The 230,686-nt window shown below is 39.4% G+C and carries 202 protein-coding genes, 8 tRNA genes, 6 pseudogenes and 1 riboswitch (1 of these 217 running past the window's edge); of the genes and pseudogenes, 89 read left to right on the forward strand and 127 right to left on the reverse strand.

From position 1 onward, the window contains the following. A protein-coding gene (locus tag OD757_RS11215; protein WP_005301047.1) for a sulfite exporter TauE/SafE family protein crosses the window boundary here: on the reverse strand, positions 1-344 show its start. It extends 433 nt beyond the left edge of the window; only the first 344 of its 777 coding nucleotides appear in the window; it begins with the start codon at positions 342-344; the stop codon falls past the left edge of the window. A gap of 19 nt (positions 345-363) precedes the next feature. Further along, the gene (gene truB / locus OD757_RS11220; RefSeq protein ID WP_151826477.1) at positions 364-1,269 is read right to left on the reverse strand and encodes a tRNA pseudouridine(55) synthase TruB; all 906 of its coding nucleotides are present in this window, start codon (positions 1,267-1,269) and stop codon (positions 364-366) included. 153 nt (positions 1,270-1,422) lie between these two features. On the opposite strand from truB, the gene OD757_RS11225 reads away from it, so the two are divergent. Together OD757_RS11225 and OD757_RS11230 are read left to right on the forward strand one after the other, a co-directional pair. Beyond that, positions 1,423-2,454 (forward strand): lipase secretion chaperone, encoded by a 1,032-nt coding sequence (locus OD757_RS11225; RefSeq protein ID WP_263031920.1) that lies wholly within the window; start codon positions 1,423-1,425, stop codon positions 2,452-2,454. Between the two features lie 115 nt (positions 2,455-2,569). Next, complete coding sequence (locus OD757_RS11230; RefSeq protein WP_263032111.1) at positions 2,570-3,511, forward strand: lipase family alpha/beta hydrolase; 942 nt, start codon at positions 2,570-2,572, stop codon at positions 3,509-3,511. A 51-nt stretch (positions 3,512-3,562) separates the two neighbouring features. On the opposite strand, the gene rplS is transcribed toward OD757_RS11230, so the two are convergent. The 11 genes from rplS to OD757_RS11285 all read right to left on the reverse strand — a co-directional run bounded on the left by rplS (position 3,563) and on the right by OD757_RS11285 (position 13,264). After that, a complete protein-coding gene (gene rplS, locus OD757_RS11235; protein WP_009391971.1) occupies positions 3,563-3,931 on the reverse strand; it encodes a 50S ribosomal protein L19 in 369 nt (122 codons plus the stop codon). 218 nt (positions 3,932-4,149) lie between these two features. Further along, complete coding sequence (gene trmD / locus OD757_RS11240) at positions 4,150-4,905, reverse strand: tRNA (guanosine(37)-N1)-methyltransferase TrmD (RefSeq protein WP_009392015.1); 756 nt, start codon at positions 4,903-4,905, stop codon at positions 4,150-4,152. Positions 4,906-4,947: 42 nt separating this feature from the next. Beyond that, entirely contained in the window at positions 4,948-5,496 is a 549-nt protein-coding gene (rimM, locus tag OD757_RS11245) for a ribosome maturation factor RimM (protein WP_009392005.1), read from the reverse strand. A 20-nt stretch (positions 5,497-5,516) separates the two neighbouring features. After that, the gene (gene rpsP, locus OD757_RS11250) at positions 5,517-5,768 is read right to left on the reverse strand and encodes a 30S ribosomal protein S16 (RefSeq protein WP_000260334.1); all 252 of its coding nucleotides are present in this window, start codon (positions 5,766-5,768) and stop codon (positions 5,517-5,519) included. A 146-nt stretch (positions 5,769-5,914) separates the two neighbouring features. After that, positions 5,915-6,364 carry a type IV pilin protein gene (locus OD757_RS11255; RefSeq protein WP_263031921.1) on the reverse strand — a complete coding sequence of 150 codons (450 nt, stop codon included), beginning with the start codon at positions 6,362-6,364 and terminating at the stop codon, positions 5,915-5,917. Next, positions 6,348-6,848 carry a type IV pilin protein gene (locus OD757_RS11260; protein WP_263031922.1) on the reverse strand — a complete coding sequence of 167 codons (501 nt, stop codon included), beginning with the start codon at positions 6,846-6,848 and terminating at the stop codon, positions 6,348-6,350. Before OD757_RS11260 ends, OD757_RS11255 begins: the two co-directional genes overlap by 17 nt. A gap of 9 nt (positions 6,849-6,857) precedes the next feature. Then, positions 6,858-10,544 (reverse strand): PilC/PilY family type IV pilus protein, encoded by a 3,687-nt coding sequence (locus OD757_RS11265; protein ID WP_263031923.1) that lies wholly within the window; start codon positions 10,542-10,544, stop codon positions 6,858-6,860. A 24-nt stretch (positions 10,545-10,568) separates the two neighbouring features. Further along, positions 10,569-11,315 carry a PilX N-terminal domain-containing pilus assembly protein gene (locus OD757_RS11270; protein ID WP_263031924.1) on the reverse strand — a complete coding sequence of 249 codons (747 nt, stop codon included), beginning with the start codon at positions 11,313-11,315 and terminating at the stop codon, positions 10,569-10,571. Then, entirely contained in the window at positions 11,315-12,343 is a 1,029-nt protein-coding gene (locus tag OD757_RS11275) for a PilW family protein (RefSeq protein ID WP_263031925.1), read from the reverse strand. Before OD757_RS11275 ends, OD757_RS11270 begins: the two co-directional genes overlap by 1 nt. A gap of 1 nt (position 12,344) precedes the next feature. Then, positions 12,345-12,866, reverse strand: a complete 522-nt coding sequence (gene pilV / locus OD757_RS11280) for a type IV pilus modification protein PilV (protein ID WP_263031926.1) — start codon at positions 12,864-12,866, stop codon at positions 12,345-12,347. Further along, entirely contained in the window at positions 12,863-13,264 is a 402-nt protein-coding gene (locus OD757_RS11285) for a Tfp pilus assembly protein FimT/FimU (protein WP_411267187.1), read from the reverse strand. The genes pilV and OD757_RS11285 overlap by 4 nt, the downstream gene beginning before the upstream one ends. Between OD757_RS11285 and OD757_RS11290 the strand changes: the two are divergent. Next, positions 13,149-13,515, forward strand: a pseudogene (locus tag OD757_RS11290) (hypothetical protein); the annotation flags it as partial. The gene OD757_RS11285 and the pseudogene OD757_RS11290 sit on opposite strands and share 116 nt — an antisense overlap. On the opposite strand, the gene ispH reads toward OD757_RS11290, so the two are convergent. After that, positions 13,481-14,431, reverse strand: coding sequence for a 4-hydroxy-3-methylbut-2-enyl diphosphate reductase (gene ispH, locus OD757_RS11295; RefSeq protein ID WP_198078162.1), 951 nt, complete (start codon positions 14,429-14,431; stop codon positions 13,481-13,483). The pseudogene OD757_RS11290 and the gene ispH sit on opposite strands and share 35 nt — an antisense overlap. A gap of 122 nt (positions 14,432-14,553) precedes the next feature. Here ispH and gmk point away from each other — a divergent pair, with 122 nt between their 5' ends. From gmk to bfr, 7 genes and pseudogenes are all read left to right on the forward strand, one after another. Further along, complete coding sequence (gmk, locus tag OD757_RS11300) at positions 14,554-15,183, forward strand: guanylate kinase (RefSeq protein ID WP_009391949.1); 630 nt, start codon at positions 14,554-14,556, stop codon at positions 15,181-15,183. Positions 15,184-15,255: 72 nt separating this feature from the next. Beyond that, positions 15,256-15,534, forward strand: coding sequence for a DNA-directed RNA polymerase subunit omega (rpoZ, locus tag OD757_RS11305; protein WP_002116990.1), 279 nt, complete (start codon positions 15,256-15,258; stop codon positions 15,532-15,534). 80 nt (positions 15,535-15,614) lie between these two features. Beyond that, positions 15,615-15,704, forward strand: a pseudogene (locus OD757_RS11310) (hypothetical protein); the annotation flags it as partial. A gap of 39 nt (positions 15,705-15,743) precedes the next feature. Beyond that, positions 15,744-17,849, forward strand: coding sequence for a RelA/SpoT family protein (locus tag OD757_RS11315; protein WP_263031928.1), 2,106 nt, complete (start codon positions 15,744-15,746; stop codon positions 17,847-17,849). Between the two features lie 144 nt (positions 17,850-17,993). Beyond that, on the forward strand, positions 17,994-18,377 hold the full coding sequence (locus OD757_RS11320) for a RidA family protein (protein ID WP_002116996.1): 384 nt from the start codon (positions 17,994-17,996) through the stop codon (positions 18,375-18,377). 219 nt (positions 18,378-18,596) lie between these two features. After that, positions 18,597-18,791 (forward strand): bacterioferritin-associated ferredoxin, encoded by a 195-nt coding sequence (locus OD757_RS11330; protein ID WP_009392016.1) that lies wholly within the window; start codon positions 18,597-18,599, stop codon positions 18,789-18,791. Positions 18,792-19,038: 247 nt separating this feature from the next. Then, a complete protein-coding gene (gene bfr / locus OD757_RS11335) occupies positions 19,039-19,503 on the forward strand; it encodes a bacterioferritin (protein ID WP_042895434.1) in 465 nt (154 codons plus the stop codon). Between the two features lie 43 nt (positions 19,504-19,546). Here the strand turns inward: bfr and OD757_RS11340 are convergent, their stop codons facing one another. From OD757_RS11340 to OD757_RS11415, 16 genes are all read right to left on the reverse strand, one after another. After that, on the reverse strand, positions 19,547-21,175 hold the full coding sequence (locus OD757_RS11340; RefSeq protein ID WP_263031929.1) for a PglL family O-oligosaccharyltransferase: 1,629 nt from the start codon (positions 21,173-21,175) through the stop codon (positions 19,547-19,549). 147 nt (positions 21,176-21,322) lie between these two features. Then, entirely contained in the window at positions 21,323-21,808 is a 486-nt protein-coding gene (locus OD757_RS11345; protein WP_263031930.1) for a pilin, read from the reverse strand. 346 nt (positions 21,809-22,154) lie between these two features. After that, complete coding sequence (locus tag OD757_RS11350) at positions 22,155-22,715, reverse strand: TPM domain-containing protein (RefSeq protein ID WP_263031931.1); 561 nt, start codon at positions 22,713-22,715, stop codon at positions 22,155-22,157. After that, complete coding sequence (locus OD757_RS11355; protein ID WP_263031932.1) at positions 22,709-23,791, reverse strand: TPM domain-containing protein; 1,083 nt, start codon at positions 23,789-23,791, stop codon at positions 22,709-22,711. Before OD757_RS11355 ends, OD757_RS11350 begins: the two co-directional genes overlap by 7 nt. A 24-nt stretch (positions 23,792-23,815) precedes the next feature. Next, on the reverse strand, positions 23,816-24,406 hold the full coding sequence (locus OD757_RS11360; RefSeq protein ID WP_009392013.1) for a LemA family protein: 591 nt from the start codon (positions 24,404-24,406) through the stop codon (positions 23,816-23,818). Positions 24,407-24,536: 130 nt separating this feature from the next. After that, complete coding sequence (locus tag OD757_RS11365; protein WP_263031933.1) at positions 24,537-25,424, reverse strand: metal-dependent hydrolase; 888 nt, start codon at positions 25,422-25,424, stop codon at positions 24,537-24,539. Positions 25,425-25,597: 173 nt separating this feature from the next. Further along, complete coding sequence (locus OD757_RS11370; protein ID WP_009392028.1) at positions 25,598-27,019, reverse strand: FAD-dependent oxidoreductase; 1,422 nt, start codon at positions 27,017-27,019, stop codon at positions 25,598-25,600. Positions 27,020-27,088: 69 nt separating this feature from the next. Next, positions 27,089-31,564 carry a glutamate synthase large subunit gene (gene gltB, locus OD757_RS11375; protein WP_263031934.1) on the reverse strand — a complete coding sequence of 1,492 codons (4,476 nt, stop codon included), beginning with the start codon at positions 31,562-31,564 and terminating at the stop codon, positions 27,089-27,091. A gap of 461 nt (positions 31,565-32,025) precedes the next feature. Then, a complete protein-coding gene (locus tag OD757_RS11380) occupies positions 32,026-32,907 on the reverse strand; it encodes a hypothetical protein (RefSeq protein WP_263031935.1) in 882 nt (293 codons plus the stop codon). 16 nt (positions 32,908-32,923) lie between these two features. Continuing rightward, the gene (gene aroB, locus OD757_RS11385) at positions 32,924-34,006 is read right to left on the reverse strand and encodes a 3-dehydroquinate synthase (RefSeq protein ID WP_263031936.1); all 1,083 of its coding nucleotides are present in this window, start codon (positions 34,004-34,006) and stop codon (positions 32,924-32,926) included. A 28-nt stretch (positions 34,007-34,034) separates the two neighbouring features. After that, complete coding sequence (gene aroK, locus OD757_RS11390) at positions 34,035-34,604, reverse strand: shikimate kinase AroK (protein ID WP_004789808.1); 570 nt, start codon at positions 34,602-34,604, stop codon at positions 34,035-34,037. A gap of 11 nt (positions 34,605-34,615) precedes the next feature. Beyond that, on the reverse strand, positions 34,616-36,781 hold the full coding sequence (gene pilQ, locus OD757_RS11395; RefSeq protein ID WP_263031937.1) for a type IV pilus secretin PilQ family protein: 2,166 nt from the start codon (positions 36,779-36,781) through the stop codon (positions 34,616-34,618). Between the two features lie 62 nt (positions 36,782-36,843). Further along, a complete protein-coding gene (locus OD757_RS11400) occupies positions 36,844-37,371 on the reverse strand; it encodes a pilus assembly protein PilP (protein ID WP_009391937.1) in 528 nt (175 codons plus the stop codon). 10 nt (positions 37,372-37,381) lie between these two features. Next, a complete protein-coding gene (locus OD757_RS11405) occupies positions 37,382-38,131 on the reverse strand; it encodes a type 4a pilus biogenesis protein PilO (protein WP_263031938.1) in 750 nt (249 codons plus the stop codon). Beyond that, a complete protein-coding gene (locus OD757_RS11410; protein WP_263031939.1) occupies positions 38,128-38,769 on the reverse strand; it encodes a PilN domain-containing protein in 642 nt (213 codons plus the stop codon). Before OD757_RS11410 ends, OD757_RS11405 begins: the two co-directional genes overlap by 4 nt. Next, a complete protein-coding gene (locus tag OD757_RS11415) occupies positions 38,769-39,827 on the reverse strand; it encodes a pilus assembly protein PilM (RefSeq protein WP_263031940.1) in 1,059 nt (352 codons plus the stop codon). The genes OD757_RS11410 and OD757_RS11415 overlap by 1 nt, the downstream gene beginning before the upstream one ends. A gap of 161 nt (positions 39,828-39,988) precedes the next feature. Between OD757_RS11415 and ponA the strand changes: the two genes are divergently transcribed. Continuing rightward, complete coding sequence (gene ponA / locus OD757_RS11420; RefSeq protein ID WP_263031941.1) at positions 39,989-42,550, forward strand: penicillin-binding protein PBP1a; 2,562 nt, start codon at positions 39,989-39,991, stop codon at positions 42,548-42,550. A 48-nt stretch (positions 42,551-42,598) separates the two neighbouring features. Here ponA and OD757_RS11425 read toward each other — a convergent pair whose 3' ends face one another. The 8 genes from OD757_RS11425 to OD757_RS11460 all read right to left on the reverse strand — a co-directional run bounded on the left by OD757_RS11425 (position 42,599) and on the right by OD757_RS11460 (position 51,833). Further along, positions 42,599-43,417 carry a putative RNA methyltransferase gene (locus OD757_RS11425; protein WP_263031942.1) on the reverse strand — a complete coding sequence of 273 codons (819 nt, stop codon included), beginning with the start codon at positions 43,415-43,417 and terminating at the stop codon, positions 42,599-42,601. 52 nt (positions 43,418-43,469) lie between these two features. Then, positions 43,470-44,588 (reverse strand): phospho-N-acetylmuramoyl-pentapeptide-transferase, encoded by a 1,119-nt coding sequence (mraY, locus tag OD757_RS11430; protein ID WP_009391943.1) that lies wholly within the window; start codon positions 44,586-44,588, stop codon positions 43,470-43,472. Beyond that, positions 44,589-45,989 (reverse strand): UDP-N-acetylmuramoyl-tripeptide--D-alanyl-D-alanine ligase, encoded by a 1,401-nt coding sequence (locus tag OD757_RS11435; RefSeq protein WP_263031943.1) that lies wholly within the window; start codon positions 45,987-45,989, stop codon positions 44,589-44,591. A gap of 8 nt (positions 45,990-45,997) precedes the next feature. Beyond that, a complete protein-coding gene (locus OD757_RS11440; protein ID WP_263031944.1) occupies positions 45,998-47,497 on the reverse strand; it encodes a UDP-N-acetylmuramoyl-L-alanyl-D-glutamate--2,6-diaminopimelate ligase in 1,500 nt (499 codons plus the stop codon). 3 nt (positions 47,498-47,500) lie between these two features. After that, the gene (ftsI, locus tag OD757_RS11445) at positions 47,501-49,333 is read right to left on the reverse strand and encodes a penicillin-binding protein PBP3 (protein WP_009391985.1); all 1,833 of its coding nucleotides are present in this window, start codon (positions 49,331-49,333) and stop codon (positions 47,501-47,503) included. Positions 49,334-49,344: 11 nt separating this feature from the next. Continuing rightward, positions 49,345-49,677 (reverse strand): cell division protein FtsL, encoded by a 333-nt coding sequence (gene ftsL, locus OD757_RS11450; RefSeq protein WP_004789835.1) that lies wholly within the window; start codon positions 49,675-49,677, stop codon positions 49,345-49,347. Next, a complete protein-coding gene (rsmH, locus tag OD757_RS11455) occupies positions 49,677-50,600 on the reverse strand; it encodes a 16S rRNA (cytosine(1402)-N(4))-methyltransferase RsmH (RefSeq protein ID WP_263031945.1) in 924 nt (307 codons plus the stop codon). The genes ftsL and rsmH overlap by 1 nt, the downstream gene beginning before the upstream one ends. A 231-nt stretch (positions 50,601-50,831) precedes the next feature. Further along, positions 50,832-51,833: a sulfate ABC transporter substrate-binding protein gene (locus OD757_RS11460; protein ID WP_263031946.1), complete on the reverse strand. Its 1,002-nt coding sequence runs from the start codon at positions 51,831-51,833 to the stop codon at positions 50,832-50,834. A 399-nt stretch (positions 51,834-52,232) separates the two neighbouring features. Between OD757_RS11460 and OD757_RS11465 the strand changes: the two genes are divergently transcribed. The 8 genes and pseudogenes from OD757_RS11465 to OD757_RS11500 all read left to right on the forward strand — a co-directional run bounded on the left by OD757_RS11465 (position 52,233) and on the right by OD757_RS11500 (position 57,264). Beyond that, positions 52,233-52,532: a hypothetical protein gene (locus tag OD757_RS11465; protein WP_009392034.1), complete on the forward strand. Its 300-nt coding sequence runs from the start codon at positions 52,233-52,235 to the stop codon at positions 52,530-52,532. Positions 52,533-52,648: 116 nt separating this feature from the next. Beyond that, the gene (gene gltX / locus OD757_RS11470) at positions 52,649-54,157 is read left to right on the forward strand and encodes a glutamate--tRNA ligase (protein WP_263031947.1); all 1,509 of its coding nucleotides are present in this window, start codon (positions 52,649-52,651) and stop codon (positions 54,155-54,157) included. A gap of 57 nt (positions 54,158-54,214) precedes the next feature. Further along, positions 54,215-54,290, forward strand: a tRNA-Ala gene (locus OD757_RS11475). 25 nt (positions 54,291-54,315) lie between these two features. After that, positions 54,316-54,391: transfer RNA gene (locus OD757_RS11480), tRNA-Glu, on the forward strand. Between the two features lie 128 nt (positions 54,392-54,519). Further along, positions 54,520-55,941: an amino acid permease gene (locus tag OD757_RS11485; RefSeq protein ID WP_009392011.1), complete on the forward strand. Its 1,422-nt coding sequence runs from the start codon at positions 54,520-54,522 to the stop codon at positions 55,939-55,941. Positions 55,942-56,061: 120 nt separating this feature from the next. Continuing rightward, positions 56,062-56,962, forward strand: a pseudogene (locus OD757_RS11490) (hypothetical protein). Positions 56,963-57,083: 121 nt separating this feature from the next. Further along, positions 57,084-57,159 (forward strand) — tRNA-Glu (locus OD757_RS11495). A 29-nt stretch (positions 57,160-57,188) separates the two neighbouring features. After that, positions 57,189-57,264 (forward strand) — tRNA-Glu (locus OD757_RS11500). A 90-nt stretch (positions 57,265-57,354) separates the two neighbouring features. On the opposite strand, the gene OD757_RS11505 is transcribed toward OD757_RS11500, so the two are convergent. Continuing rightward, entirely contained in the window at positions 57,355-58,302 is a 948-nt protein-coding gene (locus OD757_RS11505; protein ID WP_263031949.1) for a hypothetical protein, read from the reverse strand. A 275-nt stretch (positions 58,303-58,577) separates the two neighbouring features. Here OD757_RS11505 and OD757_RS11510 point away from each other — a divergent pair, with 275 nt between their 5' ends. Next, the gene (locus OD757_RS11510) at positions 58,578-58,916 is read left to right on the forward strand and encodes a hypothetical protein (protein WP_009391948.1); all 339 of its coding nucleotides are present in this window, start codon (positions 58,578-58,580) and stop codon (positions 58,914-58,916) included. An 18-nt stretch (positions 58,917-58,934) separates the two neighbouring features. On the opposite strand, the gene OD757_RS11515 is transcribed toward OD757_RS11510, so the two are convergent. From OD757_RS11515 to OD757_RS11535, 5 genes are all read right to left on the reverse strand, one after another. Beyond that, a complete protein-coding gene (locus tag OD757_RS11515; RefSeq protein ID WP_263031950.1) occupies positions 58,935-59,891 on the reverse strand; it encodes a cation diffusion facilitator family transporter in 957 nt (318 codons plus the stop codon). Between the two features lie 131 nt (positions 59,892-60,022). Beyond that, positions 60,023-63,181, reverse strand: coding sequence for an efflux RND transporter permease subunit (locus OD757_RS11520; RefSeq protein ID WP_263031951.1), 3,159 nt, complete (start codon positions 63,179-63,181; stop codon positions 60,023-60,025). Beyond that, positions 63,171-64,388: an efflux RND transporter periplasmic adaptor subunit gene (locus OD757_RS11525; RefSeq protein ID WP_263031952.1), complete on the reverse strand. Its 1,218-nt coding sequence runs from the start codon at positions 64,386-64,388 to the stop codon at positions 63,171-63,173. Before OD757_RS11525 ends, OD757_RS11520 begins: the two co-directional genes overlap by 11 nt. A 2-nt stretch (positions 64,389-64,390) precedes the next feature. Further along, positions 64,391-65,806 carry a TolC family protein gene (locus OD757_RS11530; protein WP_263031953.1) on the reverse strand — a complete coding sequence of 472 codons (1,416 nt, stop codon included), beginning with the start codon at positions 65,804-65,806 and terminating at the stop codon, positions 64,391-64,393. A gap of 54 nt (positions 65,807-65,860) precedes the next feature. Next, complete coding sequence (locus OD757_RS11535; protein WP_263031954.1) at positions 65,861-66,262, reverse strand: cation efflux protein, CzcI-like; 402 nt, start codon at positions 66,260-66,262, stop codon at positions 65,861-65,863. A gap of 157 nt (positions 66,263-66,419) precedes the next feature. On the opposite strand from OD757_RS11535, the gene OD757_RS11540 reads away from it, so the two are divergent. After that, positions 66,420-67,112 carry a hypothetical protein gene (locus OD757_RS11540; protein ID WP_263031955.1) on the forward strand — a complete coding sequence of 231 codons (693 nt, stop codon included), beginning with the start codon at positions 66,420-66,422 and terminating at the stop codon, positions 67,110-67,112. Between the two features lie 101 nt (positions 67,113-67,213). Here the strand turns inward: OD757_RS11540 and OD757_RS11545 are convergent, their stop codons facing one another. Both OD757_RS11545 and ettA read right to left on the reverse strand, forming a co-directional pair. Beyond that, positions 67,214-67,807: a hypothetical protein gene (locus OD757_RS11545; RefSeq protein WP_263031956.1), complete on the reverse strand. Its 594-nt coding sequence runs from the start codon at positions 67,805-67,807 to the stop codon at positions 67,214-67,216. Between the two features lie 180 nt (positions 67,808-67,987). Further along, a complete protein-coding gene (ettA, locus tag OD757_RS11550) occupies positions 67,988-69,649 on the reverse strand; it encodes an energy-dependent translational throttle protein EttA (protein WP_009392033.1) in 1,662 nt (553 codons plus the stop codon). A gap of 295 nt (positions 69,650-69,944) precedes the next feature. Between ettA and OD757_RS11555 the strand changes: the two genes are divergently transcribed. Together OD757_RS11555 and OD757_RS11560 are read left to right on the forward strand one after the other, a co-directional pair. Beyond that, positions 69,945-71,222 (forward strand): O-acetylhomoserine aminocarboxypropyltransferase/cysteine synthase family protein, encoded by a 1,278-nt coding sequence (locus OD757_RS11555; protein WP_263031957.1) that lies wholly within the window; start codon positions 69,945-69,947, stop codon positions 71,220-71,222. Positions 71,223-71,496: 274 nt separating this feature from the next. After that, the gene (locus tag OD757_RS11560) at positions 71,497-72,387 is read left to right on the forward strand and encodes an SDR family NAD(P)-dependent oxidoreductase (RefSeq protein WP_005300894.1); all 891 of its coding nucleotides are present in this window, start codon (positions 71,497-71,499) and stop codon (positions 72,385-72,387) included. 69 nt (positions 72,388-72,456) lie between these two features. Here OD757_RS11560 and OD757_RS11565 read toward each other — a convergent pair whose 3' ends face one another. Both OD757_RS11565 and OD757_RS11570 read right to left on the reverse strand, forming a co-directional pair. After that, positions 72,457-74,643, reverse strand: coding sequence for a solute carrier family 23 protein (locus OD757_RS11565; RefSeq protein ID WP_009391959.1), 2,187 nt, complete (start codon positions 74,641-74,643; stop codon positions 72,457-72,459). A 297-nt stretch (positions 74,644-74,940) separates the two neighbouring features. Beyond that, the gene (locus OD757_RS11570) at positions 74,941-77,289 is read right to left on the reverse strand and encodes a Tex family protein (protein WP_263031958.1); all 2,349 of its coding nucleotides are present in this window, start codon (positions 77,287-77,289) and stop codon (positions 74,941-74,943) included. A gap of 668 nt (positions 77,290-77,957) precedes the next feature. On the opposite strand from OD757_RS11570, the gene ompR reads away from it, so the two are divergent. The 5 genes and pseudogenes from ompR (at position 77,958) to OD757_RS11595 (ending at position 82,465) form a co-directional block, all read left to right on the forward strand. After that, the gene (gene ompR / locus OD757_RS11575; protein WP_000060753.1) at positions 77,958-78,722 is read left to right on the forward strand and encodes a two-component system response regulator OmpR; all 765 of its coding nucleotides are present in this window, start codon (positions 77,958-77,960) and stop codon (positions 78,720-78,722) included. 17 nt (positions 78,723-78,739) lie between these two features. After that, complete coding sequence (locus tag OD757_RS11580) at positions 78,740-80,197, forward strand: ATP-binding protein (protein WP_009392031.1); 1,458 nt, start codon at positions 78,740-78,742, stop codon at positions 80,195-80,197. A gap of 36 nt (positions 80,198-80,233) precedes the next feature. Continuing rightward, positions 80,234-80,353 (forward strand): annotated as a pseudogene (locus tag OD757_RS11585) (hypothetical protein). A 35-nt stretch (positions 80,354-80,388) separates the two neighbouring features. Next, entirely contained in the window at positions 80,389-81,903 is a 1,515-nt protein-coding gene (locus tag OD757_RS11590; RefSeq protein ID WP_263031959.1) for an acetyl-CoA hydrolase/transferase family protein, read from the forward strand. Positions 81,904-82,033: 130 nt separating this feature from the next. Next, positions 82,034-82,465 (forward strand): GNAT family acetyltransferase, encoded by a 432-nt coding sequence (locus OD757_RS11595; protein ID WP_263031960.1) that lies wholly within the window; start codon positions 82,034-82,036, stop codon positions 82,463-82,465. A 173-nt stretch (positions 82,466-82,638) separates the two neighbouring features. Here the strand turns inward: OD757_RS11595 and OD757_RS11600 are convergent. The 3 genes from OD757_RS11600 to OD757_RS11610 all read right to left on the reverse strand — a co-directional run bounded on the left by OD757_RS11600 (position 82,639) and on the right by OD757_RS11610 (position 83,413). Beyond that, positions 82,639-82,714 (reverse strand) — tRNA-Phe (locus OD757_RS11600). 134 nt (positions 82,715-82,848) lie between these two features. Further along, positions 82,849-82,924: transfer RNA gene (locus tag OD757_RS11605), tRNA-Phe, on the reverse strand. A 105-nt stretch (positions 82,925-83,029) separates the two neighbouring features. Next, positions 83,030-83,413, reverse strand: a complete 384-nt coding sequence (locus OD757_RS11610) for a GNAT family N-acetyltransferase (protein WP_004789887.1) — start codon at positions 83,411-83,413, stop codon at positions 83,030-83,032. Positions 83,414-83,515: 102 nt separating this feature from the next. Between OD757_RS11610 and hisB the strand changes: the two genes are divergently transcribed. From hisB to hisA, 5 genes are all read left to right on the forward strand, one after another. Next, positions 83,516-84,109 carry an imidazoleglycerol-phosphate dehydratase HisB gene (hisB, locus tag OD757_RS11615; RefSeq protein ID WP_002116767.1) on the forward strand — a complete coding sequence of 198 codons (594 nt, stop codon included), beginning with the start codon at positions 83,516-83,518 and terminating at the stop codon, positions 84,107-84,109. Continuing rightward, a complete protein-coding gene (gene hisH / locus OD757_RS11620; RefSeq protein WP_263031961.1) occupies positions 84,109-84,726 on the forward strand; it encodes an imidazole glycerol phosphate synthase subunit HisH in 618 nt (205 codons plus the stop codon). Before hisB ends, hisH begins: the two co-directional genes overlap by 1 nt. Positions 84,727-84,877: 151 nt before the next feature. Next, complete coding sequence (locus OD757_RS11625; RefSeq protein WP_263031962.1) at positions 84,878-85,426, forward strand: DUF805 domain-containing protein; 549 nt, start codon at positions 84,878-84,880, stop codon at positions 85,424-85,426. A gap of 86 nt (positions 85,427-85,512) precedes the next feature. Beyond that, entirely contained in the window at positions 85,513-86,154 is a 642-nt protein-coding gene (locus OD757_RS11630; RefSeq protein ID WP_263031963.1) for a 3'-5' exonuclease, read from the forward strand. Between the two features lie 94 nt (positions 86,155-86,248). Further along, positions 86,249-86,980: a 1-(5-phosphoribosyl)-5-[(5-phosphoribosylamino)methylideneamino]imidazole-4-carboxamide isomerase gene (gene hisA, locus OD757_RS11635; RefSeq protein ID WP_263031964.1), complete on the forward strand. Its 732-nt coding sequence runs from the start codon at positions 86,249-86,251 to the stop codon at positions 86,978-86,980. Between the two features lie 69 nt (positions 86,981-87,049). On the opposite strand, the gene OD757_RS11640 is transcribed toward hisA, so the two are convergent. Continuing rightward, positions 87,050-87,601 (reverse strand): helix-turn-helix domain-containing protein, encoded by a 552-nt coding sequence (locus OD757_RS11640; protein ID WP_009392012.1) that lies wholly within the window; start codon positions 87,599-87,601, stop codon positions 87,050-87,052. Between the two features lie 98 nt (positions 87,602-87,699). On the opposite strand from OD757_RS11640, the gene OD757_RS11645 reads away from it, so the two are divergent. Further along, positions 87,700-88,602, forward strand: a complete 903-nt coding sequence (locus OD757_RS11645) for a DMT family transporter (RefSeq protein ID WP_263031965.1) — start codon at positions 87,700-87,702, stop codon at positions 88,600-88,602. A gap of 33 nt (positions 88,603-88,635) precedes the next feature. Here the strand turns inward: OD757_RS11645 and OD757_RS11650 are convergent, their stop codons facing one another. The 3 genes from OD757_RS11650 to OD757_RS11660 are packed head-to-tail and all read right to left on the reverse strand — an operon-like array spanning position 88,636 to position 90,658. Then, positions 88,636-89,031 carry a DUF4870 family protein gene (locus OD757_RS11650; protein WP_263031966.1) on the reverse strand — a complete coding sequence of 132 codons (396 nt, stop codon included), beginning with the start codon at positions 89,029-89,031 and terminating at the stop codon, positions 88,636-88,638. Between the two features lie 36 nt (positions 89,032-89,067). Then, the gene (locus OD757_RS11655; RefSeq protein ID WP_263031967.1) at positions 89,068-89,697 is read right to left on the reverse strand and encodes a DUF1294 domain-containing protein; all 630 of its coding nucleotides are present in this window, start codon (positions 89,695-89,697) and stop codon (positions 89,068-89,070) included. A gap of 10 nt (positions 89,698-89,707) precedes the next feature. Beyond that, positions 89,708-90,658, reverse strand: coding sequence for a homoserine kinase (locus OD757_RS11660; protein ID WP_263031968.1), 951 nt, complete (start codon positions 90,656-90,658; stop codon positions 89,708-89,710). Positions 90,659-90,770: 112 nt separating this feature from the next. Between OD757_RS11660 and hisF the strand changes: the two genes are divergently transcribed. Beyond that, positions 90,771-91,529, forward strand: a complete 759-nt coding sequence (gene hisF / locus OD757_RS11665) for an imidazole glycerol phosphate synthase subunit HisF (protein WP_033848966.1) — start codon at positions 90,771-90,773, stop codon at positions 91,527-91,529. A 40-nt stretch (positions 91,530-91,569) separates the two neighbouring features. On the opposite strand, the pseudogene OD757_RS11670 reads toward hisF, so the two are convergent. Next, a pseudogene (locus OD757_RS11670) lies at positions 91,570-92,207 on the reverse strand (hypothetical protein). Between the two features lie 108 nt (positions 92,208-92,315). Here OD757_RS11670 and OD757_RS11675 point away from each other — a divergent pair. The 3 genes and pseudogenes from OD757_RS11675 to OD757_RS11685 all read left to right on the forward strand — a co-directional run bounded on the left by OD757_RS11675 (position 92,316) and on the right by OD757_RS11685 (position 94,347). Next, positions 92,316-93,320 (forward strand): AraC family transcriptional regulator, encoded by a 1,005-nt coding sequence (locus OD757_RS11675; protein WP_263031969.1) that lies wholly within the window; start codon positions 92,316-92,318, stop codon positions 93,318-93,320. A 132-nt stretch (positions 93,321-93,452) separates the two neighbouring features. Next, on the forward strand, positions 93,453-94,142 hold the full coding sequence (gene aqpZ / locus OD757_RS11680) for an aquaporin Z (RefSeq protein WP_005300839.1): 690 nt from the start codon (positions 93,453-93,455) through the stop codon (positions 94,140-94,142). Positions 94,143-94,183: 41 nt separating this feature from the next. Next, a pseudogene (locus OD757_RS11685) lies at positions 94,184-94,347 on the forward strand (hypothetical protein). Positions 94,348-94,357: 10 nt separating this feature from the next. Here OD757_RS11685 and OD757_RS11690 read toward each other — a convergent pair. The 3 genes from OD757_RS11690 to OD757_RS11700 form a co-directional block, all read right to left on the reverse strand. After that, complete coding sequence (locus OD757_RS11690; protein ID WP_263031970.1) at positions 94,358-94,600, reverse strand: hypothetical protein; 243 nt, start codon at positions 94,598-94,600, stop codon at positions 94,358-94,360. Between the two features lie 45 nt (positions 94,601-94,645). Then, positions 94,646-95,245 (reverse strand): LysE family translocator, encoded by a 600-nt coding sequence (locus tag OD757_RS11695; protein ID WP_263031971.1) that lies wholly within the window; start codon positions 95,243-95,245, stop codon positions 94,646-94,648. A 98-nt stretch (positions 95,246-95,343) separates the two neighbouring features. Next, positions 95,344-96,423 (reverse strand): DNA/RNA non-specific endonuclease, encoded by a 1,080-nt coding sequence (locus tag OD757_RS11700; protein WP_263031972.1) that lies wholly within the window; start codon positions 96,421-96,423, stop codon positions 95,344-95,346. Positions 96,424-96,678: 255 nt separating this feature from the next. Between OD757_RS11700 and OD757_RS11705 the strand changes: the two genes are divergently transcribed. Then, complete coding sequence (locus tag OD757_RS11705) at positions 96,679-97,119, forward strand: hypothetical protein (protein WP_263031973.1); 441 nt, start codon at positions 96,679-96,681, stop codon at positions 97,117-97,119. Between the two features lie 55 nt (positions 97,120-97,174). Here OD757_RS11705 and OD757_RS11710 read toward each other — a convergent pair whose 3' ends face one another. Then, the gene (locus OD757_RS11710) at positions 97,175-99,052 is read right to left on the reverse strand and encodes a potassium transporter Kup (protein WP_009391934.1); all 1,878 of its coding nucleotides are present in this window, start codon (positions 99,050-99,052) and stop codon (positions 97,175-97,177) included. 118 nt (positions 99,053-99,170) lie between these two features. Between OD757_RS11710 and OD757_RS11715 the strand changes: the two genes are divergently transcribed. From OD757_RS11715 to elbB, 3 genes are all read left to right on the forward strand, one after another. Then, positions 99,171-99,260, forward strand: a tRNA-Ser gene (locus tag OD757_RS11715). Between the two features lie 135 nt (positions 99,261-99,395). Then, positions 99,396-100,208 (forward strand): helix-turn-helix transcriptional regulator, encoded by an 813-nt coding sequence (locus tag OD757_RS11720; protein ID WP_263031974.1) that lies wholly within the window; start codon positions 99,396-99,398, stop codon positions 100,206-100,208. Positions 100,209-100,296: 88 nt separating this feature from the next. After that, positions 100,297-100,959 (forward strand): isoprenoid biosynthesis glyoxalase ElbB, encoded by a 663-nt coding sequence (gene elbB, locus OD757_RS11725; protein WP_263031975.1) that lies wholly within the window; start codon positions 100,297-100,299, stop codon positions 100,957-100,959. Between the two features lie 61 nt (positions 100,960-101,020). Here elbB and OD757_RS11730 read toward each other — a convergent pair whose 3' ends face one another. Together OD757_RS11730 and OD757_RS11735 are read right to left on the reverse strand one after the other, a co-directional pair. Then, on the reverse strand, positions 101,021-101,362 hold the full coding sequence (locus OD757_RS11730) for a DHCW motif cupin fold protein (RefSeq protein ID WP_263031976.1): 342 nt from the start codon (positions 101,360-101,362) through the stop codon (positions 101,021-101,023). 131 nt (positions 101,363-101,493) lie between these two features. Beyond that, positions 101,494-102,051: an NAD(P)H-dependent oxidoreductase gene (locus OD757_RS11735; protein WP_263031977.1), complete on the reverse strand. Its 558-nt coding sequence runs from the start codon at positions 102,049-102,051 to the stop codon at positions 101,494-101,496. 116 nt (positions 102,052-102,167) lie between these two features. Here OD757_RS11735 and OD757_RS11740 point away from each other — a divergent pair, with 116 nt between their 5' ends. From OD757_RS11740 to OD757_RS11755, 4 genes are all read left to right on the forward strand, one after another. Further along, complete coding sequence (locus tag OD757_RS11740; RefSeq protein ID WP_263031978.1) at positions 102,168-102,503, forward strand: winged helix-turn-helix transcriptional regulator; 336 nt, start codon at positions 102,168-102,170, stop codon at positions 102,501-102,503. A gap of 27 nt (positions 102,504-102,530) precedes the next feature. Continuing rightward, complete coding sequence (locus tag OD757_RS11745; RefSeq protein WP_263031979.1) at positions 102,531-102,746, forward strand: DUF6500 family protein; 216 nt, start codon at positions 102,531-102,533, stop codon at positions 102,744-102,746. A 331-nt stretch (positions 102,747-103,077) separates the two neighbouring features. Further along, positions 103,078-103,821 (forward strand): serine/threonine-protein kinase, encoded by a 744-nt coding sequence (locus OD757_RS11750; RefSeq protein ID WP_171071735.1) that lies wholly within the window; start codon positions 103,078-103,080, stop codon positions 103,819-103,821. After that, complete coding sequence (locus OD757_RS11755) at positions 103,818-104,585, forward strand: PP2C family protein-serine/threonine phosphatase (RefSeq protein ID WP_263031980.1); 768 nt, start codon at positions 103,818-103,820, stop codon at positions 104,583-104,585. The genes OD757_RS11750 and OD757_RS11755 overlap by 4 nt, the downstream gene beginning before the upstream one ends. Positions 104,586-104,642: 57 nt before the next feature. On the opposite strand, the gene OD757_RS11760 is transcribed toward OD757_RS11755, so the two are convergent. Further along, positions 104,643-105,191, reverse strand: coding sequence for a TetR/AcrR family transcriptional regulator (locus OD757_RS11760; RefSeq protein WP_263031981.1), 549 nt, complete (start codon positions 105,189-105,191; stop codon positions 104,643-104,645). A 698-nt stretch (positions 105,192-105,889) separates the two neighbouring features. On the opposite strand from OD757_RS11760, the gene OD757_RS11765 reads away from it, so the two are divergent. The 3 genes from OD757_RS11765 to OD757_RS11775 all read left to right on the forward strand — a co-directional run bounded on the left by OD757_RS11765 (position 105,890) and on the right by OD757_RS11775 (position 108,817). Next, the gene (locus OD757_RS11765; protein WP_263031982.1) at positions 105,890-106,678 is read left to right on the forward strand and encodes a GNAT family N-acetyltransferase; all 789 of its coding nucleotides are present in this window, start codon (positions 105,890-105,892) and stop codon (positions 106,676-106,678) included. 123 nt (positions 106,679-106,801) lie between these two features. Then, entirely contained in the window at positions 106,802-107,704 is a 903-nt protein-coding gene (locus tag OD757_RS11770; RefSeq protein ID WP_009391601.1) for a helix-turn-helix domain-containing protein, read from the forward strand. A 111-nt stretch (positions 107,705-107,815) separates the two neighbouring features. Beyond that, the gene (locus OD757_RS11775; protein WP_263031983.1) at positions 107,816-108,817 is read left to right on the forward strand and encodes an aldo/keto reductase; all 1,002 of its coding nucleotides are present in this window, start codon (positions 107,816-107,818) and stop codon (positions 108,815-108,817) included. 47 nt (positions 108,818-108,864) lie between these two features. On the opposite strand, the gene OD757_RS11780 is transcribed toward OD757_RS11775, so the two are convergent. Together OD757_RS11780 and OD757_RS11785 are read right to left on the reverse strand one after the other, a co-directional pair. Further along, positions 108,865-109,257 (reverse strand): hypothetical protein, encoded by a 393-nt coding sequence (locus OD757_RS11780; protein WP_263031984.1) that lies wholly within the window; start codon positions 109,255-109,257, stop codon positions 108,865-108,867. A 21-nt stretch (positions 109,258-109,278) separates the two neighbouring features. After that, the gene (locus tag OD757_RS11785) at positions 109,279-110,022 is read right to left on the reverse strand and encodes a hypothetical protein (protein WP_263031985.1); all 744 of its coding nucleotides are present in this window, start codon (positions 110,020-110,022) and stop codon (positions 109,279-109,281) included. A 232-nt stretch (positions 110,023-110,254) separates the two neighbouring features. Between OD757_RS11785 and OD757_RS11790 the strand changes: the two genes are divergently transcribed. Continuing rightward, the gene (locus OD757_RS11790) at positions 110,255-111,139 is read left to right on the forward strand and encodes a DMT family transporter (RefSeq protein ID WP_263031986.1); all 885 of its coding nucleotides are present in this window, start codon (positions 110,255-110,257) and stop codon (positions 111,137-111,139) included. 147 nt (positions 111,140-111,286) lie between these two features. Here the strand turns inward: OD757_RS11790 and OD757_RS11795 are convergent, their stop codons facing one another. Next, the gene (locus OD757_RS11795; RefSeq protein WP_263031987.1) at positions 111,287-111,904 is read right to left on the reverse strand and encodes a TetR/AcrR family transcriptional regulator; all 618 of its coding nucleotides are present in this window, start codon (positions 111,902-111,904) and stop codon (positions 111,287-111,289) included. 132 nt (positions 111,905-112,036) lie between these two features. On the opposite strand from OD757_RS11795, the gene OD757_RS11800 reads away from it, so the two are divergent. Continuing rightward, positions 112,037-113,164 (forward strand): efflux RND transporter periplasmic adaptor subunit, encoded by a 1,128-nt coding sequence (locus OD757_RS11800; protein WP_263031988.1) that lies wholly within the window; start codon positions 112,037-112,039, stop codon positions 113,162-113,164. After that, positions 113,161-116,205 (forward strand): efflux RND transporter permease subunit, encoded by a 3,045-nt coding sequence (locus OD757_RS11805; RefSeq protein ID WP_263031989.1) that lies wholly within the window; start codon positions 113,161-113,163, stop codon positions 116,203-116,205. Before OD757_RS11800 ends, OD757_RS11805 begins: the two co-directional genes overlap by 4 nt. 469 nt (positions 116,206-116,674) lie before the next feature. On the opposite strand, the gene OD757_RS11810 is transcribed toward OD757_RS11805, so the two are convergent. The 3 genes from OD757_RS11810 to OD757_RS11820 form a co-directional block, all read right to left on the reverse strand. Next, positions 116,675-117,469, reverse strand: coding sequence for a TauD/TfdA family dioxygenase (locus tag OD757_RS11810; RefSeq protein ID WP_263031990.1), 795 nt, complete (start codon positions 117,467-117,469; stop codon positions 116,675-116,677). A 33-nt stretch (positions 117,470-117,502) separates the two neighbouring features. Continuing rightward, a complete protein-coding gene (locus OD757_RS11815; protein WP_263031991.1) occupies positions 117,503-118,465 on the reverse strand; it encodes an isocyanide synthase family protein in 963 nt (320 codons plus the stop codon). A gap of 1,003 nt (positions 118,466-119,468) precedes the next feature. Then, the gene (locus tag OD757_RS11820) at positions 119,469-120,368 is read right to left on the reverse strand and encodes a LysR family transcriptional regulator (RefSeq protein WP_263031992.1); all 900 of its coding nucleotides are present in this window, start codon (positions 120,366-120,368) and stop codon (positions 119,469-119,471) included. 140 nt (positions 120,369-120,508) lie between these two features. On the opposite strand from OD757_RS11820, the gene OD757_RS11825 reads away from it, so the two are divergent. The 4 genes from OD757_RS11825 to OD757_RS11840 all read left to right on the forward strand — a co-directional run bounded on the left by OD757_RS11825 (position 120,509) and on the right by OD757_RS11840 (position 122,984). Next, positions 120,509-121,753 carry an MFS transporter gene (locus OD757_RS11825; RefSeq protein ID WP_263031993.1) on the forward strand — a complete coding sequence of 415 codons (1,245 nt, stop codon included), beginning with the start codon at positions 120,509-120,511 and terminating at the stop codon, positions 121,751-121,753. A 23-nt stretch (positions 121,754-121,776) separates the two neighbouring features. After that, positions 121,777-122,103: a gamma-glutamylcyclotransferase gene (locus OD757_RS11830; protein ID WP_263031994.1), complete on the forward strand. Its 327-nt coding sequence runs from the start codon at positions 121,777-121,779 to the stop codon at positions 122,101-122,103. A 111-nt stretch (positions 122,104-122,214) separates the two neighbouring features. Further along, a tRNA-Thr gene (locus OD757_RS11835) sits at positions 122,215-122,290 on the forward strand. Positions 122,291-122,600: 310 nt separating this feature from the next. After that, positions 122,601-122,984 carry a hypothetical protein gene (locus OD757_RS11840; RefSeq protein ID WP_263031995.1) on the forward strand — a complete coding sequence of 128 codons (384 nt, stop codon included), beginning with the start codon at positions 122,601-122,603 and terminating at the stop codon, positions 122,982-122,984. 547 nt (positions 122,985-123,531) lie between these two features. Here OD757_RS11840 and OD757_RS11845 read toward each other — a convergent pair. From OD757_RS11845 to OD757_RS11860, 4 genes are all read right to left on the reverse strand, one after another. Continuing rightward, positions 123,532-123,954, reverse strand: a complete 423-nt coding sequence (locus OD757_RS11845; RefSeq protein ID WP_192836194.1) for a GFA family protein — start codon at positions 123,952-123,954, stop codon at positions 123,532-123,534. 8 nt (positions 123,955-123,962) lie between these two features. After that, positions 123,963-124,790 (reverse strand): SAM-dependent methyltransferase, encoded by an 828-nt coding sequence (locus OD757_RS11850; RefSeq protein WP_263031996.1) that lies wholly within the window; start codon positions 124,788-124,790, stop codon positions 123,963-123,965. 4 nt (positions 124,791-124,794) lie between these two features. Then, the gene (locus OD757_RS11855; protein WP_263031997.1) at positions 124,795-126,093 is read right to left on the reverse strand and encodes an FAD-dependent oxidoreductase; all 1,299 of its coding nucleotides are present in this window, start codon (positions 126,091-126,093) and stop codon (positions 124,795-124,797) included. A gap of 440 nt (positions 126,094-126,533) precedes the next feature. Next, positions 126,534-127,406 (reverse strand): pirin family protein, encoded by an 873-nt coding sequence (locus tag OD757_RS11860; protein ID WP_262144425.1) that lies wholly within the window; start codon positions 127,404-127,406, stop codon positions 126,534-126,536. 277 nt (positions 127,407-127,683) lie between these two features. Between OD757_RS11860 and ycaC the strand changes: the two genes are divergently transcribed. After that, a complete protein-coding gene (ycaC, locus tag OD757_RS11865; protein ID WP_002052204.1) occupies positions 127,684-128,310 on the forward strand; it encodes an isochorismate family cysteine hydrolase YcaC in 627 nt (208 codons plus the stop codon). A gap of 20 nt (positions 128,311-128,330) precedes the next feature. After that, positions 128,331-129,305, forward strand: coding sequence for a LysR substrate-binding domain-containing protein (locus tag OD757_RS11870; protein WP_263031998.1), 975 nt, complete (start codon positions 128,331-128,333; stop codon positions 129,303-129,305). Between the two features lie 103 nt (positions 129,306-129,408). On the opposite strand, the gene OD757_RS11875 is transcribed toward OD757_RS11870, so the two are convergent. Together OD757_RS11875 and gabT are read right to left on the reverse strand one after the other, a co-directional pair. Next, entirely contained in the window at positions 129,409-130,857 is a 1,449-nt protein-coding gene (locus OD757_RS11875) for an NAD-dependent succinate-semialdehyde dehydrogenase (protein ID WP_263031999.1), read from the reverse strand. Then, positions 130,854-132,146, reverse strand: a complete 1,293-nt coding sequence (gene gabT, locus OD757_RS11880) for a 4-aminobutyrate--2-oxoglutarate transaminase (protein ID WP_263032000.1) — start codon at positions 132,144-132,146, stop codon at positions 130,854-130,856. The genes OD757_RS11875 and gabT overlap by 4 nt, the downstream gene beginning before the upstream one ends. Positions 132,147-132,301: 155 nt before the next feature. On the opposite strand from gabT, the gene OD757_RS11885 reads away from it, so the two are divergent. After that, positions 132,302-133,801, forward strand: coding sequence for a PLP-dependent aminotransferase family protein (locus OD757_RS11885; RefSeq protein ID WP_263032001.1), 1,500 nt, complete (start codon positions 132,302-132,304; stop codon positions 133,799-133,801). A 64-nt stretch (positions 133,802-133,865) separates the two neighbouring features. On the opposite strand, the gene OD757_RS11890 is transcribed toward OD757_RS11885, so the two are convergent. Together OD757_RS11890 and OD757_RS11895 are read right to left on the reverse strand one after the other, a co-directional pair. Continuing rightward, positions 133,866-135,308 carry an amino acid permease gene (locus OD757_RS11890; protein WP_263032002.1) on the reverse strand — a complete coding sequence of 481 codons (1,443 nt, stop codon included), beginning with the start codon at positions 135,306-135,308 and terminating at the stop codon, positions 133,866-133,868. A 304-nt stretch (positions 135,309-135,612) separates the two neighbouring features. After that, entirely contained in the window at positions 135,613-136,161 is a 549-nt protein-coding gene (locus tag OD757_RS11895; RefSeq protein WP_263032003.1) for a helix-turn-helix domain-containing protein, read from the reverse strand. 68 nt (positions 136,162-136,229) lie between these two features. Here OD757_RS11895 and OD757_RS11900 point away from each other — a divergent pair, with 68 nt between their 5' ends. After that, a complete protein-coding gene (locus OD757_RS11900; protein WP_263032004.1) occupies positions 136,230-136,925 on the forward strand; it encodes an AzlC family ABC transporter permease in 696 nt (231 codons plus the stop codon). Further along, positions 136,922-137,245: an AzlD domain-containing protein gene (locus OD757_RS11905; RefSeq protein ID WP_263032005.1), complete on the forward strand. Its 324-nt coding sequence runs from the start codon at positions 136,922-136,924 to the stop codon at positions 137,243-137,245. Before OD757_RS11900 ends, OD757_RS11905 begins: the two co-directional genes overlap by 4 nt. A gap of 40 nt (positions 137,246-137,285) precedes the next feature. Here OD757_RS11905 and ssb read toward each other — a convergent pair whose 3' ends face one another. The 3 genes from ssb to OD757_RS11920 form a co-directional block, all read right to left on the reverse strand. Next, on the reverse strand, positions 137,286-137,882 hold the full coding sequence (gene ssb / locus OD757_RS11910; RefSeq protein WP_263032006.1) for a single-stranded DNA-binding protein: 597 nt from the start codon (positions 137,880-137,882) through the stop codon (positions 137,286-137,288). A gap of 51 nt (positions 137,883-137,933) precedes the next feature. Beyond that, positions 137,934-139,298 carry an MFS transporter gene (locus OD757_RS11915; RefSeq protein ID WP_034678568.1) on the reverse strand — a complete coding sequence of 455 codons (1,365 nt, stop codon included), beginning with the start codon at positions 139,296-139,298 and terminating at the stop codon, positions 137,934-137,936. Positions 139,299-139,445: 147 nt separating this feature from the next. Further along, positions 139,446-140,528, reverse strand: a complete 1,083-nt coding sequence (locus OD757_RS11920; protein ID WP_034678570.1) for a DUF475 domain-containing protein — start codon at positions 140,526-140,528, stop codon at positions 139,446-139,448. Between the two features lie 262 nt (positions 140,529-140,790). On the opposite strand from OD757_RS11920, the gene tenA reads away from it, so the two are divergent. Continuing rightward, complete coding sequence (gene tenA, locus OD757_RS11925) at positions 140,791-141,465, forward strand: thiaminase II (protein ID WP_009391857.1); 675 nt, start codon at positions 140,791-140,793, stop codon at positions 141,463-141,465. 50 nt (positions 141,466-141,515) lie between these two features. Here tenA and OD757_RS11930 read toward each other — a convergent pair whose 3' ends face one another. The 4 genes from OD757_RS11930 to OD757_RS11945 form a co-directional block, all read right to left on the reverse strand. Beyond that, positions 141,516-141,857, reverse strand: a complete 342-nt coding sequence (locus tag OD757_RS11930; protein ID WP_263032007.1) for a GlpM family protein — start codon at positions 141,855-141,857, stop codon at positions 141,516-141,518. Between the two features lie 52 nt (positions 141,858-141,909). Then, entirely contained in the window at positions 141,910-142,263 is a 354-nt protein-coding gene (locus OD757_RS11935) for a DUF1304 domain-containing protein (protein WP_009391856.1), read from the reverse strand. A gap of 65 nt (positions 142,264-142,328) precedes the next feature. Continuing rightward, complete coding sequence (locus OD757_RS11940; protein ID WP_263032008.1) at positions 142,329-143,306, reverse strand: zinc-binding dehydrogenase; 978 nt, start codon at positions 143,304-143,306, stop codon at positions 142,329-142,331. 6 nt (positions 143,307-143,312) lie between these two features. After that, positions 143,313-143,915 (reverse strand): TetR/AcrR family transcriptional regulator, encoded by a 603-nt coding sequence (locus OD757_RS11945; RefSeq protein WP_263032009.1) that lies wholly within the window; start codon positions 143,913-143,915, stop codon positions 143,313-143,315. Between the two features lie 296 nt (positions 143,916-144,211). Here OD757_RS11945 and uvrA point away from each other — a divergent pair, with 296 nt between their 5' ends. Next, entirely contained in the window at positions 144,212-147,043 is a 2,832-nt protein-coding gene (gene uvrA, locus OD757_RS11950) for an excinuclease ABC subunit UvrA (RefSeq protein ID WP_263032010.1), read from the forward strand. Positions 147,044-147,083: 40 nt separating this feature from the next. Here uvrA and OD757_RS11955 read toward each other — a convergent pair whose 3' ends face one another. Next, positions 147,084-148,793 carry a GGDEF domain-containing protein gene (locus tag OD757_RS11955; RefSeq protein WP_263032011.1) on the reverse strand — a complete coding sequence of 570 codons (1,710 nt, stop codon included), beginning with the start codon at positions 148,791-148,793 and terminating at the stop codon, positions 147,084-147,086. Between the two features lie 1,008 nt (positions 148,794-149,801). Here OD757_RS11955 and omp33-36 point away from each other — a divergent pair. Further along, the gene (omp33-36, locus tag OD757_RS11960) at positions 149,802-150,701 is read left to right on the forward strand and encodes a porin Omp33-36 (protein ID WP_263032012.1); all 900 of its coding nucleotides are present in this window, start codon (positions 149,802-149,804) and stop codon (positions 150,699-150,701) included. Between the two features lie 60 nt (positions 150,702-150,761). Here omp33-36 and OD757_RS11965 read toward each other — a convergent pair whose 3' ends face one another. The 4 genes from OD757_RS11965 to OD757_RS11980 form a co-directional block, all read right to left on the reverse strand. Continuing rightward, positions 150,762-152,729 (reverse strand): BCCT family transporter, encoded by a 1,968-nt coding sequence (locus OD757_RS11965; RefSeq protein ID WP_009391861.1) that lies wholly within the window; start codon positions 152,727-152,729, stop codon positions 150,762-150,764. 167 nt (positions 152,730-152,896) lie between these two features. Further along, positions 152,897-153,589: an ion channel gene (locus OD757_RS11970; protein ID WP_009391849.1), complete on the reverse strand. Its 693-nt coding sequence runs from the start codon at positions 153,587-153,589 to the stop codon at positions 152,897-152,899. A gap of 170 nt (positions 153,590-153,759) precedes the next feature. Beyond that, complete coding sequence (locus OD757_RS11975; RefSeq protein WP_263032013.1) at positions 153,760-155,475, reverse strand: cation acetate symporter; 1,716 nt, start codon at positions 155,473-155,475, stop codon at positions 153,760-153,762. A 1-nt stretch (position 155,476) separates the two neighbouring features. Next, complete coding sequence (locus OD757_RS11980) at positions 155,477-155,809, reverse strand: DUF485 domain-containing protein (RefSeq protein WP_009391845.1); 333 nt, start codon at positions 155,807-155,809, stop codon at positions 155,477-155,479. A 182-nt stretch (positions 155,810-155,991) separates the two neighbouring features. Here OD757_RS11980 and OD757_RS11985 point away from each other — a divergent pair, with 182 nt between their 5' ends. Both OD757_RS11985 and OD757_RS11990 read left to right on the forward strand, forming a co-directional pair. Beyond that, the gene (locus tag OD757_RS11985; RefSeq protein ID WP_263032112.1) at positions 155,992-159,489 is read left to right on the forward strand and encodes a PAS domain-containing hybrid sensor histidine kinase/response regulator; all 3,498 of its coding nucleotides are present in this window, start codon (positions 155,992-155,994) and stop codon (positions 159,487-159,489) included. A gap of 388 nt (positions 159,490-159,877) precedes the next feature. Continuing rightward, the gene (locus OD757_RS11990; RefSeq protein WP_263032014.1) at positions 159,878-160,645 is read left to right on the forward strand and encodes a hypothetical protein; all 768 of its coding nucleotides are present in this window, start codon (positions 159,878-159,880) and stop codon (positions 160,643-160,645) included. Positions 160,646-160,689: 44 nt separating this feature from the next. On the opposite strand, the gene OD757_RS11995 is transcribed toward OD757_RS11990, so the two are convergent. Beyond that, positions 160,690-161,340, reverse strand: coding sequence for a response regulator (locus OD757_RS11995; RefSeq protein ID WP_009391841.1), 651 nt, complete (start codon positions 161,338-161,340; stop codon positions 160,690-160,692). 376 nt (positions 161,341-161,716) lie between these two features. On the opposite strand from OD757_RS11995, the gene msuE reads away from it, so the two are divergent. Beyond that, positions 161,717-162,454 (forward strand): FMN reductase, encoded by a 738-nt coding sequence (gene msuE / locus OD757_RS12000; protein ID WP_009391851.1) that lies wholly within the window; start codon positions 161,717-161,719, stop codon positions 162,452-162,454. Positions 162,455-162,498: 44 nt separating this feature from the next. Continuing rightward, positions 162,499-163,611: a dimethylsulfone monooxygenase SfnG gene (gene sfnG, locus OD757_RS12005; RefSeq protein ID WP_263032015.1), complete on the forward strand. Its 1,113-nt coding sequence runs from the start codon at positions 162,499-162,501 to the stop codon at positions 163,609-163,611. 94 nt (positions 163,612-163,705) lie between these two features. On the opposite strand, the gene OD757_RS12010 is transcribed toward sfnG, so the two are convergent. Continuing rightward, complete coding sequence (locus tag OD757_RS12010) at positions 163,706-164,119, reverse strand: Lrp/AsnC family transcriptional regulator (RefSeq protein WP_005038054.1); 414 nt, start codon at positions 164,117-164,119, stop codon at positions 163,706-163,708. A 105-nt stretch (positions 164,120-164,224) separates the two neighbouring features. On the opposite strand from OD757_RS12010, the gene OD757_RS12015 reads away from it, so the two are divergent. Then, complete coding sequence (locus OD757_RS12015) at positions 164,225-164,767, forward strand: cysteine hydrolase family protein (RefSeq protein ID WP_263032016.1); 543 nt, start codon at positions 164,225-164,227, stop codon at positions 164,765-164,767. A gap of 47 nt (positions 164,768-164,814) precedes the next feature. Here OD757_RS12015 and acs read toward each other — a convergent pair whose 3' ends face one another. Continuing rightward, positions 164,815-166,764, reverse strand: a complete 1,950-nt coding sequence (gene acs, locus OD757_RS12020; RefSeq protein WP_263032017.1) for an acetate--CoA ligase — start codon at positions 166,762-166,764, stop codon at positions 164,815-164,817. Positions 166,765-167,058: 294 nt separating this feature from the next. On the opposite strand from acs, the gene OD757_RS12025 reads away from it, so the two are divergent. Together OD757_RS12025 and OD757_RS12030 are read left to right on the forward strand one after the other, a co-directional pair. Next, complete coding sequence (locus OD757_RS12025) at positions 167,059-167,634, forward strand: DUF805 domain-containing protein (protein ID WP_009391450.1); 576 nt, start codon at positions 167,059-167,061, stop codon at positions 167,632-167,634. 112 nt (positions 167,635-167,746) lie between these two features. After that, positions 167,747-168,727, forward strand: coding sequence for a mechanosensitive ion channel family protein (locus tag OD757_RS12030; protein WP_009391447.1), 981 nt, complete (start codon positions 167,747-167,749; stop codon positions 168,725-168,727). Here the strand turns inward: OD757_RS12030 and OD757_RS12035 are convergent. The 5 genes from OD757_RS12035 to prfB form a co-directional block, all read right to left on the reverse strand. Beyond that, positions 168,707-169,414, reverse strand: a complete 708-nt coding sequence (locus OD757_RS12035) for a 16S rRNA (uracil(1498)-N(3))-methyltransferase (RefSeq protein ID WP_263032018.1) — start codon at positions 169,412-169,414, stop codon at positions 168,707-168,709. The two genes, OD757_RS12030 and OD757_RS12035, sit on opposite strands and share 21 nt — an antisense overlap. Next, entirely contained in the window at positions 169,411-170,703 is a 1,293-nt protein-coding gene (locus tag OD757_RS12040) for a 3-deoxy-D-manno-octulosonic acid transferase (protein ID WP_263032019.1), read from the reverse strand. Before OD757_RS12040 ends, OD757_RS12035 begins: the two co-directional genes overlap by 4 nt. Positions 170,704-170,860: 157 nt before the next feature. After that, complete coding sequence (locus OD757_RS12045; protein ID WP_263032020.1) at positions 170,861-171,919, reverse strand: alkene reductase; 1,059 nt, start codon at positions 171,917-171,919, stop codon at positions 170,861-170,863. A 27-nt stretch (positions 171,920-171,946) separates the two neighbouring features. Further along, a complete protein-coding gene (locus OD757_RS12050) occupies positions 171,947-172,249 on the reverse strand; it encodes an ArsR/SmtB family transcription factor (RefSeq protein WP_002121891.1) in 303 nt (100 codons plus the stop codon). A 221-nt stretch (positions 172,250-172,470) separates the two neighbouring features. Beyond that, positions 172,471-173,566 (reverse strand): peptide chain release factor 2 gene (gene prfB, locus OD757_RS12055; RefSeq protein WP_263032021.1). Its coding sequence is split into 2 segments (ribosomal slippage): positions 172,471-173,493 and positions 173,495-173,566, totalling 1,095 coding nucleotides; the frame shifts between segments, so codons are not numbered across the junction. A gap of 207 nt (positions 173,567-173,773) precedes the next feature. Here prfB and OD757_RS12060 point away from each other — a divergent pair. Then, positions 173,774-174,631 carry a putative porin gene (locus tag OD757_RS12060; RefSeq protein ID WP_263032022.1) on the forward strand — a complete coding sequence of 286 codons (858 nt, stop codon included), beginning with the start codon at positions 173,774-173,776 and terminating at the stop codon, positions 174,629-174,631. Between the two features lie 335 nt (positions 174,632-174,966). Beyond that, positions 174,967-175,734: a putative porin gene (locus OD757_RS12065; RefSeq protein ID WP_004790036.1), complete on the forward strand. Its 768-nt coding sequence runs from the start codon at positions 174,967-174,969 to the stop codon at positions 175,732-175,734. 49 nt (positions 175,735-175,783) lie between these two features. Here OD757_RS12065 and recJ read toward each other — a convergent pair whose 3' ends face one another. The 5 genes from recJ to OD757_RS12090 all read right to left on the reverse strand — a co-directional run bounded on the left by recJ (position 175,784) and on the right by OD757_RS12090 (position 182,096). After that, positions 175,784-177,484, reverse strand: a complete 1,701-nt coding sequence (gene recJ, locus OD757_RS12070) for a single-stranded-DNA-specific exonuclease RecJ (protein WP_263032023.1) — start codon at positions 177,482-177,484, stop codon at positions 175,784-175,786. Beyond that, entirely contained in the window at positions 177,485-178,141 is a 657-nt protein-coding gene (pdxH, locus tag OD757_RS12075; protein ID WP_263032024.1) for a pyridoxamine 5'-phosphate oxidase, read from the reverse strand. It lies immediately after the preceding gene. A 10-nt stretch (positions 178,142-178,151) separates the two neighbouring features. Then, positions 178,152-179,489 carry a phosphoglucosamine mutase gene (glmM, locus tag OD757_RS12080; RefSeq protein WP_263032025.1) on the reverse strand — a complete coding sequence of 446 codons (1,338 nt, stop codon included), beginning with the start codon at positions 179,487-179,489 and terminating at the stop codon, positions 178,152-178,154. Positions 179,490-179,638: 149 nt separating this feature from the next. Further along, positions 179,639-181,105: an IMP dehydrogenase gene (guaB, locus tag OD757_RS12085; RefSeq protein ID WP_003654069.1), complete on the reverse strand. Its 1,467-nt coding sequence runs from the start codon at positions 181,103-181,105 to the stop codon at positions 179,639-179,641. A gap of 193 nt (positions 181,106-181,298) precedes the next feature. Next, positions 181,299-182,096, reverse strand: a complete 798-nt coding sequence (locus OD757_RS12090; protein WP_263032026.1) for an FprA family A-type flavoprotein — start codon at positions 182,094-182,096, stop codon at positions 181,299-181,301. 228 nt (positions 182,097-182,324) lie between these two features. Here OD757_RS12090 and OD757_RS12095 point away from each other — a divergent pair, with 228 nt between their 5' ends. After that, on the forward strand, positions 182,325-184,481 hold the full coding sequence (locus OD757_RS12095) for a TonB-dependent siderophore receptor (RefSeq protein WP_263032027.1): 2,157 nt from the start codon (positions 182,325-182,327) through the stop codon (positions 184,479-184,481). 61 nt (positions 184,482-184,542) lie between these two features. Here OD757_RS12095 and OD757_RS12100 read toward each other — a convergent pair whose 3' ends face one another. The 5 genes from OD757_RS12100 to OD757_RS12120 form a co-directional block, all read right to left on the reverse strand. After that, on the reverse strand, positions 184,543-185,118 hold the full coding sequence (locus OD757_RS12100) for a TMEM165/GDT1 family protein (RefSeq protein ID WP_003654075.1): 576 nt from the start codon (positions 185,116-185,118) through the stop codon (positions 184,543-184,545). 15 nt (positions 185,119-185,133) lie between these two features. Continuing rightward, positions 185,134-185,319, reverse strand: a riboswitch (yybP-ykoY riboswitch). A 28-nt stretch (positions 185,320-185,347) separates the two neighbouring features. Then, entirely contained in the window at positions 185,348-185,626 is a 279-nt protein-coding gene (locus tag OD757_RS12105; RefSeq protein ID WP_263032028.1) for a hypothetical protein, read from the reverse strand. 146 nt (positions 185,627-185,772) lie between these two features. After that, positions 185,773-187,758, reverse strand: coding sequence for a 2-oxo acid dehydrogenase subunit E2 (locus tag OD757_RS12110; protein WP_263032029.1), 1,986 nt, complete (start codon positions 187,756-187,758; stop codon positions 185,773-185,775). Between the two features lie 2 nt (positions 187,759-187,760). Then, positions 187,761-190,478 carry a pyruvate dehydrogenase (acetyl-transferring), homodimeric type gene (aceE, locus tag OD757_RS12115; RefSeq protein WP_263032030.1) on the reverse strand — a complete coding sequence of 906 codons (2,718 nt, stop codon included), beginning with the start codon at positions 190,476-190,478 and terminating at the stop codon, positions 187,761-187,763. A gap of 249 nt (positions 190,479-190,727) precedes the next feature. Further along, on the reverse strand, positions 190,728-191,420 hold the full coding sequence (locus OD757_RS12120) for a M23 family metallopeptidase (protein ID WP_009391396.1): 693 nt from the start codon (positions 191,418-191,420) through the stop codon (positions 190,728-190,730). Positions 191,421-191,527: 107 nt separating this feature from the next. Here OD757_RS12120 and OD757_RS12125 point away from each other — a divergent pair, with 107 nt between their 5' ends. Then, a complete protein-coding gene (locus tag OD757_RS12125) occupies positions 191,528-191,968 on the forward strand; it encodes a DUF721 domain-containing protein (protein ID WP_263032031.1) in 441 nt (146 codons plus the stop codon). Between the two features lie 97 nt (positions 191,969-192,065). Here OD757_RS12125 and lpxC read toward each other — a convergent pair whose 3' ends face one another. The 8 genes from lpxC to gshB form a co-directional block, all read right to left on the reverse strand. After that, positions 192,066-192,968, reverse strand: coding sequence for a UDP-3-O-acyl-N-acetylglucosamine deacetylase (lpxC, locus tag OD757_RS12130; protein WP_151988750.1), 903 nt, complete (start codon positions 192,966-192,968; stop codon positions 192,066-192,068). 110 nt (positions 192,969-193,078) lie between these two features. Next, positions 193,079-194,254: a cell division protein FtsZ gene (gene ftsZ / locus OD757_RS12135; RefSeq protein WP_003654090.1), complete on the reverse strand. Its 1,176-nt coding sequence runs from the start codon at positions 194,252-194,254 to the stop codon at positions 193,079-193,081. Between the two features lie 164 nt (positions 194,255-194,418). Next, positions 194,419-195,681 carry a cell division protein FtsA gene (gene ftsA, locus OD757_RS12140; RefSeq protein WP_009391393.1) on the reverse strand — a complete coding sequence of 421 codons (1,263 nt, stop codon included), beginning with the start codon at positions 195,679-195,681 and terminating at the stop codon, positions 194,419-194,421. A 60-nt stretch (positions 195,682-195,741) separates the two neighbouring features. Continuing rightward, positions 195,742-196,596 carry a cell division protein FtsQ/DivIB gene (locus OD757_RS12145; RefSeq protein ID WP_009391444.1) on the reverse strand — a complete coding sequence of 285 codons (855 nt, stop codon included), beginning with the start codon at positions 196,594-196,596 and terminating at the stop codon, positions 195,742-195,744. Between the two features lie 2 nt (positions 196,597-196,598). Further along, positions 196,599-197,525 carry a D-alanine--D-alanine ligase gene (locus OD757_RS12150; RefSeq protein WP_005300616.1) on the reverse strand — a complete coding sequence of 309 codons (927 nt, stop codon included), beginning with the start codon at positions 197,523-197,525 and terminating at the stop codon, positions 196,599-196,601. A 38-nt stretch (positions 197,526-197,563) separates the two neighbouring features. Continuing rightward, complete coding sequence (murC, locus tag OD757_RS12155; RefSeq protein ID WP_003654096.1) at positions 197,564-199,012, reverse strand: UDP-N-acetylmuramate--L-alanine ligase; 1,449 nt, start codon at positions 199,010-199,012, stop codon at positions 197,564-197,566. Positions 199,013-199,023: 11 nt separating this feature from the next. After that, complete coding sequence (gene murG, locus OD757_RS12160) at positions 199,024-200,121, reverse strand: undecaprenyldiphospho-muramoylpentapeptide beta-N-acetylglucosaminyltransferase (RefSeq protein ID WP_263032032.1); 1,098 nt, start codon at positions 200,119-200,121, stop codon at positions 199,024-199,026. A gap of 237 nt (positions 200,122-200,358) precedes the next feature. Next, complete coding sequence (gene gshB, locus OD757_RS12165; protein WP_263032033.1) at positions 200,359-201,303, reverse strand: glutathione synthase; 945 nt, start codon at positions 201,301-201,303, stop codon at positions 200,359-200,361. A gap of 160 nt (positions 201,304-201,463) precedes the next feature. Between gshB and OD757_RS12170 the strand changes: the two genes are divergently transcribed. Further along, complete coding sequence (locus OD757_RS12170) at positions 201,464-201,676, forward strand: DUF1737 domain-containing protein (RefSeq protein ID WP_263032034.1); 213 nt, start codon at positions 201,464-201,466, stop codon at positions 201,674-201,676. 229 nt (positions 201,677-201,905) lie between these two features. Further along, complete coding sequence (locus OD757_RS12175; RefSeq protein ID WP_263032035.1) at positions 201,906-204,095, forward strand: TonB-dependent receptor; 2,190 nt, start codon at positions 201,906-201,908, stop codon at positions 204,093-204,095. A gap of 51 nt (positions 204,096-204,146) precedes the next feature. Here the strand turns inward: OD757_RS12175 and pyrE are convergent, their stop codons facing one another. Beyond that, positions 204,147-204,797, reverse strand: coding sequence for an orotate phosphoribosyltransferase (gene pyrE / locus OD757_RS12180; protein WP_263032036.1), 651 nt, complete (start codon positions 204,795-204,797; stop codon positions 204,147-204,149). 38 nt (positions 204,798-204,835) lie between these two features. Here pyrE and OD757_RS12185 point away from each other — a divergent pair, with 38 nt between their 5' ends. After that, a complete protein-coding gene (locus OD757_RS12185; RefSeq protein WP_009391431.1) occupies positions 204,836-205,660 on the forward strand; it encodes an exodeoxyribonuclease III in 825 nt (274 codons plus the stop codon). A 454-nt stretch (positions 205,661-206,114) separates the two neighbouring features. Continuing rightward, complete coding sequence (locus OD757_RS12190) at positions 206,115-206,465, forward strand: arsenate reductase (protein WP_263032037.1); 351 nt, start codon at positions 206,115-206,117, stop codon at positions 206,463-206,465. Between the two features lie 37 nt (positions 206,466-206,502). Here OD757_RS12190 and OD757_RS12195 read toward each other — a convergent pair whose 3' ends face one another. Then, positions 206,503-206,940, reverse strand: coding sequence for a DUF2147 domain-containing protein (locus tag OD757_RS12195; RefSeq protein ID WP_009391439.1), 438 nt, complete (start codon positions 206,938-206,940; stop codon positions 206,503-206,505). A gap of 152 nt (positions 206,941-207,092) precedes the next feature. Here OD757_RS12195 and OD757_RS12200 point away from each other — a divergent pair, with 152 nt between their 5' ends. Together OD757_RS12200 and OD757_RS12205 are read left to right on the forward strand one after the other, a co-directional pair. Next, the gene (locus tag OD757_RS12200; protein WP_263032038.1) at positions 207,093-208,004 is read left to right on the forward strand and encodes an alpha/beta hydrolase; all 912 of its coding nucleotides are present in this window, start codon (positions 207,093-207,095) and stop codon (positions 208,002-208,004) included. 174 nt (positions 208,005-208,178) lie between these two features. Beyond that, positions 208,179-209,372, forward strand: coding sequence for a GGDEF domain-containing protein (locus OD757_RS12205; protein WP_263032039.1), 1,194 nt, complete (start codon positions 208,179-208,181; stop codon positions 209,370-209,372). Here OD757_RS12205 and dsbD read toward each other — a convergent pair. The 4 genes from dsbD to OD757_RS12225 form a co-directional block, all read right to left on the reverse strand. Then, complete coding sequence (gene dsbD, locus OD757_RS12210; RefSeq protein WP_263032040.1) at positions 209,367-211,187, reverse strand: protein-disulfide reductase DsbD; 1,821 nt, start codon at positions 211,185-211,187, stop codon at positions 209,367-209,369. The genes OD757_RS12205 and dsbD overlap by 6 nt on opposite strands. 19 nt (positions 211,188-211,206) lie before the next feature. Beyond that, positions 211,207-211,974 carry a transporter gene (locus tag OD757_RS12215; RefSeq protein WP_263032041.1) on the reverse strand — a complete coding sequence of 256 codons (768 nt, stop codon included), beginning with the start codon at positions 211,972-211,974 and terminating at the stop codon, positions 211,207-211,209. Between the two features lie 12 nt (positions 211,975-211,986). Next, the gene (locus OD757_RS12220) at positions 211,987-212,532 is read right to left on the reverse strand and encodes an ankyrin repeat domain-containing protein (RefSeq protein WP_009391363.1); all 546 of its coding nucleotides are present in this window, start codon (positions 212,530-212,532) and stop codon (positions 211,987-211,989) included. A 153-nt stretch (positions 212,533-212,685) separates the two neighbouring features. After that, positions 212,686-213,036 carry an HPF/RaiA family ribosome-associated protein gene (locus OD757_RS12225; RefSeq protein ID WP_004640014.1) on the reverse strand — a complete coding sequence of 117 codons (351 nt, stop codon included), beginning with the start codon at positions 213,034-213,036 and terminating at the stop codon, positions 212,686-212,688. Between the two features lie 252 nt (positions 213,037-213,288). On the opposite strand from OD757_RS12225, the gene puuE reads away from it, so the two are divergent. From puuE to OD757_RS12250, 5 genes are all read left to right on the forward strand, one after another. Beyond that, complete coding sequence (gene puuE, locus OD757_RS12230; RefSeq protein WP_263032042.1) at positions 213,289-214,254, forward strand: allantoinase PuuE; 966 nt, start codon at positions 213,289-213,291, stop codon at positions 214,252-214,254. 99 nt (positions 214,255-214,353) lie between these two features. After that, positions 214,354-214,857 carry a 2-oxo-4-hydroxy-4-carboxy-5-ureidoimidazoline decarboxylase gene (gene uraD, locus OD757_RS12235; RefSeq protein WP_263032043.1) on the forward strand — a complete coding sequence of 168 codons (504 nt, stop codon included), beginning with the start codon at positions 214,354-214,356 and terminating at the stop codon, positions 214,855-214,857. After that, positions 214,854-215,177 carry a hydroxyisourate hydrolase gene (gene uraH, locus OD757_RS12240; protein WP_263032044.1) on the forward strand — a complete coding sequence of 108 codons (324 nt, stop codon included), beginning with the start codon at positions 214,854-214,856 and terminating at the stop codon, positions 215,175-215,177. The genes uraD and uraH overlap by 4 nt, the downstream gene beginning before the upstream one ends. 25 nt (positions 215,178-215,202) lie before the next feature. Next, complete coding sequence (locus OD757_RS12245) at positions 215,203-216,570, forward strand: nucleobase:cation symporter-2 family protein (RefSeq protein ID WP_263032045.1); 1,368 nt, start codon at positions 215,203-215,205, stop codon at positions 216,568-216,570. 121 nt (positions 216,571-216,691) lie between these two features. Then, a complete protein-coding gene (locus OD757_RS12250) occupies positions 216,692-217,417 on the forward strand; it encodes an outer membrane protein OmpK (RefSeq protein WP_191900299.1) in 726 nt (241 codons plus the stop codon). A 52-nt stretch (positions 217,418-217,469) separates the two neighbouring features. On the opposite strand, the gene hpxO is transcribed toward OD757_RS12250, so the two are convergent. Further along, the gene (gene hpxO, locus OD757_RS12255) at positions 217,470-218,627 is read right to left on the reverse strand and encodes an FAD-dependent urate hydroxylase HpxO (RefSeq protein ID WP_263032046.1); all 1,158 of its coding nucleotides are present in this window, start codon (positions 218,625-218,627) and stop codon (positions 217,470-217,472) included. Positions 218,628-218,826: 199 nt separating this feature from the next. Between hpxO and alc the strand changes: the two genes are divergently transcribed. Continuing rightward, positions 218,827-219,837, forward strand: a complete 1,011-nt coding sequence (gene alc, locus OD757_RS12260; RefSeq protein WP_263032047.1) for an allantoicase — start codon at positions 218,827-218,829, stop codon at positions 219,835-219,837. Further along, positions 219,834-220,337: an ureidoglycolate lyase gene (locus OD757_RS12265; RefSeq protein ID WP_263032048.1), complete on the forward strand. Its 504-nt coding sequence runs from the start codon at positions 219,834-219,836 to the stop codon at positions 220,335-220,337. The genes alc and OD757_RS12265 overlap by 4 nt, the downstream gene beginning before the upstream one ends. A 122-nt stretch (positions 220,338-220,459) precedes the next feature. On the opposite strand, the gene parE is transcribed toward OD757_RS12265, so the two are convergent. Next, entirely contained in the window at positions 220,460-222,343 is a 1,884-nt protein-coding gene (gene parE, locus OD757_RS12270) for a DNA topoisomerase IV subunit B (protein WP_263032049.1), read from the reverse strand. 14 nt (positions 222,344-222,357) lie between these two features. Continuing rightward, a complete protein-coding gene (locus OD757_RS12275; protein WP_263032050.1) occupies positions 222,358-222,939 on the reverse strand; it encodes a YqiA/YcfP family alpha/beta fold hydrolase in 582 nt (193 codons plus the stop codon). A 210-nt stretch (positions 222,940-223,149) separates the two neighbouring features. Here OD757_RS12275 and OD757_RS12280 point away from each other — a divergent pair, with 210 nt between their 5' ends. Beyond that, complete coding sequence (locus OD757_RS12280) at positions 223,150-224,493, forward strand: alpha/beta fold hydrolase (RefSeq protein ID WP_009391427.1); 1,344 nt, start codon at positions 223,150-223,152, stop codon at positions 224,491-224,493. Between the two features lie 32 nt (positions 224,494-224,525). Here OD757_RS12280 and OD757_RS12285 read toward each other — a convergent pair whose 3' ends face one another. Genes OD757_RS12285 through OD757_RS12295 form a run of 3 tightly spaced genes read right to left on the reverse strand, consistent with a single transcriptional unit; the run spans position 224,526 to position 230,589 of the window. Beyond that, positions 224,526-225,257 (reverse strand): hypothetical protein, encoded by a 732-nt coding sequence (locus tag OD757_RS12285; RefSeq protein ID WP_263032051.1) that lies wholly within the window; start codon positions 225,255-225,257, stop codon positions 224,526-224,528. Continuing rightward, complete coding sequence (locus OD757_RS12290) at positions 225,238-227,253, reverse strand: peptidoglycan DD-metalloendopeptidase family protein (RefSeq protein ID WP_263032052.1); 2,016 nt, start codon at positions 227,251-227,253, stop codon at positions 225,238-225,240. Before OD757_RS12290 ends, OD757_RS12285 begins: the two co-directional genes overlap by 20 nt. Positions 227,254-227,262: 9 nt before the next feature. Continuing rightward, positions 227,263-230,589 (reverse strand): type VI secretion system Vgr family protein, encoded by a 3,327-nt coding sequence (locus tag OD757_RS12295; protein ID WP_263032053.1) that lies wholly within the window; start codon positions 230,587-230,589, stop codon positions 227,263-227,265. Positions 230,590-230,686 lie beyond the last annotated feature (97 nt).

Genomic DNA, 230,686 nt, shown 5'->3' on the forward strand with positions numbered 1-230,686 from the left:
ATCACAATCAACATCACGAACACGAAAGGACGCAATACAGATTGGGGTATAAGTGATAAACAAGCTGCGCCAGCAAAAGAGCTAATCAAAGCACAAATGGCAATAACCGCTAATAGTTTCCATTGCAACTTTACTTTTTTAGCAAATGTATAAGCCGCCGACGCCGTACCAAAAATAGATGAGACTTTATTGGTACCAATTACCGTAGCAGTTGACATGTTGGGAAAAGTGCTCATGATCCCAGGAATCTGGATGAGTCCACCACCGCCAACAGCTGCATCAATGGCTCCCGCAGTAAACGCAAAAAAGATCAAACTAAGGATAACATCCCATTCCATGCCCATGCTCTATACTCTACATCTACTACAAATTTAAGATACGTTTCGGTACCAACCGTTTTTTATCGGTAATCTCAGCTAAGCCTAAACAGCGCTCACCCGAAAAAACTAAAACTTCTGCTTCTGCAGAATGCTCAATATTGCTTTCTAAACCGTTGCAAAAATATTTTTCACGTCCTTCAGGCACCTGAATTTTTAAGAAATGGTCAACTGGAGCATAAACTGGAAGTAGCAAAGCTTCTCTTTGCTCTTCTGTTAAGCTTTCCAGATATTCAATGGTATAACTCGGAATAAGCTCAAAATGTCCTGTTTGAGTCCGATTTAGCATCGTTAAATGCCCACCACAACCAAGTGCTTCACCAATATCTTCACCGAGTACACGGATGTATGTTCCTTTAGAACAAGTGACATCCAGAGTGATACTATTTTCGGTAAATTCGATTAACTCTAAAGCATAAATGGTGACTGGACGTGCTTCACGCTCAATCTCAATACCTTTTCGGGCAAGCTCATATAACGGTCTGCCTTCTTTTTTCAAAGCCGAGTACATCGGCGGAACTTGTTGAATATCACCTCTAAATTTTTCTAAGGTTTGTTCAATAAGCTCTTGGTTGAGAACAGGAACGGAGCGTTCTTGTAGAATCTCCCCTTCCACATCACCTGTCGTTGTGGTTTGCCCCAATCGAACAGTAGTTTGGTAGCGCTTTGTTGAGTCCAGCAAATAATGTGAGAACTTGGTAGCTTCTCCCAAACAAATCGGGAGTAAACCTGTCGCCAATGGATCTAAAGCTCCAGTATGACCTGCTTTTTGGGCGCGATATAACCAACGCACTTTTTGCAAAGCCGCATTTGAACTTAAGCCTAATGGTTTATTTAATAGAAATACACCACTGATATGGCGACGAGAAATTTTTTGATTTTTTGTCGTCATTTTTACTGGAACACAAAGCTAGAAAAAAGTGCCGACATGTTAGCAAATTCGGCAAGATATTTTCATAATATTTAGGTGCCTTTTCACTTATTTTATGGCACATTAATGATCGAGTAAAAAAACAACAAATTAAAACTTAAGGAAGATATCTTTATGCAAGGAATGCAGAAGAAGGTATTGTGGTGTGTGCTCGGATTTTTTATTTTGAGTCTCATTGCATGTGTATATTGGCTAAGTCCTGATTCAAAAAATACCTCAGCTCAGATCAATGAAAATAAAGCTCAAAATTTAGTATCAGCTCCTCAGACAAATCATTCATCGTTAAACGAAGATGCGTACCATAGTAAAAGTCAGCAAGATACAGAAGTTAACTGCGAGTTAAAAATTGATAGTTCTCAACATTTGGTCGTAAATAGTCAAACCCGCGACTGTTTTGAATATTTTATTACCCAATATGGGGAAAATGATTTAGAACAAATCAAAAATCACTTTGGGAAATTTATTCAGGGCCAATATTTAGAGCCAGCTCGCTCACAAATTATGGACTTATGGACCCGTTATTTAAAATATCGTGAACAGCTTGCCCAAATCCAGCCACCTTCAGCAAAACAACAAGATAAAAATTATTTTCAAAAGATTTTTAATTCAATTCAAGATATAAGAAAACGCTTCTTTTCTGCTTCTGAAATTGAAGGACTTTTCTCAACCGAAGATATCTATCAGAACTATACGCTTGATCGTATGCAAATACTTGAGGACTCGTCTTTAAGCGAAATTGAAAAGGCACAAAAGCTTAAAGAGCGTTTTGAAGAACTTCCAGAAGACTGGCAACAAAATCTACAAGAACTCTCCAAACTTGATGATTTACATACGCTGACCAAACAAATTAAAGCTCGTCATGGTTCACCAGAAGAACTTAGACAAATGCGTACAGCACTTGTTGGAGCCGAGGCGACTCAAAGATTAGAAACGTTAGATAGCCAGCGTAGTGCTTGGCAACAAAGAGTGACCAGTTACCTCGATAGTCGAGATGAAATTATTAAAAGTAACATGAGTGATAGCGCCAAAAATCAAGCTATTCAGCAGTTACGCCAACAACAATTCAATTCATCACAAGAACAACTAAGACTTCGAACTTTTGAAACGGTCCATGATCAGGGAGGTGAACTGCCATTTAATTATTAAGCCTTTTCTTTTAGGAATAGGCTAAACATTCACTAGCAGTAAGAAGCTGCTTTTCATACAAAATAAAAATAGTGAGTAAAAAATGAAAAGGAAGTTAATGTTTTTCTGCGCTGCAATGCTCTCAGGACTGAGTATTTCAGTGGCCCATGCTACAAATGCTGAACAAGTTAAAAGCTCGTTCGTCTATTCATCTTACGCACAAACCAAATACCCAATGGTTTTTAATCACGGTATGGCGGGTTTTAACAGAGTTGGAACAGATACGCTTGGTCTCGATTACTGGTACCAAATTCTTCCTGATCTTGCCCGCAATGGAGGAAATGTCTGGGCTACAAGAGTGTCACCTTTTAACTCTACAGAAGTGCGTGGAGAACAACTTGCCCAGCAAGTAGAAGAAATTATTGCCATTACAGGGAAACCTAAAGTCAACTTAATCGGTCATAGCCATGGGGGCCCGACAATTCGCTATGTGGCCGGTGTCATGCCAGAAAAAGTGGCGTCACTCACCACGATTGGTGCACCTCACAAGGGATCACCAATGGCAGATGTCATCCTGAACGTTGAGGGTACTCCTCTGTCCGGATTGGCAACGTTAGTAAACTGGTTTTCAGCAGCCATTACTTGGGCAGGAGGCCTAGATCCAACAAGCTATCCGCATGACTCTTTAGCAGCTGCTCATAGCTTATCAACTCAAGGCTCCGCTCAATTTAATGCTCAATTCCCTATGGGTGTACCAACCACCTCTTGTGGTGAGGGGACATATCAAGAGAAAGGCATTTATATGTACTCTTTCTCAGGAAATAAAGCACTAACTAATCCATTAGATCCATTTGATATTGCCCTTACCGGCAGTAGCTTAGTGGTTGATCCATTTGGCGATAATGATGGACTTGTTTCCCGATGTAGCGCCAAATTTGGTAAAACAATTCGTGATGATTACAACTGGAATCATTTAGATGAAGTGAACCAAGTGCTGGGGATACGCTCTATTTTTGCCTCAGATCCTGTCTCGGTTTACCGTCAACACGCAAACCGTTTGAAGCTCCAAGGACTATAATTTTTAAATAAAAAATGCGCCAATTGGCGCATTTTTTTACTCGCTATAAGCTTACGCTTTACGAGCTGGTAATTTTTCACGAATACGTGCAGCTTTACCAGACAAGTCACGGAGGTAGTAAAGTTTAGCACGACGAACGTCACCACGACGTTTCACTTCGATTTTAGCAACAACTGGTGAGTGAGTTTGGAATACACGCTCAACACCAACACCGCTAGAAATTTTACGAACTGTGAATGCAGAGTTTAAACCACGGTTTTTCTTCGCGATTACAACACCTTCAAATGCCTGAAGACGCTCACGCTCACCTTCTTTTACTTTAACTTGGACAATAACAGTGTCACCAGGAGCAAAAGCAGGGATATCAGTTTTTAACTGTGCATTTTCAACAGCTTGAACTAAAGGATGTTTACCACTCATTGTGGGAATCTCCAATATGTGCGGAGTCAGAAGAGGTCTGAGGTTCCGCTGGGGATAGAGGCTAAAGCGCATATCACCCGTTTATCTTTCCCTTTACGACAATATGTCTATAAAGAGCCTTAGAATATACATAAAACTATTCATTAAATAGAATCATGCTTTAACTCGAAGCATTGCTTCTCGTCTTGTTGCAGAACTTTCGTTCCTAAGAATAGTGGTTAAGAATTACCACCATTCCCTTGTGCATCTTTTAGCCATTTTTTTTGCTGCTTATTCAACTCTACTTTTTCGGCCAACTCTGGTCGACGTTCTAAAGTTCGTTGATACCGCTGCAAAAAGCGCCATTTTTCGATATTGCCATGATGTCCAGATTTTAAAACGTCTGGCACATCCAGCCCCTCAAAATGGTCTGGCTTTGTATATTGTGGACAATCTAAAAGACCATCAACAAAAGAATCTTGTACTGCTGACTGTTCATCTGACATTACATTCGGCAAACGGCGAATAATACTGTCAAGTAACACCATAGCGGGCAATTCACCACCAGATAAAACATAATCACCAATTGACCATTCCTGATCAACATAATGCTGGATCAAACGTTCATCCACTCCCTCATAACGTCCACACAGTACAATTAAGCCGTCGTAATCTACAAACTGCTGTACTGCCTGCTCATTTAAGGTTTTGCCTTGTGGAGACATATACACCACAGGAACATGAACATGTCCTGCTTGTGAGGCAAGCTGTTTGGCATGTGCAATTGCTTTCGCCAAAGGCTCAGCCATCATCACCATACCTGGGCCACCACCAAATGGACGTTCATCCACTCTTCTGTAGTTACCCTCAGCAAAATCACGAGGATTAATACAAGTGACTTGTACAATATCCCGTTTTGCCGCACGTCCGCTGATGCCGTAGGCTGTAATCGCTTCAAACATTTCAGGAAAAAGCGTAATGACTGCAAAAAACATCACAGACTCCTCTATTTTCCTGCTGTATTAATCCTAAAAGGATTAATAATCTACGCCCCAATTGACGTAAATACGACCAGCTTCAAGATCAACACGTTGTACTACATCTTTATGCCAAGGAATCATGCGTTCTTCTGAATCAATGCTGTCTGGGGTCGCATGTACCACCATCACATCATTAGCTCCAGTTTCAAACAACTCATGAATTTTACCTAAGTTTACTTCCTGCTCTTCATCGTCTAGGCCAAACACTGTTAAGCCTTTTAAATCTGACCAGTAGTACTCATCTACATCTGCTTTTGGCAGTTGAGACTTAGCAATCCAGATATTAGCGCCAACCAAGTTTTCTGCTCCAGTGCGATCACTCACACCTTTCAAAGCAACAACCAAGCCTTTGCCATGTGGTTTCCAACGTTTTACATCTATTGTTTGCCAACCGGCCTTGGTCTCAATGTACCAAGGCAGATAGTCAAACATGTTGCTCATAGGTTCTGTATTTGAATACACCCAGAGCCACCCATTCAATCCATAAGCTGAACGTAACTGTCCAATCTGAATACGATCTTCTGGAACATTCTGTGTTGATGTCATGGGTTACCTACTACAAAAAATTATGCAGTAGCTTTTTTAGCTTGAGCAGCTAAAGAAGCAACACGTTCAGAAGGTTGAGCACCTTGTGAAACCCAGTGAGCAAAACGGTCTGCATCTAAACGAAGTTTTTCTGCTTGACCTTGTGCAGTCGGGTTAAAGAAACCGATACGCTCGATGAAACGACCATCACGTGCATTGCGGCTGTCAGTCACAACGATTTGATAGAATGGACGTTTTTTTGCGCCGCCACGTGCTAAACGAATAACAACCATGATAAAAGCCTTATAATTCTTACGGATTATCCCTGCGCCGACCATCGGCAACACTTCAAACCCCTTTCATAGAGGGCGACATTCTACGTGATTTTCGCCCTGAAAGAAAGATTATTTTTTGAGTTATCCGCAGTTTTGAATTTAAATTAATGTCCATCCCAATTTGATGTATTTGACAAGTTTATTGATGAGCATATTACACCTTTAGACCAATAACGCTGTTGATCCTGATTTACGCAAACTTCACCATTACCATTTTGTATAGAGGTAATAATTGGAGTGGCTTTGAGTAAATATCCCTGATTATCAGCGTCAATCGCTAAAGTGACAGTATAAAAAGCAGTTCCTATTAAAGGATAATTTTGCGATGCTGTACCATTATCTAAAGTAGCATTATCAAAACTATGATTAATAACTTTATAGCTTTGTAATCGTTGATTAATACGCAGCATCTCAGCTTGTACCTCCGTACGATTAGTACGGATTTTATATTGAGTATAAGACGGGTAAGCAATTGCTGCCAAAATTGCAATGATCGCCACCACAATCATTAACTCAATTAATGTAAACCCTTGGTGACTACCATTTTTCAGCATTTGTAGCACACCCCGTATAATTATTGATATTAGTTAGATCATTTGCCACCAAATATTTAGATTTACATTTAATCCCTGTACTGGTAACTAACAGAGCATCATACCCTGCCGTTTCCGGTATTGCTCTAATCGCCCATCTTTGGCCCAATCCAGCACTACTAGCCAATAAAGTAGTAGCATCTGTTTCACTAACATCAGCTAATGTAATCGTGTACTTTTTATTGGTACTGCTTGGAAAATCCATACTACTCATTGCTGAGGTTTGTCCATATAAATATTTAGGATCGAAACCATGATAAGAAAAGTTTTGGCTTTTATATCTTTCCAATTGTCCAGCAAGCTTTAGTAATTCCTGCTGGACTGCTGCGGTATCTGCACGGCGAATTTGAGCTTGATATGATGGAATCGCTATTGCTACAAAAACAGCGACAATCATGACGACAATCATTAGCTCAATCAGGGTAAATCCCATATTTTTTTTCATAGAGATCTCCTATTGTCGCTCATACCAATTTGTACTTTGAAATATTTTTGTCGTTTTGTAATTTCGCCCAACTTCTGGTAGGAGTTTAATCAAATTATTTACGCCATTTGAAAATCCTCCCGCATTAATTTTACTAATGCCATCAGAAGCATTACCCACATTGCCACCAATCTTATTTTCATTAAAATGAGCAGCATCGGTTGCATCCCCGCAAACCCCATAAGGTAAACATAAACGGCGGATTACACTTGAACCTGTAATACCACCTGTACACGCATTTGGCTGTTTGGTTGAAGCATGATTTGGATTATATAAAGATACGTAGAAATCTGAAAATTGAGCGGTATTTGCAACCACAAGGTATCCATTAAGTGCTTTTACTGTACCTGTATTTGCAGTTTGGGCTGTTCCATCAGTTTCACGCAAAACATAGTACCAACCCTTTTTAGTATTATTCATCAGATTTGCTACATTTGTACTGGCAATAAGACTCCAATCATATAAATCTAATTCTGTTAAATTACTTGTTTTAGAGAATGTTGAATTGTATAAATTCGATGAAGCAATATCATAATCATATAAGGCATAAATTCGATTATCATAGCTATTGGCTTTGTTCAGTGGAAAACTTCGATTACCAGAAGCAATACCAAGCACACCAAAACGGCTACCGTTACGATCATGAATACTTAAAGTCGGCATTTCATAGAAACGCTGGTTAAGTGCTGAAAAGTTCGCGAGTCGATTTACTCGACCAAAATTTGTTGTTGATGTTCCATAACCATTATTCAAGTCAACGCGAAAGATTTGCCCACCTAAATCACCAAAATATAAATTATCAACCAAACCATCTGCATCTCGATCGAAAGCTTTGATTTGGCTCACTACGCTATATTTTAAATTACTATCCTTGACGTCAACCGTACTAGTGCTATTACTACTACCGTAACGAGCATCCCACAATAAAGCACCTGTAGTCGCATCAAAAATATAAATACCAGCGCCAGCATTTACAGTGGTTGAAGTCGGCTGATAACCATCCGTCTCATAAGCTGGATCATATCCACCTCCTACAATCATGACATTTTTAACTTGATTATTGAGACGAATTTTTGCAAGTGTCGGTTTGGACCAACTCTGCCCCATTGCCTGAAGTGCAGTTACTTGGTTCCCTGTAGCAAACACACCACTGGTACCACTATTAATTACCCCATTTACAGGGTCAATCTGAAACAAAAATTTTGGATCTGCTGGATTTTTAATATTTAAGCCATAATAGCTTTTTCCACCCATACGCATACCACCATAAATATTGGCAATATTGGCTTTAAATTTATTATTCGTCGCATCAACATTATATTCGATCCATGAACCCCATTGAGCATCGATACCATAAAATGGATTTGTTGTAGATGTTGTTGTATTACTTACATCTAATAAAGCATCTCGACGATTAACATCCTGAAGAATTTCATTGGGAAGAAAAGCCATTTCTTCTTTACCAGTGGCTTGATTCAGTATGTGTAGTAAACCTTGTATTGATCCCATCACAATATAATCTTTACGGTTTACTGTACTTTGAGTATTACTTAAAATTGCACCTGTAGTTGGGTCATATTTGGCTTCTAAAGTCACTAGTAATGGGTCAGAATGTAATACGCCACCCATTTGCTGCATAACGTTTAAGTTTTTTACTTTATCAACAGTATCCCACTTATAGCCTGCGGTTTTGGCTTCTAATTCAGTTTTTGTAAGCTTATAACCTAGTGCAGATAACAGATAAGGTTGGTAAACGTTTTGTCGCCATGCTGTCGTTCCTGAACCTGCTGTATTGTCAATATAGCTAGCAGTCAGAACATTTTGCGTACTCAGTTGAGTTAAACTATTTGCAGCTACAACTTTATTTTTATTCGCATCAGTTAAAGCTGTCGGAATAGTTGCATTAATGTAGAGAGGCCGGGTTTGAATATCTGAAGCATTAGTTACCGTGCTGAGCGTACCTGAAGTCGTATTTGGAACTGATAGTTGTGACCACGCCCCACCTTTGAGAGCATCGTCTCCATCATTAATATTCTCAGCATTCCAAAAGTCCTGAGTTAAAGTATTAATACCACCTGTATTTTTTAATACGGTATTACCATTCACATCAACCATAGTACCAGATGAATTTAAGGTATATTTTTTAAGGTTCCCTAACCATAACTGTTGCGTAGAGACTATTGTCCCACCCGATCCACTTACTTTAGGCTGAAACTGTGGTGCAAAAACATAAGAATAAGATGCACTGGTTGCCATTGGATCAGCTGGTACCACATAAGTCCCGAAACTAGCTGCCTCAAAAGTCCCTTGTGAAATTGCGCCTACAAACCTTAATAAAGCATTTTGTACTTTTTCACCTGTATCTGCATAGGTATAGCCACCAATAGGTTTATCGGTTCCATAAGTATCACCTTCACCAACTTTATCTCCCAACATCTTTAATGCATCAGCATTAAGAGTGTTAGAGTAAGGACTAGTATCAGAATTACCCAGATTGGTATTTACAGCTCCCCCAGAACCAATATAACAATGGATATTGCGTCCAGTTGAATCTTTGTCACAGGTTTCAACCTGATTACCACTACTATTAACTGCGGTATTAAAAAGAGGCCCAAATCCAACTGTAGCTAAATAAATTCTTTTCTTTGAGATAGGTGTTGCAGTTGTTGATGTCGCTTTAACTAGATCTGCAATATATGACCACCCACTTCGATCTTGATAACCTGTTACTGTATTATTAGTCGTCACCTCATTAACCGTTGCGGATAGTTTCATCTCGTAAAACTCACCATTTGTGGTAGCTGAACTACGAGCTTTACTATAGTTATAATAAACAGCAGGTACATCTGTAACAGAACCACTAATAGTATTAGCATCCACTCCTGTGATGCCTGCATTTGCAGCAACATTCTTAAGCAATAATTGTGTGTTTGTTGCTGGAATACCAGAAGGTGCACCATCGGTTAAAAAGAATACACCCTGTGTTGAACACTGTTTATCATTTTCATTCGGTAAAGATTCAATTGGCGCAATGTATTTTCCGTTTGAAACAGTACCTGTTGCAGCATTACTCATACCAGAAAGATCTGCTTGGTAACCATTTGAAAAGTTATTTACAGCATTAGGACTATCCGTACGGCTACCTAATAAATAGGCATAAGTTTCTGCAAATAAAGTTGAAGTTGGTGTACTTGAATCTGCACCTAGCCCGTTAATCTGCTCTATTAGAAATTGTCTTTGTGTTTTTGTCCCTGATACTAAAGCATCCAGCCTTTTTGCTGGCACCCAAATTCTAGAACGTCTAGGATTACTAACATCACCAGCAAATTTAGTTAATCCCATATAAGTGATATTAGGAATTTTATAGGTACCATCTGTGTTTAAAGCCTGTAAAGCAGTGACTAAAGAGCGCTTCAGAGCATCTAAACGTGACATTCTTGTATTGTTATAATAGGCATCATTAATTGTCATACTAAAAGAATTATCAATTGCCAACATAATAATCGGATATTTAGTTGCCGTTGGATTTTGATAAATCTGCACATCACTTGCGCGAACAACTGATGTTGTTACGGTGCTCGTCATAATGGCAGATATCGCCATGACGAGTACTTTATACTTTAAAACTTTAGCTTTTTTAGTATTTAATATCTTCATTTCACCTATTCCCCAATAATCCAATTAAACCGAGTTCTGACGTTGATAGGTACTCAACACAAAATCCTGAAACTGCGTATTAAATGGAACATTCAAATCTTGTAAACAACTCGATACTGTTGAGTTTGAACCTGATAATGGCTGGCTATTTGGACGTTTCAGACAATTTGTAATAGCAGCCTGAGAAGCATCAGATAAATTGGGTAAAATAGATGTCACATATACTCTTATTCTTTTTGTTTGCTCATTATCCAATTTTCCCAAACTTTCAAGATCGCTCCCTAAAGTGACAATTTGTAATGGGCGTGCAGGTGTGCTTAGCGGTGGATTTACAACAATAGCAACTTGTGTCATTTGTGCTTTGCGACGACTAGCATAATCATTTACAGCACTCAAATTACAAAACCCAGATACACCATTTACAGTAATGTCTGTATTTTCTTCATTCCATTGTAAAGTACTTGTATTTGCGACAGAGAAAGACGTTGCAGGAGAGGTCTGACTTCTAAAACAAAAAACTACTTCTTTTCCCTGATTTTGTAATGCATAGCCAAGTAAACTTGTGGGATTACCACTCGTACTAGCGAAGCCTTCGGCACCTAATCGGTAAAGTACAGAATCAGATGACTGCATGAGCAACTGCTGCGCTTGACTGTTTGTTGCAATATTTAAACTTGTTAGACTTTGACGAACAGCCAACGTCCCAATCACGGTAATCACTAGCAATAAAATTAAAACAACGATTAATGTTGAACCCTTTTGTACTTTCATTACATTACCGCCGTATCTTGAGAAAACAAACCATTACGCAAGGCGATAGTTTGAGTAATAACTGTACGCAAATATTTTGGAGGGTTCCCTGTCGGCACTTTAATAGATACATTTTGATCAAGCACTTTATAAGTTTGGTTATTTGAAACTAAACCATTCTCACGAATGCTTTCATTGGAACGTACAAGTACACCAACTTGAATGGAATTGACTCGCGGACGCGGATTTGCATTCAAAGCAAGATATTGCCCAATCGAGATATACCGAAAATTTGTTGTATTGGTATCATCAGAAATGCCTAACAGAAAGTGCAAATGATCTACACGTCTTACCAAAATTTCTCCTTCTGTCGTACCAAATACAGTCGTAGAAGTTGAAGGATTTTTTAGAATCGTGGTGGCACCCGCTACATACGAACCCGCTTCACATGCAAGTGCTAATGCAGTATTAGGTTCATTTGATATGGCATTTGAATCTGATCTTAAAAAGAAACGCTCTACAATGTATCTATTCGCCTCATAATTATTACCCTCACAATCAACGCCGGCCTGCTCTGCAAAGAACTGGACAACTAATTGATCGCTACCTTGATTTACCTTTCCAGTAGCGGGTGGTACCGCCGAAACTTGTACGTTACTGGCCTTGGTAGCGAAACTTGTCACTGGCACAGCTACTGTTGACGGAATTGTGTCTGGCATATTCGTTGGAATCGTATCTGCCGTATAAGTTGGACTTGCTACTGCTGGGAAACGGGAAGTTTGTCTCGTGGTTATTACAATTCCACCGTTAGCCAGTCGATCATTTATGATGTTATTGTTTCCATAGTTACTCTTGCGAATGTCATTCGAGATATAGCGTAATCCAAAGTTTCCACTTTCCTGTAGATCAGCCATCGCGCGTTGAGTATTTAAAGAAATTTGTCCAGTAAGAAATAGCTGAGTGGCAGCAGCTGTAATCAATAGCCCCAAAACAATTGCTACCATGAATTCGACAAGTGTGAACCCCTGCTGAATATATATTTTATTCATCTCAATATAACTCCATGATGACACATTTTGCTTGAGGCAAATATGCACCACCATTCGTACAAGCATCTGAATCAGTAGAACTATTTATTGCTTTTGTTTTTCCCCATGCGACATAGACACACTTGCGGTTTTGAGTACCACTCACCTGACAGTCAGGTAACCGAATCGTCATTCCTAGATCATTTGCCTGACTTACAACCTGTGCCGTATCATAATTTGCCATTTGAACAGACGTAGTACATGGCGTTGTATTTGTTGTTTGAATACATTCTGGAGTCGCTGATGTACTTTGTGTTGTTGTATTTAAATTATCGCCATAGGTACTAAATGCAGCCCTATTTACACGAATACGTTCAGCTAAATCTCTGGCAAGATTCATGGCTTGAATTTTACTCATTGCCTCATCGGTGGCATCAACGGCTCTTAACTGCAATGCAGTAAATCCTAGAACCCCTATCGCAAGAATGAGTAAAGCAACTAATACTTCCATCATCCCTATGCCCTTTTGATTATATTTATTCATGAGCAAGTTCCATCATTTTTTGTATAAACAGTTCCCATCCGGGTTAACGCAAAAGATTTTTGAGTTTTAGCGATTGAATTACAAATTACAAAATCGGTATCAGCTGAAATACCTAAAACTAATGCCCCATCTCGACCAAAGGTAATACTACTCACAGAGGTGGGCGCGGTTACTCGATTTCCTGAAGTGGGTTCCCAATAAAAATCTGTATTTGTATTGGTTCCATCAACTAAATGAACGGTAACATTTGTTCTTAATAAAACTGCTTGGCTACGCCCTTGAGATAAGGTAGAAATCAGCTCTCTCGTATTCGCATTTAATCTTTGCTTAGCCATAAGTTGGGTAAAAGACGGCGCAGCCATCATTGCAATAATAGCCATGACCGCAATCGTCACCATAAGCTCAACTAAGGTGAACCCTTCTTGCGGAATAACTCCCCTCATCCCCAGAACCCCAAATAAACTTAAGAATTTTTTATTTATTATTTAAATTTTACGGCTTAGATTTACAAAACAAATACAAAGCAGATAAAGGGTATAAAAAAACAGATAATCGTCACATCAACAATTATCTGTTTAACTATTTTAAAATCAGTATGTTAAATAAGTCACACTTTATGCTTGAGTCACGTGAATGCGTAATTCTTTAGGAAGACTAAAGGTTATGTTCTCTTCACGTCCATCTAATTCTTTAGGTGCTTGCGCGCCCCAGTCTTGTAAACGTTGAATCACTTGCTTAATTAGAATTTCCGGTGCTGAAGCACCCGCTGTTACACCAATTTTGCAAGTGTCATTGAACCATGACTGTTCTAACTGATCAGCATTATCTACAAGGTAAGCAGCTTTGCCCATACGCTCTGCAAGCTCACGTAAACGATTTGAATTTGATGAGTTAGGTGAACCTACGACCAATACCACATCACACTGTTCCGCCAAGTCACGTACAGCATCTTGTCTGTTTTGAGTTGCGTAGCAAATATCATCTTTACGCGGCCCCTGAATATGAGGAAATTTTGCACGCAAAGCATCAATAACTTTAGCAGTATCATCAATAGATAGAGTTGTTTGGGTCACAAATGCAAGTTTTTCAGGATGTCTTACTGCAAGTGCAGCAACATCAGCCTCATCTTCAACCAGATAAATGTTACCACCTTTCAATTTGTCATATTGACCCATTGTTCCTTCAACTTCAGGGTGTCCTTCATGACCGATTAAAATGGCTTCTGTACCTTCTCGCGCATATTTAGTGACTTCAATATGAACTTTAGTAACCAAAGGACAAGTTGCATCAAACACTTTTAAGCCTCGACGCTCAGCTTCTTGCTGAACTGCTTTTGAAACACCGTGAGCACTAAAAATTACAATTGAGTCATCCGGAACCTGATCTAGCTCATCAACAAAAACCGCCCCTCTTTGACGTAAGTCATCTACAACAAATTTGTTGTGTACAACTTCATGACGTACATAAATAGGAGGATTAAAACATTCTAAAGCCCGATTGACGATTGCTATGGCTCGATCAACACCGGCACAAAAACCACGCGGATTAGCTAACACAATTTCCATAACAGCCTCAAAATTAATAAAACAGGGGAATTTCTCTTGAATATTTGCAATTAAAACTATTCAGTTTAAACGCACGGTACACTACAATAGCGAAGATATTTTATCATATCAGGAAAAATATCATGTCGGGTCTATTGTTTGTCGTTTCTGCTGCATCAGGAACAGGCAAAACATCTTTGGTGAAAGCCCTGCTTGACCGTGTGAGCAATTTACATGTTTCAGTCTCGCATACTACCCGAGGTCAACGTCCCGGTGAGTTAGATGGTGTTCACTATCACTTCACCACAAAAGATGAATTTCTAGACCAAGTCAACCATGAAGGTTTTATTGAATACGCTGAAGTATTTGGTAACTACTATGGCACTTCTCAAGCAACTGTAAAACAACAGTTAGCTCAAGGACATGATGTTCTACTTGAAATTGATTGGCAAGGCGCAGAGCAAGTACGCAAACTTTTTCCTGAATCTAAGCAAATATTTATTTTACCGCCTACACAGTTTGACCTACGTCAGCGTTTATCTAACCGTGGTACAGACTCAGTTGAAGTCATTGAACATCGTTTAAGCTGTGCAGTTGAAGATATGCAGCATTACACGAATTTTGATTACATCATTATTAATGATGACTTTAATAAAGCTTTACATGAGCTTGAAGCGGTAATTACAGCAAACCGTTTAGTATTATCTCAGCAAGCGAAACGTCATCAAACATTAATTCAAGACTTGATTACTCCTCAACCAAAACAGGAATAACTTGAGTCTAGATCGAAAGCCTTTTATACTGTTTAGTCTGTTCAAATTCACCATTCCAAAACGAGAACTTTTATGGCACGCGTCACCGTTGAAGATTGTTTAGATCATGTAGACAACCGTTTTGAGCTTGTGCTCGTTGCAAGTAAACGTGCTCGTCAATTGGCACGTCAAGGCATGGAGCCAACTGTAGAATGGGATAACGACAAACCGACTGTAGTTTCTTTACGCGAAATCGCGGCAGGGCACGTTACGAAAGAAATTCTTAAACAACGTGAACAAGATTATCAAACTTCTAGTCTTGATCTTGCTCTTTCTACAAACAGCTTGAATTTAGAAGGTTTTTCTTTCTAAATAATTCTGTTTCATAAAAAAACCATCGTTTTTCTGCGGTGGTTTTTTATTTGGCTTTGTCTTGTATTTAAAGATATTGAAAAAAGCAATTATTTTCATTGAAAAAAAAATACACTTTTTCAAATGAAAAAATTGACAAGTTCCGCAATATGCTTTTCATTAAGAAGTAGATAGATTTAGTTTTTCAGCATTAGGAAAAAGGGTGATTTATGCCAGGCGAAGAGGTCAGCCAAGCCAAGCAACAGCTCAAATTGATTATCGACCCTTACTTATCGGTAAGTGAGGTCGAAAAAGTGCTTGCTGCCTGTGATTTTGCCGATCTAGCACATACTGGCATTACACGTAAAAGTGGTGAACCCTACATTTTGCATCCGATTGCTGTCAGCTGTATTCTTGCAAACATGCGTTTAGATGCTGAAACCTTAATGGCTGCACTTTTGCATGATGTTATTGAAGACACTCAATATACCAAAGAAGATATTACTGAAAAATTTGGCCTGACTGTTGCAGAACTAGTTGATGGTGTAACCAAACTTAGCCAGTCAAGTGATAAAGAATTTAACAAGGCCGCTTCATTCCGAAAAATCTTGCAAGCGACCCTACAGGACCCACGTGTCATTATTATTAAATTAGCCGACCGCTACCATAATATGACAACGCTAGGTGCTTTACGTCCAGATAAACGTGCCCGCATTGCTCAGGAAACTTTTGATATCTTTGTGCCAATGGCAAGATTAGTCGGCATGAATGAAATGGGCGATAATCTAGAAAATCTTTGTTATCAAAATCTTGATCTTGATATGTTTGATAACGTGCAAAATGCACTACGTCTAACCAAACCAGAGCGATGTAAATATCAAAGTATCTGGGAACAAAACCTCGCTGAACTTCTTCATAATTATCATATTCAAGGCCGTATTAAAAAGAAAAACAACAATATCGAATTATTACGCCATTTCGTTAAAAATGAGATGGATTTACAAGAACTTACTCATAGTCATGCGTTTGAAATCGTTTTACAATCAATTGCCGACTGTGACCGCCTAGTTGATGCTTTAAGAGAAAACTTTCAGGTCATTCAATATCAGGACCATATTCGTCGTCCGTTACCTGGTGGTAACCAGTCTTTATTAATTAAGCTCAAAGGCGAAAAAACCACACTATCTCTTACCATTCAAACCGAGCTTATGCGTAAAGCTGCCCGTTTTGGGGTAGTGCTTGGTGAAAATGCACCACAAACTTGTCGTTCAGCCATTCAGGCTTCAATGCAGAACTTAAATACATTGATTGATGGAGAATGTGCAAAAACGACTTTTAATGATTTATTAGATTACTTACACCAAGAAAAAATTTGGGTTTACACACCACATGGTCAACTCCATGAGTTACCACAAGGTGCTACCGTAGTTGATTTTGCTTATTCAGCAAGTTTATTTTTAGGTAATCATGCAGTTGGTGCAAAAGTAGATGGCGAGATTAAACCACTATCGACCCCATTAATTAGCGGTCAGGTTATCGAAGTTATTACAGATGTTTTAGCCACACCAAATCCAGACTGGTTAAGTTTTATTAATACTCAAAAAGCTCGCCGTGCGTTACAGCATGTTCTTAAAGACCAAGACATTGAAGAACAGCGTTTAGTCGGTGCACAGGCACTTTCTCGAGCACTAAAACTCTTTAACCGTTCAATTAATGATCTCTCTGAAGCCGACTGGTTAGATTTACTACAATGGCGTCATATCGATAATAAAAATACATTATTTGAACAAATTGCGGTTGGTGACTTACTTCCTCAACTTGTAGCTAATCACCTATTTGCTCATGACAAACATCCACAAATAGAAAATTCGGATCGACTCATTCAAAGTACTGAAGGTGTCGACGTTAAATATGCGCATTGCTGCAATCCAGTTTTAGGTGACCCAATTCAAGGACATTTAACACGTCGTGGGTTAATTGTGCATCGCATCCGTTGTCATAACTTGCTACATGAACAACATCTACATCCTGAAAATATCATGCCGCTTCAATGGAAAGCAGATGATGTAGATGATGTACGTTTTACAGCCTACCTTGCTATAGAAATGGCAATGAATGATGAGCAGGTATCTGACCTGATCTATCAATGTCGTAAAAATAATGCAGGGGTAGAAATGGTTCACTCAAATGAGCAAAGAACTTTTGTTAATATTGTAGTCAACAACCGTAAACATATTGCAAAAGTCATCCGTGATTTACGTATGCATTATGGTTTTCCACGTATTGAGCGTTTGGATGCGCCTAATCCACAGATGGAAATTTCAAAAGTAAGCTAAGTCTTTACAAGGACTATTGGTCAGATTTATGTTTCTTTAACAAAATCAAACTTTCCAAATCCACTTAATCATTTAAATCGATGATACTTTTGTCCAAACCTATCATCGATTATGATGGAAAGAGATTTAATCAAGGAGAACCAAATGTCCCGCCAAGTGATACATACTGAAAATGCCCCTGCTGCTATCGGCACATACTCTCAAGCTATTTTAGTAGATAATACGTTATATCTTTCAGGGCAAATTGGTTTAGACCCATACAGTATGGAACTTGTAGAAGGTATCGAAGCTCAAATTCGCCGTGTGTTTGATAATTTAAAAGCGGTTTGTGAAGCTGCTGGCGGATCACTTGCAGATATTGCCAAGCTCAATATTTTTCTAACTGATTTATCAAATTTCCAACTTGTAAACCAAATTATGGGTGAATATTTTGCTCAACCATATCCTGCCCGTGCAGCTCTTGGTGTAGCAAGCTTACCAAAAGGTGCATTAGTAGAAATGGACGGAATAGTAATTATTAATCAATAAGATATAAAAAATTTAAAAATCTATATCTAAATAGTTAGCTTTTAAAATATGAACCATCTTTGCATAAAAATCTAAATTCTTCTTAGATTTCCGCTTAGGTGGTATTTTTTTATCCAAAATCCCAATGATGATAAATGAGATTTTAAATGAATTTCATTGACAAACGATAATAATTATCAATAATATCTATTATCGCATTTATATTTGGGGATCACTCCCATGTACGTTTGCTTGTGTCGTGGCATTACCGATCAAGATATTAAAGACGCTGTTGAAAATGGCGCTGAAAGCTATCGTGAAATTCGTGATTTGCTTGATCTTGGTACATGCTGTGGACGCTGTGCACCAGAAGCACGTGCTATCATTAGTGAAGAATTAGCAGAAATCGCTGCTCGTATTTCTGTAGCGGCGTAAAAAAATTATAAACATTTAACAGTATTTTATGAGCTCCTCCACCGCTTTTTGCGGAACATTAATAGTTCCTCATTCAAGCGGTTTTTTTTGGCTGCAAAATCTCCTTTCCTAATATTGTGTTGTTTTTGATTGCGATTTTCATTTGCTGTTCCATAAATTACTCGCCATATCTATGATTGTTCACTAAAATGGTTTTTATAGATTGCCTTAATTAAATTGAGGCAGAAATTGTTTTGGAGTAGCTACAATGAAAGGCAATCGTGATGTCATTAATCAGCTTAACCAAGTGCTGTATCATCATTTAACTGCAATTAATCAATACTTTTTACATTCACGCATGTTTAATGATTGGGGAATTGAGCAGCTTGGTTCTGCCGAATATAAAGAATCAATTCGTCAAATGAAACATGCAGACAAAATTATTGAACGTATTTTATTTTTGGAAGGCCTACCTAACCTTCAACATTTAGGAAAACTTTATATCGGCCAACATACAGAAGAAGTTCTGCAATGTGACATTCGTAAAGTGAAAGAAAATATAGAAGCGATTCAAAAAACAGTTGCACTCGCTGAAACAGAACAAGACTATGTGACTCGTGATCTTGTGCAAGAAATTTTAGAAAAAGAAGAAGAATATTGGGACTGGTTAGATACTCAAATTGATCTTATTGGCAGCGTAGGCATTGAAAATTATATCCAGAGCCAAATGTAATTTTTAATAAAAAAATCCCCTTGAGCACAAGGGGATTTTTTTATTACTTTTCTTTTAATAACTCTGGTAGCGTTATTTTTTGCTTATAAAGATGCTTTAAAATTAATAATTGCTGCTCTGCTTGCTCTGGTTTTCCATTATAAGCCAGCAATTTTGCATTTTTACGTAAATTATATGGAGTTGCTTTATTCTTTACCGAGTTCCCCCACTGGACTAGCTCAGCTTCAGATAATTTAGTTTTTGGATTAAGTTCAATCCATTTTAAACGCTCTTCAAACTGCGTTAAAACAAAAATTTTACTACTTCCCATGAACTCTGCATTTGGCTTTTTATTCTTATACAGTAAATTACTATTTAAAACATATACATTGTAATCACGTAAAATCGCAATAATAAGCAGTAAACTAACTATCCATATTAAGCGAAAAAGTTGCTTATTAAGTACAACTCCCTTGAGTACTGGAGTTTGCGCCTGAGCAATACCGAGCAAGAAACCACAGGTAAGCAAGAAATAAGCATAGCGTTGTGGGAACTCGAACATGGCATGAATAAGCACTGCACACACCATCATAATTGCTACAATCGAGATGGTTTCTTTAGCTTGTTGATTTAACCAAAGAAACCAACATGCAAAGTAAGCAATGATTACAGCTGCTAATGGAATACCATTCCAGACAATTAAATCAAGCAGTACATTATGAGCACTATTAAACCATACATGTACAGTTCCATATTGAATACTATCAACTACAGCAACACTAGTTTGACTCCACCCATACCCTGCCCATGGCTGCTGAGCTATAGCATGTAATATTTGTATCCACATACCTACACGCTCATGTCCAGAACCTGCACGAGCAACAAACGTACTTGTTTCAGTAATCTGTGTATGTGTAGAGAACTCAATGAATTGAGTAATATAAGGTAAGATGAATCCAGCAATTAAGAAAAATGTTAAACACCACAAGAAGCCTTGAGCGAATCCAAATCTTTTTTGCTTTCTAAACTGCCTGATCGCCCAATAGATGAGTAAAAATGGAAAAACTATCCATGAAGTTCTTGATTGACTTAATGCGACCGTAAATAAAATAATGAGAGTTGAAGGCAGTAACAACCAAATTGTTACTTTATTCTTTTCATATAAATACAAACACCCTAATAATCCAATAATTAAAAAGGTTGCCATATTATTGGGTTGACCAAAATTACCGTAAGGACGGTTACCTAGTAACTTAAGCACATACGGAATATGAGACTCAATATTCAACCATTGGCAAATTGCAATAAAACTAGTAAAAAGCGATATAATAATTACGAGCAAGCTAAAGCCAGAAAAGATTTGATCTCGCTTTTGTTGATCTAAAGACAGGTTGTAACCAGCCAAGACCATAAACCAGAAACCTAACAAGTAAAAAGAACTCAATAAGGCTGTACTCAGATCAAAAACCAAACCAAAACTCCACTGCACTATTGGAATTAAAGTAAATGGCAGCAACAAGAGTTGTGCTCTAGGGATTTTAATATTTTGCTGAATTAAAGCGGTTAATACACATAACCCAGCCCCAAAAGTACTCACTTCACTCGAGAACATTACCCAAGGACTATAGTGAAATGGAGACAACCATGCAAAACCTAACAGGATTGCAGCTAAGAATAGAAAGAATACTTGCATAGTGAAAGGTTAGAGACCAAAACTTGAGAGAATTATACATGCAAATAAGAAAAGAGAAGTTCTAACTAATTTATAAACAGCTAATACCAGAAGTAAACTTTTTAAATAAAAAAACGCACCATGAGGTGCGTTTTTTTATTTTTATTATTAGTTAGTACTAGTTGTCGGACAAGCTGAAGTCGCATATTTCTGCAACACATTTGAAGAACAAGTCCAACTTCCTGTACCCGCATTTCTAGTCCAAGTTATAGTCTGAGTTGCAATAGCTTGAGCTGCACTATTTCCTAAAGTTGCAATAATAGTAGAATCAGTTGTAGCATTCGCACCTATTGAAGCAACCGGAACACCTGTTTTACCAGATTCAACACCATTAGCTCCATTTAAACCACCTGTAGCAGCACCTGTTAAAATATTTGATCCAGTAGCGCCAAAGTCACATGCAGCCGTTGCTTTTCCATCAAGTATACATGTATCTAAAGCAGTTTTCAGACCTGCAGCTTCATCTACAGCTCTTGTTACTTGTGATTTCGCAATATAAGTTTGATATTGCGGAATCGCAATTGCCGCCAAAATACCGATAATCGCAACCACGATCATGAGTTCAATTAATGTAAAACCTTTTTGTGCATTCATAACCTTTTCCCCAAAGATTGTATGTATGTTTTTATATAAGCTTTTTCAGCTATCAACTATATTGCAGCATCCATGCCAACTTTTATTTTTATTAAAAAACAAAAACTTATACTATTTTTGAATCTACTAAATATAAAATCACTGTAAATAACTGACAAAAATTGTCATATTAGTTTTCGCTAAAACTTATCACATATAAAAAAAAGTAAACGAAACCCATCAAACTTTATATTTATTTTTGTGAACAAATTCTCTTTAAAAACAAATAAATAGGTGACATTTTTTGTCAATCACCTTTAAAAGTAAAATTATGAAAATTAGCTAATATAGTAATTTTCAAGGCGAGTTAATTAAGAATAATCGGAGTATTACCCAATTCATTAGATTGATCTGGCATATTTTCATCATAAAAACGTGACATTACCTCTCCAATTTGCTGTACACCAATCACTACAGCTTGTTGATATTGTTTTTGTGTAAGAAGTTGAACGATAGATTCACAAATCTGTTGCCAGACCTGATCATTGGTGGCATTTCTAATACCACGGTCAAATATAATTTCTACCGTACGTTCACATAAATTTAGGTATAACAATACGCCACTATTTAATTCGGTGTCCCAAACGCCTAACTCTGCAAATAACTGCTGTGCTCTTAATCGTGTATTTTGTCTATAAGCTTGTGAACATGGAATATGGCCTTCAATTACAACCTGTATTTCTCCAACATGGCCATGTTCTGCTTGCTGTACAGCATCGGCAATAGTTTGCTTATCTTGTTTCGAAAAATAACGACTACTCGCCGGAAAATAGCATAAATGTTTAAACCAACGTTTTAGGCTTGGCTCTACAGATTCCTCAATTTTGGGATGAGTAATAATTTGTGTTGTTTCTGATGTTGTTACCATGAGCCTGAAGCACCTCCACCACCAAAACGACCTCCGCCGCCACCATATCCGCCGCCACCACCGCCGAAGCCGCCTCCACGGCCACCACCGCCAGAACCACTCAGAATGGCCTGTAAAATAAGTTGGGCAATTGAAGTAATGAGTAAAAAGAAAATTCCAAAACCAAGTAGTAAGCTAGTTACTAAACCTGCGCCATTTACAAAACCTGCCACTGCCGCAGCAACACCAGCAGTAGATGCACTAAGAGGACGTCCTACAATGAATGACCCTACAATTCCGGCAACAAGAATAAATAAAGCCATTGTGAGCGTTGTTTGCTTGGCTTGTTGTTCTTCTGCGGCTTGATGTTGTCGTTCTTTTAAATCTTGAGCAGCTTGCTGAGCTACTTCTGGATCAAGGTTTAAAATTCTTCCAATTTCATCGAGCCCTGCATTTAACCCTTGTGCATATTGGGCTTGTTTAAAATAAGGAGTAATTTGGTTTCGAATAATCCGACTTGCGATAATATCGGGCAATACGCCTTCTAAGCCATATCCGGTTAAAATTTGTATACGGTGGTCATTTACCGCAACTGCAATGAGTAATCCATTGTCACGCTTAGCTGAGCCTAATTGCCACTGTTCACCTACTCGTAATGCATAATCAAAAATATCTTCTTGACCAGTAGTGGGAACAATGACAATACCAATTTGTGCTTTGCCTTGCTGATATAAACTTAGAATTTTTTGATCGAGCTGCTGCTTCTCTGTCTCGCTTAAAATGTTAGCTTGATCAATAACAGGCTGGTTTAAAGTTGGCAAACCACGAATTGATTCACCATCTGCCATATCGTTAGAAACTTGAGGCTGAGCAGCAATACTTGAAGCAGATTGTTCACCCGCTTTAGAAGCAGTGGTTTGATTTTGCTGCTTTTGAATAATTTTGCCAGCGACTACTGCATCGGTCTCATCAGTAGCAGTTGCAATATTACTTTCACTCCATGCCGTATTCTGAAAAAGGACACTACAACAGAGCAAAATTAAGGTCCCAATAAAGGCCTTAATTTGCTTAGACTGAAGCAATATAGTATTTCTCATACGGCACTCCTTTGATTTATAAGATTAATCAAAAGAAACTTTTGGGGCCTGTTGCGCAGAAGCTTCTGCAGAGAAATTGGCTTTTGGATGCATACCAATTACTTTTGCCGTCACTGCTTGCGGGAACTGGCGTACATATCCGTTGTAATCTTGCACTGTTGTAATATAACGATTACGTGCAACTGCGATACGGTTTTCTGTACCCTCAAGCTGAACTTGTAATTCTTGGAATTGAGTATTGGCTTTTAAATCTGGGTAATTTTCAGACACAGCAATCAGTCGAGATAAAGCTCCAGTTAATTGACTTTGAGCCTGTTGATATTTTTCAAGTAGAGCTGGGTCTTCTAAAACTTCTTTATCAACTTTTAAACCAGCAACATTTGAACGTGCCTGTGTCACTTCGGTTAATACTTGTTCTTCATGTTTAGCATAACCTTTTACCACGTTCACAAGGTTCGGTACCAAATCTGATCGACGTTGATATTGGTTTTGTACTTCCGACCAAGCTGCTGTTACAGCCTCATCTTTTACTTGTAACGTGTTATAGCCACACCCCGAAAATAGTAAGGTACTGGCAAGTGTCGTTGCGATCGCAAGTTGTTTCAAATTTTTCATCGTCACATTATCCTCAAGTTTTTCTTTATATTTTTGACCTCTTTATTTGATTGTATGATGAATTTGGCATTGTTGTGTTGCTTTTATTTTATTGATTTTTAAAAAACCGGATTTTAAATCCGGTTATCTATTAACTTAATCTTTTGTCTTTTTCTTGTTGAAAACTTGCCATTTGATATTCGTCTGCCAAAGAACTTTTCCAGTAATCGACCATTTTGCCGTAATCCTTTTGGCTAGGATGAAAATCTTTTTTGTAATATGCGAAGTATTCAGGCATTAATTGCACAAGCATTTTTATGAGTAAATATGACCCAAATAAATTACCTCCGATTTTAGGTAAGCTATTCCACTTATCTTGCCAAAATAAGCGGGTTGCCCCATAAAAAGCGAGACTGGCAAATCCTGTCGTAACACTGCGCATGAGTAAACGACGCACACGATCATCTCCATATACATGCTGATAGACATCGAATGCGACTGAACGATGTTCAATTTCTTCAATCGCATGCCATACCCAAAGTTTTAGTGCATCTTCATCTAGTGTTTTTAATAACTCAGGATGCTGTAAAACATATGCGCCAAGTAACGCAGTAAAGTGTTCAAAAGCACAGGTAAGAGCCAACTGTAATTTAGGCGGAATCGTTCTTAAATATTTATCACGCTCATTTAGCCAGTTTTGAAATCTGTCCAGATTATAATCATCACGACGCCAAGCTTCATTAAACTCACTATGCGCTTTGGAATGCATAGCTTCTTGCCCAATAAAAGCTGCAATTTGTGCTTGTAGTTGAGGGTCTGAAACCTTATCACGTACATTACGTACGCTATTTACGAAAAATTGCTCGCCAACTGGAAACGTTGACGAGAGTGCAGTTAAAAAATGAGACATGAGAGGAGAATTGGCAAAATAGTGCCGTTTAATCGCCGTTGGATTAAATTCAAGACGACGCACGGTAATACCCAACGTTTTTCGACGATTTAAATATGATTTTTCTGCCGTCATACCTGCGATGTTCATATTCAACACCTATTGCATTGAAGAAGGAAGTTTCGAGTATGTCGCGAGCTTAAAAAGCTAAAAAGGGCAAAAAAGCTTATTGTATTTGCCAAAAACATCAAAGTGACTAATGGTAGACAATAAAAAAGCCTACTTGAAGTAGGCTTTTTTGAGTGTTTTAACAAATTAATTTATTAAACACCAAGGTAATCCAAAATGCCTTCAGCAGCTTGACGGCCTTCCCAAATCGCAGTCACGACTAGGTCTGAGCCACGCACCATATCACCACCAGCAAAGATTTTCGGGTTTGATGTCTGGAATTTAAATTCTTGCTGTTCAGCTGCGACAACACGGCCTGAACCATCAAGATTAATATTCGCGTTACCGAACCAATCCGCTGGGCTTGGACGGAAACCGAATGCAAGTAAAACCGCATCGGCTGGCAGCACTTCTTCAGAACCCGGAATTGGCTCAGGGCTACGGCGGCCACGACTATCTGGTGCACCCATTTGTGTCGTTACCACTTTTACGCCTGTCACTTTGCCATTGTCGCCAACAATCTCGATCGGTTGACGATTGAATAGGAATTTCACACCCTCTTCATAGGCATTTTTTACTTCACGTGCAGAACCTGGCATGTTGCTTTCATCACGACGGTATGCACACGTTACATCGTGAGCACCTTGACGTAAAGAAGTACGGTTACAATCCATAGCGGTATCACCACCACCAAGAACAATCACCTTTTTACCATCTAAGCTGATGTATTCACTTGGGTCTTTTTCCCAACCTTGGCAACGGTTCACGTTAGAGATTAAGAAATCAAGTGCGTCATAAACGCCGTCAAGATCTTCACCCGGAAACCCACCCTTCATATATGTATAAGTTCCCATACCCATGAATACAGCATCATATTCTGCAAGTAATTCATCAATGGTTACATCAGTGCCAATTTCAGTATTTAAACGGAATTCGATGCCCATACCCGTGAAGATTTCACGGCGGCGTTTCATTACATCTTTTTCCATTTTAAATTCTGGAATACCGAATGTAAGTAAGCCACCAATTTCAGGACGCTTATCGAATACAACTGGTTTAACACCACCGCGAGCAAGAATATCCGCACAACCTAAACCAGCAGGACCCGCACCAATAATTGCAACTTTTTTGTCAGTCCATTTTACGCCTGACATATCTGGACGCCAGCCCAAAGCAAAGGCTGTATCGTTGATATATTTTTCAGCATTACCAATAGTTACTGCACCAAAACCATCATTTAAGGTACAAGCACCTTCACATAAACGGTCTTGTGGGCATACGCGACCACATACTTCAGGTAGTGTGTTCGTTTGATGACAAAGCTCAGCAGCTTGGAAAATTTGGCCTTCAGCGATGAGTTTTAACCAGTTTGGAATGTAGTTATGTACAGGACATTTCCATTCGCAATATGGGTTACCACAACCTAAACAACGGTGAGTCTGATTAGTGACAGTTTCCGATGTAAAAGGCTTATAAATTTCCACAAATTCTGCTTTGCGGACAGTAATATCTTTTTTCTCTGGATCTTGGCGTGGTACATCCAGAAATTGAAAGTCATTATTTAGGCGTTCTGCCATGTCTCTCTCCGTGGGTAGGCGCGGATTTCATTGTTGCCCGCACCTGCCTATGTCTTTGCAGTCGTGGAATTATTGTGGGTCAGCTTGTGTTGTTTTCAAAAGCGTTTGCAAATTAGCAGCTTTTGGTTTCACAAGCCAGAATTTACGGCTGTAGAAATCGAACTCATTGCGGATTTTATAAGCCCAAGCACTACCAGTTTCTTTGATATGCTCATCGATAATACGCAACAAGAACTCTTTATGATCTTCCATAGATTCTGTTGAAATACGATTTAAATCAATCAATTCGTGGTTGTAGTAATCTACGAAGTCATTATCAAGGTCAAGTACATAAGCAAAACCACCGGTCATGCCCGCACCAAAGTTATGGCCTACTTTACCAAGTACAGTCACAACACCACCTGTCATATATTCACAACAGTGATCACCAGCACCTTCGATTACAGCAAATGCGCCAGAGTTACGAACTGCAAAACGCTCACCCGCTGTACCTGCTGCAAAAAGCTTACCGCCAGTTGCACCATACAAACAGGTATTACCAATAATTGCTGTGTTTTGGGTTTGGAAAGGTGAACCTTGTGGTGGGAAAATCGAAATACGACCACCAGCCATACCTTTACCTACATAGTCGTTTGCATCACCTTCAAGACGGATGTGTAAACCACCAGCATTCCAAACACCAAGTGACTGACCAGCAGTACCCGTTAAGTTCATCACTACTGGGTGTACTTCCATGCCTAAGTTGCCATAGCGGCGAGCGATTTCACCTGATACACGAGCACCGATCGAACGGTCACAGTTCACAACAGTAAAGTTGAACTGACCGCCTGCACTTGATTCAATTGCTGGAAGCATTTCTGCAACCATTCTCTCAGCCAATACGCCTTTATCAAATGGTGCATTGCCTTGTACTTCACAGTACTGCGCTTTACCTTCAGCAGAAGGATGAGAAGTTAACAATGCGCTTAAATCAAGATGAGCATGTTTTTCAGTTTCACCCGGTAATACTTCAAGTAAATCAACACGACCGATTAAGTCTTTCAATGAAGACACACCTAACGCTGCCAACCATTCACGAGTTTCTTCCGCGATAAAGTGGAAGAAATTAATGAGCATTTCTGGCTCGCCAATGTAGTGCTCTTGACGTAAGTGATCTTGCTGAGTTGCAACACCGGTTGCACAGTTGTTTAAGTGACAAATACGGAGGTATTTACAACCTAACGCAATCATTGGTGTTGAACCAAAGCCAAAGCTCTCAGCACCTAAAATTGCTGCCTTGATCACATCAAGACCAGTTTTTAAACCGCCATCAGTTTGTACGCGTACTTTGCCACGTAAGTCATTAACTCGAAGTGCTTGATGCGCCTCGCTTAAACCTAACTCCCATGGGGAACCCGCATGGTGAATTGATGAAAGTGGAGATGCAGCAGTACCACCGTCATAACCAGAAATGGTAATGAAGTCTGCATATGCCTTCGCAACACCAGCTGCAATTGTTCCTACACCCGGCTCAGATACTAACTTCACAGATACCATTGCTTGCGGGTTAACTTGTTTCAAGTCAAAAATTAACTGAGACAAATCTTCAATTGAATAAATATCGTGGTGCGGTGGAGGTGAAATCAGTGTTACACCTGGCACTGAGTAACGTAAACGTGCAATTAAACCATTTACTTTACCACCTGGTAACTGACCGCCCTCACCCGGTTTTGCACCTTGAGCAACTTTAATCTGCAATACTTCAGCAGAAGTGAGGTATGCCGGAGTTACACCAAAACGACCAGATGCGATTTGTTTGATTTTCGAGTTACGAATTGTGCCGTAACGAACAGGATCTTCACCACCCTCACCAGAGTTTGAACGACCACCAATCGTGTTCATCGCAATTGCAATTGCTTCATGTGCCTCTGGAGAAAGAGCACCTAAAGACATACCAGCCGAATCAAAACGCGGCAAGATATCTTCAACTGATTCAACTTGCTCAAGTGGAATTGAATTCGTTGTTTTTAATTTAAACAAGTCACGAATAGTTGCCACTGGACGGTTATTCACCAGCTCAGCATATTCTTTAAAATGTTCGTATTTACCAGAGCGAACCGCTTTGTGTAATGAGTTAATCACATCCGGGTTGAACGCGTGATACTCTTTATCAAATACGAATTTAAGCAGACCACCTTGATCAATTGGTTTACGATTTGACCATGCGGTAGCCGCTAATTTTTTCTGGTCTTTTTCAAGATCAGCAAATGTTGCGCCTTGAATACGACTTGGAACACCCAAGAAGCACTGATCTACTACTTCAGACGATAAACCCACTGCTTCAAATAGCTGACCACCACGATACGAAGCAACTGTAGAGATACCCATTTTTGAAAGAACTTTTAATAAGCCTTTCTCGATACCTTTACGGAAGTTCGCTTGAGCATGGATTGGATCACCTAAAAGCTCACCTTTAGCGATCAAATCATTAATCACGTCATATGCAAGGTATGGGTAAACTGCTGTTGCACCGAAACCAAGTAATACCGCAAATTGATGCGGATCACGTGCGAAACCAGTTTCAACCAAGATGTTTGCATCAGTACGCAAACCAGTTTTAATGAGGTGATGGTGTACCGCACCTGTTGCAAGTGCTGCATTTGCAGGCAAGAAACCTTGGCGAATATTTTTATCAGTTAAAACAATTAAAGTTTTACCATCACGAACAGCTTGTGCCGCTTCTTCGCAAATACGTGTAATCGCTGCTTGTAAACCTTCTTCTTCAGCATAGTTCAAATTGATATCAACAGACTCATAGCCTGTACGATCAATACTACGGATTTGCTGTATTTTTGAGTTAGACAGAACAGGGCTCGAAATAATGATTCGATCTGCGTGCTCTGGGCCCTGCTCAAATACATTTTGCTCACGACCCAAACAGGTTTCGAGCGACATAACAATCGATTCACGTAGCGGATCAATTGGCGGGTTTGTTACTTGCGCAAATTGTTGACGGAAATAATCAGTCACATGGCGTACTTGACGAGACAATACAGCCATTGGCGTATCATCACCCATAGATCCTACAGCTTCTTGTCCGCTTTCAGCAATAGGACGCAACAACTGGTCGCGCTCTTCAAATGTCACCATAAACATTTTTTGAGCTGCTTTTAAAGCATCGCCAGTTAAACCTTGATCAACTAATTGTTCTTCAAGTTCTGGGTTTGCATTTAAGCGAATTGCATGATCACGTAACCATTCACGGTACGGACGCATATTTTTAAGATGTGTATTCACATCTTTCGTATCAAGTACTTTGCCAGTTAAAGTATCAACTACCAAAATTTGGCCTGGTCCTACACGACCTTTAGAAACCACATCTTCAGGCTCATAACCCCATACACCAATTTCGGATGCTAAGGTAATGTAGTCATTTTTAGTAATTACCCAACGTGCAGGACGCAAACCATTACGGTCAAGCATACAAATCGCATGACGACCATCTTGAATAACTAATCCCGCAGGACCATCCCAAGCTTCCATATGCTTAGAGTTAAACTCATAGAATGCGCGTAAGTCTGCATCTAAAGTTTCAACGTTCTGCCAAGCTGGTGGCACGAGCATGCGCAGTGCACGGAATAAATCCATACCCCCACCCACCAAGATCTCAAGCATATTATCTAAGCTTGATGAGTCTGAACCCGTACGGTTCACGATTGGGTTAAGCTCAGTTAAACCTGGTAGCAATGAGTTTTCAAATTTAGGCGTACGTGCCAAAGCCCAGTTACGGTTGGCTGTAATAGTGTTAATTTCACCATTATGCGCAAGATAACGGAAAGGCTGAGCCAACGGCCAACGCGGTAAAGTGTTAGTAGAGAAGCGTTGATGGAATACAACGATGTGTGATTTTAAACGTTCATCTGCTAAATCTGTATAGAACTCAGCAATCGCAGCCGGCATCATCAAGCCTTTATAGCTGATTACTGTCGAACAAAGCGTAGTCACATAGAATGACGGATCATTTTGTAATTGTTGTTCTGCACGGCGACGTGCCAAAAATAGTTTACGGTTAAACTCAACTTCGGTTACACCCATTGGACAGTTCACAATGACCTGTTCAAAAGCAGGTAAAGATTGAAGCGCAATCTCACCTAATGCATCGTTATTTGTAGGGACTACACGCCAAGCCAGTACGCGTAAGCCTTCTGCCTCAATTTCTTTAGTTAAAATATTTTTAGAATGTTGCGCTAATGCCGGATCAATATTTAAAAATACAGTACCCACAGCAAAAACTTCGCTCAGTGTAATATCACTCAGTTTTTTTGCTTCATCACGGAAAAATTGCTTTGGCATCGCCAACAATAAGCCGCAACCATCTCCCGTCTTGCCATCTGCGGCAATACCACCACGGTGCGTCATGCAACTTAAACTGTGAATAGCGGTTTCTACAAGATGATGACTTGATTCGCCCTTCATATGGGCAATCAGTCCAAAACCACAGTTATCCTTAAACTCATCAGGTTGATATAAACCTTGAGCGGGAGCTACAGTATTAGGCGATGGCATGTGCATAGCGTACCCTTCTTTCAATAAGGCTCTTTCGAGCGTCAAACAAACAACTTATTTCTGCGATATTGCCTATGGACGATAGTTAGCTCAATGTTTCGCAAAAAAAAATTTTGGGCTGATAAGCCAATATACGCTGTTCCATTTTTACGTACACTGGTTTTTGCTAGAAAAATGTTTTGACTTATTTCGCACTCTTTTAAAGCAGTTCGACCCCACGACTCTGCATAGAATTCACTCTTTAGAGCGCCAAAATAGTTAGCAGTACATTAATAAGCACAAGAATAAAGCAAAAACTATGCCAATATGATTTTTATTACTTAAGTGTTTATATTTCTTAAAAATAGAGCGTTTTTATTCAGGTTATCATTTTAATAAATGACCAAATATGCACCACACTTGGTCAAAAAGTGTATATATCCTCTATTAGCGCACTATATTTGTGCAAATTATTCTTATTATTAGTTCCCTCTTGTGCCCTCATTTGTGGCATTTTTTGGAGAAGCTTCAGTTGCACGATTTTGTTGAGTCCTTTTAGCAGTGTCAGCTGCAGAATTAGACTGGTGTACATCCACAACATTTCCTTCAGCATCTCGACGAATAATAGTTGTCCGAGTTGTAGAATTTGTTGCTGGGGCAACCGTTTTAGGTTGTGTACTGATAGCCCCATTTACACCTGCGCCCATAAGCAAAGATTCATCTATTTTAGGCAATGGAGCTGGACGTAAACGCACTTCATAAGTTTGGCTAATTCCACCTTTCATTTCATCCGCACCCAAGTCATTGACTAAAGGTACATAAGTTGAAAATTGTTGTGGCTGCGGCTTAATTGATTCAGGTAAATCAAGATTCAGTTGTGTTAACTGCTGAATCGCATCTTCAGAACGTTTAAATACACCATATGTCAAAACATATTGTTCAGATTGCTTATCTCCACTTAAGCGGAAATAAATAAATTTATTTCGGTCTGAACGACTCTTTAAAAAGTTTTTAATAATATCTTCATCAGATGCACGGAACAGCTCAAGCGTCCACTGTTTCTTATTTTCGTTAATAAATTTTGTACCACGGAATTCTGCTTCATGTTGACCAGATACAACAGTCCGCGTCGTTAAATCAAGAGGCCTAACTTCATCAGCCAAAGCCCCTAAGTTAGCCGTTGTTGCCACTTTTTCTGGCTGAATTTGTACTGGTGTTTCTGAATCGGCTGCTTTTTCTACTTCGACAAGCTTTTTACTATCAGTCATTACCCAGAAAAGAAAAGCCAGAAACAAGCAGACGATACCACCCACCAACCAGATATATTGTTGAACATTCTGCCAAAGTGTACGTGATACAGTCATGTGTTACCTTAATTTATTATCCGTGTTGATTTGCCAAAATAGCTTGTTTCATGAGTTCAACATCAAAGTCTTTAGTAATTACCGCTTGTCCAAGTTGCTTTAACAACACTAAGCGTAATTGACCATTGAGGACTTTTTTATCATGTGCCATATATCCAAGGAATTCATCCAATGGAATTTTTGGACATGATATCGGCAAATTAGCGCGTTGAATAATTTTTTTTGTACGCTCTACATCATCGCTTGAAATCCAGCCTAAACGCTGTGATAAATCAGCTGCCATCACCATACCGGTAGCCACCGCTTCGCCGTGCAACCAAGTACCGTAACCAAGGTAAGATTCAATCGCATGACCAAACGTATGACCTAGGTTGAGCAAAGCTCTCTCGCCTTGCTCTTTTTCATCGTTTGCAACAATACGGGCTTTATGAGCGCATGAACGATAAACAGCTTCTGCTAAAAGATGAGCATCTCGTCCAATCAACCCATCCATATTCTGTTCTAACCAAACTAGAAAATCAGCGTCGCCTAACAAAGCATATTTAATAACTTCCGATAATCCAGCAGACAACTCTCGATCAGACAAAGTGTTAAGTTGAGCCATATCAGCCAAAACAACTTGAGGCTGCTGAAATGCGCCAAGCATATTTTTACCCAGTGGATGATTAATTCCAGTTTTACCACCTACACTTGAATCTACTTGTGAAAGAAGTGTGGTCGGAACCTGAACAAAATATACACCACGCTGGAAACACGCTGAGGCAAAGCCAGCCATATCACCAATAACACCGCCACCTAAAGCCAGAACCGTACAATCTCGGTTAAAACCAGCTTCAAGTAATGCATCAAAAATTAAATTTAAATGTTGAATATCTTTATATTTTTCACCATCCGGCAAAATACAAGTCGCTACCGTTTTACCTAAACTTTTTAACGCTTCTTGATAGTGAGATAAATATAAAGGAGCTACCGTTTCGTTACTTACAATCATGACCTGTTGACCATGAATATAAGGCTCAAGCAACTGCTTAGGATCAAGTTGACTGCCAATAAAAATAGGGTAACGGCGTTCGCCTAATTCAACATGTAAAGTTTGCATGAGTTTATTAAACCACGAGTAAGTTTGGCTATTTTAGCGTGTTAGACAAAATAAGTTGCAAAATCTTTTGAGCAAGATCGCGTGCAGCACCCTGATTGGTTTCAATCGTGTAATGAGCAACTTCACGATATAAAGGATCACGTATTTTTAACAAATCTCGTAATTTTTGTTCAGGGTTTTCAACTTGTAATAGAGGTCTGTTTTTATCACGATAAGTTCGTTGTAATTGTAGTTCCACGGGAGTGTAAAGATAAACAACTATACCGCGCTGTTTTAGAAACTCACGATTAGGGGCTTGAGTAATCGCACCTCCCCCTGTGGCTAAGACCAGAGCCTTACGGGAAGTCAACTCATTCAACACGATGGTTTCACGAGCACGAAATCCGAATTCCCCTTCTTTTTCAAAAATCCAAGGAATAGTAGCGCCTGTTTTGCGTTCAATTTCATGATCACTATCTAGAAATTCACGCCCTAATATTTCGGCTAAATGACGTCCAACGGTTGTTTTTCCTGCCCCCATGGGCCCTACCAAATAAATATTTGGCAGGGTTTCAAACGCTTTGCTTGGCAAGGCGCCACCTATTTCAATTGCTTTCATTAAAAAATATATTAATGATTTCTCACCAAAGTGTCATTAACAATTCGTGGCGTAACGAAAATCAGTAACTCTTGTTTATCATCAGATTTCACATCTTTTCTAAATAAATGCCCAAGTACAGGAATATCACCAAAGAAAGGAACCTTGGTTTGTGAGTTAGATGTGGTCTGCTCAAACACCCCTCCTAAAATGACTGTTTCACCGTTATTGACCAATACATTAGTGTTAATCTGATTTTTATTTAAAATTAACTCTCCATTAGGTGCAGCCCCCGCAACGGAATCTTTTGAAATGTCTAATTTCATTTGAATTTTACCGTCAGGTGTAATACTTGGAGTAACATCTAAACTTAAAAGTGCATCTTTAAATGATGTGCTTGCCGTTGAACCCGCAGCAGAATTAGTCGTGGTTTGATAAGGAACTTGTTGACCAGTTGCAACTTTCGCCGATTGTTTATCTGCTGTCATCACTTTAGGCGTAGAAATAACCTCACCATAGCCATCGGCTTGTAATGCAGAAAGTTCAAGATCAAGCATAAAATCAGACATACTAATCAAACCAAAGGCAATACTTCCAGCCGGATTGGTTACACCTAAATCGACATTCAAGTTATCTGGACGTTCAATCGTATATTTATAGCCACCCGTGTTACTGTCTTTTTCTGGCTTTCGCAAATTCCATAAGGTTGTTTCACTACCACCAACCAGTAAGTTATTATTATTGGTAATCCCTTGGGATAATATGCCCCATTTAACACCAAGTTCTTTGGTGAAAGATGTAGATGCTCTAACGATACGCGCCTCAACCATGACCTGTTTAACTTGCACATCCAATAAATCAATCATTTTACGAATTTGATCAATCGACTGAGCCGTATCGTTAATAATTAAGGTATTGGTACGATCATCTTGAGTAATCGTTCCACGCGGACTTAATAAACTTCCTACGTTATTACCCAAACTATCAACACCCGTATTTAAATTAGTAGATGTTGAGGTTCCACCACCAGATGTACTTTGTAAACCATTGCTATTGTTTGAGCCCTTTGTAACTAAGCTCATAATATCCTGAGCTCGCGCATATTTAAGTTGAATATATTCAGTTTGCAATGGGGCCAGTTTGACACTCTGTGCGACAGCTTTTGCTTCTTCTTCTTCAGCCTTAATCAATTCTGTAACAGGAGCAATCCAAATGACGTTACCATTTCTGCGTTTATCCAGGTTTTTAGTCTTTAAAATAATATCAAGCGCCTGATCCCACGGAACATCTTTTAAGCGCAAAGTAATATTACCCTGAACGCTGTCAGCCGCAACCATATTAATGCCTGTAAAGTCGGCAAGTAATTGTAGAACTCTGCGAACTTCAATATCTTGAAAATCGAGTGAAAGTTTATTACCAGAATAATTTGGCGTCTTATATAAAGAAGTTACATTTTTATCCTGAGGACGCTTTAAGCTAATGGTCAATTTATTTTCCGCTTGATAAGCCATATATTCATAGCTACCAGTGGATTGAATCGTAATAACGCCATTGCCTTTTTCGTTATAAGACTCGATTGTTGAAACAGGAGTCGCAAAATCATTTACATTTAAGCGTTTAGCTAAATGTGTAGGAATTTTAGAGCCTAATGTTCTTACTACAACTTTACTGCCTTGCTGTTGCACATCAACAGGCGTATTACTGCCCAATAAATCAATAACAATCAGTCCTTCGCCTTGACCACCGCGTTGAAAGCCAATATTTGAAACACCTTGGGGTTGTATCGTACTTGTTGGTAAAGGTTTAATCGTAGCTTGAGCTGAATTAATCTTTAAAATAAAAGTATTGCCTTCAATGCGTGTTGTGAACGCACCTGCTTCTTTTAAATTTACAGTTAAACGTGAGCGCTGATCGTCAGAGCTTACATCGACTGAGCTTGCTTCATTTGTACCAATTGCCACTTTTGACTGCGTTAAAGTCTGTTGAGCTTTATTAAAATCCAAAATCAAACGTGAAGGATTTTCAAGTTGATATGCCTGTGGTTGCGGCGGCAAACCATTAAACATAACTCTAATTTCCGTACCCTGACCTGCAATTTGTGTCGGTACAATATTGGTCATGCTGACCTGTGCAGATGCAACCTGCATAAGTGCAATGGTTACAGCCCCCATAGAAAACTGACGGAATACGTGATTCATTGTCTGACCATCCCCAATTAAATAATCTTTAAAAATACTTTTTCTTTGTTATTCCCTAAATTTTAGGGTGCGGGCCCAATTAACACTAAGGTTCTTGGTCTCTCCACATAGCCTTCACGCCCATCAGGGACAATTTCTACTAGATCAATCTGAGTTGGACCAATATGGGTAATACGCCCTTGATTCATCCCGATATAGTTCCCTACCTGTACTCGCTCAATTTGCTGATCAGGCGATTGGATAAGAGCCAGCACTTGCCCACGGTTGTTACGTATGCTTCCTTTCATGTTTAAGGATTCTAATGCATAACTTTCTAGTGGCTGAGGTGCACGTGAGAAATTCGGATATACCCGTTTTCCTGCCATAATTTTGAGCTCAGCTGCAAGTGAGCTTGGTAAAAATGGGCTCTTTAACTGATGAGCCGCATAATTAAATTGTGGCACAGGCGTAAAAACAGGTGCTGGATCTATCGGCTGTGGTGGCTGATTACGTATATTGGCCATTTGCTGATTTACAGCATCAATCCTCGAGTCACATCCAACTAAAACTAAACATGCCAAAATAGAAAGAGAAATTTGCTTAAGTTTCATTGTAATGCTCCTATTTCGACTGTGTATTAGCAGTAGAGGAAACAGGTGCTACTGAGGCCGAAGCGTTATTTTCCGGATGTTCAGCATTTTCTACGGCGCCCATATAGCGATAAGTTTTTGCTTTAATAGAATAATTAAGTACAGGAATATCTGACTTACTCTCTTTAACAGGTGCAGCTTCTACAACAAAGTCATGCATTGTCACAATACGTGGTAATGCCGCAATACTACTGACAAAAGCACCAAAAGCATGATAATCGCCAGTTGCTTCCATCGTAATAGGTTGTTCAATAAAAATTTCCTGCTTCACTTCATCTTCTAAACGGATATTTTTAAATTTCAGACCAGAGTTCACTCCAGTTAAGTTGATATCTTCAACCAAGCTTGGAATTTCGGTTTCTTTTGGCAATTGTTCTAATTGCTGATTAAAGTTTGCTTGCATCTCTTGAAGTTGAAGCTGATATTGCTGCAAGTTACGTAATTTTGAATCTTTTTCTCGAAATTCATTTAACAAATTAATTTCTTGCGCCTGTGCATTATCAATCGCTTGTAGCTTTGGCTGAATAACAACAAAATAGCCCAAAGCCAACACAGCAAAGAAAATAAAAATCCAGCACGTAATTTTCACAGATATTGGCCAGCTACCATAACTGTTCATATCTAGTGTGTTAAATTGCTGAAGAAATTTCTCTAAAGTAATCTGTTTTTTCTTAGATGGAGCTTGCTCTAACGACAACTCATGAAGTTCATCCAGACTCATTTAACCACCCCCTTATCCGTACTTACAGACGTATTGGCGGTATCATCTGTTGTAGTCACCCCCACTTCGCCCAAATCAACAGTCACAACAAAACTTCCATAACTATCTTCCACTCTAGGAAGTAGTGAACTCGCGGTTTTATCTTTTTTCTCTTCAGTCGCTAAAAAAGAGTTCATAAAAGCGTTGCGATACCATGGTGATGCTTCGAGATTACGTAATAACTCTGCAACCGTATTTGGACTTTCTGCTTTACCTTCAATGGTAAATTTATCCCCAGTTCGGCTAAATTTAGTTAAATACATCGCTGCCGGAGTCACCCGTACCAACTCATCTACCAAACGCACCACAACAGGACGCTGACTTTGCAGTCCCTGAATAAGTTTCATACGTTCGATAATGGCGTCGCGCTGTTCTTGCAAACCATTTAAAGTTTTAAGCTGCTGATCTAGCCCCTGATTTGTACTGGTGATGAGTTGATTAGCTTGTTCTTGATCATTTAATTTTTGATTCAAATAAAACCACCCAGAAAATACAGTGGTGATCCCCAAAACAACGACCCCAAAACATAAAATAATAAATTGTTTTTTACGTTGCTCCCTAAGCTCATCACGCCAAGGGAGTAAATTAATTGTTGCCATTAATCAAAACTCCTTAAAGCCAAGCCACACGCCACCATTAATGATGAGGCATCATTTTCAATTTTTTGAATGTCGACTTGAGGAGAAAAACCCATTTGTAAAAACGGATTGGCAATGGTCACACGGTAACCAAGTTTTTGCTGCAATAATTTGGCAAGCCCAGGAATATTGGCATTCCCGCCCGCTAGTAAAATATGGTCTATTTCATTGAACTGTGAGGAAGAGAAGAAAAATTGTAGAGATCTGGCTGCTTGCTGCACGACCGCATCTAAAAATGGCTCTAAAACTTCGATGTCATAGTCATCTGGTAAAGAGCGCTCTTTTTTAGCTCGTCCTGCTTCTTCTAAAGACAAACCATAACGACTTTGAATTTCCAAAGTAAGCTGTTTGCCACCAAAGACTTGTTCACGGGTATAAATGATTTTGCCATTTTGCATAACCGATAATGTGGTCATGGTATGGCCGATATCTAAAATACCAATAGTATTTGCACCCATGGGCAAACTATCAGCAAATACACTAAAAGCACGCTCGACAGCATAACTTTCGACATCAGCAAGCTTAGGCGTTAAATCCACCAGTTCCAGTACTTCTACTCGTGTTTCAACATTTTCTGTTCGTGTTGCCACTAAAAGAACATTTACACGGTTTGGATTAGGCAGTCGATCTGGTAAAACCTCAAAATCCAGACTCACTTCATCCAAAGGGAACGGTATATACTGCTCCGCATCTAATCGAATCTGAACTTCTCGTTCATCATCATTCATATCCGCATCCATTTCGATGGTTTTATGAATAACCGTCGATGTTGGAACCGCAATTGCAGTGTTACTGGTTTGGGGATTTGCTAAATTCATCGCCCGCTCCAAAGCTTCTGCAACTGCCTCTGGATTCAAGATATTTTTTTCAACTACACTGTTCTCGGGTAAAGGCATCAAAGCATAGCTTTCCACCCAATATTTACCGTTCTTAACAGAGAGCTCTAACAACTTAACAGAAGTCGAACTAATATCGACACCCATTAACCCCTTATTCGGTTTACGATATAACCTGAGCACACTATTGTCCTATTATTTTTTTATCCCCAAAAAAAATTACAAACCAATAATCTAGGTCTTTATTTTTACACGGATACAATATCTCATCTAACAATCCGCATGTCTAAAGGCTATACTGACCACAATTAGTTTGTATTCGATCTTATTAAAGCTTACTTATCATGAAAAAGCTATCCAGTTTGGGCTTCGTGCGTCCAATTTTTTTGATCATTATTATTATCTTAGTCTCACTTCCGATGGGCTTTTATGGCATGTATCTCTATATCGCCCCATCGCTCCCCGAAATGAGTTCACTAAAGAAAGCTCCGCTTTTAAAACCACTACAGGTCTATACATCAGATAATCAACTGATTGCAGAGTATGGTGGTAAGCTTTCTATTCCGGTTGAATACAAACAAATTCCTCCTGCTTTTATTCATGCATTTTTAGCAGCAGAAGACTCTTCTTTCTTTGAACATAGCGGGATTAGTTTTAAAGGTTTAGGGCGTGCTTTAAGTGAAAGTGTGACTGGTTCTGATGTGCAAACTGGTGGTTCGACCATTACCATGCAGGTTGCCAAGAATTATTATTTGAGCCCAGAAAGAACATTAAAACGTAAAATAACCGAAATCTTTTTGGCTCGAAAAATTGAGCAGAATTTAACTAAAGAAGAAATTCTCAGTCTTTATGTGAACAAAATCTTCTTAGGAAAAAATGCCTACGGTATCGCAGCAGCAGCCAAAATTTATTACAACAAAAGTATTAATGAGCTGAGCATTGCTCAAATGGCAATGATCGCAGGTTTGCCAAAAGCTCCTTCTAAATACAACCCAGTGGTTAATCCAGAGCGTGCACTTGAACGACGTAACTGGATTTTAGGTCGTATGTTACAGCTGGGTTATATCTCTCAAGCAGAATATCAAAAAGCTGTAGCTGAACCGATTAACCTCAATATGCCCAATCGGGAACTAAATAATATTCACCCGTATGCAGGCGAAATGGTTCGTTCAGAACTAGTCAAGCATTTTGGCGAACAAGCAATTGACTCGGGTTATAAAGTCTATACAACCATCAATGCTAAACGCCAAGCGATTGCAGAAAAATCTGTGCAAGATGGCCTTGAAGCTTATGACCGTCGTCATGGCTGGCGCGGTGCAGAAGCGCATGACAAACCATTAAGTGAATTTAGAGCATATGCCAACACCTATCCTGCACAAGTCACCAAGGTAAATAGCAGCTCTTTTGACGCATTAATGCAAGATGGCACAACAGTTACTGTACAGTGGTCAGGTATGTCATGGGCCCGTCCCTATCGCAATGCAAATAGTGTAGGTGGTGCCCCTTCCCGTGCCTCTCAAATTGTTAAAGTTAAAGATATTGTTCGTTTACGTCCAAATGATGCAAAAACAGCATGGTCTTTAGTTCAGGTTCCAAAAGTTCAAGGCCAACTTATTGCAATTAACCCAAATGATGGCTCAATTGAAGCAATTGTAGGTGGGTATAACTTCTATCAATCGAAATTTAACCGTGCCTTGCAAGGCTGGCGCCAACCAGGTTCTACAATTAAGCCTTTCCTCTATGCTTTAGCATTAGAAAGAGGTATGACACCATATAGCATGGTGAATGATAGTCCAATTACGATTGGCAAATGGACACCGCGAAACTCTGATGGGCGTTACTTAGGTATGATCCCATTACGTCGTGCTTTATATTTGTCTCGTAATACCGTATCAGTAAGACTTCTACAAACTGTAGGGATTGAACGTACTCGCCAATTATTTATGGATTTTGGTTTACAAGAAGATCAAATTCCACGTAACTACACCATTGCCTTAGGTACTCCTCAAGTATTACCAATTCAAATGGCAACCGGTTATGCAACATTTGCAAATGGCGGTTACCGCGTGCAACCGCATTTCATTCAACGTATTGAAGATGCTTACGGCAAAGTCATTTATGAAGCCAAACCAGAATACGCATGTATTCCATGTATTAATGCACCTGACACAACAGATAATGAGCAAAAAACTACAACGACTGATGATGAAGTCATCGAGGTTACGAATAAAGATGTAGAGCAGAAGGAAAAGGCCGCTCAGCAGCTTAATCTTAAACAGACTGATAAAAACAACAGTCAATATCGCCAAGCTCAACGTATCTTAAAATCAAGCTCTGCTTATGATATGGCGAACATCTTGCGTGATGTAATTGAGCATGGTACAGGTCGTGCTGCACTTAAAATTGGCCGTAGTGATTTAGGTGGTAAAACAGGTACTACGAATGATGCAAAAGATGCATGGTTTGCAGGCTTTAACGGCAAGTTAGTGACTGTAGCATGGGTTGGATTTGACCAACCGACTACGCTTGGCCGCCGTGAATATGGTGGTATTGCAGCATTACCGATCTGGATTAACTTTATGGGTCAAGCATTGCAAGGTACGCCAGCAGCGTGGGTTCGTTTAGATAAAGATGCTCAAGGCCCTATTTCTCGTGACAAACAACAAACCGTTACTGAAGTAGGTGATAAGAAAACTTATCGTGCAGCTCCACCATTAGCGCTTCCGCTCTATCGCCCAGCACCACCGCAACCAAAACTGAGTAATGACAATGACTTCTCTGATTTACCGGGTGAAGAAATTGTTATTCCATCTAAGGCTGCGCCTCCTACCATGCGACCTTCACAGGAAACCGCACCGAAGCGAGAAAAAGATGAATTGGAAAATCTGATTAATCAGATTGAATAGCAAAAAAGCCATCGTATGATGGCTTTTTTGCGCTTCTAAAATAGATCGTTAAATGGTTTCTTTTATGCGTTTCTGAAAGACATAAATTTGAAAAGATGCCGTTACCTCTAATTGTGACTGCTGCTCTAACTGCGAACGGCGCTCAGGAGAAGCTTTATACGCATAAGGCGTCATAGCAATCAGATTTTTCAAGGCCTGTTGATCAAGCACAAAGGGTGCATTAATAATTTGCTCTTGCTTGAGTTCAAACAAATCTTGTAACTGCTCTACAAACTTTTCTGGTGTGTGAGGGTTAACCTGCTCAAATAAAGCCTCACGCATTGCATATAAATGTTCAGAGGCTGGCGTGACGACAATTAAATAGCCTTCATTTTTTAAAACACGTGCAATTTCTGCTTGTGGAATTGGGCTGAACAAGCTAGTACATGCATCCATGCTCTGATCAAGCACAGGTAAAGTCGCTCCTGTTCCCACAACCCAAGTTACTTCAGTATTAAGCTTTGCTGCACGCTGTACTGCATTTTTTGCGATATCAACACCGACACATTGCTTAACGACTTGCTGCATGGCACTTGTGTAATAGCCTTCGCCACACCCAATATCAAGTACGTTTTTTATGCCTAGCTGTTTTAACAAAGCGACTACAGCATGTTGTAAAGGCTGATAATACCCCCCTTGTAAGAAAGCTCGTCGCGCGTCGACTGACTCTGGTGTGTCTCCAGGGTTTTTACTATGTTTATGCTGCACAACATGTAAGTTCACATAACCTTGTTTAGCGACATCATAACTATGTCCTTTTTCGCATCGCCAAGTTTTATCCATTAGATCTAAAGGCTGACGGCAAACAGGACACATCAATACGCTCATGTTTTTCTCTCAATAAAAAAGCCGGCAATGCCGGCTCTAGTTAAAACCTTTCTTAACGCAATTTTAAAGTCATTAGACCTAAAACTACTAATATAATTGTAATAATCCAAAAACGGATCACAACTTGGGTTTCTTTCCAGCCCTGCTTTTCATAGTGATGATGCAATGGCGCCATTAAGAACACGCGTTTATTACGCATCCGTAGCGATCCAATTTGCAGGAATACTGATACTGCCTCCATTACAAACACACCACCCATAATCGCAAATACGATTTCTTGGCGTACCATAACAGCAATTGTTCCCAGCATCGCACCTAAAGCTAACGCGCCAACATCGCCCATAAAGATTTGAGCAGGATGTGCGTTATACCAAAGAAATGCCAAACCTGCACCAATCATGGCAGAACAGATCACAACAAGCTCAGAGGTATATTTCACATATGGAATATGCAAATAGTTAGCAAAACGAATGTCACCTGACAAGTAAGCAAATACACCTAGACCAGTGGCCACCATTACAACAGGCATGATTGCTAAACCATCTAAACCATCAGTTAAGTTAACCGCGTTAGAGGCACCATTAATGACCAGATAAGTAAATACAATAAATGCCAAGCCTAACGGAACAATTGAGAGTGGAATTGAAAGATTCTTAAAGAATGGAATCAATAAATCCAGCATGTTTGCTGTGTAGGCTTCGTTAGATTGTTGGGTCGCAATTAAATATAAAGCAATACCGGCACCAAGTGATGCAACAGAGGTCCAGAAAAACTTCTTACGGGCAGGTAAACCTGCATTGTCTTTATAGCGAATTTTAATCCAGTCATCGGCCCAGCCTACAGCACCGAATACGACCATTACACCAAGCACAATCCAGACATAAGGGTTAGATAAATCTGCCCAAAGTAAAGTACTAATACCAATTGAAAGCAGAATTAAAATCCCGCCCATGGTTGGTGTACCCATCTTTTTAGCATGATTCTCAGGAGCAAATGAACTTACTGCCTGACCGTACTTTAACGCTTGTAATTTACGAATCATGATCGGTCCGAGGACCAAACCAATGGTCAGTGAAGTTAATACACTGAGTAAAGAACGTAATGTTAAATAACGAACGACCTGAAACGAACTGTGATAGCCCGCAAGTTGTTCAAACAACCATAACAGCATTTAAAGTTTCTCCATCAAATCAGCCATCAACGTTTCCATATGTGTAAAGCGAGAACCTTTAAACAGGAAACTCATGGACTGTGGTTGATGTGTTTGGATTAGATTGATTAGAAATGGAAGCGCCTCAGCTTGTGTCTGAAATGCTTTCACTTTATTGGAATGAGAGTCTGCACCCTCGAGAGCGGCTGAAGCAAACTGCCCAACTGCAATAATATAATCTAAAGGAAGCCCGGCAAGATCACGGCCTAAATCGTGATGTTCTTGCCAACTGCTATCTCCCAACTCACCAATATCACCCATGACCATCACTTTTATGCCTTGTTGCTGCAACAATACTTGTGCAGCAGCGCGCATAGAACTCGGATTGGCATTGTAAGTATCATCAATAAATAAGTAAGGAGATTTTTGAATAAAGTTCAGACGCCCTTTAGCACCGTGAGCTTGCTCTAAGCCTTGAACAATATCTTCAAGCCCAATCCCAAGCGCTAAGGCAAAGGCTACAGCCGCAGTTGCATTTTGAACATTATGCTCACCGGCAAAAGAGAGCTTAACTGCACTGCTGCCTTGAGGCGTATGTAGGATAAAATTTGTTGATTGAGGCAATAATTCAATATCTGTTGCATACACATCGCCACCTACACCAAATGTAGAGATACGATGCGCTTTTGCAGCTTCAAGAATCTCAGCAGTGAAGTCATCTTGTTGCGGAACGATTGCAACGCCATCTGGCAAAATATGTCCATAAATTTCTGATTTAGCGCGGCAAATACCTTCACGCCCGCCAAACTCACCTAAATGAGCAGTCCCAATATTCAAAATGCCTGCAACATGCGGCTGAACTAATTTAGAAGTATAGTCAATTTCACCTTGATGGCTTGCACCCAATTCCATTACAGCAAACTGATGCTCTTTTCTCAGTTCAAGCAACATCATGGGCACACCGAGGTCATTGTTTAAATTACCACGGGTGATTAATGTCGGAGCTAAGCGCGATAATATACTTCCCAACATTTCTTTAGTTGTGGTTTTACCGCTACTGCCTGTTAAAGCAATCACTTTTAACTGTGTGTTTTGCTCACGACGATAAGCGCCGAGTTGCCCCAAAGCCAAGCGAGTATCGGTAACAACCAACTGTGCAATATCGACATCTAAAGGGCGTTCAACAATTGCGATTTGACAACCATTCGCTGCAACCTGAGCTACAAAGTTGTGTGCATCAAAACGTTCACCCTTAAGTGCTAAAAAAACATCCCCAGTTTCTGCATGACGTGAGTCCGTCAAAATACGTTTAATTTCAGTTTGAGGGATTTGGTCTTTATGCCAATAGCCCTGCGTTGCCTGTTGTAATTGTTGAGCTGTCCACGGTTCCAAAGGCACGGTACTGGTGGTTGAAGTATGCATAAATAGTCCTATTGTGCAGGGTAAGCAGCGTCTACGGTATGGTGCTGTGCAGCAATTGCTGATTGTACTTCGACAACATCATCAAACCAGTGGCGCACACCATTAATTTCTTGATAATTTTCATGGCCTTTACCAGCAATAACCACAATATCACCAGCTTGAGCTTGCTGTGCAACAAATTTAATTGCTGCACGGCGATCATGAATTTCCTGCATGCGATGCCCAGAGAAATCAATTCCTTGCTTCATATCAGCAAAAATTTGTTCGGGATCTTCAGTTCTTGGATTATCTGAAGTCAGAATAATCGGATTCGCCCCATCCAAAGCTGCTTGAGTCATTAGTGGACGTTTACCACGGTCACGGTCCCCACCACATCCGAATACTGCCCAAAGCTGATTAGAAACATGACGTTTTAAAGTTTTAAGTACCTGAATCAACGCATCAGGTGTATGTGCATAATCCACAACAAATAAACGTTCGCCATCACGAATAACCTGCATTCGTCCTGGCGCACCAATAAGCTTAGGAACAAAAGTAACTAAAGCTTCTAAATCAAAACCTGCTTGCTCAGCAGCAATAAGTGCTGCAATCAGGTTTTCAACATTGAAATGTCCCAATAATGGACTTTGAACAGCAAAAGAACCTTGCTGACTGACTAAATTAAAAGTCGCCCCTGCCAAACTGTAACTTAAATCACTAATATAATAATCAGCCGTATTTTGTGTAAGTGAATACGTCAGAATCTTTGGCTGAGCAGGATTTTGTTTTGCTGCATTTATCATTAGTGCAGCATGTTCGTCATCAAGATTAATAACAGCTACTTTTAGAGATTTGAAACGGAATAAAAGCGCCTTTGCTTCTGCGTATGCCTCTAAAGTGCCATGATAATCAAGATGATCGCGGCTTAGATTACTATAAACAGCAATATCAATCGCACAACCATTTAAACGCCCCTGCTCTAAACCATGTGAGCTTGCTTCCAAAGACGCAAAAGTTGCACCTTGTTTAGCATAATCATGCAACGCATTTTGTAGCTGCAAAGCATCAAGCGTAGTATGAGTTGATGGCGTTAAGTCAGGCAAAATACCATTACCTGTTGTGCCCATCACGGCACAGCGCTGTTGTTGTGAACTAATTAATTCAGCAACTAAACGTGAAATCGTCGTTTTACCGTTTGTGCCTGTTACTGCAACAATACGTGCTGGTGTAACAGGATCTATATGTTGTAAATAACGCTCTTGCCATTCACCCATACGTTGACGCACATCAGGGCATACCCATTCATTTGCAACACCTAATTCGGTTTCGCTAATAACAGCCAACGCTCCATTTGCTAAAGCTGCTTCAGCAAATGTACGCGTTTTTTCAGGCTGGCTATAACTTGTCAAAGCAATAAAGATTTGGCCTGACTCAACCTTACGGCTGTCTAAACTAAAGCCATGAAAAGGCTGTTTAGACCACTGTGCATCAATCTCGGCTGGATTGAGTTCTTGAAAAGAAACAGACATAGCTTACCTGCGAATAGGATTTACTGAAGTATCAAGGGGCTTATCAAGCGGCACATTCATTAAACGCAATGACTCTTGCATAATGCGTGCAAAAACAGGGGCAGCAACCAAACCACCGTAATAACGGCCTTGCGGATTTTCAACAACGACAATAACAGCTAAACGCGGGTCACTAATTGGAGCTACACCAGCAAATAAAGCACGGTATTCATTATTTGAATAACCCTTGCGGTCTGCACGAAGTTTATGAGCTGTACCTGTTTTACCACCCACACGATAACCCGGGATATTAGCTTGCTTTGCAGTACCGCCAGGCATCGTAACCTGCTCTAGCATGAGCAAAACCTGATCGGCAATTTTTGGAGCAAGAACTTGCTCACCTTTAGGTGGCTGATCTAACTTATGTAGACTTAAAGGCATCTTCTGTCCATGATTTGCAAGCATTGCATAGCCTTGCGCTAACTGAAGAATAGTCGCGTTTAAGCCATAACCATAAGCCATGGTACCAATTTGGGAAGAGTTTAATTTACTTACCGGAAGCACTAAGCCTGAGCTTTCACCTGGAAATTTCACAGCCGAACGCTTACCAAAACCAGCACGATTAAAGAAGCTTGGCAGTGTTTCTTTCGGCAGTGACAATGCAATTTTTGCAGAACCTACGTTTGAGGACTTAATAATCACGCCACTTACGGTTAAAGCACCATAATTATGGGTATCACGAATCGTATGCCAACCTAAACGCATTGAGCCTGGGGAAGTGTTTACAATTGTATTAGGCGTATATTGACCAGTTTCTAATGCAGAAGAAATTGTAAATGGCTTCATGGTTGAACCCGGCTCGAACATATCAATCGCACCGCGGTTACGCATGGCATCTTTATTAGATAGCCCGTTTTTATCATTCGGGTTATATGACGGCCAACTGGTCATTGCCAGAATTTCACCTGTCTTAACATCAACAGCAATTGCTGTTGCCGAGCGGGCATTATTTGCAACACCAGCTGCGGTCAGCTCTCGATACATAATGTATTGCAAACGAGAGTCGATACTTAAAGTGATATTTTCGCCTGGTTCACCCTCACGAATAACCTCTGAAACTTTTAAGCGGTTCCCGCGCTTATCACGAATAATTTTTTGCTCACCATCCACACCCGACAGTTGTTTATTGAGCTGCATTTCCAAACCTTCAATCCCTTGGCCTTCACTGTTGGTTAAACCAATAATCTGGGCATTTGGCTGTGGTTGAGGATAATAACGTTTATATGTTTTTTCGGCATATACCCCTTGAAAGTTACCTTTCATAATGAGGTCAGCCTGTTGCGGTGGGATTTCTTTTTTCAGAACCAAATAACGAGAACGTGGACGTGCATTCATCTGTTTTTTTAGATCGGCACGATCTAAACCAACGACATCCGCCAACTCATCAAGATTCAAGTTTTTATCGGGTAATTGTCTTTTTAATTTACGATTATTCGGATCTTTCTTTAATTCCGCTGTAATTTGGTCATATAAGTGCTTGGTATCGAAATAATCACGTGGATCCATTACGATTTTCATGATCGGTGTACTAATGGCCAAAGGTACACCATGGCGATCACTAATCACGCCACGCATGGCTTCTATGCGCTCAGTACGCAAAATATTGGCATTGGCCTTGTTTTGTAAAAAATCTTTATTAATTACTTGTACATAAAATGCACGTGCAATTAAAACAACAAAACAGAGCAACACTACTGCCCAGAGCAGATAAAACCGCCACATATCAAAGGCAAGAGTTGGTTTTTCCGAAATAGACTGCTGTTTTTTCCGTGTTTGTTTTGTTCGCTTATCTACCATACAGCAAGGCCTTACTTATTTTGCTCTGAGGTCATTGGTAAAGAAATTACCACCGTTTCTGCAGCCGGTGGCGAAAACATCCGTAGCTGAGTTACAGCACGCGTACCAATCTGTGCCGTTGCACCAAAGGTTTGTTGCTCAATAAGCAAACGCCCCCATTCAGCATTGAGATCATCTCGTTCACGCATATAAGAGCTAAGCTCTCTATAATCATGACGATATTCAAATACTTGAAATACCACCATCATGGCGCTTATAAAAACAAGCGCCACCAATACTGTATACACCACAACTTTTTTCACCACTTTGTTTTCTGTGGTTGCGATTTCATCACTGCTTTTCATTACGCGCCTTTTTCTTCCAAGCGTTCAGCAACCCGAAGCCATGCACTACGTGACCGAGGGTTCGCTTTTACTTCTTCTTCGCTCGCACGAACCCGTGAAATTTTCTTCAATCTTCTCGTATCTACCCGCTGCTCAGGCATTCCCCAACCAAAATCTTCTGCTAACGTAGATTCTTTTTGAATAAACTGCTTAATCAGTCGGTCTTCAAGAGAATGGAAACTAATAACAGACAAACGTCCTTCTGGTTTGAGTAAGTCTACAGCTTGCGGCAAAAACACTTCAATATCTTCGAGTTCTTTATTAATAGCAATTCGAATAGCCTGAAATGTACGTGTCGCTGGATGTTTATGTTTTTCCCATTTTGGATGAGCTGTTTTAACAATTTCCGCCAATTGAGCGGTTGTATCTAGTTTTCCAGCGTTTTTAATGGCTTTAGCAATACGTCGACTATAACGCTCTTCACCATATTGATAAATAATATTTGCTAATTGTTCTTCTTCAATTTCAAGTAACCACTCAGCTGCAGTTAGACCCTTAGAGTTATCCATTCGCATGTCTAACGGGCCATCTTGCATGAAACTAAAACCACGCTCTGCCTGATCAAGTTGAGGAGATGACACCCCTAGATCGGCCATAATGCCATCAACGCTCATTACGCCAATTTCCTGCATCTTCTCTTTAATATCAGCAAAACTGGCATGAATGATGGTAAATCTTGGATCTTCTTGTGCCAAAGCAGTAGCAACTTCCAATGCTTGAGGATCTTTATCAAATGCATACACTCGTGCATTTTCATCAAGTTTAGAGAGCAATAAACGTGTATGCCCACCTCGTCCGAAGGTTGCATCGATATACACCCCTGTTGTGCGATCTGCCAATAAGCTCTCAACGGTCTCAAAAAGTAAGACAGAAATATGCGACATAGGTGTTAAATCATTGCGTAAAAATGTAACTGCACATTATCACCTTGTTTATGACCAACGCCAAACGGCTTTTTGTAGGAAAATATTAATTTTTCATAGATAAAACCGTTTTGTTAGCATTTTTTAAGCAAAAAAAGAAAGCAAGCTCACTTTTTTAAGTTTGCTTACTTTCTTTATGAATATTTACCCTTTAAGTTTTCTTTTTTGACTCGTGTTTTTAAATCATTTTATTTACTGCTTACCATCATAAATTTGATCAAAGACAGCCCCATTAGCAAAGTGAGTTTTTTGGGCTTTAGCCCAGCCGCCAAAAACATCATTAATAGTAAATAATTTAATTTTTGGGAATTGTGCTGCATATTTAGCGGCCACTTGAGCATTACGTGGTCGGAAATAATGTTTAGCAGCCAGCTCTTGCCCTAAGGGTGAATATAAAAAGTTCAAATAACCTTTTGCTAAAGTTCGATTACCATCTTTATCTACGGTTTTATCTACAATCGCGACGGATGGCTCTGCCAAAATTGAAATTGAGGGATAAACGATTTCATATTTATCTTTATCAAGCCCTTTAGTTGCCAATAAAGCTTCGTTTTCCCATGATAATAAAACGTCACCAATTCCACGCTCAGCAAATGTGGTTAGCGAACCACGCGCTCCCGAATCAAGTACTTTTACATTGTGATAAAGTTTTTTAACTAACTCACGAGCTTTAGCATCATTCCCACCAGGTTGTTTTAGGGCATAGCCCCATGCAGATAAATAAATCCAACGAGGCGCTCCCCCTGTTTTAGGATTAGGGGTGATAATTTCAACACCTGGTTTTGTTAAATCATTCCAATCACGTATATTTTTTGGATTACCTTTTCGTACTAGAAATACAACAGTAGAAGTATAAGGTGCAGAATTATTTGGGAATTCTTTTTGCCAATTCGGCTGGATAAAACCCGCTTTCACAATCTCATCAATATCATTTGCTAACGCTAACGTTACAACATCAGCTTCCAGTCCTGTAGCTACCGCTCGGGCTTGTTTGCCCGACCCACCATGTGACTGTTTAAATTCAACATCCTGTCCTGTGCGCTGCTTCCAAAACTTACCAAAAGCCTGATTATATTCTTGATAAAATTCACGGGTAGGATCATAAGAAACATTTAAAAAAGAGGTAGCCGCCTGAGCTGCTGTTACGGCCATTCCCAAATACACAGCTACAGCCATTATTGATATTTTTTTCATTTACAAAATCCATCATTGGTTTTAGTTTTACTATATTTTTAATTTTATAATTTACAATCAATTACTTATATTAATATATTTTTTGTTAATCTCTTTAAAAGATATAGATTAAGATGTCTAAGTTATTTCATTTTTGAAAAATTTTGTAATTATTCTTACAACTTAATGAGAGCATTCACTTTATCTACACATTAATTTGTTAAATAATGAAGCGTAAAGGAAACATATGGTCTACATTTGCGTCGACCAGATTAAAATATAGGTAAATTTTGTAAAAAGTGTGACACAGTTCCACTTTTTTATTAAGATTTATGTTTAAATCGTAGCATTACCGTAATTTTACATTTTGTTAAACTCAAAAAAAAGATGAAATGTAATGAACAGAGGGGATGATTAATAATGAAAATTCATTATGGAAAAGCGTTAAGCTTAAGTTTGGTGCTAGGTTTTGCATCACAATTTTCTGCAGCAGCAGTACTTAAAGATACTCCAAACAAAACTGGATCAGATAAGCAGACTTCGCTTATTGAAAAAGCTTTAGATCAGCAGAAACGTAATCCTATTGTATTACCTTCTACAGATGATGAGCTTAAAGTACTCAATACTATTCGTGTTACACCAACTCAAAATTTTCTTGCCGCTCAGCATGAGCGTTTTTCACGTTTTGTTCAGGCAATCTTTCAGCCGCATGCTTCTTAAAACCTGAAACATCCCCTCTTCGTTTCAGTTTTAGCCCAGTCTGATGTTAAATAAAACGTCAGAATACTGGGCTTTTTCGTTATAATAGTTTCAATTTTTATTTTGACCCATTACCTATGAAAGTTCGTACTCGTATTGCACCTTCCCCTACCGGTTTTCCTCATGTCGGCACTGCCTACATCGCTTTATTTAACATGTGTTTTGCGAAACAACATGGCGGAGAATTCATTTTAAGGATTGAAGATACAGACCAGCTTCGCTCTACACCAGAATCTGAAAAAATGATTTTAGATTCATTGCGTTGGTTAGGTCTAAATTGGTCGGAAGGTCCAGATGTAGGTGGCCCTCATGCACCGTATCGCCAATCTGAACGTATGGGAATTTATAAGCAATACGCATTAGAACTTGTTGAAAAAGGTCATGCTTTTTACTGTTTCGCTACAGCCGAAGAACTAGACCAGATGCGTGCAGAACAACAAGCACGTGGTGAAACACCAAAATATGACGGTCGTGGATTGAAGCTTTCTCAAGAAGAAGTAGCACGTCGCTTAGAAGCTGGTGAACCCCACGTCATCCGTATGAAAGTACCTGAAGAAGGTATTTGTAAATTTAATGACCTATTACGCGGGGAAGTTGAAATTCCTTGGGCACAAGTCGACATGCAAGTTCTTCTTAAAAATGATGGGTTACCGACTTATCATTTAGCGAATGTGGTTGATGACCATTTAATGGAAATCACTCATGTATTACGTGGTGAAGAATGGCTTCCATCGGCACCGAAGCATCAGTTGCTTTACCAATATTTTGGTTGGGAAATGCCAACACTCTGCCATATGCCATTGTTGCGTAACCCAGATAAATCAAAATTATCTAAACGTAAGAACCCGACATCAATTAACTATTACCGCGATATCGGCGTTTTACCAGAAGCCTTATTAAACTATTTAGGCCGTATGGGCTGGTCAATGCCAGATGAGCGTGAAGTGTTTACGCTACAAGACATGATGGATAGCTTTGATATTCAACGTGTATCACTAGGTGGCCCAATTTTTGATGTTGAAAAACTGAATTGGTTAAATAGTCAATGGATCAAAGGATTAACCCCTGGCCAATTATTAGACCGTTTATTAACATGGAAGAGTGACCGCAGCACTTTAGAAGATATTGCAGCTGCCATTCAACCACGTATTAATTTACTTTCAGAAGCCGTGAATTGGGCTGGTTTCTATTTTAACCATATGCCCCAAATTACTGCTGAAATGTTTGAAAGCAAAAAATTGACTCAAGAGCAAGTCCGTCAAAGTCTGCAATTTGCAATTTGGCGTCTTGAAGGTCAGTTTACTTGGAATAACGACACTGTTAGCCAAACTCTAATGGATCTTGCGAACCAGATGGAGATTAAATTACGCGATTTCATGCCAGCGTTCTTTATCGCAATTGCAGGTTCAACTAGTTCAACCCCTGTAATGCAGTCGATGGTTACCCTTGGGCCTGATTTAACTTTTGCTCGTTTACGCCGTGCCTTAGAAGTTGTGGGTGGACCAAGCAAGAAAGAAGTTAAAAATTGGGAAAAACTCAATGAGAGCCTAAAATTGCCTAAAAATGAAGCAACTAGCGAAGCTTAATTCATTTTTTTGTTGACGTGTGAGCGCATCCACCCTAATATTGCGCTCACACAAACTGGGGTCATAGCTCAGTTGGTAGAGCGCTACAATGGCATTGTAGAGGTCAGCGGTTCGATCCCGCTTGACTCCACCACGCTCCTTTGTGTTTGCCTCATCAAGTCCCTATCGTCTAGAGGCCTAGGACATCGCCCTTTCACGGCGGTAACCGGGGTTCGAATCCCCGTAGGGACGCCATATTCTGCTTTTAAAATTATAAAAAGACTCTATCGTCACCTTACTGTTTATTCTTTATCTCTTTCTAGATTGCACATTTGTCTATTTTATCTAAAATAGCGTCTTTCTTAATTCTCTCAATGTGTAATATGCAGCCATCTGACAATCAACTAGATGCTCATCAGCATCAGAACAGTACTGCACCTTTAAAAAGAGCCATGAGCACTCGCCATCTTGTTATGCTATCACTAGGCGGAGCAATCGGAACTGGCTTATTTTTAGGTTCAGGGGAAGTCATTTCACAAACTGGAGCTATTGGCGCAATTATTGCGTATATTCTTGGTGGCGCGATCGCTTATATGGTCATGCTCTGCCTAGGAGAACTCGCTGTACACATGCCTGTCTCAGGTTCTTTTGGTGCCTATGCAAAAAAATATATCAGCCCTAGTACAGGCTATATGATTTCTTGGATGTACTGGCTAACCTGGACTGCAACGCTTGGAACTGAATTCACAGCCGCAGCATTACTCATGCAGGAATGGTTCCCACATATTTCAATGTGGATCTGGACAATTGTTTTTGCAATCACGATTTTTGGCTTAAATATTAGTTCAACTCGCATTTTTGCTGAGTCTGAATTTTGGCTAGCTCTTGTTAAAGTCATTACCGTTATTGCTTTTATTGTGCTTGGCCTCTTAGCAATTTTTGGTTTAATCCCTTTTCATGGTAGCCAAACTGCACCGCTATTTAGCAATCTTACCGCTCAAGGCTGGTTCCCACATGGTTTAATTCCTATTTTTACCACCATGCTGATTGTTAACTTTGCTTTCTCAGGCACTGAATTAATTGGTGTAGCAGCAGGTGAAACCAAAGATCCGGCCCAAAATGTTCCAAAAGCAATTAATGCTGCAATCTGGCGCCTACTTATTTTCTTTGTGGGTACCATTATTGTTATTAGCGCTTTACTGCCATTCCAACTTGCAGGTTTAGGCGGTGAAAGCGTAAGTAGTAGCCCTTTCGTTACCGTATTTAATTATATTGGCATTCCATATGCGGATGACATTATTCGGTTTGTAATTATTACGGCTTTACTTTCAGCAGCAAACTCAGGACTTTATGCCGCTTCACGTATGATGTGGTCATTGTCAGAGCAAAAATTATTACCTAGTGTATTTGCTACGCTTTCAAAAAGTGGAACACCGATTGTTGCTCTAGTGGTAACAATGTTTGGAGCGATTCCAGGCTTGTTATCAGAGCAATTTGCACCAGAGACTATTTTTAAAAATCTGCTTGGCGTTGCAGCATTTACCATGGTTATTGTCTGGATGAGCATTTGTTTAAGTCAATTTAATTTCCGTCGCCAATGGTACAAATCTGGCCATACAGTTAAAGACTTACAATATGCAGCTCCTTTATTTCCTATTGTGCCGATTTTAGGTTTCGTTTTCTGTTTTATTACTTGTTTAAGTATGGCAGCAGACCCTGAAATGCGCGCTGGTTTTATAGGCTGTCTTATTTTTACAGCTTTATGTTATGTCAGCTATTTTATTTTTTATCGCAACAAGGCTTAAATCTCTTGGTGTGAAATCAAAGTGTAGCAAAAAGCTACACTTTTTTTTGTCTACATACTGGTTTTATATAACGTACCGTTGTAGATTAAAATTTATATTAAAAACAATTCCTTGTATAGAATGAAAATTATATTTATCCACGGGATGAATCAACAGAATTACACAGCGCATCGCTTGAAAGAGCATTGGTTAAAAGTATTTAAGCTCGGTCTAAAACAGATGCCTTGCAAAATTAATGTGCGTGATCTTCATATTCATATGCCATTTTATGGCGATCTGATGACTAAATATCAGTTAAGCAATCAACTAGACCTTAACACTTTATTACCTAAATCATTTTTAAATAATTATTTACCCATTCACTTCCATCATAATAATCCTCCAACTAAAGAACACACGCCATTTGTCCCATTATTACCCCTAGCAACCGCCCCAGCTGAAAAAAGCTTTTCAGAACGACTTTATCTCACTTCTCAGCTCGTAAAAGATCGGGTACTTAAAGAGTTAGTTGTTCTTTTAAATAACTTTCCTAAATTGCATGAAAGCTTGATACAGCAGTTTCTGATTGAAACCTATATGTACTTATCTAATCCTGAATTTATGCAAGAAGTGAATGAACGGATTTTAAAGAAAATGCGAGAAGAGGAAGATTATATTGTCGTTGCACACTCTCTCGGTTCAGTGATTGCTTTTAACCTATTTTCAAACCCATCACATCGTTTTTCAATTAAAAGGTTTATAACTTTAGCTTCTCCTTTATCTTTTCGGGTTATTCAAAGTAAGCTGCCCAGCCCTATTGTCAGGCCACCATGTATTCACGGCGAATGGTTTAATTTTTACTCTCAAGATGATTTTTTGACTGCATTTCCATTATGTGAAGCTCCATTTAACTTTGATCCCCCTATTATTAATCAGAAAATTTTCACCTTCGCCAATCAGCCACACGAGATTTTAGGATATTTACAACATCCCTCCGTTATAAAGGCAATTATTGAGCCTTTCCAAGAAAAATGAGGGATAAATGTATATATTTTCTACAATATGAGTTATTTTTAAGCACTTGACTGTTTTTTTTAATATTTCTTCAGAAAACTATTTGACACTTTTATTAAATCGCCCTAATATACGCCCACCTCTGAAACGTCCCTATCGTCTAGAGGCCTAGGACATCGCCCTTTCACGGCGGTAACCGGGGTTCGAATCCCCGTAGGGACGCCAGTAATTTTTCAGATGTATGCCTCACATATGTCCCTATCGTCTAGAGGCCTAGGACATCGCCCTTTCACGGCGGTAACCGGGGTTCGAATCCCCGTAGGGACGCCAAATTCTAAAAAGCCACTGCATAATGTCAGTGGCTTTTTTCTTGCCTAAAAAATGAAAAGCCAATCAATGACTCGCTTTTCCTACGCTAAATTAACTTGCAATTCCCACTTGTACTTCAAGACGACCCGACTGTACTCGTAGTCCTCTAATTTCAAATTGATCTACCAATTGCTGAACCAGCTCTCGGCTTTCTCTCAAAATATTTAAACCAGGTAAAATACTAAAATCTGTCAGACTCAAAAGCTTTTCAACCATCCATGAACGGTTATTAATAAAGTCAATAAACCCTGCTTGCTCTAGGTCAATAAACCACATACGGTGGCCATCACGTTGAATGCCGGGAATATCCCCAATCAAATGATTAATGAGTGATGGAATGGGCAACATATTTACGACTTCAAAGCCAACTCGACCAATACGGCGAACAGCCCAATTTGACAGCGTTCCCCCGTGACGAATCTGTACATCGAGACTCTCATCCATTTGACGTAGGCGCAAAAATTTTTCCTGCCCAATACGACATTCCAATACTTTAAAATCTAAACTTAAACGGTACATGAAACGATGATAATGCCCATCGATCTCGACTTGGAAACTATCATTCCCGCACTTAATTTTAATATCATCAATTTCAGAGCGATCAATACGCTTACGGATTTGATTATTTAATAACATTTCAGGTAAATACAAAGTTAAGGTACTCTTACCTAAAAATGTACGCGCCATTATCAATGCGACTTGGCGTGCGGTTTCACTGGTTTCAGACACCATATCTCGTACAGTGCCTGCCGCCAGATTTGTCATTCCAACAACTCCACGTCTGGTGTGAGTAGTCACTTGATCAAGCGCTTCTAAAGCCGCGTCAGCAACCTCTGCAATATTACGTGTGGTGTCGCTAGCAAACCCAACTGCATCTTGGGCATGTTGCAATGTCTTATGCAGTAATCGACGAGATAATGACGGTTTTGCGGTATCTGGGGTGGCTACAACTGATGGTGTTGTTGTAGGCTTCGACTCATTGTCATCTTGTTGACCCAAGTCCTTCTCTCCTTTTTATATTTATTCCACGTCCTATTTACGAGTATTTAAGCTCATTTATAGTGCTAATCACACTTCATTTTTCTGTAGATTAGCATGCTCTACAATATTATTTTAATTTTTATGTGTACGGATAAATCATCAGTTTTTTATATTCCTTTGTTTATTCATAAGTAATTTTTTTGCTAACTCATAGCACTTCATCGATACCTTACAAATTTTTTTCTTTTCCGACATTTCCGTTAGAATAGATTCAAACTAAATGTGGAGTTCTCATGCAATATCGTTGCCCTCAATGTCAAAGTGTTAAAATTATGCCTGTAAGCCAAGGCATTAACAGTGTAAAACCAGCAGTTCCTAAAAGCCTTGCGATCTTAATTCCTGCACTTTTTATGCTTTTACTCTTGGTTGTGATTAGCATTTTTATGTGGATTTTTGGCAATGGTGCAGGTAGCACTCTTCAAATTGCAACAGTAGTTGTTTTTGTTGTGACTGTAGGGGCAGGTTTTATGTTCTGGCGTGATTTGCCGGACTTTAAATTATCTATGCAAGCGTTTATGCAGTCACAAAAACACTGGAAATGTCGTGACTGCAATCACGAATGGGAAATTTAAAAAAGTATTCACATCAGCTTAATGCTGATGTGAATGTTCTTTGTCATTATCGTCATGCTCGTGTGAAGCATCTTGAGCAATATGCTGACAATTGATCTCGGCATCGTCTTCAATTTGCAATGTCACTTCGCCAATACCATGTTCATGAGAAAGCATTTCAACAGCATCTTGATAGAGCTTGGTCCGATCAGCTTGTGGCGCAAACAAGTGCACCGTTAAATGGATATTTTTAGAAGTAATCGCCCATACTTTAAGTTGATGAATACTCTCTACACCATTCAAAGAAAGCAAATCTGCACGTAACTTTTCAATATCTACTTCTTCTGGTACGCCTTCGAGCAAAATATTAATACTCTGTTTAAGCAAAATCCATGTACGCGGTAACACCCAAAAGCCAATGAGTACCGCAATAAGCGTGTCAATCCAGTACCAGTTGGTGAAGTAAATGATAAGTGCTCCGATAATAACGCCTACCGAACCCAGTGCATCACTTAATACTTCTAAATAAGCGCCTTTCACATTTAGACTGTTATTGGCACTCGACATTAGAATTTTCATTGAGATGAGGTTAATCACTAAACCAATGGTCGCCACAATGAGCATACCCACGCTTTGAATTTCAGGTGGCTTAGAGAAGCGGATATAGGCCTCATATAAAATATAAACCGCCACCACAAACAGCATGAGCGCATTAAATAAAGCGGCCAGAATTTCAAAGCGCTGATAGCCAAAAGTACGTTTATTATCGGCGGGACGCTTTGAAATTTGAATAGCAACCAAAGCAATTGCCAAAGCAGCTGCATCTGTAAACATATGCGCAGCGTCAGAGAGCAATGCCAAACTTTGCGTGATTAAACCTGCAATAACTTCAACAATTAAAAATGTTGTAGTAAGTGCCAAAGCAATCGTTAATTTCTTAGCATTACCTTCAGTCACTACAGCATGACTATGATCATGACCATGATGTCCACCCATTTTGCGGACTCCTTTTTATTTATCTTTATGATGAGTTAAAAGTAACGATGAAGACACATTACTTTTAACTCCTACAAACACTTTTTCGACTTAAATTCTGTAATCAAAAAAGATATCTCAAATCGACGACACTATGAATGCTCAACGCCTTTCGTCTTGCCTTCATTCATCCATCGATAAATGACCGGTAATAAAACCAGCGTTAATATCGTAGATGAAATAATGCCACCAATAACAACAGTTGCCAAAGGCCGCTGAACCTCGGCACCCGTTCCAGTTGCCAAAGCCATTGGAATAAAACCAAGCGAGGCAACACAAGCGGTCATGAGTACGGGTCTCAAGCGTAAGATCGCCCCGTTCCATGTTGCAGTTTGAATATCAAATTTTTCTCTAAGCTCTTTAATAAAGCTCAGCATCACCAGACCATTCAAAACTGCAACACCTGATAAGGCAATAAAACCCACACCTGCCGACATAGACAGTGGAATATCTCTTAGCCAAAGGGCAATAAGACCACCCGACAAAGCAAATGGCACACCACTAAAGACCAACAGGCTTTCTTTAACATTATGGAATACAGCCATGAGTAGAATGAAAATCATAGCAAGCGCCAATGGCACAACAATTTTCATTCGGGCAGCAGCTGAGGCTAGATTTTCAAACTGACCGCCATATTCCAACCAATAACCCGCTGGCAGTTGTTCTTTTGCGAGTGTTGTTCTTAATTCTTGAACAAATGATCCTAAGTCACGGCCTTCTACGTTTGCAGTAATAATGACACGGCGCTTACCATTTTCACGTCCCACCTGATTTAAACCTGAGGTACGTTCAACTTTAGCAACATCTTGAAGCTGGATCAGTCCACCATTTGGTAGCTGAATCGGAAGTTGGGCTAAGTTTTGGATGGTACGCTGCTGGTCTTCTAGGCGAATTTCAAAATCAAATCGTCTATCGCCTTGTAAAATCTGCCCAACATTTTGTCCACCTACACTTGCCGCCACAATATCTTGAATAGCTTTTGCAGATAATCCGTATTGCGCAGCCAGAGGTCGGTTAATTTCGACACTCAGCACCGGTAAACCGCTCGTTTGTTCTACCTTAACAGCGGTAGCGCCTGAAATTTTTTGTACTTTCTGAGCGAGTGCTTGAGCCTGCTCGTTGAGTACTTGCATATCATCGCCAAAAACCTTGACACCAATATCACTCCGGATCCCTGAAATTAGCTCATTAAAGCGCAGCTCGATCGGTTGAGAGAACTCACTGTTATTACCGGGTAATGTCGCTAAAAAAGCTTCCATACGTGAACGCAGCTCAGCTAGCGTCTCTTTAGAGTTTGGCCATTGATCATGCGGTTTAAGTAAAATAACTGCATCAGAGATATTAGGCGGCATCACATCAGTGGCAACCTCAGCCGTTCCTGTCCGAGCAAAAACAGCTTTTACCTCGGGAAAGTTTTTCAAAATGAGTTTTTCAGTATTTTCCTGCATTCGCAGTGATTGCTCGAGCCCAGTACTCGGTGAACGCATTTGCTGCAAGGCAAAATCACCTTCGCTGAGTTGTGGAGCAAATTCACTACCCATTTGGGTAGCTAACACGCCTGTGAGCACTAAAATACTTAATGCAAAGCTAACAATCACTATCTTAAGCTGATAAGCCTGATCAAGGATATCTCGGTATTTCTGCTTTAAAAGAAGCATCCAACGTGTTTCTTTTTCTTTCACTTCACCCGTAACAAAAAGAGCAACTGCCGCAGGTACAAATGTCACAGAAAGAATCATTGCACCCAATAATGCCATTACCACAGTCATAGCCATTGGATGGAACATTTTGGCTTCAACACCAGATAAAGCAAAAATAGGTAAATAGACCACCAAAATAATCATTTGCCCAAAAATAAGTGGTCGACGGGCCTGCTTTGCTGCAAGGAATACTTCTTTGAATCGCTCAGCCCGTGTAAGAGGCCGATGTAAAGCATGCTGTGCTTCTGCTAGACGTCGAATACAGTTTTCTACAATAACAACTGCACCATCTACAATAATCCCGAAATCAAGCGCTCCTAAGCTCATTAGGTTGGCACTAATGTTTTGTTCAGCCATACCTGTCAGGGTAAATAACATCGAAAGTGGAATAACGCAGGCTGTGATTAAAGCTGCTCGAAAATTTCCTAGAAAAATAAACAAAATCACAATAACCAGAATCGCCCCTTCTACAAGGTTCTTCTGCACCGTTGCAATTGCTTTATTTACCAAGCTCGTCCGGTCATAAACCGTTTCGATTTCTACGCCTTTAGGTAAAGTAGACTGAATTTCCTTAATTTTGCTATCAACCGCCTGAGCAACGGTACGGCTATTTTCCCCCATCATCATCATGGCAATACCAAGAACGGTCTCTTCACCGTTGTAAGTTGCAGCTCCTGTTCTTAAATCATGCCCAATAGAAACATTTGCTACATCGGCCACGCGAATTGGTAGCCCATTTTTGGTGCTCACAGTAATGTTTTGAATATCTTCGACACTACTTAGCATGCCTGGCACACGAACGGTAAGTTGCTCTCCGTTTTCTTCAATGAAACCTGCACCGCGATTTTCATTATTTTCTTGCAGAGCAGTTTGAAATTCATTGATTGAAATCTGAAGCTGCTGCAAACGTTTTAAATCAGGTGACACAATATAAGTTTTATTGTAGCCACCGATACTGTTAATTTCAGCCACGCCTTTCACGCGCTGCAACTGAGGACGTACAATCCAGTCCTGAATTTCACGTAAATCCATGGCTGTATAGGCCGTGCCATCTGCTTTTTTAGCACCTGATTTTGCTTTTACCACCCATTGGTAAATTTCACCTAAACCTGTAGAAACAGGAGACATCACGGGGTCGACTGATTCAGGCAGTTGCCCGTCCGCCTCTTGTAAACGCTGGTTAATCAGTTGTCTTGCCCAATAAATATCGGTTCCATCTTTAAAAATGATGGTGACTTGGGAAAGCCCATAACGTGAAATAGAGCGGGTTTGTTCCAGATTTGGAATTCCAGCCATCGCATTTTCAATAGGATAAGTAATCCGCTGTTCGACCTCTAAAGCGGTATATCCATTTGCTTGAGTATTAATCTGGACCTGAGCATTGGTAATGTCTGGAACTGCATCAATAGGAAGCTTTTGATAACTCCAGATCCCGACTCCAATCCATGTCAGTACAAATAGCATGACCCAAATGGCATTTTGGATAGCAAACTGAATAATTCTGTCAAACAGTCCCTCTGGTTTGGGCAGCTCCGGTTTATTAATGTCCATGCTCCGCCTCTCCCTTTTCCAGTTCGGATTTCAGCAAGAAGCTGCCCTCTGCAACATAGCGCTGGCTTGGATTAATACCTTTTACAACTTCGACCCATTGACCATCTTTAGAACGTTGCCCCAACTGTACCGTCACAGGTTCAAACTCAAAGCCTGTTTTGACCATTTTGGGGGTAAAGATAACGTCTTTACCTTCGACTTGTTGAATCGCTTGAGCCTTTACACGTGTCACTTTTTGTGTTGAACCTGAATTTAGCTCGACGTTAACCATCAAGTTTGGACGCAATTCACTACTATTTGCCAAGACCTTGGCACGCACTTGTAAACGACCCGTTTGAGCATCGGCCTCTGTTGTTAAGCTTTGGACTTGAGCGTTAAATTCATTCCCAGTTTGTAAAGATTTAAATTCAATCTGCTGATTTGGCTCTAAATTCAGATTTGCGGTGCTTGGTAAAATAAACTCAAGCCACAACTGATCAAGCTGATTAATAATAAAAAGCTGATCTGCTAACTGTACATTTTCACCTACCACAATATCTTTATTACTCACCACGCCAGCAATTGGCGCTATTAAGGTATAGCGTCCTCCTGAACCTAAACCCGCTCCGAATGCACTTAAGCGCGAGCGAGCCGCTTTAACTTGAATTTGGGCTTGCTGATAGGCGTTATAAGCTCGTTGATAATCTTGTTTGGCAGAAATTCCTTGAGACCATAAGCTGCGTTCACGCTCATAGTCCTGACGCGCTAAATCAAGATTAGACTGTGCAATTTGCAAATTCGCTTGTTGGTCTACCAGATCTGGAACCAATAAGCTTGCGAGAGCCTGCCCTTTTTTAACCTGTTGCCCCAATTCAACATATACCGCTTCGACACGACCACTAAAACTTGGCGAGACATGGGCTTGTCGGTCTGTATTCACAACCAGTTTTGCTGGATAAGTTTGAAGTTGAGGAACCTCACCTAGTTCAGCTTGTTCAATTTTTAAATTTTGTTCCTGCATTTGCTGAGCAGTGAGTAGCAGTGGTTTTTCACCTTCTTCATGGTGTTCTTCACCCTCTTCTTCAGCATGTCCGTGACCTTCCGATGCTTCGGAAGAATTAGATTTATTTTTTGAATTTAAAACCAGTAAACCAATTAATAGTGCAGTGATTGCAGCAATCACCCCGACCCAAAGCCATTGAGAATTTTTCTTTAAATTTGTCGACATTATTATTCTCCTGCCTGAGTTGGGAATGTTTGACTTTGTTGCCAAGCACGTTGATTGAGTTGCATTAAGGCATCTTTCGCCATGATTTGTTCTGGTTCTAACCCAAGACGTAAACTTTGAATTTCAATTGAATTTTGCCAAGCTTGTTTTAATAGCTCGACTTTACGTAAGCGTACGTCTTGCAATTGCATGGTGGCTTGCTGAACATCAGTAACGGCGAACTTACCCAAACGAAAACCTTGCAATGTTTTTTGCTGAACTTGAATAGCAAGAGGAACTTGCTGATCATTCAGTTGTTTAAACTGAATATGTAAACCTTTTAACTCTGATATTAGGGTTTCAATATCAACCTGATTTTGCTGTCGATAAAAGCTTTGCTGACGTTGAGATAGCTCTTGTTTGGCCTGAGCAATCTTGATTCCATATTGCTGGCGATTAAAAAGATTTAAAGGAATTTCCACACCTAAACGAATTTGATTATCTGTACTCTGTTCTGGAGAACGAGTGTTATTAACACCTAAAGTTACAGTAGGTTGTGGTCTTGCTTTTGCTTTAAGCTGTTGAATATTAGCTTGCTGCGCAAGAGCATCTAGCTGGAAAGAACGCTCTAATAAATTATTTTGCGCATCTTGGCTGGGTTCTACATTCGCTGCCAATGCCCATAACTGATTTGGACTTTGGAATAGCTGAAACTGACTTGAGCCACCGCCCCATAAGTTGACTAGTTGTTGCTTGGCAACTTGAAGTTTTAAATCAACTTGTTGATATAAACGCTGGTTTTCCAAGTGAGACATGCGCACTCGGTCTACATCCACTTGCGCAATACTGCCTGCCTGATAACGCTTTTCCGATGCCAACAAATTTTCTTGGCTGACTTCTAGCTGCTCTGCAATAAGAGACTTTTCAAGCTCAAGCAAAGCCACTTGTGACCAGAAATATTTAACGATTAATCCAAGTTCAGCTTGATAACGCTGCTCGGCCAAATCAATTTTCGATATTTCCACTTTTGCTAAGTTTTGCGCAGCCTTACGCTGGCCAAAAATATCCAAAGGCTGAGAAATTCCAATTGCGAGTTCTTTTTCTTGATCACTCTGGAAGCCTGTTTGCTCAATGGAAAGACTTGGGTTGGCCCATAAACGACTTTGCTTTAAATTGGCCTCAGCCATTTGTTGCTGTGCTTGCCAAACACCTTGCTGACTTTGATATTTTTGTACCTGCTCTAAGGCTTGCTCAAAAGTAAACGCTGCTTTTTGAATATAACGTTCTTGTTGAATCTCAGACTGAGCCATCGCTACTTGTCCAGCCAATAGCATGGCAATAGATAGACTTGATAATGTTAAAACTTTTTTTAACGTTATCTTAACGTTACTCTCTAAGTGAGAAGTAGAACTCACTCGAGTTGAAAAAATAGAAGACATGTTTTTGCCCCGCAATAAATAAGAGATGCGGTGGGCTTATTTTGGCTACCCCACCTATAGCAGGGTTAAAACAGGAGGAGGTTTTAAAGCAGTAAGATGGGGTGACTGGTAAGAATTAGACCAGTGATAAATTTGTGAGAGTTCCTGCACATGCACTACAGGCGCTTCAGCTTGCTTTGCAACTTCAGTCATCACCACGTGAAAACATGAAGGCAAGTGATCATGATGATCTTGCAAATTTAAAGGCGCTTTATGCGAGGTGTTTCCGGCATCGTTGTTTTGTTCATGATGAGCTTGATGTGACGGTTGATATACATTCAAAGCTGCATGATGCCCAAAATGATGCAATGCTTTTTCCTGATTTTCATGCGCGCAAAATGCTGCCGCCACATTCCATAAACTCTGGAATATGAGCAAACTAAACAAGATGGACATAAAAATTGCGGAACGTGGCAAAAGCACACCATTAAACTAAAAAGTTGAACAAAGCCACTATAACAGGCTCTAGGCATGTAATAAAATTACAAAACCTCGATTCACAAATCCTCACCTTTTAATTTAGAACTTATCTCACGTTAGACGAGACAAAAATAATTTCTTTTGAGTAATCATTATGTACAAGCTTTTTACCGCATCTATATTAACAATTGGCCTCGGCTTAACTGGCTGCGCAACGAGTATGTTGTCCACCGCTTTACCAAATGAAACCACCGAAGTTAAAACCACTGTTTTAAAAACCGATCAAATTATTGCCTTGGGTCAAGCAGTCCAAGATCAGCAGGAATATGGTTTCATATTTGTCGGTAAAGACTATAACTATTTGATGACGGAGGGCAGCTCAAACCTTCTAAATATTATTAAAAGCATTCCTGCAGAACAAAGAACGTTAAAAACCCCCTCACCTCTTGTACTTGAGATGGATGATTCCACTCATTTCCATGGGGAAATAACGATTCGTTATAATATTCCTACGTCCAAAATGGATGAGAAGCAAAAGGAACTTTTAAAAACATTAGGTTTTAAAAATCAATTCATGGCGATGGAAAATCAACAACAAGTTTTTTACCCTTTCACCATCATCCGCTTTAAAGGAAAGATTTATCAAAAAGTAGAGAAACAAAAGATTCAACAGCAACTCTCAGCCCCTTACTCAATCGTCTTACAACAAAAAGATGAAATAACAAAGAAACATCCGTTTAAACGTGTAACACGTATGGCTTTGTATCCTTTAGCAATGACCTTTGATGTTATTACAGTAGCCCCATCATTAATTTGGTCTGACCTACACGGCGACTTTACTAAATAACACCTATAAAAGGCATAAAACAAAAAACCAGCCCTTAGGCTGGTTTTTTTTAAATTAACTGGCAATGTCACACAAATAGTTTGTGTACTTAAACTAGATTTTTATTGCTGTTTTTGTAAGTCAGAAGAAAAACGAATCACAACATCATCAATAACTTTATTAAATGCTTCGTTGATCGACATTGGTTGCACATTTTCAATAGGCGCTTTTTTATTTCCAACGGTTGTTAAAATCATGTGCGGGTAACGCTCAGATGTTTCTTTACCTTGAACATCAACATAATTAAATTTAAACTCATATTTATCAGCAATCGCATTACCAACAGCACCAAAAGTCAAACCAGTTAAAACCCCTTTGCCTGCAGCCTCACCTAAATCAGCCACATTATTCGCGGTTAAATGTAATTTTGCCTGCTTCTCACCATTCGATTGGACTGTTGGAGAAAATACGCCTGTTGCTCTTAGACTACGCTCAACTGCTGATTGTAATTCTTTACCAGCTTTTGGAACAACCGCTCCATTTCGCTGAAATTCAGTAGTTAAAACTACTGGAATAGGTTGAGCCGGTTTTTTAATATCCGAATAGGTAACAGACTTATAAGCAGGATCAACATAAGATTTTACTGAAAGGCATCCAGTAAGTTGTGTAGCAACAGCTACCCCTAAAGCAATAGTATAAAGTTTAAATTTTTTCATGATTTTCCAGAAAGGTTTATTTACCTTTTAATAAATTAAGCCGTAATATTAATATTAATAAATCAAAAATATAAGTATAAATTCAATAACTTTATAGAATTTTAATTTCTTCTTTCTTAATATTTTTTGATAGAAAATAAAAAACCAGCCCTTAGGCTGGTTTTTTTCAATTAGCAGAAATTACCCGCTAATTTTTTTGTATTTCGTACGCTTTTGAACAGCATCGTCACCTAAACGTGACTGACGATATGCTTCGTATTCTGCATAGTTACCTGCGTAGAATTCTGGCTGTTCATTTTCAAATGACAAGATATGTGTCGCAATACGGTCAAGGAACCAACGGTCATGCGATACCACCATTACCGTACCTGGGAACACAAGAATTGCATCCTCAAGCGCACGTAAAGTTTCAATATCCAAGTCGTTTGATGGCTCATCCAGTAAGATAACGTTTGCACCTAACTGTAAGATCTTCGCCAGTTGTAAACGGTTACGTTCACCACCAGACAATTCACCTACACGTTTTTGCTGATCTTGACCTTTAAAGTTAAAACGGCCGATATAAGCACGTGACGCGATTTCGTAATCACCGATTTTTAAGATATCTAAACCGCCAGAAACTTCTTCCCAAACAGTTTTATTATTATCTAGAGTGTCACGAATCTGACCAACATAAGCCACTTTAACTGACTCACCTAAGGTCACAGTACCTGTATCAGGTTGCTGTTCACCAGTCATCATACGGAATAAAGTCGTTTTACCCGCACCGTTTGGACCAACAATACCAACAATCGCTGTTGGAGGTACGGTAAACGTTAAGTTTTCGTACAACAAGCGACCGTCAAATGATTTACTGATACCTTCCACTTCCACAACTTTGTTACCCAAACGTGGACCAGGTGGAATATAGATTTCAGAAGTTTCATTACGTTGTTGGAATTCTTTAGAGTTAAGCTCTTCAAAACGTTCCATACGCGCTTTGTTTTTCTTTTGCTGGCCTTTAGCATTTGAACGAACCCATTCAAGTTCTTTTTTCAATGCTTTAGCAAAAGATTCTTCTTGTTTATTTTCCTGCTCTAAACGCGCATTCTTTTGTTCTAACCAAGAAGAATAGTTTCCTTGATAAGGAATACCCATACCACGGTCAAGTTCAAGAATCCACTCAGCCACGTTATCCAAGAAATAACGGTCATGCGTAATCGCAACGATAGTGCCTGGGAAATCTTTCAAGAAACGTTCTAACCAAGTTACAGATTCTGCATCCAAATGGTTCGTCGGTTCGTCCAGAAGTAACATATCTGGTTTAGAAAGCAATAAACGGCAAAGCGCAACACGACGACGCTCACCACCAGAAAGTAATGTTACGTCTGCATCCCAAGCTGGAAGATTCAAAGCATCCGCAGCAATTTCAAGCTGGTTGTTTAGGTTGTGTGCATCCCAAGCATGGATAATTGATTCTAATTTTTCCTGCTCTTTTGCAAGTGCATCAAAATCTGCATCTGGATCTGCATATTCTGCAAAAACCTGATCAAGACGTTCTAATGCATCTAAAGCTTCACGTACACCATCTTCAACGTTACCACGAACGTCTTTTGTCGGATCTAGCGGTGGTTCTTGCTCTAAATAGCCGATTTTAATTCCAGGTTGTGCACGAGCCTCACCAGAGAAATCTTTATCTACGCCAGCCATAATACGAAGCAGGGTAGATTTACCTGCACCGTTCAAACCGAGCACACCAATTTTGGCACCCGGGAAAAATGATAAAGAGATGTCTTTTAAGATTTCGCGCTTTGGCGGAACCATCTTAGACACTCGGTTCATCGTATAAATATATTGGGCCACGCAGGACTCCTCAATTGAAAAACCAATACATCGCAGAAGCGATAAATAATCGCGCGTATTATACGCTGAAAACCTCATTGACTTGAAGTTATGATTTCCATCGTACGGATTTATCAAACAATTTTCTTTTTCAATAAGTTGCAAAATGTTTATGTATAAGATTTATACAGTGTTTCAGCGTATATTTTTCTATCTTTATTCCTAAAATTAGAAAACAAACCAGAATTTCTGCAATTTTCAATATGAATTTTAGGCTAGACTCGCTCAATATTTAACTCACGAAGATGAAGTAATCATGACTTATAAAGATGAAACTCTAGCAATTCATGCTGGCTATTCACCCGAAGCAACCACAAAAGCTGTTGCGGTCCCTATTTATCAAACTACTTCTTATGCATTTGATAACACACAACACGGTGCCGATCTTTTTGATTTAAAAGTTCAGGGTAATATTTATACCCGTATTATGAACCCGACCACTGCTGTACTTGAGCAACGTCTTGCTGCACTCGAAGGCGGGATTGGTGCTTTAGCTCTAGCTTCTGGAATGGCAGCAATTACTTACTCAATTCAGACGATTACCGAAGCTGGAGACAATATCGCTTCTGTTTCGACTTTATATGGCGGAACGTATAATCTATTTGCCCATACCTTACCAAAACAAGGCATTGAAGTTCGCTTTTTTGATTATCAAAAACCTGAAAGCTTACGTAATTTAATTGATGATAAAACTAAACTTGTTTTTGTTGAGTCAATTGGTAATCCGCTCGGAAATATTATCGATTTAGAAGTAATTTCAAAAATCGCACATGAATATGGAGTACCTGTCGTTGTCGATAATACGGTTGCCACCCCTGCCTTATTAAAACCTTTTGAATATGGTGCTGATATCGTTATTCATTCGCTTACTAAATATATCGGTGGACACGGTAATAGCATTGGTGGGGCAATTGTAGATAGCGGTAAATTCCCTTGGGGTAAATATCCAGAGCGTTTTAAAGTTTTGAACACGCCTGACCCAAGTTATCACGGGGTTAATTATGTCGAAGCATTAGGTGAAGCAGCCTATATTGCCCGCGCACGCGTTGTACCTTTACGTAATACAGGCGCGGCAATTAGCCCACTGAGTGTTTTCTTAATTTTACAAGGCTTAGAAACTCTAAACCTCCGCATGGAGCGCCATACTGAAAATGCTCAGAAAATTGCGGAATATTTACAGACTCATCCAAAAGTAAAATGGGTCAACTACGCAGGTTTAAAAGATCATCCACAGCACCAACTTGCTCAAAAATATGTCAAAGGTAAACCTTCTGCGATTTTGTCTTTTGGCGTGCAAGATGGTCTTGAAGGCGGTACTCGGTTCATTGATGCACTTCAGCTATTTACTCGTCTTGTGAATATTGGTGATGCAAAAAGTTTGGCATGTCATCCTGCAACGACGACTCATCGCCAGCTCAATGAACAAGAACTTAAAGCTGCTGGTGTAAGGGAAGATATGGTTCGTCTTTCAATTGGAATTGAGCATATTGATGACTTAATTGCCGATTTAGAACAAGCACTTTCAGCCGTGTAATTTTTAAACTACTTAACAAGCCTCTGGAAATAGAGGCTTTTTTCATTTTTTATTCATTCTACAACTTAAAACAATTAATGGATTAAGATACTAATTTAGAGTTTTTACTCTAAATAAATTGTTAAATTTCATATATTTACATACTAGACAATTTTTAAACATCTATTAAGATATGAGCAATATTTATGAGTTCATTTGGATGAACCTACGGTTGTAAAAAATAAAAATTACATACCGGAATAAATAGTCCCTGCCCCTACTTAGGTAAAATGCTGTGAATAAAAAATTAGAAGCTCTGTTCCAGGAAAAGGTACAAGATAAAGTCATTTTAGTGACAGGCGCCTCGAGTGGAATCGGATTAACGATTTCAAATAAGCTTGCTGATGCTGGTGCCCATGTTTTACTGGTTGCCCGCACTCAAGAAACTTTGGAAGAAGTGAAAGCAGATATTGAAAGTCGCGGCGGTAAGGCATCAATTTTTCCATGTGATCTCAACGATATGGACATGATTGATCAAGTATCTAAAGAAATTTTGGCTACTGTTGATCACATCGATATTTTAATTAATAACGCAGGCCGTTCTATTCGCCGTGCCGTACATGAGTCTTATGATCGTTTCCATGACTTTGAACGCACCATGCAATTAAATTATTTTGGCGCAGTACGTTTAGTTCTCAATATTTTGCCGCATATGATTCAGCGTAAAGACGGGCAAATCATTAATATTAGCTCGATTGGTGTTTTAGCAAATGCGACTCGCTTTTCTGCCTATGTGGCATCTAAAGCTGCTCTTGATGCATTTAGTCGCTGTCTATCGGCTGAAGTTCATGCGCATAAAATCGCGATTACTTCAATTTATATGCCGTTGGTTCGCACTCCAATGATTGCACCGACTAAAATTTATAAATATGTACCTACACTTTCACCTGAGCAGGCTGCTGACTTAATTGCTTATGCAATTGTAAAACGTCCAAAGCGTATGGCAACCAACTTAGGCCGTTTAGCATCAATGACGTATTCGGTTGCACCTGGCATTAACAATATGTTCATGTCGATTGGTTTCCGTTTATTCCCAAGTTCAGATGCAGCAAAAGGTGAAAAAACCGAGAAATTAAACTGGGCACAAAAAGCGTATGCTCGAATTTTCCCGGGCGAGCACTGGTAATTTTGAGTTAATAGCATAGTGAATAAAAAAGCGCCTTAAATAAGGCGCTTTTTTTAACTAAAGAACTGATCAATCAAGAAACTGAACGTGTCCTGTTTTTACATCGTAAATTGCACCCACAACTACGATCTCACCTCGATCAACCATATCTTTAAGCACACTGCTGTTGTTGATAATATATTGAATATTGTAGTGAACATTCATGGCAGTAACCTGACTAATAAAAGCATTACCTAATTCACGTGGCTGCATAATGTCATATACGCTATCAACCGAATGCATTAATGGGCCAAGCACATATTGAATATGTGGCATTTCTTTCACATCAGCCACTTGCTTATGCTCTAAGCGTAATTGACATGCACTCGTCACAGCACCGCAATCGGTATGCCCTAACACGACAATCACTTTAGAACCTTTAGCCTGACAAGCAAACTCAAGTGAACCTAATACTTTCTGACCAGCAATATTACCCGCGATTCGTAAGCTAAACAGATCACCAATACCCACATCAAAAATCATCTCGGTGGGTGCCCGTGAGTCCATACAACCAAGAACTGCTGCAATCGGATGCTGCCCTTCGTCTGCAGTTACACGAATTTGTCGGTAAATATCTCGTTGTAGACGTTCATTTTTTACAAAGCGTTCATTCCCTTCTTTAAGTAAGTTTACGACCTGCTGTGGACTCAACTTTTGTTGCAAATCATGTGTACTAATATCAATATCAAGTATCGCATCGTCAACATCTTGATAGTGCTGTTTGAACCCAACGAGTTTAAGGTTGACCTCACGTTTAATTGCAGTTTCATTTTGATAATCTTGAATAACTTGATAGATATCAGGATCAATCGAATCACATTGAGTCGCATCAATAATGAGTTGCTGATGTTTATGCACATGTTCCAATGCTGAAATAAGCGCAGAACGATTAAGAAAGGTCACTTGTGATGGGAGTTCAATACGAGTCACTACGCCATGTAAGCGCTTCTCTCTATAAACGCGAATACCTTTATTAAAATTACCATAGAGAATAAAAGCACTACTGGTGAATAGGCCAATTAAAATTCCCATTAAAAGATCGGTCAGCAAAATTGCAACCAAGGTAATAATAAAAGGTAAAAATTGTTTCCAGCCCTTTTGATAAAGCTGCTTAAAGAGTTTTGGATGAGTAAGTTTAAAGCCTGTCACGATGAGGATTGCAGCCAACGCAGATAGAGGAATCATGTTCATTAATGGCACGAAGAACAAAACCGCTAACAGCAACAATACACCATGAATAATGGTAGAGCATTTACTACGCGCGCCTGTATTTGCATTCACCGAACTACGCACAATCACTGAGGTCACAGGCATTCCACCAATTAAACCAGAAATAATATTACCTGTGCCTTGTGCCCAAAGTTCACGGTTAGGAGGTGAAGAACGTTTTTGAGGATCAATTTTATCTGCGGCTTCCAGATTCAATAATGTTTCTAAAGATGCCACGACAGCCAGAGTAATTGCCCCTGTGTAAATCATAGGCTCAGCTAAATAGCTAAAGTCAGGAAAAATTAATACCTCTTCGGGTGCTTGTAATATATTTGGTAATTGAATGAGATTATCAATTTGCACTGCCCATGGAGATCCCATACTTACCAAAACAAAATTTAAAACTGCTGCGAGCACAACCGCAATCAATGCCGAAGGTAAAGCTAATTTTTTGAGTGGACTACTATCCCACGCTAAAATTAGAAATAAACTGAGCAAACCAATAAGTGCAGCTCCTCCATCAAAACGTTGAAGGAAGGCATCGGGTGTTGAAGTCCAAACCTGTCTCCATGAAAAATCAGAAAGGCCAAACAGATAAGGTAATTGGGTCGCAATCAGAATGACACCAATGGCCGCGAGTAATCCTAAAATGACATTATTTGGAATAAAGTTCGCAAAAAAACCTAATTTGAATAATCCAAATAGAATTTGCAGGACACCGGCAAAAATAATACATAATAAAAAGGCGGCATAATTGCCGCCTAATTGTTCTAACTGTACAAGAATTACAGCAGTTAAGCCTGCTGCTGGACCAGCGACACTGATGTGGGAACCACTCAGTAAACCCACAATAATACCGCCTACAATACCAGCAATAATACCAGAGATAATGGGAGCTCCGGAGGCTAAAGCGATACCTAAGCACAGCGGTAATGCCACAAGAAATACGACAACTCCTGACAGGAGGTCTTTTAAATGAAATCTATTTTTCAGGTTTAAAACCGACATAAAACAACCATTTATAATAAAAAGAAATAAGCAAAGTTGTACTATTACAGCCTGAAAGAGAGAAAATGCTTCAAGGCTGGGTTGATGATGTCGGACAACTGAATATCATTAAAGTTTAGTTATGCTATAACGTTGTGTATTTAATTGTGTATTTAACAACGATTTGTTGATCTTAAGATTCACCTCATCTTTACGACTGCAATTTTTTTCTTAATCGCTCTTTAATATCTATTAGAAATAATAGTTCACCAATAAAAAAAGCCTCCAACTGGAGGCTTTTTATGGTCTTAAAGGCTCTTATTTAGAACCTTTAATTCCTGCTTGTAGCAACAATGCACCCAAACCACCAATTTTTTGTTCTTGTGGTTTCTCTTGCTTAGCGCGCTGAGGACGTTCAGCTTGATCTTTACGCGGTTGAGGACGTTTACCTTGAGGTTTACGTTCAAAACGTTGTTCTGTATTTTGTTCACGGCGTGGTGGACGCTGAGCTTTTACAGGTGCAGAACCTTCAGCACGCATACTTAAGTTCACGCGGTTACGTTCAACATCGACCTGCATAACACGTACTTGTACAATCTGGCCCGGTTTTACAACTTTATGTGGATCAGATACAAACTCATTTGCAAGTTCAGAAATATGAACTAGACCATCCTGATGCACACCAATATCAACAAAGGCACCAAAGTTTGTGACATTCGTGATCACACCTTCAAGCTGCATACCTTCGGTCAATTGACCAACTTCAGTAATATCTTCACGGAATTTAGCAGTACGGAACTCTGGACGTGGGTCACGACCCGGTTTTTCAAGTTCAGCTAAAACATCTTGAATTGTTGGTAAACCAAATTTGTCATCAACAAATTCATCCGCTTTTACTTGGCGAATGATTTCGGTATTACCGATGATGTCTTTAACAGTTGTTGCTTTTGCCGCAACAATTTTCTCAACAAGACCATAACTTTCAGGATGAACTGAAGATGCATCTAAAGGTTCAGAACCATTTTGAATGCGTAAGAAACCAGCCGCTTGTTCGAAAGTACGCTCGCCTAAACGTGGTACGCTTTTCAAAGCTTGACGGTTATCAAAACGGCCATGCTCTTTGCGGTATTCAACAATTTGTTGAGCAATTGCTTTGTTTAAACCTGCAATATAAGCCAAGATTGCTGGTGAAGCGGTATTTACATCAACGCCTACAGCATTCACACAGTCTTCTACCACTGCATCAAGTGTTTTTGCTAAACCAGTCTGGTTCACATCGTGTTGATATTGGCCTACACCAATTGATTTCGGGTCAATTTTAACAAGTTCAGCAAGTGGATCTTGTAAACGGCGCGCAATAGAAACTGCACCACGAATTGAAACATCAAGCTCAGGGAGTTCTGCCGACGCAAGTTCACTTGCAGAGTAAACAGATGCACCCGCTTCACTTACAGTTACTCGTGTTAAATTCAGATCAGTATTCGCAGCCATCATTTCAGCGACTACAGCTTCTGTTTCACGGCTCGCTGTACCATTACCAATTGCAATGAGCTCTACGTTATATTCACGGCACAGACGTGCAAGTTCAGCAATAGAGCCTTCTTTATCTTCTTTAGGCGCAAATGGATAAATTGTGCTGTGAGCAAGTACATCACCTGCATCGCTGATCACTGCCAGTTTCACACCTGTACGAATACCAGGGTCAACACCCAAAGTCGTACGGCTGCCAGCTGGTGCTGACAATAATAAATGACGAAGATTTTCAGCAAATACCTGCATTGCTTCTGCTTCGGCAGTAAGACGTTTTTCTGTCAGCAATGAATGTTCGATTTGAGGACGAATCTTGCCTAACCAGAATAATTTTGCAGTTTGCTTTAAGAAATCCTGACGTGCTTGAGGTTGGATTTGCTCAAGGTTGTATTCAGTTTCAATACGTGCCAATGGTGCATCATCTTCACCATCTACTTTCAAACCTAATACGTTTTCTTGACGGCCACGCAACATCGCCAATAAACGATGTGAAGGGAGTTTGTTCAAACCTTCAGAAAATTCAAAGTAATCACGGAATTTTTTACCAACTTCTTTCTTTTCTTCAGAAGCAACTGTACTTTTTAAAACTGCAGTTTTTGCAAAAGTTGTTTTTAATTCTGTGGTAAGCGCAATATTTTGTGCCCAGTCATCAATCAGAATATGCTGAATCGCATCTAATTGACTTTCAACATCTGGATAGTCTTCATGACTAAAACCAGCCAAAGCTTCTGTCGGGTCAACTTGTTCTGCAATAATTTTTTCAGCAATTGGTCCTAAACCTGCTTCTTTTGCTTTAAAAGATTTACTTGTACGCTTAGGGCGATACGGTGCATAGATTTCTTCTAAAGCATTTTTTGTTTCGGCTGCATTCACCCGCGCCAACAAGTCATCACTCAATTTATTCTGTTCTTGCAATGACTGAATAACCTTTTCACGGCGCTCATATAAATCACGTAAATACGCTAAACGAGTATCTAATTGGCGTAACTGCGTATCATCTAAACCTTGTGTTACTTCTTTACGGTAACGGGCAATAAATGGAACACTGGCACCTTCATCAATTAAGCGGATGGCAGCTTCTACTTGGTTTGGACGTACGGCAAGCTCACTTGCCAACTGCTGAACTAAGTCAGTCATCGTGTTTGATCCCACAAGGATAAAGTTTAAAAGCACTGATTATAAAGACCAAGCCCATAAAATCCACACTTGTTTGCGTATTCAAAACGTTTTTTTGTATTGACTCTGAATATTTATGCTTTTTAGGGCTACTCAAGCACATAAAAACAGGCATTTAAGTCTAAAAAATTTAAAGCTGGATCGGGTCGTTATTCTTTATAAAATTATAAACGCACAACTTATGTCATGAAGATGACAAAATCTTATTATAATTTATGAGAAAATGATCATATTGATACATTCTCTAAAAGATAAAAATATAGAGATTCAACAAGTTTTTACTCATCTAATCTCTTATTGAACATTACTGTTTGTTTCCAGCTACAATTAAAAGCTTTCTAACTATTCTTTTTGCTTAACTAAAATAATTTATTTGAAACAATTAGTTATTAATATTTAATTATTAAAAAATTATCAAATATTTAAGTATTTGTTTCTTTAGATCAGTCTTTGCTAAATTATGGGCTTAAGATGTTGTTTTTTGGTTTCAAACTCTCTTGAAAATTGTAATTTTGAGCAAATTGATACATAGTCTTAACAAGAACATCAGCATTATACTGAGGGCTTGTTGGCAATAAGCCTCACCGACCCAATAATATATAAATTATGACTTTAAAAGGGAGTACATCATGAGTTTAGTTGTACCTGCTGAACATCCTGAAACCGTACACAACGAAACGGATCGTGTCGAACGTATTTTAGTGGTCGATGACGATGTGCGTTTACGTACCCTCTTGCAACGTTTTTTGGAAGATAAAGGCTTTGTTGTAAAAACTGCCCATGATGCTTCACAAATGGATCGTCTATTACAACGTGAGTTATTTTCACTTATCGTACTCGACTTTATGTTGCCGGTTGAAGATGGTTTGAGCATTTGCCGTCGTTTACGCCAATCAAATATTGATACGCCAATCATCATGCTAACAGCGCGCGGTAGTGATTCAGACCGTATTGCCGGGCTGGAGGCTGGTGCAGACGATTACTTGCCAAAACCATTTAATCCAAATGAACTTTTAGCCCGTATCCGTGCTGTATTACGTCGCCAAGTTCGTGAAGTTCCTGGTGCTCCAAGCCAACAAGTTGAAGTTGTAAGCTTTGGTCCATGGTCTTTAGACTTGTCTACCCGTACACTGACACGCGAAGGACAAATCGTTACCTTAACGACTGGTGAATTTGCAGTATTAAAAGCATTGGTACAACACCCACGTGAACCATTAACACGCGACAAACTCATGAATTTGGCTCGTGGTCGTGAATGGGGTGCAATGGAACGTTCGATTGACGTTCAAGTGTCTCGCCTACGTCGTTTAATTGAAGATAATCCTGCACGTGCACGTTATATCCAAACTGTATGGGGTGTGGGCTATGTATTCGTTCCAGATGGTGCTGAATAAGCTTGAGATAAAATAGAGTGAGTTTAGAACCAATCGCGCCACAAAACTTTACTGATTACGCTACCTACTCTGAACGGAAACGAACTCGGTGGGAACGTTTTCTCGACAAAATTAAGCCACGCTCTGCTGCCATGCGTACCACTATTCTGGTACTGCTGGTGGTGTTCTTTAGCTTATTTATGTCGTTATGGTTCTTTTGGCGCACTCTTTACTTACCTGAAATTCAACAACATGCTCGTTATCTAGCAGTTGAACTTGAACTCGTCAACAATCCGGATATACAGATTTTTCATCGTAAAAATGAAGTGGATATTGATGAGTGGTTACGTAATCGTGTTGGTATTGAATACATTACCAACCCTAAAGAATATCCAAGCGTTCGCGATAAAGTTATTGCCGAGTTTTTTACCAATCAAATCGAACAAAAACTAGCCAATGAGATTGGGGCTAAGGATGTTACGGTTTACTTCCAGTTTAAGCCTAGCCCACGTATCTGGATTCAAACCCCTGAAATGCACGGGAACTGGGTTCGCGAGCCTTTAAAAACCTATGCGAACTATAGCCCTGAGTTATTAATTGGTTGGGTCGTGGGTGTTCCCTTACTGTCAGCTATCATTATCTTGATTTTAGTCAGACAAATGAACCGCCCTTTACGTCGTTTGCAAAATGCTGCTAATGAATATAGTAAGTCGGGTACTGCTCCCTACTTAGACACCAATCATGGTCCACTAGAGATTCGACAGGTGAACCAAGCCTTTAACCGCATGGTCTATACGCTTGATCAAACCGAGCGTGAACGACGTATTATGTTGGCCGGCATTTCACATGATTTGCGCACACCTTTAACACGTATTCGTTTAACAGCAGAGATGCTACCTGATGAGTTTTTACGTGAAGGTCTGGTCTATGACGTAGATGATATGGATGCAATTCTCAATCAGTTTATTTCGTATATGCGCGATGGATCAGATGAGGAATTGAAAGACACCAATATCAATATGCTTTTGCAAGAACTTGTTGTGCAGTTTAAACCACTTGAAATTCACTTCGAGATGCAAGATGTGCCCATCATTCCGGCACGTAGTCTTTCCTTAAAAAGATTGATTGCCAACTTGATTAATAATGCAAAACGCTATGGTGCTGAACCGATAGAGCTCAGTGCAAAAGTTGAAAATGAAAAGATTTTAATTATCGTTGCCGATCATGGTGAAGGTATTCCAGCAGATCAAATTGAAGAGTTAATGCAGCCTTTTGTCCGCGGAGACTCAGCAAGAACCATTCAAGGTAGTGGTCTTGGCCTTGCCATTGTCAAACGTATTGTCGATATTCATCATGGTGAAATTCAAATTCATAACCGTGAACAAGGTGGTTTAGAAGTTATTATTTCTTTACCCATCCCAAAACCAAACCCTGAAGAAAACACCTCGATCAATCCATTAGAAAAAATAAAGCAAACTTTGAGTGAGCGCTTTTAATTTAACCAGTTAGTGATTAAAAGCCTTATTTTAAAGATAAATAAAAATTTTAAAAATCAATAAAATAAAAACCATAAATATAATTTATACCACCATTTATTTACAAAATTAGACCTTAGCCTAACACCTATGCACTTTTCAATTTTTCATAGCTAAAATCGCCTATGTTTTGACAATTCTGAGGATGTCCAATGTCTTTAAGTCGTATTCGCCTAGCTTCTCTTCATGACAAGGTCATCAGTGCTGAACAAGCTGCGCAGTTCATCGAAGATGGAATGACCGTAGGTATGAGTGGTTTTACTCGTGCTGGTGAAGCTAAAGCTGTTCCACAAGCACTTGTAGAACTTGCAAAGAAAAATCCGTTAAAAATCACGTTAATTACGGGTGCCAGCTTAGGTAATGACTTAGACAAACAACTCACGGAAGCAGGTGTTTTATCTCGTCGTATGCCATTCCAAGTGGACAACACTTTACGTCGTGCCATTAACAATGGCGAAGTTATGTTTATTGATCAACATTTATCTGAAACTGTTGAACAAATGCGTAACCAACAGCTTAAACGTCCTGATGTTGCGGTAATTGAAGCAATTGCAATTACTGAAGATGGCGGCATTATTCCAACAACTTCTGTAGGTAACTCTGCAAGTTTTGCTATTTTTGCCGAGAAAGTTATTGTTGAAATCAACACATCTTTAAGCGAAAGCTTTGAAGGTTTGCATGACATCTACATTCCAACTTATCGTCCAACACGTACTCCAATTCCATTAACTAAAGTGGATGAGCGTATTGGTACAACGGCAATCCAAATCGATCCTGCAAAAATTGTAGGTATTGTATTTAACGATACTCACGATTCACCATCAACGGTAACTCCGCCAGATGATGAAACTCAAGGCATTGCAAACCACCTTATTGCTTTCTTTAATAAAGAAGTTGCTGAAGGTCGCTTACCAAAGAGCCTTGGCCCATTACAAGCGGGTATTGGTTCTATTGCGAATGCTGTATTAACAGGTTTAAAAGATTCTGACTTTGAAGACCTCATCATGTACTCAGAAGTACTACAAGACTGTACTTTTGAACTCATTGATGCAGGCAAAATGAAATTTGCTTCTGGTAGCTCAATTACACTTTCTGCAAAATGTGGCGAAAAAGTTTTTGGCAATATTGAAGCTTACAAAGACAAATTAGTGCTTCGTCCACAAGAAATTTCTAATCACCCTGAACTGGTTCGTCGTTTAGGTATTATCGGCATTAACACTGCACTTGAGTTCGATATTTACGGCAACGTGAACTCGACTCATGTGTGCGGTACTAAAATGATGAACGGTATTGGTGGTTCAGGTGACTTCGCTCGTAACGCACACTTGGCAATCTTTGTGACTAAATCAATTGCTAAAGGCGGCGATATCTCATCTATCGTGCCAATGGTGAGCCACGTTGACCATAGTGAACACGACGTTGATATTTTAGTGACAGAGCAAGGTTTAGCAGACCTACGCGGTTTAGCACCTCGTGAACGCGCTCGCGCTGTGATCGACAATTGTGTACACCCACTTTATCGTGATGCATTAAATGATTACTTTGATCGTGCATGTGCTAAAGGTGGACATACTCCTCACTTACTTCGTGAAGCATTGTCTTGGCATGCAAACTTCGAAGAAACTGGTCAAATGCTTCAAGTAGCACCAGTTGCAAAATCAGCTTAAAACACTGCTTGAATTAAAGCACTCCTAAGGGGGTGCTTTTTTTATTTGTGTAAATTATTAATAAACACTGCTCAAGCTTGAATTTTTATTTTATCTTTTCAGCACAGCAAAACAAAAAGTAGAAATCTATATGTTTATTATTCGCCAATTTACAAATGCGGATCTGGAAGATGTGATCATTTTATGGGAAAGCTGCGGCCTGACTCGACCTTGGAATAATCCTGAAACCGATATTTTTAGAAAAGTCTCACAACAAGATGATTTGTTTCTAGTTGCGATTAAAGATGAGCAACTCATCGGCACGCTTATGGGCGGCTATGACGGCCATAGAGGCTGGATTAACTATTTGGCTGTTCACCCCCACCAACAACGCTTAGGCATAGCTACAGCCCTTGTTCAGCAGCTTGAAAAGCGACTAATTGCTCGAGGCTGCCCAAAACTTCAATTATTGGTGCGTAAAGATAATCTAAATGTACTGAATTTTTATGAACAGCTCGGCTATGACGAAGTAGAAGCGGTATGTTTGGGAAAACGTCTAATTAGTGATAATTCACATGATTAGAGCCTTATTTATTATCATTTTGGCATAACACAGAAAACAAACTGAGTTTGGGGATAAGTAAGTGTGCTTGTGGATAAATGTCATTTTACCCACAAGTAAAGAAATGAATTGTTCAAATAAAATAATACGCATGAAAAAAGCCCCATACGTTAAGTATGGGGCTTTTTCGAATATGGTGGCGAGACCCAGGATCGAACTGGGGACACACGGATTTTCAATCCGTTGCTCTACCTACTGAGCTATCACGCCAATGGCCTGTATTAAGCCGTATCTCAGAACAATAGTCAACAATTATCCTGAGTTTTTGATTTAAATGAGTATTTTTTATACTTAACACTTAAAAAAAAATCCCTGATGGGATCAGGGATTGAAAACACAAATAATGGTGGCGAGACCCAGGATCGAACTGGGGACACACGGATTTTCAATCCGTTGCTCTACCTACTGAGCTATCACGCCGAAGTGGGCGTATTAAACAATGTTTATATGATCACGTCAAGCAACTTCCGTGTTTTTTGTAACAAGTGATTATTTTTAAATCACCATCACATACGAACAGGAATTTTAATGATGCAATTTACCAATATGAGCCAAACAGCGATGAATTGCGCCGCAGCCCGGCTCAAAAATTTTAACGCCTTTTGACTCTTCTATACGGCAAGCTTCTTCAACTAAGCGCTCTGCTACCCCACGACCACGGTTAGCAGGATGCACAACAATATATTCAAGAACCTTGCTTTCGCCTTGTCCTGAAGACCAGATTGCACCTATAATTTTGGTGTTAAATTCAGCAGTGTATAGCGTGGTATACTGTTGTAAATCTTGTTCAAGTTGTTCAATCGCATCGTGCCCGTCACCAAACTCCGGACTTGTATCATACAAACGCTCAAGCTGATCGCGGATCTCTGAATTATCTAGAGAACTATAAGCATGTACGGTAATAGGCATTGATTAACCCTCCTGAGCAAACTATGATGCTGTCACGAATTCGTCACAGCGAAATTATCGTTACATCCAATCATTTTTGACGTTTTTTTGAGGAACGTGTCCATGACGCAACGTATCAGTGAAGTGGTTAGAAATACCAATGAAACCAAAATTCGAGTTCGATTAAATCTCGACGGTACTGGTCAAGGCACACTAAACACTGGAGTTCCATTTTTAGACCATATGATTGATCAAATCAAGCGACATGGCTTATTTGATATCGATATTCATTGTGATGGAGACCTCGAGATTGATGATCACCACACCGTAGAAGACTGTGGCATCACGCTTGGACAAGCTTTTGCACAGGCTTTAGGCGATAAAAAAGGTTTAAAACGCTATGGTCACTTTTATGCACCATTAGATGAAGCCTTGTCTCGTGTTGTTGTAGATTTATCTGGTCGTCCGGGTTTATTCATGGATATTCCATTTACCCGTGCACGCATCGGTACATTTGATGTCGATTTATTTTCTGAGTTTTTCCAAGGTTTCGTAAACCATGCGCTTATGACCTTACACATCGATAATTTGAAGGGCAAAAATAGCCACCATCAAATTGAAAGTGTGTTCAAAGCGCTAGCTCGTGCTTTGCGTATGGCATGTGAAGTTGATCCACGTGCAGAAAACACGATTGCATCGACAAAAGGTAGCCTCTAATGACACGTATCGCGTTACTTGATTATGGCATGGGCAATCTACACTCAGCAGCTAAAGCACTTGAGCATGTAGGCGCTACAGTCGATGTGACCAATGATCCAAAATTAATTGCACAAGCCGACAAAATTGTTTTTCCGGGTGTTGGTGCAATGCGTGACTGTATGCAAGGTATGCGTGAAGCAGGAATTGATGAAGTCGTACGTAAAGCTGCTTTTAATAAGCCAGTTCTTGCGATTTGTGTTGGCATGCAAGCACTGCTACAAAGCTCAGAAGAAAATGGCGGTGTAGATGCACTCGGTATTTTTGACGGCGTAGTAAAACACTTCCCTCAAATGGACGGTTTAAAAGTACCGCACATGGGCTGGAATCAAGTTCATCAACTGGACCCAAGCCATCCAATGTGGAATAACATTGAACAAGATGCACGCTTTTACTTTGTACATAGTTACTATGTCGAACCAAAAGATGAAAGCGTTGTGGCTGCGACTTGTGACTATGGTGTGAACTTCTGCACAGCAATTCATAAAGATAATTTATTCGCGACTCAATTCCACCCAGAGAAAAGTCATACTGCTGGTTTGCAGTTACTGAAGAACTTTGTGGAATGGAATATTTAATTTCATTTAAAACTGAAAAAGATCAGGTCGAGATGGCCTGATCTTTTTTTTTATTTATAATAACAACCAATCATTTATAGAATGATATTTTATTCCACAAAATATTGAAGATTTATACTTTTAAATAAAACCAAATGATCAGGAAAACAAAATGAATTCACCTTTTGAAAATCAGCCACTTCAACAAGATTCCCCCTTTAAAGCGAATGGTCGTTTTGGACGACTCTCTTATGCTGCTTGGACATTCTTATTTTCACTCGTCATCGGTATCGCTGTTGTCATCATCGCTTTTACTTTTGGATTTACATCTAGTCAGGAACTAACAGGCCTTTCTACAGCAGGCATGATTGTTATCCTCATTCTTTACATTGTCTGCCTCTATGTAAGTTTTGTATTTACAATTCGTCGCTTACATGACCGCAATAATACAGGATGGCTATCATTGCTGATGCTTATACCTGGCGTAAACTTTATTTTCATGATTTATCTCTTTGCAGCAAAAGGTACAGAAGGCAATAATGATTACGGCCCGCAACGCCCTACCCCAGGTTGGGAACGCGTTTTAGGCTGGATTTATATTATTCTGATTCCGCTTGCATTAATTTTTGCGGTTGTTGCCACAATGATGGCTCCTACCTATGAAGGCTATATTGAGAAAAGCGAAAGCGTTGTCATTGGTACGCCCTCTCAGTCTCAATAATTTTTAAAGACATTCATAAAGCCTAGTTCTCTAGGCTTTATTCATATATAAAGCTAATAGCCCAATTCTTTTGTACGCTGTTAAATATGTCCGAATCCTCTCCCCTCCTTGATAAAACCTCTATTCAGCAGCTTCCCCCTTTTGAAAATCTGACACACCACAATATTGTTGTTATTGAAAATATTGAGCAATGCAAAAGTATTGAAGAAGAATTAAAAAACGCTGCAATTTTGGGATTTGATTCTGAGTCTAAACCTACATTTAAAGTGGGTGAAATCTCAACTGGTCCACACTTGATTCAACTTGCTACAGCAAAAAAAGCCTATTTATTTCACGTCAATTCATCGACTTTAAAATTTTTACAGCCCATTTTGTCGAACTCTCAGCAAATTAAAGTTGGCTTTGGACTTAAAAATGATAAGCACATTTTTCATAAAAAAGGCATAGAGCTAGAAAGTTGTGTCGATCTTGCTAAAGGCTTTAGCCACTTCGGTTTTACACAGCAAATGGGTGTACAAAAAGCGGTTGCCCTGTTATTTGGCCAATATCTTGCAAAGTCGAAAAAAGTTGGAACTTCAAATTGGGCACGAAAGCCACTTAGCTCTCAGCAGATCAGCTACGCGGCTGCCGATGCATATGCTGCTTTATTGGTATTTGAAGAGCTTAGAAAACAAAAACTATTACCCGCTCACATTTCTCAAACTATTCAAACTGCACTTCAAGCGTAAAGTTATAAAAGTCTTTTCTAAGGCTTAGCGATTGATCAATACTTTGCTAAGATGTGCAAAATTTCATAATCATGATGAAGCAAGGAGCGGAAGCATGCTAATCATTCCTGCAATTGACCTGAAAGATGGTAAATGTGTGCGTTTAAAACAAGGGCGTATGGAAGACGATACTGTTTTCTCTGACGATCCAGTTGCAACTGCCCAGCATTGGGTAAATGAAGGCGCACGTCGTTTGCATTTGGTCGATTTGAATGGCGCTTTCGCAGGCACTCCAATTCATAAGCCTGTTGTGGAAGCAATTGCTAAAGCTCAGCCAGAATTACCAATTCAAATTGGTGGTGGTATTCGTTCATTAGAGACCATTGAGCACTATTTAGAAGCTGGCGTGACTTTTGTCATTATCGGCACTAAAGCAGTTCAAGATCCGGAATTTGTAGAAGAAGCGTGTAAACGCTTTGCTGGTCACATCATTGTTGGTATTGATGCGATAAATGGCATGGTTGCAACTGACGGCTGGGCAAACGTTACTGATGTGAAAGCAACGGATTTAGCGAAACGCTTTGCAGATGCAGGCGTGTCTAGCATTGTTTACACAGACATCGCTCGTGACGGCATGATGCAAGGTGTAAATGTTGAGCAAACTGTAAACTTGGCTCAATATTCAGGCTTACCCGTGATTGCTTCTGGTGGCGTAACAAATCTTGATGATGTACGCAACTTAATCGGCCAACCGGGCATTTTAGGTGCTATCACAGGTCGTGCAATTTATGAAGGTACTCTAAACCTTCGTGAAGCTCAGCTTTTGTTAGATGAAAACCGTCTTTAATTTTTAAGATGTAAAAGAAGAGCCTATTTAGGCTCTTTTTTATTGCTGATATGACAAATACATTCCTAATCAATACACCACATTACGAATAAACTTAAGTACTTGGTTACCACTATTGATATAGGTGTAAGTGACTGAGCTGGCAAAAACAAAAGATGAGCCAGCAGCAATAATTTTTGTACTATCTGCAAATTGTATGGTCAGCTCACCTTCCAATACATAAATAAGCTCTTGCCATCCTTCCGCATCGGCTTCGGCAATATAAGATTCTCCCACTGCCAACGACCATGTCCACAGCTCAACTTGTGAACGAGATGGAGCTGAAGCCAATAGAGTTGCGCTGCTTTCTTCTTTTTCACCTTGCCAAGCGAGTACATTTACCATGGCTTGTTCTTTGTGCTCAGGTGCACTCACAATTGTTCTAAAATCTACGCCCAGCACGACCGCAATCGCATCGAGTTTGGCCAAGCTAATATTGACTTGTCCAGTTTCTAAAGCTGCGATTGTCCGTCTGCTCACACCCGCCTGATCGGCCAAGTCCTGTTGGCTTAAACCTCGCTCGTCTCTTAATGAACGAATGTTTGTGCCGACATGTTGCAAAACGGTACTGGTCTGGCTCATAAAATAAAGTAGCAAAGAAAATATGAGCAATATATTGCACAAAACAGAAGAATAGCGCAATATGTGCAGTATATTGCACAATTTTTTCTAATTTGAGTATGTCACCAACTTCTTTGAGCTCAAGCAAAGCTCCACAGTTAGCACTCGTCCTGATTACGATTATTTGGGGTGGAACATTCCTTACCGTGCAGTATGCATTGCACTTTTCATCGCCTATGTTTTTTGTGGGCTGCCGCTTTGCTGTCGCGGCGCTTACCTTGCTGCTGATTTCTTTCAAGAGTATGAAAGGCGTTACTTTAAAAGATTTAGGTGCTGGCAGTGCGATTGGTCTTGTCATTGCGGCAGGTTACGGCACACAGACGATTGGTCTTCAAACCATTCCAAGTAGTGAGTCGGCTTTTTTAACCGCGCTTTATGTTCCGCTTGTACCTATTTTAATGTGGCTCATCTTTAGAAAAGTTCCACACATTATGACTTGGGTGGGAGCAGTCCTTGCTTTTGCTGGCCTTATTTTATTGACAGGTAATGGTTTTGAACAAATCTCTTTAAATTTTGGACAGCTTGTAACAGTGCTTGGATCACTTGCGATTGCTTTAGAAATTATTTTTATTAGTTACTTTGCTGGAAAAGTAAATTTACGTCGCGTCACCGTCATTCAACTCGGCGTAGCCTCTCTAGTTTCTTTTGCCATTATGCCTGCGGTGGGTGAACATGCAATTCCTGCATTTTCATGGCCACTTGTACTCCTTGCTGTTGCATTAGGTTTAGCCAGTGCTCTTATTCAATTTGTGATGAACTGGGCTCAACGTATGGTTGATCCTTCCCGTGCTGCAATTATCTATGCAGGAGAACCGGTTTGGGCAGGAATTATTGGTCGAATTGCGGGTGAGCGTTTGCCAATCATTGCTCTTTTTGGAGGTGCTTTAGTGGTTTTAGGTGTTTTAGTCAGTGAGTTGAAACTTAAGTTGCCAATTAGAAAAAATAAAAGAATTCGAGAATAAAAAAAGAGAGCTTAATGCTCTCTTTTTTATTTATTAAGGCTGATACATCGGTCGGTTATCATTTAGCGCAATCAAGCCGCGAATTGCACGATATACAATCCAGATCCACGCAGCACCAATTACGCCCACACAGAATACGGTCGATGAAACGGCAACGCCTGCAAATAGATTAGTATTTTCGCCCGTAAAGAACAGGAAAATAAACGGCAGAAAGGCAATAATATTCCAAGCCAGATACCACCAGAATGTTCTGATTTGCCATGTAAAGTGGCTCGCAAAAATTGAACCTTGCACATCAGAACGTTTTACGTAGTTAATAATTAAAGCAATAACCGCAAGTAAGCCGCCTGTAAAAATGGCAACAATATAAAGTACATATAAAATAAGCGTTAAAGTACGATTTGAATCTTGGTCGATAGAACTATTCATTTTTATACCTCTCAAGTTTAATAAAACAATTTACTTTTATGAGCCCCGCAAAACATTTAAGGGAGAAATTAGCCATAAAATCAAAAGTAAATGAAAGAATATGGTACAAAAATAAATCTTACGAAAGGGTTGTTTTTGTGTTTTATGTCTCAGTTTTTGTTGTGCCCACCATGCAGCAGGCCAGCCTCCTAAAAAACTGACAATATGTAATGTTTGCTCAGGCACACGTCGATTACCTGTTTGTGCGGCTTCCTTATCTTGTGAATAGAGCCAATAACTTAAGACATTCATCATTAAAACAAACAACAAAGTATAGGCTGGCAACGTATGGATAAAACTCATAATGCCCATTAAAACGAAATAAAATACGATCCCCATTTGCATTGCAGACCATGGACTGGCTTGAAAAGAAGATTGTGTTTTTACTGGTTTTGATGTTTTACGAGTTTGAGATGCTTTTAAATAGGTGACCTGCTGGGCACGAAAACGACCTTGTTCATCAAGGATAATCAGATATTCCAGTGCACAGCCAATAATTGGCCGAGGACCGGGGCGTGCAAAATCTTTGATATGCAAAAAGACTCGCTCTTTTTCAGCATCATCTGGCTGAATAAAGCCATAACCTTTTTCGTCGAACCATTCGACTAATCGCCCCTGATCTCGCATCTTTATTCCTTTATCCTTTTACGTGGCTCAAACGATCTTGCATCATTGCTCGCATTTCCTGCGGGTCTTTTTGCAAAATGTCGTCACCGGTACGTCCTTCTTCTTTATTTTTTTGAGCAACCTGCAAGCGCATCGACCAAAAACGGCACGCCGCCATTGCCAAGAATACATCTAAACATTCAAGTTCATCTGAAGTGAGCGCACGAACTTTTTGATATGCCTCTAAGTAAGCTGCTACTTTGTCTGAGTTTAAGTTCACCGCTGGATATTCGGTACAAAAATCATTGATGGTAATCGCAATATCAAACAGTAATTCATCTTGATTTAACTCGTAAAAATCTAGAATACCTTGTAATTGCTCGCCTTCAAACAAAGTATTGTCGCGGAACAAATCTGAATGAATAAAACCCGTTGGTCGGTTTGAATACTGTGCTGTTTTAGCATTAAAAGCTTGATAGACCTGCTCAAGTAAAGTTTGGTCATCTTGAGTCATGTTTGGTTTAAGTTGCTCTGCAACACCTGTCCAATATTGATGATCACGTCTATATTCACGTTCAAGCGGAAAATCTTGTAAAGCCACATGTAGCTTCGCCTGTGCGTCTGCAATCGCGGCAACTTGTGCTACTGTGGTTTGCATGGGATGGTGACCCATGAGACGTGGAGCAATCTGTGCAGGCTTATCTGCAATCACATGAACCGCTTGTCCACTATGTTTTAACGGCACAGCAACGGGTACATCATGAGTCCCCAATTGTTCAAGAACAGGAATAAGCTCGCCTGCCCCTTGCGCATCTAACTCTTCAAACACGGTAAGTACATATTGTTTGCGGTTTACATCAACCAAAAAATAATTGGTGTTTTGAATACCTCCCTGAATTGGGTTCAGCTCTAACACCTCTAATCCATAAGGTGCAGCAAAGGCGCGAACTTCATCTAAACTCAACGGGGTATAAACCGACATGGAAAACCTGCAAAAAACATCTGTGAAGTTTGATAGAATACCTCTTCCCTCCATGAAGGTGTAGCGCCTGTGTAGGAACTTTCACCAACGGCGATTATTTTTGGAAAAAGCTATGCTTGCTAAACGTATTATTCCTTGCCTAGACGTTGATAATGGACGCGTAGTTAAAGGCGTTCAATTCCTCGATATTCGTGATGCTGGCGACCCTGTTGAAGTGGCACGTCGCTATAACGAACAAGGTGCAGACGAAATTACTTTCTTAGACATTACCGCTACACATCATGGACGCGATACCACTTACCGTACTGTTGAACGTATGGCCGAGACTGTATTTGTGCCATTAACTGTTGGTGGTGGTGTACGTAAGGTTGAAGATATTCGTGCGTTATTAAATGCGGGTGCAGACAAAGTGAGTATTAACTCAGCTGCCGTATTTAACCCTGAATTTGTTCAAGAAGCTTCTCAGCACTTTGGCGCGCAATGTATTGTGGTTGCGATTGATGCCAAAAAAACTGGCGAAAACAAATGGGAAATTTTTACCCATGGTGGTCGTAAACCAACTGGTATTGATGCCATTGAATGGGCTGTACAAATGGCTGACTACGGTGCGGGTGAGTTACTCATTACTAGTATGGATGCCGATGGTACTAAAGCGGGCTACGATATTGCGTTAATGCGTGCTATTAATGACCGCGTGACCATTCCAACCATTGCTTCAGGTGGTGTAGGTAACTTACAACACCTTGCAGACGGTATTTTACAAGGTGGTGCTGATGCAGTATTGGCAGCAAGTATTTTCCACTTTGGTCAATATACCATTCCAGAAGCTAAACAATATTTAGCTGAACAAGGCATCGAAATGCGCTTGTAAGCTTATTGATATTTAAAGGGGCGATATGGCCCCTTTATTTTTATGCAGCACCATCTACTGCATTTATATCGCTAACGAGTTCAGGCTTTTCTTTTTCTCGACCCATTTTGCTGGAAAGATTTTTTCTACAGCTTGAGTTAGCGGTTTAGCAAATACAGTAGGCAACCGAACACCCAAAGGATTTTGTTCTTTTAAATCTGCCGAAGACACCACTCGTGTTCCCATCACATAATCAAACCAAGGTTTGGTCACACACCAATTGGCATCTTGATTAGAGTTCATGTGATGGTCGTAATGCCATGGAATTTTACGCTTTGCCCACTCAGGCTCTAAATGTGCACGGCGATGAATATAATAATAATTTCCAGCACTGTACCAAGCCGCGAGTGCCATACCTTTTGAAAACGGATAGAAAATTGCACTTGAAACGGTTGCCACGACTGTCAGTGAAATTAACTCATTTTTAGTCCGCCAGTTTCCAACACCTTCCACATAGCAATCATCATAAAATTGTTGTTTACGGACTTCACGATGGTGTGCCCAATGAGACTCCATGCTTTTTGGTACGGGGCTATAACGTGGTTGTCCGGCACGGTGTACGCCATGCAAAATATATTTATGCGCTACCCACTCAAATGCATTGGCAACCGCAATTCCGGCAATAAACCCTTTTAGCATCAGCTAACTCCTTTTCTTTTTATTCAGAATATAAAATTCGTTATGCTAGGTATTGACCAGAATTTATGGTTTCATTGACAAATCACGACAACAAAGAGGTGGTCAAGGATGCCACAACTAAAAAATTATACAGGTTCAGTCTATGGAGGACTGGGACACCTCTTAAAAGCTTACTGCGAAGCCAATCAGTTAGCTATTCCAGAACAATTAGAACAAATTCAAAATCTGGAACGCTTTGACTATGTGGTTTGGCGTGACCTATTAGAAGTCATTTATAAATTGGACCCAAAGCCGGGATTAGGTCTAGAAATTGCCAAATACGTGCAACCCAAACACTTAGGAATTATTGCCTACCTCGCACTCTCTTGCGATAACTTAGGTGAAGCCTTAATTCGCTATCATGATTTTCACCGTCTGATTTATGATGGAAGCCCTCTAGTTGTTGAGCTACAAGGAAGATATGGCTCTATTCGCTGGGAAGCGACAGAGTTACACCCCACCCAACTTACCGATGAAATCGCGATTGCACTGGTCATTCAGTTCTTACGTCTTTTTATGTCTCATGAGGATGTGCATTTGCATGAAGTACATTTCTTAAATGCTGCTCCTAAAAATATCAGGGTTTATGAACAATACTTCCAATGTCCCGTTCGTTTTAGCCAGCCGCGTACAGAGTTGCTCATTCCAATTACGGAAATTCATAAGCCGCTTAGCAGCGCCGACCACACCCTACAGCAGCTATTGGTTCAACAAGCACAAGCGCTGTTAGAACAATTACCAAATTCGACCCAACTTGATCAGCGTTTACAGCATTCAATTTTGACTGGGCTGCAAAAGGATCAATATCAAATTGAATATATTGCAGCTCAGCTAGGCCTTTCGGTTCGACAGCTTCAACGACACTTACAACAACAAAACACCACCTTTCAGGAACGCGTTCAGCAAGTACGATTTATGCTTGCGACCGAATATTTGAAAGACCCGCATTTGAGCTTACAAGAGATTGCCCTTCTGCTTTGTTACTCGGAACAAAGTGCTTTTCAAAGAGCTTTTAAGCATTGGACCAATCAAACACCACAGCAATGGAGAGATTATTTTTTAGACAAAGAATAACCAACCAAAACTTACAAATCTTTTCTTGATTAAAACAACACTGAAAACAAAAATTTCATATAGTCACATGCTTCAAATTTATGTGACGTAATTCACATTAATTAAAATAGATTAAATAAATGAGTAATCAAAATGAATAAATATTTTGCTGAATTTCTAGGTACGTTTTGGCTAGTCTTTGGTGGTTGTGGTAGCGCAGTATTAGCCGCAGCTTTCCCTGAACTTGGTATTGGCTTTGCAGGTGTAGCCCTTGCCTTTGGTTTAACCGTACTGACAGGCGCCTATGCTCTAGGGCATATCTCAGGTGGACATTTTAATCCCGCGGTAAGTGTTGGCCTTTGGGTCGGCGGCCGCTTCGATGTTAAAGATTTAATTCCCTATATTGTTGCTCAAGTGGTCGGTGCGACTGCTGCTGCATTTGTTCTCTACATTATTGCTCAAGGTCAAGCAGGCTTTAGCGGTGTGGGTGGTTTTGCTTCAAATGGTTTCGGTGATTTATCACCAAACAAGTTTGGCTTGGGTTCAGCTTTCATTATTGAGGTCGTTCTTACAGCTTTCTTCTTAATCATTATTTTAGGTGCAACTGACCGCCGTGCACCTGCTGGCTTCGCTCCAATTGCGATTGGTTTAGGCTTAACACTCATTCACTTAATCAGTATTCCCGTTACAAACACTTCGGTAAACCCTGCACGTAGTACAGGTGTTGCGTTCTTTGCTGAAACTGCTGCGTTAAGTCAGTTGTGGTTGTTCTGGGTAGCGCCGATTTTAGGTGCTGTGATTGGGGCGATTATTTATAAGGTAGTTGCTGGAGAGAAGGATTAACTTTTCTTAGACTCAATCTACTATCGCGGAGGGTGACATGGATGTCACCTGTTGAGCAGGGATACACGGATGTACCCTCTGATCAACAAAGCCTTTTGTTTACTTTTGGGCTTTCAAAAGTAAAAAATGTCTACGCAAATTCTTTAAATACAACGTGGTATTAAAGACTGTATGGCAGCATGATTATGCTAAACATCACACATAGGATGCATAAATTATAAAAACGGATTATTAATTTCTTGTTCAGCTAGTCGTTCAATTTTCTCTGGTAATTCTTCTTTTTCCAAAGCTGCAACAACATCATTTAAAAAGCTCTGTAAAGCCTTCGCTTGTTCTAATCCGACTTTGTCTTTGGTGATTTGCAAGTTGCCATAAATGCTGACGCAATCGACATCATTTTCTAATGTTAAATCTTCAATTGATGAAGACTCTGTACCCTTTTCAAATGGCTTAAACATAGGTGTTGTCTCGTTGTTATATCTTCACAGTGTAATACGACCAATTTAAAAAAAATCAATCAAAATTAAAAGAGCCGATAAAATTAAGAATGCTCCCATCAGGATATTAAAATATTTCAAACGGTTGCCCTGATTGAGCACCACTGAAAATTTATCACCACAGAACCCCCAAAAGAACAAACACGCATAACAAGTGAAAAAATAAATAACGATAAAGATCGGCAAAGCCTGTGGGTATTCAATACTTGTAAACATGGTAATGCCCGACACACAAGCCAACCACGCTTTCGGATTGAGCCACTGTAACAAGAAACCATCTTTAAAATTGGGAATAATCATCTGTTCTGCTGGAGCATTTGAAATAGAAATATTGGCGGCAGAAAGAATAATTTTTATACCGATATAACAAACAAATAACGTTCCACAAATCGCAAGAATCTTTAATACAACAGGAAACTGAGTTAATAAACTCTGAAGACCAAATGCCATAAAAATTAAAAGCAAGGTAAAACCAATGGTTGCACCTGAAATATAGGGAAGCGATCTTTTTAAACCGTGATTTAAACTGGTCGATAAAATGACGGTATTCACTGGACCGGGGGTAATAGACATTGCAAATGAAAAAAGAAACATCGAAGCAAACATTGTTATTGTCCTTATTGAAATAGAATCCATAGACAGATCTGTCTATGGATTCTATTTTAAGTAATTAGAGTGTTGCAATAACAATCAAAAAAAGCTGCTTACTTCATTATTTGCAAGAAATAGTTCACCAACGCTTCAACCAGTTGTTTCACAATGGCTTGGCGTGTTTCTTCGTCAATCGTTGGAACTTTTGCTTCCATTGCTTCTGATGAGCCACTTTTTTGCTTTTTAAACTGGTCTTGTAGCGCTTTAATTTGATCGGCGTTTAAGTCCTGCTCACATTGACTCTCGCCATCCCAGTGTAAATAGTCTAGCTTCTGATTTGGTTTAACCGCTGCTGCCGTTAAAGGTAGGCGATAGACATTACGCTTTTGTTGCTCAGTTAACTGTGGAAACAGGTTAACGCCTAAGCGTTCTTCGAGGTAACAAACGCTCACCACTTTCACTTGTAGAGAGTTATTGTTGGGGGCGTAATAAGCCCCGATCGCGCCAGTTTTTGGCATATATACCGCTTTATAAACTGCGGTAGGAACAATTACACCCTGCCCGATGGTTTTAAGACGTTTACCTTCAAAAACAGGGCCAGTAACCACATATACATCTTGTTTTTGCTTAGTCGCAATAGCACGTGTGGCTTCTTCAAGCTTACGCCAAACTTCCTGATTATTTTTAGGGGCTTGCGGCACCATGTTACTTAACGAGAAGCTATCAGACTGTGAGTTTTTATTTGGCATATCGCCATTTGGTGCCATATGCCCGCGGTCATAGCCCGAACCACGATAATCACTTAACAGTGCCCGATGCTTTTGAGCAACACGAGTTTCTTCATGGAAGTTATCTTCACGCTTAATTTTGACACTCAAACGCTCTGCATTTAAATGCTCAGCCGACCATAACGGCGTTTTAGAGATACCTGAATACAAGACATTAAAGCCGTTAAAGCACAGCGGATAACTGTCTCTTTTTAAGCTTTCTTTATTTAAAGCAGGTGGCACTTCACGGTAAAACTGATTAAGACAAGTCGAGTTAGTACTTAAAGGTGAAAACCACTGCGAAATCTTTTCACTACCAAAAGCAATCGCAAAACTTCCCGCAGCAATACAAGCAAGAATAATCTTGCCAAAATGCTCACTTAGAGAGAAAGAGTTTGTACCTTTACTACGTTTTTTACTTGCCATATTTCTATCAATACCACTGTTCACATGCAGCTTAACAATCCTGATTTTTTAAGTATATCTCTTATCTTTCAAATGGTTAAAACATGGTCATCTTTTTTGTAACTCCATTTCCTATTACGTAACAATCTGTTGGAATTATGAGAGGCTTTAGCTATTGAATTACGCCAATTGCGTATCTTTCGTTGAAAAACACTGATTGCTTATGACATGGTTAGCTCCACAAATTTGGATAAAAATATAATCGGAGTCCACTTGATGATCCATTCAAAGATTATTGGTATTGGTGTAATCACAGGATTGTGTAGTATGGCAGCTTTGGCTGAACCAGCAGTCCAGCCAGGAGATACTTTAGAAAGTTTATCTAAAGTAAAAGTTACTACAACGGTAAATGGCCAACCTGGTTCTATCAGCGATTTAGTCAATAGCGGACAAGTACAACAAGTTTCTGCTGCACCTACAAATGCAGCGCCTACTGGAGCTCCTATTCCGGCAGACGTTCCACCAGCACCTCCAGCAGGCGGTGAAATGGCACCTCCAGCAGCGCCAACTGATGCAGTACCACCTGCACCGAACCAAGCGCCTCCAGCGCCACAAGATCCGAACACTCCACCACCTCCGGCAGATCCAACTCAGTCGGCAGACCCGATGGCAAAAGATGGTGGTATGCCAGCAGATGCACCTATGCAAGCTCAATAACCAGAGCATAAAAAAACCAAGACATCTGTCTTGGTTTTTTTATTACATCAAATTTTTAGATTTCGATTTGGCTACCTAACTCAACTACACGGTTAGTTGGAATTTGGTAGAAGTCACTCACTGGACTGGTGTTACGCTGCATAGAGATAAATAGTTTTTCTCTCCATGGTGACATACCGTCGCCCACCGAATGAACAATACGATCGCGCGAAATAAAGAAGCTGATGTGCATCAAGTCATATTCAAGACCTAACTGCTCATAAGCTTGCATAAGCGCTTTTGGTACATTCATTTCATCTTTAAAGCCATAGAAGATTTTAATACGGAAGAAATGTTCAGCTAAGGTTTCTGTTGAAATACGCTCTTCTGGTGCAACAAATGGCACATCTTCAATGACTACGGTCACCAAGATATTACGCTGATGCAGCACTTTATTGTGCTTGATGTTATGCAGCATGGCATGCGGCACAACGTTTGGTGTACCCGTCATAAAGACAGCATCACCCGGCACCCAGTGCACGCTATTACCAATACTTTTCACAAATAAATCTAGTGATAATGTATCGTGTTCAAGTTTAGCAAAAGTAAGCTCACGACCACGTTTCCATGTCATTAAGATGGTGACTGCAATCGCGCCAATCAATAATGGCACCCAACCGCCCGACAAGATTTTAAGTGAAGTTGCTGCGACTAAAACCGACTCTAAAACAAAGAATGGAATAATCAAGAGTAGCACTTTTGGCATGCTCCATTTCCAAGCCGAATAGATGAAAACAGCAACCAAAATCGTGTCACACAGCATGGTCAAAGTTACAGCTAGGCCATACGCACTTGCCAAGTTTGAGCTGGTTTTGAAAATCAAAATTAAGATAATAATTGCGATTAAAAGTAACCAGTTTAAGAAAGGAACATAGATCTGACCTTCTTCAGATTCAGAGGTATGTTTAATACTTAAACGTGGTAAATAACCCAATTGAATCGCTTGGCGAGCAAGTGAAAACACCCCAGAAATTACGGCTTGAGAAGCAATCACGGTTGCCATGGTCGCCATAATAATCATTGGGTAAAGTGCCCACTGTGGCACCAATAAATAGAACGGGTTTTGAATTGCCGCCGGATCTCTTAGCAGTAATGCGCCCTGTCCTGCGTAGTTTAAAACCAAGCATGGCAACACCACAAAGAACCATGCGAGACGAATTGGAACTGGTCCAAAATGTCCCATATCGGCATAAAGTGCTTCACCACCAGTGACTGTTAAAACAACAGCACCCATCACAAAAAACGTCATGATTGGATGATGATAGATAAACTGAATCGCCCAATGCGGACTAAACATGCCTAACACCACAGGAGTCTGAATGACGCTGTGAAGGCCTAATAATCCTAACGATAAGAACCACACCATCGTGATCGGACCAAAAAACTTACCGACAAAGGCTGTACCGTGTTTTTGTACCAGAAACAACGCGATGATAATGGTGATCGCAATTGGCATGATGAACGGGTCAAACACATCAGTTGCAATAGACAAGCCTTCGACTGCCGAGAGTACCGAAATCGCAGGGGTAATAATGCCATCACCAAAAAAAAGTGATGCTCCAATAAAGCCAATGGCAATCATGTAGATTTTCTTATTATCGGCAATTTTGGCTTTACGTAAGTTCAATGCGAGTAAAGCCATAATTCCGCCTTCGCCATTGTTGTCTGCACGCATAACGATGGCGACATACTTGATGCTGATAATCAGCATTAAGCACCAAAAAATAATGGATAAAATTCCTAATACGTTTTCAGGCTGAATTCCCAACCCATGCGCTGCATGGAAGGACTCTTTTAGGGCGTAGAGTGGACTTGTTCCAATATCTCCAAAGACCACCCCAAGAGCTGCCAAAGCCGTGGCAGGCAAGGTTGCTTTTTTGGCCGTATTTTGCATTGTGTAATTAAACCAATATGATTTTTATCGCAATCTTATCACCTCTATTATTTTTTTTCTGTAAAGCTCATCTTAAATCTTGGCAGAACTTGTTTTTTTAGTTACTATCGCACGCCTTGGTGAGGTGTCCGAGTGGCTTAAGGAGCACGCCTGGAAAGTGTGTATACGTTTGCGCGTATCGAGGGTTCGAATCCCTCTCTCACCGCCAGAATTGAAATTTAAAGAGGCTTAAACTTAATAGGTTTAGGCTTTTTTATTAGCCAAATATTAAAAACAGCCTCGAAAAGCCCAATAAATTTCTCCTCTTATTTAAGCCATAGATTAAATTAAATATTTCAACTCAATGAAACATCTCACTTCTTTAGCTAAACAAGCAATTAACGTCCATAACAATTTAAATTTACCCTTTTCAGTTTATTCAGCCTATAAAGAACAAAAAATTAGAAATGTTCCGATTACTAAACCATTACTCATCGCCATTTTAAGTGGCATTAAAGAGTTAGGACGAACTGAAAATATTGTATGTGAAGTTGGTTCTTTTATATTTTTATCAAATAGCGCCAGCATTGATATGCGCAACATTCCAAATCAAGAAGAATATTTCGCGCTCCTCATCGAGTTTGACTTTGATGACTTTAAAGACCTTCCAAAACCGTCAGGAAATCCTAAAAAATTTGTACAAGGCCAGCTCAACGCCTTACTAGAAAATGCACTTTCTCAATTTATAGATTTTTCTCTCATTGCGCCACCTTCTATTTTTAAATTTAGAAAAAGAGAACTTTTAGAACTTATTTATCATTCTGGTTACACCGATATCTCTAGCCTGAATATGACTACAAGCTTGAGTGAAAAAGTTCAGGCATTAATTTCTGATCATTTATCTACGGAACTCACAGCTGAATTTATCGCATCTCAACTTTTTATGAGTTCATCGACACTAAGAAGAAAGCTTAAAAGTGAGGGAAATAGCATTCAAAACATTCGTAATAGAGTACGGCTAGGTCAAGGGCTACATCTCATTCAAACCACCAATAAAAGCATTGGAAATATTGCTTTTGAATGTGGTTATCAGTCTCAATCTAGGTTTACTGAACAATTTAAAAATTTATTCGGTATTACTCCACGCGAGCTACGCAAAACAAAAATGCTTACTTAAGGCGAAATTATGGCAAATCTGCGTATAAAAAATTTTTAGAAGAAAACTTAAGATCTTTTGCACATTAAAAAGGTACTTAAGAAAGCAGATGAAAAAAGTAGCAGTGATTTTATCGGGTTGTGGTTATTTGGATGGCTCTGAAATTAGGGAATCTGTTTTAACCCTCTTAGCTTTAGATACAGCAAATATTGAATATCAAATTTTTGCACCTGATGAGCCTTTGTTTCATGTCATCGACCATGTGAATGGCGAAATAAACATGACTGAGCGGAGAAATATTTTGCAAGAAGCAGGACGAATTGCCCGAGGTGAAATTTCCTCACTCGATCAACTTAATGAAAATGAATTTGATGGCCTTATTCTTCCGGGTGGATTCGGAGTCGCAAAAAATTTATCAACTTTTGCCTTTAAAGGAGCAGAAGCAAGAGTACATTCTACAGTTGCCTCAATTTTAAAAGCGTTTCATCAAAGTAAGAAACCGATCGGGGCAATTTGCATATCCCCTGCACTATTAGCACTTACATTTGGAGACTTACACCCAAATATCACTTTAGGCTCTGACGTTAACATTGCTAAAGAAATTGAAAAAACTGGTTCAATTCACCATGTTTGTCAAACCTCAAGTTGCGTAGTCGATAAACAAAACCTATTTGTTACTACGCCTGCCTATATGGATGACCAAGCTGATTTAAAAGATATCTATGCAGGTATTACAAGTTTAGTTACTGCCATGACAACTTTGGCAAATTAAGATGTTTGATGGGGGATAGAGATTTCTATCCCTCTCTTTTATTGGGTTCTTTCCTATGCATCTAATCCACTATAAGTAACTTCGCACCATTCAAGCTAAAAGACTGATGTGGCTCGGAGTTATCTCCGACTTGATAACTCATGCCTGAAGTTAAAGTGAATGTTCGCCCATCCTTCAACCTACTTTCTAGCTCACCTTCTAGGCAAAATAATATATGCCCTTTCTCGCACCAATGGTCAGCCAAATAGTTTGGTGAGTACTCGACAAGTCTCACTCTAATTTTATTTCCTTCTTCACCAAAAAATTGAGTTTTCCAATAAGCTTTTCCAGTTTCACCGCTATATTCAGTGATTTCAATTTCTTCCCAGTTTGTAATTTGAAATGGAAAAGGCGCGATATTCATAATTTTTCCAAAGACGTATTATTGTATTTTCAACTTATAGACAAATTTAATTTTTGCAAATGATTTATTAACAAATCATAAAGATACCAGCAGGCCCAAACTCACTCGCTTAGGCCTTCCTATCTTTAAACCTACTCAGACAATGCTAACAACTTCTGAACGTACTCAATCGCATTATTGTCTATGTCTTGAGGGGTCGGAACATCGTCATCTTCTGAAGGGTTTGTGTCTAAACCATAAAATGCATGAAGCGGTTGATAGACTGCTCCGACATAAAGAGCTGTTAATTCAAATGGAATAAAAATCTTCTCTAAAGAAATTTGATATTCGCCACTTTCTGAATAAACCTTTTCTTGAGCACCAGCAGATAGAGCCAACATAAACTTTTTATTTTTAAGCTTGTCGCCTGTTGAACCATAGGCCCAACCATAGGTCAAAACTTCATCAAGCCATTGTTTCAAAAGCGGTGGACAGTTAAACCAATACACTGGAAATTGAAACACTAAATTTTCGTGTTCTTCTACAAGCGCTTGCTCTTTAGCAACATCAATCACCCCATCTGGATAGGCTTGATAAATTTGATGAACCGTAAATTGGTCTGGGTATTTTTCTAACTCCTCTATCCATCTTTTATTTACAACGGACTGCTCTATGTGAGGATGTGTAACGATGACTAACGTCTTTTTCATTATAAAAACACTCTTATCGAAAAGTTGATAAATCGATTATAGAAGTGTGCTTTCCTAAATATAAGTACGGTAATTTTTGTTATATACTATCTTAAAAGATAGTGTAGATTTTAAAAATGACTGACTGCCTTCCATCAAATACGCCATTAGAAGAAACAGGATTTGGCTACACCCTTTCTTTAATTAATGGCAAATATAAGATGATTATTATGTATTGGCTGTATGGAAAAACCGTCATGCGTTTTAACGAGATGCAACGCTGTATTGGCAATATTTCATTTAGAACGCTGAGCAATACACTTAAAGAGTTAGAAAGAGACGAATTGATTATTCGTAAGGAATATCCTCAAATTCCACCAAAGGTTGAGTACCGTCTTTCTGAAAGAGGACAGTCTTTAATTCCTTTGTTAGATATGATGTGCCAATGGGGCGAGCAAAATAAGCCGTCTTAACTTTATAGACTTGAAGTGATACTCAATATGAGAAATGAATTAAGAGAAATTTTTATTAAGGGATGCGACGATAAAATTGAAAAGAAGGGAGACAATGTTGGTCTGTCTTTTTATGCTTTTTTTAAAAATAAAAATGATAACCCTGAGTTACTGATGGAAGCAGCGCATTGGTGGATTATGGAGCATAAGCTAGATCACTTTGAGAAAGCTGTGAAGATTAAACAATTGGTTTTGAGTGAGTAATAAAAGTTAGAGTGAAACAATGGTCTAAATAAATCTGCCTTTATCCCCTTTATTAAATATAGTGGATAAAGGAGATAGACTAAGGCTTACAATATAATTTAGATTACCTTAATAATTATTTTAATTAAATTTTTTATTCATTTTATTACTTTTTAAATAATACTAAATATTCATCTCTTTTTAGAGAAATCAACTGTACAAAGAAATTGTTTCTCGTCAAAATAATAAAAAACTTATCCATTGAATTATGAAAAGGTATGACAATAAATAATATCTTTTATCAAAATTGTTATCTTTTCATAATATTTTTAATTTATTAGAGGTATAAATTTTGGAAATTTATAGACATTCAAGTTATGAATTTCAAGTTGTGAAAAGAATTGGAGGTGGGGGATTTGGCGAGGTTTTTGAAGTTTCTTTGCCAACCTGTGACTTTAAATATGCATTGAAGAAGTTTTCCCCTAAAAGAGAAATTGCTGAGGCATCTTTTTTATCTGATGGAGAGTTACTAGCAAGATTTAGTCAAGAAATGAGGTACCAAACTAATTGCAAGCATAAAAATATAGTATCTATTTGTATTGTGCATCAAGGTGATACTCCTTTTTTTGTAATGGATCTTGCTGATTCTGATTTAAGCACTTTAATTAAAGAAAATAAGTTATCTAAAGAGGAAAAAATTAAAATAATTTATGATGTGATGGATGGTTTAGAATATCTTCACAATAAGGGGCTCTACCATAGAGATATTAAACCTGAAAATATTTTAAAATTTAATGGCGTTTACAAGATTTCTGATTTTGGCTTAATTAAGAATTCAAATCCTCACAAACATCCTAACGACGTAATGAGTGCAATTGGGATATGCTTAGGAACAAAGCGATATATGGCTCCAGAAGTTGCTGAGGCTGCTCACTACTCTGTCTCATCTGATATATTTGCATTAGGAGTAATTATATCTGAGTTACAAATAAATGAATTAGACAATATTGCAAATAAATGCACTGCTCAAAGGGTAACCTCAAGATATCAATCTATAGCTGATATCAGAAAAGATATTTCAAGAGTAATAAAATGAAAATTAATTTAAGTTGCGTTTCAGCTTTCTCAGAGCCTAGAGATAAATTCTTAGCTGAGATGAATAAACAGAATGAAGATTCATTTCTGGTTCCTATCCAGAAAGGAAATGGTTTTCTATTTGGGGTTGCTGATGGGTTAGGATCATATTATGGTGCTAAAGAAGCATCAAATTTTGTTTGTAATTATCTCCAAGATTCTCGAGAAATTACTCATAAGTATTTAGAACACAATTTAAAAAAAGAACTTAAAGATAGTTTTAACAATTTTATTAATAGTCAGAATAGTGACTATATAAAAGCATCAACAACTTTATCAATTTGTTATATAGATGAATTTGGCTTAAGTATATGGCATGTTGGTGACTGTAGGATCTATGTAAAACTGGACAATAAATTATTGCAACTTACAAAGGATCATACACAGTATCAAAAGTTATTAGATAAAAAGATCTATAGTAAAAAAGAACTAAATGAGCTTAAAGTAAGTCAAAGTACTTTAACAAATGCAATTTCTCCATTTATTGATCTAGAGAATGATTATACTTTTATTCCTTATGACGTATTAAGAGTTGAGTATGGACAAAATATTTCAATTTTAATTATGTCTGATGGTGCGTATCATTTTTGGGATCAAAGAAAAAATTTTAGTAAAATCACTATGAGTGATCTTATTAAATTTGGTAATGCATTAAAAAGAAGAATTGAAAATAAAGGGCCGATTGATGACTATACTCTGATAGGTGCTTCTTTCAATCTAACTTAAAAAGCTAACAAATATTTAAATTCAGAGTTAAAGGCCTAAATTTAGGCCTTCCCCCCATCAAACCCGACTTAAAAAATAGTCGAGTAATGCATCCCTTTCATGGGTGTTATTGGTCCCCACAAGCTGAACCATCGCGCCATCAATCACAAATAAAAACATGTGCGCATCTTCAACTGTAGCAGCCACTTTTACAGTTAAAAGGAGTTTATGAATTTCTTTAATGAACCAGTTTCGATAGTCAATGACGAGTTTATATGCTGCTGGATAAAGCTTTTCAATTTCAAAAATGGCTTTAAATGGCAAACGATAAAAGCCCTCTAAGTTTGCATGTAAGAGGTAAATTTTCTTGAGTTTATCGAATGCCATGAGTTCGCGGTACGAATGAATAATTGAAAATACCTCATGTTTTAATGCATCTATTTGAAAAGTTAAGCTCATCTGAATGAGCCTTTCTTTGGAGTGAAAATAGTTATAAAAAGTGGCTTTGGGAATTTTAGCTTCCTCAATAATTCGATCTATCCCGATGTGAAACCCATATTGTTTAAATAAAACTTTTGCTGTGTGGAGCACGCTTAATGCTCTAAATGATGCTTCTAATTTTGGCATTTTTATACCGATTAAAATAATTTTTTGTTGTATGTAAAAGAGATAGAAATGCCGTCGCTCTTAAATTGAACGCTAAAAATAGGCATGCAAAAGCCGCACAAAAATGGTGTGCTCGCCTATCTCGGGTTTTATTGTTGCTTTGATTTTTCAGTCGTAATGACCTATGGCTTAAGACCTAGAGTCGGTTAAACCTTTTTAAAGACCAGTTGGGTATAGAGTCAAAGATTTTGGCGAAGGTTGCCAATGAGAGAGATGAAATAGTACGCATGAGCGAACTCCTTGGGTAATTAAGAAGCTTCGCCACATCACTGCTAAATGATTATGGTGGCGAAACGAAAAGGGGTTAGCAGACTGATTTACCCAAAAATCAGCACATCCGAAGATGTCCCCCTCCCGTTCCGCCGCAGAGGGGGGCACGTAGGGATGCCCACAAAAAAGAGAGACTTTTTCGTGTGCGTTGGGTAAATACGGCCTGCTAAAACCGACTGGTAATTTGACCAGCAGGCAAAGGATAATCTGCTCGTTTTTGAGTGTCAATGTAAGGTTGAATAGAAATTGGTTAAATAATTTTTGTTTTCATTCAATTAGATATTTAAGCTAAAAAGACTTTCAACTTAAATTTAAAGATATCATGATAATAATAAAAATGTAGGATAGTGAATTATGATTGAGTTCATCAATTGAATAGGTAATTAAAAATGATAATAAAGGGACCTCCCACCAGTTCAGAAGAATACCAACTTATCTTTCAGTGGCTTGATGATCGGTTTTATTATTCTATTGGGGCAATGGCCTTTCTTGCTCAAACACAAGCGACCAATGCCGAGTGGCAACTCTTACGTTTGTATGATTCACAAAACGCCAAGCAACTGCTAGGAGTCGCGGTCATCGTTGCTGGCGGCACCTGTTTCTGGGTTCCATCTGGGGCATTACTCTGTACATCCATTTTAGAGCTTCAACCGCGTCGGATCGTAACCACCGCAATCGGGCGAGACTTATTACATGCCGAGATAAAACAAAAAGCACGTATTTTACGAGAGTATGATCAATGGATCATGGTTTGCTCGCGCCAATTTTCTGAAGCTCAAGGTCGCTTGGCTGAACTCTCGGACATTGCCCGCCTTAACGAATATCAGCATCAATACAATAAAGAGCGCTCAGTAAATGAAACACCTGATTGGGAATCTTTAATTCAACAAGAAAAAATTATTGTGCTTGAAGCAGATCAACAAATCATTTCGATAGTGCGTTTAGGCATAGAAACCGATCGACTCGTTTCTATTGGCGGCACATACACCTTCCCTGCTTATCGCCGAAAAGGTTTTGCCGAACGCATCTTAAAATTTGCAGTTAATCGGATTGTTGCAACTGGACGGATTGCCCACTTAATTGTCGACGTTGATAACACCCCAGCGGTTACGCTTTATCGCCAAATGGGCTTCGAATGTGTAGAGTCTTCTTACATTGCTTACCCAGAGTATTTATAAAAATTTATTCATTTTCAAAACTGTTTAAATGAACCGATTGATCGCGCTATAAATAAAAGCTACAGTAAATAAAGTTTGAATTTTATAACTTTAAATAAATTGATAACGCATGCAGGCAAAAACATGGAAACCATACATGATTTTTATCGCCGCTTTTCTTTAACCAGAGATAGCGATTACTCGGTTCCATCAACTTCGTTTGGACATTTCAACGTGTTCCAACGCGATGCCTGCTCGTTTCTAACACCTTATAGCCGCCGCGATTATTATAAAATTTCACTGGTTTTAGGCACAGGCGAACTTCACTACGCCAACCGCTGGATTCGAGTAGACCGCCCTGCTTTACTGTTTTCAAACCCAATGGTTCCCTACGCATGGGAAATTAATTCACCCGAACAGGCAGGCTGGTTTTGCCTATTTACCGAAGAGTTTGTAAACCAAGAATCTAGACAAAGCTTTTTAAAAGACTCACCGCTATTTAAAGTCGACGGCGACCCGCTATATTTTTTAAACGACCAACAAGTTGAGGAAATTTCATTTATTTTCAAAAAGATGATGAGTGAAATAAATTCAGACTATATTCATAAATACAACGTTTTAAGAAACTATTTGCACCTGATTGTGCATGAAGCAATGAAAATGCAACCGACCCAACAGTTTGAAAAACATAGTAATGCTGCGGTTCGGATTTGCCATTTATTCTTTGAATTATTAGAGCGTCAATTCCCCATCGACTCGCCACATTTTCAACTTAAACTCAAAACTGCAAATGATTATGCCTATGGTTTGTCGGTGCATGTGAACCATTTAAACCGAGCTGTGAAAGAAGCCACAGGCAAAACCACCTCCGAGCATATTAGTTCGCGCATTACGCAAGAAGCCAAAGCGCTGCTACAACACACCAGTTGGAATATTTCTGAAATTGCTTATAGCTTAGGCTTTGAATATTCAGCGTATTTCACCAACTTCTTTAAGAAAAATACAGGGTTTTCACCTAAAAAATTCCGTGAAGACTGTGTGGCCTAAAAACAGATTGTTTGAATTTTATAATTATTGGTTTGAATGTTATACGTGAGTTTGAGCCAAAGCATTTTATAGTTTTTCTACTCAAGTGATTTTGCAAAAAGAGTGTGAAAAATGAAATATAGAACTTTAGGACAAACAGGCGAAAAAGTATCAGCACTTGGTTTAGGTTGCATGGGAATGAGCTTTGCCTATGGTGCCTCAGACGACACACAAAGCATTGCCACTCTAGAAAAGGCATTAGACCTCGGCATTAACTTTTGGGACACCGCCGACATGTACGGCAACGGCGCAAACGAAGTTTTGCTCTCAAAAGTTTTAGAAAAACATCGCGACAAAGTGTTCTTGGCGACCAAATTCGGCTTCCGTTATAAAGAAGACAACCTTAACCCACAAAACTCGTTAGAGTCTTATATCGATGGTTCTCCAGAATGGATTAAAGTTGCGGTCGAAAACAGTTTAAAACGCTTAAATACAGACGTGATTGATTTGTATTATGCGCACCGCATTGACCCAAACATTCCAGTTGAAGACACCATTGGCGCAATGGCTGACTTGGTCAAACAGGGTAAAGTTCGTTATTTAGGACTCAGTGAAGCTTCGGCTGAAACTATTCGTAAAGCGCATGCAATTCACCCGATTGCAGCGGTTCAACATGAATATTCATTGCTTACTCGTGAACTGGAAGATACGCACTTTCAAACCATTCGTGAGTTAGGCATTAGCCTTGTGCCATATTCACCGTTATCGCGTGGTTTAATCACCAATACGCTTGATGTGAGCAGCCTAGACGAAAGTGATTTCCGTCGTCAGTTGCCACGTTATCAAGGCGATAACTGGAAAAATAACCAAAGCTTGGCGCAAGCATTTAGTGACTTTGCTCAAAGCAAAAATGCAACGGCAGCTCAACTGGCTTTGGCTTGGATTTTGGCGCAAGGTGATGACATTATTCCAATTCCGGGTACGCGTAAAATCGAACGTCTTGTGGAAAATGCTGGCGCTGTAGACCTTCATTTAACGGCGGCAGATTTAGCAGAAATTGAAGCGATTATTGCAAGATACCCAAACATGGGTGCGCGCTACAATGCTCAGCAACTTGCTGCGGTTAATCACTAAAATATAAGTCATAAAAAAAGTCCGACTCAGTGTCGGACTTTTTTAATTTAGTCTTTGCTATAACTACCCTGCTGACGCCCATCGTTCCAAGTCACGTCCAGCGATTTGTCCGAAATCATCAGACTTTCTGGAAATATACTTAAATTCTTTTTAAATTTAGAGTCTGGTTTTAAACCAATACAGTCACCATTTTTCCACCAAGTCCCTTCGGCATATTGGTCTAAAGCGCCATAAGCCAACATCCATTTAAACTTACCGTCTGGCTGAAGTAAAAGTTCCGAACCAACTTCCATCACGCCATTTAAATAATAGTGCCCACTCCACGCCTGATCGGCTTTTTGGAATTTTACGTCTTTGCAGGTGCTGGTTGGCTCTGCATAAATTTGAGATGAAATAGCAATCGTAGAAATAAGTAGCAACCGTGCAAATATATTCATCATTCAATTCCCTGTTTTTTAGTTTTATTTTCCAGACTCAACTTTTAAATAAGTCCCATCTGCATAGACGTTATGTCCAAAGCCACAACCCGAGTTGCCTTCATTTTGTTTGGCTTGAATATAATTTCCTAATTTCGCGTTGGTTTTAAAATCGAGCTGAATTCGGCAGTCTTCATTTTTATAGACTATTTGCTTTTTATTGCTGGGCATTTTGGTATCGAACTCGCCCATGTTTGGGCCGTAAATTAAGCTTCTAAGGCCCATATATAAACCCGCATAGCTGATTGCATATTGGCCCTTTTCACGTTTTACCGTGATGTGATCCCATTCACCAAAACCTGAGTAACGCACATACTCGCCTGACAAATCATTTGATGCTTTAGGTGTAGGCAATTGCTTAAGATTAAACTGACTAGACTTTGATTTTTCATCAAGCATAAACCATGACCTTGCCCAAAGTGGCTGACCCAATTTGGCATAGGCTAAGCCCACATTATTGTTGGCAACTTCCACATCACGGTCGGTAAATTTAACTGTAGTTTCATCCGCATTGGCCTTACAAAATGCAGTCCAAGAGGCTTGGTTCTGGAAATTTTCGAGCGCCTTTTTATATTGTTTTTGGTCGTAGTTTTTCTTACCCAAGCTCGCGTATTGCTTCACTTTATTACAGCTTTGCTGTAGCTCTTGTTCAAAAGAAAACTCTGCATGCGTGACCGCCAAAGCCGAAAGTGTGAGAACCGCGCAACCTGAAATAATAGATTTAATCATTTTTAAAATTCTTTAATAATTAACTAATTATATAATATGAGTTAGTTCTATAAATCACAATTCTCTGAAACAAAAGTCTATTACAATGCTTTGAGTCTTTAATAAAAATTCATTAAATTAATTTAGAATAAATCGATATAAATATTAAGCGTTAACTCATTATTTAAGTTGAATATTCACCCAAAAAATAATGTAGACTGCATGCGGTGAAAAATTGCGAAGAACTATAACAGTGAATAATTTAATTATTGGAACTTTATTTGCACTTTGTGCAGCGGCTTTAAATGCATCTATTGGCGTCATTAGTAAATTACTCATGCACAGTGGTTTAAACCCACAAGACATTGCCTTTTTAAAAACCATTATCGCGTTCTTCTTTTTAAGCGTGTTTTTATTTAAAGTGCCTGTAAGACAAAAGATTGCCTACATTAGCAGCACTCCAAGTAAACTCAGCGTTTTTACTCAAATTGCGATATGTGCTTTTTTAGGGATTTTCTCTTTATTCTTTTTCGAAACTATTGCCTACAACCATGGGGCTGCGGCCAATGTGGTGGTGGTACTCATGGCTTCAGCTGCTATTTCAGCTTTATTTTTTGGCCGATTAGTTTTAAAAGAAAGCATCTATATCCATTCTATTTTGGGAACATTATTAGCCATTTTGGGAATTTCAGTCATTTCATGGAAAGGACAAAATAGTTTATTAATGCTCGTCAATGCCTCTATTGCAGGTATTGGATACGGTTTATTTTCAGTATTAATTAAAAAATTTAGATTAAACGGCGGGTTATTTCTAACTAAATATTTATTGCTTTTTGGTAGTGTCTATCTTGCCGTTCCCTTTTTAATCAACTTTCATAGCCTTACGTTTAATACCAATATTCTTCTAGGTTTAATTGGTCTAGCAGTTCTGCCTACCATTTTGGGATTTTATTGCACCACCAAAGCGTTAACATATTTACCAGCAGCAAAAGTACAAGTGACTGAACTTTCCGAACCCATTTTTGCAGCACTGATGGCTTGGGTTTTTATTCATGAACAGCCGACCTTATCGTTTTTATATGGCGCAATTTTTATTATTTCAGGCATCTTTTTAATGAACAAAGCGCCGAGGCCATGACTCAAAAAATTTATATCTTATTGAAAATATAGAATTTATTTAATTAACATCCAATAGTATAGCGAACTTTATTTAAGGCTCACTTTTTTAAGAAATATAATTAATAAAACTGTAGAGAGCTTTATTTAATTTAAATCCGATTTGTCTTTAAGCGGGACAAAGCATTTTAGATATAGAAAGCAATGATGCTTCAATCTGCTGTAAATTCAAACCCGCTCTAGCACGAATTCCAATACTATGCACCGCAGAAGTCATTAAGAAAGCTAATGCATCAATATCAATATCACGAGGCAATTCATGATTCTGCCTAGCCACCTCTAAGCAGCGATAAAGTTGTTCATCCATTTCCATTAAGACTTCTTTTAATACAGCCTGAATTTCATTATCAGCTAACGCATCAGCCATAGCAGTGGATATGACAGCACATCCGCTTAAATTAATATCCTCGTGATATCCATCCACTTCAATAGCTGTTTTCAGATATCTTAAAATTACATCTGCAAAGGATCTATCTGTATCTTTATGTTCCAATGCTTTACCAAATTCTGTTTGGGCATATTTCTGGAAATAACGCATAGCTTTTATATAAATTGTCCGCTTATCACCTAAACCTGCATAAAGACTGGGACGGTTTAAACCTGTAGCCAAAGCCAAAGTGTCGAGAGAAGTTCCCGAAAATCCACTTTTCCAAAATGCATGTAATGCGCGCTCTAAAACTTGTTCAGGATCGTAAGAACGTGGTCTTCCCCGAGATTTACTTTCCATTCGACATCTCCTTAAAAAATTATTGACTATTTTATACAAAACAGTACAAAATTCAAATATTTTGCGAAACAGTACAAAAATACTTCTTTGAAAACTTTAGTTATTTAAAATCTCCTTTTAAGGATCCATGCAATGCCTCCAATAGAGTTTAAAAATCAATTGAAATCATTAGAACAAAATATCTATATGATTTTTATAATTTTAATTTTTATAAGTTTTCTCCCTCTAACCGGTTGTAGTAATAAAACCGAGGAAACAGAAAAGGTTATTGCTGTTCAACTCACCACAGCGCATCCTGCTAGTGAACTCGCTAATTTATCTTTTTCCGGAAATATTGTGCCTAGAGTTGAAAGCCAACTCTCTTTTCGAGTAGCAGGTCGAATTATCAAACGTTTAGTAGATACAGGAGCACTCATTACAAAAAATCAAGTCTTAGCCCAGTTAGACGATACCCCTTTTAGACTTAGCATTCAGGAAGCATCTGCTGAGCTGCATCAAGCACAAAGTACTCTCGCAAGAGTACAAAGAGATCTTCAACGTAATCGTAGTCTGGTTGAAATAGGTGCTATTTCACGAGCTGATCTCGACAATCTTGAAAACCTCTATCAGAACACTCGAGCACAGGTAAATGCAGCGCAGAGCCGGCTTGACAGGGCAAAAAATGATTTAAGTTATACGATATTACGCTCCCCAGCAGCAGGAACAATTGCAGAAGTTCAGGCAGAAAGTGGACAAGTTGTCTCGGCTGGTACTCCTATATTTAAACTGGCGCAAAACGGTGAAAATGAAGTACAGATCGATGTTCCAGAAAATCAGATTAATCAACTTAAAATAGGCCAACAGGCTAGCATCAAATTACTTAGCTTATCCGAGCATACTTTTACAGGTCCTGTACGTGAAATCGCAACCGTTGCAGACTCTAACAGCCGAACTTATCGTGTGCGAATTTCCATAACCAATTTGCCCGATGCGGCTAAATTAGGCATGACGGCAACAGTCCATTTTTTAAACAGCAATGTAAATCAGGAAATTATTTTACCTATTAGTGCCCTGTTTCAAAAAGGACAGCAAGCCGCGGTTTGGGTACTTCCCCCAGGTGCCAAAAATCTACAACTTCGACCGGTCGTACTGAGCAAAATTAATACTGAAAACATTACTGTAGCCAAAGGAATTCAGGCTGGTGAACGAATTGTTACGGCCGGAGTACACCGTTTGGATAGCAAGATATCTGTAAAAGCATGGGATGGTAGGTTGCCATGAAAGGATTTAACTTATCCAGTTGGGGACTCCAGCATCGAACATTAATTATCTTTGCAATGTTACTTTCTCTGCTTTTAGGTACTGTAGCTTATTTTAAATTAGGGCGTGCCGAAGATCCTAATTTAACAATAAAAGTCATGACAATAGATGTAAATTGGCCCGGAGCTACAACACGAGATTTAGAACAGCAGGTTGTCGAAAAAATTCAGCGCACGCTTCAGGAAGTACCTAATTACGATTATGTACAAAGTTATGTACGTCCAGGTCAGGCAACTATCTTTCTAGTTTTGAAAGACTGGACTCGTAAAAGCCAAATTGAAGAAAGCTGGTATCAAGCGCGTAAGCGAGTAAACGATATACGGCAAAATTTACCTAGCGATATTCAGGGTCCTTTTTTTAATGATGACTTTGGGGATACGTTTGGATCTATTTATGCTTTTCATGCTGATGGATATGATGATGTACAGATGAAGCAGGTACTTCTTTCTACAAGAGATCATCTTCTTGAAGTTCCTGATGTATCAAAAGTCATTTTGCTTGGGGTACAAGAACCACGCTTTTATATTGAATTCAATTATGCAAAGTTAGCTCAACTGAATATTTCCCCCTTAGACTTGGTCAATGAATTGCAAAAACAAAATGCGGTTGAGCCAGCAGGAACTTTTGAAGGTCCTCATGCCCGTATATATGCTCGTGTTGATGGAGATGTAAAAACCGTACAAGACTTAAAAAATATCGTAGTTCAAGTCGGAACACACAATATTCATTTAGGGGATGTTGCTCATATTAATAAAGGATTTATCGATCCCCCACAAATGTCCATGAGACGAAATGGAAAACGTGTTACTGGCCTTGCTGTTTCAATGACAGAAAAAGGCGATATTCTTACTTTAGGCAAACATCTGGACCAAAGCATTAAAGAGGTTCAAGAGTCCTTACCTGCAGGTATGACTATTGAAAAAATAGTAGATCAACCCAGTCTTGTTGAGCATTCGGTTAATGAATTTCTTGGACATTTTATTCTGGCATTAGGCATTGTTTTAGCAGTCAGTTTATTTGCTTTAGGTGTACGGACGGGAATTGTTGTCGCTTTATCTGTGCCACTAGTTTTGGGTATAACCTTTTTCTTTATGTGGCGTTTAGATATTAATTTACAAAGGATTTCACTAGGCGCGCTTATTATTGCCTTGGGCTTGTTAGTCGATGACGCGATTATTGCTGTTGAAATGATGCAAGTCAAAATGGAAGAAGGTCTGGACCGTTTTAAAGCTGCCAGTTTCGCCTGGAGTAGTACAGCTTTTCCAATGCTAACAGGTACTTTAATTACAGCAGCTGGCTTTGTCCCGGTTGGCTTTGCGTTATCTTCAACAAGTGAATTTACCGGATCAATTTTTTGGGTCGTTGGGATTTCCTTAATTGTTTCATGGTTGGTAGCAGTTTTATTTACACCCTTTTTAGGCACAATTTTACTTCCCAAGGTAAAACCCCATGAGTCCCACTCCACACAAAATTCCTATAGAGATAAATATTCACAATGGTTTAGTCGTAAAATTGCATGGTGCGTCAAAAAAAGAAAATGGGTTTTACTGGCCACTGTTCTCAGCTTTGTTTTATCTTTAGTTGCTTTTCAATTCGTTCCTAAACAATTTTTTCCAGATTCACCGCGTGAAGAAATTTTAATTGATGTACAGCTCGAAGAAGGAGCTAGCTACACGGCAACTTTAAATGCAACGAAACAGGTTGAAAAATTACTTTCCAGCGATCAACGAGTCCGGGATTACACAGCTTATGTGGGAAGTGGCTCTCCCCGTTTTTATTTATCTCTTGATCCGGAAACACCTAAAAATAATTATGCCCAGCTAATTGCTTATCCAAAAGACATTAAACAAGTGAGTCAGTTAACTTCTGATTTGCATAATCATCTTATTCAACAATTTCCGCATATTCGCACACGAGTTTACCGCTTAGAGTTAGGCCCTACTGTTGGTTACCCAGTACAATTTAGGGTTCGCGGTAAAGACCCGGAAAAAGTTCGCGAAATTGCTGCCGAGGTTCGTGACATTATGCGTCAGCATCCAAATGTACGCGATGTCAATTTTCAATGGAATGAACGCAGTAAAGCGATCAGATTTATTATTGATCAGGAACGTGCCCGTAGTTTGGGTATCAGTTCGCAAGATATTTCCCGTACCTTACAAATGTTATTAAGTGGCTATACGGTCACCCAAGTTCGGGAAGGTACAGAGTTAATTGATGTTGTAGCAAGAGCAAAAGCAGATAATCGGCTTGATACAGCTCAAATGAGCCAAATTACGATTCGTGCATCAAATGGAAAAAATATTCCTCTTGATCAAGTTGCCGAACTTAGACCCGTATTAGAAGAAGGTGGAATCTGGATACGTAATCGCTTACCAACTCTCAGTGTTCGTGCCGATGTAAATGATGCTCAAGCGCCAGATGTTTCAAAGCAAATTGAATCGAAGTTAAATGACCTGAGTCAAAAGTTACCTATTGGCTACAGTATTGAAACTGGTGGAACAATTGAAGAAAGTGCTAAAGCAGATGCAGCTATTCAATCTGTTATGCCTGTTATGTTCTTACTGTGGGTAATATTCCTGATGTTACAACTACAAAGCTTTAGTCGCATGTTTATGGTGGTATTAACGGCACCACTTGGCATGATCGGAGTAAGCTTGGCCTTATTAATTACCCGTGCTCCTTTCGGTTTTGTTGCCACATTAGGGGTAATTGCCCTAGCGGGTATGATTATGCGTAATTCGGTTATTTTGGTTGATCAGATAGATAGAAATATTTCTACTGGTCAAACGCCAGAACAGGCGATTATTCAAGCCACTGTAGGACGTACTCGTCCTGTTCTATTAACAGCTTTAGCTGCAATTTTAGCAATGATTCCCCTGACACTTTCCACATTATGGGGTCCAATGGCAATTGCAATTATGGGTGGTTTAGCAGTCGCAACGATACTTACTCTATTCTTTGTTCCAGCACTCTATGCTGCTTGGTTTAGAGTGAAAAGCTAAATTTATTTAGATCGATAGTATTAAAAATTTATAGCTTAAAAGCACAAATAGATTTTTCTATTTGTGCTTTTTTATTCTTTAAAAAATGATTTTTTCATCTATTACGAGTGGTTCTGACAACAATTTTTTTATTTAAAATTACTCTTTATTCAAATTTTTATGAGAATAAAAGGATTCAGTTAAACTAGATAAGCAGCTAAGAAAATTTTTAGATTTTTTAACTCTACGTCACTTCAAAAATGAGACAAATGCATTTAGGAAAAGAGTCCCAATATAGTAGGCACTCGTGTAATTCTGGCTAAGATTCCACCTACGGATTTCATTTGAGCTAAAATATTTGAGCAATCTAGGCAATGATTCTGCTGATAAGCAGAATCATTGCCCCCTCAATGAAAAAAGTGTCGTAATGACTTCAGCTGAAGCACTTGATCCGTTAACATTTTCCATCGATTTATTTTCTATCGATTAGTTACAAGATATGGACACGTTTTAAATGTCGATTCACATTACCCTCAACTTTTGCACGGCCATGTAATACTGAATTGTTATCAATCAACATGTAATCGCCACTGACCCACTGATGTTGGTACATATATTTAGGGTCATATAAAATCTCTGTAATTGACTGAACAATGTCTTGTGATTCTACTGGTTGATGATTTAGATCTTTAATGGAGAGTTGTACAGGATTCACTTCCTGATTATCTTCATTTTCGATTTCAATAAACCGGATAACTGAATGGCCTTTATGAGGATGGCTTTCGATGAGGTTTACATCAATTGAGCCACCATAATGTGCTTTCTTTTCAGTCGAATAAGATAGCTTAATATTCTTCCAGTCTTCTAATTGGCTAGAAGGAATATCCTTCAAAATACGTGTGGTATCAACAAAAAGTGTTTCCCCACCTCGCCCATCTTCTGAGGATACCGTACACTGAAAAGCATTAATTCTTGGAGTTTGTTTCGCAAAAGCTCCATCCCAATGCAATTCAACCCGACCTTTTGAGAAAATATGGTTTTTAGGATCTTGTTCCATTTTTACATTGAGTAAAGCACCGAACTCCCAATACATCAGATTGCCCAATGACTCGCAAAAGTTAATATATTGTGAATCTGGTAATGCTTTAAATCCACGAAATACTAAAACTTTATATTGAGACAACAAGTTATTTAAAACGTCGGCACCGATCTCATTAATATTGTCATGATCACCCGATACCGTTATTAATGCTCCAAATGGAGATAAATCTTTTATACTAAACATTATTCAAATCTCTAAATATAAAACTATATTTACTTACATTTCTTGTTGGTTATTACGCAAATAATGGCTAGCTTTTCCATTTTTAAAGATCAATAAAGCATTTTCTTCTTCTGCTTTGTGTCGTGGAACCAAAGTAAATCCATCATCATCTTGTATAACGACCGAATGCCAAGGTGTACGCCAATTGTCATCCGAGTCCAACAAAAATATTCCAATTTTTTCTGAAACTCGAGGTTGTGGATGAATACTAAGACGAACCGAATTTGGGAATTGCTCCTTCAATAAATTAGTCCATGCATTACTTCTTTGAATTACCCGGTAAGCATTCATACGAGCTACATTTAATATCTGGTTTTTTGACCAGCCTTTGAATTCATTAAGACCTGAAAAATCCTCAGTCAAAAAGCGACAAATCCCGCGGTACATTTCAGCTGCTGGTTTTTCTTGCTTACATCGGTGTTTTAAGCTTAGTAATGACTCTCCATATTGAACCATCAACTCTTCACGCAGTGTGCTATATTCTGGTATATCTTGAAAAACATCATCTAAATCAAAGTAATCAATATTATCTGCATAAGGTTTTCCCACTCTCTCTATAAGATCATATTTATAAGAAGATATGGCCTCATCCGGGATTCGTACGAGTTCAGCAAAAACCCTTCCATCAGAACAAATCGTTAACTTTGCTCCAGGTGCATAAATATTTTTTATTTTTTCACATAATTTATTCAATGTTGCTAAAGCTAATTCCTCACCTTTATCAGGGAAAATATCTAAAGTTTTTTTCCTATTGGGTGATTTAGCAGGAAAAGCAGGTAAAATCATATGAATAGGTTGTTTATTTTTGACAAAATTCAATACTTTTTGAATATGTAAAAAAGCTTCTTCTTGAAAGTTCTCTTGCTCTGAGTCATTTGCTAATAAACGGCGCTTATGAAAAATTAATTTTACGATCTGCTCAGCTAATATTAAATCATTATTTAAAATTTGTTCCACAACAAAAACCCTTATTTCCTTTATACATTTATCAATTAGACTTATTTTTAAGCCTTGATTTAGATTTCCAATATTACTTTATAGATAAATTTAATTTAGTTCATTTAAATCTCTCTCCAACAATAACTTCTATAGCAATTACTCCTATTTCTATAATGAAATCAATATTTTTATTCTACGCAACAGGACCTTAATAAGATTTAGACTAGTCAATCAGGTTTACAAGATTTTTATAATATTAAATATGGCCTACCTGCCTTAAATTGGGAGTCAATATCTCTTCATCACATTTTTTCAAAAAAAATAAACCATATTTATAATAATTTATCTCTAAATATTTAGAATGCCCTAATTCTCTATAAGCATAATTATAAAGTTAAATCATCAACCTATTAATCAAATAATTACTAGCTATTGAACTAACAATAACAATGTATTCATTAGATATGACTTTCATTATTTCCTCCTAATTATAAAATTCTTATTTATATTAAGTTTTCTTAATGATTCACAAGTGTAGCATTTACTCCAATGTAAATCCATGTACTCAAATTGAATAAATTTTATTTATAATAATTATTACTATTCAGTTTAATTTAAAATTAAAATAAGAAAAAATTAATGCTACAGCAATTAATTAAAACATCGATAGAGGTATAAATACATTTTTCTTATTATTAAATTCTATAAAAAACATAGTAAGTCTTTGCTTAAATTTAAATTATAAAAAATTTCCAACAATTAATTAATTATTTATAATTAAGAATAAATTTAAATTGCCAATTAATTTATTACTAAAACTAATATAAAAATTTTACTGAATATTTAATATTATTAAGTTTTTATAAATCCTATTAAAAAATAAAATAATAATTTTTATGATTTGTAGATAAAAATCTTTATTCATAAGCCTATTTTTCAGCCAAAATTAAATAATTTTTATATAGGCCAAGAACTATAGGTATTTATATAGTAAATAAACTTTAGTCTCTTATTATAGTATTTAATTAAAATGGAGAATATCTTGTACCACACTGGCAAAATTAATCGCCATTTGTGAAGGGTTATGTTTTTTATAAGCAAGCCCTAAACCCACTGTAGGTACTGGTGCTTTCAGAGAACGATAAGCCACGCCCTGTATTTGCAATTGTTTGGTCGACTCTGGTACCAAAGACACCCCCAAATTTGCAGACACCAATGATAAAATCGACACAATTTGTGGGGCATTTTGTCCAATTTTAGGTTCAAACCCCCGCTCATGACAGGCTTGTTTAATCGCATCAAAAAGCCCTGCACTAATGGAAGGTGGAGAGACAATAAAATCAAGCTCTCGTAGCGCAGTTAAATCAATTTCTGATGATACATCGTTGAGTTGAAAAGACTCGGAAGGCAAAGCAGCAATGAGTGGTTCCGCTAATAATTCTTGAATAATTAAACTGTCTGGAATGTGACGAGGCGAGCGAATAATCGCAACATCCAAACGGTCTTCGAGTAATAAATCGATGAGCAGCAAGGTGTTTGCTTCTTCAAGTTTTAAATCCACTTTAGGATATTGCTGCTGGAAATAGCGAACGCATTTAGGAATTAGGGGGTTCAACATTGAGGTACCCGTAAAACCCAATCGCAATTGACCAACTTCACCATTTGCTACCTGTTTAACCAAGTTCGCTGCATCTTCTACACGTTGTTGTACAGGCTGAATCGCATTTAAAAAGGCAAGCCCAGCTTCGGTCAGCTCCACCCCATGCGGAGAACGAATAAATAAATCTGCGCCCAATTCTTCTTCTAAGTCGCGTATTTGCATGCTTAAAGGCGGCTGGCTCATGTTTAAGCGCTGCGCAGCTTTGGTAAAGTTTTTTTCTTCTGCTACCGCTAAGAAGTAGCGTATATGTCTTAGTTCCATTGCTATATATAAAACATATCATGACCCATTGTTAAATATATTAGAAAAATACCATCTAAATTGCTAATTTTAATTTATCGAATTTTCTCGATGCAGCATGCCTCACAAGCACTGCTATTTCTATCTGTCATGGTCATGATATGAACTCTTCATCTACACCCAGTACCTTAAGCACTGAGGCAACTTCTGTTCTTTCCCGCGAATGGATTCACAAAGGGACCAAAGCCTATAAGCACGCAGGATTTGCTTTATTCCTCGTAGGTTTTGCCAGTTTCTCTCTGATTTATTGCGTACAACCGCTCCTGCCAGCTTTTAGCCAAAGCTTCCAAATTAGCCCTGCGAGCAGCTCTCTTGCCCTGTCTTTAACCACTGCCTTTTTAGCGATTTCAATTGTGTTATCTAGTGCTTTTTCACAGGCAATTGGTCGTCGTGGCGTGATCTTCAGCTCAATGCTGTGTGCAGCTATTCTTAATATTGTGGCTATGTTTACACCTAACTGGCACAGCTTACTCATAGCACGAGCATTAGAAGGTCTATTGCTTGGCGGTGTACCAGCCGTAACTATGGCTTGGATTGCCGAAGAAATCGCACCTGAACACTTGGGTAAAACCATGGGCTTATATATTGCAGGTACGGCTTTTGGTGGAATGATGGGCCGCGTCGGCATGGGCATTTTGATTGAATATTTTTCATGGCGCACAGCCTTAGGCTTACTTGGAGCAATCTGTTTTATTTGCTCAATTGCCTTTTTAAATTTACTTCCTGCTTCGCGTAATTTCGTCCAGAAAAAAGGTTTGAATTTAGATTTTCACCTGCAAATGTGGCGGGCCCATTTAAGTAATTTCAAATTACTACGCCTATTTGCCATTGGTTTCTTGCTCACGAGTGTGTTTGTTACCTTGTTTAACTACGCCACTTTCCGTTTAAGCGGAGCACCTTATTCACTGAGTCAGACTCAAATTAGCCTTATTTTCTTGTCGTATAGCTTCGGTATGGTGTCTTCATCGTTAGCAGGCAGCTTAGCTGATCGCTTCGGCAAAAAAACCATGATGATGAGTGGCTTTGCCTTAATGATTGTGGGTAGCCTTATGACACTGCTCACCTCTTTGTTCGGCATTATTATTGGTATTGCATTTATTACCACAGGGTTCTTTATTACCCATTCTCTCACCAGTAGTTCCGTGGGCGCCGAAAGCAAACAAGCTAAAGCCCATGCCAGTTCGCTCTACTTACTTTTTTACTATATGGGTTCGAGTATTGTTGGCTCAGCAGGTGGATGGTTCTGGTTACACGGTGGATGGAGTGCAATTGTAGGCCTAACCGTTGTACTGTCGTTACTTGGAATATTTTTAGTAATTTATACATCACACGCAAAAGCTCATTAATTTTTAAATTAAAGGAAAATCACATGTCGCGTTTATTTGTTTATGGCACTTTAGGCCCAGGTCGTCCTAATGCACATATACTTGAAAATATTGGCGGACAATGGGCAGAAGGTTGGGTAAATGGAACCTTGCGTAATGAAGGTTGGGGCGCGGATTTAGGCTATCCGGGAATCGTGCTCGACAATAGTGCCAATCAAGTTCAAGGTTTTGTTTTTAGCTCAGAGCATTTAAATGCAAACTGGAAATTACTAGATGACTTTGAAGGCGAACAATACGAAAGAGTACCTGTACAGGTCACTTTAAATAGTGGCGAACGTGTTGATTCTTTTATTTATGTGTTGAAGTCTTAAATTATTTCTAGAGCTTAACCACACGAGCATTTAAAAATTGATAGAAAAAATTTAAGTGATCATTTTTTGGCTTGTAATTTTTTTAAGAAACTGTAAAATTCACTCCACGTTGCCGGCATAGCTCAGTTGGTAGAGCAACTGACTTGTAATCAGTAGGTCCACAGTTCGAATCCGTGTGCCGGCACCATCATTAAACCTCATGAATACTTTATTTATGGGGTTTTTTGTTGTCTATAATTTTAGGCATAGTATATTCATCATATTTTGTAGGAATATACTTACCTCAAAATTTATTATAAATATAAACTTAAAAATAATTTTCTAAAGCAAATTTATTATTTTAAAAACTAAATATGATGCTGCTAATTTATTAAAAAATATAAGATTAAAATAAGAAATATTAAAAAGATACGATTATAATGCGCCACCAAATAAGGTCATATGAATAAGACCTATTTTATAAACTTTAATTCATTAAGATACCAACAAGGAAAAATATGAAACTTCGTTTTATTTTACCTGCTTTATTTCTAACATTGCCTTTAACAACATATGCTCAAGACACTACATCTCAACCTCAGATGCAAACTAATGCAAACCCACCAATTTGCTTAATTGAGGGTACTCCTTCAGCAGAGCACTATAAATCTATTAAACGTATTAAAGCCGCGAAAGGAACCTATGGTGGTTTTGAAGAAGTAAAACCTAAATTGGCAATTGTTGCTCGTAAATACGGTGCAGATGTGGTGATTAATTACCATCAAAGCCAAAGATTTGGTTTCTGGCCGTGGCGTATTGTTCGCCCAGTACTCACAGGAACAGCCGTAAAATGGAATACGCCAGTTGATTGTGCTGCCTTAGGTGGAAAAGAAATTCGTTAATAGAAAATGAAAAAAGCCCAACATCCTGTTGGGCTTTTTTCGTATTTCGTTACTAGGTACACTTCCTGTAATACCTCACGTCCTGATGCTTAAACTTATTATTGTTGTTTTACGTTTCGGAACTTCCTGTTCCTGATGAGTTCATCATAGGCAATTCGTGAGGTCATAAAAAGAAGTCATTTCCCTGAATATATGTAAGAAAAAGCGTACATAGTGCTTTCAAATTTAAGACTTGATTTGCCTATATCTGAAAATAAAAAACGAAAATATGAATTCATGAAGAAGTTCAATTCATCAATTAAATAAGAAGAACACGCTATAATGAATTTATTACTTTATTTCTAAAATATATTTAAAAATAACAAGGAACGAGATGTTTACTTTGCCATCAAATATTTTCCAGCCCTTAGTGATCATACTGGCATGCCTAATTATTGTTGTAAGTAAAATGCCTCAGCTAAAATTTAGAAAAACTATATTATTTTTAGCCTTTGGCAGTCTTACTTTAATCTGTACTTTGGCAATATTTGGCTTCTTTAATTAAGCCTTATTTCTTGCTCTTCTCTATCATTTTTTCAAAATGTCTAAGGTTTGGGTTGAGCGTATCCCATGCATAGGCTTGGCTCACAAACACCTCTGCTCTAGGCTGATAGAGACTCGGGTCATCCAAAGTACCTGCACGTATTGAAATCATTTCAGGCGCAATTTCAGGTAAGCCAAAAAGCTGAGAACCACACGTCGGGCAAAACGCTCTTTTGATAGGTCGGCCAGAAGATCCTAAAGTCTCAAAATATTTAAGTTCACCACTTACTTTCAATTCAGATTGGTGAAAAAAAGCAATTGGTGCATATGCCGAACCTGTTGCCTTCTGACAATCTCGACAGTGGCAATTAAAGCTGTAACGTGGTTCTGCTTCACTTTGGTAGCTCACAGCTCCACATAAACACGATCCTTGATATTTGGCTGACATGGTTCATCCTATTTTTTTATTGCTGTGATTTGAATATAACGTACATATCCATTTTGGTAGAGTTGTTGGCATAACTTGGCAGTCATTTGAATTTTAAAATTTGCCAATCCTCGGTTTTGCTTTTGTCCTTGTTGCTTTTGAATATATTGCGAAAAACCGAGTAACACTTGCTCAGATAAATCTTCAATTTGAATATCTATAAAACCCTGTTGTTCCAAAGTCGTTCTTAATATTTTTTCATTGGGCACAACATCCCAAGCGACATCCGCTGCTTTGAGTAAATAACGATGCTTTTGTTCTTGCAAGATGGTCATGTTTTGACATGAGTCGGCACGCATGAGGTAATGAAAACCTAATCGACCTTTTGAATTTAAAACTGGCGTAACTGAATCTAGAAATGAATTTAAATGGCTGTGATAAGCGGCATCGATACACAGCACGACATCGAAGTATTGTTTAAATTCAAATTGTTTTAAATTTAAAAATGAACCGCAGAAAACTTGATTGATTTCTGGGATAAATTTTTGAATTTTATTAACACATTGGGCTTGTAATTCAACTGCACTGAGGCTTTTAGGCTGATAGTGCTGTAACCAATGCAATAAACTTGCGCCCTGTCCGCAGCCTAAATCCAAGAGATGATCTTTTGAATTTAAATTGACAGCTTGTGCCAAATGGTCAGCCAGTTGGCAACAAGCTTCACGGTAATTTTGGGTATTTTGCCAAAAACCCAAATTTGTCCAAGCAAGCTCTTCATCATCCCCCAAGCTTGATGCATCAATTGCATATTTATGAGGAATAAGTCGAGAGAGAGCTGCTCGAACTTTTGTTTTCACAATTTTAATAGCCGAGTTCTGGGGCAACTTCAACCTTAGGTTTTAAACCTACAAATGGTAAAGGCGCACCTAATATTTCAGCGATATGCATCGCAGAAGTGACTGCTGACTCTAAAATTGGTAAGCCATCGCATGACCATGAACCGCAGTAAAATACTTTACGGTTTAAATCTAAATGGCGTTGTTGCAATTCTTTATTGAGAGCAACTGTTTGTGAGTCAACGACTGCACGCGTTAATGTCACTTTTGAAATGATTTTTTTAGGGTCAATATCAGTGACTGGACGCCAAGTCTGGAATACTGGATTTTTACCCACAAGCGTAGGTTCAACCGCATTCATCCATACTGTAAATTGTTGACGCGTGAACTTACGATCCATCATATAGCTCAACACTGACCAGTCTTTACGACGTGGCGGCATGACTGTTGCATCTGTATGAATAACAAGATCACCTTGCTCAAAACGGAATTGCTTAAGCAGATTCATATCTTCAGCAAATTGTTCAGGGTTTAAAAACTCATCAATCTTAGAGGTTGGTGTTGCAACAATCACTCGATCAAATAAGTTCTGTTCACCTTGGCTGTTTTCAACCAGTACCTTTTCGCCTTGTAATTTAACTTTTTTAATCGCTGACCCGCTATGGATGTCGATATCTTTAATTAAGCTGTCTACAAATGCAGGTGTACCGCCTTTCATACGTAATAGCATATCGCCATCAGTTAAGTGACGTAAAAACTCAAGTAGATTTTTTGCAGGCCACTCGCCAATTGTTTTTGGGTTACACGTACAAATGGTATATAGCACTGGCATTACTACACCATGCCAGAATACTTCTTCTATATCGTTCTGATTAATAAATTCAGCGAGAGTAATGTCTTGATTTTTAGATTTGAAAAACTGGTGGATTGCAGTTTTTAATTGCAACATCCCTTTTACAAGACGCCAGCCATATTGCTGAATGCCTTTACGGTTATTGATAATCGGGAAATTACCAATACGGCTACGAGATGTGGTTAACCATGTTTCAGTACGGTCTTCAAATAACCAGCTACATGACATATAAGTACGAACCGGAAAGGTTTTAATACCTAAATGAGCAGCAAGGCTGAGTGTATTTTTCCACAAATGTGGATTCATCACACGCAATGGCGCATCAATAATTCCACCGTCGAACTCAATACTATGGCTATCCATTCCTCGGCCAGGAAGTGCTTCAAATATCGTGATCGTATGTCCTGCATCTTTCAGAATTCTTGCTGCCGCAAGACCTGCCATTCCACTGCCAATAATTGCGATATTCAAAATGATGTCCCATTTTTCGAGAATTTTTTTGATTATCACTCATACCCTAAAAAAACACCGTATTAAAAACTACCAGATTTTTATTTTTTGCATCAATTTATATTGAAAATATTTAACTGCCCCATAGGCTGTTTTTTTATATTTTTTTACAAAAATAGACAACCATATAAAAACTTATATTTTTTATAAATTTAAAAAAAATCTTTTAAATAAAATGAGATAATTTAACTGCATTTATATCATTTGTTTTACAACTATCTTTTTTTGAGATATTATGGAACCACAATAATGAGAACCAAATCACACAAAACAATGCCGAAACAACAATGAGAGCCATTATAAAAACAGAACCTTTACAGCGAAAAAGCCCGCTATTCACACTTGATAGCGGGCTTTTTATTACTTTGCTTTAGGAGGTTAATTAAATGCTATTCAGCAATTTATCCTTCTTGCATGATCGAACCGAATTTTCCACGATTAAAATCATTAATCGCTTCCATAATTTCAGTTTTGGTATTCATCACGAATGGACCATAACCTTCAATTGGCTCATTAAGCGGTTGACCAGTTAACACCAAGAATTTAGTGTCTTCTTCGGCATTTAAACTAAACTCAACACCCTCACGAGACAAAATCGCAACGGTTTTACCTTCAAGACGGTTTGAGTCATTAACCACAACTGCACCATCTAATACCACAACAAGCGTGGTGTGACCTTCAGGTACATAAAGGGTATGTTTTTGGCCTTTAACCAATTTGCCATCCCATACATTTAATGGACTAAATGTCGTTGCTGCACCTTGTGCTTCTGCATATTCACCTGCAATAACGCGCAAATGACTACCATGCTCGTCTAATGCAATGTCTGGAATATCTTTCGCTTCAATCGCTTGGTATTTTCCAGGCGTCATTTTTGAATGAGCGGGTAAATTTACCCACAATTGCACCATTTCAAAAAGACCACCATGCTCTGCAAATTCAGGCGAATGGAACTCTTCATGTAACACACCCGCGCCCGCAGTCATCCATTGCACATCACCAGTTTTAATGGTTCCGCCGCCACCGCTTGAGTCTTTATGAGTTACTTCACCTTGGTAGGCGATTGTCACCGTTTCAAAGCCACGGTGTGGATGTGAGCCTACACCTTGCTGCTCGGTTGTTGGCGAGAAGGTATAAGGCGCTGCATAATCCAGTAGCAAAAATGGGCTTAGGGTTTGGCCTAAACGGTCATAAGAGAACAGGTTATATACAGGGAAACCATCACCCACCCAATGCATCTGGTTATTTTGATATGCACCAAGAAATTTCTTCATCTGATCTCTCCTATATATGTAGGATTTTCTTGAACTGAGATTGATTTTACGCCTCAATAATTGCAGTTTATAGATCAGGATTAGCAACACATTATTTCATCTATGAGACAATCTTAGAATTTGATGTGTTGTCTGAAAGATCGTCCTATTTTTAAAATTCTTAATCCTATTTTTTAGACTTAATCACGACATAAAACTCAATTAGCATAATTTTAGGCAATAACGACCTACTCAATAATTTTTGATTATTTATTTTGATAACATGAGGAAATAAAAAATGGCTCAAGATTACGTGCGTTTAGACAAGGATAATGCTGCGGTTCTTTTAGTTGACCACCAAGCAGGTTTACTTTCTTTAGTTCGAGATATCGACCCAGATAAATTTAAAAACAATGTATTAGCACTTGCTGATGCTGCCAAATATTTCAATTTACCGACTATTCTTACGACAAGTTTTGAAAACGGTCCAAATGGTCCTTTAGTTCCAGAATTAAAAGAACTTTTCCCAGATGCGCCATTTATTCCACGTCCTGGTCAAATCAATGCATGGGACAATGAAGATTTCGTAAAAGCTGTAAAAGCGACAGGTAAAAAACAACTGATTATTGCAGGTGTGGTAACTGAAGTTTGTGTAGCATTCCCAGCTTTATCTGCCCTCGCTGAAGGCTTTGAAGTGTTTGTGATTACTGATGCTTCTGGTACTTTCAATGAATTAACGCGTGATGCTGCGTGGGACCGTATGTCAAAAGCAGGTGCTCAGCTGATGACTTGGTTTGGTATGGCTTGTGAGTTACACCGCGACTGGCGTAATGATGTAGAAGGCCTTGGCGCATTATTCTCAAATCATATTCCTGATTACCGCAACCTGATGACCAGCTATAGTTTTAATACATCGCAAAAATAATTTCTATTGTTAAGATTAGAGTGCCAAAGCGCTCTAATCTTAAATTTAAATGGATTGATCTGACATTGATAAGCTCTTTTGATGATTTTTATTATTTCTATTTAGTCGTAAAACACGGCGGCTTTAGTGCGGCTAGTGAAGCTGAAAATATTAGTAAATCTAAGCTCAGCCGACGCATTATTGACCTTGAAAATAAATTTAACGTTAGCCTCATTCAAAGAACAACCCGACATTTTAAAGTGACCGATTTAGGCCAAGAGTTCTATGAAGAATGCTGCAAAGTCATTGCTCAAGTTGAATGTGCAGAAAACGTTTTGTTAAAGCAAAAAAGTGAACCTCAAGGGTTAGTGAAAGTAAGCTGTCCACCGCTTATGATGCATTTTCAAATTAGAAAAATTTTAAATCAGTTTTTAAAAACCTACCCTAAAGTTGAGATTGCACTCGAGCTGACAAGCCGACGGGTAGATATTTTGCATGATGACATCGACCTCGCGATTCGGACCAATTTCGAACCGAATGAAGATTCGAATTTAATTGTTCGTGATGTGATTAAAACAGACCACTGTCTGGTGGCTTCACCTGAATTACTGCAAGGTCGCACTATTGAGCATTTTTCCGAATTACAGGACTTTCCAAGTATTAGCTTAGGCACGCAAAAGCAAAATCCTATTTGGCATTTATGTAATATTCGAAACGGTGAATCGGTTGATGTGCCTTATCAACCACGAATCAAAAGTAATGACTTAGCAGGGGTCTACTATGCAGTGATGGATGGCTTAGGCATTGCCGACCTTCCCTTTTTAACTGTTGAATCGGAAATTCGTAAAGGCACACTTGTGCACATTCTTCCTGACTGGAAGTCAAATATTGGTACGTTGCAATTGGTGTATGTTTCGAGAAAAGGCCAACGTCTTGTAGTCGAAAAACTTATTGAAACACTGATTAATGAGTTAAGGCGTTTGCCCGAAAGTCATGATGGCTATCTATCGCCTTAAAATAAAAAACCGGTCATGAATGGGCATGACCGGTTTTTGTGAAACATCACATACAGCATAACTGCATGTTTTCGTTAAGAACAAAATGAACTCGCTTTGTTCCTTACTCAGATAAGTCTACGCAGAGGTATTTCATTTCGACATATTCTTCGATGCCGAATTTTGAACCTTCACGACCTAGACCTGACTGTTTTACGCCACCAAACGGAGCAACTTCATTTGAAATCGCGCCTGTGTTAATGCCGACCATACCGTACTCAAGTGCTTCACCCACTCGCCATTGACGAGCTGTGCTTTGAGTAAATAAATAAGCAGCTAAACCGAACTCAGTATCGTTCGCCATTGCCACTGCTTCATCTTCAGTTTTAAAGCGGAACAGTGGTGCAAGTGGACCAAAAGTTTCTTCTTTAGACACTTTCATGTCTTGCGTTACGCCTGTTAGCACAGTCGGTTCAAAGAATGTTCCGCCAAGTGCCGAGCGTTGACCACCAATACGAACTGTTGCGCCTTTCTCGGTTGCATCTGCAATATGAGACTGAACTTTTGCAATCGCATCTTCATCAATTAAAGGCCCTTGAGTTGAACCTTCTTGACGTCCGTCACCCACTTTAAGCTTAGACACAGCTTCAACCAGACGCTCTGCCAATGCATCGTAAATACCATCTTGAACATAAATACGGTTAGCGCAAACACAAGTCTGACCGCTGTTGCGATATTTACTTGCCATAATGCCCTGAACTGCTTGTTCAAGGTTAGCATCGTCAAATACCACAACTGGTGCATTACCACCGAGTTCAAGTGAAAGCTTTTTAATGGTTGGCGCACATTGTTGCATCAAGATACGGCCAACTTGAGTTGAACCTGTGAAGCTGAGCTTACGAACAATATCGCTTTCGCATAGGGTTTTACCAACTTCAACCGCATCACCACTAATATTAATTAAAACATCCGCTGGTAAACCTGCCTGTAACGCCAATACTTCAAGTGCATAAGCTGTTAACGGTGTTTGTTCTGCTGGTTTAACCAACATTGAACAACCCGCAGCAATTGCTGGACCTGCTTTACGCGTAATCATGGCAGCTGGGAAGTTCCACGGCGTAATTGCAGCAGTAACGCCAATCGCTTGTTTAATCACGAGCAAACGTTGATTTGGCAAAGTAGGTGTTAAGACTTCACCATCAACACGGCGGGCTTGCTCGGCAAACCAGCGAATAAATGATGCTGCATAACCAATTTCACCACGTGCTTCTGCTAATGGCTTACCTTGCTCAGCTGTTAAGATTTGAGCCAGATTTTCTTTGTGCTCAAGCATGAGGTTGTACCATGCCAATAACACATCAGCACGCGCCAAGGCAGTTTGCTTTTTCCAAGCAGCTTGCGCTTTTGCTGAACGATGAATTGCGGCTTCAACCCCTGCACGGTCATAGGTTTTTACCCATGCCAAAGTTTCACCTGTAGCAGCATCATTAACTTCGATATAATCATTTGATGCAGGTGCTTCTAATGAAATATCAGGATGTTTTAATAAATACTGCAAATTATTTTGAATCATGCAGATTGCTCCATTGCTTTTGCACTACCTGCTTTGAGTGTCGCAAAACCTTGTTTCAAGATATCAAGACCTTGACGGAATTGCTCAGCAGGAATGGTTAATGGATATAAGAAACGAATTACATTACCGTATTTACCACAAGTAAGAAGTAACAACCCGTTTTCCATTGCATAGTTTTGTACAACTTTTGCTTGTTCAGCCGTTTCAAGCTCTACTGCAACCATTGAACCTAATGCACGAATATCAGTAACCACATCGCCTGTTGCTTGTTGAATATCTTTAAGGCTAGCAACCAACTCTGCACCTAATTCATTTGCACGGTCGCATAAGTTTTCTTCTTCAATCGCATCAATAACAGCGTGTGCAGCAGCAACCGCAATTGGGCTACCTGCGTAAGTACCACCTAGTCCACCTGGGTTTGGTGCATCCATCACTTCTGCACGGCCAACAACACCTGAAATTGGGAAGCCGCCGCCCAAGCTTTTCGCCATGGTGATGAGGTCTGCTTTAGTCTCGAAATGGTTCATTGCGAACAATTTACCAGTACGAGCAAAACCAGATTGCACTTCGTCAGCAACCAATAAAATACCGTGCTTGTCACAAATTGAACGTAAACGTTTTAAGAATTCAGCTGGTACAACATGAAAGCCACCCTCACCTTGTACTGGCTCAAGCACAATTGCTGCAACATCATGTGGTGCAATATCTTCACTGAAAATATCTTCAACGCTTTCAATTGCCGCATCTACTGAAATACCTTTAGCAGGCACAGGGTAACGTGCGTGGAACACACCAGCTGGCATAACACCGAAATCACGTTTGTAAGGCGCTGTTTTACCAGTCATTGCCATGGTCATAAATGAACGGCCGTGGAAACCATTACCAAAAGTGATAATGCCGTGACGACCCGTATAACAACGAGCAATCTTCACCGCATTTTCAACTGCTTCTGCACCTGTTGTGAAAAAAGCTGATTTCGCAGGACCTGCAATTGGCGCGCGCTCATTAATACGCTCGGCTAAAGCTACATAGCTTTCGTATGGTGTTACTTGATAGGCAGTATGAGTAAATTTAGTGAGTTGCTCAGTCACCGCTGCAATGACTTTAGGGTGGCGATGGCCTGTATTTAAAACCGCAATACCACCAGCAAAGTCGATAAATTGGTTGCCTTCCTTGTCCCAAAGCGTCGCGTTTTCAGCTTTTTCCGCATACCACTGACACATCACGCCGACACCACGTGGAGTTGCTTGCTGTTTACGTGCGTTAAGTGCAGAATGTTGATTATCCATTTGATTCCCTCATATTTTCATCATCAGTTGCAGCTTTGGTTTTTGCATCCTGTGCTTAATTTTCAGGGTGCTTTACAACGACTGCCTATGCATGTAATTTCGCTCGTCTGATGGCAACTGACGAGAGCCACTTTTTAACTGTAGGAGAGAGCCAATTGCGTAGTTTACTTGGAGATCATTTGCTACAACGACTCCAACAGGACACTGAAGGGAAACTACATCAACGCCTTTTTCGTTGCCTGCGGGGTGCCATTATTGATGGAGTCATCCAGCCCAAGACTCGTCTACCTGCATCACGCGACTTAGCCAGTGAAATTCATGTTTCAAGAAATACGGTGCTCACTGCCTATGAACAACTACAGGCTGAAGGCTATTTAGAGGCTCGTACAGGCCATGGCACATGGGTTGCCGAAAAACTACCAGAGAGTTTTTTAAATACACAAAATAAGAAAAAAGCTGTTTCAAGTCCGAAAGTTCAAAACTCTTATGCGCTCTCAAATCGTGGCTCAAACTTGTTAGGCTATGCCGCGGCCTCGCCACATCAATGGGGAGCTTTTGTACCGGGAGCACCCGATGTAACAGAGTTTCCACATCATATTTTTAGTCGTATTCAAGCACGCTTAAGCCGCGAACCCGACATTAACCGCCTTATTTACAGCAATGCAGGTGGCTGTATTGAACTCCGGAGTGCGTTGGCAGACTACTTACGTGTTGCACGATCAGTTCAGTGTGATGCTGACCAGATTATTATTACCGAAGGTATTCACCAGGCGATTGACTTAGTTTCGCGTGCGCTTAGTGATATTGGTGATCGTGTCTGGATTGAAGATCCAGGCTATTGGGGAATGCGCAACACTTTACGTATTAATGGCGTAGATATTCAACCCATGCCAGTTGATGCCGAAGGCATTATCCCCGAAGAAAATCCGGTTAAACCGCCTAAACTCATTTTTGTCACGCCATCACACCAATATCCACTAGGTTCGCATTTAAGCCTAGATCGTCGACGCAAACTGATTGAGATTGCTCGCCAGCACAATAGCTGGATTGTAGAAGATGATTACGACAGTGAGTTCCGTTTCTCGGGCCAGCCGTATCCATCTTTACAAGGTCTAGAAAATGATGCACCTGTGTTGTACATGGGTACGTTTAGCAAAACCATTTATCCATCTTTAAGAATTGGTTATTTGGTGGTGCCTAAGCCGCTCTTTTCACCCCTACGTATTGTTTCGGCCGAACTCTATCGCGGTGGACATTTACTTGAACAAAAAGCCCTAGCTGAGTTTATTCGTGAAGGTCATTACGAAGCGCATATTCGTCGTATGCGTTTACTTTATGGTAAGAGACGCGATTACTTAGTCAGTCTGATTAAACGCTATCTTGGGCCCGAATTTATTCATGAATATGACGAAGCAGCAGGATTACATCTGGTTTTAAAACTACCAAACTCTTGCGACGATGTTGCGATTGCAGCAACCGCACTTGAACGTGGTGTCAAAGTTCGTCCACTTTCACAGTACTACATGCAATCACATGCACATGCAGAGCGCGGACTGCTCATGGGCTTTGCCTGCGTAAATGAAAAAGACATGGTGATGGCTTTTGGCGTCTTACTCCAGTGCTTACGTGAAGCAGGCGTACAAACGCTTAATTGATTTTTTGTCGTTCTTAATCAAAAAAAGAGCCTCACAATGAGACTCTTTTTTTATTCTAAAAATATTAAACTAACTTTTCTTCATGAGTATGAGTTAAATGGGCCGCTCTGCGATCTTTACCCCAGCCCAGTTTTTCAGACAACAATCCGAAGAACACAATAATGCCGAACAGAGCTGTAGTGTAAATCACTTCTTTAAAATAAGTACCTTCAATCAGCATGGTAAGAATGGCGCCAATAATTGCAAAAATTACCACATAGGTTAAGTAAGGGAACATCCACATTTTAAAGTCAATTTTCACGCCTTCAGCTTCTAGTTTTTTACGCATACGAAGCTGAGAATAAGCAATGGTCAGGTATACATAGAGTGTTGCTGCACCCGTCGTTAGCATGAAAAAGTCATAAACATCCATACTCTTGGTTGCAGTTAAAATCACGGCAATCACAGAGAAAAAGCATGACACAATCACACCAACCCACGGACTGCTTTTACTGTTTACAGAGCCAAAACTTTTTGGTGCATCGCCACGTTTAGCTAACGAAAATAGCATCCGTGAACACGTGTAAAGCGCTGAGTTAAAGCAACTACATACCGAAGTTAACACTACAAAGTTCACAATATGACGAGCGCCTGGAATCCCAAGTGCACTTAACGTTACGCTGTAGGTTCCCCAAGTCGAATCTTTCAAAAGCTCATTGTTGTGAGGAATCAAACATACCGCGACAAACATTGAACCCACATAGAATAAAATAATTCGCCAAACCACTGAGTTCGATGCTTTACGAATTTCTTTAGATGGGTTTGCCGACTCTGCTGCCGCTACAGTCACAATTTCAGCGCCAATATAGGCAAACATGACCCCCAGTAAGGCAGTAATAACGGATGATCCTCCATTTGGCATAAAGCCTTGAGAGGTTAGATTACTCATACCTGAAGCAGCCGGATTGCCCCAAGGCCACAAATGCATGATGGCTAAACTACCAATCACAAGGAAAATAACAATCGCGATGACTTTAATGAGCGCAAACCAAAACTCAAACTCACCATAGTTCTTCACGTTTTGTAAATTGACTGCGACCAATGCACCAATCACGACAACCATATAGGCCCAGATCGGTATAAAGGGGAACCAATTATTTAAAATTTTACCTGCCACATAGGCTTCCCACCCCATGAGCATTGCGAGCGTACACCAATATAGCCAACCAATTGAAAAACCGGCCCAACGACCAATTGCACGGTCGGCATATGTTGAAAAAGAGCCACTATCAGGGTTTAAAACGGCCATCTCGCCTAACATACGCATGATGAACCAAACGAGTAGACCGCCCAAAGCATAGGTTAGAAAAACTACAGGCCCTGTATTGTAAATAATACTGCCCGAGCCCACGAATAGAGAACCACCAATAACCCCTGCAATTGAGATCATCGTCAAGTGGCGTGATTTGAGTCCATGTTTTAAACTTTGGGAGTGATTGGCTTCAGAACCATTTTGATGAGCTGCCATATCATTTTCCTTAATATATGGAGGATATCGGCTAGTCTCGGAAAACCTCCGAAGCCAAAAAATATCCCCTAAAAATTTAGCCGTTTTGCCCAATTCCTAAAACAGAAAAATCACTGAGCTTATCCGGCGCTTCCGTATGCATACTTCCAATGGCTTTAATTTGTCGTTTCGGCACTCAAGAAACGAGAGCCATTTTTGTAATAAAAGAGAGAGCCAATTGCAAAATTTATACGCAAAATTGGCCCTTTTTATATGAGATGCGGTAAGTGATTTTTAGTTTTTATTTTAATCAGTTTGAAATTCTTTAGTTTTGTTCAGAAATTAATAACGCTTTTGTACCTGTTTCCAAGGCTCTAAAGATATGTTTCTGGTCGGCAGGGTAACAAATATAGTCACCAACACCGAGCTCAACAGCTTCATCAATTAAACCAACCAGAGCTTTACCTTCAACCAAAACAATATGTTCTACAGAACCAACCGGATGAGGTTCTGAAAGACGGTCTTCGCCTGGTTCCACAATCAATAAATAAACATCACGGCGCGCATGCGGTGGACAAGTCGCTAACAAAATTGCTTTGTAATTGGCAATCTCAGAACTCACCGTTGGCCCATCGCCACAGCGTATCACTTGTACCTGATTGCTGGGTTCTTCCATCAAACGTGCAAATGGAATATTCAGCGCAACACAAAGTGCCCATAAGGTTTCAATGCTTGGGTTACCTTGCCCTGCTTCTAGTTGAGAAAGTGTAGACTTTGCAACGCCTGCACGACGGGCAACCTCTGCCAAAGAAAGCCCTGCTCTTTGACGTTCACGATTTAAACCTTTAGCAATAATTTCAATTGGCTGAGACATTCACCACATCCGTTCTATAAAAAAAACGATCGTTCGTTTTGACAAAACAATTAGACTTATTCATTATAATGGAAAATCGTTCGTTATATCATGCTATGAACACATACTCTCTCATTAAGAAACTTAGTAAAGACACCACTCGCTCGATTTTTTTTGTGTGTCTAGCGACCAGTGTTGTTGGTATGTCTTTAGGTTCACTTGCCGCAAGTTATGGCTTAGCGCTCTGGATCCCGCTTTGCCTATCTGTATTTGTACTGGCAGGAACTGCTGAATTTATTTTTATTGGATTCTTGGCAGTTGGTGGTAGCCCAATTGCTGCTGCGATTGCAGGACTACTCGTCAATTTAAGGCACTTGCCTTTTGGTATTGCGGTCAATGAATTAATCAGAGGTAAATTCTCTCGATATTTCGGTGCTCATATCATGAACGATGAAAGCGTTTTGTTTGGCATGGCACAGCCTGATTTTGAGACTAAAAAAGCTGCTTACTGGTTGTGTGGTATAGGCATCATGCTGACTTGGCCACTTGGTGTCACTTCGGGTTATTTTATTGGAAGCGCTATTCCAGACCCAAAAACATTTGGTCTAGATGCCATTTTCCCTGCCATTTTAATTGCACTTACTTTTAATGCTTTAAAGAATAAATCTACTCGAAAAGCTGCATTTGCCGGATCAACTTTGGCACTGATTACTACACCTTTTTTGGCCTCAGGACTTCCAATTCTGATTTCACTTTTTGGCTTAATATTTGGTAGAAAAAAATGAATCAACAATTACTTATTATTTTAGGCATAGCCTTGCTAGCACTTGGAACATATGGGATTCGTTTTGCTGGTTTTCACTTAGGGGCCAAATTTACTTTTTCTGAGAAATACCAAGTTTTACTCTCAAACGGTGCAACTGTTTTGCTGTGTGCGATCGCAGTCACGACTACATTTTTTGAAGGCCAAGATTTCGCAGGGTTTGCGCGTATATTCGGTGTTGGGCTAGCGCTTTTCTTGGTTTGGAAAAAAGTACCGCTTTTATTAGTGATTTGCTTAGCTGCTGCGGGCACGGCCCTGATACGTTTGCTTGGAATTGAGTAATAAAAAAGGCGAGATAAACTCGCCTTTTTTGAAACTTTGATTAGAACGGTAAATCGTCGTCTAAATCTGCTGGCGCAGACGCAGGCTGTTGTGGCGCTTTTGGAGCAAAACCACCAGATTGCGGGTTACTATTTCCGCCATTACCACCAAAACCAGCTGGATTACTGCCGTAACCGCCACCACTATTTTGGTTATAACCACCACCTTGGTTATTATTTTGATAACCATTGCCACCTTGTTGAGGTGCATTAAAACGTGGTTGATTAAAATCATTACCGCCAGCGAAACCTTGTTCACTTTGTTGACGAGCATCTAACATTTGCATTTGGTCGCCACGGATTTCTGTAGTGTAACGTTCTTGACCATTTTGATCAGTCCACTGACGCGTACGTAATGAACCTTCAATATAAACCTTAGAACCTTTACGTAAAAACTGCTGAGCAATTTCCCCTAAACGGTTATGCAAAACAATACGGTGCCATTCAGTTTGTTCTTTACGCTCACCTGAAGTTTTATCGGTCCAAGCTTCACTTGTCGCGATAGAAAATTGAGTCAGCGAACCCCCATTTGGAAAAGTTTTTGTTTCAGGATCACGACCCAAAGTACCAACCAAAATAACCTTATTTACACCACGCATTAGCTGTCTTCATCCTATACATTTCTATGTTTTACTTTATAAGAGTTATGCTTAAATGGCTACCTCTTTACCGAACAACTGCGTTAAATCACGTCGCGCAGCCTCATCAAGAGTCTGTTTATCGACTTTAATATAAGCAACTTGCTGGTCAGGCATCACCACAACTTCTTCTATACCACGAATAGCCAATAGCTGTGTGGTCCACTCATTCACCTGTTGCACTTGCGGCAATGGCAACACAATCGATGACAAATACCGCGGCTGAGCTAAACCAAAACTAATTAGCAACCATATTATAGCAATCCCTGTTAAGACACTCCATCCCATCGCAGTATTATGTAACATCAATAATTGACCACCTAGTGTGCCACCAAAAAAAGCACCTAGGAACTGACTACTGGCATTTACGCCCATAGCAGTTGCTTTTGACTGAATTGGCGCACATTTTGATAACCACGATGGTAATAAGGCTTCCATCACATTAAAGGCAATAAAGAAAATACCGAGGCCTGCGAGTAATACATATTTTGATTGATACCCAAATATGAGGAGCAGTAAACCTGCAATAATTCCTGTAATTGCCGTTAAGAAAATTCCTCGCATTTTGCGATATTTTTCAGCCACGATAATGCTTGGAAATGCAAAAAACAGGCTAATGACTAATAACGGCAGATATACCAAACCATGGCTCGCCAAAGGAATATGTGCAAACTCGATAAGCTGTGAAGGCACATAAATAAACATGGCGGTAAGTAATAAATGCAGTGCAAAAACCGAAACGTGTAAACGGTTTAAATCACCCATTTGAATGACTTGCTTAAGCTGCGCCATGTAGCCTTGCTGATAATTACGATGATGACGAGTTACTTTAGGTACAAGCAATAACATCAAAATCGCGATTAAACCCATAATGGTCGTGACAAAGAACAAACCAGAAATGCCGACAAGACTTGTGAGCCAAGGCCCAAGACTAAACGCCACCACAAAAGATAGGCCAATACTCATGCCCATCGCGGCCATGGCTTTAGTACGCTGCTCTTCACGCGTTACATCGGCTAAAAGCGCCATCACGACTGCTGAAACTGCACCTGCGCCTGCGATGGCACGGCCAATAATTACGCCATAAATCGTGTCAGATAAACCGGCAATTGCACCGCCAATTGCAAACAGCAATAAGCCAAGCACCACGAGAGGTTTACGACTAAAACGGTCAGCCAGTAAGCTAAATGGAATTTGTAAAATAGCCTGACTTAAACCATAGACACCCACAGCCAAACCAATGAGTGCTGGAGTTGCATATTGATATGACTGCCCGACTACAGAAAAGACAGGAATAATCATGAACAAACCCAACATGCGTAGCGCAAAAATACTACTTAAGGCAAAAGTTGAGCGACGTTCCAAAGCATTCATCATATCAATACACGTTTATCAAACTAGGCAAATTATAAGCCGATTCGTTTCTAAAAATACGGGACACCTTATTTAAATTAACGATTTCAGCTTAAAAAAATAAAGAGGCATTCAGCCTCTTTATTCTATCGAGCTTTACTGAAAATTAGCTTAAGGCGACTCTTGCTCGCGCTTCGAATATTGAATTGAAGCAATAATAGCCCACACAATAAACGCTACACCAATTAAACCAGTGACCACTTCAGGTACATGTACACCTGTACCACTTGCAATCATAATGAATGCTAAAGCACCAATCGCATAATGTGCACCATGTTCTAAGAACACATAAGCATCTAGCGTGCCTTTTTCAACAAGATAAACTGTCATTGAACGGACAAAAATAGCACCGATTGCAAGACCCAGCATAATCACAACAACGTCGCTAGTAATTGCAAAAGCACCGATTACACCATCAAAACTGAATGATGCATCTAACACCTCAAGATACAAGAAACCACCTAAACCAGCTTTAACTACGCCAGACGCAGCACCCGAACCATCTTGTAATACAGCATTACCATTTTCATCAATTTCAGGTTCACCACCTAACAAATGACTTAATACTTCAACGCCAATATAAACCACAATGCCCCAAATACCAGCCATGGTAACTGCTAATCGTTGGTGGTCATCGACATAACCAGCCATCACAATTAAAGCAATCAACGCAAGAAATACAGACATTGCTGGTACGCTAGCTAAACTTGCAAGTTTAGATTCAAGCCATCTAAACCAATGGGTTTCTTTTTCATCATCAAAGAAGAAGTTTAAGAAAACCAATAATAGGAATGTTCCACCAAAAGCCGAAATTTCAGCATGATGTGCCATTAAGCGCTCAGAATAAGTTTTCGGATCGTTAAGTGCCAATTTTGCCACTTCAATAACGCCCATATCAGCAGTCACAGCAACAATCACGACAGGGAAAATCAGACGCATACCAAAAACGGCGATTAAAATACCAACCGTTAAAAAGATCATTTTCCAGAACGGATCCCAATTACGTAGAACCGATGCATTCACGACAGCATTGTCAAAAGATAAAGAGACCTCCATTACAGCTAAAATGGCTGTAATTGTTAAAGCTTTAAGCATGGTCGACACGCCAGCTTCAGGTCCATGGGTAAAACCCCAATACGCGGATAGTGCTAAACACACCACCGTAAAAAATATCGAAAATCGGAAATGCTTCATGGATCAGACCTATACCAAGAACTAAATTTAATCTTTATTAAAACCGCGGCTATTATATCGATAATTAACCACAAAACGATGTTGTTTTGTGCCGTTATTAGCTTTAGTTTATCTCACTGTTTAATAAAGAAATTTACAATTCTTAATTAACTTGTTAATCGTATTAAATATTTTCTTGCGATATATCTATCATTATTATTTTCGTATTTTAAAATTGATTTAAAATCCGGTTTAGCTGTCTTATTTTAAAAGGAATGATTTTATGCTTTTTTCTCAAGAACTCTGGCAACGTAATTTAAATTTATATCAAAAAATTCTTGATCTTCCTTTTAATCAGGAACTTGCTAACGGTACTTTAGATAAAGAAGCTTTTTGTCATTATGTCATTCAAGATGCTCAATATTTAGTGGCTTATGGTCGCGTACTTGCTGTTGCAGCTGCGAAAGCTTTTGAAGCTGACGATATCATGCAATTTTCAGATGCAGCCAAAATTGCAATTGTAGTTGAACGCAGCTTGCATGATGACTTCATGAAAAATTTTGGTGTGACCAAAGAAGAATTTAAAAATACACCATTAACTTTAGCAGGCCATCATTACACTTCATTTTTAACAGCAACTGCTTGGTCTGAAAGCTATCCTGTCGTGCTTGCAGCATTGTTACCTTGCTTCTGGATTTATGCCGAAGTCGGTAAAGATATTGTAGACAAATCCATTCCGAATAACCCTTACCAAGCATGGATTGATACCTATGCAGGTGAAGAGTTCCATATAGCCGTTCGTAATGTGATTGCGACAGTCGATAAAGTTGCAGCACGTTGTGATGCCGACACTTTAGAGAAAATGCATGCCGCATACACCATGGGTGCAAAACTTGAGTGGTTATTTTGGGATAGTGCCTACCACAAAAGACAATGGTTAGGTTTAGATCAGATCTAAATTAAAGTTAGGCTTTGACCATTTACTTAATTAAATGGTCAGCCTTAAATTTAACTTTGAAACAACTGCCAGCCATAAATTAAACCTGCCGCAGCCACTACCCAACATAGAGTTGCCAATCCTAGACACGACCACATCGACATGCGTGTTGCCAGCACATAAACAGCGACTAAATAAATGGCATAGGGAATAAGTGACCATAGACCAAACAGAGCCGTTTTTTGTAATGCTTCGGCTCCTTTTTGCTGAAAAACAATCACATGAGCAATCAAAGCAAAGGTAGGAAAAAGTGGGACTAAACCTGCAATATAAAATGCCTTACTTTTCGATAAAATCGAAATAATGAGGACAACCCCCGCCCCCAACATACACTTTAAAAATAACGCCCACATGCGCTGATCCTACCTGATCATTTCCATATCAAAACGCTGTATTGTGCGCTTTTCAGAGAAAATTAACAGCGACCAAAGCAATTAATGCAGGAATTGCCTGAATATAAATAATCTTTTTACTGGCAGTCAGACCGCCATAAATACCCGCAATGAGCACACAGCCTAAAAAGAAATTGGCAATGGATGTCGCAAACGGTGCATCTGCCAATAAAGACCAAAATAGACCCGCCGCTAAAAAACCATTATAAAGACCTTGGTTTTGTGCCATCACTTTGGTGAGTTTTGCTTTTTCTGCATTATTTCCAAAGGCTTTCATGCCATAAGGCTTGTCCCACAAAAACATCTCTAACACCAAAATGTAGACATGTAATATTGCGATAAGCGCAATGAATATTTGTCCAATCATACAATTTTCCTTTTTATTTTAAAGATATGAAAAAAGATCAGTCTCTCGACTGATCTTTTAGTATTTTACGGCTTTAACAACACTTTGCCTTGACGAGCACCTTGTGTTGCTCTTTGAGCGGCAGTTTTAATCTCATCAAAACTAAATACACCTTCTACAGGCAAGATTAATTTTTTCTGAGTCGCTAATGTTAATAGCTCAACGATCAGTTCTTTTTTACGAGTAGCTGGCATTTCTTTATTAACCACACTTGCCCAGAATCCTTTTACTGTCGCTTGTTTGAAAATTAGATCACCCGATGAAATCTGCATAGTTTCACCTGTCATACTGCCAAACGAAACGAGCAAGCTATTTTCACTGAGTAAGTGCAGCATTTCACCACTTGCACTTCCACCAATCGAGTCCACACCCGCAATGAGAGGTTGGTCACCATGAATCTGTTTAACTTGCTCTTTCCAGTTTGGCTGATCGGTTGCAACAACATGTTGAATATCTAATGCTTGCATTTCTGCGATTGCATCAGTACGACGAACCAGATTAATCACTGGTAAACCACGTGCCTGCGCAATCATCGCAACTGTTTTACCTACTGCACCATTTGCCGTGTTTTGAATGAGCCATTGACCTGGTTGAACATTTACGAAGTCCAATAGCATCAAGGCACTAATTGGCATACCAATCAGCTGTGCTGCTGTTTCGTCATCAATTTCATTATTAAGTGGAATAATCCCTTGAGCTGGTGCAATAAAGTATTCAGCCCAACTGCCATGAACGGCTGCAACTGCAATACGCTGCCCTACCTGTACATGAGTAACGCCTTCGCCCAGCGCATCAACAATACCAACGGCTTCACTACCACCAATCGCAGGTAAAGTTGGCTTGTAACCATAGCTTCCGCGTACTGTCCATACATCATGATTATGGATAGGAGACATAATTGTTTTAATACGCACTTCGCCTGCTTTCGGTTCTGGCTTTGGCATATCCGCCTGCTCTAAAACGTCTACAGGTTCGCCAAAATTACGATGGATAATACTTCGCATGCTTTATTATTCCTCTATCGGTTTTATGAGTTGTTGAGTAGTTTCTAGGGCTAGATGGAGATGTGCTTTGTCTTGCGACAATTTTGTGAGTAAAGCAGCACCTAACCATAACTGATACATGACTTGCGCAGTTTTTAAAGGCTCAACGTGTTTTGGAATTGAACCTTCTTGTTGGCCTTCCTTCAGTAATAAAGCCAAACGCTGCGTTAACTTGTACACGCCATCATTGAGAATTTGACGCATATCTTCCGACAAATCGGAAACCTCAGCTGCCAGCTTTACAATCAGACAGTTTTCAGCCCAGCTGCCATATACAGGATCATCAATCCACGCCTGCCACAACGCCATTAGCCGCGCATGGGCGCTTTGTTCACTGTGCTGCCAAAGTTGTTCCATACGAACTTTATAATTGGCCATGTATTGCTCTAGCAATGCACAACCAAACGCCTCTTTCGAAGCAAAATAGTGATAGAACGAACCTTTGGGTACGTCACAAGTCTTTAAAATTTCTTGCAAACCGACACCGACAAATCCTTTGTGTAATACCAGTTCAAAACTGGTATCCAAAATATGTTGTCGCGTGGTTTCGCTTTTATTTAATCGTTTCATGCAGACACCATACTCCACTATTAGACCAGTCGTCTAGTAAAATTATGTTGCTCATTAAAATTTGCTAAGAAGTAGAAATCAAAAGAGAGGAATGTTAAAAATACAACCTGATTATTTAAACAAATTTTGTCGATTGTCGTTTAACCGTCACAATTTGTCGCTTTAAATCATTTTGTACCACTTGAACAATTTTAAATCGTTATCATATATAAGGTCTGTTGTTTATAACCAGTCACACTGCACGAGACTGATCAAACAACACCTAAATTTTCATCAATACACAATTGAGATGTTTTATGAGCCAAAGTCATATCCGTATTCGAGGCGCACGTACCCATAATTTAAAAAATGTGTCTCTCGATATTCCACGCGATAAGTTTGTGGTAATTACGGGGTTATCAGGTTCAGGAAAATCTTCTCTTGCCTTCGATACCCTTTATGCCGAAGGACAACGCCGTTACGTCGAATCACTTTCGGCCTATGCGCGTCAGTTTTTATCGCAAATGGAAAAGCCTGAAGTCGACTCGATTGAAGGTTTATCACCAGCAATTGCTATTGAGCAAAAATCTACCAGTCATAACCCGCGTTCAACTGTTGGTACTATTACCGAAATTTATGACTATTTGCGTTTACTTTACGCACGTGTCGGCACACCTTACTGCCCTGAACACGACTTGCCAATGGTTGCGCAAACTATTTCTGAAATGGTTGATGCAGTAAAAACCCTTGAAGAAGGCACAGCACTCATGTTGCTTGCCCCAGTGGTTCGCGAACGTAAAGGTGAATACAGCAATCTGTTTGAACAACTGCAAGGTCAAGGTTTTGTTCGTGCTCGTGTAGATGGCGAAATCATTGATATTGATACGCCACCCGAACTCGACAAAAAGAAAAAGCACACTATCGAAGTTGTCGTTGACCGTTTCAAAGTACGCGAAGACTTAGGTAACCGTATTGCCGAATCATTTGAAACTGCATTACGTTTAGGTGGTGATATTGCGGTTTTGTCATGGATGAATGGCGAACACCCAGATCGCGTTTTTTCTGCCAAACACTCATGCCCTGAATGTGACCGTGCTGTAGCAGAGCTTGAGCCACGTTTATTTTCATTTAACAACCCGTTTGGTGCCTGCCCTGTTTGTGATGGTTTAGGTACACGCAGTCATTTTAGCTCTGAAAAGCTTATTCCTAATCCTGACCTTGCGATTAGTGAAGGTGCGATCCGTGGGTGGGATCGCCAGCGTCCATATTATTATTCGATGCTGCAAAAAGTTGCTGACCATTTTGGTTTAAAACTTGATACGCCTTGGAACCAGCTAGATAAAGATACTCAAAAGAAATTCTTACAAGGTACGGGCAAAGAAAAAGTCGATTTAAGTTATATCGATGAACGTGGCCGTAAACATACACGCGTACAACCATTTGAAGGAATTTTGCCCCATCTTGAACGTCGTTACCGTGAAACTGAAAGTAATTATGTACGAGATGATTTAGCTCAATATCTCTCGAATGCAGCGTGTGATGCATGTGATGGCTCACGTCTAAATGAAATTTCACGCCATGTTCGCGTTAAAGATAAAACCATTGCTGACATTACTCGCATGTCGATTGGTGATGCCGAAAATTATTATCAAGATTTAAATCTTGAAGGCGCTAAAGGTGAAATCGCCGATAAAATCTTTAAAGAGATTCGTGAGCGTTTACATTTCTTGGTGAGTGTGGGACTTAATTACTTAAGTTTAGCTCGTTCTGCCGAAACGTTATCGGGTGGTGAAGCACAGCGTATCCGTTTGGCCTCACAAATTGGTGCAGGTTTAATGGGTGTAATGTATGTACTTGATGAACCATCGATTGGCTTGCATCAACGTGATAATGATCGTCTATTACAAACCCTGATTCGCTTACGTGATTTAGGTAATACAGTATTAGTGGTTGAACACGATGAGGATGCGATTCGTGCAGCCGACCATATTATTGATATCGGTCCAGGAGCTGGGATCCATGGTGGTGTAATTATTGCCGAAGGAACTTATGATGAATTGGCTAACCATGCTGACTCACTCACAGGTCAATACCTTTCAGGCAAACGCAAAATTGCAATACCAAAACAACGGACTCAATCACCACGTCCGGATGAATTCATCAAATTGTCTGGTGCAAGTGGTCATAACCTTAAAAATGTCGATTTAAAAATTCCGCTCGGCATTATGACTTGTGTGACTGGCGTTTCTGGTTCAGGAAAATCAACACTGATTAACCGTACTTTGCTTCCATTAGCAGCTACACAGCTCAACGGTGCAACGACGTTAACCGCGGAAAAGTTCGATTCGATTGATGGTCTTCAACATCTAGATAAAGTCGTTGATATTGACCAAAGCCCGATTGGACGTACACCACGCTCTAACCCTGCAACCTACACAGGTCTATTTACACCAATCCGTGAGTTATTTGCTCAAACACCAGAAGCAAAAGCCCGTGGTTATAGTGCAGGTCGTTTCTCGTTTAACGTGAAAGGTGGCCGCTGTGAAGCCTGTGAGGGCGACGGTATGATTAAAGTTGCGATGCACTTCTTGCCAGATATGTATGTGCCTTGCGATGCTTGTCATGGCAAACGTTATAATCGTGAAACACTTGAAGTAGGCTATAAAGGCAAAAACATTTCTGACGTTTTAGAAATGACCGTTGAAGATGCAGCTGAGTTCTTTAGTGCAATTCCTGTCATTCACCGCCGCTTAGAAACCTTAACGCAAGTGGGCCTTGGTTATATTCATTTAGGTCAAGCTGCAACTACACTCTCTGGTGGTGAAGCACAGCGTGTAAAACTTGCACGTGAATTAGCAAAACGAGATACGGGTAAAACTTTATATATCTTGGATGAGCCAACAACAGGCCTGCATTTCCATGATATTGCCAAGTTACTCGACATTTTGCATGAGCTACGTAACAAGGGTAATACCATTGTGGTGATTGAACATAACCTTGATGTGATTAAAACAGCAGACTGGGTTGTGGACTTAGGTCCAGAAGGTGGCTCAGGCGGTGGGATGATCATTGCCGAAGGTACACCTGAACAAGTGGCTGAGGTTGAGATTTCCCATACAGGTCGCTTCTTAAAACCGATGTTGAAGTAATTTATTGAATAAAAAAGCCGGAACTCATTTCCGGCTTTTTTTACCCCTCAACTGCATTTCGCCCTCGGGCTTTAGCTCTTAATAGTGAACGGTCAGCTTTCTCTAAGAGTTCGATCCAACTCATCGCTCCTATCGCAAAACCAATACTGACAGATACATGCAATTTTTCATTTAAACCCGATAAATCAATTTCATCTAAAGAAATGGCAATACGAATTTTCTCTGCTAAAAGCCGTGCATCTACAAATTGCATCTGTTCTAACAATATTAAAAATTCATCCCCACCATAACGAACAATTAAATCCGAACTCCGGATATTTTGCTTTAATTGCTCGGCAATACTGACAATGACTTGGTCTCCGACAATATGCCCATATTGGTCATTCACCTGTTTAAAACGATCAATATCTATAATCATTAAACAGGTTTGCGTAAATTTTTGAGGGTAACTCTCAACAATTTTTAAATATTCAGATAAAGCTAGACGATTGGACACACCAGTTAATGGATCGGTATTGGCAATATTTTTTAATTGAAATTCAAAAGCATCACGCTGTTGCAACATACGCTGTAATCGATCAATCGCTTCAAATAGGGAAAGAAATTCACCTTTTGTGGTGATATTCATCTCATCTGTCCAATGATCTGAACTATGCGATAAATCTAAAATCAAAGTCCTTGCTTTAATTAAAGGTGCAAATACTCTTCTTTGCGCATAATTAAGTGTAAGTAACGCTGTGGCTAAAGAAATTAAAGAAATCAATAACGTTAAAAGAAAACCATTTCGAGCAATCACATTTTCCTGAGTTGCAATCACTACACTTTCATCAAGAATATAACGTTGTAAATCAACTACAGTGGTAAATTTACCCACGATTGCTTCGGTTAACTGTGTACCATTTAAAAAATATGGCTCACCTTTTTGGCTTTCTTCTAATAGCTTTTCTACAATCGGGATACCCTGGTCTATAAACTCTGATTTCACTCGAGAATATAACCGACGGTATTCTGGCGTTTTTGCCTGTTCAGGCTGCAAAGTATCGACCAAAATCCACAAATATCTAGCTTGATGCTGAGTTTGTAAAGAACGTGCGCGATTAGTACTTGGAATTTCTTCATTAAAGCTCACAGGAGCAATAATATTTGAAGCCATCCGTCCTGCCTGATCGCGCATATCGGTCAAAACTATAATGAGCGTAAAGTAATTAGAAATACGGCTATCTTTACTTTTTAATTGCAGCATAAGTTTTTGCAGTATTTCTCTACAATTATCCCATACTCCAAACATCCCTAAAATGGCATTATCCATTTGGACTGAAGTTCTTGCTCCATATGGAATTTCACCATAATAATCGACCACATGCCGAGCTTGTCTAAGGTTTTCTTTGAGGTTGGTTTGAATCTCATTTGCTAATGAAACATAACCTGCTTGTTTTAAAATAAGAATACTTGTATCAATTTGATCGTCGACAATTAAGCGAAATTTTTTTAATTCTTGTTGATTCTTTAATAAATCATGAGGACTACTCGACATCATTTTATTGGCAGGAGCACGTTCCTTAGAAATTTTATAAGCAATATCGGCTACCGCTCTTAAACTTTTTATTTCGGCTAAGGCTTGCCTAGTTTTTATATAATCCTGATAACTTCCCACAATAAGGGGTATTGCCATGAATAATAAGGACAAAATAATAACCAGCATAAAAAAGAACAGTCGATTACTAATATGCTCTGAACGTAATCCTGACATTTTTAGCTGGTACTCCGTAAATGTCCTGCCACTTTTACTACTATGTAAATTAGGCTTAAATGCATCCTAGCATTTTAATAACTAGAATTTCATCAATAAACCCTTCATTTCTCTTTTAATAATTATATCGTTCTACATTTTAGTAAGCTTAAATTATAAACAGTATCGAAAAATTGAATGATTTTTATAAAAAAACTCTATTTTACAGATTAAAAATTTTTAGCAATGGTAATAAACGTATCTCGTTATCCTCTTGGATGCGCTTCTCCCAGCATCCACTGCCCAGCTTTAAGCTGGGTTCTTTTTAACCTACTATTATTTAAAATAAACTTCACGTAATTCTTATTATAGTTTTTAGATTTTCTTATAGATAAAAAAAAGCTCAACCTTGGGGAAAGCTGAGCTCGTAAATTCTGATGTGTTACACACATCGTATCTGGGAAAGCACTTTAAGTCCTAAAAACGTTAGGTAGTGAACTTTGCAATTGAATTATGTGACTTATCTCTACTTTTGTAAAGTTGATTAAATTAATCAGAATTAAAAATTTAATCGATTTTTCAACTTAAAATAGAGATTTCTTTTATTTTATTCACTTATATAATAATTAAGAATAGTTAAATTTTTTAGTTAAACTAATCTAAATATTGTTAACTATTCCTCAAAATATTACAAATTCGACAATAAAACGGTGTTTTTTTATTCACTTTGTAAACAATATTATACTTTTATTAATGGTAAAACCGATTATTACAATCTATTTTTCCAATCACTATTGTAATAACTTTTAAACATTTACATCTTCATTCTGTATGAAATATAATTATTAGCTTATTGTAAATGTTCATTTTTTTATCAGGTTGACAATTTACTTTTCATTTGATTAGTTTTTCACCAATTTTAACATAAGTGTCAAATATCTTTAACATTCCTTTTTTTCATTATTGACTTCATAAATTGTTACAATACAATGACCCCAGCTTTATCTCTTGTTATTGCTGGAAATGATTATGAAAAAACTTGGTTTAGCCACTGCTGTATTATTAGCCATGACCGGTGCTCATGCTTATCAATTTGAAGTTCAAGGTCAATCTGAATATGTTGACACAACTGCAAATGATAAAAACTTCACTGGTGACGTTGCTGGTACATACTATTTAAAAAATGTTGATACCGCTAAAGGTCCTTTAGCTGAAGCAGCTTTCTTGAACCAAGCTTCTAGCGTATCTTTAGGTTATAGCTACCAACAGTATGACCAAGGCAACGTAAACTACCACATTGGTACTTACGGTGTTAAAGGTGAGGCTTACGTACCTACTCCTTACCTTCCTGTATATGCTAGCGCAACTTACAACCACACTGATGTTGATGGTAAAAACAACTTCTCTAAAGATGACAACGGTGACCGTTATGCATTAGAAGTTGGTGCTATGTTGTTACCTAACTTCTTGATGACTGTTGGTTATACAAGCGTTGCTAACCAATTCGCTTTAGACAACTTTGGCATCATCAGCAACGGTATCTACTCTGCTGTAAACCAAACTGCTGCGATTCAAGATGACCAAGATGCTGTTACAGCACGTGCTAAATATGTAGGTCCAATCGATGGAACTAACATGGCAATTGGTTTTGAAGCTGCTGGTGCTTTCGGTCAAGAAAACCAATACGGTTTAAAAACTGACCTTTACTTAACTCCTAAGTTAAGTGTTGGCGCATCTTTCGTGGGTAACGATGGTTCAGCTGACATCAAAGGCAATGACCTTGGTGAATTCCGTCAAGCTTGGGGTGGTAACGTAAATTACTTCATTACTCCAGCTGTAGCAGTTGGTGCATCGTACATGAAAGCTGACGTTAAAAAGTCTAGCTACGATACACAAACTATCGGCTTAAATGCTAAATTCCGTTTCTAATTTAATTTAGAAATCGAATTAAAAAAGGACTCAGATGAGTCCTTTTTTTACATCTAAATATTAGCTTCGCACAATATTTAAGAAATACAGATGACGTTCATATTGATCAATAATGTCTTGAATTAAATCTTCTTGCGTCCAATCCATTACATCATAGTTCTGACCACCCTCTCTTAAGAACACCTCAGCTTGGAAATATTGCCCATCTTCGGCTTCCGTACGGCCAATTAAAAAACTTGGTGGCACTGTTTCACGTGGAACAACTTTATAAATAAAATTAATTTCATTGTGATGGTCTACCCTAAGTTGCATACCATCTTCAAGTTGGCTAATTGAAACTTCTAGATGACGGCGTCTCAATTCATGTTGAATATTTTCAAAGGCACGACCCACTTGCTTTTCAATATATTCACGTACTTCTTCTTCACTATGAGGATAGTGCATGATTAAACCCAAACGCTGTTGCCAGCTTCGTGGATTATGTATGGCACGTGGTGTAATGCGTGCTTCCTGAATGGCTGTCATTTTAGTGACATCAAGATGCAAGGCTCTTATTAACCCCCAACTCATTAAGAGCATAACGACAGTAAACGGTAATGCACTCATAATGATTGAAGCCTGAAGTGCGGCCAAACCACCGACTAGCAATAAAATAATTGCCAGTACAGCCATGAGTACCGTCCAGAACAATCTCTGCCAAGTTGGTGAATTTTCAGATTTAGCAGTTAAATAATCGGTAACCAATGCCCCAGAGTCAGCAGAAGTCACAAAAAATAAAACCACCAAGATAGTTGCCAATATATTCATTACCCCAGACCACGGTAAGTGACCCAGAAATTCAAATAATGCAACTGACGAATCTTGCTGAACAGCCTGAATTAATGTCGTTTGATGTTCATGAATAATGCTAAATAACGCAGCGTTTCCTAAAAAGCCCATCCAGATAATGGTAAAGCCTGTCGGAATAAGTAAAACCCCAACAATAAATTCTCGAATGGTACGACCACGGGAAACTCGGGCAATAAACATTCCAACGAATGGCGACCAAGAAATCCACCAAGCCCAGTACAAAATGGTCCAACCACCAATCCATCCATTTGGCTGATAAGCATATAAATTAAATGTCATGGTAAAAAGGTTAGAGATATATTGCCCAGTGTTTTGAATAGTCGTTTGAAGTAAATAAATACTCGGACCAGCAATAAAAACAAATACTAATAATATTAAAGCTAAAACTAAGTTTAGCTCTGATAAGCGTTTTACTCCCTTATCAAGACCTAGAAACACAGATAAAGACGCTAAAATACTCACAAAAATAATGAGTAGAACTTGAACATGTGTACTTTGTTCTACACCAAATAAATAATGTAGACCGGAGTTGATCTGGGTTACCCCAAAGCCAAGCGATGTCGCGACACCAAATACGGTTCCAATAGTTGCGAAAATATCGATACTATCGCCCCATGGACCATAAATCTTTTTCCCAATAAGAGGATAAAGTGCAGAGCGAGTCTTTAAAGGTAAATTATGCCGATAGGCAAAGTAAGCCAAAGCCAACCCAACTACAGCGTAAATTGCCCAAGCGTGTAACCCCCAATGGAAAAAGGTAACCCTTAGTGCTTGCTGTGCTGCCTCAATCGTTTGGGCCTCTCCACTTGGTGGAGTAACGTAATGCATGACGGGTTCAGCAACGCCGAAGAACATCAACCCAATCCCCATCCCTGCAGTAAACAGCATGGCGAACCAAGACCCATTATTATAATCAGGCTGGCTATGATCAGGCCCTAATTTAATACGTCCAATCGATGAACAGGCGATATAAATCAATAAGATGAGAAAGAAGGCAACAGATAAAACATAGAACCAGCTAAATGAATCAGTGATCCACTGTTTTAATTGCTGCGTTAAAAGCTCAAAAGAACTCGGAGCGATCACAACCACTGCTAAAAACAAAGCAATAATAATGACCGTACCAAAAAATACGTTAGGATTAACGTTTGCGAACCAACCGGACTGTTTGGAAGGCATAAATCCTCCATGTTATTTTAATGACGAGTGACAGGCTTAAATGCCGATAAGATATTCATAGAATGAACAAAGCTAGGGCTTTCAATAGAGAAAGCCGATGACACTCTAAATAAACTTAAAGAATATTGCAGTTACAAAGGTGTAAATAAATTAAAACACCTCCTACATTATTTATCTGAATTTTTTTTAGGGAGGTGGGTAATATATTGTAAAGCGATTAATCGAGTTACGATTAAGGCTAAATACATGACACCACAGAACATTTGAAGCATGGCTAAAACGCGCGCTTGTGGCGTGATGGGCATTAGATCGGATAAACCAGTAGCAGACTGCAAGCTAAAGCTTAGGAAGAGTAAATCTAGCCAAGTTTGTAATGGATGAGGGTTATTTGGATTTTGAAAGCTATAGGGAAAGACGAGCTGGCAAATGTTGTATAAAAATGCAAAACCCCATGCAATCAGTGTAAAGACTGCTGCCGCCGCAAATAATTCATCTCTTGTTAAATATCGGTCAGCAAACATATAACGAAATAAACCATAGGCTGCCGAAAAGTAGGCCAGAGCTTCACAGCTATGAGCAAATAGCTGAATATATAAATTGCTATAGCCCAATACAATAAGTACTGATGACAGAATTGCACCGCTCACAAAGGTTAAGCCTAAAAAAGTAAACATAGGCGTCTGACGAATAACTTTGGCAATCAATAATAAAGCAAGAACACCTAATGACCAGGTTAACGTTCGGTAAGGCAAACTATCCAATGTCAGCATGGCTAAAATCAATAAAATAAACTGAACGAGTAACAGCCATGCAGAAGGCAGTAAGCGAAAACTTGCCCAAAACTCAATAATAGATCGCATTATTATTTTCCTTGTCTCATTATGCTTTTTTGAGATTTAACAGATAATACTGTACACAAAATAGAGCAAACAAGTTGTTCTTTATTAATATCTAAACAGTAAATTGAAAATAAAAAAGTATAAAAAAAGCCCCGTAGGGCTTTTTAAAAAATGAGCTAACTATCTTAATTTTAGTGATCCGATGCACCCGATGCGCCAATACCTGTCATTGAACGAACATATTGAGCATCAAAAGCAGCACGCTCTTTTTTAGCACGTGCAGAGTTGTCAGTCACCGAGAAGAACCAACAGCAAAGGAATGACAACGGCATAGCGAATAATGCAGGGCCATTGAATGGATTGATTGGTGTATCAGAGATTTTTAAAGTATCTACCCAAACTGCTTTAGACAGAATAATAAGTACGACTGCTGTAACAAGACCAACAACACCACCAATAACAGCTCCACGAGTTGTTAAACCTTTCCAGAACATAGAAAGAACAAGAATTGGGAAGTTTGCACAACAAGCTACAGAGAATGCCAAACCTACCATGAATGCTACGTTTTGCTTTTCAAACAAAATACCCAAAACCATTGCGAAGATTGCTAAACCTAATGTCGCAATTTTTGACATGCGAAGTTCTGAAGCAGGAGTTGTTTGACCTTTCTTGAATACGTTAGCGTATAAGTCGTGAGAGATTGCAGATGCGCCTGAAAGCGTTAAACCAGCAACAACAGCAAGAATGGTTGCGAACGCTACAGCTGAAATGAAGCCCATGAATAAGTCACCGCCTAAAGCGTCACTTAAATGCACGGCTGCCATATTGTTACCACCAACAAGCTCAAGTTTGCCTGTTACTGCCATTTTTGCAACATCAAGGAATTGCGGATTGTTCGATACGAAAAGGATCGCACCGAAACCAATAATGAAAGTTAAAAGATAGAAGTAACCAATAAAACCTGTTGCAACCACAACCGATTTACGTGCTTCTTTTGCATCTTTTACAGTAAAGAAACGCATAAGAATGTGTGGAAGACCTGCTGTACCAAACATCAATGCCAAGCCAAGAGACAAGGCATCAATTGGATTTGCCGCAAGTTTACCCGGCCCCATGATTTTTGCAGCATCGGTTAAGCTGATGTCGTGTACTTTACTGAAAACTTCAATTGATTGGCTAAACATGTTGCTAAAGCTGAAACCGACTGCTTTCATTACCATGAATGCCATGAAGGTTGCACCACTGAGTAACATAACCGCTTTGATAATTTGTACCCATGTCGTTGCCAACATACCACCAAAGATGACATATGCCATCATCAAAAGACCAACGATGACTACAGCAATGTTGTAGTTCAAACCAAATAGTAATTTGATGAGCTGACCCGCACCTACCATTTGAGCAATCAAATAGAATGCCACAACAACAAGTGAACTGATTGCAGCTAAAGTACGTACTGGTTTTTCTTCAAGGCGGAATGAAACCACATCTGAAAGGTTGTATTTACCAAGGTTACGCAAACGTTCTGCAACCAAGAATAAAACGATTGGCCAGCCTACCATAAACCCAAGCGAGTAAAGTAAGCCATCAAAACCCGAACTAAACACAAGTGCAGAAATACCGAGGAAAGATGCAGCAGACATATAGTCACCCGCAATTGCCAGACCATTCTGGAAACCGCTGATTCCACCACCTGCTGTATAGAAATCTTGTGTAGATTGAGTTTGTTTCGCCGCCCACTTAGTAATGAACAAAGTGAAACCAACAAAAATGACAAACATAATAATGGCATGCCAGTTGGTTGCTTGTTGTTCAGCTTCACCCAGATCTGGACTCGCCATAGCCACTGTTGAATATAGCGATGCTGCTGCCAATAAAGCTTTCGCCTTTAATGAATTCCATTTCATATTAGTGTAGTCCTTTATCATGCGTGATGGCTTCAACTTCCTTCAACGCTTCTTCACTCAACTGGTCAAGGGTATTATTTGCGATAAAAGAATACACGCCACACAGTAGGAAAGATAAAACAATAATTCCTAAACCTAGCGGGATTCCCCATGTCGTTACACCACCACTAAATGAACTCATCAAAAATTCTTTGTTGTAGCCAACAAGCAGCATAAAACCCACATAAAGAATTAACATGATGATTGTGAGCGTCCAACTTAATGCACTTTTTTTCTTGACCATCTTTTGAAACTTTGGATTGCGTAGAATCTGTTCTACTTGGTTCTGATCCATAACCAAACTCCTTGCCCTGTGTCCAGCCTTGGCCACTTTTTTAATAGTAGTTTCTCAGTATTCAAGTTAGCAAAATTACGTGTAATTCGTAACTTAGACTTTGGTCGTTAAATTTTAATCAATTTATAGCTTTGTTTCTGCTTGGGGTATGATAGGCACAAGGTTTTAATCATGTGAGTCATATGAACAGCTGGCTGATTATTGGGGTACTCACCCTTTATATAGCACTCTTATTTATTTGTGCTTTTTTTGGTGAAAAGCATGCCAGCCGTCTGAGTACACGTGGCCGCATGTTCTTGTTCAGCTTAACGCTAGGCGTTTACTGTTCATCATGGACATTTTATGGCGCAACCGGAGCCGCTGTTCGGGAAGGCGTCATTTTCTTGCCTATTTACTTAGGCCCCCTCTTATTTGTCTGGTTTGGTTATGACATTTGGCGGCGTTTAGGCCGGGTACGTCAGCACCACGCCATCTCATCAATTGCCGACTTTGTTGCGGCACGTTATGGAAAAAGTGGCGTCTTGGCTTCGCTGGTCACGATTTTGGCCGTAATCGCAATTATTCCCTATCTGGCTCTCCAGTTACGTGCGATTGCTTTAAGCACATCTGTCATTATGGAACAGAATGCTCATATCCATACAACCACCAATAGTGTTTTACTTTTAACCAGCGTACTGGCTATTTTGGCAATGATCTTTGGTACAAGGCAAATTGCCAATACTGAGCAACATGGCGGCCTTATGTTAGCCGTCGCATTTGAGTCTTTTGTAAAATTATTCGCGCTGATTTGCGTTGCTTTATTTTTTATTTTTGAAACACCAGCGAACCTTGTACAAGTCACAGCCGATGTGAACCAAACTTTTCAGGAGGTTCAACTATTTGGAGTGCCTGAAACCTTCTGGATTCAGACATTATTGGCAGGTTTGGCAATTATCTGTTTACCACGCCAATTTCATGTCGCAGTTGTCGAACTACGTGATGAAAAGCATATTCGTGGCGCGCGCAAATGGTTTGCGGCTTATCTCATTTTAACAATTTTAGCTATTATCCCAATTGCAAGCTGGGCTTTACACGCAGCACCAAAGTTTCTGACAGTACCCGATGTTGCGGTACTCTCATTACCCCTGAGTTATAACCAAGAGTGGTTGGCTTTACTGGCCTTTTTAGGTGGGTTCTCTGCATCAACAGGCATGTTACTGGTTTCATCAGTTGCCCTATCTATTATGCTCAGTAATGACTTGATTATGCCTGCCCTCTGGCGTTTTAAGTTGCTATCACGTCACGATAAACATTTACCTAAAGTTCTTAAATTTAGCCGCCGCATCAGTATTGTCGCGGTCATGCTCCTTGGTTTTTTATTCTTCCATTTCTTTAACGATATTAACCAGCTTTCAGTATTCGGACTCTTAGCTTTTAGTGCTGTTGCCCAGTTTGCACCTGCTCTCATTGGAGGCTTATATTGGCGTGGCGGAAGCCGCCAAGGTGTCTATGCGGGTCTTATCGTTGGATTTTTAATGTGGAGCTATACCTTATTATTTCCAACAATTTTACGTAGCTTGCCAGAGATTTATCAGGAAACAGCCCAAAGTATTTTACTTTTTGGTCCTTTTGGAATTAATGCATTACGTCCAGAGTCGCTTTTTGGTTTTGAATCATTTGCACCTTTAACTCACGGCGTGATTTGGTCACTCGGTTTAAATATTGTTTTATATATATGGATTTCAAAAATTTATCGACCAAGCGTGGCCGAGCAAATTCAGGCTGAAAGCTTTTTCTATTATGAAACCAAGCCCTTGCCATCACCACACACCTCTACCGATTTAACCTATTTACCTCACGATGCTGCACGTTTAAAAGTAGGAGATCTATTCGCTCTTGCTAAAAGAATTACGGGTGAGCAGCCAACAACACAAGCATTCGAGAACTTTTGTGAGCAAAATCATCTCACGCTTAACCCAAATAGCATCGCGAATGGCATGTGGTGGCGTTTTACCGAGCAATATCTAGCTGGCATTATCGGTGCTGCCTCTGCTCGTACGTTGCTGACTACTGCAATGATCAATAATGGTCTCGCATTAGGCCAAGTCGCGAATATTTTAGACCAAGCCTCACAATGGCAACGTTTCAACCAAAACCTGCTCATGACCATGATTGACCACATGACCCAAGGGGTGAGTGTAGTTGATAAAAATATGTGTTTGGTAGCCTGGAATAACCAATATTTAAAACTGTTTGGTTATCCAAAAGACTTAGTCTATGTAGGTTGTCCAATTGCCGACCTGATTCGTTATAACGCTGAACGCGGCGAATGCGGTCCCGGTTCAGTCGAAGAACATGTTCGTAAACGCTTGCACTGGATGAAAGTCGGAAGCGCGCATGAATTTGAACGAATCCGTAAAGACGGACGCGTTATTCAAATGCGTGGTAATCCTATTTCAGGCGGAGGCTTTGTGACGACATTTGCCGACATTACTGCTTTCCGTGCAAATGAGGCAATACTTGAAGCCCGAGTAAAAAACCGTACCCAACAGCTTGCTGATGCTTTATCAGAACAACAACTTGCACGTGAACAAGCTGATATGGCGAATATGTCGAAAAGCCGATTTATTGCTGCGGCAAGTCATGACTTATTACAACCAATGCATGCGGCTCGTCTCTTTAGTACCGTTCTTGAACAAAGCATTGCAACAGAAGAAGACCGTCAAACTTTGCAACAACTTGACCGTGCTCTTTATGGTGCAGAAAGCATGCTCTCTGCCCTACTCGATATTGCTCGTTTAGAAGGCGGTAGCATACAGCCAAAAAGACAGCCTTATCCATTACACGATCTATTAAGCGATCTCGAACTACAGTTTAAATCGATTGCCGCACAGCGAAATATTTCACTCAAAGTTCACGATGTATCGTTCTGGATTGACACCGATCCACAGTGGATTCGACGTATTATTCAGAACTTTGTTAGTAATGCTCTGCGTTATACAGCCAAAGGCCGAGTGGTTGTGGGCGTTTTACGCTCAGCTCAAAAACCTGGTCATATTCGAATCGGAGTCTGGGACACTGGCCCTGGAATTGCCGAAGAGCAACGTATTAAACTGTTTCAAGAATTTGAGCGCTGTGGGCATTTATCACCTTGGGGTGAGCAAGGCCTAGGTTTAGGCCTCGCGATTGTGCAGCGTATGACAGGATTGTTGAATTATCCTGTTCATGTCTACTCACAGCTTGAGAAAGGCTCATGCTTTATGATTGAAGTTCCAGTCGTAGAAGCGCCAAAAGTAATTACTCCAACCGTGCAAACAGTGCCGTTAAAAACTAAGGCCTACCGGATTTTGTGTTTAGATAACGATGAAACTATTTTAGAGGGTATGAGTAGTTTACTCGGTCGATGGGGATATCAGGTCTTTAAAGCCACTGAACCTGAACAAGCACTGGAGATTATTCAAAAAGAGAATATTCAGGTTTGGCTTATCGATCAGCATTTAAATAATAACCAACTCGGTGTCGATTTTATTATGCAAAATCGACAGCATGACGTTCCGGTTGCTTTGATTACAGCTGACTCCCATCCAGAGTTACCTCAGCAATTGAAAGAATTGAATATCGTTTTACTCAAAAAACCGCTTAAACCTGCCTCATTAAGAGCTTGGCTGTCGGGACTTAAAATTGCCAGCGCGGCAGATTAAAATTTTCTCTCCTAAGCCTTTTTATAGGTTTGGGAGAGATTTCTGGCAAAAGTTATAGGTTTAATTTAAGCCAATAGGCAGAACTGCTCAAAAAGTCTACTTTTGTTGATTGAATAATTGGCCAAACTTTCCAACAGCCCTTTTTCTATGGCAAAGCCCACCTTTTTTGTAAGTGAACACTTGTATACTTAGTTACAATTTAATAAATACTTGTTTTTTAAAATTATTATTAGACGAAAAGCGCCATATACGACTTTAGTCGTATTCTACTTGCATTCTTGATGACACATAACTATTCCAAACGCATTTGATAAATGTATAACCATTTTTTAACCCATTTCTATATTAAGCACCCCCTGCTCACGAATTAATGCAAAGGATAACTGCCATGAATATTTCTGATAACAGCCCCCAAGGTCAACTTTCTTCTCAACAGTTTTATCGTCAATACAGTGCCAATGCTTTACTTCCTGAACTCGATTGGCAAAGTATTTTTCCTAACAGCAAACTGAATGAAGCCAATATCAAAGCGTTAAATACGATTTATCAATGTGCAGTCCCACTCGCACTTAATGTATTTCATGATCTAAATTTTGATGTATTCGCACCTGCTGCTTATCATCCTCAAGGTTTAGGCCTATTTGATAAATTGGCGCAACAAGAAGAGAGCTTCTTACAAGTCCTTACAGCTGAAAGTGAAAACCTTGATCATGACACACGTCATCAAATTTGGAGCATGTTACTCCGTGGCGGCGCTGTACTGGTTTTTAAAGCTTGGCTTGGTCACGTCAAACTTGGCGAAAATCAGTTAGATATGACTCAGTTTGATGAACTCTCTGACTTACTCTTTATTAAGACTCATCCAGATCAATTGGCTGAACGTCTACATGTCGATGAAAAAGCAAAACTCGACCATATCTTCTTAATGTATGGCAATGATATTTTCCTTGATCGCTTCAACAGCCTAGAAACAGCTGCCCTGTTCGTCGATTTAGGTGTTTATGATGCAGCCTTCCTAAGCTTACGTGACGACCGCGTGGCTGAATATTTAAAAAAGAAAGGTTATGTGACTCAAGAACAAATTGATGATTTGCAATGTGCGCTCAACCCATTGTACTGCGACAGCCTAACGCCAAAGCAAGATTGCCTTGCTTAAGTGGCATCCATAAAAAAGACCTCAATCGAGGTCTTTTTTTCTTTTTAGATTTTCTTATCTTCAATATTGAGTGCACTAATGGCCAATACTGCTTGTGTACGGTTTTGCACACCTAATTTTCTAAAGATCGCTGTCACATGCGCTTTAATCGTTGCTTCCGAAACATCGAGTTCGTATGCGATCTGTTTATTTAACAAACCTTCTGCAACCATCATCAAAACACGGAATTGCTGAGGTGTTAACGATTGAATACGTTCAGCTAACGCAGTTTCATCTGCTGCTCTCGGGTCAAGGTTAAGATTAGATGGCAAGTTAGGTGGCAACCAGATATCACCTTCTAAGACTTGACGAATCGCTTCGCCAATATGACTTGGATGAGCCGACTTAGGAATATAACCCATCGCGCCATGTGCAATCGCACGCTGGATGATTGAAGTTTCTTCATGCGCAGAAACCACAATAATTGGAATAGCTGGATACTGTGCTCGTACATAGACTAGAGCAGAAAAGCCTGAAGCACCCGGTAAATTTAAATCGAGTAATACTAGATCAGGTTCTGCCCCATTTTCCAAACGCTCATAAAACTCATCAACCGAAGCTGTTTCATGAATTTGTGCCTGTGGCAGGCTATAACGTACTGCTTGAATTAAAGCATGACGAAACAAAGGATGATCATCAACGATTAAAATATTCATAAGCGATTAAAGTAATCTTGAGCATAAGTATGGCCTATTGTAACCCTACTATTTAGATGAAAGATACGTTCATCTTATCCATTTTTATGCAAAATGTTGATAAATGCAGAACTTAGATAAAATTTTCAGATGTTTTTTAACATTTAATCAAAATTAATCTGTTTTTTATATAAGCTTCCTTTTTATTATAAAAAATATATCATCAATAATTATATAAAATAAAAACAGCAACTTACTATAAAAATAAAGTATAAAAATCCACTATTTATCTTTTATATTTAAAACTGATAAGGTTGACCAATTTCGTTATTTTACAGTTCGCCGTCATTGTTGATTAATAAGTCCAATCTCTTGTTTTAGGCTTAGGAACCAAATTATGACTGGTATCACATCACCAAAACCTTTGAATATTGTTGCTGTTTCTGGTGGCTTAAATACCCCATCTAAAACGGAAAGTCTGGTTCAAGCCATTCTTGATGAGTTATCCGAAGCAACCGACATTAAAGTTCATTTTATTAAATTAAGTGAAATTGGGCCTTTATTAGGCGGTGCATTTTATCGCAATCAACTTCCACAGCGCGTGCAAGATGATCTTGCAGCGGTTGAAGCAGCTGATGCTTTAATTGTAGGTACACCAGTTTACCGTGCATCTTTTACGGGTCTTTTCAAACATTTCTTCGATTTTGTTGAACAAACTGCATTAGTCGATGTACCTGTACTTTTAGCAGCATCGGGCGGTAGCGATCGCCATGCTCTTGTACTTGAACATCAACTTCGTCCATTGTTCAGCTTCTTCCAAGCACAAACTTTACCAATTGGCGTATATGCGACCGATCGTGACTTTACCCCTGAATATACGGTGAAAAGCGAGCAATTATCAGATCGTATTACGTTAGCCGTGGCACGTGCATTGCCAATTTTAGAATGGGCGCCAGCGAAAGGTAAACGTGCTGAAGTAGTCAAATCTAAGACTCAGCAAGCAAATCAAGAGCTTGGTATTAACAAGCAAATTGAGCAAGAAGAAGTGTTGCCTTCAGCGGCTGTACCAGATCTTGATGCGGCAGAGTCTCGCTTGCATCACAAGTCTGGCAAATCATTAACGCATGTTGCCTAAGTGCAGTATGCCTAAATAAAAATAACGAATGGGGAGAACGCACCATGACGCAATTACAACAACCGATTAAATTTGCTTATTGGGTACCAAATGTGAGCGGTGGCCTTGTTGTAAGTAACATTGAACAGCGTACAGACTGGAGTTACGACTACAATGTCCGACTTGCACAAGCTGCCGAAAACAATGGTTTTGAATATGCGCTCACCCAAATTCGTTTTACGGCGGGCTATGGGGCAGAAAACCAGCATGAATCCGTAAGTTTCAGTCATGCATTACTGGCAAAAACTGAAAAACTTAAGGTGATTGCGGCTATTCTGCCCGGCCCCTGGAAACCGGTACTCGCTGCTAAACAACTTGCCACAATCGATTATCTCACCGAAGGTCGTATTGCCATTAATGTGGTAAGTGGCTGGTTTAGAGGTGAGTTTGATGCGATTGGCGAAGAGTGGCCAGAGCATGACCAACGTTATGTCCGCTCTGAAGAATTTATTCGCACGTTAAAAGGAATCTGGACCACCGATAACTATAGTTTCGATGGTAAATACTACCAATTTCAAAACTACACGCTTAAACCGAAACCTTTGCAAAAGCCTCATATTGAAGTGTTTCAAGGCGGCAGCTCACGTGCTGCACGCGACATGGCTTCACGTGTTTCTGATTGGTATTTCACCAACGGGAATACCGTAGAGGAAATTCAGAAACAAGTCGAAGACATTCGCACCAAGGCTAAAGCCAATAACCATCACGTCAAAATTGGGGTGAATGCGTTCATTATTGCCAGAGATACCGAAGAAGAAGCAAAAGCGGTACTTCAAGAAATTATTGATAAAGCCAATACTGAAGCGGTAAATGCATTTGGTGATGCAACACGTGAAGCAGGCGCAGCTTCTCCAGAGCAACAAGGTAACTGGGCGAAATCAAGTTTTGAAGATTTAGTGCAATATAACGATGGATTTAAAACCAATTTGATTGGTACGCCACAACAAATTGCAGAGCGTATTGTGGCGCTTAAAAATGTAGGTGTTGATTTAATTCTTTCTGGCTTCTTACATTTCATTGAAGAGGTAGAATATTTTGGAGAAAAAGTTCTGCCCCTCGTTCGTGAATTAGAACTTCAACAACAAAAGGAGGTAGATATTCCAGCGAAATCAGCCTAAAACTCCAGCCAAAACAGCGCAAGACAATAAAAACAATAAATTAAAAATAAAGACTTATTGGCTCCAAGACTCGGCTTGGAGCTTTATTTTTTTTTTAAGATTTCTCAACTTCTCGAATCACAGTTTCAACCGAATAACGGCACCACTTTGAAAGTTTTTCAATAAATTCATTTAATGCTGAGGGTTCGAAATGGCTTACGATCATATAACAAGCATTGCCCATGACTTTAAAGCATTCATCGATTTGTTCATATTGCTTGACTAGATTTTCAATTTCTTCAAATGCGCGTTGTTCATTTAAATGCAAATGAATAAATTGTTTATGGCTATATTGAACAGCAATGGTGTAGTTTTTGATAACACCAGCATCCATCAACTGAGCAATACGAGCACCCACCGCCTGCCCTGTTCGGTGCACGCGTTGCCCAATTTCTTTATTTGTTAAACGAGAATCCTGTTTAAGCAATGCAATAATTTTTAGATCAATCGGGTCTAATTCAATATTCATTTTTCATGGCGAAAGAAAACTGGCAGTAATGCTTTCATCTGACTATAGCCGATTTTTCAAGCAGAGAATAATCTTGTTTTATCTCATATCAACAAGAGTAATCTCATGAAACAAGCACTATTAGTTATCGATGTACAAAATGATTATTTTAAAAATGGCAAAATGGAATTAGTGGGACCAGATCAAGCGCTTGAAAAAATAAAACAGCTCGAACAATATTTTAACGAGAAAAATTTACCAATTATTTATGTACAACATATTAATCCACCACAAGCGAGTTTCTTCCAAGAAAATACAGATGGTGTTTTGCTTCACCCTGAACTGAGCGCTCACGATGAGTCATTAATCGTAATAAAGCATTATCCAAATAGTTTTTTAGAAACCAATTTAGACGAGCTTTTAAAAGCACATCAAATTGAGCAACTCGTAATTACAGGCATGATGACGCATATGTGTATTGATTCAGGTACACGTGCAGCCAAAGAACTTGGCTATCAACCTATCTTAATTGCAGATGCAACTGCCACGCGTAATTTAAGCCATAACGGAAAAACTGTAAAAGCTGAAGACGTACAAACTGCTTTTTTGACTGCGCTTAGTACGTTTGCAACTGTACAAAATACTACCGATTTTCTAGCAAAATCTTAAATAAAACTCAATAAAAAAGCCCCGATTGGGGCTTTTTTATTGAAACGTTATTTTTGTCGATCGGGATAAACCGTTGCAATGAGCTGATCAACCACAGCAGGTTCAGCTAAAGTAGATGTATCCCCTAAACTATCCAGCTCATTTGCCGCAATTTTTCTTAAAATACGGCGCATGATTTTACCCGAACGCGTTTTAGGTAACGCTGGTGCCCAGTGTAGTGCGTCAGGTGAAGCCACTGGCCCCAGTACTTTACGGACCCAGCTAATTAACTCTTTACGTAGTTCTTCCGACTCTGGAACACCTGCTTGCAAGGTCACGAAAGTACAAATACCTTGTCCTTTAATGTCATGTGGCATTCCCACGACGGCAGCTTCTGCCACAGCTTCATGCGACACAAGAGCACTTTCAATTTCAGCAGTGCCTAGACGGTGTCCAGAAACGTTTAAAACATCATCTACACGGCCTGTGATCCAGTAATACCCATCTTCATCACGACGAGCACCATCACCTGTGAAGTAGGTATTTTTAAAGGTCGAGAAATAAGCCTCAATAAAGCGGTCCGGATCACCCCAAATGGTACGCATCTGGCCTGGCCACGAATCTTTAATTACAAGGTTACCTTCAACCGCACCTTCTAGCTCATTGCCTTCACCATCGACAATGGCGGGTTGAATACCAAATAACGGACGTGTTGCCGAACCTGGTTTTAATGCTGTTGCGCCTGGTAACGGTGCAATTAAAATACCACCTGTCTCGGTTTGCCACCATGTATCAACAATCGGACAGCGGCCTTCACCAACAACATTGTAGTACCAGTTCCAAGCTTCAGGGTTAATAGGCTCACCGACCGAACCGAGTAAACGTAAACTGCTACGGTTACTTTCACGTACAAACGAATCGCCTTCACGCATCATCGCGCGAATCGCGGTTGGAGCCGTATATAAAATAGAGACTTTGTGCTTATCGACTACATGACCAAGACGTGCCCATGTTGGATATTGAGGGACACCCTCAAACATTAAAGTTGTAGTGCCATTTGCAAGTGGTCCATAGAGCAAATAACTATGTCCTGTAATCCAGCCTACATCAGCCGTACACCAGTACACATCATCTTGTTTTAAATCGAAGACCTCTTTAAAGGTACTTGCTACATAAACCAGATAACCACCTGTAGTATGCAAAACACCTTTAGGTTTACCTGTCGAGCCGGATGTATAGAGAATAAATAATGGATCTTCTGCCTTCATCGGCTCTGGAGGACAGTTGGCATCCACTTCCATAATAATGAGGTGATACCACAAATCACGGCCCGGTTTCATTTCAATCGGGTTCGCATTACGGTAAACCACCACTACATTTTCAACACATTCTGTGCCCGGCAACTCTAGAGCCAAATCGACATTTTCTTTGAGTGGTAATAGTTTTCCAGCACGTAGACTTGAGTCTGCGGTAATTACCAGTTTAGCTTGGCTATCTTCAATACGACTTGCCAACGAGTCTGGCGAGAAACCACCAAAAACTACACAGTGAACAGCACCAATACGCGCACAGGCCAACATGGCAATTGCAGCCTCAGTCACCATTGGCATATACAACACAACACGGTCGCCTTTACCAATGCCATATTTCTTTAAAACGTTGGCAAAGCGACAAACTTCATCGTGTAACTCTTTATAAGAAACGATTTTATGTCGAGAAGGATGATCACCTTCCCAAATAATGGCTGGTTTATGAGGGTGTTCTTTAAGATGCCTGTCTAGGCAGTTTGCTGACACATTCAACTCACCATCAGCAAACCATTCAATTTTGAAATTGTCTTTGTCAAAACTCGTATTTTTAACTTGGGTAAATGGCTTTATCCAATCGACAATTTTAGCTTGCTCTGCCCAGAATTCATCTGGGTTCTCGATAGAGTGTTGATAACGTTTAAAGTAGTCTGCTTCAACAGTACGAGCTGTTTTTTTAAATTCCTCTGGTACTGGATAGATCTCATTCATAAGCAACTTCCTTGATCTTGTGCATCCCATCTCGAGATTGTGGCTATTATTTTACTGGATCTTATTTGCATGCCTTTGCAGTATGATGACTCTTTCAAAGTCCAAACAATGCGACTTTGGTCATATATTAACCACTTACTCAAGCATACGAAATTGTGAATATTTTTATAAAATTAAGTTGATTTAAAACATTTGTCTATAGCTTTTACTTTTATAATTTTTTCAAGATTTGATGGTTTTGATCATCAACAAAGATTATTTTGTCTCTCATACGCAACACAGGAATAAAATAATATGTTTGCCCAAACAAACTCTTCACGCCCACCCCAGCTCCCTTTTAAAGATAGTCCTTTTTCGATTCATGGGCGTTTTAATCGTATGAGCTATTTAGGTGGATATGGACTGATTTATTTAGTCACCCTCGTGGGCTATTTCATTTTGGCCTCATTTCTTGGAAGTTATCAGCTTTCAAGCAATCTATTTGATTTTGAGTTTTATAGCTCTCTTTCTGGTCCTAGCGCTTTAGTGGTCTGGGCTTTCTCACTGTTTTTAATTTATTTAAATATTGTTCTCGTTGTTCGACGTCTGCACGATTTAAATAAGAGTGGCTGGATGGGGTTACTGTTGTTCATTCCGGTTGTTCAGTTCTTTTTTATGATTTATTTACTGCTTGCTTCAGGTACAGCCGGTCCAAACGACTACGGTCCTGTTCGACCATCAACGTTTATAGAAAAACTCATGGCTTGGCTTATTTTAGTGGCTATTTTAGTTAGTCTCATTTCAACAGCCGGAATTTTTTATTATTTCTCAGGGACTGATACCCTAGAAACACCGACACAAATCTTACAAAAAGGAACGGAATACTTTTAATTAAAAAACACTTTATTATTCAGATGAACTCATTATAGTAGGCGCACATTTTATCTCCTACTATGATGAAAGCTGAAAATCGCTTTCATATTTTTTTTAATTGAGACTTGTCGTGGCTGATGAACAAAAATCCTTAACGGATGTCGCAAAAAATACTGGCGAACTTTTACAAGAAGCAGGCACTAAAACCACTCAAACGGTTTTAGCCCATACTGAAAAGTATCATGATGCCTATACCACTATCGACAAAATCGTGGATAGCTTCTGGGAGCGTGTGCCTTATATTTGTATTGCGATTATCGTTTTTATTATTTTTTGGCTCCTCACCAAATTATTTAAGTTCTTTGTTCGTAAAACATTAGAAAACCGCTCTTATACGCGTCAAAACCTAGTTTTGGTGTTAAACCGTGTAGGCAGCACAGCGATTTTATTCTTTGGTTTCTTAATTGCTTTAGTGATCTCGATTCCGGGGTTTACGCCAGGGCAACTCATGAGTGCACTTGGAATTGGTTCTGTCGCAATTGGTTTCGCATTCAAAGATATCTTTCAGAACTTACTGTCAGGCATTTTAATTTTATTAAGCGAACCATTCCGTATTGGCGATTCCATTGTTGTAAATTCGCTTGAAGGAACTGTTGAAGATATTCAAATTCGTGCAACATTCTTACGCTCACCAGATGGCCGTCGCATTGTTATTCCAAACGCAACTGTTTATACGAGTGCCTTAACTGTAAATACTGCTTATCAACAACGACGCTGTGAATTTGTAGTCGGAATTGGATATGACGATGACGAACAAAAAGCCAAGCAGATTATTTTAGATATTCTTAACAATGACCGAAATGTACTCAGTCAACCTGCCTTCTCGGTTAACGTAACAGCGTTAGCAGACTTCTCGGTTAACCTGACTGTACGCTGGTGGGTTGATACGACTGAAACTGATATTTCGTCATCTACGAGCACCATCCAAGCTCAGGTCAAACAAGCTTTTAATGCGAACGGAATTAATATTCCTTACCCAATTCAGGAATTAAAAATGGCCGCAAATCAGCCACTTTTAAACCCTGAAGCATCAACTAAAGAGACGACCTAAAATATAAGAAATAGACGTTTCAGTTCTTAAAATACGGTTGCCTAAGCTCACAGCTTGGCAGCCGTTTTTTGTGAGCAAATCAACTTCATAGGGAATGAAACCGCCTTCGGGACCCACGACTACACTACAAGCATGTGGAATATTGAGTGGCATGCTCTGCTCAGCATAAGGATGAGCCACATAGGCTGGTGTTTCTTTCGAGATCAAGCTTGGCAGAACGTCTTCAACAAAAGGTTTAAAGCGTTTGTACATGTGAATTTCAGGAACAATCGTGTCACCTGCTTGCTCAAGCCCTAAAGTCACATAGTTATCGAGTTGTTGCAAAAATGGAGTTTGCCAATAGCTTTTATCTACGCGATAACTATGAATCAAACTAATTTTTTCAACACCTAAAGTCACACTATCCATAATTAAACGGCGTAAAACTTTGGGCCTTGGTAAAGCCACAATTAAATGAACCGGAAGTTTTGCAGGTACAGCTTCTTCACTAATAGGTCGTATACCAACTTCTTGCTCATTAATTGAGACAATTTCAGTGATATAACGTGCGCCGTTGCGAATGCCGACTTTTAGATTTTGACCAACCGTAATATCAAGATGTTCACGCAAATGCTGTAATTGGCGCTTAGAGTGAATGGACCATGTATCTGAATGGATATCTTCAGGCTCTAATAAAACAATATTCATATTTTATCGGCCAAATACCGATTAATTACACCAATATGTTTTTGCAATGAACCTTGATTACGTTGTAAGACTTTATGCGCTTGCTCTACCACTTGTTGGGCCTGATCAGGTTCAGCTAAACATGCCATCCAGATTGCCACAACTTGCTCAGCATCTTGGGCAATAAGCACACCATTTTCATCAATGAATTCATCGACAATAGTTTGGAAATTAAAGTAACGAGGTCCAATTACGGTCGGTACATTTAAAACCATAGGCTCTAAAATGTTATGACCACCACCCGGCTCATTTAAAGAACCACCCACAAAACACACCTGACTTAAGGCGTACCATAACCAAAGCTCCCCCATACTATCGGCTAGATAGACCTGTGTACTTGTATGAATACTTTGGTTCAAACTTCTACGATGAGTAATTAAATCTAGGTTTTGGCAAATTTCAAATACTTCGTCGAAACGTTCAGGATGTCGAGGTACGACAATACAAACTAAATCTGGTTCTGACTTTAAATAAGGTGCCAGCGCTTCTAAAATTTGTTGTTCTTCGGGTGCATGTGTACTGGCAATGGTCAGGACTTTACGCTGCCCCAAATACCATAAATCATGTAACTTGGCTGCCTGATTTATAAATACTTCTGGTGCGTGAATATCAAATTTAATATTTCCAACCACCTGACTTTTGTGTTGATCTAAGCCAAGTTCGACATAACGTTGTCGAGTAGCATTATCTTGTGCCAAAACCCAGTCGATTTTTTCCAGCATTCCTGCTGTTAGACCTGCAACTCGGCTATAACCTTTAGCTGATTTTTCTGATAACCGCGCATTTAACAATAAACAAGGAACCTGTTGTAGCTTGGCTTGATCGATTAAATTTGGCCAAAGTTCAGTCTCGACTAATGCTAAAAGTTTTGGCTGATATAACTCAAAAAACTGTTTTAAAAGATGCTTTTGGTCAACAGGCAAATAAACTGCTTGAAATAAATCTAAATACGGCGCTTTTAAAAATAATGATTTGGCGCGCGCCTGCCCAGTTTTAGTCGTATTAGTAACCAGCACAGGTTGACCGAGTTTAAGATAATGCTCGATTAAAGGCTGCGCAGCATTGGTTTCTCCAACCGAAACAGCATGGAACCAAATTGCTCTCACATTTTTCGGAGATTCAAACGGCCCAAATCTTTCAAGACATTCCTGATGATATAATTCCTGGCTTTCTGCACGTTTTTTTATCCGCCAGTGGTAAAAAGGTTTTAATAAATGGAGTGCGGTGTTGTACCAAAAAGGGGTCGCCAAGCGGTTTGCCTCAAATAGTCAAAGTTTAAAACTGGGGAAAATATAACATAGATAGAAAAAATGGCAGAGTTTCGATACCTAAACTCTACCATTACAAGAAAAGCGATTTACTGAGCCCATAAATCAAATAGGTCAGTAATTCTTAATTTCAAAAAATTTACGAAGCTTCTAGCGTTGGATAGTCTGTATAACCTTCCGCGCCTTTCGCATATAAAGTGGTTGGTTGAAGTTCATTTAAAGGTAAGTCTTGCTCTAAACGCTGTAAAAGATCTGGGTTGGCAATATATGCTTTACCAAAAGATACTGCATCAGCTTCACCATCACGCAAGATACGTTTTGCTGATTCTGGTGTTAGGTTTTCATTGGCAATCCATACACCATTAAATTTTTCGCGAAGTTTTGGACTAATGCTGTCAGCAGCTTCATATTCACGAGAGAAAACGAAAGCAACATTACGCTGGTTAAGCTGTTCAATAACATAACCAAAAGTTGCTAATGGGTTTTCATCCCCCATATCGTGCGAATCACCACGCGGTGCAATATGTACACCTACTCGGCCAGCACCCCATACTTCAATAAATGCATCAACCACTTCTAATAATAAACGTGCACGGTTCTCAACAGGACCACCGTATTCATCATCACGTTGATTCGTATTACTTTGAAGGAACTGGTCAATTAAATAACCATTTGCTGCATGTAATTCAACACCATCAAAACCCGCCACTTTAGCTAGTTCTGCTGAATGTTTATATTGAGCAACAACTTCTTGAATCTCTTCTAATGAAAGTGCGCGCGGTTTTACATACGGACGTTTAGGACGTAATAAACTCACTTCACCCGCAGGTTGAATTGCACTTGGCGCAACAGGAATATCACCATCCAAAAGATCGGGATGTGAAATACGGCCGACATGCCAAAGTTGAGCTACAATTTTTGAACCTTGAGCATGAACTGCCTCAATAATTTTATTCCAAGCTTGTGCTTGCTCTTGTGACCATAATCCTGGAGTCTCTGCATAACCCACAGTTTTTGAACCAATCACTGTTGCTTCAGTCAAAATAAGACCAGCATTTGCACGCTGTTGATAATATTCAACCATTAAATCATTCGGTACTCGGCTTTCACCACTACGCGCACGCGTTAATGGAGCCATTACCAATCGATTTTTGATTTCAAAATCACCAACCGTTAAAGGAGTATTGAGTTCAGCCATAGTCGCCTCGACTTACACTTTAAATCGTTAAAGTGTTTGTTTTAAATGTTCGATATATTGCTGAATCAAAGCTTCGTTACGTGAAAAATAAGACCATTGACCATATTTTTGGACCTGAATAAGCCCCGCCTGTTGTAAAACAGACAAATGATTCGACATTGTAGACTGTGCTACTTTGCCCAAACGTTCAATATGACCTGCACAAACACCCTTCTCAAAACTACCACCACACTCTTCCACCGGTAAATAATGTGCAGGTTCTTTTAACCATTGCAAAATTTGCCGACGTAGCGGATTGGAAAGGGCTTTGCTAATTGCATCAATATCCATAGGCTCAACACGTCTTTTAAACGAACAAAGCTTTGTTCAACATTTCGAAAACATAATATCGCATTTTTTCGATATTCATATCTATTTTTTTCGATATTCATATCGCATTTTTTCGATTAACATTCGAATGCTGAACTGCTTTGCCGTTTTAATCGCTAAAAATCCAAGAGTTCTACATATTCATAGATGAACTGTATTTAAACTAAAAGTTCAGCAGACTCTTATAAACCTTGTTTTAAACTCGCTTCGATAAAGCGATCAAGGTCACCATCAAGAACAGCACCCGTATTAGAGTTTTCAACACCTGTACGTAAATCTTTAATACGCGAATCATCTAATACATATGAACGAATTTGGCTTCCCCAACCAATATCAGACTTCGAGTCTTCTAGGGCTTGAGCCGCTTCATTACGTTTTTGCATTTCCAACTCATATAAACGTGCACGCAATTGTTTCCATGCATGGTCACGGTTCGCATGTTGTGAACGTTGGTTCTGACATGCCACCACAATACCTGTTGGAATGTGAGTCAAACGTACTGCCGAGTCGGTTTTGTTAATATGCTGACCACCTGCCCCAGATGCACGGTAAGTATCTGTACGAACATCAGAAGGATTAATATCAATTTCAATATTGTCATCAACTTCTGGGGAAATAAACACTGCCGAGAACGAAGTATGACGGCGGTTACCACTGTCAAATGGTGATTTACGAACTAAACGATGTACACCTGATTCAGTACGTAACCAACCGTAGGCATATTCGCCTTCAACACGAATCGTTGCTGATTTAATACCCGCTACGTCGCCATCAGATACTTCCATGAGCTCGGCTTTGAAGCCATGGCGTTCAATCCAGCGCATATACATACGTAATAGCATAGACGCCCAATCTTGTGCTTCAGTACCGCCTGAACCTGATTGGATCTCTACATAGCAAGGATTCGGGTCCATCGGGTTACTAAACATACGACGGAATTCAAGTTTTGCTAATTCTTCTTCAGCAGCCCCAAGTTCCGACTGAACATCTTCAAGCAAACTTTCATCATCAGCTTCTACAGCCAAATCTAACATCGCTTTTGCATCTTCAAGTTGTGTTGACAACCCATCCAATACATTAATAACGTTTTCTAGCTCGCCCTTTTCTTTCGCCATTGCCTGAGCGCGGCTTTGATCATTCCAAATCGCAGGGTCTTCTAACTCACGTAAAACTTCTTCTAAACGCTCTTTTTTTAGATCGTAGTCAAAGATACCCCCGTAGTGTTTGGCTACGATCAGTTAAGTCTTTCAATTGGTTTAGATAAGGATTAATTTCCACGCGAGTGTTCCCATAAAAGCAGATAAACAGTCAATTATTTTAGCATAGCTTGTCATTCTCAAACAAAAGCGCTAAAACTTATTGATTTTTATTAACTTAAAAATGACAAACAAATATAATACAATTGACTTATATATTAAAAACACATTAAAATTAACAACTTAAATCTTAATAACTTTATAACATATATTACTTCAGAGTTTTTTCATGAAAAAATCAAATATTTTATTCGCAATCCTTACTGCTACCTGTGCTTTCAATGCAAATGCCTATCAAACTGAAGTAGGTACTATGTATGAATTTACAGATATGGATGGGGGAGAAAATAATAGCTTCGGTATTAATGGAAAATATTATTTTAATCCAGTAGAAGCAAAAACTTTCCCTTTAGCTGAAGCTGCTTTTTTAAATAAATCTTCAAATATTGGTCTAGGCTATGCATATAGCAAGTTAGACGATGATGAAGATTCTGGAAAACTCGAATTTAATTCTGTAGGCATTATAGGTGAATACTTTATTCCAAGTACCTCACTCTATTTATCAGGAGCATTTAACCGTACAAAAAGAGAAGTTACTGTAGACGATATCGGTTCAGCTGATGATAGTGGTAACGGCTATGCTGTAGAGGTCGGCTTCCTACCAACAGATGGCTTATTGTTGGCCGCTGGTGTAACAGATTTATCTGAAAGTTTTGATCCAATACAAGCCGCTAAATATGGCTTTATTACTTCAATCACAAATGCTACAGCTGTAACTGGTGAAGATGATGACACAGCCGTAACTTTACGTGCCAAGTATGTTACTCAAATTTCAGGTTTTTATACTAATTTTGAAGGACAAACTTATATTGGTGATGAAACCACTTATCGTTTAGGCGCAGATCTTTATCTTGATCCTACTTTAAGTATTGGAGCATCTTTTGCAGATTCAACAGCAGAAGATTCTGATGCAATTTTTAGTGTCCGTGCACAGAAATTCTTCACACCTCAAGTAGCAGTAGGTTTAACTTATACAACTGTTGATGATGCTAACTCTTTTGGTATTAATGGAACATTCCGCTTCTAATCCATAAGTATTTATTATTAAAAATATGAATGCTCAAGGGAATCTTCCTTGGGCATTTTTCAGTTCACTTTAAGCTTAACCAGTAACATCCTCATACAAAATTGGGTACTTTTACAGCATTTTTTATGATCTACACAAAATCTCCTCAATTTTAATAAAATAAAACATTCTATTTTTATATTTTTAAATCAAATATTTAAGTTAAACATATTTACAAAAAAAGCACATAGTTACAGTATGGTTACTTGTACAAGATTGACGCTACCCGATTTTCCTCTAGACTAAAAGTTGTAACAAAACATTTATAAAATCGCTTTTTAGAGGGGAGAGATTCCATGAAAAAACTAGCAATTGCATCAGCTCTTTTATCTGCACTCGCAGTAAGTGGCGCAGCAAACGCTTACCAAGCTGAAGTTGGTGGTTCTTACAATTATCTTGATCCAGACAACGGTAGCAGCGTAAGTAAATTCGGTGTTGACGGGACTTATTACTTTAATCCTGTTCAAACTCGTAACGCTCCACTTGCAGAAGCAGCATTTTTAAGCCGTGCAAGTAATGTTAATGCACTTATCAACTATGGCGATAACAGCGGTACAAAAGATACTCAGTATGGCGTAGGCGTTGAATACTACGTTCCTAACTCAGATTTCTACCTTAGCGGTGATGTAGGCCGTAATGAGCGTGAAATTGATAACACTAATATTGATAGTAAAGTAACTACTTATGCAGCTGAAGTAGGTTATTTACCAGCTCCAGGTTTATTACTTGCTTTAGGTGTTAAAGGTTACGACGAAAAAGACGGTAAAGACGGCGCTGATCCAACAGTTCGTGCTAAATACGTAACTCAAGTAGGTCAACATGATGTAAACCTTGAAGCGTTCGGTGCGTTTGGTGACCTAGACGAATATAAAGTTCGTGGTGACTACTACATCGATAAAACTTTAAGTCTTGGTGTGGATTACTACAATAACGACTTAACTGATAAAGATGAATTTGGTATTAATGCTAAAAAATTCTTAAATCAACAAGTAAGTCTTGAAGGTCGTATTGGATTCGGTGACAACGATAACACTTATGGTGTTCGTGCAGGCTACCGCTTCTAATATCGCTTAAAAACACATAAAAAAATCCGCTCAATTGAGCGGATTTTTTTTATTGGGTTAAATGCACAATACGCAATTGCAAATTTACATTGCCATTAAATGCGTTACGATCAATCTCATAGACCAGATGTACCTCATCTCGCATAGGATTAAATTCAAATCGTCCCGCAGCATTAAAAGCAATCGCATCAAAAGTATATTGCTCAAGACCTAATCTAAGTTTTAGATGTGTGTCTTTAAGCCAACGATAATCAACAACTTTAAAATGCCCTTCAAACTGGGGGAAAGGGAATTTTTGACCCCATGGTCCAAGCTGCTCTATCCAGTCCAATGTGCCTAGTTGCAAAGCAGAAGCTGGTAATTCTCCATCCGTCCATAGAGTTGCTTGAAACAGAGATTCGTCCATGGCTGCAACACAGCCAACAAAAACAGTTTTAAAAGCATCAAAGTTTTCTTTACGTATCGTTAAGCCAGCCGCTGCCGCATGTCCACCAAAATGGCTCACCAATTCCGGATGTTGTTCGGCAACCTGTTCAATCATATCGCGAATATGCACACCATCAATTGAACGGGCAGACCCTTTAATATGAACACCATCTTCATCTGGTGCAAAAACTATTGTTGGTCGATGAAACTGTTCTTTTAAACGCCCAGCTACAATCCCAATCACACCTTGATGCCAATTTTCCTCAAAAAGCACAAGAGCTGGAGGAACATCTTCTTTTGAAAGTTGCAGGCTATCTAAAGCAGATAAGGCTTGTTGCTTCATCTCTCCTTCGATTTGTCGCCGCTCTATATTTAACTGATTTAATTGTTGAGCAATCGGGTAAGCCGCTTCCATAGAGTCTGCTAATAAACACTCAATGCCGATTCGCATGCTTTCCATACGCCCAGCAGCATTAATGCGTGGACCTAAAACAAAACCTAGATCTTGGGCACGCAAAGACGAGGCCTCTCGACCCGCAATATCCAATAGTGCCAATATTCCAACTCGACATTGATGTTGCTGGATACGCTTCACACCTGCATCTACTAAAATGCGGTTGTTATAATCTAATACAGCAACATCTGCATAAGTCCCCAAAGCTACTAAATCTAGATATTGAGTGACTTTACTTGTGCTTTTGCCTTGCTTGTTACGTAAACTTGCCAAATTAGCCAGCACATAAAATGCAACACCAACACCAGCAAGTGCTTTACTCGGAAAATCACAGCCTAACTGGTTTGGGTTAACCACCGCTTCTGCCGGAGGTGTTTCTTTAGTCGTTAAATGGTGATCGGTAATAATGACTTTCAGCCCCAAGGCATGGGCAGTTTCAACGCCTGCATGGCTGGAAATTCCATTATCTACGGTAATTAATAAATCGGGATGATAAGTTTGATGCGCAAGCTCTGCAATTGCAGGCGTAAGCCCATACCCATACTTGAACCGATCTGGAACTAAATAGTCGACTTGTGCTCCCATATCGCGAAGCACTAATACCATTAATGCTGTGCTGGTTGCGCCATCTGCATCATAGTCACCGACAATAACAATTTTTTTCTGCTCATCAATGGCTTGATCCATTAATGCTACAGCGGTTTCTAGACCTTTAAGCTCAGGAGCAAGTAAATTCTTAAGCTTTAGCTCTAGTTCCTGTTCCGATTGTACTCCACGTCTTGCCAAAATCTCGGCAATAAACGGAGGCACGCCCTGAAACTGTTCAGGGCGTGTCAATAAAGGTCTTTGTTTGATTTGTATTTTTGTCATTTAAGGCATCAGCCGGTGCAACATCCATTGACCGTCGATTTTTTCATAACTCAAGCGGTCATGTAAACGATTTGGTCGCCCTTGCCAGAATTCATAATAATCCGGTTGTAGACGATAACCTCCCCAGAACTCCGGCTTATCAAGCACTTCACGACTTTCGACTTGCTGCTGTAAGTCTTGAAAACGTTGCTGTAATAGCTCTCGGCTTTCAATTTTACCGCTTTGTGGAGTGCTGATATGCGCTGCAATCTGGCTATCACGTGGTCGTTTAAGATAATAGTCTGTAGATTCTTGCTCAGCAATTTTAACTACACGACCACCAACTCTCACCTGACGTTCTAGACTTGGCCAGTAAAATAACAGTTCGGCATAAGGGTTCTCTGCCAAATCTATACCTTTCTGACTGTCATAATTCGTATAAAAATCATACCCAGCTTCTGTAGCACCACGTAATAAGACTGTTCGTACATGGGGTCTACCATTAGTACCCGCAGTTGCTAATGACATGGCATAGGGTTCATGCAAATTAGCTGCTAGAGCATGGTTAAACCAACCCAGAAACTGCTGATGAGGGTTAGATTCAACCTGACCCTCATGCAACTCGCCTTGCTCATAGCTCAAGCGTAATTCACTTAAATCTTTAATGACATCACTCATGTCACGCACCTTATGCGACTTGTGCTTGTGAACGAACTGAATCTGCTAAATGCTGAGCTAAAGCATTTACTTCTTGCTCATCGTCACCTTCAACCATGACACGAATCACAGGCTCTGTTCCTGATTTACGGATCAAGATACGTCCACGACCTTTAAGCTGAGCTTCTGCTTTATCAAATTCAGCAACCAATGCAGGAATAGAATATGGATCAAGCATTTGTTCTAAACGTACATTTAAAAGGACTTGTGGGAATAATTTAAAGTCTTGAACCAATTCATGAAGGGCCTTATTTTGCTCGACCATCACAGTTAAAACTTGAAGTGCGGCGATAATGGCATCGCCAGTCGTACTCTTGTCTAAAGTTAGAATATGACCAGAAGGTTCGCCACCTATTACCCAACCATTTTCTTCTAAAGCTTGTAATACATAGCGGTCACCAACTTTTGCACGAACAAAGTTAACGTTTGCTTTTTCAAGTGCAACTTCAAGTGCCATATTACTCATGACCGTACCAACAATACCCGCTGGCTTATTTTGCGCCTGAGTCGCCAAAATATATAAGATATGGTCACCATCAATTAAGTTGCCAAACTTATCGACCATCACAACTCGGTCAGCATCGCCATCAAAGGCAATCCCTAAATCTGCTTGGTGTTCAACTACTGCTTTTTGTAATTGTTCAGGATGTGTTGAACCACAGCTTTCATTAATATTTAAGCCATCTGGTTCATTATATAAAGCAACAACCTTTGCACCTAACTCACGGAAAACCGAAGGACCAACGCTATACGCCGCCCCATGAGCACAATCCAATACAATCTTTAAATTATTTAAATCGAAGTGGTAAGGGAAAGTAGATTTACAAAATTCGATATAGCGACCGTTTGCATCATTTACACGAACACTTTTACCTAAGTTTGCAGTGTCCTCAATAAATAAGTCTTTTTCTAATTCGCGGTTAATTTCTTCTTGTAATGAATCAGGTAATTTTTTGCCTTCACTTGAGAAGAATTTAATACCATTATCATAATATGGATTATGCGAAGCAGAGATAACAATACCTGCATGTGCATGCAAAGCACGAGTAAGGTGTGCAATTGCTGGTGTTGGTAATGGACCAAGTAAATGAACATATACACCGGCAGCGTTTAAGCCTGCCTGCAAAGCAGATTCTAAAATGTAACCAGATAAACGTGTGTCTTTTCCTAATACAACGAGCGGTTTATTTTTCGGACTCGTTCGTTTTAATACCTTCCCTGCAGCAAAACCGAGTTTTAAAGCAAACTCTGGAGTAATAGGCATTTGCCCAAATTTTCCACGAATACCATCCGTTCCAAAATAACTCATAGCTTATCTCATTCTTACGCCACTTCAGCCGTGGCTTACTTCATATATGGCAATTCCGCCATATTTCTTTTCGTCAGATTTACTTTACACCAAAAACAAAAAGCCGTCAGTGTAATGACGGCTTTCTTCATTGTCTTGGTTACCAAATTCTAACCAACACGATAGTTTGGAGCTTCTTTAGTGATCGTTACATCATGAACATGTGATTCAGACATACCCGCTGAAGTAATTTTCACAAATTTCGCATTTTGACGAAGATCTTCAATCACAGATGAGCCGGTATAACCCATCGATGAACGTAAACCACCCATCATTTGATGGACGATGTTACCCATTGGGCCTTTATATGGAACACGACCTTCGATTCCTTCTGGTACTAACTTTTCAGCACCCGCTTTTGAGTCTTGGAAATAACGGTCAGCAGAACCTGTTGCTCCCGCCATTGCACCCAATGAACCCATACCACGATATGCTTTGTAGTAACGGCCTTGGAAAAACTCAACTTCGCCAGGCGCTTCTTCCGTACCCGCAAGTAATGAACCAACCATGATCGTACTTGCGCCCGCACCGATCGCTTTTGCCATATCGCCAGAGAAGCGGATACCGCCATCAGCAATTAAAGGAATTTGATCTTTTAGTGCGTTAGCAACGCTGTCAATTGCAGAAATTTGTGGCATACCAATACCTGCCACAATACGTGTCGTACAGATAGAACCAGGACCAATACCTACTTTTACAGCATCTGCACCTGCATCTAATAATGCTAATGCAGCATCACCAGTTGCGATGTTTCCACCAATCACTTGTACTTGAGGGAAGTTTTGTTTCACCCAACGTACACGTTCAATTACACCAGCTGAGTGACCGTGTGCTGTATCAACAACAATTACGTCAACACCCGCTTCAACCAATGCTTCTACACGACTTGGTGTATCAGCACCTGTACCTACCGCAGCACCAACACGTAAACGACCAAGATCATCTTTACAACTGTTTGGATAGCTTTCAGCTTTGCGGAAGTCAGTCACTGTAATGAGACCTTTAAGTTCGTTGCTCTCGCCAACGACCAAGACTTTTTCAATACGGTGTTTTTGCAATAATGCTTGAATATTTTCTTTAGACTCGCCTTCACGTACAGTGACTAAACGATCTTGACCTGTCATGATGTTGCTAACAGGTTGTTCTAAATTAGTTTCAAAACGCGTATCACGGCCTGTCACAATACCAACAACCTTGCCGTCTTTAACAACAGGTACACCGCTAATGTTATTAGCAGTGGTAATTGCAATCAGTTCACGTACTGTAGTTTCAGGCGTTACAGTGATAGGGTCTTTCACCATACCCGCTTCGAATTTCTTTACACGGCGTACTTCTGCAGCTTGAGCAGCAATATCCATGTTTTTGTGCAAAATCCCGATACCACCATTTTGTGACATTGCAATCGCCATACGTGACTCAGTCACTGTATCCATTGCTGCTGAAACTAATGGGATATTTAAATGAATGCCGCGAGTTAAACGTGTCTTTAAAGAGACATCTTTTGGGAGAACAGTAGAGTAGGCAGGAAGTAATAAGACATCATCGAAGGTTAGCGCTTCTTGAACGATGGTCAGCATAACAATCTCACTGGTAAATTCCGTGAGCTATTATAAACAAATTTCAATGCAATTTTCATATTATCTTTGCCTTTTTCAGCAATAGATGTAGAGCCGCTCTAAATTATTCCCACTTATTATCGTCTTAACGTTATTTTTTAACTCATATTTTATAACCCAGAGTTTTATCTGGGTTGATCATTAGACATCATATTTAAGCAGGACAACTAAAAACCTGTTCTGACATAAAGTCGACACCACACGCTAAAGTTTCAATCCAGTCCAAAAACTGATTAATCATTTCTTTACCCATAAATGGGCTGCCATGCTGTGGAACAATCATTTCAATATCCATCTGGCGAACCATTTTAACCCATAAACGGATGACCTTATTGGAACACATATAGCGCTGGTGAAAAGCTTTCATTTTCAGAACATGCGTATCAAAATCTATTAAAGGTTCGCTTGCATCTTCAACAATCGAGGCTCCCATATCGCCAGAAAATAAAATTTTGGCCACTGGATCATAAAACTGAAAATTACCTACCGAATGTAGAAAATGCGCAGGAACCACCACAAGCTTTGACTCACCCAACTGAATCACTTGGCCCTGATCAGGTAATTCAATTAGGCGATCTTCCCAATTCCCTTTCATGCGCTCACTCATGAATGATGAATTTAAGTGAGGTAAAAATCGTGCCCACAATTTTGAGGCTACCACTTTAGCGTCGGTATAGACTAACCAGCGCGGCATTGAGGTAATAATGTCCGGATCCTGATGAGAAGCCATCACATAGTCCAGATTTTTTAAGCGTGTATATTTATTGAGTTCCATAGTCAGTGGGACATAGGTCAAATCGCCACCAGGATCAATTACAGCAGCATGCTCATGATCAATAATTAAAAATTGATTGGCTTGGATACCTTCCCCTTTGACCAAACTGGTAAAACTAATACATTTATGTACGCCATTATCAAATAATATCTGCGATGTTGTTTTTTCAAACCCCATACAATTCCCCAAAAAAACTTTAAATATTAGATATTTTTTATATCCATACTAAAATAAAGGGATTCGATAACTCTTGCAATGAATTGCTTTATTTTTCTCATAATATTCTAAAATAGCTTTCGCTTTTCTTATTTTATAAATGAATCATAATGTTATTTAAAATTAAGACACAATAAATTAAAATAATTCTCATTATCAGTTTTGTCTTTTGCGCTGCCTAGGCCTCCCATGAACCAAGCCCCTTATTTTTCAAGTTCCAAAACATTATTAGCAATTGCTATTTTTAGCTTAATGACAGCAAGTCATGCTGATGAAACAGCAGAACAAAAAAATTCGACTAGTGTGCTACCCACAATTTCTATTCAGGCGCAAAAAGAACCCAGCTCTACGTATGTCGCAACTAAAGCAACCTCTGCCTTAAAATCAGATGCGCCCTTATTTAAAACGGCTCAATCGGTTTCAGTAGTGACGCGTGAACAGCTCGACCAGAAACAAGCAAAGACACTTGCAGAGGCACTTGAAGGCGTTGCAGGTGTTGAAGCTGGAAAACTTGGTCGTCGTGGTTGGGATGATTTCGTTATTCGAGGACAAACATCTTCCGATTCAGTTTATGTAGATGGTTTAAGAGTAGGTCAAAATACTTATGTTGCCACTGAACTATCTGGCATGGATCAAGTCCAAGTTTTAAAAGGTCCGGCCTCTATTAATTTCGGTTTGGTTGCGCCAGGCGGCATGGTAAATTTAGTCACTAAACGACCTGAAGCAGAAAACTTTGCGCGTGCTAGCATGACTTATGGCAGCTATAACCTAAAAGAAGGTACATTCGATTTAAACTATAGTCCTAATAATAGTGAGAAAGGTGCTTTTCGTTTAAATGGCCGTATCTCTGACCAAGATGATTCGACAGATTATGTGTATTTTAAAAATTACTATATCTCCCCTTCTTACAATTTTGACTTAGGAGATAACACTGACCTCTCTGTAATCGCAAGTTATCAGCATCGCGAATATATTCGTCAGCAAGGCTTGCCTGTCATTGGTACATTAAAAGACAATCCTAACGGCGCTATAGACCGAAGTTTATATATTGGCGATCCTAACTTCGGTAAATATGAGGCAGATGTTTATCGTACGGGTTATACGTTTAAACATGCCTTTGATAATGGCTGGAACTTTAACCAAAATTTTGCCGTCCAAAAAACTGAAATGGATGGTACTGCTGTCTTTGCTCGCACAGGTAGCAACTTTTGGGCAAAAAACAAACAAGGTGAAATCGACTACACGACTATTAGTCGTAAAAATAATAGCCGCCACCAGATTATTGATAACTTAAGTTTCGCCATCGATAACCGTTTAAACAAACAGTTTAATTTATATGGCATGCAGCACGACATTAATATTGGCGTAGATGCCTTCCAAGAAAAAAGTGACTACACCAATGATAAATACGATATTGGCAATTTAAATATCTATGACCCCGTTTATGGTCAAAACGTGACATTGAAACAAAATGTTCGGGATATTAATCGTCTCAAATATTTGGGCCTCTATTTGCGTGACCGCATTCAACTCAATGACCAATGGCTTTTAAGCTTGTCTGGACGTCAAGACTGGGCACAAACCCAAAGCACAAGCTTAGTTACAAGTAGTGCAAGTAAACAATCAGACAATGCATTTACAGGTAGCGCCTCTGTCATGTACACCCTTAATGACATTGTTGCCCCTTATGTCAGCTATGCCACTTCATTTACTCCTAACAGTGGTACTGATGTAAATAACAATCCGTTCAAACCTGAAGAAGGAAAACAGGTTGAAGTCGGAATGAAATTACAAAGCCCTGATCAACGTATTCAAGGTGCGATCGCTTGGTATGATTTAAAACGCCAAAATGTTTTAGTCACCGATACTGCGAATAGTGGGTATAAAATACAACGTGGTGAACAGTTAACTCGTGGTATTGAAACTGAACTCAGCGCAGAAATTTTAGAGGGCTTAAAATTAACAGCTGCATATACTTACACCATTGATGCTGAAATTAGTAAAGATGCAAATTCTAGTAATGTAGGAAAAGCACTCGATAATATTCCTGAGCATGCTTATAGCTTGTCAGCGCGCTATAAATTTGACCCAGCATCAAAACTTGGTTGGTATGTAGGCGGTGGATTCCGTGGTGAAACCTATAAAACTGTCGATGGCTTAGATGTTCACGTTCCAGGCTATACAGTCTTTGATACTGAGGCCGGCTATGACGCTGGACATTGGGGCGCACAACTTGCGATCCGTAATTTATTTGATAAGGATTATTATGCAGGTGCACTGAATGAGAATTTAGTGACACTCGGTAACCCACGCCAAATTAATTTTACAGTGAAATTTAACTACTAAAATGACTTACAAAAAAACGCACTCAATTCGAGTGCGTTTTTTTTGGGCAGCTTTAAATGCTTTAGAAGAAGTAATGCTGTACTAAAGTAGAGACACCTACAATTAAGAAAATAGCAGCACCAATTTTATGAATGAGTGAGATAGATAAACGTTCAGCTAATTTATTACCAATAAATACAGCGGGTGCATTGGCAATCATCATACCTAATGTTGTACCTAGCATTACCCAGAAAATGCTGTCATAACGTGCAGCTAAAGCAACTGTCGCAATTTGAGTTTTATCACCAATTTCTGCTAAGAAAAACAGGATAAAGGTTGCACCAAAAACACCAAATTTTTGCCATCTGTTAATGCTATCTGTTTCATCATCTAGCTTATCTGGAATAAGCATCCAGAACGCCATACCAATAAATCCACCCGCAAGTACCCAAACTAAAATTTCGGGACTCAAGACGGTTGTAATCCACTGCCCCAGCACAGCAGAGATACCATGGTTAATTAAAGTTGCTAAAAGAATCGCAATGAGAATAGGGATTGGCTTACGGAAACGTGCAGACAGTAAAAGGGCCAACAATTGAGTTTTATCGCCCATTTCAGCTAGGGCAACGATCGAAGTAGAAATTAGAAATTCTTGCATGTCGTTTCTCTGGCTAGCATAAATGCCCATGACCTACCCCTCCTGCTAGCCAAATATCTGCAGAGTGGTAAATCAAAGGTCTTGCCAACTCGGAAACGATGAGACGTTTAAGCTATGATGACCATGTTCTGTTGAACAATTATGTTGATCATCACCTATTCATTCAGAAATGAATAGCGGCTACTCCCCAATGAAGTATGTGCTTATTATATTCGAGCAGTTCTATTTTTCAAACAAAAAATTTTATCCATGCCCATACTAACAACCGCCCCAAGCCTAATAGTAAAGCTAAACAGATACTTAAGTTAATAAACCCAAAATTGTTCATGCCAGCTATATGCTGTGATTGAAATTCAAATGGCAAAATAAGCGTTGCCACAAATACTTCCAAACCGATTGCAACGTATGTCATCCACTCCCAAGGAAAGTGCAAAAAACTGACCCATAATCCCATCAATAAAAATACAACCAACAGAATCGGCAACATGATTTTAAAAAAACCCATCATTTATTATTTCTCCTTTGCTTAATAACGAGAAATTTCTCCTCTCTCGATCACTCCCTCTTAATCTTTAGATTAACCTAAAACCCATTAAATTAAATATCAAAATAAAACCCCGCCGAAGCGAGGTTTTAATGATTCATTTCAAAATATTAGATTAATAAAGTACGAATATCTTTAAGAAGTTTCGTAAGTTTATTGGTAAATCGAGCGGCATCTGCACCATTAATTACACGGTGGTCATAAGACAATGACAACGGCAACATTAATCGTGGGTCAAAGTCTTTACCGTTCCACACAGGCTGCATCGTTGCAGGTGAAATACCTAAAATTGCAACCTGTGGCCAGTTTACTAGCGGTGTAAATGATGTACCACCAATCGAACCTAAACTTGTGATTGTGAAGTTCGCGCCTTGTAAGTCTTTCGGTGTTAATTTCTTATCACGCGCTTTCTTACTAAGCTCACCTAACTCAATAGCAATTTGCTTAATTGATTTTTGGTCAGGATTACGTAGTACTGGTACTGTCAAACCATCCGGTGTTGCAACCGCAATACCCATATGAATTTCATTACGAAGCAATACAGACTTTTGATCATCTGCCAAGTGACCAGCGAAATAAGGCTCTTCTTTCAACAAGTGCGCTAACGCTTTTGCAATGAATGCTAAGATTGTTAGGCTAATACCTTGTTTCTTAAAGCCGTCTTTTAACTCACCACGCCAAGCTTCTAGCTCAGTGATATCAGCAAGGTCAAACTGGGTGACCTGTGGGATATAGTTGTTTAGAGACAACTGTGGCACAGATACTTGCTGTAAACGAGTCATTGGCTTCACTTCACCGCCACCAAAAGCAGTAAAGTCAGGTAATGATGGTAATCCAGCTGGTGCTGCAGCAGCTTGAGCAACAGGCGCTGCTTGCGGTGCAGTTAAACGAGTCTTCACATATGCAAAGATATCTTCTTTAATAACACGACCATGTTCACCAGAAGTTTTAACTTGTGATAAAACTACACCAAGCTCACGAGCAAGCTTACGCACAGCAGGGCCTGCATAAACTTTAGCGTTTTCAGCTTCTTGTTCTTTGGTTAATTTATCATTACCAGAAGAGGCTGGAGCAGATACAGCCTGAGTCGGAGCAGGAGTTGCCGCTTTAGGCGCTGCTGCCTGTGGAGCTGGAGCTGCTTCTGCTTTTGCCGCTGGTGCAGCAGCAGGTGCTTGGCCTTCAGCTTCAATTGTTGCAAGCAAAACACCTTGTGAAACCTGTTGACCTGCTTGCAAGTGAATCGCTTTCACAACGCCTGCAACAGTACTTGGAACTTCAACAGTCGCTTTATCTGACTCAACCACAACAAGGCTTTGGTCTACGTCAACTTTATCGCCAACTTGTACCAAAATTTCAGCAACAACTGCTTTATCTACACCCAAATCAGGAACGTTAATGTCAACTGGTCCAGATTGAGTAGCAGCCGCAGCTACAGTTTCTTGCTGAGCTGGTGCAGGTGCCGCCGCCGGAGCTGCTGTTGTAGGAACAGATTCAGCCGGTGTACTTGATGCAGACGTTGTTTTCACTTTAATGAGCACAACACCTTCTTTAACTGTATCGCCTTCTTTCACTTGAATGCTTTCTACAGTACCCGCAACACTGCTTGGTACTTCTACAGTTGCTTTGTCAGATTCCACAACAACGATGCTTTGCTCAACATCGATTTGCTCACCAACTTTTACTAAAATTTCACCAACTAGTGCTTTTTCAACACCAATATCAGGAACTTGGACTTCCACCACTTGGCTAGTGGTTGCCGCTGCTGGTTGTGCAGTAGTTGAAGCATGTTGTACCGCTGCCGGCGCTGCTGTTTGTTCAGCTACTGGGGCAGGTTTTTCAACTTCTTCTGCTTGAGCTACAGGTGCAGCACCTTCAGCTTCAAGTTCAAACAATACCGTACCTTCAGTTACGCTATCGCCTTCTTTGATTAAGATGCTTTTTACGACACCTGCTGAAGTGCTAGGCACTTCAACAGAGGCTTTATCTGACTCAAGCAAAACAAGGCTGTCATTTTCAGCAATGCTGTCACCAACTTTTACCAAAATTTCAGCAACAACTGCTTTATCTACGCCAATATCAGGGGTTTTAATTTGCATGCTTAGTTCCCCTCACCTGTTTGCGCTTCATTGTATTCAGCAACTGCCTGAACTTCTGGATGTGCTTGTGGAGCCCATGCCACTGGACGATCAGTATCTAACTCAAAGTTAGAAATTGCATCTTTAACTAAACGTGCATCTACTTCACCTTCGTCAGCTAATTTTTTCAAAGTAGCAACAACGATATGTGCAGCATCAACACCAAAGAAACTACGTAAGTTAGCACGTGTATCTGAGCGACCATAACCATCTGTACCCAATGCTACAAATGGGCGACCATCTGGAAGATAAGCACGGATTTGTTCGCTATACGCACGCATATGATCTGTTGCCGAAACAACAATACCTTCTGTACCGCGTAATTGTTTAGATACCCAAGACTCTTTCACTTCTTCAGTAAGTGGGTGTAAGCGGTTGTATTCTTCACATGCCATACCATCACGCGACAATTCATTGAAGCTTGTTACACTCCAAACGTTTGAATGGATTTGGTATTCATCACGTAAGATTTTCGCAGCTTTGATCACTTCACGAAGAATTACACCTGAACCGAGTAACTGAACAGTTGCTTTTTCATCTTTTTCGAACAAGTACATACCACGTTTAATGCCTTCCTCAGCGCCTTCAGGCATTGCAGGATGCTCGTAGTTTTCGTTCATTACAGTTAAGTAATAGAACACACGCTCTTGGTTCACGTACATACGTTGTAAACCGTCATGAACGATTACAGCTAACTCATAACCAAAACATGGGTCATAAGATACACAGTTAGGAATCGTGTTCGCCAAGATATGCGAATGACCATCTTGGTGCTGTAAACCTTCACCGTTCAATGTGGTACGACCAGCAGTAGCACCTAACAAGAAACCTTGTGCTTGTGCATCACCAGCTGCCCATGCAATGTCACCAATACGTTGGAAACCAAACATTGAGTAGTACATATACATCGGAATCATTGGCAAGTTATTGGTTGAATAACTTGTTGCCAAAGCAGCCCATGCGCTCATCGCACCAGCTTCGTTAATCCCTTCTTGAAGCATGTGACCATCACTTGCTTCACGGTAATGCATTAATTGTTCTTGGTCTTCTGGGGTATATTTTTGACCGTGAGCTGCATAAATACCAAGCTGACGGAACATACCTTCTAGACCAAAAGTACGCGCTTCATCTGGAACGATTGGTACTACGCGGTCTTTAATTGCTTTTTCTTTAAGTAAGGCAGCAATTAAACGAACCATGACCATAGTGGTAGATTGCTCTTTACCACCTGAACCATTTAATACAGCATCAAATACAGATAATTCAGGAATCGCTAAAATTTCACTCTCTTTACGACGTGCAGGTAGGTAACCACCTAACGCTTCACGACGCGCCTTCATATACTTCATTTCTGGAGAGTTTTCACTTGGGCGGTAGAATGGAAGCTCTTCTAATTTATCGTCTGTAAATGGAAGGTTAAAACGGTCACGTACATATTTCAAAGAATCGATCTGCATTTTTTTGATTTGGTGAGTTTTGTTCACCGCCTCAATTTCTTCAGACAAACCATAACCTTTAACAGTTTTCGCAAGAATAACCGTTGGTTGACCTTTGGCTTTCATTGCTTCTGCATAGGCAGCAAAAACTTTGTAAGGGTCATGACCACCACGGTTGAGGTTATCGATGTCTTCATCGCTTAAATCTTTTACAAGTTCCGCAGCTTCTGGGTACTTGCCAAAGAATTTCTCACGTGTATATGCACCACCTTTCACTTGATAGCGTTGGTATTCACCATCAACTGTTTCTTCCATGACCGCTTTTAAAGCGCCTGAGCTGTCTTTTGCAAGAAGTGGGTCCCAATGACGGCCCCATACAACTTTAATGACACGCCAGCCCGCACCACGGAATAAAGATTCTAATTCTTGAATGATTTTACCGTTACCACGTACAGGACCATCTAGACGCTGTAAGTTACAGTTAACCACCCAGATCAAGTTATCAAGTTTTTCACGACCAGCAAGTGAAATTGCACCAGTACTTTCTGGCTCATCCATCTCACCATCGCCAAGATATGCCCAGACTTTACGATCTTCTTCTTTGATCAAGCCACGGTTCATCAAATATTTCTGAATGTGTGCTTGATAAATCGACATGATTGGACCAAGACCCATTGATACAGTTGGGAATTGCCAATAGTCAGGCATTAAATATGGATGTGGATAGCTTGGTAAACCGTTACCGCCAACTTCACGGCGGAAATTACTTAACTGTTCTTCAGTTAAACGCCCTTCAAGGAATGAACGTGCATAAATACCAGGAGCACAGTGGCCTTGGTAATAAATCATATCTCCGCCAAAGTTATTGCTGTTTGCGCGGAAGAAATGGTTAAAACCTACGTCATATAATGTTGCACTTGATGCGAAGCTCGCCAAGTGTCCACCTAAATCATCACCTGTTTTATTCGCGCGAAGTACCATTGCTAAGGCATTCCAACGAATCAATGCACGAATACGGCGTTCCATATCTTGGTCGCCTGGCATTGCAGGTTGTTCTTCAACAGAAATTGTATTTAAGTAAGGTGTATTGAGACGTTGAATGGGAACATGCTTAGCAATTGCTTGTTGGTAAAGTTTTTCCAATAAGAATGCCGCGCGCTCAGTTCCCATATGTTGTAAAACTGAATCGAATGCATCTTGCCACTCTTGGGTTTCTTGTGCATCGGAGTCACCGTAAAACGCCATAATTCACCTGTTCCTTGTTCTTTAATCTACTTTGTATTTTTACCACGTTTTACCCCTCTCTAGTTATTGCCACGGGTGAATGTGAGGGGGGCCTATTATTTTCTGAATGAATAGTCATTGACCGAGCATTAAACAAAATAACAAAAAAACGCCAATAATGGCGTTTTTTTATACAATCTTTACGTTAAAAAAAGTTTAGCTTAGTTTTAGATTCATAAATTTAATAACCTTACTTTTTTAACTATGCTTTTATGGAAGCATCGCCAAGTAAGTGGTTGGATTCTTACGTTGACCATCTTTAACTACTTCATAGTGCAAATGTGGACCAGTACAGCGGCCAGTACAGCCTACATTGGCAATATGTTCACCAGCAGACACTTGGTCGCCTACACGTACCATTAAGCGCGAAGCATGAGCATAACGTGTTAAATAACCATTACCGTGGTTAATTTCAACATATTGGCCATAGCCCGTACCCCAACCAGATTTAGTTACAATACCTGGGCCTGTTGCATAGATTGGTGTGCCACTCGGAGCAGCCATATCTAAACCGCCATGATGTTCGGCACGGCCACTCATTGTACGACCACCAAAGTTCGAAGAAACTCGTACAGTATCAGGAAGAGGATGAGCAATTAACCAAGAGTAAGCATTTGAAGAAGAGGCATTGAAAGAGTTCTTTGCGCTCGTATTGCCATATTTTTTTGCGAGCGACTCATTGTTGAGCTCAACCGTTTTTTGGCGTAAGGTCACTGAAACTTTCGCGCTCGCAGGAAGATCTAAATCGTCAGGATGGGTGTATGAACCTTGAGATAATGTTTTTGATAGTTGTTCCAATCGATCTGAATCAGTAGATTGGTTAATTGTTTGATAATCTGCAAAAGCAACTGATGCTGCCGAAGCGGCAAGTGAAAACGCTAATAAAATACGACGCGTGTGCATAAAAACCTCTTGAAACTGTTCTTACTCAAGTTCCTTATGATCTCTTCCTTGATATCAATCGAAATGAACGCTTAAGATGAAGACAAGAATCTATCCGAGAATGACCCATGTCTAAACCCGATAACGTTTTTCAACAAACCGGAAAACACATAAAAACAGGAAACCTTACGTTTCTAACAACGCAAGTCGCGCAATGGCAAAGACTTACGAAAATTATCCAACCCTTATTGCCCCAACCGGAACAATGGCAGGTCGTGTGTTATCAAAATGGTTCTTTAATCATTACTGGTGAAAATCAAGCGATGATCAGTCAACTCAGTTATTTACAGAACCAATATGTATCTAAATTATCTCAACTTGAAGGGTTAAAAGACTTACAAAGAATTCAGGTTCGCTTGAGAAATAAAAATATTCCAAATCCACCCTCATCTGAGCCATCTAAACCCATCCCCCCGGAAACACAAGAAATGTTACGTAGTGCAGCCGACTTTGTGAGCGACCCTAAGCTTAGCCAAGCTTTACTACGTTTGGCAAGCAATAAAAAATGATGGGCTTTCTATTTCTTAATTAGAATCGTTCTTATTATGTGATGATAATCACACTTTATAACGTTACAATATAACGTAGCCAAGTAAAGACAATGACTTATGTCACACTGACATATGGAATTGGACATTCATTCTCGTCATTAAATGTTACAATTTCATAATTACTTGGATCACTTTGAACATTGCGTAACAACTGATTATTTAAAGCATGTCCTGACTTATAGCCATCAAACTTGGCAATAATTTGATGACCAAGCAAATACAAATCACCTACTGCATCTAAAATCTTATGTCTTACAAATTCATCAGCGAAACGTAAACCTTCTTCGTTAACAACGCCTGTGTCATCTACACCAATCGCATTATCTAAACTTGCACCCAAAGCTAAGTTATTTGCTTTGAGATAATCCAGATCTTTCATAAAACCAAAAGTACGAGCTTCACTTACTTCATATACGAATGTTTCAGTAGAAAAATCGATTGTGGCAGATTGATATTCTTTAGCAAATGCTGGATGGTCAAAATCAATCGTAAAATTTAACTGAAAACCATTATGGGGGCTAAAAATTGCTTTTTTATCATCTATTAATGCTTCAACTGGCTTTAATATTTTTATAAATTTTTTCGGCGCATCCAGTTCACGTAATCCACCTTGCATTAATAGGTAAATAAATGGACCAGCACTTCCATCCATAATCGGAACTTCGGACGCAGATACCTCAACAATAAGGTTATCAATTCCCAAACCTGCAATTGCGCTCATCACATGCTCAATTGTTCCAACTTTTATATCTCCAATCACCAAGTTAGAGCACATAAAAGCTTCTTGAATGAGCAATGCATTCGCATGGATTTCAACAGGCGGATCTAAATCGATACGACGAAATACAATACCTCCATCCGCGGTATGTGGAATGAAATTGATCATCACTTTTTGACCGCTATGAAGACCTATTCCACTCGCTTTTACCACACGATTGAGAGTACGTTGTTTCACCATGCTTTGTAACTTCTTTTTTAAAACCGCTATACGTTAGCATATTTAGTCATTGATCAAAAACAAAAAAAGGCAGTGTTTAAACACTGCCTTTTTTAAAATCTAATAATATTTTACTTACGTTGCTGATTTTTCAAGTAATCTTGAATACTCATTGGAGAAGAACGTGGAGAAGAACTTGCTGTGCTACTCACTTCATTGTCTGCATTTTGACGCTTATTAATTGCAGGAACGTCATCTTCATCAACAGATTGAGCTGATTGAGTCGATGCATGACTTACTGTATTACGTTTTCTCGGTTCTGCATCTGCTGCATTACGAGTTAAACCAGTTGCAATCACTGTTACGCGTAATTCATCACGCGCATCTGGATCAAATACCGTACCGTAGAAGATTTCACCTTCATCAAGGTCAACAATCTGGTTCACGACATCAGTAATGATTTCAGTTTCACGTAAAGTAATATCATCACCGCCAGTAATGTTAATCAACACACCTTTAGCATTAATAATATTGACGTTATCAAGTAATGGACTACGAATTGCTTGTTCAGCCGCTTGACGTGCACGATCTTCACCACGACCTAAACCTGCACCCATCATGGCATAACCACGTGTACTCATTGCAGTTTTCAAATCGGCGAAGTCAAGGTTAATGTGACCACGATTTACAACAAGGTCAAAGATACTACGTACAGCGTTTAACAATACATCATCAGCTTTTTTATAAGCATCTTTCATTGAAATATCGCCATATACGCTGAGTAAGCGTTGGTTAGGGATAATAATCAATGAATCAACATGTGCTTCAAGCGCTTCAATACCGCGTTCAGCAGACTTTAAACGGCGACGACCTTCAAAGTTAAATGGAGTTGTTACAACACCAACAGTCAAAATACCCATTTCTTTGGCAACTTCAGCCACCACAGGTGCCGCGCCTGTACCCGTACCACCACCCATACCAGCGGTAACGAATACCATATCCGTACCTTCAAGATGGTGACGAATAATTTCACGGCTTTCTTCTGCTGCAACTTGCCCCACTTCAGGGTTAGCACCAGCTCCTAGACCACGTGTGCTTTGCTCGCCTAACTGAATTTTGAAAGGTGCATTCATACAGTCCAGTGCTTGTTTGTCTGTATTGGCACAAACGAATTTAACACCTTGAATATCAGACTGCACCATATGTTGAACGGCATTACCGCCACCACCACCTACACCAAATACAGTGAAACGGGCTTGACCGTTGCCATCGTTTAGTTCATCTTCTATAAATTCAAATGAGGCCATGACCTTTAGGGTTCCTAATACATTATGGCAGTCACTTCAGCCCGTATACTGCCTTGATTTTCAAAAATAACTAATTTTAAGAATGCTGTGCAATACAAACCTTGTCAAGTACAGTGGTTTTCTCTTACAACTTCCTAACAATTCTACCAATAAATCCATACATCCTAAAAAATGGCTTTTAGCTTGCTATTAAATGCATTCCAGCCATTTACCATTCGCTCCCATACCGAACGGTCATTTGCCTCTTCAGGCTCTTCAACAGCTTCTTGCAACTCACTTTGGCTAAACATGAGCAAACCAGCTGCTGTTGCATACATCGAACGACGTAATGCTGCCTGATGTTGATCATCAGCATAAACCTGTAACGGCGGATTACCCAAATGGGCAGATACCCCCAACATACGACGAGCCAAACTCACCATACCTTCGATTTGACAAGCATCCCCTGTCAACACTACACCATGGTATAAACCATGAATTGCGCCGCTCTGTTCGAGTTCATCGCGAATCTGGCTAAAGATCTCTTCATAACGGGCAATAATAATTTCTGACAACTCAATTCGACTAATAGTTTGAGGGCCATCAATTCCTTCAACCTGAATCATGTGATCTGGCTTAACAGCGCTTAAATCAACACAACCATGCAGAATTTTAATTCGTTCAGCTTCTTCTGTCGTGGTTTGCAATACAGCAGCAATATCACGTGTAACGTGTTCACCACCGCGCTGCAATGTACGAGCCAGAGCTAAACGTCCATCCAGATAAACAGCAAGATTGGTAATGCCTGCGCCAATATCGACTAGACAAACACCATACTCTTTTTCATCTTTCAGCAAGCTTGCCTCAGCGGTTGCCAGACAAGATACCACCATTTTTTCAACCCCGATATTTGCACCTTTCATAGCGCGATCAAGGTTTTGCATAGTTGCTATAGGCATCATCATGAGCTGATAATGTCCTGTCATACTATGGGCAGTCATATTAATTGGATTCTGCACCCATTCAGCAGAATCACCCAATTCAAAGCCTAACGGCACTGCACTTGCTAAATAGTAATCAGAAGTCACATGACTTGCTTTTGCCAATTCTAACGCGCGCACGACTTCATTTGTTGTAATAACATGTGCTGGATTAGCAACTGGTGTACGACCAGAGGCATAAAAACTTTGCAACTCGGTACTCGGAATCGATACCCATGCGCTATGAATGCGACATTCGGCCATATTTTCCGCTTCAGCAACAGCATTTTTAATCGCAGCGATGACTTTATCGAGGCTTACAATTTTTCCTTTATTCATGCCTCGATTGCGAGCAGTTGCCATACCGATAACTTGAATGTTATCCGGCGCATGAATTTTTCCAATCAAAACTGAAACTTTATGTGTCCCAATGTCAATCGCAACAACTGAGGGAACAGCTTCACTCATCACTCATACCATTTCTTTGTTGTTTAATACCAGGCAAATTGCCTATTTTAAAGCCACGTATTATGGCTTTGCTTTTGTTCCACCTGCAATGCTTGTGTCATCAATCGTTACAACAAACTGACCATTCACAATTTTAGGTGGTGTTGCGTTCTTCCATTGAATAGATAATCCATTACGATATCGCAAATCAATGGCTGAGATTTTCGACCACACCGGTTTTAAGTCAGATTGTGCCAGATGACTTAAACGTTGCAACTTATTCATTGTTTGATCTTGGTCAACAATAATTCGTAAACCTGAGTCAAACTGCATAAACCAAGTCATTCGCTCCGTCAGATATAACTCTTTTAAGCGCAAATTGACAGGATGGAATAATTGATTAATTTCATTATAGCGTCGCATCATCATTTTCGACTGGCTTACCGGACCATGGAGTAACGGAAGCTCAGGATGAATTGTTGGTTCTGCCTCACTAAATACATCGCCTCCATCGCTTAACAAGCGACCTGTTCCCCAACGGGCGATGGCATGTCGAGGCATGACACGAACACGAATACCATTAGGCCAAGCACGAGATACGACAACTCGGTCTACCCATGAAATTTCCAATGTCTTGTCACGAATCTGTTCTAAATCAGATGTAAAATAATTCGCTTTTATAATTGGAGCAACATGCTGCATTACTTGTTGAGTTTCAACTGAAGACGCCGAACCCACAACTTCTAGCTTTGCAACTTTTGCATCGGTAATAACTTTATATAGCCCATAAATTCCGACTGCCAGCACTACAAAAGCAATAACCAACAGCACCCATCCACCAGCATTCGCAAGCTTTTGCTTACGTGTAGGCGGTTTATCATGAATAGAGGTGATGGCCGCACGTTTACGGCGCATGGAAGCCGGAAGTTGTGCCATATTTAAGCCGTACCTTCCAATGTTTGCTCAAGAATTGCAACACACAATTCATCAAAACTATAGCCAACAGCTTTCGCAGCTTTTGGAACTAAAGAGTGGCTGGTCATACCTGGCACAGTGTTTACTTCTAAAAGCCAGAAATTACCCTGCTCATCCTGCATCGCATCAATACGGCCCCAGCTTTCTGCACCAACTGCCTGAAAAGCACGTAAGCATAATGCTTGTAGGTTTTTCTCTTCTGTCTCACTTAGACCACAAGGAATACCATACTCTACATCATTACGTTGATATTTCGCTTCGTAGTCGTAGAAAGCAACATCTGCTGGGGGCTGTAAACGAATAACCGGTAAAGGCTGACCATTTAGGAATGAAATTGTGAATTCACGACCTGTGATCCACTTTTCTGCCATCACAACTGCATCGTGCTGAGTCGCTTTTTCAATTGCAGCAGCAAAGTCTTCCGCTTTCTCAACCTTACTCATGCCCACACTTGAGCCTTCATGTACAGGTTTGATAATGACAGGTAAACCCAACTCGGCAATAACCGCATCTAAATCTGTTTCTTTAGTAATAATGCGATATGGCGCTGTAGGTAAATCGCTACCTTGCCAGATTTGCTTAGTTTTAACTTTATCCATGCCAATGGCAGAACCTTGCACACCTGTTCCGGTATAAGGCAGATTTAACCATTCAAGTACACCTTGAATCTGGCCGTCTTCACCACCACGACCATGCAATACGATAAATGCACGATCATAATTTACAAGTTCAGTCACACTGCGGTCTTGCGGATCAAATGCTTCAGCCTGAACACCTGAACGCAATAAAGCATCCAGAACTGCCTGACCACTATCTAAAGACACAGCACGCTCAGCCGATTTCCCACCAAATAGCACGGCAACTTTGCCGAATTTTGTAGCATTTGACACGTTTAAATCCTTAACCCGATAATTCAATACTTTTTTGTTTATTTCACATACAAATGGTGTTGTGCAAGTTCTACAGAAATTGCTCCCACGTTACCCGCACCTTGCGTTAATAACAAGTCATTTGGTTGTAACACATTTTGCATGATGTTTTGCAAATTACCTTCAACCGGATCAACCAAAATCGGTTCCACCTGTCCACGTAAACGAATACTACGCGCCAAAGTACGGCTGTCTGCACCTACAATAGGCTTTTCACCTGCAGGGTAAACTTCCAACAATAATAATTGATCGACTTGAGAGAGCACTTCAATAAAGTCATCAAAACAATCACGGGTACGAGAGTAACGGTGTGGCTGGAATAACATTACCAAACGACGATCTGGATGGCTCTGACGAGCAGCTTTAATAGTGGCTTCTACTTCTTTCGGATGGTGTCCATAGTCATCAACTAACTTAACGTTACCATCGGCAAGTTCGAATTCGCCTTGTACTTGGAAGCGACGACCAACACCACTAAATCCTGCTAAAGCACGGCTAATTGCATCATCAGAAACACCTTCATCAGTCGCAACACCAATAGCAGCCAAAGCATTCAAAATATTATGCATGCCCGGTTGATTAATCGTTAAACGTAGCGGTTCACGACCTTTACGTAATACGGTGAAGTGTGAACGCATACCATCTTGTTCAACATCAATTGCGCGAATGTCGTTGTCTTCGTTAAAACCATAGGTAATCACTGGACGGCCTACACGCGGCATAATTTCACGAATGTTGGCGTCATCACCACAAACTACAGCCAAACCATAAAATGGTAAGTTATGAAGGAACTGTACAAACGTATCTTTTAATTTATCAAAGCTACCTTCATAGGTATCCATATGGTCAGCATCGATATTCGTTACAATCGCTGCCATTGGTTGCAAATAAAGGAAAGATGCATCTGATTCATCAGCTTCAGCTACAATGAAACGGCTTTCACCTAATGCAGCATTTACGCCTGTACTGTTAAGTAAACCACCAATAACATAAGTTGGATCAAGGTTTTCTTCAGCCAACATCGTCGTTAAAAGACTTGTGGTTGTCGTTTTACCATGTGTACCAGCTACAGCAATACCATGACGGTAACGCATAAGCTCACCTAGCATTTCTGCGCGGCGTACGATTGGAGTACGTTGCTCAATCGCTGCTTTAATTTCCGGATTTTCTGGATCAATCGCTGTAGAAACTACAAGCACATTGGCATTTTTAATATTTTCCGCTTGATGGCCGATATAAACCTTGATGCCATTTTGCTCTAATTGTTCTGTAGTTTTAGATGCTTTAATGTCTGAACCGGAAATTTTATAACCTTGGTTACCCAATACCTCTGCAATGCCACACATCCCAGCACCGCCGATCCCCACAAAATGAATGTGTTTGATACGGCGCATTTCAGGCACTTTAATCAGTTTTTTTGCTTGGTTCGCAGCTGTTGATGGAGACATAGTAAATCCGATTACATTTTTTGGATAAGATCAACCACATGCTGAGTCGCATTTGGTTGGGCATGTTGACGCGCTTTCACTGCCATTTCTGTAAGTAATTGGCGGTTTATCAGCGAAGTGAACAATTCATTTAGAACATCTGGTGTCATAGTCGATTGCTGACAAATTTTTGCAGCACCGAAATCCGCCAGAAATTTGGCATTTGCAGTTTGATGGTCATCAACTGCTATAGGAAGTGGTACAAAAACTGCAGCCACACCTGCTGTTGCAACTTCTGTTACCGTGAGTGCTCCAGCTCGGCAAATAATTAAATCGGCCTCACTATACGCTTTTGCCATGTCTTCAATAAACGGCAAAACGTGTACAGTTAAATTGGCTGGTGCATCTGCATAGAGTGCTTGAGTTGCCTCAACTTGTTGCTGACCGCACTGGTGAAAAATATTAAGTGGAACTTGTAATTGTTTTAATGCTGGAGGTAAGCGTTCGTTGAGTGCTTTGGCACCTAAAGAACCACCAACAATTAGAATATTTAGAGGTTGCCCTGCTTGCGCACGCTCATCATAACGCCATTTTGGGCTTAAAATATCCGTGATTTCATGACGTACAGGATTTCCTGTTGTAACGACTTTTCCACCAGCAGGAAATGTATTTGGAAATGCTTCACAGACGACTTTAGCAACACGAGACAACTGCGCATTGGTAAAACCAGCAACCGCATTTTGCTCATGAATAAGTACAGGAATACCTAACAAGCGTGCGGCTAAACCGCCCGGGCCTGCTACATAACCGCCAAAGCCTGCAACCGCATCAACTTTAAGCTGTTTCATATAACGCATTGCGCTTAAAGTGGCTTTTAAAATTTTAAAAGGTGCGGCAATTTTACGGACTAATCCATTGCCACGGACACCTTGAATATCAATTTGATATATTGGAATATTTTGATCTTTTAATAATCGGTTTTCCATACCTGTTGGCGTGGCTAACCATGAAACCTGACAACCTTGTTGTTGAAGTTTTTTGGCTACGGCGAGGGCTGGAAAAACATGTCCACCTGTACCGGCAGCCATCATCATGACATGTTTAGGTTTGCTTTGCTGTGAATCGGTCACGGTCTAATTCTTCAACTCAAAAAACAATGGAAATTGTCATCTATTTTTGTAGCCGTTTATTTTAATCCTAAAGCTTCATTAACGAAAAGCTAATTTCACTCGTTTATAACAGAAAGATGTGCTTTTTTGAAAATATGCCTACAAAGCTGTGGTGTATTTAGTATTGTTATTTTATTAATTCATATATTTTCAGGTGATTTCCCATAAATACCACGGAAAACCACCTGAAATAACTAATTAAGCTGTACGACCAGCTTCTAATACATCAAATAGATCGTCTGCAATTGATGTACCAAATTGAGCATCAATTTCGCGGATACACGTTGGGCTAGTGACATTAATTTCAGTGACATAATTACCAATCACATCTAAGCCTACAAAAATCAAACCTTTTTCGCGTAAGAAAGGGCCAATTTTAGCTGCAATCAGCTTATCATTTTCAGTCAGTGGGCGCGCTTGGCCTAAACCGCCTGCCGCCAAGTTGCCACGAACTTCACCATTTTGTGGAATACGGGCTAGACAGTAAGGAATAGGTTCGCCATTCACCATTAAAATACGCTTATCCCCTTCTACAATTTCAGGAATATAGCGCTGAGCCATAATTGGACGGTTGCCTAGCTCTGTAAGCATTTCTAAGGTAGAACCAATGTTTACGCCGTCTTGGTATAAACGGAAAATTCCCATGCCACCCATACCGTCAAGCGGCTTAACAATCACATCACCATGTTCTTTAATAAATTCTCGAATTAAACTTTGTTGCGATGTCACAAGTGTAGGTACTTGTAGCTCTGGAAATTGCGTTGCAAAAAGTTTTTCGTTGCAATCACGCAATGATTGAGGCTTATTAATAATCCATGAACCTTCACGCTCAGCTTGTTCCAGCACGTAAGTTGTGTAAACAAAATTCATGTCAAATGGCGGATCTTTACGCATGAGTACTACATCATAAGCCGCGATAGATTCTTTTTTCTTTTCGCTAAGCTCATAGTAATGATTGTAATCTTCAAAAACTTTTAACGGTGAAATTAGACCGTAAGCCTTACCTTGATCGATATATAAATCTTGCTGTAATGCATAACCTAATTCATGTCCACGACGGCTCGCCGCCCACAACATTGCCATGGTTGAATCCTTTTTAAGGTTTACGGTTTCAATCGGATCCATGACGACAAGTACACGCATGCTCAAGCTCTTCTTAAAATTTAAATTAACATGAGTATAGCTGAGATTTTTCACTGGTTTTTCTTAATTTCAGTAAAACCTTATCTGTTATTTCTTGATCTGGAATTTAAGTAAATTCAGTTAAACTATGACTATAAAATATTATTTTTAAAGGCTAAACATGAAACTTTATCGCTATTTAACTGGCCCTGATGACTCTGCTTTTTGTGCACGAGTGACTAAAGCATTGAATCATGGTTGGGAATTATATGAAGCGCCAACCATGACCTTTAATGGAACGCATGTCATTGTGGGACAAGCAATTTGCAAAACAATTAACGAGAATTATGATCCAGAAATGGATATTTTAGATGTTCTGAAAAATAACGCTTAATTCCAAGGGGGAGTTTTTATTGCTAAAAGCCCCTCTCCACAACTCAATTAACAAGAAAAACTAATGAGTTAATTCCCATAGTTTGCTTAATTTACTCATTACATTCCTAAAAAATAGTTATTAAAAAATAAATATGTCATTTTTTGAGGCAATAGTTCTTTTATTCTAAACAATTAAATGATTATAATTATCATTTATACTTTTATTTTTGTTAATTGATTTTATTTTTATGTTAAGAATTTCTATATCATCTCCCCAAATTAAGCGTCTTTTCCCACTGAGCTTACTCAGTTTAATGATTTTAAATATTCAAGGTGCTAACGCCGAGGAATTGATTGAATCCTCATCAAAAGCCGCAGCCACCATGCCAACCATAAAAATCGAGGCCATGAGTGAGCTCGACCCGATTAAAAGCTATATCGATTATGACAAAGCCAATGTCACACGTAATGGTTTAGATAAAAAAGATATCCCTCAAACCGTTGATACCATTGATGTTCAGAAATATAAAATTTATGGATCGAATGATTTAAGCGTTATGTTGCAAGGCACCCCTGGCGTATCAACCAATTACGATATGCGCGGTGACGGCATCACGATTCGTGGCTTTGGTGCCGATACAGGTGATATTTACCGTGATGGCATACGTGAAAGCGGACAAGTACGTCGTAGTACAGCAAATATCGAACGTATTGAAATTTTAAAAGGCCCCGCTTCTGTTTTATATGGCCGTAGTTCTGGTGGCGGGGTTGTAAATATGGTGAGTAAGTTCGCCAATTTTGACTCTAAAAGTTCAGTTGGTGCGTACGCAGGTTCTTACGATAACTACGGAACCACTGCTGACATCAATCAAGTCATTAATGACAATTTAGCAATACGTTTGACTGGAGAATATAGTGAGTCAGGAAGCTTCCGCTCTGGCATTGAAAATAAAATTGAAATGTTTTCACCAAGCTTCACTTATAAAAATGATGATGGAACACTCACTTGGACTACACAATATACCTATGACAAATTAGGTCGTGTACCTGATCGTGGTCCAGCATATGAAAACTTGCCTGCGGGAACCTCAATTAAAATGGGATTTGCCCAAGACGGCGATTATGTTGATGATATCTTGCAAGTTGTGCGTACCGATGTGAATTATCAATATGCGCCTGATTGGAACTTTCACTGGGCAGCAAGTTACCGACAAGCAGAACAAAACTTTGACCACTTTTACTTTGGCACTTATTGTGGGTTAGATGGAAAAAGTTTGAAAGGTGAAGCATGCACCACTAAAAAAGGTTACATCAATCAAATTTACTACTGGCAGCAAACCAGCAATAAGACCACCACCAATACATTTGATATTAAGGGCAAGTTCAAAACAGGCCAACTTGAACATCAAATCATGATGGGTACAGACTGGACTTATGAGCAAAGAGAACCACATCTAGCGAACGCTACCAAAAATGGATCTATTTACGGCTACGTTAATCCATTCACAGGTGAACGTGAATATAGTCGTGGCAATGGCCCATTAGTGATGAGACAGCATAACTATAATGAAGGCACAACTTACGGCGTATTTATGCAGGATTTAATTGGTCTAAATGACCAACTTAAACTGATGATGGGTGTCCGCTACGATTACTTTGACTTTTCAACCACTAACAAATTAACTAATGAACACCGTAATGTAAAAGATGGCAGCTTTAGCCCGAATGTTGGTTTGGTATGGCAACCGCTTCCGGAACATAGCTTTTATACCTCTTACTCTAAAAGCTTTGCACCGTTTGGTGGACAAATGGGTGTTAACCAAGTTACTGGAAGCACCGATGTCACAAAAATGGATAAAGAGCCTCAATATAACGAGCAATATGAAGTGGGTGTAAAAAGTGAATGGTTAGATAATCGTTTAAATACTCAATTTTCTGTCTTTGATATTCGTAAAAATAATATTCGCTATAAACCAAACCCTGACAGTCAACCAGAGGTATGGGCAACTGCGGGACAGCATCAATCTCGTGGTCTTGAATTTAGCTTTATTGGTCGCGTACTTGATAATGTCTTTGTCCGCGGTGGTTATGGCTATACAGATGCAAAAGTAAAAGAAGACAAACAAAAGCCTGAACAAGAAGGTAACTCTTTAGCCAACACATCTAAAAACACAGGTAATTTATTTATTCGCTATTTACCAACTGAGCAGTGGTATACCGAGGTGGGCGTGACCTATGTCGGCTCGTATTATCCAAATATTAATAATCAAGTCAAAATGGAAGGCTTTAACCGTGTTGATGCAGCAATTGGCTATAGTGCAGCCCCATGGAACGTTACGCTCGCAGTGAATAACTTAACCAATAAAGAGTACTGGCGCTCAGATAGCATGCCAGGCACACCACGTAATGTGTTATTACGTTTGAATTATCAGTTCTAAGTAAATATTAAAAAGGCATACCCCTATTTTAGGTGTATGCCTTTTTCTTTTTTAGATACCGTATTTCTCGCGATAAGCTTGCATATTTGCTAGGGCTTCTTTTTCGCCTTTCTCTTCTAAATAATCCATTAAATCTTTCATGGTAATGAGTGCATGTACAGGAATTTCTAATTCTTTTTGAACTTCTTGAATTGCTGAAAGCTCACCTTGACCACATTCTTGACGATCTAATGCCACCAAAACACCCGCAATAGTTGCGCCAGCATTTTTCAAAATCGTTACAACTTCACGAATCGCTGTACCTGCAGTAATTACGTCATCAATAATCCAGACTTTTTTACCTTCAACCGCCGCACCCACTAAAACACCGCCTTCACCATGATCTTTAGCTTCTTTACGGTTAAAGCCCCATGGCACACTTTTGTTATGTGTTTGCGACAAAGCAACAGCAGTTGCCGCTACAAATGGAATCCCCTTGTAAGCCGGCCCAAAAATCACATCAACATTTTCACATTGTGTTAATTTATCGGCATAGCCTTGTGCTAAAAGAGATAAAGCTTCACCATCGTTGAGTAGGCCTGCATTAAAAAAATAAGGACTCACGCGTCCAGATTTTAAAGTAAACTCACCAAATTTAAGCACACCGCGTGATAATGCGAGTTCGATAAATGCTTGCGGGTTAAATGACACAGGCGTTGTCATGAGGTGCTCCAAATTCACAATTGAGGTTAAATTTTCGCATGATACCAAAGGATCAGTATCCAAGTGATGTAAAAATTCTTCGAGTCGTTTCCATTAACGTAAATGGCTTGCGTTCTTCAGTAACGAAAGGCTTACTTGAATGGTTAGAACAATCAGATGCCGATGTCGTATGCATGCAGGAAAGCCGCATTACCCATGAACAATGGACTGAAAAATTTAGACCCGAAGGATGGCATACCCATCTCTTTCCAGCAGAGCGTGCAGGCTACGCAGGGACTGCCATATATAGCCGCTTACCCTTTGTCTCTGTTAAAGACGGTTTAGGGTTTGAACTGGCTGACAGTCAAGGCCGCTTTATTTCTGCTGAATTCGATTTAGGTTTGTCACATCCGGTACATATTGCGTCATTATACTTACCTTCAGGCTCAAGTGGTGAAGAAGCGCAGGCACGTAAAGATTTATTTTTAGGTGAATACGCAAAGATCTTGAAACAATGGCGTGATGAAAATAAGTCAGTCATTATTTGTGGCGACTACAATATTGTTCATAAACGTATTGATATTAAAAACTGGTCAGGTAATCAAAAATCATCTGGCTGTTTACCACATGAGCGTGCATGGCTTGATCATATTTACGATGAACTTGGCTATGTCGATACATTCCGTGTAGTTCGCCCCGAAGCAGAACTTTATTCATGGTGGTCAAATCGAGGGCAAGCTCGCGCAAAAAATGTAGGATGGCGTATTGACTATCATGCATGCTCTCCAGACTGGAAAGCGCGTACAACCAATGCATGGGTCTTTAAAGATCAATGGTTTAGCGACCACGCACCCGTTATTATCGACTATAAAATTCAAGAATAAGTGAACAGTTGTTCACTTACATTGTCGTTTTCGCTTACAGCATATGTCGTTTTTGAGTATTTTTCTTACACAGCTTTAACGGCATTATAGCCCCACGGCACAGGGAAGCAGTCAGGATGACGCAAAAGGATAGGACGCCGTAGGAAGATAAAATAAACTTATGATAAGTTTATTTGCAAGGATGTGACATTGGACGTTGAAATGAGACCCGCATGATCAGGATGATTAAATGCGGGTTTTCTCTTTTCAATCTCTTATTTTTTGCGCTAAGTTCTTTTAGTTTTAACTTCTTCTTATTAAGCTCATTATCGCTTTGTCTTATGACAATAACATGACATTTCTCTTTTGATTAATCATTATTTTTCATTTGTTTTAAAAGTATCTGTATAAAGTAGTGCTCAAATGCGTTTTGAGTTAGGCTGTGTGCTCTCTCTTTTTGACATGGTCCGATAAAATGTTAAAAATTTATGGAATTAAAAACTGCAACTCAATGAAAAAAGCATTTGATGCTTTGCAAGCTAAAGAATTTAGCTATGATTTTCACGATTATAAAAAACAAGGAATTGATGCAGATACTTTAAAAATCTGGTTAAAAGAAATTGGACAAGATACAGTTCTAAATAAAAAAGGAACGACTTGGCGTAAGCTTTCAGAAGAAGAACAAAATCGCGCATTAAGCAGTGAAGATAACCTGATTGAAGCGCTCATTGCCCAACCAAGTTTAATTAAAAGACCTGTTTTACAAACCTCACAAGGTTTTATTGTAGGTTTTGATGAAACAACTTATCAAAATATCCAAGCATAAAAAAACGAGCCCAATGGCTCGTTTTTTATTGAATCTTTTAGTTAGCGCGAATCCACGTTTGGTTACGACCAAGCGCAGAAACACCAATATAACCACGCAATTTAAGCTTCTTACCGCCATCTGCCAACTCACCTTTCAGTTTGTAAGTTTTACCAGATTTTGGGTCTAAAATCGTACCGTTTTCATAACTGTTACCACCTACATTTTTTAAATTATGTACAATGGTGACACCTTTAAGTGGTTTGTTTTTGTACGGACCTTCACATTTTGTACAAGCGTTTTCTTCGCCTGGTGTCAAAATATTTTGAATGGTTGCAGTTAAGGTTCCATCCTTCTGTTCCGTGAATTTAACTACGGCTTTTGGCTTGTTGGTCTGATCATCAATTGTTTTCCATACCGTTCCATTGAGTGAATCAGCCGCATTGGCAAATGCAGCCATACCAATGAGTCCTAAAGCTAAAGCAATCTTTTTCATTTTTGTAATATCCTTGGGTCTTTCAAGATTTTTAGTATTCAGAAGTCGCAAAGATATTGCAATTTTTGAATGTGACTGTTTCGTGTAACCTTGTAATCTTGCAAAATAAAATTTACAAGAAAACAAGAAACTAGCATAAAAATGGATGCTCTATGAATATATCAAATGTTTGGAAATATTACTTTACAGAAACTTTTCTTAAAACAACAATTCGCAAGCCAAGTCAGCTAAATTTGCCGGCTACCGCCTTACGTCCCGTTCTAGATCAGATGTGTCGTGCTTTCCCACGACAAAAAAATGTTTCTGTTCGCCCGATTCGGCTAGCAGGCATTAAAGGTGAAGAAATCAAGCCACAAGATTCTGCCACTCAACTGATTTTTCACATTCACGGCGGCGCATTTTTTCTTGGCAGTGTCAAAACCCATCATGCTTTCATGACGGATTTAGCTGCTCGCACCCAGATGCAGATTATTCATGTGGACTATCCTCTTGCACCAGAGCATCCATATCCTGAGGCAACTGAAGCTCTGTATGACATCTATCAATCTTTAATGGTACAAGGTATTCAACCTAAAGATATTATTTTATCGGGTGATTCATGCGGAGCAAATTTAGCACTGGCGCTTTGTTTACGCTTAAAAGAACAACCTGAACTCATGCCGAGTGGTCTGATTTTACTATCTCCATTTTTGGATTTAACGCTCACCAGCGAGTCTCTTAGATTTAACAGAAAACATGATGCCTTATTGTCTATTGAAGCTCTTCAAACAGGAACTCAATACTATATAGGCAATCATATTGCAGCCGACGACCCACGGGTTTCACCTATTTTCGATGACTTGCATGGGCTACCACCAACTTTGGTTCAAGTGGGTTCTAAAGAAATATTATTAGATGATGCCAAGCGTTTTAAAGAAAAAGCCGAAGATGCCGGCGTTAAAGTTCAATTCAAACTTTATACAGGCATGTGGCATAACTTCCAGATGTTTAACGCATGGTTTGATGAGGCAAAACAAGCATTGGCAGATATTGCTGAGTTTGCTCATGAACTCGATAAAACTTAATTTATCTATGAATGATGTGAATAGTGAACAGAACTTTTCACATCATTTACTTTATAAAAAGTCATCATGCTTAAATTGAAAATCATGTTATGTTTAAAACATAAATTATTTAAACAATCCAATTTTAGGATGGTCTAACAAAGAGGCATCTATATTTAGGAGCCCTTACTTACTATGAAAAATCGTTTAATCACTCATCCAATACAAAGAACAAAACAGGTGATAATCGATTTCATCCACAATAATCACATCATTAACTGGACGCCATTACAAAAAAGCGCTCTCATGCTCACACTTGCCTGTGCCATGAATTTCAGTTGGATTTTATGGAAAGGTTATATTCTAATCACACCAAGTGTCTGGCGATGGGCACATTTACCTTTAGTTGAATCACAGCTCTGGCTCAATTTATTGACCTTACTTTTATTGGGTCTTTTGATTATCCCCTGCTATCGCTATAAAAATGATGAACAAGCTCAAAGAATTATTCCTTTCGTTAGTGTGCAATTTTTTACGCTTATGCTATGCCACGATGGATATTTAATTGGCAGTATTAGCCCCGCCACCATGGTGGGTTATGTCGGCACCATTGGTGTGGGACTTGTGTTATTTGACCGAAAAATTGTTTATAGCGCTCTTATACCTGCGACAATTATTTTAACCGTATGTACTTATTTGAGTATGAAAGGTGCTTTGCTTTATGCCCCTTTATTTAATTTTAAAGCTATGGAACATGCTCAAACTAACCCCTTTTGGTTGGGAAGCATGGCATTTTTTATTATGCCGATTTTATTGGCCTGTTTTATTTTATTTGAAATATTACTCACCCAATGGCGTCAAAGAGAAACTTATATTCAACGCTTAAGCCAACTTGACCCATTAACGAATGTATTAAACAGGCGTAGTTTAAACACTCATTTAGAATCAATGCACCAACAGCAAGTTGACTATGCAATAGTCCTTCTTGATATCGACCATTTTAAAAAAATTAATGATATATATGGACATCATCAAGGTGATCAGGTCTTAATTGAAATAGCGCAATGTCTTTCTGAACACTTGCGCAATGAAGATATTATTGGTCGATTTGGTGGAGAGGAGTTTATTTTATTACTCCCCCATACGGATATTATTCAAGCGGAAAAAATTGCTGAGCGCTGTCGCCAGGCTTTGCAAGAATTACCTGTTTGTAGCACTCAAAATAATCCCATCCATATTAGTGCTAGTTTTGGAATCAGCAGTTCAGCTTTTGCACAGGACCCTTATCTTGTTATTCGACAGGCTGATCAAGCACTCTACGCGGTAAAAGCTTCAGGACGTAATCAGGTCCGTACATTTCATCAGACCGAAGCTATTCAGACACTATGATTTTTTTAGCTTCGCCAAACTCGCGAGTTGCTGCAAAAGTTCTTGCTGACTAAAGGCCCCAGTTAAACGTAACGCACGAATTTCTTTTTGCTCTGGGCTTAAAAATAGATAAGTCGGTGGTCCTAAAATATTCCATTGCTTGAGTAGAGCTTCATGTGATTGGTCATAATGGCTCAAATCCAGCTTAATCAAATAGTAAGGTGCAAGAGCAGACTGAACCTCTGGCGCTTTTAAAATACGGTGTTCAATCGGTTGGCAAGCAACACACCAGTCTGCATAGACATCCACCACAATCGCCCGATCAGCAGGCGCTGCTGCTAAAATCTTTTGGAAGTCTGCCGCACTCGTTGCAACATGCCACTCCGCCATGTGCTCAGAACTTTGCAAATTTCGATTATGAATATGTTGATATTGGTTATAGGCTACAAAAGGTGTAACGACTAACAATAAGATCGCGTAGAGCCATTGCAGCTGCCCTTTTTTCAAGAAAAGCTGATAAAGCGAATAAGCTATAAAAGCGAGTCCTAATAGGAGACTAAGTACTTGCATGCCCCAATCTGGCAATAAAGGACGAATAAAGTAGAGACTTAAACCCAACATCAGAAAAGCAAAAATCACTTTAATCTGATGCATCCAGTTGCCCGCTTTAGGTAGGAATTTTGCTCCTAATATGCTCGCTAATAGCAACGGAATTCCCATTCCAAAACCTAGACAGAATAAAAGCAAAGCGCCTTGCCATTGGTTTTGTGTTTGAGAAATAAATAATAAAGTTCCAGCGAGTGGTGCAGTCATACAAGGACCGACCAAAAGTGCAGAAACCACACCCATGACTCCCGCACCCACTAGAGTGCCACCTTGTTGCATCGACTGAATGCGGTCAAGTCGGTTTAGCCATGTTTGCGGTAAACGAAGTTCAAATAAGCCAAATAGGTTCAGAGCAAAGATAATAAACAGCAAGCTAAAAGCAATTAAAGTCGCAGGTTGTTGTAACCAGCGCTGGAAATTTAAACCTGCCGAAGAAGCAATTAAACCTAAACCTGCATAAACCAATGCCATGCTACAAACAAAAGTAAGTGCAATGGTCCAAGCCTTTAAACCTTTGTGATCTCGAATAATTAATGAGGTTAAAATAGGCAGCATTGGTAAAGAACATGGCGTAAATGCGAGCAATATGCCTAAACCGAGAAATAATAAAATCCCATACCACAGCGAGTGTTCAATTAACTTGGCTGACCAAATCTGATCTTGCGCAATTTCTGGTGTGGTTGTAACAGCTGTTGTCTCTGTATCTTGCTCTTTTTCTAAAGAATCTGAAGAAGTGTCGGACTGTGTATTTGCCAAATCTAGCAATCGTTTTGACGCTGATCCTGCTTGATTTTGTACACCAACCAAGCCATCTGCATCAGTTTGAAACTCAATGGTTTGTGGCGGATAACAAATACGATCTTTTGCGCAGCCCTGCCAAGTCACGCTATAGTGTTCTGAAGGCTTAGTCTTAATTTGAAAATTAACTTGATGATAGTAAACCTCACTTTGCCCATAATTTTCATCATATTGAGCAATCGCTTTAGGTAACTTTAAAGCTAAAGGTTGCGTACCTTGTTGTACGGTAAATTTATGCTGATATAGATAGTAATTTGGCTGAATTTGCCAAGACAAATTCGCCGTATGCGGCTCAGAAGATTCAACCGAAAATGAAAAAGCTTGTTCGGGTGAGAGTAGCTTATCTTGTGCAGAAACCAACTGGCTAAATAGACAAACAGCAACTGCTAGAAAATAAAGAATTCCCTGATGAATAGGCTTTTTCATTAACATAAAATTTAAATTGCTTCGATTAGAACAAGAACGCCACGCCTAAGCCACCACGGTAGCTCTTGTCTTGACCCTCTAAATCAACCCCTACACTTGCATCAAGCTGAGTACGATTATTAACTGCATAGACTAAACCTGTGCCTAAACCATATTCATAGTCTTGGCTTTCAGCTTTACGATAAACAAATTCTGAATAACCAGAAAGCTTACCTGCGATTTTATAGTCAATCGTTGGGATTGCAGTTACTGCCCAGTTACTATTTTGTACTTCGTAGCGCATAGTGATTGATGTGCCTACCAAGTCATTATATTTATAAGCTACCGCTGAACTCAGGCTATAAATATCATCATGCGCAGTAAATTCATCATTTCCTGTTGCAATAACAGCCTCAGCTAAAACAGCCATTGATAAGTTATCATCATCTAGATCAATTGCTTTTTTCAAACCGATGCTTACATCACCAAAACCTGAATTGTCAGTTTTTTTGCCAGCACGTTTGGTTTGAGTCCATGCTGGACCTTGCCACCCTAATTGTAATTCTAAGCCATCAGCCAAACCTGTACGGAATAGCATATCTTCATTTACAGTTACGGTCTTTTCTTTAACGCCATTAACAGTCGACTCTGTATAAGTTGCGCTAGGTAAACCTTGCTCCCAAGCTAACTTACCTACTGGTGTGATCCCTGTTCCAAAGCCTGAACCTGGACGGTCAAAAGAAAACTCTGCTGCGAAAGTACTTCCGGCAGCAACAGTAGTCAGAGCAAAAGTTAAAATTTGTACTATTTTCATTTTAATATCCAATCAAGCAGTTAATTCTTTTGTCATTTTAGCCCCATGACGGCGCAATAACTCTAATGTTTCACGCTCTTCTTCAAGCGATTCTGACCAATCTATTTCATCAAAGTCACAATCAAAGAACAACTGACTGATAGAAGATAAAATGGTGAGACCTTCTTCATCACGTGAGTTTGGATCAACTTTTTCATCGAGTAAACGTTGAACGGCTGGCGCGCATGCCGAGCTTGCTGCATCCCATAGCGGACCATAAAACTCTTCTGCATCCCAAAGGTGTACATTGGCTTTGGCCTGAATCAAAGCTTCGAGAATATCGAGGTAAACTTGTAAAGCTTGTTGCTTTTCTTCTTTTGATAATGGTGTACCAGCTTCATAAGCTTCCGATACATTTTCCCACCATTTAAAAATTCCGTCACAGATAATCGACACAGGTGGTCCTTGCTCCGGATCAATAAAGTTCGGATCAAGTCCTTCAGCAAGTAATTTCTGCACTTGCGCGAGTTCTAATTCTTCTATGGCTTTAATTAAAGCTTGCTGCTGGGTGGTTAACATGACCATCTCTCAAAAATATATTAGGGCTATTATGCCTAATCTCTTATCCAGATTTTAGAGGTTGATTGCATCGCATTGCAAACCTAATGTTGTGAATAGTTTTATTTTCATCAAATATAAAAAAAGCCCCGAAGGGCTTTTTAGCATTTTTAATTAAACTTCATCATCAATGAATTCTGGTTGCCCACCTCTCGGGTGTTCTTTTTTCTCAAAAGTATGTTCGAGGCTACGTTTTAATTTTTCAATCGCGCCATGAATTGAAGCATCAATATTTCCTGCTTTATGGTGCACTGCAACCGGTTTCAAACCTGAAGGACGTGCTTCAATCATACAGTGGATATCTTTGTCACCACTTTTGTCCCCATTTTCATCACTAAAATGAACCGAGAAATGTGTAATACGTTCGCTATGACGTTGGAATTCTTGAGTAAGTTCTGCACGTACATAAGTAATTAAACGTTCACTATTATGGATGTTTTTATCTGTGCGGATTTCAATATTCATAAATACCATCCTCTCTTTCTTACTGTGGATCTTTTCTATGCAAAACTTTTTTATGTTGGCATGTTTTAAGCATGCATCAACTGACTTTAATTGTACATTTTGATGGTGTAATGGTTTGTTATCTCCTGACTTAAACGTACTGGTTTTAATATATTTTGAAGATCTCCATATCTTCAATATCAGTCCATCTATAAAAATATGCAAGCTGATTTTTTAAATTTTTATGAAAAAATGAACAAAAGGAGAGCAATCGTGTCCAAATCTTATCTATCTGGAGCCGAGCTTATTGAGCAAATTCAAAAGTCTCCTTATTCACGTGATTTAATCGGTTATCACGGGCAACCTCCACAGGTTAAATGGCCTAACAATGCTAAGGTTGCAGTGCAATTTGTGCTTAATTATGAAGAAGGTGGAGAAAAACATATTGAGCACGGCGATGAGGGCTCGGAACAGTTTTTATCAGAGATTATTGGCGCTGCAAGCTACCCTGCTAAACATATGTCGATGGACTCTATGTACGAATATGGTTCACGTGCTGGTTTTTGGCGCATTCATGCTGAATTTCAAAAACGTAAGCTCCCGATGACTATTTTCGGAGTTGCGATGGCGCTCGCCCGCAACCCTCATATTGTGGAAGCAATTAAGCAAGCTGATTATGATGTGGTTTCTCATGGCTACCGCTGGCTTCACTATCAAGATACTGATATTGAGTTAGAAAAACAGCATATAGAACAAGCTTTATCTGTTTTAGAAAACTTGTTTGAAAATAAAGTGATAGGTTGGTACACCGGACGTGATAGTCCCAATACTCGTCAGTTACTTGCAGAGTTTCCACAACTACAATACGACTCTGATTATTATGGCGATGATCTGCCTTTTTGGACAACGCTTACCGATACGGCTGGTGCATCGCGCCCTCATCTAATTATTCCTTATACCTTAGAATGTAACGACATGAAGTTCTGCTCGCCTGGTGGCTTTAATAATTCAGAACAGTTTTTTCAATATTTAAAAGATAGTTTTGATGTGCTGTATGCAGAAGGTGAAACTGCACCAAAAATGATGTCGATTGGAATGCACTGCCGTATTTTAGGGCGTCCAGGTCGTTTTAAAGCACTACAAAAATTTCTCGACTACATTCAAATGCACGATCGAGTCTGGATCTGTCGTCGTCAAGACATTGCGCAGCATTGGTATAAAAATCACATAACTAAATAATCAATTTTTAATTTTCCAAATTCATAAGAGACACATAAACCACTATTGGCACTGTTATTGCTAAAAATCTATATCACAACAACGAGTTTAGGAATAACAGTGTTTTTAGCCGAGTTTAATCAAGCCCCACCCGAACAACTCAAGACTTTGTTAAAAAACTGTGTCCACATTCCAGCATGGGCTGAGAAAATCATCTCAAAACGCCCCTATTCATCAAAAGCATCTCTTTTAGAGCATGCAGAAAATTTAAGTCAAATGTGGTCATGGCAAGACATTGAAACTGCTTTAGCAACTCACCCAAAAATTGGTGAACGACAAGCAAAAAAACAACTCAATGCAAAAGAGCAAGATTTTTCAAATCAGGAACAAGCTGGCATTTCCTTAGATGAACAGACACAAAAGGCTCTGCTACAAGGCAATCTCGATTATGAACAGAAGTTTGGCTTTATTTTTTTAATTAAAGCAGCGGGCCTTAGTAGCGATGAGATTTTAAAAAAGCTACATGAACGCTTACAACATGACTTAGCTATCGAAAAAGTAATTGTACATCAGCAACTTGCAGCGATTGCTCTATTACGTCTATCTCAGGAAATACAAGCATGATCAGCACTCATATTTTAGATACGAATTTAGGCAAACCAGCGGCCGACGTAGAAGTGAAATTGTTTCATGCAGAAACTCATGAGCTGCTAGCGACAGCAACCACTAACCCAGACGGTCGAGTGGGTAATTTTGGAATAAAAGATTTTGCAAAAGGTGCTTATCAACTTGAATTTGAAATTGCGCCTTATTTTTCATCTCAGCAAGTCAAAACTTTTTTCCCGCGTGTTTGCATTCAATTTTTTATAGAAGACATCAATCAGCATTATCACATTCCATTACTGATCAGCCCGTTTGCTTACTCCACTTATCGCGGTAGCTAACTCAGAATATAAATAGGAGAAAAATATGAATCATCAGCAAAAGAATGCGATTTCTCCAGAGCATGAATATTTAGGAATATCCAAAAGTTTTGCTTACGGCTTACAGCATGTGCTGACCATGTATGGTGGTATTGTAGCCCCGCCACTGATTATTGGAACAGCGGCAGGCTTAAGCTCAGCACAAGTCGGAATGTTAATCGCAGCCGCCCTATTTGTAGGTGGGTTGGCAACACTGATTCAGACCATTGGGACGAAATATCTAGGCGCTAAGTTACCTTTGGTTCAGGGTGTATCTTTTGCTGGCGTGGCAACCATGGTCGCCATTATCACCACTGGGGGAGGCTTACCTGCTGTTTACGGTGCGGTGATTGTCGCCTCTCTAATTGGACTATGCCTTGCACCTTATTTTTCAAAAATTATTCGGTTTTTCCCACCCGTTGTGACTGGATGCGTCATCACGATTATTGGGCTATCGCTGTTACCCGTTGCGATTCGCTGGATGATGGGTGGCAACAACAAAGCACCTGACTGGGGTAGCGTAGAAAATATCTCTTTAGCCTTACTGACCTTAGGTATTGTGATTGTTCTGAATATGCTGCCGCAAGCAAGCATTCGCCGCTTATCAATTTTGTTGGCTATTGTTGCTGGTACCACCCTCGCCTACTTTATGGGTTTTGGTGATTTTAGTCAGGTGAGTTCAGGTGCATGGCTGCAATTTCCACACTTATTTGCATTTGGCTTGCCTACTTTCGAGCTTAGTGCAATCTTGTCGATGTTGATTGTAACTTTGGTCATTATGACTGAAACGACAGCCGATATTATTGCTGTCGGAGATATTGTAGGAACTGAAGTCGACGCGAAACGGATCGCCAATGGCGTACGTGCCGATATGTTTTCGAGTGCTTTCGCACCTATCTTTGGTTCGTTCATGCAAAGCGCTTTCGCCCAAAATGTTGGGTTAGTTGCCATTACAGGTATCAAAAGTCGCTTTGTAGTCGCAGCAGGTGGTGTCATTCTCATTATTTTGGGCCTACTCCCTATTATGGGTCGTTTGATTGCAGCGATTCCAATGCCCGTACTTGGTGGTGCGGGTTTGATCTTATTTGGTTCAGTTGCAGCAAGTGGAATTCGTACTTTGGCAAAAATAGATTATAACGATCAGAAAAATTTAATTATTGTCGCGACCGCTTTATCAGCAGGGATGATCCCCATTATTAACCATGAGTTTTATGCTCATTTTCCAGTTTGGGTACAAACTTTGTTCCATTCGGGTATTAGTTCAACATGTATTTTTGCTATCTTGTTGAATTTATTATTTAATCACTTACCTTCATTTCGCAGCTCGCGTACCCCGCATTTAAGCCAAACAATAAACACAAGAAATACTCATTAAAGGTTTAGTTTTTAGCGCCCCACTTCGGTGGGCTTTTTTTTAACCGTTGATCAAATTTGGCTTCATTTTTGCTTAAGACCCTGTATCCTTAGCGTGCTTTATTTGGGGGGAGATCATTTAAATGCAATTAAAGCAACTTGCGGCGACTTGTGCCTTGTTATCTGCAACTGCCATGGTTCAGGCAAAACCAATCTGGCAAGATTTTAGCGTGACCGGACTTTATGGTGAAAACTATGAAGTTGTAGATGACAAAGAAACCACGATTACTTTGGAATATGCAGCGAAAGTTAAATACGCTGATGTGTTTTTCTTTATGGACCGCATGCGCGGTGAAAATGACCATAAGAGTACTTACTTTGAGTTATCACCACGTTTAAGCTTAGGCGAAGTGTCTGGTAAAAAACTGTCGTATGGCCCAATCAAAGATGTACTCATTAGTACTACTTGGGAAGGTAACAGTGAAGACGGCAATAACTTCGATAACTTCCTTTATGGTTTTGCAGTTGATTTAGATATCCCATATTTCCAATATGCGAATTTAAACTTCTACCGTGCAAATAATGAGAACACTGACGACGATTATCAAATGACATTCGTTTACGGCATTCCATTTAAAATCGCATCTGAAGATTTCTTGGTAGATGGTTTCCTTGACTGGTCAACTGCTGAGGGAGACCATGCCAGCGAGTTGAACTGGACAACTCAGTGGAAATGGAATGTAGGTAAACACATTTCTCCTGATACACGTCTATACCTCGGTATTGAGCACTCTGTATGGAATAATAAATTTGGTCTACAAGGCCGAGATGAAAATAACGTCAGTGCTTTGGTTAAATACCACTTCTAAAATTTTGATTTAGAAGATTAAACAGCAAGGAAAATTCCTTGCTGTTTTTGTTTTAATCGAGTGGATTACCCACAATATTGCTAATAATCCCCTGCATAATATGCCCGCCTTGCTCACGGCGTAGTTCTGCATACCATGCTTGTGTAACGCCTTCATCTTTCATATGAGTCACATCACAGCGTTTACGCGCACGAAGTACCAGTTCATTTGCTCGTTCATTGCGCTTGTTTTGATAGCGTCGCAAAGCATCCTCTAGCCCCAAGGTGTTAATTTGCAGAGAACGCGCTAAATAAATCGCATCCTCCATCGCTTGGCAACCGCCTTGACCAATATCAGGTGTCGTGCTGTGTGCAGCATCACCTAAAATCACTACACGACCTTTATAAAATTGTGTAAATGGTTCAATGTCATGGATTTCTACCCGATTCGTCTTTTGCGGGTCTAAGCGCTCAATGAGTTGCTGTACTGGCAAACACCAATCCGCAAAATATTGTTTTAAAAGTTTTTTATAATCATCTCGATTATTGTCTAGACCTGCTGGCAAAGGCACATCTAAAAAGAAATAGAACTTGCCATCTGCAACTGGCATTAAAGACGCTCGCTTGCCTTCCCCCACATAAGTCGTCCATTGCTGAGCTGGGGCTAAATCTTCAGATATTTCAACCAAGCCATTCCAGTTCACATAACCCGCATAACGGCGCTGTACTTGTTGGCCCAACACATAGCTCCGTGTAAGTGAGTGGGTACCGTCAGCCCCAATTAATAGATCAGCCTGCGTTGAACTGCCATCTGCAAAATGGACCTCAACATAATCAGCTTTGTCTTGAAGGCTAACCATTTTTTTGCCTAAATAAATCTGATCTCTGCCAAATTCATCCATTAGCATATTTTGTAAATCGGCACGTGCAACTGGATATGGTCGTTGGCCTACTTCTTCAATTAATGGTAGTAAACTGAATTGTGTCATCACATCTCCAGTTAGACCATCCACATAGGCCAAATCATCCATTTGTCCACCAAGTTTAGCAATTTTGTCTGTTAATCCCAGATAGTTTAGACATTTCACACCATTCGACCACAGCGAAATTGCAGCGCCCACTGGAAGAATCTTTTCAGTTTGTTCAAAAATACGAACTTGGTGACCAAATTTTTTTAATGCAATGCCTGTGGTTAGACCTCCCATTCCCGCACCAATAATCACCACATTCATAACACGCTCCTATAGATATTCACCTATAGAGTGCTTATGCTAAAAACATGCCATCCTTCAAAATTTATTTAGCTTTTCCACAAAACTGGCATGCACCATGCTTATATATTTACATGTAAAACTCGTCTCAGCACGCTCCGTGTTGGCGCAGTTTTAAATGAAAAATCATGTTTTTAACAAGAAATACGGATAATCTACTATGGCAACATTGCATGCTCCAGCATTTGAACTTCCTGAAATTTTGAATACGAAAACCAATTTGGCAGATGCCCGAATTGGTGCACAAGTCATTGAGTGTTCAGATGATTTCTTTGCAGAAGCAAAGCGTATGCTGCAATTTGATGCACCTATTTTTGTTGAAGATAAATTTGATGACAACGGCAAATGGATGGATGGATGGGAGACGCGCCGTAAACGTCACGCAGGTTATGATTGGTGTATCGTGAAGCTCGGAGTAAGTGGAAAAATCAGCGCACTTGATATTGATACCAGCTTTTTCACAGGAAATTATCCAGCATCTGCATCTTTAGAAGCATGCTATGCACCAAATGGGGACCTGACAGGAGCAAAATGGGAAAGTGTTTTAGGAAATACTGGACTCGGCCCAAGCCAGCACCATATTTTTATGGTCAATAATGATGCACTTTTCACTCATATACGCCTTAATATTTTCCCAGATGGTGGTATTGCCCGTTTACGTGTCTATGGAGATGTTCATATTCAGGTAACTGACAGCGAGCAAACTCTCGATTTATTGGCTCTCGAAAATGGTGGCCGCGTAGTTGCCTATAGCGATGCGCATTTTGGCCATCCTCGTAATTTGATTAACCCTGGCCGTGGCGTCAATATGGGTGATGGATGGGAAACTAAACGCCGCCGAGCGCCGGGTTATGACTGGTGTATTCTTGCATTGGGTAAAAGTGGAAAAATTGAGAGACTTGAAATTGATACGGCTCACTTTAAAGGAAATTTCCCTGCCCAAGTATCCATTCAAGCGGTTTACCTTGAAAATGCAACCGATGCACAACTGATTCCACAAAGTATGTTCTGGTCTTATTTACTTGAAGCTCAACCGATGCAAATGGACCATATTCATGAATATGTGAATGAGATTTTACAGCATGAAAAAATCTCGCATATTCGCATTAATATGATTCCAGACGGGGGGATTAGTCGTGTTCGTTTATGGGGGAAAATTGCCAAGTCATGATCATGAAGAATGTTCAAATTCAGCCCTTAACAATTGAAAACTTTCAGCCCTTCGGAGAAGTCATCTGTTGTGACGGGCATGACTTTTTTCATATTAATGATGCCCACACCGAGCGCTACCATGCGCTCGTTGAAACTGAAATTGAAGGGGAAGCAAAGGCAGGAATTAGTATTTTCCGTAATATTAAGACCAGTGTACTACCTCTGGAAATTTCAATGCTAGAGCGCCATCCGAAAGGCTCTCAGGCATTTATTCCACTACAGCAACAAAAGTTTTTAATTATTGTGGCGCCCGCTCTGGATGAAAATACTCCTGATATTTCAAAGTTATGTGCTTTTATTTCAAATGGGAAGCAAAGTATTAATTATCGGGCAGGCACATGGCATCATCCTTTGCTTACCTTTGAGGCACCAAGTGATTTTGCGGTGGTAGATCGAATTGGAGGTGGAGCGAATTGTGATGTTTTTCAATTTCCATTTGCTATAAAAATTACGGCCTAAATTAAAATATACAGATCTGTCTATTTTTTAATTTAATGGTAGAACCCATTGTGGTGATTTCCAATAATTTAGGTTTACATAAAAAATCCCCGCCTATTGAGCGGGGATTTTTTAATTCTGTTTTAAACAGTGATATCGGCTAGGTTACCCTTCTGCTCAAGCCACTGTTTACGATCGGCCGAACGTTTTTTCGCAAGTAACTTATCGAGTAAACCTGCTGTAAAATGAGCATCATCTAGATCGAGTTGAACTAAACGACGTGTGTTTGGATCCATGGTCGTTTCACGTAGCTGAATCGCGTTCATCTCACCCAGTCCTTTGAATCGGGTAATTTGCGGATTACGATTGCCTTTCACATTTTTCAAGATGACTTCGAGCTCATCATCATCAAGCGCGTAATGGACATCTTTACCAATATCGATACGGAACAATGGTGGCATTGCTACATACAAATGTCCTTCTTCAACCAATGCTGGAAAGTGTTTAACGAATAAAGCACAAAGCAAAGTCGCAATGTGTAAACCATCCGAGTCGGCATCGGCCAAAATACAGATTTTGCCATAACGCAGCTCTGATAAGTCATCACTACCTGGGTCTACACCAATGGCAATCGCAATGTCATGAACTTCTTGAGAAGCCAAAACCTCATCTGAAGAAACTTCCCACGTATTTAAGATTTTTCCACGAATTGGCATGATGGCCTGAAAGTTTTTATCACGTGCTTGCTTGGCACTACCACCCGCCGAGTCACCCTCGACAATAAATAGCTCACTGTCTTCACGAGTTTGCCCAACACAGTCGGCCAATTTCCCCGGCAATGCAGGGCCAGAAACAATCTTTTTACGCTCGACTTTTTTAGCTGCTTTTAAACGACGACCTGCTTTAGAAATCGCCATTTCAGCCAGTTGCATGGCAATTTCAGCATGTTGGTTTAGCCAGAGTGAAAAAGCATCTTTAGCAATATTTAAAACAATATTAGAGGCCTCGCGACTAGAAAGACGCTCTTTGGTTTGACCTGAAAACTGCGGTTCTTGGAACTTGAGTGACAAAATATAGTTCACACCGTCCCAAACATCTTCTGCTGATAGTTTGAGATTACGTGGCAACAAGTTACGTAGCTCACAAAACTCACGTAATGCTTCAGTTACCCCTGAGCGCAAACCATTCACATGAGTACCGCCTTGTGCAGTTGGAATCAAGTTCACATAACTTTCTTGAACCTGCTCGCCGCCTTCTACATTCCAGCAGATTGCAAACTCACATGCCGCACGATCTGCCTGCCCACTACTTACGAAAGCAGGATTTGGCAAAATTTCGCGGTCTTGCAGTTCATCCATCAAATAATCGACGAGGCCATTTTCAAATTGCCATTCGATTTTTTCATCGTTAATCTGATCAATATAAATAATTTTTAAGCCTGCTGCTAAAACAGCTTTGGCTTTTAAATTGTGTTTAAGTGCTTTTAAAGCAAATTTCGGGCTATCAAAATATTTCGCTTCTGGCCAAAAATGTACCGTTGTACCTGTCGCGCGTTTTGGTGCTTTGCCTTCTAACACAGCCAAAGGTGCAACCGGTTCACCTTGCTCAAAGGCCATTTGATATAGGTTACCCTGACGTTGAACTTCCACCTCAACACGTGTTGATAAGGCGTTTACAACGGAAATACCCACACCATGCAAACCACCTGAAAATTGGTAATTATCGGTACTGAATTTACCACCCGCATGGAGCTTGGTCAGAATAATTTCGATACCACATTGGCCATATTCAGGATGAATATCAACCGGCATACCACGGCCATTATCTTCAACCGACAATGAACCATCTTTATAAACCGTGACACATATTTTGTCGGCATGACCAGCTAATGCTTCATCAACAGCATTATCAATAACTTCTTGGGCTAAATGGTTAGGTCGAGTCGTATCGGTATACATCCCTGGACGACGACGAACAGGGTCTAAACCAGAAAGGACTTCAAGCGATTGAGCCGTATATTGTGTCACGTTGTACGTTTTCCTTATTTGATGGTGTGCGCAAAGAATTCGATCACTAACGGTAATTTTTCTTCAAAATCTTCCATAGCATGATTGCCATGAGCATCCGTCAAAATCAATGAGGATGGCGTTGCAGCACTATAATAGCGTTGTGCTTGACGATAATCCAAAATTTCGTCGCCTTGTTGCAATAAGACGAGTATTTTGTCGGCATTTTTAGGTTGTTTCAGTTCCAGTTGTTGCAACTGTCGCAACTGAACATGATCAATTGACCATTGATCATTTACCACATAGGGCATGCTTTCAACTTGAAACAGCGCATCAAACAACTTCCATGGTTGCATAGCAGGATTAATCAGTACAGCAGGAATATTATATTTCGCGACAAAGTATGTCGCAAAAAAACCACCTAAACTACTACCAACCAATGCAACATCTTCCAGACTTTCAATAAGCTCTGAAACTTGCTCAACCACCTGATCTGGAGATCTATTGAGGTTTGGCAAATGCACATTAATCCCTAATTCGCTACAATACTGCTTAAGGCTTAGCCCTTTAATTGAAAGAGAGCTACTATTAAAACCATGGAGGTAGATAATATTCATATATTTCCCTCTAAATTGAGACAAATTCCACAATTTTGTTCTCAGTTTGTATAGAAAAGCACAATTGTTAGACAAGAAAAACCACTCAACTAACCATTCATCAGTATTTTAAAAAAATGTGTTATTTAAACTACTAAGATGGAAACGTTTACTGCCGTTGATAAAAAGTACAGCTTAAAACGTCGGTTATAACGTATATGGGGAAAAGATATGCCGAGCTTAACACCACTACATGAAACTTATTGTAAATGGGATCGTACGCCACCGAGTCAGGCAGACGTACTAGAAGGTTTAGCTCAACTGTTCAGCACCAGCTTAAATGGTGTACACGAATTAATACAAGTTATTAATATTGAAGTATTAAAAAATGCTTTTGGTATTAGCACACAAAATGCAAAAAACTTTCAAAAACGACCATTTGTGCAAAAGGCATATCAATTTTCTTATGGCGCTTTACAAAAATATGGTAGCTGTTTTTTAGCGCCAAGTTTACGTCATATTATTGAAAAGTATCCAACACTTCACGAAAAACCACTCACTCCAAGCCTACATTTTTTGGTTGGAATTTTGAATGGAATTTTTGGGGATTATCTGCTTAAACAGCACAGTCCACTCGCCTTACCCATGGTGCTATACGATCATTACGGTGCAATTCAACAAGGGGAACTTGCGGGACGTATTGTAATTTTGGTCCATGGTTTGTGTATGAATCATCTGACTTGGTCAAACGCACATTATGGCGGTATTGGGGAGCGCCTGTTAGCTCAACGTGACCATAACACGATGCTGTATTTAAATTACAATACCGGTCGACGCATTTCAGCCAATGGGCGTAGTTTTTCAAACTTATTAGAAGACTTGGTACAACGTAACCCAAGAATTACCAGTATTGATATCATTGGCCATAGCATGGGCGGATTGGTTTCTCGTAGCGCCTTGTTTTATGGCAAACAAAATATGTATCAATGGATCCATATGGTCGAGAATCTGGTATGCATTGGATCTCCACATCATGGCGCAGTCTTGGAACGCTTTGGCTTTACCATACAAGATAAACTTGGGGCTTTCCCTTTTGTGGGCTTAATTGGTCAACTGGTTAATATTCGTAGCAACGGCATTTTAGACCTACGCCACGGCAGCGTTCGTGATGACGACTGGGAATATATGGATGCCCGTATTGGCATGATGGATGATAACCGTGCTCCGGCTCCGCTACCTTCCCATATCAATACTTTTTTAGTGGCAGGCACCCTCGAGTTTGAAAAAGTACGCAACAAAGCGTTGACCGTAATTGGCGATTACTTAGTGAGTGTGAAAAGCGCACTAGGTGAACATCCTAATCCACGTTTTCAGCTCAAAGTTCCAGACTCTCATAAAGCCGTGTTTTATGGCTTAAATCACTTTGAAATTCAGTATCACTCAAGTGTTGCCGAACAAATTACTCGCTGGTTATATCCTCATGTGAATGATTATGTGCAAGAAGGTATTCAGACCCATATTATTGATATGCCGAACTATACGCTCGAAGATTTAGATGGAATTGTAGAGACATAAAAGAAGCCCAACTTTTGTTGGGCTTCTTTTAATTAATTAGCTTTTGTAGCAGGAAGAGCACCTATTGTTTCGCATCCCAAAGTAGAGGAAATACATTTTAAGTTACTATTAAAAATAGTTTTGACAGATTGTATTTTCCCTGTTTTATAAGATTTTATATTTGCTAAATAAATATATTGTCCTTTTTTTGAGTCATATGTTAACTGATCTCCCTGTAAGATATCTGTCGCTTTACTTTTATCCTCACTATCTGAATTTAAAATCGGTAATTCAATAAATTTATTATTTACGATATTATAAAAATATGCATTTGTAGTGAAATTTTTATACGGTTCTTTTACATAATCTATATTACTATTTTCTCGAATTCTAAAAGCTACAATATTTTTATCATTGTACAACAATGTAAAGTCAACATTAGATTTTAAAGGAACTTTACTTTCAAAAATATTATATACCTCTTTCCGATTTAAGATTTGAACTCCATATTTTTTTAAAGAATATTTAATCTCTTTTTTAGTTTTATTAATATTACCAAAATCCACTAATTTAATTTTTAAATTAGGATTTATAACTGTATATTTATTATAAGAATCTATGTATTCTATAGGTGAATTTATTTGGGTGGAATCTTGTAAATAGTCACTCCACTCATTATTTTCTTTTGCATAACAAATATTGAAAGAAACACTACAAGCGATCATCATTGCAAAAGAATTTAAAGCTTTCATAAGTACCTCAAAATTAATATGGTAAATTTGCATTTATAAATGGTATTGGGTCAATTCTTCCATCTAATCCTACCCCTAATAAGGGAGCACTTCTAGCTTCAAAATGAAGATGAGCACCTTTGGATATAGTGGTCATTTTATTCGCATTACCTGTTGCACCAGTTTTTCCAATCACTTCCCCAGTATCAACTGGATCACCTTTATCTACATCAATAACCGATAAATGAGCATAAAAGAAGTAGACATATTTATTTTTTGTAAGTTTAGTTTGAGCATATTTCTTTTGCTTTTCAGGTAAATCATTTATATCAACTTTTAAAACAATTACTTTACCATATGCTCCACCAGTTGCCCCAGCAAATGCAATAACGCCACCGCAGACTGCATATATTTTTGTACCTGGATTAGCTTGTAAATCAACACCTTGGTGATTTTTAGTACCATTGTTTCTTACTTTACCGAATGTTGCACCTTTAGCATTCGCTAAACCTGCTGTTCTTAATTTGCAATCTGCTAAAGGATTATGCCAATTATTATCTCCTCCAATATTATTTGTTGGGGCTTGTGAAGTATTAATTGTAATTTTAGATTCAGATTTTTCACTAGTACTGACTTTTGTCGTTTTCTGATTATTAGAAGTAGTTGATATTTTAGGAGCAGGAGTTGAAATTGTTTGGCCTTTCAATAGCTTTATAGTTTCATCCGTACTTAAATTTATTCCAGAAGTCTTGTTCTTATCTACAACATATTGATAAATATTTATATGCCCATCAATATAATTTCTTAGCCATGCTCCGTAAGCAGCTTTTGCATCACCTTTATACCGATTTAAAAAATCTGCAGCTTGCTTAGCGCCATTCTTTCCAAATTGAGTAAAAAGTAATTTTTTTGCACGTTCCTGACTTAAAGAGTTTAGTACAAAATTTTTCCCTCCTGTAGCTCCTTCATGATGTAGCAAATAAGCAAACTTAGCTATTGAACTTGGTTCTGTTAGTTTTTGATAGGGCAAACCAGATGATTTAAAATTACTAATTGCATAGGCAGCAGCAGCATCAATAGCCATTTCCGCATTAAATCTTAAATTTAATTTCTGCTGTATAGTTAGTTTAGGATTATTCAATACATATTGCCCAACTAATGAACTTTTATCCTTACACATAGCTAACCATGTTTCATCTAAGAATTGGGTCAATCCTGCTGCAGTACTCGAATTTGCTTTACTATTAGTATTCCATTCACCTGTCTTTCTTATTTTTGCTGCTTCAGCTTCAATAACAGCTGCTAAAGAGTGAGGGGTAAAACCATGTCTTTTAGCTGCGCTCACAATATAAGCTCGATATTTATTATTAACTGGTTTTAATAAAAAATTATCTTCTGTAAATTGTGCAGCAATTATATGAGTACTATTACCATTATCAGTACGCTTTTGCTCTATTTTTTCTTCAGGCATTTTGGGTGACGGTTGCTTATTTTTCAATTCATCTTTCGTAGATATGCTTTCAACTATAGGTTTTCCAATCCTTTTTAAATTATTCATAATCTGATTAACTGTTTCATTTAGTATTCCATCTTTTGCATAATGAGAACCTTCTACTTTCATTTTCCTTGATGTTAATTTTAGTACTTTTCTTCCTAATGGAAGCACTTGATGATCAGCGATCAAATCAAAAGTACCATTTAAGTTTTTAAAAAAAACTTTCAATCCTTTCGAATGATCTTGAATATTTATATCTTCAAAAATACTATTCTTTGTATTTCTAATAATTTTTTTCCCATCAAACTCTAATTGAATAGTAGCTTTTAATATAGGCTTAAAAGAAAGATCCATTAAAATAATCTTTAATTGGGTTTCAAAATTATTAGTGTTATTTACATCATTTTGTAAATAAATCTTTTGCCCAATTTTAAGATTATGAATCATTCTACCTGATAATGAATTAATTCTAGCTAACTCTTTTACTGAGGTATGATGCTTTTTTGAAATTCCCCAAAGAGTATCACCTGATTTAACAATATAAATTTTTGACATAAATTACACCTATTCTTCTAAGTTATTTTCTTCAGCTTGCATACCATGCTCACCTATTTCGAATTCTTCTTCATGTTCTTCTTCATAATTATCTTCATCGTCAAATATACTTGACCAATCATCAAAGCCAATCAGAGCTTGATATCGTTTTGCCTCATCCTGAAGAGATAAATTACTTTTCCCTCTTAAATCTGTTTTACCCTCCCAAATAATTTCTTTTTTGTCCGGTTCATACAGCTGTATTTTTGCATTTTCTATACCATTTCCAGCTAAACTAGCAAATAAAAAATCAACAGCATAAGGCCCAATTTTTGGCAATTCAGGGACTTCATAAGAAACCTTAGCCCCACTCGTAAACAAATGCTGCCCAGCTTTACTTTCAAACTTACCGCCTGTTGTTGAAAATACGCCATCCGCATTAATTTTGAGCTGCGACCCACCTGCTGTTAATACAATTTCTTTTGGACTGGTAAGCTCGATTTTTTCTTCAGTAGAAATGAGCTTAATGACCTTCTTGGCAATCGCTTCAATAGCATCATCTTGCGCTTGTAGTTCGAGCTTCCCTTTTGCGGCATAAGCACGTAAACCCTTTTGCGCAGCAAACAAACTGATTTTGTCTTGTGCATGCCCAATAATATTTTTCTGTGCACTTAAATTAATTGAACCGCTGGCACTTTCAGCAATATCTTGCGAAGCTTGCAGAATAATATTTTCAGGTGTCGTTAAAGCGATACCATTTGGCGATGCTAATAACATAAGCGCTTGTCTAAAGATTTTGCCTTGTTCTTGCTGTTTCGCATCTGCACTACTTTCTAAACCTTGGGTATAACCTTCCATAAAACCTTGCAAAGAACTCAATGCTTTTGATGGTGATACTTCTAATTTACTGCCTTTACTAAACGTTCCACATACACTTCTCATGTCAAAGTCTTTAGTCTCGACATTGGCTAAGACTTTTCCAACCACTTGAATGCTTTCAAATGGATTTTTATGAATGCGGTCTTTAATGCTGGCAAGTTTTCCTTTAACCATGTCACCACCATGCTCTTCAACATTTTCAATAAATGCTTTTAAATTCTCTACCGCATCTTTAGCGTCGGTAAAGAAAGCATTAAATTCGTCTACAACGCTTTTTGCATTTCCACCTAGCGCACCAATGTCTTGAATAAAGCCACCGCAGTCTTTTAAGGCGTGAATAGGATCATTATTAATCCCTTCTTTAAACAGGTTCACCGTACTGTTTAACGCCTGCCCTGTGGTTTTTAGTTCAAGTGACTGGATAAATTTGGGTAAGCGATTAATCACATTTAAGGCATCAGTTTGTTGCTTGGCTGCAACTTCACTAAGCATTTTCATGCTTTCATAGCCTTGTGAAAGTAAAGATTGTGCTTGTGCGGCCTCTAAATGGTCTGCAATCGCTTGCTCTTGTGCATAGGTACTAATGAGCATACCTTTACCTGCACGCACAGCTCCCCAAGCATCTGTTCTAAGCTCAAAGCCTTCTCCACGACCTTGGCTCGTCGCTTGTTCTTTCGGATGGCTCAAATTACCTAAATTCAGTTGCGTCGTTGCATGACTACTTTGTAGTTGGGTACTAATTTGCCCAGTTGTGTCATCAAAGCGTAATTGGTTAAACCCGCTGCCATTAACTTCCTGACTGCGAATCCCGCTCAGTTTTTTAGTATCAGGAAGCTGTCCTTTTACATCGAATTTGGTTGGTGAACGCTGTGCCTCATGGATGCGTCCGGTCACAAATGGACGGTCAATATTGCCATCAAAGAAGTCAATGACAACCACTTCACCAATACGGGGTAAGAAGCGTGCTCCATAGCCTTCACCTGCCCAAGGAGTCAGTACATCAACCCAAGCCGAGTCCGTATCATTGTCATTGCTACCTGCGCCACCATCATGGCCATGATCATCACTACGGGTAAATAGAAAGCGTACTTTGATACGTCCCCATTCATCTACATGAATAGTCTCTCCCTCTGGCCCCACGACTTTCGCTCTTTGTGGGTAGGCCATTGGTCGATGCAGTTCCGGATTATATTCAGGTGCAGTTTTAATTTGACGGCGTATTAAGGTCAGTTCATTACCTTGACGCTCTATATCATCATAACCATGTTGATCCCAACGGCTTTGGGTTAACAACTGGCTAACTTGCAGTTGTAAATCTTTAGGTAAGTTATTTTGGTTATAGAAATTTTTAGCAATAATCAGGAACTCTTGATCTGCTCCCTCATGCTGATCAATTTCAGGATGTTCGCGTAGATTAAACCAATAGCCGACTTGGCTATCGCGGACACTACTATAGGCCTTAAAATATTTGGCCTGACTTGCATACATATCCGTAAATTGCTGATTTAATTTTTCTAACTGATTACTACTTGAAGCGGTAGCTTGATCTTCCCCTTTTAAATCTTGCATCCAAGCTGGGCTCATGTGCCATGCTTGTTCAAGGCTTAAACTCGCTGAATCAAATTGCTCTGAATGTATGTGTGTAGTGATAACTGAACCTACACCTTCTTCATGTGCCAGAGCATCAGGTTGCCAACGCTGCACGTGTACAGCAGTCGGCTGCAAAGTCCGCACCGCAACAAAACCTGTAATACTATCTTGATATTCTGTTGCACTACTTCTGTGATAGCGAATGCTACGACGTGCTAAAGCTTGGTACTGACTATTGTCATCAATGAGTCTCAGTTTTTGAGGTTGTATTGGTGCAGTAAAATGAGGAACAAAAAGTTCTTTTTCATCAACCAGCCAACTAATACTTTCACTTCGCCACAAACGCGTCAGAAAGTCATAATCAGATTCATTGTGTTGCATAATAAATGGGCGAATATCATAACTCTGGCTTAGCCCACTAAGGTCAAGACTTAAACTTGTCGCAAAAAGCTGACTTTTTTCTTGCCACTCTTTAAATAAAATTTCCGTGACTTCAATAATACTTTTATTCATAAAAACACGACTATTACGGCGTTTGTGCCATAAATTTGTCGCATCTTTTAAAGTGAGTTTATAAAGCGTTAACGCACCGTCACTTTGACCATAACAGGCTTCTGTTATAATTCCCGTAATTCGAAATAATTGTCCTGAATCAGTTACTTGATCAACAGCAATTTGTGCCCCTATAAATTGCTTGAGTGCAATTTGGGCACTCGTTGAAAGACAAATTAACTCAGCTTCAATTTCCCCATTTAGCTGATGTTGGCCTTCGATACGTTGCAAGAAAACTTGGTTATTGAGCAATTCATTAGAAAATTGCACGTGAATCGCACGTTTTTGCGCACTTAACCCTATTTTTTCCAAAACATTAAATATATTAAAAAGCATTTTTTATAATCATAAGGATATAAAACGGCTGCACTTTATAAAAAACAGACCTATCTGTCTACAAAATTATGCTTTATTTCTATCAATTTTTTTATAT

This window comes from Acinetobacter sp. AYS6 (assembly GCF_025630795.1).
Lineage (GTDB): Bacteria > Pseudomonadota > Gammaproteobacteria > Pseudomonadales > Moraxellaceae > Acinetobacter.

Excerpts from the sequence above, each read along its gene's own strand:
- guaB (WP_003654069.1), bottom strand. The coding sequence starts at position 181,105 with ATGCTGACCATCGTTCAAGAAGCGCTAACCTTCGATGATGTCTTATTA.
- OD757_RS12285 (WP_263032051.1), bottom strand. The coding sequence starts at position 225,257 with ATGCAAATTTACCATATTAATTTTGAGGTACTTATGAAAGCTTTAAAT.
- glmM (WP_263032025.1), bottom strand. The coding sequence starts at position 179,489 with ATGAGTTATTTTGGAACGGATGGTATTCGTGGAAAATTTGGGCAAATG.
- OD757_RS11255 (WP_263031921.1), bottom strand. The coding sequence starts at position 6,364 with ATGCTGAAAAATGGTAGTCACCAAGGGTTTACATTAATTGAGTTAATG.
- OD757_RS12225 (WP_004640014.1), bottom strand. The coding sequence starts at position 213,036 with ATGAATATTGAAATCCGCACAGATAAAAACATCCATAATAGTGAACGT.
- OD757_RS11285 (WP_411267187.1), bottom strand. The coding sequence starts at position 13,264 with ATGGTGACGATTGCGGTCATGGCTATTATTGCAATGATGGCTGCGCCG.
- pyrE (WP_263032036.1), bottom strand. The coding sequence starts at position 204,797 with ATGACAACGCCTGTGTCATTTAACCCGCAAGCATTTATCGAACTCGCA.
- ponA (WP_263031941.1), top strand. The coding sequence starts at position 39,989 with ATGAAAAAGCTATCCAGTTTGGGCTTCGTGCGTCCAATTTTTTTGATC.
- OD757_RS11460 (WP_263031946.1), bottom strand. The coding sequence starts at position 51,833 with ATGAAAAAAATATCAATAATGGCTGTAGCTGTGTATTTGGGAATGGCC.
- OD757_RS11760 (WP_263031981.1), bottom strand. The coding sequence starts at position 105,191 with ATGCCAAAATTAGAAGCATCATTTAGAGCATTAAGCGTGCTCCACACA.
- OD757_RS12120 (WP_009391396.1), bottom strand. The coding sequence starts at position 191,420 with ATGCACACGCGTCGTATTTTATTAGCGTTTTCACTTGCCGCTTCGGCA.
- OD757_RS11915 (WP_034678568.1), bottom strand. The coding sequence starts at position 139,298 with ATGATGAATGCTTTGGAACGTCGCTCAACTTTTGCCTTAAGTAGTATT.
- OD757_RS11860 (WP_262144425.1), bottom strand. The coding sequence starts at position 127,406 with ATGAAGAAATTTCTTGGTGCATATCAAAATAACCAGATGCATTGGGTG.
- OD757_RS11570 (WP_263031958.1), bottom strand. The coding sequence starts at position 77,289 with ATGACTGACTTAGTTCAGCAGTTGGCAAGTGAGCTTGCCGTACGTCCA.
- OD757_RS12090 (WP_263032026.1), bottom strand. The coding sequence starts at position 182,096 with ATGGGGTTTGAAAAAACAACATCGCAGATATTATTTGATAATGGCGTA.
- OD757_RS11975 (WP_263032013.1), bottom strand. The coding sequence starts at position 155,475 with ATGAAATGGAATTCATTAAAGGCGAAAGCTTTATTGGCAGCAGCATCG.
- OD757_RS11805 (WP_263031989.1), top strand. The coding sequence starts at position 113,161 with ATGAAAGGATTTAACTTATCCAGTTGGGGACTCCAGCATCGAACATTA.
- OD757_RS11435 (WP_263031943.1), bottom strand. The coding sequence starts at position 45,989 with ATGCATACTTCAACCACCAGTACCGTGCCTTTGGAACCGTGGACAGCT.
- OD757_RS11440 (WP_263031944.1), bottom strand. The coding sequence starts at position 47,497 with ATGTCTGTTTCTTTTCAAGAACTCAATCCAGCCGAGATTGATGCACAG.
- OD757_RS11400 (WP_009391937.1), bottom strand. The coding sequence starts at position 37,371 with ATGAAACTTAAGCAAATTTCTCTTTCTATTTTGGCATGTTTAGTTTTA.
- OD757_RS12245 (WP_263032045.1), top strand. The coding sequence starts at position 215,203 with ATGAATCATCAGCAAAAGAATGCGATTTCTCCAGAGCATGAATATTTA.
- rsmH (WP_263031945.1), bottom strand. The coding sequence starts at position 50,600 with ATGTCGCATATTTCTGTCTTACTTTTTGAGACCGTTGAGAGCTTATTG.
- OD757_RS12275 (WP_263032050.1), bottom strand. The coding sequence starts at position 222,939 with ATGAATATTATCTACCTCCATGGTTTTAATAGTAGCTCTCTTTCAATT.
- omp33-36 (WP_263032012.1), top strand. The coding sequence starts at position 149,802 with ATGAAAAAACTTGGTTTAGCCACTGCTGTATTATTAGCCATGACCGGT.
- OD757_RS11370 (WP_009392028.1), bottom strand. The coding sequence starts at position 27,019 with ATGGCAGAACGCCTAAATAATGACTTTCAATTTCTGGATGTACCACGC.
- uvrA (WP_263032010.1), top strand. The coding sequence starts at position 144,212 with ATGAGCCAAAGTCATATCCGTATTCGAGGCGCACGTACCCATAATTTA.
- OD757_RS11650 (WP_263031966.1), bottom strand. The coding sequence starts at position 89,031 with ATGAATAGTTCTATCGACCAAGATTCAAATCGTACTTTAACGCTTATT.
- OD757_RS11675 (WP_263031969.1), top strand. The coding sequence starts at position 92,316 with ATGCCACAACTAAAAAATTATACAGGTTCAGTCTATGGAGGACTGGGA.
- OD757_RS11380 (WP_263031935.1), bottom strand. The coding sequence starts at position 32,907 with ATGACTGTATCACGTACACTTTGGCAGAATGTTCAACAATATATCTGG.
- OD757_RS11905 (WP_263032005.1), top strand. The coding sequence starts at position 136,922 with ATGAATCAACAATTACTTATTATTTTAGGCATAGCCTTGCTAGCACTT.
- OD757_RS11640 (WP_009392012.1), bottom strand. The coding sequence starts at position 87,601 with ATGAGCCAGACCAGTACCGTTTTGCAACATGTCGGCACAAACATTCGT.
- OD757_RS11590 (WP_263031959.1), top strand. The coding sequence starts at position 80,389 with ATGTCTTTAAGTCGTATTCGCCTAGCTTCTCTTCATGACAAGGTCATC.
- pilV (WP_263031926.1), bottom strand. The coding sequence starts at position 12,866 with ATGAATAAATATAATCAAAAGGGCATAGGGATGATGGAAGTATTAGTT.
- OD757_RS11920 (WP_034678570.1), bottom strand. The coding sequence starts at position 140,528 with ATGAAGCATTTCCGATTTTCGATATTTTTTACGGTGGTGTGTTTAGCA.
- OD757_RS11900 (WP_263032004.1), top strand. The coding sequence starts at position 136,230 with ATGGAAAATCGTTCGTTATATCATGCTATGAACACATACTCTCTCATT.
- OD757_RS12205 (WP_263032039.1), top strand. The coding sequence starts at position 208,179 with ATGAAAAATCGTTTAATCACTCATCCAATACAAAGAACAAAACAGGTG.
- OD757_RS11745 (WP_263031979.1), top strand. The coding sequence starts at position 102,531 with ATGAGAAATGAATTAAGAGAAATTTTTATTAAGGGATGCGACGATAAA.
- hpxO (WP_263032046.1), bottom strand. The coding sequence starts at position 218,627 with ATGAATGTGGTGATTATTGGTGCGGGAATGGGAGGTCTAACCACAGGC.
- ycaC (WP_002052204.1), top strand. The coding sequence starts at position 127,684 with ATGGCTCAAGATTACGTGCGTTTAGACAAGGATAATGCTGCGGTTCTT.
- OD757_RS11465 (WP_009392034.1), top strand. The coding sequence starts at position 52,233 with ATGAAAATTCATTATGGAAAAGCGTTAAGCTTAAGTTTGGTGCTAGGT.
- OD757_RS11515 (WP_263031950.1), bottom strand. The coding sequence starts at position 59,891 with ATGGGTGGACATCATGGTCATGATCATAGTCATGCTGTAGTGACTGAA.
- gltX (WP_263031947.1), top strand. The coding sequence starts at position 52,649 with ATGAAAGTTCGTACTCGTATTGCACCTTCCCCTACCGGTTTTCCTCAT.
- msuE (WP_009391851.1), top strand. The coding sequence starts at position 161,717 with ATGACTGGTATCACATCACCAAAACCTTTGAATATTGTTGCTGTTTCT.
- OD757_RS12100 (WP_003654075.1), bottom strand. The coding sequence starts at position 185,118 with ATGCAAGAATTTCTAATTTCTACTTCGATCGTTGCCCTAGCTGAAATG.
- OD757_RS11820 (WP_263031992.1), bottom strand. The coding sequence starts at position 120,368 with ATGGAACTAAGACATATACGCTACTTCTTAGCGGTAGCAGAAGAAAAA.
- OD757_RS11720 (WP_263031974.1), top strand. The coding sequence starts at position 99,396 with ATGAAACATCTCACTTCTTTAGCTAAACAAGCAATTAACGTCCATAAC.
- OD757_RS11755 (WP_263031980.1), top strand. The coding sequence starts at position 103,818 with ATGAAAATTAATTTAAGTTGCGTTTCAGCTTTCTCAGAGCCTAGAGAT.
- ompR (WP_000060753.1), top strand. The coding sequence starts at position 77,958 with ATGAGTTTAGTTGTACCTGCTGAACATCCTGAAACCGTACACAACGAA.
- OD757_RS11810 (WP_263031990.1), bottom strand. The coding sequence starts at position 117,469 with ATGTTTAGTATAAAAGATTTATCTCCATTTGGAGCATTAATAACGGTA.
- OD757_RS11780 (WP_263031984.1), bottom strand. The coding sequence starts at position 109,257 with ATGATGAATATATTTGCACGGTTGCTACTTATTTCTACGATTGCTATT.
- OD757_RS12025 (WP_009391450.1), top strand. The coding sequence starts at position 167,059 with ATGTTTGCCCAAACAAACTCTTCACGCCCACCCCAGCTCCCTTTTAAA.
- mraY (WP_009391943.1), bottom strand. The coding sequence starts at position 44,588 with ATGCTGTTATGGTTGTTTGAACAACTTGCGGGCTATCACAGTTCGTTT.
- OD757_RS11800 (WP_263031988.1), top strand. The coding sequence starts at position 112,037 with ATGCCTCCAATAGAGTTTAAAAATCAATTGAAATCATTAGAACAAAAT.
- OD757_RS11940 (WP_263032008.1), bottom strand. The coding sequence starts at position 143,306 with ATGCGAAGTATTATCCATCGTAATTTTGGCGAACCTGTAGACGTTTTA.
- OD757_RS12050 (WP_002121891.1), bottom strand. The coding sequence starts at position 172,249 with ATGGATATTGATGCAATTAGCAAAGCCCTTTCCAATCCGCTACGTCGG.
- OD757_RS11330 (WP_009392016.1), top strand. The coding sequence starts at position 18,597 with ATGTACGTTTGCTTGTGTCGTGGCATTACCGATCAAGATATTAAAGAC.
- ftsL (WP_004789835.1), bottom strand. The coding sequence starts at position 49,677 with ATGAAAAGCAGTGATGAAATCGCAACCACAGAAAACAAAGTGGTGAAA.
- aroK (WP_004789808.1), bottom strand. The coding sequence starts at position 34,604 with ATGAAAGCAATTGAAATAGGTGGCGCCTTGCCAAGCAAAGCGTTTGAA.
- OD757_RS12065 (WP_004790036.1), top strand. The coding sequence starts at position 174,967 with ATGAAAAAACTAGCAATTGCATCAGCTCTTTTATCTGCACTCGCAGTA.
- OD757_RS11730 (WP_263031976.1), bottom strand. The coding sequence starts at position 101,362 with ATGAATATCGCGCCTTTTCCATTTCAAATTACAAACTGGGAAGAAATT.
- OD757_RS11795 (WP_263031987.1), bottom strand. The coding sequence starts at position 111,904 with ATGGAAAGTAAATCTCGGGGAAGACCACGTTCTTACGATCCTGAACAA.
- aceE (WP_263032030.1), bottom strand. The coding sequence starts at position 190,478 with ATGGCGTTTTACGGTGACTCCGATGCACAAGAAACCCAAGAGTGGCAA.
- OD757_RS11770 (WP_009391601.1), top strand. The coding sequence starts at position 106,802 with ATGGAAACCATACATGATTTTTATCGCCGCTTTTCTTTAACCAGAGAT.
- OD757_RS11315 (WP_263031928.1), top strand. The coding sequence starts at position 15,744 with ATGCCAGGCGAAGAGGTCAGCCAAGCCAAGCAACAGCTCAAATTGATT.
- OD757_RS11785 (WP_263031985.1), bottom strand. The coding sequence starts at position 110,022 with ATGATTAAATCTATTATTTCAGGTTGCGCGGTTCTCACACTTTCGGCT.
- OD757_RS12010 (WP_005038054.1), bottom strand. The coding sequence starts at position 164,119 with ATGAATATTGAATTAGACCCGATTGATCTAAAAATTATTGCATTGCTT.
- OD757_RS11895 (WP_263032003.1), bottom strand. The coding sequence starts at position 136,161 with ATGTCTCAGCCAATTGAAATTATTGCTAAAGGTTTAAATCGTGAACGT.
- OD757_RS11410 (WP_263031939.1), bottom strand. The coding sequence starts at position 38,769 with ATGGCAACAATTAATTTACTCCCTTGGCGTGATGAGCTTAGGGAGCAA.
- OD757_RS11545 (WP_263031956.1), bottom strand. The coding sequence starts at position 67,807 with ATGAAAAAATTTAAACTTTATACTATTGCTTTAGGGGTAGCTGTTGCT.
- alc (WP_263032047.1), top strand. The coding sequence starts at position 218,827 with ATGGCAACATTGCATGCTCCAGCATTTGAACTTCCTGAAATTTTGAAT.
- OD757_RS12035 (WP_263032018.1), bottom strand. The coding sequence starts at position 169,414 with ATGAATATTGTTTTATTAGAGCCTGAAGATATCCATTCAGATACATGG.
- OD757_RS11735 (WP_263031977.1), bottom strand. The coding sequence starts at position 102,051 with ATGAAAAAGACGTTAGTCATCGTTACACATCCTCACATAGAGCAGTCC.
- OD757_RS11510 (WP_009391948.1), top strand. The coding sequence starts at position 58,578 with ATGCAATATCGTTGCCCTCAATGTCAAAGTGTTAAAATTATGCCTGTA.
- OD757_RS11630 (WP_263031963.1), top strand. The coding sequence starts at position 85,513 with ATGTCCGAATCCTCTCCCCTCCTTGATAAAACCTCTATTCAGCAGCTT.
- trmD (WP_009392015.1), bottom strand. The coding sequence starts at position 4,905 with ATGTTTTTTGCAGTCATTACGCTTTTTCCTGAAATGTTTGAAGCGATT.
- OD757_RS11655 (WP_263031967.1), bottom strand. The coding sequence starts at position 89,697 with ATGCGAGATCAGGGGCGATTAGTCGAATGGTTCGACGAAAAAGGTTAT.
- OD757_RS11270 (WP_263031924.1), bottom strand. The coding sequence starts at position 11,315 with ATGAAAGTACAAAAGGGTTCAACATTAATCGTTGTTTTAATTTTATTG.
- OD757_RS11985 (WP_263032112.1), top strand. The coding sequence starts at position 155,992 with ATGAACAGCTGGCTGATTATTGGGGTACTCACCCTTTATATAGCACTC.
- OD757_RS12170 (WP_263032034.1), top strand. The coding sequence starts at position 201,464 with ATGAAACTTTATCGCTATTTAACTGGCCCTGATGACTCTGCTTTTTGT.
- OD757_RS11365 (WP_263031933.1), bottom strand. The coding sequence starts at position 25,424 with ATGAACATCGCAGGTATGACGGCAGAAAAATCATATTTAAATCGTCGA.
- OD757_RS11935 (WP_009391856.1), bottom strand. The coding sequence starts at position 142,263 with ATGATTGGACAAATATTCATTGCGCTTATCGCAATATTACATGTCTAC.
- OD757_RS11690 (WP_263031970.1), bottom strand. The coding sequence starts at position 94,600 with ATGTTTAAGCCATTTGAAAAGGGTACAGAGTCTTCATCAATTGAAGAT.
- OD757_RS11555 (WP_263031957.1), top strand. The coding sequence starts at position 69,945 with ATGACTTATAAAGATGAAACTCTAGCAATTCATGCTGGCTATTCACCC.
- OD757_RS11565 (WP_009391959.1), bottom strand. The coding sequence starts at position 74,643 with ATGTCGGTTTTAAACCTGAAAAATAGATTTCATTTAAAAGACCTCCTG.
- OD757_RS11320 (WP_002116996.1), top strand. The coding sequence starts at position 17,994 with ATGTCCCGCCAAGTGATACATACTGAAAATGCCCCTGCTGCTATCGGC.
- OD757_RS11695 (WP_263031971.1), bottom strand. The coding sequence starts at position 95,245 with ATGTTTGCTTCGATGTTTCTTTTTTCATTTGCAATGTCTATTACCCCC.
- OD757_RS11980 (WP_009391845.1), bottom strand. The coding sequence starts at position 155,809 with ATGGATCAGAACCAAGTAGAACAGATTCTACGCAATCCAAAGTTTCAA.
- OD757_RS11890 (WP_263032002.1), bottom strand. The coding sequence starts at position 135,308 with ATGGCAGCTCATCAAAATGGTTCTGAAGCCAATCACTCCCAAAGTTTA.
- OD757_RS11540 (WP_263031955.1), top strand. The coding sequence starts at position 66,420 with ATGTACAAGCTTTTTACCGCATCTATATTAACAATTGGCCTCGGCTTA.
- OD757_RS12290 (WP_263032052.1), bottom strand. The coding sequence starts at position 227,253 with ATGTCAAAAATTTATATTGTTAAATCAGGTGATACTCTTTGGGGAATT.
- OD757_RS12045 (WP_263032020.1), bottom strand. The coding sequence starts at position 171,919 with ATGGCTGAACTCAATACTCCTTTAACGGTTGGTGATTTTGAAATCAAA.
- OD757_RS12280 (WP_009391427.1), top strand. The coding sequence starts at position 223,150 with ATGCCGAGCTTAACACCACTACATGAAACTTATTGTAAATGGGATCGT.
- gabT (WP_263032000.1), bottom strand. The coding sequence starts at position 132,146 with ATGGATAATCAACATTCTGCACTTAACGCACGTAAACAGCAAGCAACT.
- OD757_RS11740 (WP_263031978.1), top strand. The coding sequence starts at position 102,168 with ATGACTGACTGCCTTCCATCAAATACGCCATTAGAAGAAACAGGATTT.
- rimM (WP_009392005.1), bottom strand. The coding sequence starts at position 5,496 with ATGACATCAACACAGAATGTTCCAGAAGATCGTATTCAGATTGGACAG.
- aroB (WP_263031936.1), bottom strand. The coding sequence starts at position 34,006 with ATGCAAACTTTACATGTTGAATTAGGCGAACGCCGTTACCCTATTTTT.
- OD757_RS12265 (WP_263032048.1), top strand. The coding sequence starts at position 219,834 with ATGATCATGAAGAATGTTCAAATTCAGCCCTTAACAATTGAAAACTTT.
- OD757_RS11825 (WP_263031993.1), top strand. The coding sequence starts at position 120,509 with ATGAACTCTTCATCTACACCCAGTACCTTAAGCACTGAGGCAACTTCT.
- OD757_RS12095 (WP_263032027.1), top strand. The coding sequence starts at position 182,325 with ATGAACCAAGCCCCTTATTTTTCAAGTTCCAAAACATTATTAGCAATT.
- OD757_RS11350 (WP_263031931.1), bottom strand. The coding sequence starts at position 22,715 with ATGGTAACAACATCAGAAACAACACAAATTATTACTCATCCCAAAATT.
- gshB (WP_263032033.1), bottom strand. The coding sequence starts at position 201,303 with ATGCGTGTACTTGTCGTCATGGATCCGATTGAAACCGTAAACCTTAAA.
- OD757_RS12250 (WP_191900299.1), top strand. The coding sequence starts at position 216,692 with ATGCAATTAAAGCAACTTGCGGCGACTTGTGCCTTGTTATCTGCAACT.
- OD757_RS12195 (WP_009391439.1), bottom strand. The coding sequence starts at position 206,940 with ATGAAAAAGATTGCTTTAGCTTTAGGACTCATTGGTATGGCTGCATTT.
- OD757_RS11520 (WP_263031951.1), bottom strand. The coding sequence starts at position 63,181 with ATGGACATTAATAAACCGGAGCTGCCCAAACCAGAGGGACTGTTTGAC.
- OD757_RS11765 (WP_263031982.1), top strand. The coding sequence starts at position 105,890 with ATGATAATAAAGGGACCTCCCACCAGTTCAGAAGAATACCAACTTATC.
- OD757_RS12105 (WP_263032028.1), bottom strand. The coding sequence starts at position 185,626 with ATGATGGGTTTTTTTAAAATCATGTTGCCGATTCTGTTGGTTGTATTT.
- OD757_RS12215 (WP_263032041.1), bottom strand. The coding sequence starts at position 211,974 with ATGAAAATAGTACAAATTTTAACTTTTGCTCTGACTACTGTTGCTGCC.
- rpsP (WP_000260334.1), bottom strand. The coding sequence starts at position 5,768 with ATGGTTGTTATTCGTTTAGCACGTGGCGGCGCAAAAAAACGTCCATTC.
- OD757_RS11970 (WP_009391849.1), bottom strand. The coding sequence starts at position 153,589 with ATGCGATCTATTATTGAGTTTTGGGCAAGTTTTCGCTTACTGCCTTCT.
- OD757_RS11485 (WP_009392011.1), top strand. The coding sequence starts at position 54,520 with ATGCAGCCATCTGACAATCAACTAGATGCTCATCAGCATCAGAACAGT.
- gltB (WP_263031934.1), bottom strand. The coding sequence starts at position 31,564 with ATGCCATCGCCTAATACTGTAGCTCCCGCTCAAGGTTTATATCAACCT.
- OD757_RS11530 (WP_263031953.1), bottom strand. The coding sequence starts at position 65,806 with ATGTCTTCTATTTTTTCAACTCGAGTGAGTTCTACTTCTCACTTAGAG.
- ftsZ (WP_003654090.1), bottom strand. The coding sequence starts at position 194,254 with ATGGCCTCATTTGAATTTATAGAAGATGAACTAAACGATGGCAACGGT.
- pdxH (WP_263032024.1), bottom strand. The coding sequence starts at position 178,141 with ATGAGTGATGTCATTAAAGATTTAAGTGAATTACGCTTGAGCTATGAG.
- OD757_RS11645 (WP_263031965.1), top strand. The coding sequence starts at position 87,700 with ATGTCACCAACTTCTTTGAGCTCAAGCAAAGCTCCACAGTTAGCACTC.
- elbB (WP_263031975.1), top strand. The coding sequence starts at position 100,297 with ATGAAAAAAGTAGCAGTGATTTTATCGGGTTGTGGTTATTTGGATGGC.
- hisH (WP_263031961.1), top strand. The coding sequence starts at position 84,109 with ATGACACGTATCGCGTTACTTGATTATGGCATGGGCAATCTACACTCA.
- OD757_RS11700 (WP_263031972.1), bottom strand. The coding sequence starts at position 96,423 with ATGGCAAGTAAAAAACGTAGTAAAGGTACAAACTCTTTCTCTCTAAGT.
- aqpZ (WP_005300839.1), top strand. The coding sequence starts at position 93,453 with ATGAATAAATATTTTGCTGAATTTCTAGGTACGTTTTGGCTAGTCTTT.
- OD757_RS11595 (WP_263031960.1), top strand. The coding sequence starts at position 82,034 with ATGTTTATTATTCGCCAATTTACAAATGCGGATCTGGAAGATGTGATC.
- OD757_RS11945 (WP_263032009.1), bottom strand. The coding sequence starts at position 143,915 with ATGAAACGATTAAATAAAAGCGAAACCACGCGACAACATATTTTGGAT.
- OD757_RS11845 (WP_192836194.1), bottom strand. The coding sequence starts at position 123,954 with ATGTCAGCCAAATATCAAGGATCGTGTTTATGTGGAGCTGTGAGCTAC.
- OD757_RS11875 (WP_263031999.1), bottom strand. The coding sequence starts at position 130,857 with ATGATTCAAAATAATTTGCAGTATTTATTAAAACATCCTGATATTTCA.
- OD757_RS12175 (WP_263032035.1), top strand. The coding sequence starts at position 201,906 with ATGTTAAGAATTTCTATATCATCTCCCCAAATTAAGCGTCTTTTCCCA.
- tenA (WP_009391857.1), top strand. The coding sequence starts at position 140,791 with ATGCTTTTTTCTCAAGAACTCTGGCAACGTAATTTAAATTTATATCAA.
- OD757_RS11840 (WP_263031995.1), top strand. The coding sequence starts at position 122,601 with ATGAAACTTCGTTTTATTTTACCTGCTTTATTTCTAACATTGCCTTTA.
- rpoZ (WP_002116990.1), top strand. The coding sequence starts at position 15,256 with ATGGCACGCGTCACCGTTGAAGATTGTTTAGATCATGTAGACAACCGT.
- OD757_RS12220 (WP_009391363.1), bottom strand. The coding sequence starts at position 212,532 with ATGTTAACCACCCAGCAGCAAGCTTTAATTAAAGCCATAGAAGAATTA.
- OD757_RS12110 (WP_263032029.1), bottom strand. The coding sequence starts at position 187,758 with ATGCAAATTAAAACCCCTGATATTGGCGTAGATAAAGCAGTTGTTGCT.
- OD757_RS12015 (WP_263032016.1), top strand. The coding sequence starts at position 164,225 with ATGAAACAAGCACTATTAGTTATCGATGTACAAAATGATTATTTTAAA.
- OD757_RS11625 (WP_263031962.1), top strand. The coding sequence starts at position 84,878 with ATGAATTCACCTTTTGAAAATCAGCCACTTCAACAAGATTCCCCCTTT.
- OD757_RS11710 (WP_009391934.1), bottom strand. The coding sequence starts at position 99,052 with ATGCAAAATACGGCCAAAAAAGCAACCTTGCCTGCCACGGCTTTGGCA.
- hisA (WP_263031964.1), top strand. The coding sequence starts at position 86,249 with ATGCTAATCATTCCTGCAATTGACCTGAAAGATGGTAAATGTGTGCGT.
- OD757_RS11610 (WP_004789887.1), bottom strand. The coding sequence starts at position 83,413 with ATGCCTATTACCGTACATGCTTATAGTTCTCTAGATAATTCAGAGATC.
- OD757_RS12200 (WP_263032038.1), top strand. The coding sequence starts at position 207,093 with ATGAATATATCAAATGTTTGGAAATATTACTTTACAGAAACTTTTCTT.
- OD757_RS11225 (WP_263031920.1), top strand. The coding sequence starts at position 1,423 with ATGCAAGGAATGCAGAAGAAGGTATTGTGGTGTGTGCTCGGATTTTTT.
- sfnG (WP_263032015.1), top strand. The coding sequence starts at position 162,499 with ATGACGCAATTACAACAACCGATTAAATTTGCTTATTGGGTACCAAAT.
- OD757_RS11275 (WP_263031925.1), bottom strand. The coding sequence starts at position 12,343 with ATGAATAAAATATATATTCAGCAGGGGTTCACACTTGTCGAATTCATG.
- ftsA (WP_009391393.1), bottom strand. The coding sequence starts at position 195,681 with ATGAGTGAAGCTGTTCCCTCAGTTGTTGCGATTGACATTGGGACACAT.
- bfr (WP_042895434.1), top strand. The coding sequence starts at position 19,039 with ATGAAAGGCAATCGTGATGTCATTAATCAGCTTAACCAAGTGCTGTAT.
- OD757_RS11955 (WP_263032011.1), bottom strand. The coding sequence starts at position 148,793 with ATGTCAGGATTACGTTCAGAGCATATTAGTAATCGACTGTTCTTTTTT.
- OD757_RS11995 (WP_009391841.1), bottom strand. The coding sequence starts at position 161,340 with ATGAATATTTTAATCGTTGATGATCATCCTTTGTTTCGTCATGCTTTA.
- recJ (WP_263032023.1), bottom strand. The coding sequence starts at position 177,484 with ATGACAAAAATACAAATCAAACAAAGACCTTTATTGACACGCCCTGAA.
- ssb (WP_263032006.1), bottom strand. The coding sequence starts at position 137,882 with ATGCGTGGTGTAAATAAGGTTATTTTGGTTGGTACTTTGGGTCGTGAT.
- murC (WP_003654096.1), bottom strand. The coding sequence starts at position 199,012 with ATGTCTCCATCAACAGCTGCGAACCAAGCAAAAAAACTGATTAAAGTG.
- truB (WP_151826477.1), bottom strand. The coding sequence starts at position 1,269 with ATGACGACAAAAAATCAAAAAATTTCTCGTCGCCATATCAGTGGTGTA.
- OD757_RS11525 (WP_263031952.1), bottom strand. The coding sequence starts at position 64,388 with ATGTCGACAAATTTAAAGAAAAATTCTCAATGGCTTTGGGTCGGGGTG.
- OD757_RS11425 (WP_263031942.1), bottom strand. The coding sequence starts at position 43,417 with ATGAGCGTATTGATGTGTCCTGTTTGCCGTCAGCCTTTAGATCTAATG.
- pilQ (WP_263031937.1), bottom strand. The coding sequence starts at position 36,781 with ATGAATCACGTATTCCGTCAGTTTTCTATGGGGGCTGTAACCATTGCA.
- ftsI (WP_009391985.1), bottom strand. The coding sequence starts at position 49,333 with ATGGTAGATAAGCGAACAAAACAAACACGGAAAAAACAGCAGTCTATT.
- OD757_RS11230 (WP_263032111.1), top strand. The coding sequence starts at position 2,570 with ATGCTCTCAGGACTGAGTATTTCAGTGGCCCATGCTACAAATGCTGAA.
- hisF (WP_033848966.1), top strand. The coding sequence starts at position 90,771 with ATGCTTGCTAAACGTATTATTCCTTGCCTAGACGTTGATAATGGACGC.
- OD757_RS11990 (WP_263032014.1), top strand. The coding sequence starts at position 159,878 with ATGAATATTTCTGATAACAGCCCCCAAGGTCAACTTTCTTCTCAACAG.
- OD757_RS12185 (WP_009391431.1), top strand. The coding sequence starts at position 204,836 with ATGATACCAAAGGATCAGTATCCAAGTGATGTAAAAATTCTTCGAGTC.
- OD757_RS11660 (WP_263031968.1), bottom strand. The coding sequence starts at position 90,658 with ATGTCGGTTTATACCCCGTTGAGTTTAGATGAAGTTCGCGCCTTTGCT.
- OD757_RS12060 (WP_263032022.1), top strand. The coding sequence starts at position 173,774 with ATGAAAAAATCAAATATTTTATTCGCAATCCTTACTGCTACCTGTGCT.
- OD757_RS12295 (WP_263032053.1), bottom strand. The coding sequence starts at position 230,589 with ATGCTTTTTAATATATTTAATGTTTTGGAAAAAATAGGGTTAAGTGCG.
- OD757_RS11775 (WP_263031983.1), top strand. The coding sequence starts at position 107,816 with ATGAAATATAGAACTTTAGGACAAACAGGCGAAAAAGTATCAGCACTT.
- ispH (WP_198078162.1), bottom strand. The coding sequence starts at position 14,431 with ATGGAAATTGTGTTAGCTAATCCGCGTGGTTTTTGTGCCGGTGTTGAT.
- lpxC (WP_151988750.1), bottom strand. The coding sequence starts at position 192,968 with ATGGTGAAACAACGTACTCTCAATCGTGTGGTAAAAGCGAGTGGAATA.
- OD757_RS11830 (WP_263031994.1), top strand. The coding sequence starts at position 121,777 with ATGTCGCGTTTATTTGTTTATGGCACTTTAGGCCCAGGTCGTCCTAAT.
- hisB (WP_002116767.1), top strand. The coding sequence starts at position 83,516 with ATGACGCAACGTATCAGTGAAGTGGTTAGAAATACCAATGAAACCAAA.
- OD757_RS11965 (WP_009391861.1), bottom strand. The coding sequence starts at position 152,729 with ATGCCTTCCAAACAGTCCGGTTGGTTCGCAAACGTTAATCCTAACGTA.
- OD757_RS11345 (WP_263031930.1), bottom strand. The coding sequence starts at position 21,808 with ATGAATGCACAAAAAGGTTTTACATTAATTGAACTCATGATCGTGGTT.
- OD757_RS11265 (WP_263031923.1), bottom strand. The coding sequence starts at position 10,544 with ATGAAGATATTAAATACTAAAAAAGCTAAAGTTTTAAAGTATAAAGTA.
- OD757_RS12190 (WP_263032037.1), top strand. The coding sequence starts at position 206,115 with ATGTTAAAAATTTATGGAATTAAAAACTGCAACTCAATGAAAAAAGCA.
- OD757_RS11930 (WP_263032007.1), bottom strand. The coding sequence starts at position 141,857 with ATGTGGGCGTTATTTTTAAAGTGTATGTTGGGGGCGGGGGTTGTCCTC.
- OD757_RS11405 (WP_263031938.1), bottom strand. The coding sequence starts at position 38,131 with ATGAGTCTGGATGAACTTCATGAGTTGTCGTTAGAGCAAGCTCCATCT.
- acs (WP_263032017.1), bottom strand. The coding sequence starts at position 166,764 with ATGAATGAGATCTATCCAGTACCAGAGGAATTTAAAAAAACAGCTCGT.
- uraH (WP_263032044.1), top strand. The coding sequence starts at position 214,854 with ATGATCAGCACTCATATTTTAGATACGAATTTAGGCAAACCAGCGGCC.
- dsbD (WP_263032040.1), bottom strand. The coding sequence starts at position 211,187 with ATGTTAATGAAAAAGCCTATTCATCAGGGAATTCTTTATTTTCTAGCA.
- OD757_RS11340 (WP_263031929.1), bottom strand. The coding sequence starts at position 21,175 with ATGCAAGTATTCTTTCTATTCTTAGCTGCAATCCTGTTAGGTTTTGCA.
- OD757_RS11355 (WP_263031932.1), bottom strand. The coding sequence starts at position 23,791 with ATGAGAAATACTATATTGCTTCAGTCTAAGCAAATTAAGGCCTTTATT.
- rplS (WP_009391971.1), bottom strand. The coding sequence starts at position 3,931 with ATGAGTGGTAAACATCCTTTAGTTCAAGCTGTTGAAAATGCACAGTTA.
- OD757_RS11705 (WP_263031973.1), top strand. The coding sequence starts at position 96,679 with ATGATCCATTCAAAGATTATTGGTATTGGTGTAATCACAGGATTGTGT.
- OD757_RS12125 (WP_263032031.1), top strand. The coding sequence starts at position 191,528 with ATGTCTAAACCCGATAACGTTTTTCAACAAACCGGAAAACACATAAAA.
- OD757_RS11360 (WP_009392013.1), bottom strand. The coding sequence starts at position 24,406 with ATGAAAAATTTGAAACAACTTGCGATCGCAACGACACTTGCCAGTACC.
- gmk (WP_009391949.1), top strand. The coding sequence starts at position 14,554 with ATGTCGGGTCTATTGTTTGTCGTTTCTGCTGCATCAGGAACAGGCAAA.
- OD757_RS11260 (WP_263031922.1), bottom strand. The coding sequence starts at position 6,848 with ATGAAAAAAAATATGGGATTTACCCTGATTGAGCTAATGATTGTCGTC.
- OD757_RS12145 (WP_009391444.1), bottom strand. The coding sequence starts at position 196,596 with ATGGCACAACTTCCGGCTTCCATGCGCCGTAAACGTGCGGCCATCACC.